We start from the raw sequence: 230,686 nt of genomic DNA on the forward strand, positions 1-230,686 counted from the left end.
AACCGGCGGTTCCTAATAGTTCTACTGCCAATAAGGCCAGCCCGAGAGCTAGCCAATGCCAGTGATTGATGCCATCTAATAACTCAATCACAGCGCCTCCTTATTTGTTAGATTCGCCACTTTGTTTGAACATTTCAGCAATACCAGCAATGGAACCCATTAGGCCAGAAGCCTCAAGTGGCAGCATAATAATTTTGCCATTTTCTGCTTGGCCAATGGTCTTCAATGCTTCAGTATAGCCTTGTGCAATGAAGTAGTTCACCGCCTGCATGTCGCCTTTCGCGATGGCTTCTGAAACCATTGCTGTCGCTTTTGCTTCTGCTTCTGCTGCGCGTTCACGTGCTTCTGCTTGCAAGATGGCAGCTTGTTTTTCACCTTCCGCTTTTAATATTTCAGATTGCTTTTGGCCTTCTGCGCGTAGAATTTGTGCTTGGCGAACCCCTTCTGCTTCGAGAACTTCGGCACGTTTGTTACGCTCGGCTTTCATTTGCGCGTTCATTGCCGCGGTGAGATCCGCTGGTGGTTGCACATCTTTAATTTCGATACGAGTCACTTTCACACCCCAAGGGTTGGTGGCTTGGTCGACGATTGAAAGCAATTTCGTGTTGATCATATCGCGCTGGCTAAGCATCTCGTCCAGCTCCATCGAGCCAAGCACCGTACGCATGTTGGTCAAGGTGAGGTTACGGATAGCGTGCTGCAGTTCGCTGACTTCGTATGCGGCTTTGGCTGCATCAATGACTTGGACAAAGCAGACAGCATCGATCACTACGTTAGCGTTATCTTTGGAAATGACTTCTTGAGCTGGGATATCGAGAACCTGCTCCATCATATTGATTTTGTGGCCGATACGATCGATGAATGGGACGATCAGGTTAAGGCCAGGCTTTAGCGTTATGGTGTAGCGACCAAAACGTTCCACCGTCCAGTTATGGCCTTGTGGCACCGTTTTAACGGCTGAAGCAATAAAGGTAACGGCAACAAAAACCAGTACCGCGATGGTGACCAATGAATCAATTGGCATAGTTCAATCCTTCTGAATAATTAATGATATGCAATTGATTTATTCTTGCGCAGAACGGTCGCGAACACAACGCGATAAATGCGAATCAGCACGTGTTTTTGACAGTATATAGGCCGGAATGAGCCGGCCTTAAGCTATTGATTTACTGAGTAAGTTACTGCTAATTTAGTAAAGGATGGAGTATAGCTGGCGACGATAACGCGAGGCGATAGTGTTACCTTGGCCAAGTGCAGACAGAATATCCATAAACGTTTTACGAACTTCGCCCTCTCCAACGCTCAAATTGGTTTTCAACTGGGACCATAGGAGTTCCAATGCTTCTTCGTCTCGACCGACTTGATGATACTGAACGGCGAGTTCGCAGGTGACGACATGATCATCGGGATTCGTTTGATGTTGCTGTTCCAGCTTTTGAATCTCAGGGCTGTTAGATGCTTGTTTCTGTAAATCGAGTTTAGCGAGTAGCCCCTTGTAGTAGTTGTCTTGGTACTCCAGTGGAATATGAGTCAGCAGTTGCTCGGCGAGTTCAAGTTGGTGAAGCTCTAATAAGCAGTCGGCTTGGGCGAGTTTGACATCGCCACGTTGCGCTGCGGCCTCTGATAGTAACGAGATTTTACTGAGTGCTTCAGCATGCTGTGTTTGCTGGATGAGTTCACTGATCTCTTTTAAAAGCAGTTCATCTTGTGATGGCAGATGTTTTTCCAGCATCGCGACAATTTTTTCCAACGGGTGGGGGCCACCCAAGCCATCTACTGCCTGACCATTGATAAACAACGCTGTGGTTGGTAGCACTTGAATACCAAATTGAGAGGCGATAGCGCCCTGTTGCTCGCAATCAAGTAACGCCAAAGTAAAGGCACCATTATATTGCTGACAGAGTTGGCGAAGCGCCGGGATATGTTCCGTACTTTCTGGATAAGCATTGGCCCAAAAATGAATCAAGATTGGTGTCTGTGTGGAACGCTCGATGATTTCACGAAAATTCTGCTCGTTAATATCAACAATATAAGGGGATTGCATTTTAGGGTCCTTATCAGAGAGTGTTATCTAACGTTGATATTGGGTAGCGATCCATTATTTTCAAGCATAAAAAACGCTGCGAGATGCAGCGTTTCATTGGATGGCAAGCGAAAGTGCCTAAATAAGAATGAATATTGTCAGCACCACGCCCACACTTAGCCAGTTTAATTGATTTAATGACATGAACTCAGTGCTCGTTTCGGTTGGAGTGAAAAATGATGTTACCCTAGTGGTGGTGATTAAATTATCATCCATTTATGACGAATTGATTACATTATCAACAGCGACTTATGCGGCTCGCTTTAATATTTCATCCAGCCAGCGCGTTGGCAGAATACGTTTGAGCACGGCAAAGAGTTTAGTTGGCGTGGTGACTCGGTAACGTATTTTTGGTTTATGACTGGTTAGAGCGTGCAACACCGGCTTAATACAAGACTCTGCAGGTAAGACGAAACTGCTCTTCGAGTTGGTATTCTCTAGGCGGTCTTTTTGCGCCAAGTAGTTCTCTCGGTGAGGGCTGTTTTCAATATCAATCCATTGCAAAAAGGCTTGCAGCGCGTTGTATCGGAAACGCGTTTCGATAGGGCCGGGTTCGAGCAAGGAAATGTGAATATTGGACCCGTCAAGCTCCAAACGTAATGTGTCACTCCAACCTTCAATAGCAAACTTAGAGGCGTTGTAAGCACCACGATATTTCATCGCAGCAAACCCCAGTACCGAGCTGTTTTGCACAATGCGTCCTTCTTTATTGCGGCGCATCACGGGTAATACTTCTCTAACGAGTTGGTGCCACCCAAAAAAGTTAGTTTCAAACTGTTCTCTAAGCGCTTCCGTTGGAAGATCTTCGAGTGCGCCTGGTTGGCCATAGGCGCCATTATTAAATAAGCCGTACAGTTTACCCTGTGAAAGGCTTAGCGCTTCTTCTACTCCGCGTGAAATACTATCGCCATCTGAGAGATCGAGATGAATACAGGTTAGTCCTTCTTGTTTTAGTCTTTCTACATCCGCAAGTTGTCGACACGAAGCGATGACTTGAAAACCCTCTTTTTGTAAGGCGTGGGCACAAACATAGCCGATACCACTGGAACAGCCAGTGATTAAGACCCATTTGGTCATGATAGTTCCTTTGATAAGCGATGGTCAGCAGTTCGGCATTAAGCCGCTAGTTGTTCTCTTTGAGTATGTTTTTCAAAGCGGGTTCAACGCGTGAGAACAAAAACGTAAATCCTATTTCGGTCAAACGTTTTGGCTTTGCGCGAATGCTATCAAACAGTAAGCATGAGGATTCCCCCATGGCGAGTGTCATCAGCCACTTGGGTGTCGACAATAAATGAGGGCGTTTCAATGTTTTGGCCAATGTTTGGCTGAACTCTCTGTTGCTAACAGGGTGCGGAGCACATAAGTTGTACACCCCTTGTGCATGTGGTGTTTCAAGTAAAAAGACGATGGCTCTCACCATATCCTGCAAATGGATCCAGGGAAGGAATTGTTTGCCGCTGCCTAGAGGTCCCCCAAGTCCAAAGCGATATGGAGGGAGCATTTTTTTCAGAGCACCGCCATTTAGGCCCAACACTACCCCAGTTCGCAATAGACAGACCCGAGTTGATTCTGACTGTGCGCGCTTGGCGATTTGTTCCCAGTGGGCGCACACGGTGTGTGTAAAACCCGCGCTGTGAACGTGGAGGCATTCATCAAAAGGGTGATCTTGTTGATCACCGTAATAGCCAACAGCAGAACCGCTGATAAAAACACTCGGTGGTTTTGCACTTGCATGAATAAGAGCGACGATTTGTTCGGTGATGTGCCAGCGGCTATCGCAGATTCTTTGCTTTTGACTCTCTGTCCAACGCTTATCAGCAATGGGTTCACCAGCAAGGTTGATCACTGCATCGAAATCGTTGAAATCACGAAATGCAGATAAATCAGCAATGTATCGAATGTTGCCGAGATCGGTGGACTGGAGCTTTTGCTTGGCGAGATCTACATCTCTTGTCAGTAGCACCACATGATGAGAAGAGAGCGCTTTGAGTAACTCTGAGCCAATAAAACCGGTGCCACCGGTGAGTAGTATCTTCATGTCTGCCTCCCTTGCTGCTTTTAGTATATGGCACACTCGTTTACGCAGCCAACCCTATGATAGTTCAACTGTTCGTCAGCGCATGTTTTTGCGTAGCTTCACATTCTTACCAAAATGTAACTATTTATTACTACGCATTTCACCGTCATCACACCAAAGCGGTGGAATCTCTGCAATGATTTAAAAGCATTTAATCAAAAAGGAACTTGAATGAACGCCATCATTTCACTGCTCAAGGCATTTGCAGCGAGTGCTCGGGATTTACTTCCGATCGTGGTGGTGATCGTTTTTTTTCAACTGGTGGTTTTAAAAGAGCCGTTGCCTAACCTACTCGAAATTGGCTTTGGCCTGATTTTAGTGATCTTGGGACTGACCTTTTTCATTTTTGGCCTTGAAATGGGGCTATTTCCTATTGGCGAAAGCATGGCACAGGCATTTGCTCGCAAAGGCAGCGTACTTTGGTTGTTTGTTTTCTCGTTTTGTCTTGGCTTTGGTACGACCATTGCGGAACCTGCTTTGACGGCTGTTGCCAATGAAGCGGCAGAAGTGGCGGCAGAAGGTGGAATGATCGCCGATAGCGAACAAGCAATGGGGAGTTATGCTAATGGCTTGAGGCTTACCGTCGCGCTCTCGGTTGGGGTAGCGATTGTTCTTGGGGTTCTGAGAATTCTCAAAGGTTGGCCGATTCACTACATGATTATCGGAGGCTATGTTGGTGTTGTTCTATTAACTGGGTTCGCACCAGAGAGCATTATTGGTATTGCCTATGACTCTGGTGGAGTGACGACCTCAACGATTACCGTGCCTTTAGTTACCGCTTTGGGGGTTGGGCTAGCTTCTTCCATCAAAGGCCGAAATCCCATGATTGATGGTTTTGGTTTGATTGCGTTTGCCTCTCTATTACCCATGATGTTTGTCATGGTTTACGGCATGGTGGTGACATGATCGCTCTTGAGAAAGTGCTCGAAACGTTTGCCAGCACCGTGTTGGATGTTGTCCCTATTGCGGTAATTATCTTTGGCTTTCAGTTTGCCATTTTACGTAAACCCATCACGAATCCTGTGCAAGTCTTGCTGGGTTTCGCTTATGTCCTCATTGGGCTAACGCTCTTTTTACTTGGGTTGGAAATGGCACTGTTTCCTTTAGGGGAGACCATGGCAATCCAGTTGACCGAACCCGAATTTCTGCAGTTGGCACGCATAAGTTTGGGGCAAAAACTGGAGTGGGTGGATTACTACTGGGTTTACTTGTTCGCATTTTTTATCGGTTTTAGCACCACCATTGCCGAACCCTCATTGATTGCTGTGGCAATTAAAGCGAACCAAGTCTCAGGCGGCAGTATCGGCGTAACGGGGTTGCGCGTGGCTGTTGCCATAGGGGTAGCTTTTGGTATCGCCCTTGGAAGTTATCGCATTGTGGTGGGCGATCCGATTCACTATTACATCATTGTTGGCTACCTGATTGTGGTTGTACAAACCTATTTTGCTCCAAGAATGATTATCCCCTTAGCTTATGATTCCGGTGGCGTGACAACGTCCACCGTGACGGTGCCATTGGTGGCAGCGCTAGGGCTGGGGCTTGCTTCAACCGTTCCTGGCAGAAGCCCGTTAATAGATGGGTTTGGCTTAATCGCTTTCGCCAGTCTTTTCCCGATGATATCGGTGATGGGTTATGCGCAAATAACGCAATGGGTTAATCGCCGTCAGGCGTCGCAGGAGGATAATAATGCGCTTTAAATTAATTCTCGCTTTTGTTGAAGATAGCAAAACCGATGTGGTGCTGGATGCTGCCCGTGAAGCGGGGGCAACGGGAGCGACAGTGATCAACAATGCTAGAGGGCAAGGGCTCAATCAAAAACGCACCTTCTTTGGTTTAACCTTAGAGGTGCAAAAGGATGTGTTGCTTTTTGTGGTCGAAGAGCACCTCTCACGTCATATTTTGGAACGAATTAGTGAAGTGGGGGAATTTGATACCGAATCCGGACAAGGGATTGCCGTGCAAATCGACATAGAAGATGCGGTGGGTGTCGCCCACCAAGTAGCCAAACTAACCAAAGTGGTTGAGGATGAAATATGAACAGTCATGAGAAAATTCGTGTCAGAGACGTGATGGCCAACAGTTTTGTCGTTGTCGATGGCCTTACCACCGTGCATCAAGGTATTAAATTGGCGAGAGAGCATCAGGTCAAAGCTTTAGTCGTTAATAAACGCCATGAAGATGATGAGTTTGGCATTGTACTTATGAACGATATTGCCAAGAAAGTGTTAGCCAAAAATCGCTCACCTAATCGCACCAACATTTATGAAATTATGACCAAACCTGCGTTGTGTGTATCGCCTGATATGAATGTGAAATATTGTGCACGTCTCTTTGAGCGATTTGGCATTAGTCGCGCTCCTGTGATTGAAAATGGTGAAGTGATTGGCATGGTGAGTTACAACAATATTGTAATGAATGCGATGGCTTGTGATGACGATGAACAGTCTGAGCGTTAGAATGTCCCTTCGTTACGTAAGGGGAAGTTGTTTTGAAACTGTTTTTTGCTTCAGATCTGCATGGCTGCTTGGCCGCAACAGAAAAAACATTGGATCTATTTGAGCAGTCAGGTGCTGGGCATCTTGTATTGCTAGGGGATGTTCTTAACCATGGCCCTCGGAACCCAGTTCCTGAGGCTTATAATCCACCTCAAGTGGCAGAAAAATTAAACCAGCATGCCGAGCACATTATTGCGGTGAGAGGAAACTGCGATAGTGAAGTTGACCAAATGTTGTTGTCGTTTTCGATGATGATGGATCACCACTGGGTGTTACTAGAGTCGGGGCAAAGGCTGTTTTTGACCCACGGGCATTTGTATAACGCGAGTAAAATGCCAGCACTGAAAGCGGGTGATATCCTTGTTCACGGCCATAGCCACATCGCGTTGGCAGAAAAACAGCAAAACGTTTTTGTGTTCAACCCTGGTTCCGTAACCTTTCCTCGAGAAAACCAACCAGCAAGTTATGGTCTCTATCAAGATGGTCAACTGTCGGTGATTTCGTTGCAAGGTGAACTTTTGCATACGTGCCGAATCGACGGCTAAAAATGCAATGACGATTGACGATATAAGGCAGCTAGACTGCCTTATTTTTTGTCCGAATGCCCTAGATCTCGTTCGGGTGCGATAATGTCTCTCACCCTCTGTTTTAGCTCTTTGGCTTCTGGAAAACCACCATCTCGCTTTCTCTCCCAAATCAGCACATCATTACAGTGGATCTCAAAGCGCCCACCAGTATCGGGATAGAGGGTAATAGAAGCAATTTCCTCACTGAATGTATGCAATAACTCTTGGCTCAACCAAGTCGAGCGAAGCATCCAGTTACACTGGCGGCAGTAATAGATCTCAATTTTCGCTTTGAGCATCGTCAATCCTTAAAATAACAATTTAAGCCCAACAGCAAAGGTCAGCAATTCAAAGGCAATTTTTACCGTTTGGTTGCTGTAGCGTTGAGTCATCCAAGCGCCAAGCGCGCCACCACAAAAAGAACTGAGTAGCAGTATTGGCAACCAAGGCCAATGAACCGGAGCGCCTGCTTGCACGACGGCAATACCGCCAATTCCATTCCAGAATAGTCCGACGCAAATCAGAGTTAGAGCGACCGCTTGCTTATAATCGTAGCCAAACCAGCGAACCAAAAAAAGCGTAACTAATAACCCAGAACCCGCAGTCAACGAGCCATTGATCACCCCGATGAGCATCAAGCCAATGCCTCCGAATAGCCAACCTTGAAGATGCCTATTACGAGGTTGCTCGTGTTGACCTAATTGCTTTTTGAAACGCGAGTAAATACCCAGAGCAAGGATCATCGTACCCAACAGTATTTCTGCAATGTCGCTTGGGATCATTAACACTAAGTGAGCGCCAATCACAACGCCAATGCTGCCGGTGAAAACCAAATAGGCAGCCACCGATAGTGGAATTTTACCTGAACGAAAGTGGCTATAGGCGGCACCAACCCCTAAGGCAACACTGGCCAGTTTGTGGGTCGCTAGCGCCATACCAAATGGCAAGCCAAGAAAAATGAGCAGGGGAAATTGCAGCAACCCTGCACCTCCGCCAGCAAGAGAGGCGAGTGTGTTGGCAATCAGAGAGCCGAAGAAGAGAAACAGTGTTGAAATCCAATCCATATATACACCAAAGGGAGCATCCCGCTCCCTTATTCGATGACTAAACGAGCATCAGTTAGAAAACAGTACTGATGAGCCGTGGTTCAGGCTGGTCAGCAATAATGTTTGGTCATTAACGATATCGATGCGACGGCTTTGTTGTGCATCCATCTTGAACACCTTGGTGATGAGCTTAAGTTGCGCATCACTGAAATCTTTCGATTGCGAAGAAGAGATGTCTTTAAACTCTTTCGCCGTCACCAGCAGATAATTGTCGCTGACGTCCCAAGTGCCTGATTCAGAAATGTTGATCACCACCTCTTGAGAAGACTCATTTGAATAGAGCTTCAGCACCGAAACGCGCACGTAGTTGCCATTGGGCAGATACTTAACGTTAGACGTTAAGGTGACTTTGCGCAGTGGTCCGACGGATCCTTCATTTTGCAGATCATCCGTGATGACCGTCACCATATAGGACTGCCACTCTTTGGAAGTCAAAACCTGTTCAACTTTGAGGTCGCTACCCCAGTAAAGCCAGCCACTAAACACAGCCGATGCAGCCAAAACAACAGAAGCAATTCGAAGTTTCATTGTGCACCTCATTTATTTACAGATAGAACCAAGATCGTTTTGCTCTGAGAAGATTCTCAGCGTCACGTTCTCGCTTGAATGTGGAAGTGTGTGGATATAATTAAGGATCAACTGATTACCCTGACCACCTGTCGCGATGACTTTCACCGGAGAAGAGTCACCAGTATGCGTTTCGGCATACTTATTGACACACTGTCGAATGGACGGCAGCCAAGCTTGCAATGGTGGATGATTCAGTGGAGTGAGCACTTCCACACCATTCACATTTTCCAGCAAACGGAACTTAGACTCCGACGGATTGGTGAGCAAAACAACGCAAAGTGGCAACAGTGCGGCTAACAAGAATAGCCCTTTGATTAGCCAACTTCTTTGTGACGCGGCCATTTTTGTTGACGTGCCAGCGTTATGCACGACATCTCTAGCAATTTCTGACGAGGACGTTTGAACCGCGTCATTACTGATTTCGCTGACTAACGCTTCTTGTTCCAAAGACTCAGAGACGGCATCGTTTGCGCTGTTGGTTGAATCTGATAGGAGCGGGTTAATACGCTCAACCGAACAAATCAACTGATAACCACGTTTTGGCACCGTTTTCACAAACTCTGGAGATTTTGTGGAATCTTTGAGCATCTTGCGTAAGGTAGAAATTGCCTGAGTTAGGCTGGAGTCATCGACTTCAAAACCTTGCTCGCGCCAAACAAATTCATGCAGTTCGTTGCGAGTAAGTACTTCATTCGGTTTTTCAGAGAGAAGAAGTAAGATGCGACTTTCATTACTCCCCAGGCGCGCCACTTCATTGTTGGCTGCCTGATCAAGCAGGGTGTTGCTATTAGGATCGAAAATGAATCGCTGCGCGATTACAAACTTAGTGCCGATATTACTCATGAGATTCTTCTTTATATCGATTATTCAGCGTTTTCTGGTCCTAAATCGTACAATTTACCTTTAGAACCACATCTCTTATGCTTCTTTAGATGTATTTAGCTCAATAGGATAATTAAATTAATCTAAAAAAACAGCGTTTTTACCACAATTGACCTTGAATTTACATTTGTCAGCCATATGTTACGTAACAAGCGATTGATTTCCCATCCAATGATGAAACTTTTGGAGTGAAAATGAACGAAACTGTAGCAAATAACAAAGAGACTCGTGGCTTTCAGTCAGAGGTAAAACAACTTCTCCATCTGATGATCCACTCACTGTATTCCAATAAAGAAATCTTCCTACGTGAGTTGATCTCCAACGCTTCAGACGCCGCCGATAAACTGCGTTTTCAAGCGTTGTCCAATCCTGCGCTTTATGAAAATGATGCAGAATTGGGCGTGAAGCTTTCTTTTAACGAAGCACATAACACGCTGACAATTTCCGATAACGGAATTGGTATGAGCCGCGAAGAGGTGATTTCGCATCTGGGCACCATTGCCAAATCAGGAACGGCTGAGTTTTTCTCTAATCTTTCTCAAGAGCAATCAAAAGATTCCCAACTGATTGGTCAGTTTGGTGTTGGTTTCTATTCAGCCTTCATTGTGGCCGATGCAGTGACGGTACGTACTCGAGCGGCAGGCCTAAGCGCAGACCAAGCGGTACTTTGGCATTCTGCGGGCGAAGGTGAATACACCGTTGAAGACATCACCAAAGAGAGCCGCGGTACCGACATCATTCTTCATATGCGTGAAGACGGCAAAGAGTTCCTCAATGAATGGCGTCTACGTGATGTGATTGGTAAGTATTCGGATCACATTGGCATTCCTGTTTCTATTCAAACCCGCGTTCGCGATGAAGAAGGCAAAGAAACAGAAGAAGTGAAGTGGGAGCAAATCAATAAAGCTCAAGCACTTTGGACGCGCAATAAATCCGATATCTCAGACGAAGAGTATCAAGAGTTTTACAAGCATGTCTCTCACGATTTTGCTGACCCATTACTTTGGAGTCACAACCGAGTAGAAGGCAAAAACGACTATACCAGTTTGCTTTACATCCCATCAAAAGCGCCTTGGGATATGATGAATCGTGACCATAAATCTGGTCTCAAACTCTATGTTCAGCGCGTTTTCATCATGGATGATGCTGAGCAATTTATGCCATCTTACTTACGTTTTGTGCGTGGTTTGATTGACTCTAACGATCTGCCGCTCAACGTCTCTCGCGAGATCTTGCAAGACAACAAGGTGACTCAATCGCTACGTGGTGCGTGTACCAAACGTGTCTTAACCATGCTCGAACGTTTGGCGAAAAATGACGCAGATAAATACCAAACTTTCTGGAAAGAATTTGGTTTGGTGATGAAGGAAGGTCCAGCCGAAGATTATGCGAACCGCGAGAAAGTGGCGGCGTTGTTACGCTTTGCCTCGACAGAAGTGGACTCTGCAGAGCAGACCGTTTCTCTTGAGTCTTATGTTGAGCGTATGAAAGAAGGCCAAGACAAGATCTACTACCTCACAGCAGACAGCTATGCGGCAGCGAAAAACAGCCCTCACCTAGAGCAGTTTAAAGCCAAAGGTCTTGAAGTTATCTTAATGTTTGACCGTATTGACGAATGGTTGATGAACTACCTAACAGAGTTTGATGGTAAGCAGTTCCAGTCAATCACGAAAGCGGGCCTTGATCTTAGCCAATTTGAAGATGAGCAAGAGAAAGAGAAGCAGAAAGAAACGGAACAAGAGTTCCAGTCAGTGGTTGAGCGCACCAAGAGCTACTTGGGTGATCGTGTGAAAGAGGTGCGTACCACCTTTAAGCTAGCCAATACCCCAGCGGTGGTAGTGACCGATGATTTCGAAATGGGTACGCAGATGGCTAAGCTACTGGCGGCAGCAGGGCAGGCTGTTCCTGAAGTGAAGTACATTTTTGAGATCAACCCAAATCATACGCTTGTTAAGCAAATGGCGGATGAGGCGGATGAAGAAGCGTTTGGCCGCTGGGTAGAGGTGTTACTGGGTCAAGCAATGCTTGCAGAGCGTGGCTCAATGGAAGACCCTAGCCAGTTCTTAACGGCCATTAACTCGCTTTTGACTAAGGGCTAATAAGGCTAAAATCACCAAAAAGCTCGCATTTGCGGGCTTTTTGTATGTATCGGCATTCAACATGCAAAAAAATGATGGTTTCCAAAGCGATTTGTGAGAGCTTGAACATTCTTTAGTCTTAACTGACTCTAGAAGGCGAAATTGTGTGGTAGAATGCCAACTTGCAACGAAATCTACGGGCGTGTAATGTGCACGCCTGTTTTATTGTCAATTTGAAGAACACTTATACCGAAACTTACCGTGGGGTATAGCCCAGTAGGCAGTGAGCTTCGGTATAAATCATCATAATCGAAAGAGGATTCAACATGCGCATCATTCTTCTAGGTGCTCCAGGTGCAGGTAAAGGCACACAGGCTCAATTCATCATGGAGAAGTATGGTATTCCACAAATCTCTACTGGTGACATGCTACGTGCTGCTATCAAAGCAGGTACTGAGCTTGGTAAACAAGCAAAAGCTGTTATCGACGCTGGTCAGCTAGTTTCTGATGAAATCATTCTTGGTCTAATCAAAGAGCGTATCGCTCAAGAAGATTGTGCGAAAGGTTTCCTACTAGACGGTTTCCCACGTACGATCCCTCAAGCTGACGGCCTAAAAGAGATGGGCGTCAATGTCGATTACGTTATCGAGTTTGACGTGGCAGACAATGTGATTGTTGAACGTATGGCTGGCCGTCGCGCGCACCTGCCTTCAGGTCGTACTTACCACGTTGTTTACAACCCACCTAAAGTGGAAGGTAAAGACGATGTAACAGGTGAAGATCTTGTTGTTCGTGACGACGACAAAGAAGAAACCGTACGCGCTCGTCTAGGCGTTTACCACTCACAAACGGCACCACTTATCGAGTACTACGGTAAAGAAGCGGCAGAAGGCAACACGAAGTACCTAAAATTTGATGGTACTAAGCAAGTTGCTCAAGTGAGTGCTGATATCGAGAAGGCATTAGCATAATAGGCAATACCTATTATCAACACTTTTGTGAAGTTTGTTATAGTAAAGCGGCCTTAAGGTCGCTTTTTTATTATCAGTGTCAGATGTTTATGTCATCCGAAACTCGCTTTAATTTGAAGTTGTATAGATGTAAACGAGTGATCAAATAAGCGATCTGTTCGTATAAATCACCTTAACCACTATCGTAGAGAACTTATGAAAAACAACAATAAACGCGGAGTGTTATTAGTCAATCTTGGTACTCCTGATGAAGCGAGTGCGCCAGCAGTGAAACGCTTCTTAAGTCAGTTTCTCCATGATCAACGAGTGGTTGATATGACGCGTTGGTTATGGTGTCCAGTTCTTCATGGGATCATTTTGCCTCTTCGTTCACCCAAAGTGGCTAAGCTTTATCAAACGGTTTGGATGGAAGAGGGGTCTCCATTGATGGTCTATACCCAAAGACAAAGACTAGCATTGCAGGCAAAACTCAATTGCCCTGTGGAAATTGGTATGACCTATGGTACACCCAGCGTACTGGATGGTGTGAACAAGCTTCAAGCTCAAGGTGTGGATGCGATTTGCGTTTTACCCCTGTACCCCCAGTATTCAGGCACCACAACGGGAGCGGCGTACGATGCACTTGCGCAGGCGCTGCGTAAGGTTGCCGTTGTGCCAAATGTTCAGTTTGTTCGTGATTATCATGATCATCCCCTTTACATCAAAGCATTGGCTGAATCGGTACGCCAATCATGGCAAGATCAAGGCAAAGGGGATTACCTGCTTTGCTCCTATCACGGCATTCCCCAACGTTACGCGGATAATGGCGATATCTATCCTCTGCATTGCGAAATGACCACCGAGTTGCTGCGTCTCGAACTAGGCTTGGACAAATCCCAAATTGGCACCACCTATCAATCTCGTTTTGGTCGAGAAGAATGGCTGCAACCCTATACGGATAAAACGTTGGAATCGTTGCCCGCGAAGGGCATCAAGTCTCTTGATGTGATAACCCCTGCGTTTTCGGTTGATTGTTTAGAGACGTTAGAAGAGATCTCAGAGCAAGGCCAAGAAAGCTTTCTGCATGCGGGCGGTGAGCAATATCGTTTTATTCCTTGTTTAAACGACAGTCCAAGCCACATTGATATGATGGCTACGCTCGTTACAGAACGGTAAAGCGCTGTTGCAATCGGACTTCCATTATTAACGCCGCTGAACTTGCGGCGTTTTTCTTTCCCTTACTGCTGTTTATCGCCAGTCCATCGCCTTGTCTTATTAATATTATTATTACTATTTTTGCTTGTCTTCGTGATATCTCTCACTCGTATGCTAACTTTTAAGAGTGTCATTTGTGATTATTTAATCAATTAGGGGACTCTATAATGGGACTCGACAATATTTCTCTTAGTAAAAAACTCTACTTCTCACCACTGATTCTTATTCTAATTATATTGGTGATCGTGATAGTCAGTGCCAAGTTACTCAGTTCACTCTCCTCCGACATGAACAAAATCGCCTTTGATCTTGCGCCGGACACTGAACTGGCGGCAGACATGACAGATAGTGTTTATGGTTTGCGATTAACCGTTAAAAACTACATCAAAACGGGTGATAAGCAGTTTGTTGCGCGATTCCAAGAGAACTCCACAAAGTGGAGTCAGCTGATGGATCGTGCGTATAACGAAATTCAAAACCCACAGCGTGTACAGATTCTGAAACAGGTTGATGGCCTAAAAGCTCAGTATCTCACTACATTTAGTCAAGTGGTGGTGAAGAACATGGAGATGCGTAATGAGCAAGTGAATGGCGTACTCAATGTCGATGGCCCACAAATAGAAAATAGACTAACTAGTGTTATGGAAAGCGCCAAAACCGATGGTGATGTCGTTGCCGCTTACCATGCAGGGCGTGCGCTCAGAGCACTGTTATTGGCGCGACTCTATGTCGCCAAGTTCTTGGTGGAGAACCAACAGGCAGAGGTCGAGCGCTTCAATCAGGAGTTCAGCGCGGTACAGAGTGAAATTGCCAGTTTACTGTCGACCTTAGAAAACCCGCAGCGACGTCAACTGACCAATGAAGCGGAAACATTGTTCAAGCGATATGAAAAATCGGCCAATACGGTAACGAGCTTGATATTCGCGCGTAACGAGGGGATTGAAATGCTGGATACGATCGGGCCGCAAGTGGCGCAAAACATTGGTTTACTGAGAGATTCGATTGCAACGTCCATGGAACAGGCTGCTAAACAGGCCAATGAGAACGCAGACCAATCGATTACCGTGCTGTATGGAATTGCAGCGATTGCCATCGTGATTGGTTTGTTGTTCTCTTTTGTCATTACTCGTTCCCTTGTAGCGAAAGTGCAAAGAACGACAAGTGTGTTGCAAGATATCGCGCAAGGCGAAGGTGATCTCACCATACGTGTGCCTACCACTGGTAACGATGAACTTGACGTGTTGGCTGGGCATTACAACACCTTTGCTGGCAAGCTCCAGCATACTATTCGTCAAATGAGCGATGCCGCTGCTCAAATGCTTCAAGCTGCAGAAACCTTAGCGTTAAAAGCGCGAGATACACAAAGCGAAGTCAGAGAACAGCAATCTCAAGCTCAGGTCGCAGCGTCTGCAATGACGGAGATGTCCGCCAGTGCCCAAGAGGTGAGTGTCAGTGCCCAGCAAGCGGCGGACCTTTCACAATCCACCTCGGATTCGGCAACACAAGGCTCGATGGTGGTGAGGGAAGCCACCCAATCCATGCAAAAACTCAACGAGCAGATTGCCAGCGCTGGCGATACAGTTGAACAACTTCGAGCAGACAGTGAGCAAATAGGCACGGTGCTGGATGTCATTCGCAGCATTGCTGAACAAACCAACTTGCTCGCGCTGAATGCGGCGATTGAAGCGGCAAGGGCAGGGGAGCAAGGGAGAGGGTTTGCGGTGGTGGCCGATGAAGTCCGTTCTTTAGCATCGCGCACCCAAGAATCAACCGAAGAGATACAAACCATCATTGGAAGTTTGCAGCAGAGAGCTGAATTGGCAAACAAAGCGATGCACCAGAGCCGACAAAGTGCTGAGCAAACCGCAGAGCAGGTGCATTCTGCGGAATCCGCGCTAACCTCGATCGCGGGCTATATTACCCAGATTAACGATTCGATTGGGCAAATCTCTACAGCGGCAAATCAGCAGGCAATAGCGTCGGATGAGGTCAGCGTCAATGTGAATAACATGTCCGATATTTCTGAGAAGACGTTGGTTCAATCTTCTGAAACCACAGAATCCGCTCAAGCGATGAAACAGTTAGGAGAGCAAGTGAATCGTCTACTACAACAGTTCAAAGTGTAAACGAACCAAGTTTTTACAAATAAAGCGCGCCAATCGTCGGCGCGCTTTTGTCTTTTGCACTTTAGACACACATTAAGAAACGAAAGCTTGTTGTTCTTCAATTTGTTCTGCGGTTGAACTGACACTTTCTGCGCCATGCATCCAGCGAACAAGCTGGTTTGAGAACAGCAGTAGAATGAAACCCGATACGGTTGCAGTGACAGCGATGCCGCTGAAGATCGCCATTGCACCTAACTCCCCTACGTGAGAGCCGACATAACCTGCGACATAGTTTGCGATCGCGTTACAACCAAACCAAGCCCCCATCATAAGTGAAGCTAAACGCAGTGGTGCAAGTTTGGTCACCAGAGAAAGCCCAATTGGTGATAGGCACAATTCTCCCAGAGTATGGAAGAAGAAGGCGCCCACTAACCACAACATTGAGGTTTTCACCGATGTATCACCACCTTGCTCAATCACCGCTCCAACCATACAGAGGAAGCCTAGCGCGAGGAAAAACATGGCCAGAGCAAACTTGGCAGGCGAGTTAGGTTCGCGTTTACCAAGCTTAACCCAAAGCACAGCCAGCAAAGGAGCAAGAGTGATGATAAAGAACGGGTTTAGTGATTGGAACCACGCGGCAGGCACCTCAAAGCCACCAATCATACGGTCGGTGTATTGCTGAGTATAAATGTTCATAAGGCCACCCGCTTGCTCGAAACCAGCCCAAAATACGATGGTGAACAAGCTCATCACGAGAATGACTTTGATGCGATCCACTTCTTCTTTGCTCAGCGGAGCCTTATGAGTGGAGGCTTTTCCGGCTAGCTCGCGTTTCGCTGCTGGTTCACGGCCAATATCACCCAGCCATGATTGCGCTAGGCTCATTTGCATCACTAAGCTGATTAACATGCCAATACCGGCAGCGACAAACCCCGCTTTCCATCCGAATTCGGTGGTCACAGAACCTGACACGACACCGGCGATCAACGCACCTAAGTTGATACCCATGTAGAAAATGGTGAATGCGCCATCTCGACGGTTGTCACCTTCTTGGTATAGGTCACCCACCATAGTGGAGATGTTTGGCTTAAATAAGCCGTTACCAGCGATGAGGAGTGCAAGGCCTAAATAGAAGGTGTGAAGCGAACCTAAACCAGGCGCATCCGCAGGCAGTGCAAGAGTAAACTGGCCAACGGCCATTAGCGCACCACCAATCAGTATCGAACGACGCTGGCCTAAGTAGTTGTCTGCGAGGTAGCCACCAATAAGTGGCGTAATGTACACCAATCCTGTGTAGGTGCCATAGAGATCGAGCGCATCTTTGGTGGTCCAACCCAAACCGCCATTAAGGGTGGTGTCGGTGAGGTATAACACCAAAATTGCGCGCATTGCGTAATAGGAAAAACGTTCCCAAAGTTCAGTACCGAACAAAAGGAAAAGGCCTCGAGGATGGCCAAAATAGTGATGTTGGTTTGACATAAGTTTGACTAATTTTAGTTATGAAATTTTTTATAGGCGAATACGTATACTCCTCGTCGTTTAAATACTCAAATAGTTTTAATTGGTAGCGGATTGTTCGGTTTATATTTAACCTTTTGTTATAAAAGGTTTTCTGATGTTTTGCGTTGGTGGTTTCTGCGTGTTAGAAACTAATATTCCATTTTTGGTATTGCAAACTAACACTCAGAAAACAAAGTGTATCGGTTTGTATGATTGCAACACGCGTGATTTCCTATAATCTGGCTAAATGGTAGGATAAGCAAAAAATAGATGGCTAGTAATAAATGAAAAAGTGGTATTTGCTGTATTGCAAGCGAGGAGAGCAGCTCCGAGCGAAGCAACATTTAGAAAATCAGGGTGTTGAGTGCTTTTATCCCACTATAGACGTTGAAAAAATTCTTCGTGGTAAACGTCAAGTAAAGAGTGAACCTTTATTTCCCTCCTACATTTTTGTTCGCTTCGATTTTGAAGCAGGCCCGACGTTTACAACGGTTCGCTCGACCAGAGGCGTGGTGGACTTTGTGAAGTTTGGTGCTCAACCCAAAGAGCTTGAAGGTGATTTAATTTACGAGCTCAAACTTCTTGAACAAGAGGGACATCAAAGTGCGTTGCAGGGGAGTAATTTGCCGAAACCGGGTGATTCCATCAAAGTGAAAAGTGGTCAGTTCGCTGGTATCGAGGCCATTTTCCAAGAGCAAGATGGCGAAACACGTTCAATCATGCTGGTTAAAATGATCTCGCAAGTTATCCCTGTGAGTATTGAGAATAGTGACTTAGAGCTTAACTAATACAATAATCTGTATTCTCTAATGCAAAGAAGGCACCATTAGGTGCCTTCTTTATGAAACGTTTTCTTAGTACGCTTCGTTGTGTACCGCTTTCACCGCACGACCTGACGGGTCAATACAGTTTTTAAATGATTCGTCCCATTCAATCGCTTTGGCTGATGAACAAGCCACGGATGGACCACCAGGGACGCATTCTGCAGCCGATGGCAGTGGGAACAACTCTTCGAAAATTTCGCGGTATACATAGCCTTCTTTTGTTGTTGGCGTGTTGTATGGGAAGCGGAATTTTGCGGTTTCCATCTGTTGATCTGAGACTTTCTCTTGTGCAACGGCTTTGAGTGTGTCGATCCAGCCATAACCAACGCCATCAGAGAACTGCTCTTTTTGACGCCACGCGATGGAGTCTGGTAGGTAATGTTCAAAACACTCACGAAGAATGTGTTTCTCCATTTTTCCGTTGCCACACATTTTATCCGCAGGGTTTAGGCGCATTGCGACATCGATAAACTCTTTATCCAAGAATGGCACTCGACCTTCAACACCCCAAGCCGCCAGTGATTTGTTTGCACGAGCGCAGTCAAACATGTTGAGCGCGAGCAGTTTGCGTACCGTCTCTTCATGGAACTCTTGTGCGTTAGGCGCTTTGTGGAAGTAGAGGTAGCCACCAAAAATCTCGTCAGCGCCTTCACCAGAGAGTACCATCTTGATACCCATAGCTTTGATCTTACGTCCCATCAAGTACATTGGAGTTGACGCGCGGATGGTCGTGACATCGTATGTTTCGATGTGGTAAATCACATCACGAATTGCATCCAGTCCTTCTTGAATGGTGTAAGTCATCTCATGGTGTACCGTGCCAATTTTCGCGGCTACTTCACGCGCTGCTTTGAGATCTGGTGCGCCTTCAAGACCGATAGCGAATGAGTGAAGTTGCGGCCACCATGCCTCAGTTTGTTCGTCGTCTTCGATACGCATTGCCGCATAACGCTTGGCAATTGCAGAGGTAATAGAAGAATCCAAACCACCTGACAGCAATACACCGTAAGGCACGTCGGTCATCAACTGACGTTTCACCGCCGCTTCAAGCGCTGCGGTTAGTTCTTCTTTGCTGCTGCTGTTTCCCTGTACCGCTGCGTATTCATTCCAGTCACGAACATAGTAACGTTGAGGGCCAGAGTCGGTTGAGCTGTAGTAGCTACCTGGAGGAAACTCACTGATGGTTTTGCAAACTGGAACCAACGCTTTCATTTCTGATGCAACATAGTAGTTGCCATGCTCATCATAACCTTGGTAAAGCGGGATGATACCAATGTGGTCACGTCCAACGAGGTATTGATCTTTCTCTTCATCGTAGAGGACAAAAGCAAAGATACCGTTTAATTCTTCGAGGAGGTCGGCCCCCATCTCTTGATAGAGAGCAAGAATCACTTCACAGTCAGAATCTGTCTGAAAGTCATATTTGCCTTCGTAACGAGCACGAATCTCTTTGTGATTATAAATTTCACCGTTTACTGCAAGGATGAGTTTTTTGTCTGGGCTATAAAGAGGTTGCGCACCGCTATTAAGGCCTACGATCGCAAGACGCTCATGCGCGAGAATTGCTCGGTCTGATGCGTAGATCCCTGACCAGTCTGGGCCGCGGTGACGAAGTTTTTTCGACATCTCTAAAGCGATAGGGCGAAGCGCCGCTGCGTCGCTTTTAATGTCTAAAATGCCAAATACTGAACACATACAACATCCTTTTCATTAAATTACTTTTAAACTGTATGGCCTCAATTTGCCAGTCTGAACAAAAAAAGCAACACTCTTCGAAAATAAAAGTAAATGAATCTCCATATGATTAAATTTAATTTAATAAAAGTGGCTCTTAAGTGAATGAAATTAAGTTTGAGTGTGTTTTTTAAACAGAAGTTCGCTAGATGGCTGTTTTTAATGAATCGCTTCTTCTGAGTCCAGCTGGAATGAAGGTAAGCGCCACTTAAATCTTACCGCTGCCATCCTAAGAATATAACCAACCACGAGCGTCACTATGGTAGCGGTGACATCTGGTACCGCAAATTCCAAGAGAGCAAGGTAGAGACCTGAGGCGATCAAAGCGATCGAGGCGTACAACTCTTGGTGCAGTACAAGGGGAGTTTGACGGCAAATCAAATCACGCAGTAAACCACCAAAGACACCTGTCACCAACGCTGAAACCATACAGATGCCAGGATGCAGCCCCATTTGAAGCGCAATTTTAGTCCCAATAATGCTAAATACGATCAGGCCGAGTGCATCTAAACGGATGAATAACCCTTTGAGTTTGATGACCCATTTGGCGAGGCCTGTGGTCAAGATGCCCGCAATGCAAGTAATGGCAAGGTACTCAGGATTTTTAACCCAACCGAGCGGATAATGACCAAGAAGAATATCACGCACGGTACCACCACCAATCGCGGTGGCACTTGCAACCAACATAACGCCAAACCAATCCATTTTTCTGCGTCCTGCGCTTAGCGCACCTGTCATCGCTTCAGCCGTGATGCCGATGACGTACAAAACACTTAACAACATCTTGAAACGCTCTAGTAATACTGCCTTTGCTTTATATACAAAGGGTGGAATAACAAAATGAGGTGTGAGTTTAGTCACAAATGATAGGCTTGGCGAATGAGAAAATGTAGGGAAAAGTGAAGTTTCAAATAAGCCTAGCTAATTCAAAGCCGTTCTTCGAGGGTTCAGCGTTTACCTTGTTGGAAAAAAAAGCGACAATGCGCACCGCTAGTAAAAACGAAATATAGATAGAAGAATGACCCACGAATACCAAGATTTAGTGACTATTTTTAATCAAACTTTTTTTGAGTCATTGAATACAAAATTAGAGCTGGGTGGGGATGAGCCCATTTACCTGCCAGCGGATGCATCAACCCCATATCACCGCATTATTTTTGCGCGTGGCTTTTACGCTTCTGGGCTTCACGAAATCGCTCATTGGTGTGTCGCAGGTCCTGAACGTCGCTTGTTGGAGGATTTTGGGTATTGGTACGAGCCAGATGGTCGGACGGCTGAAGTTCAAGCGGAGTTTGAAAAAGTCGAAGTTCGTCCTCAAGCCTACGAGTGGATTTTGGCGCAGAGTGCAGGCTTTCCTTTCTCTGTGAGTTGTGACAACCTACACGGCGATTTCGAGCCAGACCGCTTGGGCTTTATGCGTAAAGTACACCAAGAAGTCACAGCCATTTTAGAGGCTGGTCTACCACCTCGCGTTAAAATGCTTTCAGATGCATTGCGCGATTTTTACCAAGTAAAAACGCTTGAAGTAAGTGATTTTATCGTTAAGTAACCACGAGAATACCCATGATTATTGAATTTGAAGAAAAACTGTTAGAGCTGATTGATGTAGGAATTGACAGTGCATCAGAGGATGAACTGTTTGCTGGTGGTTATCTGCGCGGTCATATTTCTTTGTCAGCGGCGTCATGTGAAGAAGATGGTGTAGACGATATTGAGGAACTCAAATCGCGTATCGAGCAGAGTTTAGAAAACGCGCGTGCAGAGCTTGCGCCTGCGGATCGTCTTATCGTTAACGATTTATGGCAGCAACTTCAAGCGCAAGCTTAACGTCAGTTGCTATCAAAAATGTGGATATAAAAACGCCTCGTTAAAACGAGGCGTTTTTGATGAACTTAACTGCCTTACGCAACGCTATCCATCACATCGGTATAAGACTTTTTTGCCGCTAAATGTTCTGGCTCAAAGTCATCAACATTGATGGTGTACAAACGATGTTGCTCCGCTTCTTTGAGCAAATCGGCTTCATCTTGAGAAATAATGCCTTGTGCTAGCCCCTCTTCAGCGATGGTATCCAAACGTAAGAATGGGCGGCGTTTACCTTGTGCTTTACACACTTTGTCAAACACAGGTTCTGCTTGCAAAATCACAGACAGTGCTAGCTCAATCTTGCCTGCGGCGTTGTGTTCTGTTGGTTGCAGATACTGATTGCGACCAATGCGGCTACGTGTCGCGCTTGGGGTTTGTAGTATGCGTGCAACTTGACTATCGATTTTGTCGCTTGGTGCTTTGCGCATACGGCCAAATGGCATGATCAAGACGCGCAAGGCTTTACCGATAATGGGGTTCGGGAAGTTGGCAAGAAACTCATCAATGGCCACTTCTGTTTGCTTCAAGCTGTCTTGCAAACCCCAGTGAACCAAAGGCAGGTCTTCGACAGGGCGGCCATCTTGTTCAAAGCGTTTTAAGGTCGCTGAGCTCAAGTAAAGCTGACTGAGGATATCGCCTAAGCGAGCTGATAGACGCTCACGACGCTTCAATGAGCCACCCAGCACGGCCATTGAAATGTCTGACAATAATGCCATGTTGGCGCTATAGCGATTGAGCTTCTGGTAGTAACGTTTGGTAGCGTCGTGCGTTGGGGCGTTCGAGCCAAAACCATCGGTCAAACCAAACCAAATGCTGCGCACAAGGTTGCTCATGGTAAAGCTGACATGACCAGCCAAGGCGGCATCGAACTGTTCTACCGCATCCGATTTGTCCGAGTAGGCGGCTTCCATCTCTTTTAGTACATAGGGATGGCAACGAATGGCGCCTTGACCATAGATGATCATTGAACGAGTGAGGATGTTTGCCCCTTCCACCGTGACGGCGATGGGTGAACCTTGGTAGCCACGAGCAAGGAAGTTGGAGGGACCAAGGCAAATGCCTTTACCACCGACGATATCCATTGCATCGATGATGCTGCGTTGGCCACGGTGAGTACAATGGTACTTCACAATCGCGGAGATGACTGATGGTTTCTCACCAAGGTCGATACCGGCAACGGTAAGGTTGCTTGCCGCATCCATCACATACGCGTTACCGCCCAAGCGTGCCAGCGCTTCTTCTACGCCTTCGAGATGGCCGATAGGTTGTTTAAATTGGCGACGAATGCGCGAATAAGCACCGGTTGCCAAAGCGGCGGTTTTGATGCCACCAGTGGCATTTGAAGGCAGGGTAATACCGCGACCAACAGAGAGACATTCAACCAGCATGCGCCAGCCTTGGCCTGCCATTTTTTGGCCACCAATAATGAAATCGATCGGTACGAAAATATCTTGGCCACGCGTTGGGCCATTCTGGAAGGGGACATTGAGAGGGAAATGACGGTTGCCGATTTCAACCCCTTTAATGTCTGTTGGGATAAGCGCACAAGTAATACCAAGATCTTCTTGTTCGCCGAGTAAGCCTTCAGGATCGCGAAGTTTGAAAGCAAGGCCCAAAACCGTTGCTACAGGGGCAAGGGTAATGTAGCGCTTGTTCCATGTTAGGCGCATGCCCAAGACTTCTTTGCCTTCCCATTCGCCTTTACACACCACACCGTCATCTGGAATAGAACCCGCATCCGAACCCGCTTCAGGGCTGGTGAGGGCAAAACAGGGGATCTCTTTACCTTCTGCAAGGCGAGGGAGATAGTAATTTTTTTGCTCTTCTGTACCGTAATGTTGCAAAAGCTCACCAGGACCCAAAGAGTTTGGTACGCCAACGGTCGAAGAAAGAACACCAGAGACACCAGTCAGTTTTTGCAGCACCAAAGATTGCGCGTAAGCAGAAAACTCAAGGCCACCGTATTTCTTCTTAATGATCATGGCGAAGAATTTGTGATCTTTGAGATATTGCCAAACTTCAGGAGGCAGATCGGCCAGTTCATGCGTCACTTGGTAATCGCTTACCATGGCACACACTTCATTTACCGGACCATCGAGGAAGGCTTGCTCTTCAGCAGAGAGTTTTGGTGCTGGAATGGCGTGCAGCTTTTTCCATTCTGGCTTGCCTTTGAAAAGCTCCGCTTCCCACCAAACGGTACCTGCATCCAACGCTTCTTTTTCCGTCTGAGACATGGCTGGAAGCACTTGCTTAAACAAGCCGAGCGCTTTTGCACTGATGAGCGATTGGCGTACAGAGGGCATCGCGAAAACGGCTAGCGCTAAGAAGTAGCTTAGCCAACCGATTGAGCCGACGTAACCGGAGAAAGTTAACAGCAGCATCGTGGCGGTCAACAAGGTGACGGATTTGACTAATGACATTCGATGATAGAGCGTCACGCCCAATATCAAGGTCATCGCGAGTAGGGAGAGCAAGATGTCCATATGTAGGTTCCTTTTCAGACAATTCGTTGTGTTATACGTCTGTGTTTTGGTAAGAGGTCAAACCAGTTGGCTTAAGTGTAATCAAAATATTAAAGAAATGTAAAACACAATTCTGAGTAAAAAGTGATCTGAGTAGAGTGAAAATTCTAAAATTGAGATTTCCATGGTGATTTCCTAAGCAGCTTCGGGCGATTCACTTTACAAATCCGCGAAATCTAAGGCTTCGGTGTCGACACTATTTCCTGTTTATGGGTAAACTCAGCGTATTGCTATGTTAGCTAGGCTGTCGCTCAGCAAACATCGACGTATAACGTGATAAACCAAGATAAAGAGAACATCGTATGTACCAAGATCTGATTAGAAATGAGTTAACTGAAGCTGCTGACGTACTAAATAAATTCCTAAGCGACGATCACAACATTGCGCAAATTGAAGCAGCAGCGAAAATGATTGCCGAGTCTTTTAAGCAAGATGGCAAAGTACTGTCTTGTGGTAACGGTGGTTCACACTGCGATGCGATGCATTTTGCTGAAGAGCTAACGGGCCGTTACCGTGAAAATCGTCCTGGTTACGCGGGTATTGCGATTTCAGATCCAAGCCATCTTTCTTGCGTCAGTAACGACTTTGGTTATGACTATGTATTCTCTCGCTACGTTGAAGCGGTCGGTCGTAAAGGCGATGTGCTGTTTGGTTTATCAACATCAGGCAATTCGGGCAACATTCTGAAAGCGATTGAAGCGGCGAAAGCTAAGGGCATGAAAACCATTGCGCTGACGGGTAAAGATGGCGGTAAAATGGCGGGTCTTGCGGATGTTGAAATCCGAGTACCACACTTTGGTTACGCAGACCGTATTCAAGAAGTGCATATTAAAATTATCCATATCATCATCCAATTGATTGAGAAAGAGATGGAGTAATCTGGTCGGGGCAGCCCGTATCGATTTGTTCAGGGAGTTTTGTTCGATGTGTGAATTGCTCGGCATGAGCGCCAATGTGCCAACAGACATCTGTTTTAGTTTTACTGGCTTGATGCAACGAGGCGGTAAAACCGGACCACATAGAGATGGTTGGGGCATCACTTTCTATGAAGGAAAGGGATTTAGAACCTTCAAAGACCCAAATCCAAGTTGTGAATCGAAGATTGCGGAGTTGGTGCAAAGTTATCCGATTAAAAGTTGTTCGGTGATCAGCCATATTCGCCAAGCGAATCGAGGTGGTGTTTCTTTAGAAAATACCCACCCATTCACTCGTGAGCTTTGGGGGCGATATTGGACATTTGCACACAATGGCCAACTCACTGACTATCAATCGTTGGATACCGGGCGACATCGTCCTGTTGGGCAAACGGACAGTGAAAAAGCGTTTTGCTGGCTAATAAATCAATTGGAACAGCGCTATCCTGATATTCCTCAGGATATGGAACAGGTGTTTGCTTACCTTGCCTCTTGCTGTGAAACCTTGCGAGATAAAGGGGTGTTCAACATGCTGCTCAGTGATGGCGAATATGTGATGACGTATTGTACCAACCACCTTTACTGGATCACACGTCGAGCACCTTTTGGCAACGCCGCGTTGCTGGATGAAGATGTTGAGATTAACTTTCAAGAAGAGACCACCCCTAACGACGTTGTCTCTGTGATTGCGACCCAGCCTCTTACCGGTAATGAAACTTGGCAGAGAATGAAGCCAGGGGAGTACGGTCTGTTTCACTTTGGCGAGCGAGTCAGCAGTAACGCATATTTATTACTCGATGTCCCGTTTGCAGCAGCAAAACCAAGCTGCCAAGCGCCAACGGAACCACTGGAATAAAACGGTATTGCGAGTTGGTATTGAAAATGGGTTGCGACAAGCAACCCATTTTTCTTTCGACGTCGAGTAACGACAATGAATCGCTCTACTCTGTAGCGTAACCAGCGCTGCCAAGTGGTTGGCCATCGAGATAGGCGACACCTTGTTGCATGACAAGCCGCTCTTCTGCCATCCACTTCACCACTAAGGGATAGATGCTGTGCTCTTGCGTTAACACACGCTCCGCTAGGCTTTGTGCGTCATCTTCTGCGAAAATAGGTACTTTCGCCTGTAAGATCACTGGGCCCCCATCTAATTCTTCCGTGACAAAATGCACACTGGTGCCGTGTTCACTGTCCCCGGCATCGATAGCGCGCTGGTGGGTATGAAGGCCGGGGTATTTAGGCAAGAGGGAAGGGTGTATATTGACCATTTTTCCTAAATAGTGACGTACAAATTCGCCACTCAGAATGCGCATGTAACCAGCCAGTACGACGATGTCGGGTTGGTATTCGTCCATCACTTTCATCAATTCACGATCAAAACTTTCTCTATCGGTAAACGCTTTGGGATCGATGTAATGAGCGGGTACCGAAAACTGTTTGGCTCGTTCAAGACCGTAAGCGTCGGCTTTGTTTGAGAAAACCGCACACACTTTGGCTCGGCTTGTATCACACTCGCATGCTTCAAGAATGGCTTGCAGGTTACTGCCGCTGCCGGAAATCAGTACCACAATTTTTTTCATAACCACTGTCCATTTACTGCTGGTTCTTAAGATCAATGTCTTGCAAAAATACCTGCTTTTTGCAGGGTTTTCAGTGTGCCAAATAGCAGAATGAGGACATAGCGTCCTCATTCTGATGAAGTTATTTTAGGCGTTGGCGCTTAGTTGATTTCAACTTGTTGCTCACCCACTTCAGCACTGGCGACAGAACCGATCATCCAAGCGTTCTCACCTTCTTGCTGGAGAAGTGCCACTGCAGCTTCTGCTTGATCTTGAGGTAGTGCCACAATCAAACCAACACCACAGTTGAATGTACGATACATTTCACGCGTAGCCACATTTCCTTTTTCCTGTAGCCACTGGAAAATGACCGGCCATTCCCAGCTCTTTCCATCGATCACCGCTTTGGTACCTTCTGGCAATACGCGTGGGATGTTTTCCCAGAAACCGCCGCCAGTGATGTGCGAAATCGCGTGAATGTCATGTTGTTCAATCATTTTGAGTGCAGACTTGATGTAAATTTTGGTTGGCTCAAGTAGGTGCTCACCAATAGTGCGGCCTGCAAGCTCCTCATTCTTGTCTGCGCCAGACACTTCGAGGATTTTACGCACTAATGAGTAACCGTTTGAATGTGGGCCACTTGAACCGACAGCGATCAATGCATCGCCTACCGCGACTTTAGTACCGTCGATAATGTCTTCTTTCTCTACCACACCGACACAGAAGCCTGCAACGTCGTAGTCTTCACCGTCGTACATGCCTGGCATTTCTGCGGTTTCACCGCCGATTAGCGCGCAACCAGCTTGGATACAACCTTCGGCAATGCCGGAAATAACATCCGCAGCCACATCAACATCCAGCTTGCCCGTTGCGTAGTAGTCTAGGAAAAATAAAGGCTCAGCACCTTGTACGATCAAATCGTTTACACACATAGCAACGAGATCAATACCAATGGTGTCATGCTTGTTCATATCCAGAGCTAAGCGCAGTTTCGTGCCCACGCCATCTGTACCAGAAACTAGAACAGGCTGTTTGTATTTCGTTGGCAATTCACAGAGTGCACCAAAGCCGCCAATGCCACCCATTACTTCAGGGCGACGTGTACGTTTTACAGAGCCTTTAATACGCTCAACGAGCGCGTTGCCTGCATCGATATCTACACCAGCGTCTTTATAGCTAAGAGAAGAGTTGTTACCACTCACGGGGAAGTCCTCGGTTTGAAGTTGGATATGAAAACGGCGCTATTCTATCAGGGCTGGAATATAAAGAGCAAACGTTTGCGCAAGTTTTTTTGTTGTGCAATGTAACGAGAAATTCTCTACGAAATCGTTTATAATCGGCAAGTTTATGTAAATTTTATCTATATTGCCGGAGATGGACATGAAAGTTGTTGAAGTAAAACACCCTCTTGTAAAACACAAAATTGGTTTGATGAGAGAAGGTGATATCAGCACTAAGCGTTTTCGTGAGCTAGCCACTGAAGTTGGTAGTCTTTTAACTTACGAAGCAACTTCAGATTTTGAAACGGAAAAAGTGACCATTGAAGGTTGGAATGGCCCAGTTGAAGTGGATCAAATCAAGGGCAAAAAAGTAACGGTTGTGCCAATCCTACGTGCTGGTTTAGGCATGATGGATGGCGTGCTTGAGCACATGCCAAGTGCGCGTATCAGTGTGGTAGGTATCTACCGTGATGAAGAAACATTAGAGCCAATCCCATACTTCAATAAGCTGGCTTCGAACATGGAAGAGCGTATTGCATTGGTGGTTGATCCAATGCTTGCAACTGGCGGCTCTATGATCGCAACGATCGATCTAATTAAAGAGAAAGGTTGTCAGCAAATCAAAGTATTGGTGTTGGTTGCAGCACCAGAAGGTATTGAAGCGCTGGAGAAAGCGCACCCAGATGTTGAACTGTACTGTGCAGCTATTGATGAAAAACTAAATGACAAGGGCTACATCGTCCCTGGTCTTGGTGATGCTGGTGATAAGATTTTCGGTACGAAGTAAACGTTATTGAGAGCATCAAACGAAGGGGCAGAAAATGCCCCTTTTTGCTTTGAATTATTAGCAACGTAAATACCATCCGATTTGTAACCATGATCCTTCAACTATTATTTGGCCAATCGTTGGGTACGATAAACCAAAATTGTCCGGTTTTACTCTGCGCATGCACAAATCGATCTTGTGGTACATCAAGCTGAGTTAAAAATTCAATTTCTCCCACGGCCCAATGGTGTTTCTCCAACGCATAGAGTGGTTCGTGTATCAGAGGCCATTGATGGGCAAAACACCAATACCCAGTTATCACCTGCGGATTGAGGCGATACCCCAAGCACTCTTGAGGGATGACTTGATCTAAAAAGGGATTAATGTAGAGCCGCCCTTGCATGAGAAGGTGTTTACTACAATGACGGTATTGTGGATACGATGCTAAGAATGCCTCGTTTGAGCTCATCTTCAACTGGTGATTGAGCATATGGTTCAACTTTTTGTCGAGGCGATCTTTCGCATTAGGACCGTACCACAAGCCGTCGTGCAATAAGTAGAACTTGATCGCCACCTCCCAGTGCTGGTAACTCGACTCCGCGGTATTACGCAACATAAAATCGATGGCGCCGAGTGTGCGCTGGTGATCTTTTAGCTGCAATTCTTCTTCAACGAAATCAATCGTCTTGGTGTTTTGAAATAGGGTGCTACATAGGTGTTGATATAAGAAGCCCAATCTCTTGTTACCTTGATAGGGTGGTAAGGCTGACGGCAGGGAGACATCGAGAGGCTGTAACTGAGCAAAAGGTGGTTTCAGTTCAAACAGAGAGGGTGAATGTAATATCCAGTGTAGAAAGCGCTGCTGTGATTCCATCATTGTGCTCGAGGTTGGATCCGATATTGTATTGCCGACAAGCTTGAGTATACACTTTGCGGGTAACTTAAGTCTGGAATCTAAGATGAACAACCTCGAACTAGAAAAAATCTTAAATGAGAAACTGGCCCCCCAGTTGATTAAAGATTACTGCCCAAATGGCCTGCAAATCGAAGGCAGTGAGACGATAAAAAAAATCATCACCGGTGTGACCGCCTCTCAAGCGTTAATCGATAAAGCGGTTGAGCTCAATGCCGATGCGCTGCTTGTGCACCATGGCTATTTTTGGAAAGGTGAAGCTGAGCCTATCCGTGGCATGAAAGGAAAGCGTGTCCGTACTCTGATCAAAAATGATCTCAACTTATTTGCCTATCACTTGCCTCTCGACATTCACCCAGAGCTTGGTAACAACGCTGAACTGGCACGTTTGCTTGAGATAGAAGTCGAGGGTGGTTTAGAAGGGCATCCTCAATCCGTAGCTATGTTTGGACGCCTCAAACAACCGCTTACAGGGGCTGAACTTACCCAAAAACTGACATCTGCGCTTCACCGCGAACCTTTGCACATTGCCCCAGAAAATCGCCATAAAATGATTGAAACGGTAGGTTGGTGTACTGGTGGTGGACAAGATTACATTGAGCTTGCTGCACAGCATGGCCTAGATGCTTTTATCTCTGGCGAAATTTCAGAGCGAACCACTTACAGTGCCCGAGAGTTAGATATTCATTACTATGCCGCTGGTCATCATGCTACTGAGCGTTACGGAATTAAGGCGCTTGGTGAATGGTTGGCACAACAACACCAATTGGATGTTGAATTTATTGATATCGATAATCCGGTATAGGCCCAATACCATAAAGCCACAAATAAAAAGGGTTGAGACCATGTCTCAACCCTTTTCAATTTTAACAGTGTACGTATTACTCGCGTTCGTGCATAGGTTGGAAATCGCGTTGAACTTCCCCTGTGTACAACTGACGAGGGCGACCGATACGGTTCAGTGGATCACTGTGCATTTCGTTCCAGTGTGCAATCCAACCGATAGTGCGCGAAATCGCGAAAATAACGGTAAACATTGACACCGGAATACCGATTGCTTTCAGAATGATGCCTGAGTAGAAATCAACGTTCGGGTACAGTTTCTTCGATACAAAGTACTCGTCTGAAAGAGCAATGCGCTCAAGTTCCATTGCAACATCAAGCAGTGGATCTTGAATGTTGAGCTCTTTAAGCACTTCATGACAGGTTTCACGCATGACGGTTGCGCGTGGATCGTAGTTCTTGTAAACACGGTGACCAAAGCCCATTAGACGGAATGGGTCATCCTTGTCTTTCGCACGATCCACATACTCAGGAATGTTATCGACTGAACCAATCTCTTCCAACATCTTCAGGCACGCTTCATTTGCGCCGCCATGAGCCGGACCCCAAAGCGATGCAATACCAGCTGCAATACAAGCAAATGGGTTTGCACCTGATGAGCCAGCCAAACGTACTGTTGAGGTTGACGCATTTTGTTCGTGGTCTGCGTGCAGGGTGAAGATTTTGTCCATCGCACGTGCAACGACAGGGTTAACTTCGTACTCTTCACATGGCGTAGCAAACATCATGTGCAGGAAGTTTTCTGCGTAGCTAAGGTCGTTGCGAGGATAAATAAATGGCTGACCTGTTGAGTATTTGTAACACATAGACGCTAGCGTTGGCATTTTAGACAACAGACGATAGGCGGTGATCTCACGATGCACATCGTTGTTGATGTCTAAAGAGTCATGGTAAAACGCTGCTAATGCGCCGACCACACCACACATAACGGCCATTGGGTGCGCGTCACGACGGAAACCATGGAAAAAGCTGGCAATCTGTTCGTGCACCATAGTGTGGCGAGTAACTGTTGTTTTGAACTTCTCGTATTGCTCACGAGTAGGGGCTTCACCGTAAAGTAGAATATAACAAACCTCTAAATAATCGGCATTGTTTGCAAGCTGATCAATAGGGTACCCACGGTGAAGAAGGATGCCTTTTCCGCCGTCGATGTATGTTATTTGCGATTCACAAGATGCAGTGGCAAGAAAACCTGGGTCAAAAGTGAAGTAGCCGTTAGCTCCTAGCTTACGAACGTCAATTACGGGAGTACCTAATGTACCTTCCATAATTGGCAGTTCGATCGGCGCCTTACCTTCAACGTGAAGGGTCGCTTTCTTATCTGCCATAACAATCTCCTTTGTTTATTATTTAATCCGTCCAGGATGTTTATGTGCCTTTTTTGTACTGGTGTTAAAGATTAAAGTCAATTCTTCTCCCTTTTTGTGTGCACTTGTTATTATTTTTTGCATTAAAATCGTTAAAAATCTGTTCTGTGTAGCATAATTTGTTACACCAATTGTATTAGAATGTTGCCAGTCGTATAGTGGCGCAGAAATTTTTGGTTAACTCCTTATAAATTCGGGGCTAGAAACAATAGTGAGGTGTTTTTTCTAGTCTTTATGTTAACAAGTTTTTTACAATTTAATGGAAGTATTTGCCGGTATTTTGTTAATTAAATGTTAACTTTTTGGGGTTGGAAACCAAAATTCGTTTATAACAATAAATGCTCAATGGAGCTGAGTGAGCAAGCCCGTGAAAGAAAGAAAGTCAAGACCTATTAATTTAGATTTACAGACCATTCGCTTTCCTATCACAGCAATCGCGTCCATCCTGCACCGTGTGTCAGGTGTGATTACGTTTGTTGCGGTGGGAATTTTGCTTTGGTTACTATCCATTTCTCTGTCATCCCCAGTAGGCTTTATGGAAGCGAGCGACATCGTCGATAGCTTCTTTGTGAAGTTTATTCTATGGGGCATTTTAACTGCGTTGGCATACCACATCGCTGGTGGTATTCGTCACCTGATGATGGACTTAGGCCATTTTGAAGAGCTTGAGTCTGGCGCAATGAGTGCCAAAGTTGCATTCGCTGCCACCGCTGTCTTATCACTATTGGCGGGGATATTGGTATGGTAAAACACGTTTCCTCTGTTGGTCGTAACGGTGTGCACGATTTCTTGTTGATTCGTGCAACGGCCATCATCATGACTCTTTACACCATTTATCTTGTTAGCTTCTGTGCATTCACAGATATCAACTATGCATCCTGGACTCAGTTTTTTGGTGGCACTTTTACTAAAGTCTTCACCATGCTTGCTCTCGCTTCTGTCCTGATTCATGCCTGGATTGGATTATGGCAAGTGCTGACTGACTACATCAAGTGCGCCAAATTGCGTGGCGGTTTACAACTGGGTGTGATCGCACTGCTGTTCGGGTATTTCTTCTCTGGTCTGTTTGTATTGTGGGGTGCATAAGTGTCTATTCCAGTCCGCGAATTTGATGCCGTAGTAATCGGCGCTGGTGGTGCAGGCATGCGTGCTGCACTACAAATTTCTGAGCAAGGCCTTTCTTGTGCATTGCTATCTAAAGTATTTCCAACACGCTCACACACTGTATCGGCTCAAGGTGGTATTACCGTTGCGCTAGGTAACTCGCACAAAGACGATTGGCAGTGGCATATGTATGACACCGTAAAAGGTTCTGACTACATTGGTGACCAAAACGCCATTGAATACATGTGTAAAAATGGTCCTGAGTCAGTGATCGAGCTTGAGAAAATGGGTCTGCCTTTCTCTCGTTTTGATAATGGCAGTATCTACCAACGCCCATTTGGTGGCCAGTCAAAAGAGTTTGGTGGCGAGCAAGCAGCGCGTACCGCTGCAGCGGCTGACCGTACTGGTCACGCACTGCTCCACACTTTGTATCAGCAGAACGTAAAACACAAAACCATGATCTTCTCTGAATGGTATGCACTTGACCTAGTGAAAAACCAAGATGGTGCGGTTGTGGGTTGTACAGCGGTATGCATGGAAACGGGTGAAATTTGCTACTTCAAGTCGAAAGCCACCATTTTGGCAACCGGTGGTGCTGGTCGTATTTACGCTTCAACAACCAACGCCCACATCAATACGGGTGATGGTGTCGGTATGGCACTGCGCGCTGGCGTCCCAATGCAAGACATGGAAATGTGGCAGTTCCACCCAACGGGTATCGCTGGTGCTGGTGTTCTTGTGACGGAAGGTTGTCGTGGTGAGGGCGGTTACCTTCTCAACAAAGATGGTGAGCGTTTCATGGAGCGTTATGCTCCTAATGCGAAAGATTTGGCTGGTCGTGACGTTGTTGCTCGTTCAATGATGATCGAAATCCGTGAAGGTCGTGGTTGCGATGGCCCTTGGGGTCCACACATTAAACTTAAGTTGGATCACCTTGGTAAAGATGTGCTGGAATCGCGTCTACCAGGTATCTGTGAGTTGTCGCGCACCTTTGCACACGTGGATCCAGTGAAAGAGCCAATCCCAGTTATCCCAACTTGTCACTACATGATGGGTGGTGTACCAACGCAAGTTTCTGGTCAAGCGATCAAACAAACTGCCGATGGCAAAGACGTCGAAGTTCAAGGTCTGTTTGCTTGTGGTGAAATCGCGTCCGTATCAGTTCATGGTGCAAACCGCCTTGGTGGTAACTCACTGCTTGACCTCGTGGTATTTGGTCGCGCAACAGGTCTTCACCTTGGTGAGACACTCGCAGCGCAGGCAGAAGCGCGTGATGCGTCAGCCTCGGACATTGAAGCATCACTTTCTCGCTACATGCGCTGGGAAAATAGCAAAGGTGGTGAGGATCCAGTTCAAATTCGTAAAGATCTACAGCGTTGCATGCAGAACAGCTTCTCGGTATTCCGTGAAGGTGACGCCATGGCAACAGGTCTAGAAGAGCTGAAAGTGATTCGTGAGCGCCTGAAAGATGCACATCTTTCTGACAAATCAACCGAGTTCAATACACAACGCATCGAGTGTCTAGAGCTAGACAACTTGATGGAAACAGCATTTTCAACTGCTGTGGCAGCGAACTATCGCACGGAAAGTCGCGGTGCTCACGCCCGCTTTGACTTCCCAGAACGTGACGATGAAAACTGGCTATGCCACTCTATCTACAACCCGGAAACGGAGCAAATGAGCAAGCGTGATGTCAATATGACGCCTGTTCATCGTGATGCGTTCCCACCAAAAGTACGTACATACTAAGGGAGGACTGAACTATGAAACTGAACTTCTCTGTATATCGTTACAATCCGGATGTAGATACCAAACCATACATGAAAGACTATGTGCTGGAAGTGGAAGATGGCTCTGACATGATGGTGTTGGATGCACTGATTCTACTCAAAGAGCAAGATGCTACGATCTCTTTCCGTCGTTCCTGTCGTGAAGGTGTGTGTGGATCAGATGGCCTAAACATGAATGGCAAAAATGGTTTGGCGTGTATAACACCGCTTTCTGCTTTAAAAGCAGACAAGATTGTTATTCGTCCATTACCAGGCTTACCAGTTGTTCGCGATCTTATCGTTGACATGACTCAGTTCTACGATAACTATGCAAAAGTTAAGCCTTTCTTGATTTCTGATGGCACATTGCCACCGTCACGAGAAAATTTACAGTCGCCAGATGATCGTGCACACCTAGATGGTTTGTACGAATGTATTATGTGTGCATGTTGTACGACCTCGTGCCCATCATTCTGGTGGAACCCGGACAAGTTTATTGGTCCAGCCGGCCTTCTTGCCGCGTATCGCTGGTTAATTGATAGCCGTGATACCGCGACGGATGAACGTCTGTCTAATCTTGATGATGCATTTAGCGTTTTTCGTTGCCACGGCATTATGAATTGTGTAAGTGTTTGTCCTAAGGGATTAAATCCTACCAAAGCCATCGGCCACATTAAGTCAATGCTGGTCAATCGTTCGGTGTAATTAACAACAAATTGCCGGTATGTTTTAACCAACCTACCGGCTCTATAGTAGCTCGGCGAAGACCGCAGCAAACGTGAAAACTACTGGTTAAGGGAAAATATGCACAACGGCGTGATGAAGGCATGGCTCGAGTCTTCACACTTGGCTGGCGCCAATGCAACTTACGTAGAAGATCTCTACGAACTGTATCTAAGTGACCCCGATCTGGTAAGTGAGGAGTGGAAACGTGTTTTTGAAGGCTTGCCGAAGCCAACAAAAGAAGTGGTAGAACAGCCACATTCACGCGTCCGTGACTACTTCCGACGACTAGCTCAAGAAACAAAGCATTATAGTGTCCAGGTAAGTGATCCTGATGTCGATGCTAAGCAAGTTAAGGTACTACAGCTGATCAACGCGTACCGCTTCCGCGGTCACGAAGCAGCTGAATTGGATCCACTCGGTCTATGGCAACGCCCTGTTGTGGCTGAGCTAGACCCAGCATTCCACAATCTCACCGAAGATGACTTCGAAGAAACATTCAACGTAGGTTCTTTTGCTGTTGGTCAAGAGACCATGCAACTTAAAGATATCTACACCGCACTTAAGAAAACCTATTGTGGTTCGATTGGTGCAGAATACATGCACATGACAGACACAGAGCAGAAGCGTTGGATTCAACAGCGTTTAGAATCTGTGGTTGGTCAACCTTCCTTTGATAAAGATGAAAAGCGTACATTTCTTGAAGAATTGACCGCAGCAGAAGGTCTTGAGCGCTACTTAGGCGCAAAATTCCCAGGTGCGAAGCGATTTTCACTAGAAGGTGGTGACGCAATGATCCCGATGATGAAAGAGTTAATTCGTCACGCGGGTCGTAGCGGGATGCGCGAAGTAGTTATCGGCATGGCGCACCGTGGCCGTCTCAACATGCTGGTTAACGTCTTGGGTAAAAAGCCGCAAGATCTGTTCGACGAATTTGCTGGCAAACATGGCGAAAGCTGGGGTACCGGTGACGTGAAATATCACCAAGGTTTCTCTGCGGACTTTGCAACACCAGGTGGTGACGTTCACCTAGCCCTTGCGTTTAACCCATCTCACTTAGAGATTGTTAACCCAGTGGTTATGGGGTCGGTGCGTGCGCGTCAAGATCGCTTGGGTGACGATGACGGCAGCAAAGTATTACCTATCACCATCCATGGTGACTCTGCAATTGCAGGCCAAGGCGTTGTTGCAGAAACCTTCAACATGTCTCAGGCTCGTGGCTTCTGCGTCGGTGGTACGGTACGCGTTGTCGTCAATAACCAAGTTGGTTTTACGACGTCTAACCCACGTGACACTCGCTCAACGATGTACTGTACTGATATCGCGAAGATGGTTCAGGCACCGATTTTCCACGTCAACGCAGATGACCCAGAAGCGGTTGCGTTCGTTACTCGCATTGCGTTGGACTACCGTAATGAGTTCAAACGTGACGTGGTGATTGACTTGGTTTGTTACCGTCGCCATGGACACAATGAAGCGGATGAGCCAAATGCAACTCAGCCGTTGATGTATCAGAAGATCAAGAAACACCCTACACCACGTAAGCTGTATGCTGATGTGTTGATCGATAAAAATGAATGCGACATCGAAACAGCGACACAGATGGTCAACGAGTACCGCGATGCATTAGACCATGGTGAAGTCGTTGTAAAAGAGTGGCGTCCAATGGCACTCCATTCTGTTGATTGGTCTCCGTATTTGGGTCATGAATGGGACATTCAGTGGGACAATAAATTCGACAAAACTCGCTTGGTCGAGTTGGGTAAGCGTTTGTGTCAATACCCTGAAAGTCACATGCTACATAGCCGAGTGAGCAAACTTTATAATGACCGTACGGCGATGACCGACGGTGAAAAAGAGCTCGATTGGGGGATGGCAGAGACATTAGCGTACGCAACGCTACTCGATGATGGTAAGCGCATTCGCATCTCTGGTCAGGATTCTGGTCGTGGTACCTTCTTCCATCGCCATGCTGTATTGCACAACCAAAATGATGCGAGTACTTACGTTCCTCTGGCCAATATTCATGATAAGCAAGGTCCTTTTGAGGTCTTCGACTCAGTTCTTTCCGAAGAAGCGGTACTTGCCTTCGAATATGGCTACGCAACGGCAGAGCCGAGTGGTTTAACGCTTTGGGAAGCGCAATTTGGTGACTTTGCCAACGGTGCGCAAGTGGTTATTGACCAGTTCATCTCTTCTGGTGAGCAGAAGTGGGCGCGACTATGTGGTTTAACCATGTTGTTGCCTCACGGTTATGAAGGTCAAGGCCCAGAGCATTCGTCAGCGCGTCTAGAACGTTACCTACAACTGTGTGCTGAGCAGAATATGCAAGTTGTTGTACCTTCAACCCCAGCGCAGGTTTATCACATGATTCGTCGCCAAGTGGTTCGCCCAATGCGTCGTCCTTTGATTGTGATGTCTCCGAAGTCTTTGCTTCGCCATCCATTGTGTACTTCAACGCTTGATGATTTGGCAGAAGGTACCTTTATGCCAGCGATTCCTGAAGTAGATACACTTGATGCTGCGAAAGTTAAGCGTGTCGTTTTCTGTTCCGGTAAGGTTTATTTTGACCTACTAGAGCAGCGTCGCAATAACGAGCAGGATGATGTTGCGATTGTACGTATTGAACAGCTTTACCCATTCCCAATGGAAGAGGTTAGAGCGGCAATCGCACCATATAGCAACGTTGAAGATTTTGTTTGGTGTCAGGAAGAGCCTCAAAACCAAGGTGCTTGGTACTGTAGCCAACATAACTTCCGCGCAGCAATTCCAGCAGGAGCAGACCTGAAATACGCTGGACGTCCAGCATCTGCTTCCCCTGCGGTTGGCTATATGTCGGTACACTTGAAACAGCAAAAAGCGCTGGTTGATGATGCGCTGAATGTAAACGAAAAAACTTCGGATTAAGAACTAGAAGTAAAAGGAAGAAACAGATATGACAATTGAAATTCTGGTTCCAGATTTACCTGAATCAGTGGCTGATGCAACAGTTGCAACATGGCACAAAAAACCAGGTGACAGAGTTGAGCGTGACGAAGTCCTTGTCGACATCGAAACGGACAAAGTAGTGTTAGAAGTGCCTGCTTCTGAAGCGGGTGTTTTAGAAGCGATCGTTGAAGGAGAAGGCGCGACAGTTCTTTCTAAGCAACTTATCGGTCGCATTAAGTTAGCGGCTGTGGCTGGTGAACCAACCACAGATACAACAGCTGAATCTGAGCCTTCTCCTGACAAACGTCACACCGCGAGTCTGTCTGAAGAGAGCAACGATGCATTAAGCCCAGCAGTACGCCGTCTCCTTGCAGAGCATGGTTTAGAGGCAAGCCAAGTGAAGGGCACGGGTGTTGGTGGTCGCATTACTCGCGAAGATATCGACGCGCACCTTGCGGCAGCTAAGAAATCCCCTGCTGTTGCGGAAGCTCCGGCCACCGTTGCTCCTGTTGTTGCACGCAGTGAAAAACGCGTTCCAATGACGCGTCTACGCAAAACCGTGGCTAACCGTTTGCTAGAAGCGAAAAACAGCACGGCGATGTTGACGACGTTTAACGAAGTCAACATGAAGCCAATCATGGATCTTCGTAAGCAGTATGGTGATCAGTTTGAAGCGCGTCATGGTATTCGTCTAGGCTTCATGTCTTTCTACGTGAAAGCGGTGACTGAAGCACTGAAGCGTTATCCTGAAATCAACGCATCGATCGATGGTGATGACATTGTTTACCACAACTATTTTGACATCAGTATGGCGGTTTCTACGCCACGTGGTCTAGTGACTCCAGTCCTAAAAGACTGCGACACGCTAGGTTTTGCGGATGTTGAAAAGGGCATCAAAGAGCTCGCCATCAAAGGTCGTGACGGAAAACTAACCGTTGACGAGCTAATTGGCGGCAACTTTACCATCACGAATGGTGGCGTATTTGGTTCATTGATGTCGACTCCAATCATCAACCCACCACAATCTGCGATTTTGGGTATGCATAAGATTCAAGATCGTCCGATGGCGGTAGATGGCAAAGTTGAAATTCTGCCAATGATGTACCTAGCACTGTCTTACGACCACCGCTTGATTGATGGTCGCGAGTCGGTTGGCTTCCTAGTGACCGTGAAAGAGTTACTGGAAGATCCAGCACGTCTGTTGTTAGACGTTTAATATCGCTAAAACGTCTAGTTGTCGTTGATGGCTAGACGTTAAAAATCCCTAAGGCTAGACTGGCTCAGCGTCTGGCCTTCACTTGAACTGTTAGCAGTTTATTTGAGAAGACCCTACAGGCGTCGCACTGTTAATCGTGACGTTATGGAAATAATAAATCCCTTAAGGGAAGAACAAACGGAATATCAAAATGAATTTGCATGAATACCAAGCCAAACAGCTGTTTGCAGAATTCGGTTTGCCGGTACCAGAAGGTTATGCTTGTGATACACCTCAAGAAGCATTTGAAGCTGCTGGCCGCATTAGCACCGCGAAGAAAGTTGTAAAATGTCAGGTTCACGCAGGTGGCCGCGGTAAAGCGGGCGGCGTAGAGCTTCATGATACGAAAGAAGGCGTGAAAGAGTTTGCACAAAAATGGCTTGGCAAAAACCTGGTAACTTATCAGACAGATGCGAATGGTCAGCCAGTAACAAAAATTTTGGTTGAAGAAGCGTCCAATATCGCCAACGAGCTATATTTGGGTGCTGTCGTTGACCGTGCAACACGTAAAGTCGTTTTCATGGCCTCAACGGAAGGCGGTGTGGAAATCGAAAAAGTTGCAGAAGAAACACCAGAACTGATTCACAAAGCGGCTATTGATCCACTGGTTGGCCCTCAGGCTTATCAAGGTCGTGAGCTTGCATTTAAACTTGGTCTACAAGGCGATCAAATTAAGCAGTTTGTGAAAATCTTCATGGGTTTGGGTGACATGTTCACTCAATACGATCTCGCTCTTCTTGAAATCAACCCACTTGTGATTACTGGTGAAGGCAACCTACTTTGTCTAGATGGTAAGATCAACATCGACTCAAATGCGCTTTACCGCCAACCTAAACTGCGTGAAATGCACGATCCTTCGCAAGAAGATAAGCGTGAAGCTCATGCGGCGCAGTGGGAACTGAACTACGTAGCACTTGATGGTAACGTCGGCTGTATGGTGAACGGTGCAGGCCTTGCAATGGGTACTATGGATATCGTAAACCTACACGGTGGCAAACCAGCCAACTTCTTGGATGTAGGTGGCGGCGCGACAAAAGAGCGTGTAGCAGAGGCATTCAAGATCATCCTTTCTGATGACAATGTAAAAGCCGTTTTGGTGAACATCTTTGGTGGTATTGTTCGTTGTGACATGATCGCAGAAGGTATCATCGGCGCGGTAAAAGAAGTTGGTGTAAGCGTACCCGTTGTTGTACGCCTTGAAGGTACTAATGCGGATCTTGGCCGCAAAGTACTGGCAGAGTCAGGTTTGGATATCATTGCAGCAGAATCACTAACAGATGCTGCTCAGAAAGTAGTTGCTGCGGCGGAGGGCAAATAATGTCTGTATTAATTAACAAAGACACCAAAGTAATCTGTCAGGGTTTCACAGGCGGTCAAGGTACTTTCCACTCAGAGCAAGCGCTGGCTTATGGCACGCAAATGGTTGGTGGTGTTTCTCCTGGTAAAGGTGGTCAAACACATTTAGGTCTACCTGTGTTCAACACTGTTCGCGAAGCGGTAGAAGCAACGGGCGCAACAGCAACAGTTATCTACGTTCCAGCTCCTTTCTGTAAAGATGCCATTTTGGAAGCAATCGATGCGGGTATCGAACTTATTGTAACCATCACAGAGGGCATTCCGACGACGGATATGATCGATGTGAAAGTGAAACTTGAGCAGACTGGCGTTCGTATGATTGGTCCAAACTGTCCAGGCGTTATCACTCCTGATGAGTGTAAGATCGGCATCATGCCAGGTCATATCCATAAGAAAGGTAAAGTGGGTATCGTTTCACGCTCAGGTACTTTAACGTACGAAGCCGTTAAACAAACCACGGATGAAGGTTTCGGTCAGTCTACGTGTGTTGGTATCGGTGGCGACCCAATCCCAGGCTCTAACTTCATCGATATTCTAAAATTGTTCCAAGAAGACCCAGAAACGGAAGCGATCGTGATGATCGGTGAAATAGGCGGTACGGCAGAAGAAGAAGCGGCAGCGTTCATTAAAGATAACGTTACTAAGCCAGTGGTCTCTTACATCGCTGGTGTAACTGCGCCTCCGGGTAAACGTATGGGCCATGCTGGTGCTATCATTTCTGGTGGTAAAGGGACTGCGGATGAGAAGTTTGCAGCACTTGAATCTGCTGGTGTGAAAACCGTTAAGTCTTTGGCTGACATTGGTCAAGCACTTCGCGAAGTGACGGGTTGGTAATAGACAACAGCGTCATCCGTCCAAGTAAAAGCCGAGCAATCAATGCTCGGCTTTTTCATTGTAGTTTACTTGTTCTGTCACTTTAGCTTGTTTGCGGCTTTAGTTGAGCCAGCATAAAGATAGCGGTTGCGCTAATGACCACTGAGGGGCCTGCCGGGGTATCGAAATGCCATGAAAGCGTTAGGCCGGAGAGCACTGCGATGGCACCAATGATAGAGGCAAAGAGTGCCATCTGTTCTGGTGAATGTGCAAAACGTCGAGCAGCGGCAGCGGGAATAATCAGCAATGAAGTCATGATAAGAGCCCCAACAAACTTCATACCGACAGCAATAACAATCCCTACCATCAGCATCAGTATTAAACGAATCAAGTCAATGTTAATACCCTCAACCGCAGCCAGCTCTTCGTTCACTGTCGATGATAGTAGCGGACGCCAAAATAGGTAAAGCGTCAAAGCAACGGCCGCGACTCCAGCGTAAATAAACATCAAATCTTGTAATGAAACGGCAAGCAAATCACCAAAAAGGTAGCTCATTAAATCAACGCGTACGTTGTCCAAAAAGCTAACCGCGACTAAACCAATAGACAATGAGCTGTGTGCTAAGATGCCAAGCAAGGTATCGGCAGCGACAAGCTGCTGCTTTTGCAATGTAACAAGAATTACTGCCAGTGCGAGACAGCAAACAATCAAAGCTAAATACAAATTGACGTCAAGTAAGAAACCAAGCGCAAGTCCCATCAAAGAGGCATGCGCCAAAGTGTCGCCAAAATAGGCCATTTTACGCCAAACAACGAACGAGCCAAGTGGACCCGCGATAATCGCAATGCCCAGACCCGCTAAAATAGAAGGCAATAGAAACTCAATCATGATGATGTCCGTGATGATGATGGCTACACTGCGTTGCATCACCAGAGACAGGTAGACCTGCCAAATCATGGTGATGTTGATCGTGCTGATGGTGATAAATAGCGAGCGAATCACGCGCTGCACTACCAAACATCGCAATATAAGAGGGGTGCTTTGTAATATCCTCAGGCGTACCAGAGCAACAAATGTGGTGCTGAAGACAAATCACATCATCAGTTTTTGCCATCACCAAATGCAAGTCATGCGACACCATAAATACAGCGCATTCAAAACGATGTCGGATGCTTTCAATTAGATCGTAGAGATCAATTTGTCCTTGAATGTCGACGCCTTGAGCGGGTTCATCAAGTACAAGTAAGTCTGGCCGTTGCAAAAGCGCGCGAGCCAACAGCACGCGCTGAGTCTCACCGCCAGAGAGTTTGTGCATGTTGGATTTATATAGGTGCTCGGCACCAACAAGTCGGAGTGCTTCCATGGTTTCTTGCTGGCTATATTTACCAGATAGATTGAGAAAACGGATAACATTAAGTGGCAGCGTGTCATTAAGCTTCAGTTTTTGAGGTACATAACCAATGGTAAGTTTTGGGCGACGGATGACGTCCCCTGAGCTTGGCTTAAGTAATCCGATCAAAACTTTCACTAAGGTAGATTTTCCGGCACCATTTGGGCCAATTAGGGTGGTGATTTTGCCTTTGTGCAAATCCAAGCTAATACTGTCTAAAACTTTCTTATCGTCAAAGGTGACCGAAAGCGCCTTTAGGCTAATTAACGCTGACATGAATAGAACTCATTTGCAATTGGTGAGTGTTATAATGTAACATTTTATCCTGTTGAACGCTACTACTCATCTCGGAGAACTATGATTCGTTTTTTATTGATCAGCTTGATGCTGATGTTGCCATTCCGTGCAATGGCTATTGAAGTACTTACTAGTATCAAACCGCTTCAGCTAATGGTCAATGAACTGATGCTAGGCGTCGATGAGCCTTTGCTTTTGGTATCGAGTAACGCATCACCACATGATTACGCTTTGAAACCCTCAGACGTTAAGAAAATCAGACAAGCTGATTTGGTTATTTGGTTTGGTCAAGATTTAGAACCTTTTTTGACTAAGCTGGTAGAAACGCAACCCAATGTACTGACGATCAGCGATATTCAGGATTTGCCACTACGTGAGTATGAGGAGGGTCATGCCCACGATGGACACGACCACGGCAGTTTCGATCCGCACTTTTGGATGGGGATTAATATTGTTGAGCAGATAGCACCACAAATCACTCAACGTTTGATTGAGATCGATGCAGAGAACACACAACAGTATCAAGCCAATTTAGCCAGCTTCCTTCAGCGACTGACTGTGACGGATGAACAACTTAGAACCCGTTTGTCGTCAGTGAAGAGCGCAGGATATTTCGTCTTTCATGATGCTTATGGCTACTTTGAGCAGCACTACCAATTGAATAATTTAGGCTACTTTACCGTGAGCCCAGAACGAAAGCCTGGAGCAAAAACATTGATTCAAATAAGAAACAGACTTGCTCAAGGCGATGTTAAGTGTGTTTTTGCTGAACCACAATTTACCCCAGCTGTTATTGAAAGTGTGCTAAGAGGCAGCGATGTGAAGAAAGGATTGCTTGATCCTATTGGTAGCGAAATAAGTCTAGCGCCCGGAAGCTATTTTGAATTTCTGTTAGGAATGGGAGATAGTTTTTTTCAATGTTTATCGGTCAAATAATGTGTAAAAGTTATTGCTTAACGTGATCTAGCAATAAAATTTGCAACCGCCAGCAAGTTGATATTTTTATCATACACCAATTTAGCTATGATATTTAGCGGCCCAAAATATTGCTCAAGTAAGCACCAAATAAAATTCTCGGGTCATTATTGATAGAAAGGATATTTAACTTGCTGCGCATCCTAGCCCTTATCATTTTGTTAGGGCTTTTACCTCCATTCAAAGCTTGGGCGTTGGATGGTGACTCTGCCATATTTTATCCACTGCCTGGACAAGAGCAGGGGACGTTTGTGGCTGCAAAAAATCTCTTTGTCGGCAGTGATGGTGGCCTTTGGATCCATGATGTTCACGGAAAAGTGCAGTATTTTGACGGCAATACGATTCTACCCAAGAGAGGCAGTTTATTAGAGTTTCCTTCCGAACAAGTTGCTTTCTATCAAGGCAGTTTCTGGACTTTTGTTGAAAATGAAGTCTTCCAAACGTTCCCTAACCAACCCCGTCAACTTGCATTTAGTTTGAATCCTGGTTCAGAGATTCGACGCATAGGCAGTTCTGATGGCTATATTTGGGTGAGTGATGGGGTTAACTTCTATTCTTTCGATATTGAACGCAAAGATATGGAGACCATCTCTTTACTTTCTCTCTATCAGAATAACCAAAGTAGTTACGTCTATATTAACGATGCTAAGCGTGTTGTAAGTAAATGGATTTTGGGCACCACAGCAGGCGCTTATCTTTCTCAAGGCGATCAATTTACTCATATCAAAGCTTCATCAAAACATTTTGTTTCTAAGCTCTACTTTTCTTCGACACGAAGAGAACTGTTGGTAGGTTCTTTGAATGGCGCTGTCTTGATAGATATCTTAAAACCAGGTCAGGAAAATGTTGTCATTGGTGATTCACATGTTTTGTCGATGGTTGAAACCGATCAAGAGTATTGGATTGGTACTGAACATGGTTTGTATAGCTATTCGTTTTTGACCGGAAAAATAGTCAAAGTCCGCTCTAGTGGCCCTCAAGATCTCAATCTCGAAAATAGAAAAATCTATTCACTGGTCAATGATGAACAAGGTGGCATCTGGATAGCAACCAATCGCGGTATTTTGTACTACTCGATATTTAGCCGAAAGTTTGAACGGATGAGTAACGTTAACAAGCAGGCAAATCGCCTAAACGGTGTTATAAAAAAGATGGCTTATGACGCCGACGGTACGCTTTGGTTCATAGATTCAGAAAATCTCTACCGTGTCGTTAATGGAGAAAATACTTTTACGCGCGTCCGTTTACCTATCAACGTCCTGGACTTCGCGATCTCTTCACAAACTATCTGGATAGCTTCCGATAATGGGATCTATTTGTATGACAGTAACCAATTTAAGCTCAGTGCGTACGACTTACCAAGTTACCTCAAAGGAAAACAGATTGATTATGTATCTGTAGGCGAGGGAGGAAAGGTGTGGCTAAGTTCTGGTTATCGGCTCTTCTCTATTGATGTTCCGAAGGACGAATTTCGTGATTATGGTGATAAATGGATAGTTAGTCACAACCTACCCGCTCGTGTATTAGGATTAGAAGTTGATCAAACGGTACCTTTGATTATTAGAACTGATCACGGGGCTTATGTATTGCAGGACGATAAAATTCGTTTCGAGAGGAATACACAAGCGTTGGGAGAAAGTATTGATATTGCTGAAGCCAAAGATGGTGCCTTATGGTTTGCGGGCACGCACGGTATTTACCGCAAGTCTCCATCAGATAAGGCATTGGGCGAATTGGCGCTGCCACAAGAGAATGTCAAGCCGATTTGTTTGATCTCTGATGTAGATGGAATGTGGATGGTGAGTTCCATCGGTTTGAGCTTTTACAATGTTGCTGGCGAGCTACGTAAACACTTTGGTTTTCGTTCTGGCATTATGAGCAATGAGTTTATCGAAGGTGCTTGCACTTCCTCTGCTGCGCTTGACTTAAAGGACTCTATATTGGTTTTGGGGTCTAAGTTTGGGTTGGTCTTCGCGAATCGTAACGATTTGATGGTCTCAAAGCTTCCTGAACCGAAAGTTGTGGTAAGTATGGTGAGCGTTGATGATCAAATTACAAGAGTTGGGCAGCCATCATGGGATTTGGAGCCAATTGACTACGGTTCTTCTATTACTTTTGTAGTCGGTGTCATGCCCAATGCTTACGGGCAAATCTTGCATTATCGATTAAATCAAGAACGCTGGGTCGTCGCTGAAGCAGGACAAATCTCTTTTGAACACTTAGCTGCTGGAGATTATGTACTCAGTGTGAAAGCTGGAGTTGAAGATGAAAAGACAACCAAAATTGCTTTTTCAGTGAAGCATCCTTGGTATCAAACCACTTTAGCTATGATTGTTTTTGCTCTGCTTTTTATCGCCGTCGGAACATTGATTGTTTATTGGCGTTCTCGTTACGTTAGTAAACAAAATAAAGAGTTAATGGCTTTAGTCGCTCTGAAAACAAATCAACTGCGTCATCAAAGCCGGATTTTACTGACTAGCAATCAACAGCTCCGCAAACAGATTGAGGTGCGTAATTTGCTCGTTGATAACGCAGCTTCATCTTTGCGTCAAAGTATTAACTTCTTATTTCGGCAGTTACCACAGCCCCTAGATATGGAAAGCCATCAATGTCAGACCAAGATTACTATGCAACTAGATGAGCTTGATGGCTCTCCTGAACATGTGGTTGAAGGGCAATCACAAAATTACAATGTGAATCAAGTTGTTAAATCGGTCATAGATGCATGGCAAGATGACTTCAAAAAACTCAGTATTCAAGTGAGACTGACCGGATTTGAACAAGAACATCGGATTGCGCTCGAAAGGTTCAATCTTGATATCATTTTTAATACCATTTTTGCTAGTGTTCTCAAGCGATCTTATCGTGGTCAAGAGTTAATTATTATCCTGAGCGAACAAAGTGAGTTTATAGAGGTATCATTCATCGACTTCGGTCAGTCATGTACTGCTTGTATTGGCAGCAAAGCTCCCGATAGTAAAGAGTGGGCGATGATGGATAGTGATGTTGAAAAATTACCCTTCTTAGTTGAAGAAAGTGGTGGACACGTCAGCCTGTTCAGCGGTGAAGAGAGAAACAAGATAGAAATTTTGTGGCCTAAAGCACTGGATAATCTCAGTCAAATTATGCCGCTAAAGCAACGAGATAACTCAATAAACAACGTTGAATCGCTCGATGTACTTTCTCCAGAGCAAAGTTGGCTGCTGAAAGTAGAATCATTAGTACAGCAACATTATACCAATCCAGACTTTGGGACAGCGATGGCTGCAAAAATGCTGTTTGTTTCGGAACGCAGTTTACAAAGGCGTTTCAAATCGGTCAGCTCCCGTACCTTTACTGAGTTCCTTACTGAAGTCCGATTGGAAAAAGCGTGTGAAAGCCTTCTCGCAGGTCATAAGGTCATTGATGTCGCCTTTGCCACAGGTTTTAATGACCCTTCTTATTTTAGCCAACGCTTTAAGTTGTACTTTGGCATATCACCGTCTAAGTTTGTCAACGACGCACACGAGACAGAATCGTAACATAAGTTAAGTATTTACTACCCCAGCCATTCAACGGTTGCCTTTCCTGCATCACGTTTCCCCTTGGTGCTAGCCTAAACACCATAGATAACATTTACAGCAGCTGTTTGCATTTTTATGTTGTCGCGAAGAAAGTCCCTCATCGTACACGCTCAACTCAGTACAATCGAAGAGTTTGTTGAATGCTTTGAGATGAAGAGGTTAGTTGGATAATCACCAAAAGAATAAAATTGATGCAGTGTTAATCGGGGGGGGGAACATCAAGAAAAAAAATAACGTGGTATAGCCGGGGGACTATACCACGGGTGTCAATGACACCTTCGCTTGCTGCCGGAGTGACGTGATGTAATCACGTCACCTCTGGAATTCCGAAGAGGAGAACTCCTCTCGATGAAGTAACTATACTTGAGCTGACTTATTTTCCTTATAAAAATAACGCCATTAATACCTTATAAAAGCGACAGTGATTTTTTATAAATGTAATCTGTTGATATTTAGTCTTTTTTCGCGATTTACGTCTTGTTATGTAGTAAATGTGTTAATTAAAAATTAGAGTTCAATCGTTAGTTTTGACGAAAATAACGAGATTGAAATTAACGAAAGTTACGACATCAAAAAGGCAATCTTTGATTTCAGACAATAAAAAGTGATAGTTTCAGGCATATTATTGAATCATTAATAAAAATATTTCTCATTTACACTTTCTTTTCGGGCAAGTATGAAATTATCAGAATTAAAACAAGGCCAGAGCGCGACGGTTGTGGCTATTCATGGACTCACTAGCGACGTGAGAAAGAAACTCATGGTGATGGGTATTTTGCCAAACACGTCTGTACGACTTATTCGTCGAGCTCCAATGGGTGATCCGCTACAAATAGAAGCTCGTGGTGTATCGTTAGCGGTGCGAGAAAAAATTGCGGAAGCCATCGAAGTGGAGTGCCAATAATGCAGTATCAAATTCTGACGGTCGGTAATCCTAACAGCGGAAAAACGACGTTATTTAACGGTTTGACCGGCGCAAAACAGCAAGTGGGTAACTGGGCTGGCGTCACGGTAGAAAAGAAAACCGGCCGTTACCATCACGCTGGTGATGAATTTTTACTGACAGATCTTCCGGGTATCTACTCGCTGGATAGTGGTAATGACAGCAACAGTATTGATGAATCCATTGCTTCCCGTGCGGTATTAACTCACCCAGCCGATATGATCATCAATGTGGTGGACGCAACGAGCCTTGAGCGCAGCTTATACATGACACTGCAATTGCGCGAACTTGGCCGTCCGATGATTGTTGTGTTGAATAAAATGGATGCGCTTAAACGTGAGCGTCAGATCATCAATGTGGCTGAGTTAGAAAAAAGCCTCGGTTGCCCGGTGATCAGTTTATCCGCAACGAACAAAGCACAAGTCGCGGAGTTTAAAGAGAAACTGCACAAATCTGTGGTTCAAGGTGTGGCACTAAAAGAGATTGCTTTGAACTATGGTCCGGCGATGGAAGCGGCGATTGATAGCATTTCAACGCTATTTAACGATCAAACGGTTTCCCACCGAGCACTCGCCGTTCGTGCTCTCGAGAAAGACGCTCTGGTACTAAACAGTATGTCTGATGTGGATCGCCTTCGTGTTGAAGAAGTCGTGACGGAATTAAATCTGGATGTGGACTTACACGTTGCTGACGTCAAATATACACATCTTCATCAGGAGTGCAAAAAGGTCCGTCGTAGCGAAGGTAAGTTAAGCCGCAGTGTCACTGAAAAGCTGGACCAATTTATTCTCAACAAATGGGTCGGTATTCCGTTCTTCTTCGTTGTGATGTACCTCATGTTCATGTTCTCTATCAACATTGGTAGTGCCTTTATTGACTTCTTTGATATCGGTGTCGGTGCTCTATTGGTTGATGGAGGCCACCACTTGTTAGACGGACACTTGCCGGTGTGGTTGGTGACGGTACTGGCCGATGGACTCGGTGGTGGTATCCAGACGGTGGCGACTTTCATTCCGGTTATCGCCTGTTTGTACCTTTTCCTCGCTGTGCTTGAAAGCTCAGGCTACATGGCTCGTGCCGCGTTTGTGCTTGATAAAGTGATGCAGAAGATCGGCCTACCGGGTAAAGCTTTTGTACCACTGGTTTTAGGTTTCGGTTGTAACGTGCCATCCATTATGGCCACGCGTACACTAGACCAAGAGCGTGAACGTAAACTGGCAGCATCAATGGCGCCATTTATGTCTTGTGGTGCTCGCTTGCCTGTGTATGCGCTATTTGCTGCCGCCTTTTTCCCAGGTGCTGGGCAAAATATTGTGTTTGCGCTTTACCTACTTGGTATCGTCGCGGCGATTTTCACGGGTCTCTTCCTTAAACACACACTGTACCCGGGTAGCAGTGACAGCTTAGTGATGGAAATGCCCGATTACGAACTGCCAACACTGCAAAACGTGGTGATCAAAACATGGCAAAAACTGAAGCGTTTCGTTTTGGGTGCAGGCCAAACCATCGTTGTTGTGGTTGCAATCCTAAGTTTCTTGAACTCGCTTGGTACCGATGGCAGCTTCGGCAACGAAGACAGCGAAAACTCGGTTCTGTCAAAAGCCGCGCAAGTAGTAACGCCTGTGTTTGCTCCGATTGGCATCGAGAAAGACAACTGGCCAGCGACAGTGGGTATCATCACGGGTATCTTCGCCAAAGAGGCGGTAGTGGGTACGCTTAATAGTCTATACACCACACCAAGTGATGGAGAAGAAGCAGAGTTTGATCTGATGGCCAGCCTAGAAGAGGCCATGATGAGTATCCCTGAAAACTTAGCAGGTTTGAGCTATTCAGATCCACTGGGTATCGAGGTGGGAGACCTAACGGATTCAGATGCTGTGGCAGAGGAGCAAGATGTCGATGCTTCTATCTTTGGTAACCTTAAAGCGCAGTTTGCGTCTGGTCATGCGGCTTTTGCCTACCTCATCTTTATTTTGTTGTACACCCCATGTGTGGCCGCGATGGGGGCATACGTTCGCGAATTCGGTCATAAGTTTGCACGCTTTATTGCCGTTTGGACGATGGCTCTGGCCTACCTGTGTGCGACCTTCTACAACCAGTTGACACACTTTGCAGATAGCCCTGTCACCAGTGGTGTTTGGATCGCAGCGATTGTCGCCATTTTCTTTGCCACGTATCGTGTGTTTAAGCGCGTAGGTGACAAACAACGAGGCGTGTTTGAGGCGCAGGTAGCATGATATTAAAAGAGCTTTATCAATATATTGCAGACAAAGGAACCGTCTCCCAGTCAGATCTGGCTAAGCAGTTTGGGATGAGTGAAGATGGCGCTGATGCGATGTTAAGCGTGTGGATCAAGAAAGGTAAAATTAGCCGCTTAGTCGACACCAATAAAGCTCATAGTGTCACTCGCGTTCGCTACGCAGTGACCAAACAAGATGGTTTATCGCTGACCGTAACCATGTAGTCTCAGACGCCAAATGGGATAAAAACGACAAAGCCGCATCAGTAATGATGCGGCTTTTCTATCGCGCCCTGGTACTCTTTCAGTCCCGCTATCAACAAGCGATTTGATTTAGGCTTTTTGGAAGATTGAGCTCAGTGATAGGACGTTTTTGATGCGAACAAGCAGTTCGTTTTGTTCTTCTTCGGTGCGGAACTCTCCGTTGGTATTGCCCCAAACGGGTCCTGGCCACGCCACGTCGTCTTTAAAGCGCGCGATGTGGTGAATGTGCAGTTGTGGCACCATGTTACCTAATGCGCCAAGGTTGAGTTTGTCTGGGCGGAATGTCGCTTCCAGTGCTTGGCTTACTGCTTGAGACTCGAGCAAAAACTGTTGTTGCTCTTGCATTGGCAAGTGATGTAGTTCTTTTAGGTTTGCACGTTTCGGTACCAAAATCACCCACGGCACGGCATTGTCTTTATGCAGCAATGCCACACACAGTGGGAAGTGGCCAATCACCGTGGTGTCTTTGGCCAGTTGAGGATGCAGTTCAAAACTCATTGTTGTTGTCCGGTTTGAATTGAATGACAACAGTATACGTCAGATAAAACAAAAGGTTGACGCTTTCACGTCAACCTTTCTTTATTGTCTCGAACCTCGAACCTCGAACCTCGAACCTATTACATACGTTCTAGCGTATCGATACCAAGTAGAGACAGACCTTGCTTGATGGTCTTCGCTGTTAGCGCAGCGAGTTTCAGACGGCTTTGTTTTACTGCTTCGTCTTCAGCCACTAGGATAGGGCATGCTTCGTAGAAGCTAGAGAACTGGCCTGCGAGTTCGAATAGGTAGCTACACATGATGTGTGGCTGACCTTCGCGAGCAACAGATTGAACCGCTTCTTCGAACTGCATCAGTTTAGCGATAAGTGCTTTCTCTTTCTCGTCAGTGATTTTGATTTCACCTTGCAGATCATCCATAGAAACGCCAGCTTTAGCGAATACAGAGGCTACGCGAGTGTAAGCGTATTGCATGTACGGTGCTGTGTTACCTTCAAACGCTAGCATGTTGTCCCAATCGAACACGTAGTCTGTGGTACGGTGCTTAGAAAGGTCGGCGTATTTCACCGCTGCCATTGCAACCGTGTTCGCGATCGCTTTCTTCTCGTCTTCAGCTAGTTCTGGGTTCTTAGATTCGATCAGTTGCGCTGCACGAACTTCTGCTTCATCTAGAAGATCAGCAAGACGAACCGTACCACCCGCACGAGTTTTGAATGGTTTACCGTCTTTACCTAGCATCATACCAAACGCGTGGTGCTCAAGAGATACTGACTCTGGCACGTAACCCGCTTTACGAACGATCGTCCAAGCTTGCATTAGGTGCTGGTGCTGACGAGAGTCGATGAAGTAAAGCACACGATCTGCACCTAGCTCTTCGTAACGGTACTTCGCACATGCGATGTCTGTTGTTGTGTATAGGAAGCCGCCGTCACGTTTCTGAACGATAACGCCCATAGGCTCGCCGTCTTTGTTCTTGAACTCTTCAAGGAACACAACTTGCGCGCCGTCATCTTCAACCGCAAGACCTTGTGCTTTCAGGTCTGCTACGATCTTAGGTAGCATGTCGTTGTACATACTCTCGCCCATGACGTCATCACGAGTTAGAGAGACGTTGAGACGGTCGTAGTTGCGTTGGTTTTGGATCATGGTGACGTCAACCAGCTTCTTCCACATTTCTGCGCAGAACTCGTCGCCGCTTTGCAGTTTAACGACGTAGCCGCGAGCTTTTACCGCAAACTCTTCGTCTTCGTCGTACAGCTTTTTAGATTCACGGTAGAAACCTTCAAGGTCAGCCAGTTCCATAGAAATTTCGCCAGACTCTTGCTGTACGCGCTCAAGGTTGGCGATAAGCATACCGAACTGAGTACCCCAGTCACCGATATGGTTCGCACGGATCACTTTGTGACCTAGAAACTCAAGGGTACGTACAACCGCATCACCAATGATGGTTGAACGTAGGTGACCAACGTGCATTTCTTTAGCAACGTTTGGCGCAGAATAGTCAGCAACGATAGTTTGCGCTTCTTCTGCAGCAACGCCAAGGCGCGCATCCGCCAGTGCCGCTTCAGCTTGCTTCGCGAGGAACTCTTCGCTTAGGAAAATATTGATGAAACCAGGGCCTGCGATTTCGGTTTTGCTTGCGATGCCGTCTAGCTCAAGAACATCCAATACTTTTTGCGCAAATTCTCGAGGGTTAGTACCCAACTGTTTTGCTACGCCCATTACGCCGTTTGCTTGGTAGTCACCAAATTGTGGCTTAGCGGATTGGCGAACCGCTGCAGGGCTGCCTGCAGGAGCGCCAGCAGCTTCAAGAGCCTGAGATACTTTGTCGTTAATAAGTGCTTGGATATTCACACGCGTTTCCTTCAATTCAAGGACGAAAAACCCGGAAATAGAGAGGCCGGGTCCTGTTTGAGTTCACAAAAATGGGGCTAATGATAGCAATTATATTGCCTTTCATACAGAGCCGATTTAGTGAAATTTTGACTTTTTATTAAAGTACTCGCAGGACTGCCAATTTTGCCTGAAGTTGTTACTATGACGCCCAGAAATAAAAAGTGTGAAGAGAACGAAAATGAGTAATTTGCTGGCAGAAAAACGCCTGACACCCCAACAGATGCTAGAGGATTTACCCGGTTTCATGCAGAAAATCGAGTCGCTGGCCGATTTGTTGCAACTGGATTTGAGTTTTGCTCAAGCGGATCATATTGCGCTACGCGTAAACGAGAATCAAACCGCTCAGTTGTCGCAGCAAATGTGGAGTGAACAAGGCAAAGTGATCTCACAGGCGAACATCAATGGTCGTCCGATCATTGTGATCGAGTTTGATGCGCCACTGGTCAGTCGCGGTTGGAAAATCGAATGCTTAGAGCTGCCTTATCCGGCAGAAGGAAAAGCGTATCCCCAAGAAGGTTGGGAACATGTAGAGTTTGTCATCCCATCTCATGCTCAAACGGCCGAAGACTATTTGGCGGATTTGAAACACACTTATCCAGCGTTTGGCGCTCAGTTTAGCAAACTCGAGGAACTGGGGGTTAAGGTGAAGTTGTCGAGTCCAAAGGGGGAAGGTGAGCGGTTGAACAATCCGACGGTTGCGTTCAAGTACCAAGGCATTTGCATCAAGCTGCACCCACATTCATTAAAACGTATTGTTGAGTCTGAGCAAGCCTAGCTGCGCAGAAAAATAAAGGGTTGCAACTGTCGCAACCCTTTTAGTTCGTCCCATTCTATGTTTAAAGGATGACGGTTTTGTTGCCATACACAAAAACGTGGTCATTCAGTACTTTATTGAGCGCCTTGCTCAACACATTCTTCTCAACATCGCGACCCGCTTGCGCCATGTCTTGCGCGCTGAAGTTGTGATCAACCGGAATCACGTCTTGTTTGATGATTGGGCCTTCATCTAAATCATTGGTGACAAAGTGCGCCGTGGCGCCGATGATTTTTACACCGCGATCAAAAGCTTGCTGATAAGGTTTCGCGCCAATAAAGGCAGGCAAGAAGCTGTGGTGGATGTTGATGATCTTATGGTGATATTTCTCAACAAAACCTGGCGTGAGCACACGCATGTATTTCGCTAGCACCAAATAATCGGGCTGATATTGACCAATTACTTCAAGCATCTTCTGCTCGTGACTTTCACGATCGAGTCCTTCATGACAAACATGGTGATAAGGGATGTCGAATTTTTCCGTGAGGCTTTGCAGTTTGTCGTAGTTACCTACCACCGCAGCAATGTCAACATCCAAGCTACCGTCGTAATTCTTCATCAGAATATCACCTAAGCAGTGCGCTTCTTTGGTGACCAAAATCACAATGCGTTTTCGCTCAGAACTGACGAGTTTACGTTTTGCCCCTTGTGGCAGCGCTTGGTCGAGATCGGCAAGAAAAGTGTGGTCGTTAAAGTATCCCTCCAGCTCGGTTCGCATAAAAAAGTGACCGCTGGAATTATCTACAAACTCATTGTTGTGAATAATATTCAGTTGATGCTTGTAACAAATGTTGGTGATTTTAGAGATCAGACCCGGCGCGTCTGAGCAATGAGTCAGTAGTGTTTTCTTTTCCATATTAGAGATACTTCCGTGATTTATTTTTTTTATGGTACGAATAATTGTTTGGGCGTCGAACGGTGAACTAAACCGCAATACAGGCCTAATAGATAATCTATTATTAAGATGGTTTCAAACAAATTCTCCAGCAAAACGTTTGGCTGAAGACGTTGTCTGAATTGAGCCTTCATAAGAATCATAGAGGTGGTGTATATGGACAAAGATCTACTGGCTCGAAAACTGTATGTAGAGAGAGTGAGCTCTCTGCTCGGTAACCATGAAATAGATGAGGATCGCATTACTGAACTTTGGGAAAATCGAGCTTCTCCAGCCGAAGCGGCCAAGGCCATCTTAGGGGAAGAGGATCAATTCACCGGCCCAGCGTGGCTTGCACGCTATTTAAACCGCAAATAACCGACCAAATACCTGCCGAGGCGAAGACAATTCGGATTCGCCTCAAAAAGACAAACCTGACATAATCTGTGCCACTGACCCCTCAGCAGAACACAGAATGATAGCAAAAACGTTTTCTTCCAAAGGTGCTTTAGGCAAGGCCATTCCCGGCTTTCAAGCTCGTCAACCTCAGGTCGATATGGCCGAAGTGGTCGCCGAGGCGATCCAACAGCAAACACAGCTTGTGGTTGAAGCGGGGACCGGAACCGGCAAAACCTTCGCTTATCTGGTGCCAGCTCTGCTAAGTGGCAAAAAGGTCATCATTTCTACCGGTTCGAAAAACTTGCAAGAACAACTTTTTCATCGTGATTTGCCGCTTATGACCGATGCGTTGGGCTTTTTTGGACAAGTCGCGTTATTGAAAGGCCGCTCTAATTATTTGTGTTTAGAGCGTTTAAGCCGACAAATGGTCGAAGTGCATCACAATGAAGCGGATTCCACGTCATTAAGCCAATTGGTCAAAGTGCGCAGTTGGTCTTCGGAAACCAAAACGGGCGACTTGGGTGATTGTGAAGAGTTACCAGAAGACAGCATGATCATACCCACCATCACGTCAACCAATGACAACTGCTTAGGTAAAGATTGCCCAAGTTACCAAGATTGCTTTGTGTTAAAAGCGCGAAAGAAAGCGCTGGATGCCGATGTGGTGGTGGTGAACCATCACCTTTTTCTTGCCGATCTGGCGATCAAAGAGACCGGTTTTGGTGAGCTGATCCCCGAAGCGGATGTGTTTATTTTTGATGAGGCGCATCAACTGCCTGATATTGCAAGCGAATATTTTGGTCAGTCACTCTCCAGCCGCCAGATTCTCGATTTGGCCAAAGACATTGAAATTGCCTACCGCACGGAAGTGAAAGACATGCGTCAGCTGCAAAAAGTGGGGGATAAATTAGCCCAAACAGCAATGGATATGCGCATTGTGCTGGGTGAGCCCGGCTTTCGTGGCAATTGGCGAGATGCCTTACAATCGCCATCCATCAAGCGCGAAGTGGATCGCTTGGTGGATGCGTTGGATTTGACCATCGACGTACTCAAGCTCGCGTTAGGTCGCTGCCAATTGCTTGATGTGGCGTTTGAGCGCGCTAACCTTATCAAAGGTCGTTTAGAACGAGTGTGTGACACCAGCATCACGGGCTATTCATACTGGTTTGATACCTCACCGCGCCATTTTACATTGCACATCACGCCGCTCTCAGTTGCCGACAAATTTCGTGAGCAAATAGAGATCAAACAGGGCGCGTGGATCTTCACCTCGGCCACGTTGGCGGTGGGGGACGATTTTAGTCATTTTACAGACCGCTTAGGCTTAAAGCCGCGAAAGCAATTCTCATTGCCAAGCCCATTTGATTATGCCGAGCAGGCGCGATTGTGCGTCCCTCGCTATCTACCAGAGCCCAATAGCCCAGGTTTGGCGCAAAAACTGGTGGCGATGTTGGCGCCAGTGATTGAATCCAACCAAGGGCGCTGTTTCTTCCTCTGTACTTCACATTCGATGATGCGTGAATTGGGCGAGCGTTTTCGCGAGGTTTTAGGCTTGCCTGTTTTATTGCAAGGCGAGATGAGCAAACAGCGCACGCTCGCTGAATTTATGGAGTTGGGGAATGCCTTGCTGGTGGCCACTGGCGCTTTTTGGGAAGGAATCGATGTTAGAGGTGACGCCTTAAGCTGTGTTATCATCGACAAACTTCCTTTTACATCACCAGATGACCCACTACTTAAAGCTCGTATCGAAGATTGTCGATTACGAGGCGGAGAGCCGTTTGAGCAAGTACAACTGCCTGATGCAGTCATTACGCTCAAACAAGGGGTAGGGCGTCTGATTCGAGATCAAAAAGATCGCGGGGCTTTAATCATCTGTGACAACCGCTTGGTCACAAGAGAGTACGGCGGCATTTTTCTTGCCAGTTTACCTCCGATCCCAAGAACCCGTGATTTGGATTTGATTCAACAATTTCTAACAGAACAAACAGAGAACTGAATGAGCGCTAAAATTCTTGCTATCGACACTGCAACCGAAAACTGTTCAGTCGCCCTTTTAGTCGGCGAACAAGTCTTTTCACGTAGCGAAGTGGCCCCGCGTGACCACACCAAAAAAGTCCTACCTATGGTGGAAGAGGTGTTGCAACAAGCTGGATTGACACTGACCGATTTAGATGCGCTCGCTTTTGGCCGTGGCCCAGGCAGTTTTACTGGCGTGCGAATTGGCATCGGTATTGCACAAGGTTTAGCATTCGGTGCGGATTTGCCAATGATTGGCATTTCAACACTGGCAGCGATGGCGCAAGGTTCCTACCGTGTACACGGCGCGACCTCGGTGGTGGCTGCGATTGATGCGCGCATGGATGAAGTCTATTGGGGACGCTACCAGCGTCAGCAAGATGGCAGTTGGGTTGCCGTGGATGCAGAATGCGTCATTCCTCCGGCGCAATTAGCACAAAATATCACGGCCGATCAACAGAGCTGGACAAGCGCGGGTACAGGATGGGATGCCTACGCTGAAAGCTTAGCCAATTTGCCGTTGAACATCGAAGCGGGTGAGGTACTTTACCCTGATGCTCAAGACATTGTTGTCCTTGCTAAGTATGAGCTGGCGGCGGGCAATACGGTCGCCGTAGAAGAGTCTAGCCCAGTTTATCTGCGCGATAACGTGGCTTGGAAAAAACTACCAGGGCGTGAATAACGCCCACTTAAAGTGATGGAACGCGATGGCTTCAATTAACGGTTTACCTCCTGCGATTATTCCCGGGACGCAACGGACGAATAAAAGCAGCAACAAGCGTAAGGTGGCGAAAAACCAACAGCAACAAGCGGTTGGTCAAACGTCCAAGGTAGCCAATGCTGTTGCCCATAGCATCCAAAATGTCAAAGAATCTGACATTCATAAAGCGCAAATTCAGTATGATCTTCCCGAAGGTCAAGCTCGACGTGCAATGCAAGAATACATGGACGTAATGAATCAAGCCAAAAGAGAGGAACTCGCCCAGTTGCTCGGTGTCGATATCTACATTTGACCCTTTTGTTGCTTTGATGACTGAAGACAGGCAGGTAAATAATGAAGAAAACGGTTCGCTCTCTTTTCGCAATGATCGCTTTGCTCGGCTTGGCCGCATGCAGCTCTTTACCGCAAGAGCTGACGGCGCAAAACCAAGAAGTGCTAACGGATTATAAAATCTTTGCAGAAAGCCAAGGCGTGGTGACGCAAGATGTTCGTTTGGGTGGCGTGATTGCTAAAGTGGACAATCTCAAAGACAAAACGCGCATTGAAATTGTTAACTTGCCGATCGATCAAAACGGCAAGCCCGACATTAGCCAAGAACCCAATGGACGTTTTGTTGCCTACCTTGATGGCTATTTAGAGCCCGTTGCGTTTAGTCAAGGACGTTTGATTACCGTAGTCGGCACTGCTGCAGGGGAAGAGCAAGGCAAAATCGGCGAGTATGATTATGTTTTTCCAGTGGTGAAGAGCTACGGTTATCGCCTTTGGACCATCGAAGAAAGAGTGAGAGTGTATGACACTTCAAGCTACCTCTACCCGTGTTATTCGATTACTTGCCGACAAATGCGCGACTTCCCGCGTGACGGTAAAATCATTCAAGATGTTAAATAATGCGTGAGACGCGTTATGTTATCGCTAGTGGAACGCTGGCAGCAATCGAGTATGGTGATGTAAAAACGGCTGATTTATCAGTCGTTTTTCTTCATGGCTGGTTGGATAACGCCGCCAGCTTTCATAGCGTCATGGCAGAGCTGCATCAGCAAAACCCTAAGCTTCACCTATGCGCCATTGATCTCCCCGGTCATGGTCTCTCTTCGCACAAGTCATTGGATAATTTTTATCCATTTCATGATTATATCGATGACGTTTATCAGTTTTTGCGTGTTTTATCGCCAAATAAACTGCTACTAGTCGGTCATTCACTTGGTGCTTTGATTGCAAGTTGTTATAGTGCGGCCTTTCCTGAACAGGTGACAGCTCTGGTTCAGATAGAAGGTTACGGGCCTTTGGCTGAAGCCCCGCAAAAGGCGGTTGAAAGGCTCAGGCAAGGGGTACTCAGCCGTAATCGTTTGCGTGCGAAACCCTCCCGTAATCTCAGTAGTTTTGATGAAGCGCTCATGCTTCGCGTCGCTGCCAATCAGCTTTCTGCGGATGCATTGCGACCCATCGTCGAACGTGGTGTTGAACATCGCCATGGCATTTGGCAATGGCGTCATGATGCAAAACTGAAATGTGATTCGTTGTATCGACTCTCGCAGAAACATGCCGAAACGATTTTAGACCAAATTTCCTGTTTTCATCTGATCATATTAGGCGAAAATGGATTTCGTGAGCTTAAGGATATCAGTCACTTAAATGCGAAAAATCCAGCCCAAATTGAGACAGTGCAAGGCGGTCATCACTGTCACTTAGAGCAATCACTCGAGGTCGCAATGCGAATTCTTGGAGTAGTTAACAAAATTTAAACAAGTGTTTGAGAGTTTCGTGCTCAAGCATGCCTGCTGTGCTGTAATAGTGAACAAATAAAAAGGACGCTATCTCGCAAGCTTCTCTTGCGTAGGCCAGCTTTAAACGAGGAGTAACATCGTGGAAAAACCATGGCTTTCACGTTATCCATCTGACGTACCGGAAACCATTAACCCAGATCAGTACGAGTCACTGGTCGAAATGTTTGAGCAATCAGTGCAGAAATACGCCGACCAACCTGCGTTTATGAACATGGGTTCGGTGATGACTTTCCGCAAGTTAGAAGAGCGCAGCCGTGCGTTTGCTGCGTATCTACAAAACGAGTTGAAACTGAAAAAAGGCGATCGCGTGGCATTAATGATGCCAAACCTGCTGCAATATCCTGTGGCACTGTTTGGTGTGCTACGTGCTGGCTGCATTGCTGTGAACGTAAACCCGTTGTATACCCCACGTGAACTGGAACATCAGCTCAACGACTCTGGTGCCACCGCGATTGTGATCGTGTCGAACTTTGCCAATACGCTAGAGCAGATCGTTGAGAACACGCCAGTTAAACACGTGGTTCTAACCAGCCTTGGCCAAATGTTACCACGTGCGAAAGGCACCATCGTTGATTTTGTTGTGAAATATGTCAAAGGCATGGTACCAAAATACGATCTGCCAGGGGCCATCTCGATGCGCAAAGCCTTGCACAAAGGCCGTCGTCTTCAGTACGTCAAACCTTTTATGACTGGCGATGATATTGCCTTCTTGCAATACACCGGCGGTACCACTGGGGTGGCGAAAGGCGCAATCCTTACTCACCGCAATATGATTGCTAACGTAATGCAAGCTAAAGGCATGTATGGTCCGGTTCTTCAGCCTGGCCGTGAGCTTGTGGTGACCGCGCTGCCGTTGTATCACGTATTTGCTTTAACGGTGAACTGCTTGCTGTTCATCGAAATGGGTGGCCGCAACCTGTTGATCACCAACCCACGCGATATTCCAGGGTTTGTTAAAGAGCTACAGAAATACCCGTTCACCGCCATTACTGGGGTAAACACGCTGTTTAACGCGCTGGTCAATAATGAAGATTTCCATGAACTGAACTTCAGCCATCTGAAACTGGCTGTTGGTGGTGGCATGGCCGTTCAGCGCGCGGTGGCGGAGAAGTGGAAGAAAACCACAGGCTGTTACCTGCTCGAAGGCTACGGTTTAACCGAGTGTTCACCACTGGTTGCCGCGTATCCGCACGATCTTGTGGATTACAATGGTTCCATTGGTCTGCCCGTTCCATCAACAGAAGTTCGCATTGTGAACGATGAAGGTGAAGCCCTCGCTAATAGTGAAACGGGTGAGTTGCAAGTGCGTGGCCCACAGGTGATGCAAGGTTACTGGCAGCGCCCAGAAGCGACCAAAGAAGTGATCAACAATGACGGTTGGCTATCGACTGGTGACATCGTCAAATTTGATGAAGATGGCTTCTTGCACATTGTTGATCGTAAGAAAGACATGATTTTGGTGTCCGGTTTTAACGTTTATCCAAATGAAATCGAAGATGTGGTTGCGCTGCACGGCAAGGTGCTTGAAGTGGCGGCCATCGGTCAGCCGCACGAAGTCTCTGGTGAAGTGGTGAAGATTTATGTGGTTAAGCGTGATCCAAGCCTGACCAAAGAAGAGATCATCAATCACTGTCGTCAGCACCTGACAGGCTATAAAGTGCCGAAGTTGATTGAGTTCCGTGAAGATCTGCCGAAAACCAACGTCGGTAAGATTTTGCGTCGCGTATTACGCGATGAAAATGATGCTAAGCTTGCCAAAGAGAATGAGGCAGCGTAAGCCGCGCAAAGTGTCACGAAGAGTGTTAAAATGCCAGCCGAATTCCAAGGCTGGCATTTTTATTTTCAAAGCGATAGCGAGAGACGAGTGAATTACCAAATTATTACCGAAAACCAAGACCTAGTTAGGGTATGCAGTAAAGCGCGCGAAGCAGACGTTGTGATGTTGGATACCGAGTTTGTCCGCACCCGAACGTATTACCCACAATTGGGCTTAATTCAGCTTTTTGATGGTGACACCCTCTCGCTGATTGATCCAACGGTGCTGACTGATATGAGTGCGTTTACTGAGTTGCTTAACGATGCCTCGGTAATGAAAGTGCTTCACGCGTGCGGTGAGGATTTGGAAGTGTTCCACAATGCGTTTGGTGCGATACCGGTACCGATGGTGGATACGCAAATCATGGCCGCGTTTTTGGGCCACGGTCTATCGACGGGCTTTGCTGCCTTGGTCGAGCAGTACCTTAACGTGGAACTGGATAAGAGTGAGTCGCGCACCGACTGGTTGGCTCGCCCTCTGAGTGACAAACAGCTTGAGTACGCCGCGGCAGACGTTCACTACTTGCTGCCGCTGTACGACATCTTGTTGGAAAAAGTGATGGCAGCGGGCTGGTGGCAAGCGGCTCAACAAGAGAGTGAACTGCAAGCAAGCAAGCGCGTAAAAACGCCGAATGCCGAAGAGGCGTACCTCGATATCAAAGGGGCTTGGCAGCTTAAGCCAAGAGAGCTTGCAATACTCAAACCGCTTGCGACTTGGCGTATGCAAGAGGCGATTCGTCGTGACTTAGCGTTGAACTTTGTTTTCAAAGAACACGACTTACTCACGGTGGCACGTTTAGGGTTAACCAGTTTTAAGCGCATGGAAGAAGAGGGGATGGATGTTCGCTCAGTACAGCGTCATGGCAATCGAATTGCGGCGATGGTGAAGTCGGCGCGTGAGACCGATCCTGAAGACTATCCAGCGCCAATTGAACGCTTGATGGATTTGCCGGGCTATAAACAGTTGTTCAAAAAACTAAAAGATGAAGTCACTCGCGCGTCAAAAGCGACAGGTTTAGCGAGCGAGTTTTTAGCGTCGAAGAAGCAGACTAATCACTTGATCAGTTGGGTATGGAAACATCAGCGCGATCAAAATCGCCTGCCAGATTTGATGCAAGGTTGGCGCTTAGACATTCTGGGCGAAAAAATGAACAAGCTAATTTAGAGCACGCTTGGAGCATTTGCTGTATGGATAAATAAAAACAGACGGTCTAAGCCGTCTGTTTTTCTATCCGATGGATGAAGCGCTATTTCTCTTCGTCTGGCAGTTTCACATTCAATTCCAAGACGGAAATATCATCGTCTTTATGTTCAAAGGTGAGATCGACCATCGAAGGATCAATCGCAACGTATTTGCTGATCACCTTAAGAATGTCTTCTTTCAACTGCGGCAAATAAGATGGCGCGGGGTCATTTTGGCTGCGGCGCTCTGCGACGATGATCTGCAAACGCTCTTTAGCGAGGCTTGCAGAGGTCTTTTTTTGTGGGCGGAAAAACTCAAGCAGTGACATATCTAGCCTCCAAACAGTCGTTTAAACAGTCCTTTCTTCTCCTCAGTAAGGAAACGAAAATCCACTTGATTACCCAGTAGGCGCTCAACCGTGTCTGAATAGGCCATGCCTGCATCGGTGTTTTCATCAAAAATCACGGGCACGCCTTTGTTCGAGGCATTCAGTACCGCTTGGCTCTCAGGAATCACACCGAGTAGTGAAATGTGCAGAATTTCCTCGACATCTTCAACGCTCAGCATTTCGCCAAGATTCACGCGAGCAGGATTATAACGGGTCAACAAAAGATGTTGCTTGACCGGCTCAAGCCCTTGTTCTGCACGCAGAGATTTCGAATCCAAAATTCCCAAGATACGGTCTGAATCTCGCACAGAAGAGACTTCTGGGTTGGTGGTGACAATCGCTTCATCTGCAAAGTATAGCGCCATTAACGCTCCTTGCTCGATACCCGCCGGTGAATCGCAGATAACAAAGTCAAACCCCATAGTATCGAGTTCGTCCAACACACGTTTGACCCCTTCTTTGGTGAGCGCATCTTTGTCACGGGTCTGTGATGCAGGAAGAATGAATAGGTTATCGACGCGTTTGTCTTTGATCATCGCCTGATTCAGGGTTGCTTCGCCATTAATCACGTTAACAAAGTCATAGACCACACGACGCTCACAACCCATGATCAAATCTAGGTTACGTAGGCCGATATCAAAATCGATAACCGCTGTCTTTTTTCCTTTCAGCGCAAGGCCTGAAGCAATCGCGGCGCTGGACGTGGTTTTGCCAACCCCACCTTTACCCGAAGTAACAACAATAATGCGTGCCATTGTGTGATTTCCTTTTTAATTCTTTACTGAGTGAGCGCTTCAAGATGGAGCGTATCGTCCACCAAGCTCAACATCACTTTTTGCTGCCAAAATTGGCGTTCAATTTGGTCACTGAGCCAATAGTTGCCGGCAATTGAGATCAACTCGGCCTGCAAATCTTGGCAAATAATACGAGCTTCTTTTTGGCCACTTGCACCAGCAATTGCACGACCTCGCAAGGTGCCATGAATATGGATTGAACCGTCAGCAATCACTTCGGCTCCCGCGCTGACGTGGTTTAGGATCACCAAATCACCATCTTTGGCGTAGATTTGCTGACCAGAGCGAATCGGGGTGCGAATGATTTTTGTCGGTGTGATTTTCGCTGGCGCCTGAGCGGGGGATTTGCTGGCCGACATGATGGCAAACCCGGCCTCTGACGCAAGATTCTGCGTGCGTTTATCTTTAGCTCCAGTAATGCCAACGGGAATGAATCCGGCTTCGGAAATACCTTGCTTGAGCGCGACGAAATCGAGGTCGCCTTTAACGTTGGCGATATTGATCACTACAGGCGCAGCCGCGAAAAAAGCGGGCGCTTGCTCAACTTTTTCTTGGACGAATTCGATAGCCGTGTCGACCGAGTTGTTGCAAAGGTGCAGAACCGATAACGTAAAGCTGCTACCTTTTAGGTCTGGAGAGTGAGACATTAGATACTTCTTGCCTTTGTTGAAAGAGCGTTGTCTTTTACTAAGGCTGTCATGTTATATTTCATCCCAATACGCAGCAAGTTCTCTTGCTGTCAAATAAGTGATTTTGTCTAAAAAATTAGGTTTAAATTAAATTTCGCGCGTCAAACGCGAAAATCAGCACAAAAGGCTTGTCATGCTTTGTTCTATCTATAAAAGTTCTAAGAAAGAAGGCACATATCTTTATATTCCAAAAAAAGATAATTTTTCACAGGTTCCTGACACATTAATGCAGATGTTCGGTAAGCCTTCTCATGTGATGACGGTGAATCTTGAAGGGCGTAGTTTGGCATTAGTGAACATTGAAAAAGTAAAAGAATCGCTCAACAACGAGGGCTTTTTCTTGCAACTGCCACCTCCGCCAGAAAATCTCTTACAACAACATAAAGAGCGTAAAGCGCAGCAGAAAGAAGACTAAGGCTTAAAAGCCTTGGGAAGTAGGTCAGCTCGATTGCTCAAGGAGGGCTATTTGAAAAAATTGGTAACCGCGATACTCAGCATCGGACTTTGTTCATCGGCGTGGGCGAACACCGAAAGTTTTGAGCAGTATCTTGAGCGTTTAAAAGCCCAAGCGGCAGAAGAAGGCATTTCGGCTCAAACCATAGAGCAAGCCTTTCGCGATGTGCAATTTAAACCACGAGCGGTAAAAGCCGATCGCAATCAACCGGAGAAAAAGCAAACGCTGGATGAATATCTTCCTCGTGCGGTGCCGGATTGGAAAGTGAAACAAGCCAAAGATCTCTATGAAAAACACTACACCGAACTAAGCCAGATTGCGGATCGCTATGGCGTACAAGCGCGCTTTATTGTTGCGTTGTGGGGCGTCGAAAGTAACTTTGGTAAGTTCACGGGCAATTTCCCTGTGGTCGATGCTTTATCAACCATGGCCTATGAAGGGCGTCGTGAAGCCTTCTTTCGTGCCGAAACCATGGCTGCGCTGAAAATCTTAGACCAAGGGCATATTGAGTTTGAAAACTTCAAAGGCTCTTGGGCAGGTGCGATGGGGCAGTGTCAGTTTATGCCAAGCTCTTTCCTTGCCTATGCAGCAGACGGGAACGGTGATGGCAAGAAAGACATCTGGAATACCAAAGCCGATGTGTTTGCTTCAACAGCCAGTTACCTCAGCCAATCGGGTTGGGATGATAAATACACTTGGGGTCGCCAAGTGCGCGTGCCGAAAGGGTTTGATCTTGAGCTAGAAGGGCGAGAAGAGGCGAAAGGCAAATACCTGCAGGAATGGAAAAAACTGGGTATTACCAGCATCAATGGACGCTCATTACCTAAGCTAAACGAAGACATTAAAGCTTGGTTAGTGATGCCTGATGATGAGAATGGCCGCGCTTATCTGGTCTACAACAACTACAATGTGTTGATGAAGTGGAATCGCTCGCATTACTTTGCACTGGCAGTGAGCCATTTGGCTGACCGCATCAAAAATTAATTCAATTCGGCTTGTGGTGTTAGCCACAAGCCAACAGCGATAAACATGTTATCTGAACGCGCAGCACAAATGGTGGTTTTTGCCGCCCTCGTCAAACATCAAAACTTCACTTCTGCCGCTAAGAGCTTAGCGGTGTCGGTTTCTCATGTCAGTAAGCAACTGGCACAACTCGAAGCATCGTTGGGGATCAAGTTGATCCAACGCACCACGCGCAGCTTTACACCAACTGAAGCAGGATTGGCCTTCTATCACCATTGCCAGCAAGTGGTGCAGGCGGTGAATAATGCGCAGCATGAAATGGAGAGCCAGCGCGATGAAATTGCCGGTTTAGTACGAATTGGCTTGTCGCAATCCTTTGGTACTTTGCATATTCTCCCGGCCATTGATGAACTGCGCCAGAAATACCCGCTACTGCAAGTGGAAATGCATCTGTTTGATTACAAAGTCGACATGCTGCAAGAAGGGCTGGATCTCTGGATCACCAATCATGAACATTTACCTGAAGGCTACATTGCTCAGCGTTTAGCGGATTGTCAGTTCGTTGTCGCGGCGTCTCCTGACTATTTGCTGCAGCATGATGCACCGAAGGAGCCTAACGATCTCGCCAATCACAACTGCCTGATTTACCGAAGCTGGGAGCGTGACTACACCAGTTGGGCGTTTCGCCGCCAAGGGGAGCACCTTAGCGTCAAGGTATCGGGTAATTATTCGGTCGATCTGGCTGAGGCGGTTCGGGATGCGGCGATCTCAGGCTGGGGGATTGGCTATCTGGCGACCTACTTGCTTGGTGATGAATTTAGAACTGGAAAACTGATTCAACTGTTGCCAGATTGGCGCGCGAATCAGGAAATGCCATTTTATGCGGTGTATCCTAGCCGCCAGCATATGCCGAAAAAAACCTCTGCTGTCATCGATTTCATTAAACAAAAAATCGGTACGCCGTGTCATTGGGACAAACAGCTTGAGCCCTATGTCAGTTTTCCTGATTAGAGTGATTTGAGTCACAAATATTTTCTATTTCCAGAAACATATTTTCCATATGGAAATAATAAAACAAGGCAAACGTTTATCTTGTTTTTATTCAATAAGTTAAGTCTTGTGGTTTTATTACGTTTTTCTAATGAACCACCTTGTTAACATTCTCGACTTGCATCTTACGAGACTGGTAATACAATCCGCGCCTTCCTTGTTCCCCCTCTCTGGAAATAATCACTATGAACTCACTCTTGGGTGTCGTAGCCATTTTGCTTTTTGCTTGGCTGCTTTCTACCAATAGAAAAAATATCCGTCTTAAAACGGTAGGATTGGCGTTTGCATTGCAAGTGGCCTTTGCGTTGTTGGTGCTGTATGTGCCTGCGGGTAAAAATGCGCTAAATGGCGTGACGGGCGCGGTTTCCAATTTGATTAACTATGGGCAGGAAGGCATCGCTTTTCTGTTCGGCGGTTTGGCAACCGGCGGTTTTACTTTCGCGATTAACGTTCTTGGTATCATCATCTTCTTCTCTGCCTTGATCTCAGGCCTTTACCATATTGGATTGATGCCGAAAGTAATCAACTTGATTGGTGGCGCCCTACAAAAGTTGTTAGGGACTGGCCGTGCTGAATCGCTTTCTGCAACCGCCAACATCTTCGTTGGCATGATTGAAGCCCCGTTGGTGGTGAAACCCTACTTAAAGCACATGAGTGACTCGCAATTCTTTGCCGTCATGACCTGTGGCCTTGCTTCGGTAGCAGGCGGTACCTTAGTCGGTTACGCCTCTTTGGGGGTCGAACTGAACTACCTGATTGCTGCGGCATTTATGTCGGCACCTGCTGGTCTTTTGATGGCCAAAATTTTGATGCCTGAAACTGAAGCTCAGGCGGAAGATGTGCAGATGGAAAACGTTGAGATGCCAAAAGCGACCAACGTGGTGGAAGCGATGGCAGACGGTGCGATGTCGGGCTTGCGTATCGCGGTAGCGGTAGGGGCAACCTTACTGGCGTTTGTCAGCGTGATTGCACTGCTGAATGGCCTGTTGGGTTGGGTCGGCAGTTGGTTTGGCATCTCTCTTAGCTTTGAGTTGATTTTGGGCTATCTATTTGCGCCAGTCGCTTGGTTGTTGGGTATTCCATGGCATGAAGCCATTACCGCGGGTTCTCTGATCGGCAATAAAATTGTGGTGAACGAATTCGTCGCGTTTATTCAGCTCATGCAAGTGAAACAAGATCTGAGTGCACACTCGCAAGCGATCGTGACTTTTGCTTTGTGTGGTTTTGCTAACATTTCCACAATGGCGATGTTGATCGGTGGTTTGGGTAGCTTGGTGCCTGAAAAACGCTCGTTCATCTCGAAATACGGCTTCCGTGCAATTACCGCAGGTGTCTTGGCGAACCTGATGAGCGCATCGATTGCGGGCGTGATTTTAAGCCTGTAAGCGATAAGAAAACAGATGGCAGTCGATGCTTACGCGCTTCTGGACAAAGTGAAGCATCGTACTGTCATTATTTGTTTTTATTCGCTATCGTTTTGATAAATAAGAAAAAGGCAGAGGATTTTCTCTGCCTTTTTCTTTTTGGCGATTTCGTCGTTTTCAAACCGATGGGGGAACAAGTGGCACGTTGTTGCGCCAAATAGCAAAAAAGAGAGCCGAAGCTCTCTTTTTTTAGGTGTATGGTCGGACTGAGAGGATTTGAACCTCCGACCCCCGACACCCCATGACGGTGCGCTACCAAGCTGCGCTACAGTCCGATGGCAGTTACTGTAATGGTAAGGAGGTGACTCGTCAACACTTTGTTTATCAACAATAAAACCTTGATTGCAGATTGAGCGGTTTGTGTGTTTTTTATACGGTGATTTTTGGGCTGTCATCGTGAAACCGCCCCATCATGGTGTTTTGGCCCGAATTTAGTCGTAGATCTTGCGTCAATCACTCGGCCAAGCGTATATACCACAAGAAAGAGTAAGTTAGTTTTTTCTTATATATCAATGACATTTTTCTGTAATTACATTTTATTACGTTTCAATTAACTGAAGGAACGTGGTTTTGGGGAATGATTCACGTATTTTATAGAATTGAATTGCTTTATCGGTGTGACTAACTAGATTGGCGAGTCTGAGTTGAATGACTAATCCGAACAAAATCTTAAAAGGAGTTAAGATTGACCATGAAAAAATGGCTGACTGCAACCGTTGCGATGCTGCTTTCAAGTGCATCCTTTGCGATAGTGCCACCTGCGCCGTTTTGGCATGATGTGGTTTTGAGTGACGGTTCCGTCACTAAGGTTCGTTTAACCGGGAGCGCGGACTTTCATTGGTATGAAGACGAACAAGGAAATGCACTGATTGAGCAGCAAGAACGATGGTTTTTTGCTGAGATAAAAAATGATGGTATTGAACCCTACTTGATGTCCAGTGGCGAAGAGAAGTTCGCCAACTCTTTTGCCCCAAGCGTTGCCCAAGATCGTTCTGCCTTACTCGTTCCTCAAAGTAGGGCAAAGTTCGGTTCGTTGCCTGTGATTGAACGTACTCGCTCTATGCCGCGTAGCAACTATGCGTCACGCGCTGCTTTTACCTCTCAAGCTACACCGTTCAAACAACCCTTGTTGGTGGTGCAAGTGTCATTCAGTGACATTCAGATGGAGCACGATTTTACCGATTTGGTTTTTAGCCAAGTTAACCAAAGTGTGGTGGATTACTACGATAAAAACTCGTTTGGTCAATATCGTGTAGTACCCGCTGAAGAAACGTCTGGTACAGTCAATGATGGGGTGATTGATGTTGCTGTTTTGCAGCCGCACCCCAATTGTCACAATGGCTCGCTCTGTACCAGTCGTTTGAACGCGGTCTTTAGCGAAGCGTATCGTGAAGTGAACAAGTTTGTTGACTTTGCACCTTATGATCTCAATGGGAATGGCACGATCGATCCCACAGAGCTGTCGGTGATGTTTGTTTTTGCAGGTGGCGATCGTTCTACTGGTGTGCTGAACAAGCCCGCTATTTGGCCGCATATGTTTTCTCACGACACCATGGTTGTCGATGGAAAGGGTATTTCCGCTTACTGTTTATTTGCCGACTTTCAAGTCAACAACCAGTCTACGTTGGGAGTGATTGTGCATGAGCTTGGCCACCTAATGTTAGGGTTGCCGGATCTCTATTCTTATGAGCACAAAGGTTCGGTTGGTTCTTGGGGAGTCATGGGCGGGGGCTCGTGGACGAAGAAGGAAGGTGATCTTCACGCGGGTGATACCCCAGTCAATATGAGTGCTTGGAGTCGACATGCGGCTGGCTTTATTGATCCAAAGATACTCAAAAGTTCAGATAGCCAAGTGGTGGTGGCTAATCAGCAAGCAGCGATTGTCAATCTCGACCCCTATTTACAACAGTTTGGCCCCCGTTTGTATGTCGAGAATCGCCGAAAAGTGGACTATGATCGAGCGCTTGAAGCGGAAGGCGTGTTGGTGACTTCGGTCAACATCAATAATGCGTTCAATGACCGTGGTCCGATGCAAGTGCAAATTATGCAGGCGGATGGTTTAAGTGAGCTTGAAACGGGTGGGTGGACTGACTTTGGGGATCTCTACCCAGGCCTTAGTCAAAATAGTCAAATCAGCGATACCTCGTCCCCTTCGCTAACATCGGTGACTGGCTTTGAGACAAACATCCGTCTAGATGATATTGTGAGTTCTCCCGATTCCGCCTCCTTTTTATTGAGCCTTCCGGTTGAGGGGGGAGAGTCTGCATGGTTGACCAGTCTACGTCGTTCCTATGTCTTTAGCGAAAGCGACAAAGACAGTGCGGCATTCTCGCTCGTGCTCGCCTCTGATTCGCTTTTAGAGGGGGTGCAACTCTATTATCAAAAGCTTAATGTTCTCCAACCCGTCGATTATGTCATTGCGAGTTATCCTGCTTCAAATGCCAATTTTGCTGCATTGAAGTTGAATCCATCGGAGCGCAAAGTTTTGGCGCAAGGCTCGATTCATCGTATTGGCAATGAACGTATCTTGTTCGATACACCAGCCAAGATGGACGCTGGAGCATATACCTTGGTTGTTGAACTCAAGAATGCCCAGCTAGAGCAAAACTACCTGTTTAGTGAGTTGCGAAATATGGAGCCACAAGAGCGTGATACCACTTGGCTCGGCAACGCTCAAACCAGTAACAGTGACGGCATGGCGAAACTGCCCCCTCATCTGGTGATTCCTTTTGCTGCATTGCTGGATCAAGATTTCAGTGGGCTGTTATTACCGATTGATGACATTCTCGAGGTAAACAAAAACGGTCAGTTACAGTTGCCTCTAATCAGCAATGATGTCATCGATGCGGCACTGCTCGGCAATCTGAGCATTGATATTGTTAGCGCGCCGAAATACGGCACACTGGATGGCTTGCTTTATACTGCGAAGCCTCATTTTGTTGGTGCGGACCCATTTACCTACCAACTTCGCACTCTTGATGGTCGAACGGTATCGAAAGTGGGTAATGTGACCGTCAATGTTGTGGGGCCGAATGCCGCTCCTCAAGTTCAAGTTTCCGTTCAAGCAACCTCATTGCTTCCAGGGGATGCCGTAGTACTAGACGGTTCGGCAACTCAGGATCCCGATGGTGACCCACTGGTTTATCAATGGCGTAAAACCTTTGGCCCTGCGATCAGTTTGCAACGAAGTGATACAGTGAGTCTCCGGTTCACACTCCCAGAAAGCGTAAAAATGGGTGACGCGTTGATGTTTGCATTGCAAGCCAACGATCCGAGTGGTCTAAGCCATATGAGTCATGTCCGTTTGGTGGTGGAAAATTCTCCCCCTATCGCTCGCGATGACTTTCTCTCAGTCAAAGCCGGAACGAGTATTGATGCTACACCACTGGCAAACGATAGTGATCACGATGGTCAAGTATTGCAAATATCATCATTGTCACAACCGAGTATTGGCAGCGCGGAGTTGTTTGATAATCAGATCCGTTACCAAGCACCTAGCCGCGTTGAAAGAGAGACTGAGGTGGTGATCAATTACGTCATCACGGATACAGAAGGCAAAACGGCGCAGGCGCAGCTGGTCGTCACCGTCACGCCTGTGCCAAGTGCGGCCTCGTCATCAAGCAGTGGTAGTGGTTCGTCAGGTGGTGGCGTGAATGTTTGGGCGCTTGTGCTAATGACTTGGTTATTTGGTTGTAGACGCCGAAAAAGCAAAGCGTAACGCTATGTCCTCTCTACTTTTGAGCGCACCTAGAGTGCGCTTTTTTATGTGCATCTTGATGGCCAACAGCAAAATCTATCCAAGAAACCGGGATCAAACCTCGCCCAGCAACAGGCTGATTTTGCTCTATAGTTAATTCATACCCAAGTAAGCCTTGTTCTCAAAATCTCCAGCCAAGGCGCTAGAGTGTCATTGAGAATGGGCGAACAATCAGCGATGAATAAGGCCATTTATGTTCAATCGACTCTCAATTAAACAGAAGCTGATGCTGCCCATTGGCTTACTGACATTGGTGATCGTTGCGACGACACTGAACAATGTGCTGCAAGCCAATAAACAAGCTGAGCTTAATTCAATGCTCAATACTCAAGTGCAGCCGGTGATGGATAGCTTAGAAGATGGTTATCGAGACATTTACCAAGTGATCACGGCGGCTCAAGGAATATTATTGGCGCAGTCACAAAGTGAGGTGGATTATCACATTGGTGAGTTTAAAGATAATGCCTACAACGTCGAACCGAGAGTTGGTAAAGTCCGAGAGCTGTTTAATGCCGGTTTGTTGCCAGAATCGGAGCGTCAACAACTGACGAATCTAACGAGTGCCGCAAAAGCGTGGTTGGCGCTTTATGAGCCGATGTTTGCCCAGCCCCAAAATGCGGCGGGTTACTACCAAGATAACCGTCGCCAGTTTGAGCAGCAGTTTGCGGTATTGCGCCAACAACTGGTTTCCATTCGTAGCTTAATCGAGCAAGTGCAAGGGCAGCTAAGAGAAGAGGTTGAACGTTCGATTGATTACAGTGTGTATGTGATTGAAGCTGGAGCGGTTATCTCCATCGCTTTGGTGTTGCTCTCTTTCGTCATGGCCAAGCAATTGATTCTTAAACCCATAGAAGGCATTAGTCACGCCATGGCGGAAATCGCGTCAGGGGATGGCGATCTCTCAAAACGCATGGTGGCGACCAGTGACGACGAACTCGGACAACTGGCAGGCGCATTTAATCAATTTGTTTCTCGGATCCACTCCACAGTCGAGCAGGTGATTATTTCCTCCAACGCGGTGCGCGCTGAAATGGAGAACATCAAAACGCTGACGCAAACGGTGGCCGAGTTCTCAGGCCAGCAGCAACAAGAAAGTGAGATGGTGGCCACTGCGGTTAACGAAATGCAGATGACCAGTCAGTCGGTTGCCGAGAATGCCAATGAAGCGGCATCGGCCAGTCATAAAGCCAACAGCGAAGCGGACAACACCAACGCCATTTTGAAGACCACCGTCAGCTCGATTCAAAGTCTCGCCGGGGAAGTGGATAACGCCAGCCAAGTCATTCACAACCTGGATCTCGATGTAGCAAACATTGCCTCTATTCTTGATGTGATTCGAGGCATTGCCGATCAAACCAATCTGCTGGCGCTCAATGCAGCCATAGAAGCGGCCCGTGCGGGGGAACAAGGCCGTGGCTTTGCCGTGGTGGCCGATGAAGTGCGCTCGCTCGCTAGTCGCACTCAAGAAAGCACGGGTGAAATTCAATCGATGATCGAAAAACTGCAACACGGGGCGCGAGAAGCGGTTGCGGTGATGCAAGCGAGTAAAGCGCGGGGCCACGATACGATTGATAATGCAGGTAAAGCCAGTGATTCGCTGGCAGAAATCATCAGTTCGATTTCGTTGATGAGCCAAATGAACTCGCAAATTGCGACCGCCGCCAGCGAGCAAACCAGTGTCAGCGATGAGGTTAACAACAATGTAATGCACATTTTGGAAAACAGTCATCACATGGTGGAAATGGTCAGCAGTGCAGAAAATGCTTGTCTATCGTTGGCAGGGCAGTGCGAAACATTGGACGACTTGGTCGCGCAGTTCAAAGTTTAGAGCCCCTGATTTCTCTCGGTGTTTGTCGAGAGAAGTCTGTGGTAGCGTAGCGAAAAACTCATCAGAAAGGATGCGCTATGTCTCTTTGGTCGTCGGTGAAATTTGCCCAACGCTACGCTCAACTCCCCACGGTATTTTATCGTTTGGTGACCCCTCAACCGCTCGACAATAGCCGTTGGGTTATCTGGAATGGTGAGCTCGCCCAACGGTTTGCGTTACCCAAGCACGCTGACGATCCACAACTGCTCGCTGTTTTCTCCGGTGCGGAGCCATTTTCTGCCTTCAAGCCTTTAGCGATGAAATACGCCGGCCATCAGTTTGGGGTTTACAACCCAGATTTAGGCGATGGAAGAGGATTACTGCTGGGCGAAATGCAAAACCAGCAAGGGCAGTGGTTCGATGTTCATCTTAAAGGCGCAGGGCTGACGCCTTTTTCTCGCATGGGAGATGGCCGAGCGGTGCTGCGCTCAACAATTCGTGAATACCTCTGCAGCGAAGCGATGGCCGCTCTTGGCATCGAGACAACGCGCGCGTTGGGCATGACGGTGAGCGACACGCCCGTCTATCGTGAGCAAGTCGAGCAGGGCGCTTGTTTGATTCGTCTTGCCCAAACGCACATCCGCTTTGGTCATTTCGAGCATTTTTTCTATACCGAACAATATGATGAGTTGCGCCTTCTCGCTGACAATGTCATCGAATGGTACATGCCTGAGTGCACCGCACACGACAAACCGTATTTGGCGATGTTTGAACAAGTGGTGGCGCGCACAGCGACCATGATTGCCCAGTGGCAGGCGGTGGGGTTTGCTCATGGGGTAATGAACACCGACAACATGTCGATTTTGGGTCAAACCTTCGATTACGGTCCGTTCGGTTTTCTCGATGATTACGAGCCAGGTTACATCTGTAACCACTCCGATTATCAAGGCCGTTACGCGTTTGAGCAACAGCCTCGTGTGGCACTGTGGAATCTCTCTGCACTGGCGCATGCCTTATCACCCTTAGTTGACCGTGACGACTTGGAACAGGCCTTGGCTCAGTATGAACCGACACTCGGTAAGGTGTTTAGTCAATTGATGAGGCAAAAGCTCGGTTTGCTTAGCCAGCAAGAGGGCGACAGCGAGCTATTTAATGCCATGTTTGCTTTGTTGGCGGAGAATCACACCGACTACACGCGCTTCTTTCGTACCCTCTCTCAACTTGATAGTGAGGATGCACAAACGGTGATCGACCTGTTTATTGACCGAGACGCCGCCCGTGGTTGGCTAAGCCGCTACCTTGAACGGGTGGCGCTGGAGCAAACCGCCTCTGGAGAGGCGAAATCTGCCCAGCAACGTTGTGAGCAAATGCGCGCCGTCAATCCTAAGTACATTTTGCGCAATTATCTGGCGCAACAGGCGATCGACAAAGCGCAGCAGGGCGATTTTTCGGAGGTGCATACCTTGGCCAAGCTGCTGAAAAATCCCTATGACGAGCAAGCCGAAATGGAAGCGTATGCTCACCTTCCTCCTGAATGGGGGAAGAAGATGGTCATCAGTTGCTCTTCTTAAGTTATGCCTGCTAAGTTGTGAGCTAGCTCCAGATCAGCTTCAAAAATTATTAAAACTTTCGTCAGTGGTTCGCGTTGAAATCGATACACTATGTAAATAAGTTGTAATTTTTTGGATGAGCTCAGATGCAGGATGTAACTCGAATTTTAGTGGTGGACGACGATAGCGAAATTCGCGAACTGCTGGATGAGTATTTGAGCCGCAACGGATACCAAGTGGCGACGGTGGCGGATGGGCATCAGTTAAAGCACTACCTCGCAGAAAACGGCTATCCAGAATTAGTCCTGCTCGACATCATGCTTCCCGGTGAAGACGGTTTCAGCCTGTGCCAATTTATGCGCCGTGAATCGAGTGTGCCAATCATCATGCTCACCGCGGTCTCGGAAGAGACAGACCAAATCATCGGTTTGGAGATCGGTGCCGATGATTACATTGCCAAGCCCTTTAACCCACGCCATTTGGTGGCGCGCATCAAAGCGGTTTTACGCCGCGTGCACGTCACGCAGGAGAAGCCAAGTGACACGCTGCCAAAGCAGATTGTTTTTGGTGATTGGCGGTTAGATACGTTAGCACACCGTATTGTTCATCAAGAAAATGGTCAACAACACGAATTGTCAGGCAGTGATTTCGCTTTGCTGATGCTGTTTTTGACCCATCCCGATGAAATCCTCGATCGTGACACCATTTCTTATGCCACTAAGGGGCGTGAGTCGTTGCCTTTTGAGCGTGGTATTGATGTTCAACTGTCACGTTTGCGTCAACGCTTGGGCGACAGTGCACGCTACCCACACTACATCAAAACCATGCGCGGTAATGGCTATATTTTATCGGTGCCTGTTAGCTACGAACATTGAGGTGATTGGAGATGAAGAGGTTTCGCCCCAACTCCTTGGTTGCCAGAACGCTGTTGCTCACCTTGCTCGCGGTGGTGATAGCTCAAGGGATCGCCACCGCTATCTGGTATAGCGAGTCCAAACAGAAAGAGCTGCAAGGCATTCGCTCTGCGTCGGAAAGCATGGCGGGCATGTTTGCCTCGACGGTGACCTTTTTCCAATCCTTACCCGTGCGTTATCGTCATATCGTGCTGGATCAGATCCGCAATATGGGCGGCACGCGCTTTTTCGTCTCTTTCAATAAACAGAAGCTGACCGTTGAGCCGATTGCCGATACACCGTTAAAACTGGCTTCGGTGCTGGCCGTTGAAAGTGTGCTGCAACAAAAACTCACCAAGGTTGCCTCAATCTCCGTTGACTTCTCGCATCCGCAAAATTTACGTTTGCTGAAAGACGACATCTATCTGCATGACCTACCCAAATCGTGGGCGCACCACACGCTCACTTTGGAGCCGATCAATCCCCCCGTGTTGGTGGTGCAGATTGAGTTAGAAAGTCACGAGTGGATCTACATTGCCGCGCTGCTTCCCGCACCTTATTTGACCTTAGATGACACCATTTTAGGCCGTGAGCAGATCTTGTTTCTCTTCTTCTCAACCACGCTATTGTTAGTGTTGACTTACACCATGATCCGCCGTCAGGTGAAGCCGCTCAAGCGCTTAGCCAAAGCGGCCAATGAAATGAGCATCAATATCGAGCAGCCACCGTTGCAAGAAGAAGGGGCGAGTGAGCTGGTGACAGCCACGCGTGCGTTTAATCGCATGCAGCAGCGTATTCGTCGTTACGTGGCAGACCGAGAGCACCTTTTTTCCGCTATTTCTCACGATCTCAAAACGCCGATCACCCGTTTGCGCATCCGAGTCGAGTTGCTCGAAGATGACACCAAACGCAGCAAGTTCAATCGCGATCTCGATGATTTAGAGATGATGGTCAAAGGGGCGCTGCAGTGTGTGCGCGATACCGATTTGCATGAGAACAACGACTACATCGATCTCAATGCGATGATCGAGCATGTGATTGATACCTATAATCAGCACGATACTAAGGTCCATTTTCGTCCTATCATCATGGAACCCATGGTGGCAAAGCCTTTGGCGATAAAGCGCGTGCTCACCAATTTGATCGACAACGCGGTAAAATATGGTGAACAAGCGGTGGTGACACTCGAATACAGTGAGGAGTGGATTTACATCACCATCGATGACCAAGGGCCGGGAATTGCGGAAGCGCAATTAGAGGCCGTGTTTGAACCTTATTTCCGCTTAGCAAAGGACAGTGATGGGCATGGATTAGGCTTAGGTATTTGCCGAAACATCTTACACGGACATGGTGGAGATCTCATTATTAGCAATCTGCCGCAGGGTGGTTTACGTGCGCAAGTGTTGATTCCTAAAGGGCTGGAAGTGTAATGTAACAAAGGTGTTACTTTGTGGTTACGGTTTGTTGCAATGCGTATCTCCAGTTATGGATAGACTGCTCAATATCAGGCATGACCTGATCTGTCTAATCCGATACATGGAAGATAACAATGAAAATGAAGAAAACCCTACTTACCCTCTCTCTTATTTCTGCTGCCTCTTTTGCACAAGCAGGCGAAGTAGAAGTGCTGCACTGGTGGACGGCAGGTGGCGAGGCGAAATCCGCTGCCGTGCTCAAACAAATGCTTGAACAGCAAGGTCACACTTGGAAAGATTTTGCGGTTGCCGGCGGTGGTGGCGAATCAGCCATGACGGTACTGAAAACCCGTGCGGTTTCAGGCAACCCTCCGTCTGCTGCTCAAATTAAAGGACACGATATTCAGGAATGGGGTGGGTTAGGTTTCCTCACTTCTCTCGATGCGACAGCGAAACAAGAAAACTGGGATGGCATCTTGCCTTCCGTTGTCACTAAGGTGATGAAATTTGATGGTGAATACGTGGCTGCGCCTGTCAACGTTCACCGTGTTAACTGGCTATGGGCAAACCCTGATGTATTGAAAAAATCGGGTGTGAGCTTACCAACCACCTTGGATGAGTTCTTTGTCGCAGCGGACAAAATCAAAGCGGCGGGCTTTATTCCTCTCGCTCACGGTGGCCAACCTTGGCAAGACGCGACCGTGTTTGAAGCGGTGGCACTGGATGTGTTAGGCAGCGAAGACTACAACAAAGCGTTTGTCGATCTGGACATGAACGTCTTGTCCGGTGACAAGATGGTGGAAGTGTTCACTAAGTTCAAAAAAATGCGCGACTACATCGACAGCAACGCTCCGGGACGTGATTGGAACGTGGCGACCTCCATGGTCATCAATGGTGAAGCGGCGATGCAAATCATGGGTGACTGGGCAAAAGGTGAGTTTAGCGCTGCGGGCAAAGTACCGGGCAAAGACTACATTTGTGCCCCAGCGCCGGGGACGGCTGGCCAGTTTACCTTCAACATCGACAGCTTTGCTTTCTTTGAACTGAGCGACAAAGCCAATCAAAAAGCCCAGCAAGATTTGGCTCGCACTATCTTGACCAAAGAGTTCCAAGAGGTATTCAACCTCAACAAAGGCTCGATTCCAGTTCGCTTGGACATGGACATGAGTAAGTTTGATCAATGTGCGCTTGACTCGATGGCGACCTTCAAAGCCAGCGCGAAGTCGGGTGATCTCGTGCCAAGTATGGCGCATGGCCTCTCAACCACCAGTTACGCACAAGGTGCGATCTACGATGTGGTGACCAACTTCTTTAACGACAGCAAGGCGGATCCAAAAGAAGCTGCACAGAAACTGGCGAAAGCCGTGAAAGCAGCGATCTAACCCCCTAGGCGGGCAGGCGCTCTTTGCCTGTCTGCCTATCTCAGCTGATCTTCTCACTCTGAGCGTTTGCTCGGAAGGAAGTGTTTTTCGCTACAAGGAATCGTTATGGAGCATATTTTGAGTGGGCCAACGAGCAAAATCGCACCAAAACCTTCGCTAGCTGATCGCTTGCAACACTGGTTACCGAAACTGGTGTTAGCGCCGACCATGCTAGTGACGGTGGTGTGTATCTACGGATTTATTTTTTGGACAGCGGCGCTTTCCATGACTAACTCCCGTTTTCTACCCAGTTTTAAGTTTGTTGGTTTTGACCAATATGCCAAATTGATGGAAAACGACCGCTGGGTAACGTCGATTACTAACCTAGGTATTTTTGGCGTTCTTTTCATTGCGATTGCCATCGTTTTGGGTGTCGGTCTGGCCATTTTGTTGGATCAAAACATCCGTCAGGAAGGGGCGATTCGCACCATTTACCTCTATCCCATGGCGCTGTCGTTCATTGTCACCGGTACCGCGTGGAAATGGATTTTGAACCCAGGATTGGGGATAGAAAAACTGTTGAACGACTGGGGATGGACCACCTTTAAATTTGACTGGTTGGTGAACTCGGAGATGTCGGTTTACACCTTAGTGATTGCTGCGGTTTGGCAATCGTCTGGTTTTGTTATGGCGATGTTTCTCGCGGGTTTGCGTGGTATTGATTCCTCGATCATCAAAGCAGCGCAAATTGATGGCGCGAGCCTACCGACCATCTATTGGAAAATCATTCTGCCGTGTTTGCGTCCGGTGTTTTTTAGCGCGGTGATCATCACCTCGCACATCGCGATTAAGAGTTTCGACTTGGTCACTGCGATGACCGCTGGTGGACCGGGCTATTCATCGGATTTACCTGCGCTCTTTATGTACGCACACTCGTTTACTCGCGGGCAAATCGGCTTAGGTGCCGCCAGTGCGATGATGATGTTAGGGGGCATTCTGGCCATCTTGGTGCCGTATCTTTATTCCGAGCTTAGGGAGAAGCGCGCATGAACTCTTCAGTGAACATGGCCCGATGGTTTATTTACGGCGCATTGGTCTTTTTCTGCCTGGTCTATTTGATGCCGCTGTTTGTCATGGTGATCACCTCGTTTAAAACCTTGCCAGACATTAAGGCCGGTAACTTAATGAGCTTGCCACAAGAGTGGGTGTTTGACGCTTGGTACAAAGCGTGGAATGGCGCCTGTACTGGGGTGAAATGTGAAGGGGTAAAGGGTTACTTTTGGAACTCGTTTCAAATGGTGATCCCTGCCGTGGCCATTTCGACTTTGCTTGGGGCGTTCAATGGCTATGTCGTCACCAAATGGCAATTTCGTGGCTCTAACCTGTTTTTCAGCTTGTTGCTGTTTGGCTGCTTCATTCCTTTCCAAGTGATCTTGCTGCCGATGGCCGCGGTGCTTGGCAAGCTGGGTTTGGCTAATACCACCACCGGGTTGGTACTGGTGCATGTTATCTACGGCATGGCGTTTACCACACTGTTTTTCCGTAACTTTTACATCAGTGTGCCTGATGAGTTGATCAAAGCTGCCAAGCTCGATGGCGCAGGATTTTTTACCATCTTCTTCAAAATCCTTCTGCCTATTTCAACCCCCATCATTATGGTGACGGTGATTTGGCAGTTTACTGCTATTTGGAATGACTTCCTGTTTGGCGTGGTGTATTCCGGCTCGGAAACCCAACCGATCACGGTGGCGCTGAATAACTTGGTCAACACCAGTACTGGGGTGAAAGAGTACAACGTGGACATGGCGGCGGCGATCATCGCGGCGCTACCGACGCTGTTGGTGTATGTGTTGGCGGGTAAATATTTTGTACGCGGGTTAACTGCGGGATCAGTAAAAGGATAAGTAACATGGCAACTCTAGAACTCAGACAGATCCGCAAAACCTACCCAAAAGCGGACCAAGAAACCTTAAAAGGCATTGATATCAGCATCGACTCTGGTGAGTTTCTCATCCTGGTGGGTCCGTCAGGGTGTGGTAAATCCACCTTGATGAACACCATTGCGGGGTTAGAAAACATTTCTTCCGGTGAAATTGTGATTGATGGTGTCGATGTAGCGCAAGTGGAACCGAAAGATCGCGACATCGCGATGGTGTTTCAGTCTTACGCGCTGTATCCCAATATGACGGTGCGCGGCAACATCGAATTTGGTTTGAAGATCCGAAAAATGCCGCAAAGCGAGATTGATGCGGAAGTGCAACGTGTGGCCGAAATGCTGCAAATTGACCACCTTTTGGATCGCAAACCGTCTCAGCTATCTGGTGGTCAGCGCCAGCGTGTGGCGATGGGGCGTGCATTAGCACGTCGTCCTAAGCTCTATCTGTTTGATGAGCCGCTTTCAAACCTGGATGCCAAATTGCGTGTGGAAATGCGCCATCAAATCAAACGGCTGCACCAAAAGCTCAATACCACCATCGTTTACGTAACCCACGATCAGATCGAGGCGATGACGCTGGCAGACCGTATTGCGGTGATGAAAGATGGCATCTTGCAGCAGCTCGGCACACCACAGGAGATCTACAATCAACCAGCGAACATGTTTGTGGCGGGCTTCATGGGGTCGCCGTCGATGAACTTTATTTCCACTATGGTCGATCTCAACAGTGAAGATCATCCAGTGATTAAGGTGAGTGGTGAGTGTGGTCAGGAGCATCACATCAAACTGCCTGCCTCCATGCGTGAGCAAGATGGCAAACGCGTGGTGATTGGTTTGCGTCCAGAGCACATTTCCGACAAGCCAAGCGATGATCAGAGCGCGTCGACGTGTTTGGATTTGAAACTGGAAGTGTTGGAACCGACAGGGCCAGACACGATTGCGATGATTAAAGTGAATCAACAGGAAGTGGCGTGTCGCCTCTCTCCTGAACTGCAAGCGAAGGCGGGGGAAAGTGCATCGCTCTACTTCGACTTGTCCAAAGCGGTCTATTTTGATGCCGAATCACAACAACGAATAGAGTTTCACTGATGAGGTAGGGTGAAACCCACAAGGGCGAAGCGTGTAGGGCGCGTTAGCCCATTATTTGCGTGTCCTCTATCGTGGCGATGCACATTATCACGGTGTCGCTGCGGCATGATCGGGGGAGAATGATCAAACCAAGCTTGCGGTTTGATGTGAGGGCACGCCTTCCTTATGACTTCTTTTCTGCATTCATCGGTCTTGAACCGCCTTTCCTTCTGTCAGAGACGCTTTCTTGTAATTGGTGTTCTTACTATCGGTTTTCCTACTATCGGTTTCCCTACCATCAGCTTTCCAGTCATCCGTTTTTCGACAATCCATTTTTCTACAATCCGTTTATCTTGCTTGCCATTCGAGCTCTAAAGATAAGGGACACACCCAAAGCGTTTGATACGAATGTGTCACTTTCCACCCTTTTGTTCTTAATAGATGTGTCATTTTCCACCCATTTTAAACGCTGTAACGGGGTGTTGCTCATGGTTTGTTTGCTTATCTATTTGAATATTATTTAGTTTTTTTATTGGTCTGGTTATTGCTCTAACAGAAGTATCGCACCCAAAGATGGGGCGGTTCGATTAACAAGGAGAAGAATAATGTTAAAGCCTCTAACCCTACTTGCTGCTTCCGTACTTGCTGTCACCAGTTTCAATGCGGCGGCCAACTGTGACCCAGGCGAGATCGTCATCAAGTTCAGCCACGTCACCAATACCGATAAGCACCCGAAAGGGATCGCGGCATCACTACTGGAAAAACGCGTGAACGAAGAGATGAACGGCAAAGCGTGTATGCAGGTTTACCCAAACTCAACACTGTACGATGACGACAAAGTGTTAGAAGCTATGCTAAACGGCGATGTTCAACTGGCAGCCCCTTCTCTTTCCAAGTTTGAAAAATTCACCAAGAAATATCGCATCTTTGACCTGCCATTCCTGTTTGAAGACGTCGACGCGGTTGACCGTTTCCAAAACTCAGACGCGGGCGTGAAGTTGAAAAATGCCATGAATCGTCGTGGTGTGCGTGGGTTAGAGTTCTGGCACAACGGCATGAAGCAAATTTCAGCCAGCAAGCCACTGATTTCGCCAGCGGACGCCAAAGGATTGAAATTCCGCGTGCAAGCCTCTGACGTGCTAGTCGCTCAGTTTGAACAACTGGGTGCGAACCCGCAAAAAATGTCCTTTGCCGAAGTGTACGGCGGGCTGCAAACTAAGGTTATTGATGGTCAGGAAAACACTTGGTCTAACATCTACGGTAAGAAATTCTTTGAAGTACAGGATGGTATTACTGAAACCAACCACGGCATTTTGGATTACCTAGTCGTGACCTCAAGCAAGTGGTGGGATGGCCTGCCTGCGGATGTGCGTGACCAGTTCGCGACCATCCTAAAAGAAGTGACAGAGCAACGTAACGCTGAGTCCAACAAGGTTGAGTTAGCCAACAAGCAGTACGTGATTGAAGCGGGTGGTGTGGTGCGCACCTTGACGCCAGAGCAACGTGAAGCGTGGGTAACGGCGTTGAAACCTGTTTGGAAGAAATTTGAGAAAGACATCGGTTCAGATCTGATTGATGCGGCATTGGCGTCAAACAAACAATAAATAAGAACGGGCTCTGACGGTCGAGTCAGAGCCCAGTTTTTAGCACAATAATGAGCGAATCGATTATGGAACAATCACTTTTGGCAAAAATTGGTCACTTCACCGATCGGGTAGAAGAAGGGCTAATTGCATTTTTCCTTGGTGCCATGACACTGCTGACTTTCGTCAATGTTGTGATGCGCTATCTCTTTAACGACAACATTCTATGGGCCCTTGAACTGACCGTATTTATGTTCGCGTGGATGGTGTTGGTCGGCGCGTCTTATGGTGTGAAGAAACACTTCCACATCGGTGTGGATGTGGTGATTGATAAAGCCCCACCACCGTTACGCAAAGTACTGGCCTTGGTGGCCGTCAGTTGTTGCTTAACCTTTTCTATTTTACTTTTGATTGGCTCTTGGAATTACTGGTACCCCTTTGCGACTGAGCGTGCTTGGTATGAAACCGACGATATCCCGATGCCTGAGATTTTTCAGTTTATGTCGGATTGGTTCAATGAAGGCGAAGCGTACGAGAAGATCCCCCGTTTTATTCCTTACATGGCACTTCCCGTTGGGATGGCGTTGCTGACGTTTCGTTTTTTGCAGGTCGCATGGCGAATTCTGACCGATCAACAAGATCGCATGATCGCGGGTCATGAGGCAGAAGAAGATCTTGAAGCATTGAAAGCGGAGATGGGTGATGCCGACGATTTGATGGGTGGTTCACGTCGTGATGGTAAGGAGCAGTAAGCGATGGATATTCTATTTTTATTTTTGTTAGTCATTGGCTTTATGCTGATTGGCGTGCCTATCGCGGTTTCTCTCGGCTTATCGAGCATTCTGTTTTTGATGTGGCACTCCGATGCGTCTTTGGCGTCGGTGGCGCAGACTTTATTTAATGCCTTTGAAGGCCATTACACCTTGTTGGCGATTCCGTTTTTTATCTTGGCATCCAGTTTTATGTCGACGGGTGGGGTAGCCAAACGCATCATTCGCTTTGCGATTGCCATGGTGGGTTGGTTTCGCGGTGGCCTAGCCATGGCCTCGGTGGTGGCATGTATGATGTTTGCCGCGCTGTCCGGCTCTTCTCCGGCTACCGTGGTGGCGATTGGTAGCATCGTTATCGCTGGGATGATCAAAAACGGTTACTCGAAAGAATTCGCGGCTGGGGTGATTTGTAATGCCGGGACACTGGGTATTTTGATCCCACCGTCGATTGTGATGGTCGTTTACTCTGCGGCAACCGATGTCTCGGTCGGTCGTATGTTCCTTGGTGGCGTGATCCCAGGGCTACTTGCCGGTCTTATGCTGATTGTGGCGATTTATATTGCAGCACGAATAAAAAATCTGCCTAAGCAGCCTTTTGTGGGTTGGTCAGAAGCCATCAACGCGGCAAAGGAAGCAAGTTGGGGATTGCTGTTGGTGGTGATCATCCTTGGTGGTATCTATGGGGGCATTTTTACCCCAACCGAAGCGGCTGCGGTGGCTGCCGTCTACTCATTCTTGATCGCTAACTTCGTTTATAAAGACATGGGGCCTTTTGCCGATAAGCAAAACCAACGTCCTGCGCTCGTGAAAGTGTTTGAAGCCTTCTTCCATAAAGACACCCAACATACGCTTTTCGAAGCAGGTAAGCTGACCATCATGTTGTTGTTTATCATTGCCAACGCATTGATTCTTAAACACGTGCTGACGGAAGAGCGCATTCCGCAAATGATCACAGAATCGATGTTGTCAGCGGGGCTTGGTCCCATCACCTTCTTGATTGTGGTTAACGTATTGCTGCTGATTGGCGGTCAGTTTATGGAACCGTCAGGTCTACTGATCATCGTGGCTCCGTTAGTCTTCCCCATTGCCATTGCGTTAGGCATCGACCCGATTCACTTGGGCATCATCATGGTGGTGAACATGGAAATCGGCATGATCACACCGCCTGTCGGGCTCAATTTATTCGTCACCGCAGGGGTGGCAAAAATGTCGATGATGAATGTGGTCAAAGCCGCATTGCCTTGGGTGGCGGTGATGTTCCTCTTCCTCATTATTGTCACGTACGTTCCTTGGGTATCGACTTGGCTACCAACCACACTGATGGGGCCGGAGATCATTACCAAGTAACGTTTTTCCTCTGAGCCACCCACTAGTAGGCGTGGGTGGCTTGGTCTTTCGGCCTCGGTGCGAAGCATCATGACTTGTAGTTTTCTTTATCTAAACCATAGCGCTGCATTTTGTCATACAGGGTTTTTCTCGCCACTTGCAGCTTATCCATCGTCTCTTTGATGCTGCCACCACATTCCATCAGCGTCTGCTCGATGACGCTTTTTTCAAACTCGGCCACTTGGTCAGAGAGCGCATAATGCACTGTTGTGCTTGCGGGTGTCTCGCCGAGCTGCGCCAACTTGCCAAGCAAGATGTATCGCTCAGCCGCATTGCGCAGTTCTCGCACATTGCCTGGCCAATTGTGAGCTAACAGCTGCTGTAAATCGCTGGCAGAGAGCGCAGGGACGGTTTTTGCGTAACGAGCCGCCGCCACCAGTAAAAAGTGGTGAAAGAGGGCGGCGATGTCTTCTTTTCGTTCCCGAAGAGGCGGCAAGTTGAGGGTCACCACATTGAGACGATAGTAGAGATCCTGACGAAACTCACCGCTGGCTGCCGCTTGTTTGAGGTCAACCTTAGTGGCGGCAATAATGCGCACATCCAAAGGCAGCAACTGATTGGACCCGACGCGTTCAATCACGCGCTCTTGCAACACTCGCAACAAGCGGATTTGTGCTTGCATTGGCATCGATTCAATTTCATCGAGAAACAGCGTTCCCCCCTGAGCAAATTCGAATTTCCCAATGCGTTGACTGTCTGCGCCAGTGAACGCGCCTTTTTCGTGGCCATATAGTTCACTTTCAATCAGGTTCTCAGGGATAGCCCCGCAATTGAGGGCGACAAAATTTTTCTCACGACGAGCACTTTGTTCATGAATAGAACGGGCAATCAACTCTTTGCCAGTGCCAGTTTCGCCAAACAGCAGAATATCGGCTTGGGTGTCAGCGATGTGACTGATGGTTGCTCTTAATTCTTGGATGGAGGGCGTTTCACCAATGATTCTCGGCCCAAGGGTTTTGCTCGCTTTAAGCGATTGTCGCAGAAGCTGGTTTTCATTGGTTAATTGACGTTTTTCAATCGCTCGTTTAACGGTTTCGACCAAGTGTTCCGGGGAAAAGGGCTTTTCAATAAAATCGTAGGCGCCACTGTGCAGGGCTTTCACCGCCATCGAGATGTCGCCATGACCGGTGATCATAATGACGGGCAGCTCTTTATCTCTGTGAATCAAGGTATTGAGTAAATCCATTCCTGAGATCCCAGGCAAGCAGATGTCGGTGATCACTACGCCGGGTGCCTGCTGCTCTTTCATCGCCAGTAACGCGCTTTCTGCATCGGCGAAAAAACGAGTGTCAATGTCAGCAAGTTCAAAACTCTGCTCAATGGCGAGCCTTAAATCGGATTCGTCGTCAATAAAATAAACCAAGCACATATCAGACCTCGCTTGTTGTGGTAGGCAGTGAGACGGTGAATCGAGCGCCACCTAATGGACTGTGGTTGACCATCAGCTTCCCTTTCATACCAGTAAGGATTTGTTGTGAGATGGAAAGACCGAGCCCTAAGCCATTTTTCTTGGTGGTATGGAAAGGCTCACACAGTTGTTGAAATTGCGCAGGCTCAATCCCCGGCCCATTATCATCAATGTGGATGTTGACGTTTTGAGAAGAGTCTATCTCCACCACTAGGTTCAGACGTTTTTCTTCGCACCCTTCCATCGCTTCAATCGCATTCGTGATGAGATTGATGAGAACCTGTTCAAGCTGAATCACGTTAATAACAACCAATATTTCTTGTTCGGGATAGTGCGTATTCAGCTGAACCCGAGCCGATTTTAGAGCGGGTTTCATCAGTTCGTTGGCTGATATTAAAATCGGAATCAGTTTTGCTTCGACCAGTTCATCACCGTTGGATTTTCGTGCGAAAGAGCGCAGTTGTTGGCTAATCTTTGCCATTCTTTCGGTCAAAGCGGAAATGCGACTGAGATTCTCATCGACCCGAAGGTACTTCTCTTTTTCTAAAAAGAGTCTTCCGTTATCGGCAAAACTGCGAATAGCCGCCAATGGATTGTTGAGCTCGTGGCTGATACTCGCCGACATCTGTCCAAGCACGGCCAGTTTTGCTGCTTGGATTAACTCATCTTGGGTAAGCCGCAATGCTTGTTCGGTCTTGGTTCGTTGAGCGATCTCCGCTTGCAGTTCGGCGGTACGCTCCATGACTTGAAACTCAAGCTTTTGTTTTGCTTCTTGCTGCAGCTGCTCAATCTGTTTGTGCTTTTGCTGACGATGGTAATAGAGTTGGCCGAGTAGGAAAATAACCGCAAATACCAAGGTTTCGACCAAAAGTAAGCTGAAGGTGGTAAAAACCAAGTTGTGTTTTGCAGAAAGTACCCGAATGGTGAGGTCCAAATTGCGAAGTGGGAGCGAAGAAACAATCATGGTTCCGGCACTATAAGGGCTGCCTTGTTTGATCTCGCTTTGTGGTGAGTGTAAGTCACCGACAAAATTGAGCGAATCAATGGTTCGGTCTAAATATTGTTGGGAATTACGAATTTGTTGAAGCTGCTGCTCAGTTTTTGGGGTTAGGCTTTTAAACAGCCAAGAGGGTTCACTCGACATAAATACGATCTGATTTTCATCGTTAGCGACAAAAATGCTGCGTTTTTCCTGCCAGTTATCCTCAATCGATATTAGGTCCATCTTGACCACAACCACGCCAATAATGGCCCCAGCGTAAGTGACGGGGAAAGAGTAGTAATATCCGCGTTGCCCTGATGTGGATCCAAGGGCGAAGTACTGGCTGCGTTTACCGATGATCGCCTGTTTAAAATAAGGTCGAAAAGCAAAGTTCCTACCCACAAATGAGCGATCAATATTCCAGTTGCTTGCGGCAATGGTATTTCCGTATTCGTCAATAAGGTAAGTGTCTGCCGCTTGAATGATCTGATTAACCTCTTCGAGGTAACGATTGGTAATATCAATTTGCGCACTGTTTTGAGGGTGCAACAGCGCTTCTATCAGCGGTGCATCTTTGGCGATGAGCTGAGGGATATGGGCAAACTTGTCGAGTTTATTTTGAATGTGGCTGGCAAATCGTTCTAGCTGCGACCGGTGTTGTTGGGTCAACGATTGATAGCTCTTGTTCCAAATAAAATGACCGCTCACGGCCATACAAATGAAATAGAAGACAATAAACAGCAACACAATACGAGTGCGTTGAGACATCCCATTTCTCCTAGCTAGCAAGTGCAAACCCAAACAACACAAACATTGAAGCGGTGGTGATTCAAACATCACGGGCTCAATGATGTTATCGGTTTGTAGGAAAGAGTGGCGAAAAAGATCTCAACTCTGTGGGGCAAAACAAGAGCAAGATCTCTTTTTACGCTTTTCAATAAAAAAAGCTGTCGATTCTCTTGAAAAACTCGTTATTGTCCCAATCTTAGTTGCTAACCGCCAAATTGCGACATGAATTCGAGATTTTAGGACAGACATTGCGCACATAGTGGTGATCGGCTCGACAGGGTTAGATCAGATCGTTAGAATGTCGCGTCTGAAATTTTGTCCTGAGACTAATAGGAGATACCTTTGGTGTTAGCCGAAGATATCACTGATTAGTCTGGTTTCACTTTGAAACCAAAACTCGATTTTAAAATAGGTGTTCGTTAAGAACACAGACAAGGATGCAGCCGTATTCGTTTGCTCTGGCACTCGTTAGGCTCATATGCTCAGTGAAACTGAGCCATTTTTGAGGTTTATATATAATGCAAGTTACTGTTGAAACGCTAGAGGGCCTAGAGCGCCGTCTGAATATTACTGTTCCTGCTGCTAACATCGAAGATGCAGTTACAGCTGAACTACGCAACATCGCTAAAAACCGTCGTTTCGATGGTTTCCGTAAAGGCAAAGTGCCAATGAAGATGGTTGCGAAAATGTACGGCAAAGCAGTACGTCAAGACATCCTAGGTGAAGTGATGCAACGCCACTTCATCGAAGCGATCATCAAAGAGAAGATCAACCCAGCGGGCGCGCCAACGTTTGCTCCTGTGGAAAACAAAGAAGGCACGGATCTAGTATTCAACGCAACTTTCGAAGTTTACCCAGAAGTTGAACTAAAAGGTCTAGAAAACATCACTGTTGAAAAACCAGCAGTTGAAGTGAAAGACGCTGACGTTGAAGAGATGATCGAAACTCTACGTAAGCAACAAGCGACTTGGGCTGAAGTTGAAGAAGCAGCTGAAGCTGGTAAGCGCGTAAGCATCGATTTCGTAGGTTCTATCGACGGTGAAGAGTTTGAAGGCGGTAAAGCTGAGAACTTCCCACTAGAAATGGGCGCAGGCCGTATGATCCCTGGCTTCGAAGACGGTATCGAAGGCAAAACTAAGGGCATGGAATTCGAAATCGACGTAACATTCCCAGAAGATTACCACGCTGAAAACCTAAAAGGTAAAGCTGCGAAATTCGCTATCAAAGTGAACAAAGTGGAAGCACGTCAACTACCTGAACTTAACGACGAATTCGTTGCTAAATTTGGCGTAGCAGAAGGCGGTATCGACGCACTTAAAGCGGAAGTTCGCAAGAACATGGAGCGTGAGCTTAAGCAAGCGGTTAAAAACCGTATCAAAGAGCAAGCGATCGACGGTCTTGTAAAAGAGAACGAAATCGACGTGCCTGCTGCGCTTATCGACCAAGAAATCAATGTTCTACGTCAGCAAGCAGCACAACGCTTCGGTGGTAACGTTGAAGCAGCAATGCAGCTTCCTCGTGAACTGTTTGAAGAGCAAGCGAAACGCCGCGTAGTTGTTGGTCTACTTCTAGGTGAAGTGATCAAAGCTCACGAGCTAAAAGTTGATGAAGAGAAAGTGAAAGCTATCATCACTGAAATGGCGACTGCTTACGAAGATCCAACAGAAGTTGTGACTTACTACGAGCAAAACGAACAGCTAATGAACAACATGCGTAACGTTGCTCTAGAAGAACAAGCTATCGACGCGATCATTGCTAAAGCTCAGGTTTCTGAAAAAGAAGTTAGCTTCAACGAGCTAATGAACCAACCAGCTTAATAAGCAATATCTTGCGTAGAAGGTTGACTAAACGTTAACTATTCTGCTAACAATGGTCCGTATGATATTTATCATCCGGGCCATTTATTTTAGGGACATAAGAATATGAGCTACCAAGAAAAAAATGCAATGTCGCCAATTATCGACGCACTAGTACCAATGGTGGTTGAACAAACTTCCCGTGGTGAACGTTCTTACGATATTTATTCGCGTTTGCTTAAAGAGCGAGTGATTTTCCTAACGGGTCAAGTTGAAGACCACATGGCAAACCTTGTCGTGGCTCAGCTACTTTTCCTAGAATCTGAGAATCCAGACAAAGATATTTTCTTATATATCAACTCACCAGGTGGCAGCGTGACAGCAGGTATGTCAATCTATGACACCATGCAGTTCATCAAACCAAACGTGAGTACGGTGTGTATGGGTCAAGCATGTTCAATGGGTGCGTTCCTATTGGCAGGAGGTGCGCCAGGCAAGCGTTATGTTTTGCCGAACTCACGTGTGATGATTCACCAGCCATTAGGTGGCTTCCAAGGCCAAGCTTCCGACATTCAAATTCATGCTCAGGAAATTCTTACTATCAAGACAAAACTGAACAAGTTGTTGGCGGAGCACACTGGCCAACCATTGGAAGTGATTGAGCGTGATACTGATCGCGATAACTTTATGTCGGCAGATCAGGCTGTAGAATACGGTTTGGTGGACGCAGTTTTGACTCATCGCAATGCTTAATTAGCCTGCGCAAACTGATTCAAATTGTTATACACTCAAACATAAAGAGTAAAGGCTAAGAGGTTAGCGAATGACAGACAAAAGCAAAGAGAGTGGTAGCGGTAAGTTGCTTTACTGCTCTTTCTGCGGCAAAAGCCAGCACGAAGTTCGCAAGCTAATCGCTGGTCCATCCGTTTACATCTGTGATGAATGTGTCGACTTATGCAACGACATCATCCGTGAAGAGATCAAAGATGTGCTACCAAAACGTGAATCTGAAGCGTTGCCAACGCCTCGTGAGATTCGTGCACATCTTGATGACTATGTAATCGGTCAAGACCATGCGAAGAAAGTGCTCGCGGTTGCGGTATATAACCACTACAAGCGTTTACGTAATGGTGATACAACCAGCGATGGTGTTGAACTTGGTAAGAGTAATATCTTGCTGATTGGTCCAACTGGTAGCGGTAAAACGTTATTGGCTGAAACCTTGGCACGTTTTCTTGACGTACCCTTCACCATGGCAGACGCAACCACGCTGACAGAAGCGGGTTATGTGGGCGAAGATGTTGAAAACATCATTCAAAAACTGCTGCAAAAATGTGATTACGACGTAGCGAAAGCAGAGCGTGGTATTGTGTATATCGATGAAATCGACAAGATTTCTCGTAAAGCAGAAAACCCCTCTATTACTCGTGACGTTTCTGGTGAAGGCGTTCAGCAAGCGCTGCTTAAACTGGTTGAAGGTACGATTGCTTCAGTGCCACCTCAAGGTGGTCGTAAGCATCCTCAGCAAGAGTTTTTGCAAGTGGATACGTCAAAGATCCTCTTTATCTGTGGTGGTGCGTTTGCCGGCCTAGATAAAGTGATCGAACAACGTGTAGCAACAGGTACCGGCATTGGTTTTGGCGCGGAAGTCCGCTCTAAAGACGAAAGCAAAACAGTGGGCGAGCTGTTCACTCAGGTAGAACCAGAAGATCTTGTGAAATATGGTTTGATTCCTGAGTTTATCGGTCGTCTACCAGTGACCGCTTCGTTGACCGAGTTGGACGAAGAAGCATTAATTCAGATTCTTTGCCAACCGAAAAACGCGCTAACGAAGCAATATGCAGCACTGTTTGAACTGGAAGGTGCGGATCTTGAGTTCAGAGAAGATGCGCTAAAAGCGATCGCGAAAAAAGCGATGGAGCGTAAAACAGGTGCTCGTGGCTTGCGTTCGATTTTGGAAGGCGTACTACTAGAAACCATGTATGAACTGCCATCGATGGACGACGTGAGCAAAGTTGTCATTGATGAATCGGTGATTAATGGTGAATCAGAGCCGCTTTTGATTTACACCAACAGCGACAGTCAAGCAGCTTGCGCTGAGTAAATTTTATGATGGCAATGAAAGGAGGTAAGGAATTACCTCCTTTTTTATTTTCTTTTATTGAATCCAAATAATTAGCCCCCATATACTGCTCATAATAGTAAGTGGAAGAGAGAATTATATGAACTTGGAACGTTCCGAGCGTATCGAGATCCCCGTACTACCTCTACGAGATGTGGTGGTTTACCCACATATGGTTATTCCGTTGTTTGTTGGCCGTGAAAAGTCGATCAGTTGCTTAGAATCGGCAATGGAGGCTAACAAGCAAGTGTTGCTTGTCGCGCAAAAACAAGCAGATACAGATGAACCCACAGTCAACGACTTGTTTGAAGTAGGCACGGTAGCCACGATTCTGCAATTGCTTAAACTGCCAGATGGTACGGTGAAAGTACTGGTTGAAGGTCAACAGCGCGCCAAAATTACCCAATTTAAAGAGAGTGACTTCTTTTTAGCGGAAGCGGAGTTTATCGTCACTCCTGAGCTGGATGAACGCGAGCAAGAAGTGATTGTTCGTAGCGCCATTAGCCAATTCGAAGGCTTCATCAAACTCAATAAGAAGATCCCACCAGAAGTGCTGACTTCCCTTGGTGGTATTGATGAAGCGGCACGCCTTGCAGATACCATTGCTGCCCATATGCCACTGAAGTTAGCGGATAAGCAGCAAGTCCTTGAAACTGTAGATATTACCGAGCGTCTAGAGTTCCTAATGGGACAAATGGAATCAGAAATTGACATTCTGCAGGTTGAAAAGCGTATCCGTAATCGCGTTAAAAAGCAGATGGAAAAATCTCAGCGCGAGTACTATCTGAATGAGCAAATGAAAGCGATTCAGAAAGAGCTTGGCGAATCTGAAGATGGCGTAGACGAGTTTGAAGCGCTCAAACAAAAGATTGATTCGGCTAAAATGCCGAAAGAAGCGCGAGAAAAAACCGAACAAGAACTGCAAAAGCTGAAGATGATGTCACCGATGTCAGCGGAAGCGACAGTCGTGCGCAGCTACATTGATTGGATGGTCAATGTACCTTGGCACAAGCGTTCAAAAGTGAAAAAGGACCTCGCAAAAGCGGAAGAGATCCTTAACGAAGATCACTATGGTTTGGAACGTGTCAAAGACCGCATTCTTGAATACTTGGCGGTGCAAAATCGTATCAACAAGCTAAAAGGCCCGATCCTGTGCCTTGTTGGACCTCCGGGTGTTGGTAAAACCTCATTAGGTCGTTCAATTGCCGCAGCAACAGGTCGTCAATATGTGCGTATGGCGCTTGGTGGCGTACGTGATGAAGCCGAGATCCGTGGTCATCGCCGCACTTACATCGGTTCATTACCTGGTAAGTTGATCCAAAAAATGGCCAAAGTTGGCGTGAAGAACCCACTATTTTTGTTAGATGAAATCGACAAAATGTCATCTGACATGCGTGGTGATCCTGCGTCTGCATTACTTGAAGTGCTGGACCCAGAACAGAACAACTCGTTCAACGATCACTACTTAGAAGTGGATTACGATCTGTCTGATGTGATGTTTGTTGCAACGTCTAACTCAATGAACATTCCTGGACCTCTATTGGATCGTATGGAAGTGATCCGTCTTTCTGGTTACACAGAAGATGAAAAGCTCAATATTGCTAAACGTCACCTTGTGGCGAAGCAGGTAGAGCGTAATGGTCTAAAACCACATGAAATCGTTATTGAAGATTCTGCCATCACGGGCATCATCCGCTTCTACACACGTGAAGCAGGTGTACGTAGCCTTGAGCGTGAGATTTCGAAAATCTGTCGTAAAGCAGTGAAGAACATTCTGCTGAAGCCAGAGCTTAAGTCAGTGACGGTTAACATCGAAAACTTGAAAGAGTATCTAGGTGTTCAACGTTTTGACTATGGTAAAGCGGATGACAGCAACCGAGTAGGTCAAGTGACAGGTCTTGCGTGGACGGAAGTCGGTGGCGATTTGCTGACGATTGAGACTGAGGCGATGCCGGGTAAAGGTAAACTGACCCAAACTGGCTCACTGGGTGACGTGATGCAGGAGTCGATTCAAGCGGCCATGACGGTTGTACGTTCTCGTGCAGAAAAGCTGGGCATCAATTCTGACTTCTATGAGAAGAAAGACATCCATGTCCATGTGCCTGAAGGGGCAACACCAAAAGATGGCCCAAGTGCCGGTATTGCGATGTGCACGGCGTTAGTCTCTAGCTTAACGGGTAATCCTGTCAAAGCAGAGGTCGCCATGACAGGTGAAATCACACTACGTGGTGAAGTGTTACCAATCGGCGGTCTAAAAGAGAAGTTGTTGGCTGCACATCGTGGTGGTATCACGACGGTACTTATTCCGAAGGACAATGAGCGTGACCTAGAAGAAATTCCAGACAACGTTATCGCTGATTTGAAAGTCATTCCAGTTCAATGGATTGATGAAGTTTTGAAAGTTGCACTTGAGCGAGACCCGACTGGGGTAGAGTTTGACGCTAAAAAATAGTGATGTGTAGCAAAAATAAGTAAAAGTTTACGCTGATAGGTTCGAAAAGGCTTGTCAGCGTTTTTTTTGGGCGCTAAGTTAGAGCTCGATGGCTGCCAGCCCTTTTAAGATAAGGCTTGGCGCTAATTTTTAGTATTAATGGAACGAAAGTCATCTAAAAAAATAATCACAGATGGCACAAAGGGGAATGACAGTGAACAAAACTCAACTAGTAGAATCAATCGCTGCAAAAGCGGACATTTCTAAGGCGTCAGCTGGTCGTGCACTTGATGCATTGATTGAAGCCGTGAGCGATACTCTTCAGTCTGGTGACCAAGTTGCTCTAGTTGGTTTCGGTACTTTCAGCGTGCGCACTCGCGCAGCTCGTACAGGCCGTAACCCTAAGACTGGTGAAGAGATCCAAATCGCAGAAGCGAAAGTACCATCTTTCAAAGCAGGTAAAGCTCTTAAAGACGCTTGTAACTAATCGCAATAGCGTGAATTTTGTTCAATCAAACCCGTTTGAACACGATTTTGCGATGTGAAAGCCGAACTTTTTTAAATTATGCGCATCCTACTGATGCGCATTTCTTTTTTCTGGTATTATCGCGTGATTACATTTCAAGAGAAGCATTGGCTTCATGAGTGGAGAGCAGTTTAGTTATGATGGATCGATTGCGCGAAGGCGTGAATAGCATCGCGGTTAAAATTATCCTAGGATTGATCATCCTATCGTTTGTTTTTGCTGGTGTTGGTAGCTATATCGTGGGTGGTAGTAGCAACACAGCTGCCAAAGTTGGCAATATGGAAATTGGTCGTGGTGAGTTTGAAATGGCTTACCAAAACGAGCGTAATCGTATGCAGTCGCAACTAGGAGATTACTTTTCTCAACTCCTTGCTGACCCTGCTTACGTAGAGTCTTTCCGTAAATCTGTTCTTGACCAAATGATCAACGATGTTTTGTTGGATCAGCATGCAGAGTCATTAGGTTTGCGTATTAGTGACGCGCAAGTAAGAACCTTGATTCTTGCGATGCCAGAGTTCCAGCAAGATGGCAAGTTCAATCAAGATATCTACCAAGCAACATTGCGTCGAGCAGGATATTCTCCAGATTCGTTTGCGGAATATATGCGCCGTCAGCTAATTCGCTCTCAACTCTTAGATGCATTGCAGACCAGCGAGTTCATACTACCTGGCGAAGTAGATTCAGAAGGCAAACTATTTACGCAAACCCGCGATGTACGTTCAATCGTCCTGAATATCGATGAGTTCGCGGACAAGGCTGAGCTCAACGAAGAAGACATTCAGCAGTATTACGATGCGAACAAGGCTCGTTTTACTCGCCCAGAGCAGGTGAAAGTCTCTTACATTGAACTGGCTGCAGAATCTCTGAAAAAACAAGTTGCGGTCTCTGATGAAGAAGTGAAACAGTATTACCAAGAGCATCTGGATAAATACTCTTCAGAAGAGCAGCGTCGAGTGGCTCATATCCTCATTGAGGGTGATGACCAAGTTAAAGCGCAAGCGATTTTAGACGAGTTGAACGCCGGTGCGGATTTCGCGGCACTAGCTCAAGAGAAATCAGACGATTTTGGCAGTGCTGATAACGGTGGTGAACTGGGTTGGGTTGAACGTGATGTGATGGATCCTGCGTTTGAAGAAGCGGCGTTTGCGCTAAAAAATGTTGGTGATGTAACAGGCTTGGTGAAGTCTGACTTCGGCTACCACATCATCAAACTCGAAGAGCTAAAAGAACCTGTTGTGAAACCGTTCGATGCAGTGTCGGCTCAAATTAAGCAAGAAATGGTGGATCAAAAAGCGATCGACATGTTCTATGACTTACAAAGTGAGCTAGAGAAAGTGGCGTTTGAGTATCCTGACTCACTTGATCAAGCTTCAAAAGTCATTGGTCAAGAAGTGAAGCATACAGACTTTATTTCTCAAGTCGATGCACCTGAATTATTGCGTACACCAGCGGTAGCACAAGCGATTGTGAGCCCAGAAGTGAAGCTTGATGGATTGAACTCGGAAGCGATTGAAGTTGCACCAGAGCACATCATCGTCGTTCGCGTAGATGACGCTCGTGATGAAACCGTGCTTCCTTTGGTCGAGGTTCAGGCTCAAGTGGCTGCCGAGTTATCTCGCGTAAAAGGTGAGCAACAGGCGCTTGAAACGGCGACTGAAGTGGTTAAAGCTCTGCAAAACGGCAACAATGCAATCTTGGTAGAAAAAGGCTTATCATTTGGCGATCTTGAGAAGATTGACCGTCGTTCACCGCTTGCTCAAACCGTCTTTGCGATGGCGAAACCTGAGCAGGGTGCAGCGGTTTACGCTCAAAGCAAAGACATGGTGGGCAATATCGTAGTTGTCGCGCTAGAGAACGTTGAAGAGAGCCTAGAACCGACACTCGCTTCACAGATCTCAGTACAGCTGCAACGTGTTTCTGCCCAACGTGACCTAAGTGCGGTGGTGTCAGTTCTTCGTGCTAATACCGATATTGAGTACTTTGTTGTGAGTAACTAATCAATTCAATATGAAATTGATATGTCACGTTAAACAGGCCGCATCAGCGGCCTGTTTTATTTTTGTAAGTGCTCGCTTTTTAGCCTTGGTTGTCTTAGGTATAAATCCTTGAACACATCACAAGGAAACGACTATGAAACGTGTAATAACTCTTTTCGTCCTGGTTTTGGCTTTTGCCTGCCCATCGGTAGCACTGGCTGAGGGAACATCGAAATCGGCTGAACAATATGAAGGTATCGAAATCACGGTGAACATCAATACTGCAAGTGCAGAAGAGATAGCCACTATGCTAAAAGGTATTGGTGTCAAAAAAGCGCAGCAGATCGTCGAGTATCGCGAGGCAAATGGACCGTTCAAAGCGATTGATGAGCTGGCGTTGGTCAAAGGAATTGGCAAGTCGACGATTGAGAAGAATCACTCGCGAATTAAGTTGTAGAGACGCTCATTTACCCCAAGACGAGCCGTTGTAGCGTAATATACGTGAGCTCGGTATCAATGAACAAAGCTGACTCTGTCAGCTTTGTTCATTTTATGGCTTTCCACTTTAGCGCGACGAGCTGGTAGAGCGGGCTGAATATTGCCAGTAGCAGTCCTGCGATCATGCCACTAAGGTGTGCTTCGATGGCGACTCTCGCACCGATCAACTCGCTGGTACTGCTTGATGCACCCATCCAATGTTCCCAAGCGACTTTTCCTATCACGCCCACAACTAGGAGCCAACTGCTCCTTCGGCCATTCACTGCTTCCGTTAGTGCGAAGTAAGCGAATAAACCGTGTAATGTTCCAGAAAGGCCAAGATAAATCTGCATGTCAGTTGAGAGATTTGCGAGACCAACAAGGATGCTGACGGCGATTAGCAGCAACAATACTATGTTCCAAGCGGGTTTGAATAAGTGGGTAATGACCCAAAGCCCGGCGAGGTTCATTAATAGGTGAGGGTAGTTGGTGTGCGTAAAGTTTCCTGATAGGATCCGCCACCATTCTCCCTCATTTATGGCTTGTCGATGCCACTCCGTCCACTCAGACAGAAGTGGCTGTTGGAGCAGCAAGCAAATGACACTGGTTATTGTCAGGACTAGCGTAAGGTTCACATTATGTCTCGATATTGTTCTCAATGTGGTAAAGCGAAAAAAGCGTGTATTTGTCAGTGGATAGAATCTCTTGCCTCAGATGTGGAACTTATCATTCTACAGCATCCGAGTGAAGAGCTGAGACCGCTTGGTACCGCGAGAATTCTCGATTTGTCGCTGGAGAGCTGCCAGCTGTTAATCGGTGAAGATTTTTCCACGCATTCACTACTTAACCAACTGCTTGCGGATGATCGTTATCAACACTGGTTGTTGTTTCCTAGTGAGCAGGCAGTAGAGGTTGAAGAAGTGGCGCGTTCACTAACGGCGAACGGCAAAGTTCCACGGATCATTTTACTTGATGGAACATGGAAGAAAGCGTACAAAATGTGGCAAGTTTCTGAGAACTTACAAGGTTTGCCCTGCGTGAAGTTGCCCCAGGGGTTGAGTGGCAATTATCGGATTCGTAAGTCTCCGAGTGAGAATGCCCTATCCACAGTCGAAGCCGGCTTTCATATTCTGCGCTATCTGCAGCCTCAGGGTGACTTCAGCGCTTTAATTACGGCATTCGACAAAATGATTGAATTTCAAATTGCACAAATGCCGCCAGGTGTGTTTGAACAGAATTATCTCGACAAATCCTAGTGGTGTGACGAGAAAAGTTGTTGATGTAAACGCTGTGCATGGCCATCGGTCATTGAAGAAATGTAATCGGCGATGACACGCATTTTGGATGTTTCATCGCTGACCGCTTCCCATGTTGCACGCGTGGTTATGGGCAATAGTCGTTGTGGATCTGCACTGAGCGCTTCAAACAAATCCATAATGATCTGTTGTCCCTTATACTCGACAATTTGAACCTGAGGAATTTGAATCACATACTGGCTGACAAAGTGCTTCAAAATCGACAGTGCTTTCTCCATGCCGATATCGAGATAGGCATTAAAGGCCAACAGTGGACTTTCAAATTCACCGTCGACGGGCTTAACGTCGATGCTGGTGAGTAGTGCGTTAACCATGCCGCCAATGGCATCTTTGCGTTGATGATGCTGGCCACTAAATAACATCTCGCCAATGGAACTAATGTGTTTTTCAAACCATGGGTCACCACAATCGGCTAACTGACTCGCTGCACCTTCTTGCCATTGGCTACGTGTGACGAGTCCAAGCACAATGGCATCTTCAAGATCATGCACGCCATAAGCAATATCATCAGCCAGCTCCATAATCGAACAATCGAGCGATTTATAACGCGTTTTTCGATGAGATAAGGCGTCGTGGGGGCAATCCCGCATTGCGTTCAGCTGTTGTTTATCGGTTTCACTTAATGGTGCTAGTACCCAGTCAAATAGGGCTTTATCGCAATCATAAATGCCTTTTGCGGGGCTCCACTGCTTGGCTTTGATTTGACGTTGATGGACCGCTGCTGCAGGTTGCTGAGGTGCTCGAGTTTGGCTGATCAGGGCGGGGTATTTGATTAAACCCAGCAGCGTTCTTCTCGATAAGTTCATCCCGAAATGTTCAGTGTAAGGCTCTAATTGCGTCACGATACGAAACGTTTGAGCGTTGCCTTCAAAGCCGCCATGGTTGCGCATCATATAATTGAGCGCAATTTCACCGCCATGGCCATAAGGTGGATGGCCGATATCATGTGCTAGGCATAGTGCATCAATGAGGCTATCACTCGGCAATAGATCGCGAAAAATAGGCTGTTTTTTCTTTATTTGAGCGACGATACCTGTGCCGAGCTGCGCAGCTTCTAGAGAGTGCGTCAAACGTGTGCGATGGAAGTCCTCTAAGCTATTGCCATGCACTTGCGTTTTAGCTTGCAGACGGCGAAAAGCCGCGGAATGAAGAATTCGTGCTCGATCGCGTTGAAAAGGGCTGCGATGATCATCACGACGAATCTTATGTTCGTCATCATGGCGTTCAAGCCACTGAGGGCTAATGGTTAATGACACAATACTTCTCCAAAGTCGTTAACTGATTTCGTCCAACGAGAGCTCAAAACTGGGGGCAAAGGTATGGAGAAAATACTCCATTTCTGGTGTTTTTCGCTCAGCCAAAGTGATGTCGAGGCGTTTTTTGGCCAGTGCAAACTCGTGGTTGCCTGCACTGAGCTCTTCGAGACATTTCAAGTAGGCGCAAATAGAGTCTGCCTGTTTAACCAATTGCGCTTCTTCTTCCGACGTCTGTTGGGAAATGACAAACGGTCGAAAATCTTCTTGAAATTCTTCTGGCAGCATGGAGAGCAGTTTTTGCTCGGCAGCGGCTTCGATTTTTTTGTATTCCTTGGCAATGTCTGGGTTGTAGTATTTTACTGGAGTAGGGAGATCTCCCGTGAGTACTTCACTGCTATCGTGGTACATCGCTAAAACAGCGACACGTTCAGGATTGATATTGCCAGCAAATTTTTTGTTCTTGATCAGTGCTAGAGCATGAGCTACGAAGGCGACTTGCAAACTATGCTCGGAGACGTTTTCGCTAGAGACCGAACGCATCAGCGGCCAGCGTTGAATTAGCTTCATACGAGCCAAATGAGCGAAAAAATGGCTTTCTTGCACGATAGTCACCTCAAAACGCAGTTAGAAAAAAGGTGTTCCAATAGGAACACCTTTAAGCATATGAAAGTTTTACACTAATTACTACTGACGATAACTGTGTAAGAAGCGTTCAAAGCGCCCAATCGCGGTTTCGAGATCTTCGATGTGTGGTAGAGTGACAATGCGGAAGTGATCTGGTTTTGGCCAGTTAAAGCCAGTGCCTTGTACAAGGAGCACTTTTTCTTGAACCAGAAAATCGTAAACCATCTTTTGGTCATCTTTAATGTTGTATTTTTTCGCGTCGATCTTAGGGAAAAGATACATTGCGCCTTTCGGTTTCACACATGAAACGCCAGGGACTTGGTTGATCAGCTCCCAAGCGCGATCACGTTGCTCCAATAAACGACCGCCAGGTAAGATCAATTCATTGATGCTCTGATAGCCCCCCAAGGCAGTTTGAATCGCGTGTTGCATTGGTACGTTAGCGCACAGGCGCATCGAAGCCAGCATGTCCAAACCGTTAACATAGCCTTGCGCTAAATGTTTTGGTCCGGTCATAAACATCCAACCACCGCGGAAACCACAAACACGATAGGCTTTTGAGAGGCCATTAAAGGTCATCACCAGCACATCATCCGTTAAGGTCGCGACTGAGGTGTGAACCGCTCCGTCGTACAACACCTTGTCGTAGATTTCATCGGCGAAAATCATCAGCTTGTGTTGACGCGCGATCTCGATCACTTCCAGTAGAAAATCGCGGCTGTAGACGGCACCCGTTGGGTTGTTTGGGTTGATAAGCACAATACCACGAGTTTTGGGCGTGATCTTCTTGCGCATGTCGTCAAGGTCAGGATACCAGTCTGCTTGTTCGTCACATAAATAATGTACTGCCTTACCACCAGAAAGTGCGACGGCAGCTGTCCATAGTGGATAGTCTGGTGCTGGGACCAGCATCTCGTCACCGTTGTTAAGCAATGCTTGCATGGCCATTACGATCAGTTCAGAAACACCGTTACCAATGTAAACGTCTTCCACATCGAGAGAGCGAATCCCTTTGCGCTGATAATGCTGAACAACGGCCTTACGCGCTGAATAGATGCCTTTAGAATCACAGTAACCTTGCGACGTAGGCAGGTTGCGAATCACATCGACCAAAATTTCATCAGGGGCGTCAAAGCCAAATGGGGCGGGGTTTCCAATATTTAGCTTAAGGATTTTATGCCCCTCTTCCTCCATGCGCTTAGCATGTTTGAGTACCGGCCCCCTGATGTCATAGCAGACATTGTCGAGTTTTGACGACATCCCAATATTTTGCATTGTACAATTCCTGAAAATTTGTAAATTTCTTTATTTAAGGATACTAAATTGACATTTTTTAGAATAAAAATCTACACAAAAGTCAAAATTAGATCTGTGTCGCTATCTTATTGGTGAAACTATTGATGGTAAGGTACGTCTGTTATCACAGGATTCTGCAAAAGATCGCACACAACCTTGATTTGATCTGGGTCTATCAATAGAGTAACCGCAGTTATTCTTTATCCTCTAAATGTTCGAGGTTGTTTTGTCACATTTCCATCAAGCCATAACTACTCTCATTGAACGTGTCAAAAATGCCAAGGATGACGAGACTCGTCTGGTCGAGCTTTTAACTACAAAACCTACATTTGCGTTCATTGACTGGCTTGAAGCCCAGCCGGTTTTTCCCAAATTTTATTGGCAATCACGCGATACCCGAGAAGAAGTTGTTGCATTAGGACAGTTGCACACTTTTGTTGACCCTGGGCCAGCTTACGCCATTTTGTCCCCAGGACAGCGTGTCTGGGGAGGACGATCCTTTGATGGAAGTAGCGAAAAGAACCGTCGCTGTATGCCTTCTTTTTTCTTTTTACCTCAAGTGGAACTGATTCGTTTAGACGACAAATGGTCGCTTGCGGTGAACGTCGCGGGTGATAAGTCTCGAGTTCTTGCCTCTTTAAAGAAGCTAACATCCGACGCCAAGTTGTTAGTGCCACTCACCGCTCATATTCAATGCATCGAGCACATCCCTGAACGAGCGGGGTGGTGTGACTTGGTGAGCAAAGTGCTTGAAGGTATTGAGTCGGACGCATTTAAAAAAGTGGTTCTGGCACGTAAAACAACGGTGCATTTAGACTCTGCGCTGTGCGCGGCGCAGTTGCTTAAGGCAAGTTATCTGCAAAATCACCACAGTTTTCACTTTATGCTGAGTCTCGACAGTAAACACAGTTTCATCGGCTCAACACCAGAGAGACTTTACTTGCGTCAAGGGCAAGAGTTGTATACCGAAGCATTGGCGGGCACCATTGGTCGTGGCCACAACGCTACGCAAGATATGGAACTGGCCAGTTGGCTTTCACAGGATGTCAAAAATCTGAATGAAAACCAGTATGTGGTTGACGATATCGTTGATCGCCTTACACCTCATGCTGCGAGTGTAGAGGTTGAGTCTGAAGCGCGTTTAGTGCGCCTGCGTAAAGTTCAGCATCTGAAGCGCAATATTCATGCTCAGTTGAAGGCGGGAGTCAATGGCGTTCAACTGCTCTCGGCTTTACAACCAACCGCGGCGGTTGCAGGATTGCCTCGTCAAGAGTCCATGCAGTTTATTGTTGACAATGAACCGTTTGCGCGCGGCTGGTACGCAGGTTCTGTGGGTTACATCAGTCATGAAAAAGCGGAGTTTTGTGTCGCTATTCGCAGCGCTTTGATTGTTGATGATTCCCTTCAGCTCTTTGCTGGCGCCGGTATTGTGCCGGGCTCGATTGCAGAACACGAGTGGAGTGAGTTAGATAAAAAGATGTCGACTTTACTCTCCCTCATTTCGGAAAACCCGCCATTAGGAGTGGCTTCATGAGTCACGATCAAGCCGTATTAAATCGGATTTGGTGTGAAACACTGCTTGAGGAGCTCTATCGTCACGGTGTTCGAGATGTGTGTGTTGCGCCGGGTTCGCGTTCCACCCCATTAACCTTAGAGGCCAATGCGCATCCTGATCTCAAACTGCATACACATTTTGACGAAAGAGGGCTCGGTTTTCTGGCGTTGGGTTTAGCGAAAGCCAGTGAACGTCCAGTCGCGGTGGTGGTGACTTCTGGCACTGCTGTCGCAAACTTGTTACCTGCCGTTGCCGAGGCGGGTTTGACGGGAGAGAAACTGGTGCTGCTCACCGCAGACCGACCGATAGAACGTGTGGGATGCGGGGCCAATCAAGCTATCGCACAACAAGGTATTTTTTCGTCACACGTGAGTGGTTCGTTAAACCTCCCAAGCCCAACGTTGCAAACACCTTTGAGCTGGCTACTCACCTCGGTGGATCAATTGATGCAGCAGCAGGTGAGTTCCGGTCACGCTGTGCACATTAATTGTCCGTTCCCTGAGCCACTCTATTCTTCACAGGAGAAATCGATTTACCAATCGTATCTGGATACTGTTGCAGCGTGGAGAATGAACGAAGAAACCTACTGTCAACAAGTGACGATGCCAAGCGCGGTAACAATTGCTGCGCAAGAAGTGGAAAATCGCAAGGGGCTTGTGATTATTGGTAGTGTGCCACGCGATCAAGCTCTACACGCCTATCGATTTGCTCAGTTAATGGGATGGCCAGTGCTCTGTGACCCTCAATCGGGGTTGACATCCTCATGGAGTGGTTTTGATATTTGGCTACAGAATGCCAGCGCGGCGTCATGGTTATCGCAAACCGATTTGGTGGTGCAATTTGGTAGCAGAATCGTTTCCAAACGTTTGAACCATTGGCTAGAGAAACAAATTTCGCCTGAGTGTGACTATTGGTATGTCTCTGAACAACGATATCGCAACAACCAAGCGCATTTGCCTCAGCGACACTATGTTTGTCGAGCTGAGCTTTGGGTTTGCACGCTACTGAGTGATGGGGTCCCGGCATCCTTGTTTTCAGGATGGGGTGATGAGCTAACAAGATTTAGTTCTGGCGTGATGGCTTGTGCAAACGACATTTCGATGCAGTCGCTCTCCGAGTTAGCGATTGCTCACCAACTCGCGAAAATGCTCGGGTCGGCAGACCTGTTTTTGGGCAATAGTCTCTTTGTTCGCTTGGTCGATATGGTGGCCCAGTTGCAGAAAGTTGAGGTTTTTTCCAACCGAGGCGCATCAGGTATCGATGGTTTGTTTGCGACCGCTTGTGGCGTGCAACGTGCGAGGAAAAAGCCAATGCTACTGATGATTGGCGATACCTCTGCGCTCTACGATCTTAATTCTTTAGCACTCTATACGCATTTAACAACACCGGTCGTCATTATTGTTACCAACAACGATGGTGGCGCGATTTTCGATTTGTTACCTGTCCCTGAACAGCAGAAACAAGCGCTTTATCAAATGCCGCATGGATACCAGTTTGAATATGCCGCCAAACAGTTTGGGCTTGCTTACCGGCAACCTGATAGTTGGTCTGCACTGCATTCTATCGTCAATACTCACTTTGAGTCGGGTAGTGGGACACTGTTGGTGGAAGTGATTACGCCGCCAAACCAAGCGTCACAGCACATTAAACAATTGGCTGATCATGTCCGTGCTCTCGTTTAATTATCTGCAAGGCAATGGTGATGACCGTTCGCCCGTGTTGGTATTTCTGCACGGATTATTGGGCAGTGCGGAAGATTGGCGTGCCACGCGATGTTCACTCAAAGCGTATCCAACCCTAACGATTGACCTTGCAGGGCATGGCCAAAGTGTTGGCATTGCCCCAAGTTGTGCTGCGGAGAGTGCAGAGCAAGTGGCGACGGTGATTGAGCAGCAATTGGCCCAACGCCCATGTATTCTCATTGGTTATTCAATGGGAGGCCGAATTGTCATGCAGGGGCTTGTTGAGAACGCCTTTGCCGCACTGAATCTACGCGGAGCTTTGATTGAAGGCGGCAATTTTGGTTTAGTCAGTGAGCAAGAAAAGCAGCAACGCTGGATCAGTGATAGCCATTGGGCGAAGCGATTTCGTGAAGAGCCCATTGAACAGGTATTAGCCGATTGGTATCAGCAAGGGGTATTTTCTTCACTAAACCATGCGCAAAAACAAACCTTGATAGCAAAACGAAGTGCTAATCTTGGTGCGTCAGTCGCGGAGATGCTATTAGCCACTTCTTTGGCGAAGCAACCGAATCTTTTGCCTCAGTTGCAACGCTCTAGCGTGCCTTTGCACTATGTATGCGGCGAAAAAGACACAAAATTTCAAGAACTAGCGAGGCAGAGTGGCTTGTCCTGCTCGATAGTTGACAATGCGGGCCACAATGTCCATCAAGAGCAGCCTAACGCTTTTGCTGACATCGTCCGTGCGTTTATTCATTCGGTTTATCAACGATAAACACATTAGAACAATGGGAACCACCATGGCTAAAACAGTAGGCATCACTGAAGCAGAACTTTACGCACCAGTTCATTGGAATGACTGTAGTGCGCCCTATGAAGATATTCAGTACCACAAGTCGGAAGACGGCATTGCAAAAATCACCATTGCACGGCCTCAAGTGCGTAATGCATTTCGCCCGCAAACCGTCAAAGAAATGATCCAAGCACTGGCGGATGCTCGCTATGACTCTAACGTGGGCGTGATCATTTTGACCGGTCTCGGCGAAGACGCGTTCTGCTCTGGCGGTGACCAAAAGATCCGCGGCGATTACGGCGGCTATAAAGATGACTCTGGTGTTCACCACCTGAATGTTCTTGATTTCCAACGTGATATTCGTACTTGTCCAAAACCTGTAATCGCTTCTGTAGCAGGCTGGGCGGTTGGTGGTGGCCACGTGCTTCATATGATGTGTGACTTAACCATCGCGGCTGAAAACGCGCAATTTGGTCAAACTGGACCAAAAGTGGGCTCGTTTGATGGCGGTTGGGGTGCGTCATACATGGCACGTATTGTCGGACAGAAAAAAGCACGTGAGATTTGGTTCCTATGTCGTTTTTATGACGCTCAAGAAGCGTTGGATATGGGGCTAGTGAACACGGTCGTCCCTGTAGAAGAATTAGAGAAAGAAACCGTACGTTGGTGTCGTGAAGTACTTCAGCACAGCCCGATGGCACTACGTTGCTTGAAAGCGGCATTGAATGCTGACTGCGATGGTCAAGCGGGTCTTCAAGAGCTGGCGGGCAACGCCACAATGATGTTCTATATGACGGATGAAGGACAAGAAGGGCGCAATGCGTTCAACGAAAAACGTCGTCCAGACTTCAATAAGTTTCCACGCAACCCTTAATTTTCTTCCCAATGTGAGAGCGATGCAGAGGCACAGAATCTGCATCGTTTAGGGACTTTTCTTTGCGATTGACGGTCTCATTCATAAAGAGTCTGACTTTCAGTAAAGCAATTTGTCGATGAAGTATTAAGGGACAGCTATGAAATCAGCCAAACTGTACCGCTACACCTTGCCAATGGACAGCGGTGTTGTGCTAAGAGATGAGAAACTGACGGAGCGTGTTGGCTACATTATTGAGCTGAACATGAACGGTCAAAAAGGGTATGGCGAAGTTGCACCATTACCAGGATTTAGCTTAGAGACCATAGAAGAAGCGGGCATTGAAGCGCAAGCTCAGCTTGAGCTGTGGATGAACACCGATCACCCCATCGATTACGACGCCTTGCTGCCTTCCGTTGCGTTCGGTCTTTCTACCGCGATGTATGAGTTGGAAGGGAAGTTGCCTCGCGACGGGCACTATTTGCCCGCGCCACTTTGTACTGGCGATCCCGATGAACTCATTCCGGTATTGAATGCGATGCAAGGTGAGAAAGTCGCCAAAGTCAAAGTGGGTTTGTACGAACCAATTCGTGATGGCATGCTGGTCAACTTGTTCTTGGAAAGCATCCCAGATCTCACACTGCGACTGGATGCCAATCGTGCTTGGACGCCAGAAAAGGCGCAGCAATTTGCCAAGTACATCACCCCCTCTTTGCGTCAGCGAATCGTGTTTATCGAAGAGCCCTGCCAAAAGCCCGGAGATAGCCTCTCTTTTGCTATCAACACCGGGATTGCGATTGCATGGGATGAAACCTTACAACACGCGCTGCACCGACCTGACTTTGCGCTTGACGATCTCACGGGCGTGAAAGCGATCGTCATCAAACCAACGTTGATCGGTTCATTGCCTCGTTGTATTGCGCTGATCAAAAAAGCACACTCTTTGGGCATCAAAGCGGTCATCAGTTCAAGTATCGAATCAAGTTTAGGGCTTACCCAGTTAGCGCGTTTTGCCAAATGGCAGTTGCCTGACGTGACGCCGGGCTTGGACACCATAAGTTTGTTCCAATCGCAGTTAATGGTGGGATGGCCGAAATGCTCGCTGCCGATCGCCCCGTTAGAAGAACAGCAATTGGTGTGGCATTCATAATGGGTGAAACGGCGTTGGTCAGAAAACAACCATTGTGGAAGTGTTGGGCTCAGCAGAGCCCATTTTCTATGGCGCTCAACTCATCGCGTTATCAATTCAACTGGCAACAACTGAACGACGAGATTGAACGTTTAGCGGCGGTTCTTGGTGCGCAAGGGGTGACTCGTGGAGATGTCATCACTCTGCTGGGTAAAAACCATGTTGATATGGTGCTTATCTTGCTCGCTGCGCATCAACTGGGGGCTGTGGTGGCGATCACCATGCCGCAATCAATAGCAATGTTCTCAGCAAAGCTTGATACGCTTTACCGTGAGCAGCAAACGCGTTTTATTTGGCTTGATCCTAACGTTGATGGGCGGACCCGCTCGGCTTGCTCTCACGATCGTCGTAATGTGCTGCTAGAAATCTCACTCGCCTCGGATCATCTTAACTCGGTGTCTAGCAATCACGTTTGCGATTATCGCGCTGATCAACTTGCTACCATCATTTTTACCTCTGGTTCCACGGGCAATCCCAAAGCGGTGGCTCATACTCATCGGCAGCATTTCGCATCAGCACAAGGATTGTTAGAAGAGTTCTGTTTTACTCAGCAGGATACGTGGTTGCTCTCCCTGCCGTTGTATCATGTTTCTGGCATGGCTATTGTTTATCGCTGGTTGTTGGCTGGCGCATGTTTGAAAGTGGGGCATGGCACTTTTTCTGAGGACATTCAAGGGGTGACCCACGCGTCTCTCGTCGCGACTCAGTTGAAGCGCCTGCTTGATGACAACACGCCTTTGCAACTGAGCTATGTTTTGCTGGGGGGGAGCCATGTGGAGCATGCCTTGGTCCGAGCGGCGCAGCGTAAAGGAATAGAGACCTGGCTAGGCTATGGCATGACAGAGGCCGCTTCAACCGTGACCGCCAAGCAGATCGACAGCGTGAGCAACGCTGGGCATCTATTGAAAAATCGAGCACTGCAACTGATTGGTCAGCGCATTTATATCGGTGGTGAAACCTTGGCAGAAGGCTATTTCTTTCAGGGTAGCTTAACGACACTGGTGGATGAGCATGGGTGGTTTGACAGTAAAGATTTAGGCGTGTGGCAAGGTGAGGAGCTAAAGATCATCGGCCGTGCGGACAATCAGTTTATCTCTGGCGGGGAAAACATCCATTGTGAAGAGATTGAAGCGGTGCTAAACGAGATTGAAGGTGTGGAACAGAGTATCGTGGTTCCCATGCCCGATGCGGAATTTGGCTATCGGCCGGTTGCTGTCATTCAAGCGCCATTGCTAGCAAACAGAGCGCAGTATGAGCAACACTTAAAAGAGAGACTGCAAAAGTTTAAGTGGCCAGTCGCCTATTACTTAATGCCTGAGGCGTTACTGAAGGAAGGGATTAAAGTCTCGCGGCAAGCCGTTAAAGTATGGCTGGAAAATCAACTTAGTTGATTTCGACATGAATTAGTCAAAAAGAGAATTTCTCAACCTTATAACCCTCAATCATAATTGCGCATCATATGACAAAGAAAAGGCATAAGGTTGAAGATGGTAAGAGGGATCTTAATAGCAACGGCAGTTTTGCAGCTCGGTATCGCTTTGCTGAGTGATGGCCTCTATCGCTCTTTGGCAGAATTGACGGCCTTTTTGATTGTTGTCGCCATCGTTTTTGACTATCGACGCCAAGCAACTACCACTTTGCCTCATTCCCATCACTCAGCTTAATTGAGTCAGTTTAACGTGTGAGTAACAACCAACTGAGCGAAGTGGTGGAGATGACCACCCATAGGCTTAAGCCAAAGATCAGAGGTTTTGCCCCCGCACTTTTCAGCTTCTCAACAGAAATACTGCAACCAATCAAAAATAAACACACCACCAGTGCCTGTTTCGCTACCGAGAAAATACCCTGATAGACGCTCTCAAATTGAGGGAAGAGATCGCTAAAGGCGATGGCCACGCAATACCAAAAAATGAAGTATGGAAGCACTAACTTGCGCTTACCTTCCTCACCATTTCCGCGAGCAAAGAGAATTGCACTGAGTAGGGCAACGGGAATAATCCATAATGCACGGGCAAGTTTTAATGTCGTCGCGGTGGTAAGTGCTTGCTCACCATACGCGGATGCAGCTCCGACGACGGAGGAGGTGTCGTGAATGGCGATCGCTGCCCAGGTCCCAAAAGTTTGTTGATCCAACGCTAACGCATGTCCAATCACCGGAAAAACAAACAATGCAAGGGAATTAAAAACGAAGACCGTCGCCAATGCGAGGGCAATCTGTTGATCTTTGGCTTTGATTGCCGGAGCGACTGCCGCAATCGCACTCCCTCCACAAATCGCAGTACCTGCTGAGATAAGGTAGGCGGTCGTGGTTTCAAGCTTAATCACTTTGGCCACTAAAAAACCAAGTAGCAGGGTACCAGCGATGGTGACCACAATCAGACCGATACCATCAGAGGTGACGGTAATGGCTTGTTGAAATTGGATACCAAACCCCAAACCAATAATGGAGTAAGACAAGAGCTTTTTAGTGTAAGTCGAAATGGGCAGTTGGGATGGCACCAACCCCGTGCTTGCGAGCAGAAAACCCAAAACCAATGCTGTGGGGGAAGAGACCCAAGGACTCAGGCAGAGCAATAAAGCGAAAATAAAAGGAAGATGCTTACGATTCAAAGTGATTGCGTTTTATTAAGTGAAAGCGCGAGTATAGCTGAGTCGATGAGATCAGAAAGTCTTAATGATTTGAACAAGCGTTCAGATAATCTGAACGCTTAGCGCCAATCGCCTCGTAACTCTGCCACTTTTTGCTGCATGACTTCCGCAGAGGCGTTTTTAGGCTCGACAGGCAACCCAGCTTCAATTTCTAGTCGAGACCAGAAACGGCTAGGTAGCCCTTTACAGGCTCGGCCTTTGTGGCGGCTGAAGTAGCTCCCCCACAAGCCTTTTAACGCCATTGGGATAACGGGCACCGGGCTGCGACGAAGGATGATGTCAATTCCGCGCATAAATGGATTTATGTCGCCATTTTCCGTTAATCTGCCCTCAGGGAAAATACAGACAATATGCCCTTCACTCAAAGCTTGTTCAACATCGTTAAATGCACGGCGGATAGAGGTTCTGTTGCTGGCGGAGATAGGAATGACCCCGGCAGTGCGTAAGAAGCGACGCAAAACCGGCAGCCTTGCGTATTCTTCTTCCATGACAAAACGAATCAATCGAGGGCAGACGGCACTCAGCAGTAAGGCATCCATGTAACTCACGTGATTACAAACAATAAGCGCACCACCTTCTTTCGGTAAGTGGTGTAGATTCTTATGTGTCACACGATAGAGTGTGTGAGTAAGCACCCACACGAGGAAACGCACGACAAACATGGGTGCTTGCAAAAAGAGATACGCAGCCACTAAAAAGTTGAGTATCGAAAGTAGCACAAAAAATTGTGGAATCGATATGCCGATCGCGGCAAGACAGACGATGCCCAATACTGCACTGCCCACCATAAACAGTGAGTTGTAAATATTGAGGCCCGCAATCACCTGCGCACGTTCACTTTCCTTGGCACGATGTTGCATCAGGGCATACAGAGGGACGATAAACAATCCACCTGAAACGCCGATCATGAGTAAGTAGCTAAACAGTGGCCAAAATGGCTGATACTGCACAAACTGTGCGAAGGTATGAAAGCGAGGTAGCTCGCTGGGTATCGATGTGGCCATCAAGTAGCCAAATACCGTAATACCTAACGCACCAATTGGGACGATACCCACATCAATGCGGCCTTTAGACAGTTTGTTGCACGCCAGTGAACCGAGCGCGATACCAACAGAAAAGAGTGCCAACAAGAAAGAGACCGCACTTTCTGTGCCATTGAGATAAATCTTGGTGAAGTTGGGAAATTGAGTGAGGTACGCGGCACCAAGGAACCAAAACCAGCTGATCGCCATAATACATTGATATACCACACGGTCCGATTTCGCGATGGCAATTGTGTGTTTCGTTTGACGATACGGTTGCCAGCGAAATTTTAGCTCTGGCGCGCATGCGTGCGCGACAGGAATCGCGCGGCTCGCGAGATAGCCGAATACAGCAAAGATAACGACACAAAAAGCGGCAACGTATTTTGCTTGCTCGTGTGAGGCAATAATACCCGCGCCTAATGTGCCGACAAGAATAGCAATAAAAGTCCCCGCTTCAACCAAAGCGTTACCGGGAACGAGCTCTTCTTGTTTCAGTTGCTGCGGAAGTAGCGCATATTTGACTGGACCAAAAAATGCCGACTGTGTGCCCATCAAAAACAACAGCAGCAATAAGATGGTGTAGCTTTCGGTAATAAAACCGATAGCGCCGAGCAACATAATGGCGATTTCAAACAGTTTGACCTTGCGAATAAACCAAGACTTTTCGTATTTGTCTGCCAGCACACCCGCTGACGCGGAAAAAAGGAAAAATGGCAGAATGAATAAGCCTGCGGCAAGGTTGATGAAAAGATCACTGGAGATTGACAGGGCACCAGTACCTGCAAATGCGACAAGCAGCAACAGCACATTTTTGAAAATGTTGTCGTTAAAGGCACCGAAAAATTGAGTAATGAAGTACGGCAGAAACTTACGCTGTGTTAACAGCGAGCTTTGGCTATTCGCGGCCATGAAAGTTCCTTGTATTACCAGTTGGTCAGATAGTTGGTCAAAAGACTGTCTATCAACTCTTTGCCATCAATTGGCTCACTGGAGAAAAATTTGTCATCCACACTCAGTAGCGTAATACCATGTACGCCAGACCACAACACGCGGCTCGCTTGCAACACTTCGGTTGGTGTGCGAGATGGCGCAAGTTGTTGCAATAGCGCTTCTAGCATACCGGTCATGTTGTCGATACGCTTTGCTTGCCATTCTGGTAACTCTGCACCATTCATGTTGTGCTCAAAAATTAAGCGCCAGCGGTGAGGGTGTTGTTGGGCAAAGTCATGGTAGCAATACGCAAGGTTAAATAGCGCCTGTTTTTTGTCTTGTGATGTTTTGACCACTTGCATGGCTTCTTGGGAAAGCTCATCCAAGGTTTGCGCGACGGCGTGCAACAGCAACAAGTTGTAACTGCCAAACACATTGACTAGGGTGCTTGGAACATAACCGATCATGTTTGCCAGCTTACGCAAACTTAACTCGTGATACGAGTGATCTGCCAGAAACTCTTTAACAGTTTCAAGCGTTAATGCGATAAGTTCTTCTCTGGTGTGATCGTTTCTACGGGCCATTTTTTCGTACTACAAATTGAACAACGTTCAATATTCTAAATTTGTCAATTATATACGTCAACAAGACATCCAAATTAAGCATAGTACAGCGGCAATATTCTGATACATGTCTAACTATTGTTTCCGTTTCAATGACGAAAGGATGCTTGTATGATGCATATTAGCTGGTGTTCTTCAAAACGCTTTGTCACACGAAGGGGACTAGTAAGTAAAGTTTCAATCAGACTACAAAAGGATAAAGATGAAACGTTTATTATCGATTGTTGCCCTGCTGATGGTTTCTGTGATTGCTACTCCAATCGCCGAAGCGAAAAAAATGGGTGGTGGTAAGTCGTTTGGTAAAAGCTACAAAACGGCACCTGCACCAAAACAACAGCAGCAAAATACGAACAATATAGGTAAAGAGCAGACAGCAAAACAGAGCTCTAAGAAAGGCCTGATGGGCGGTATTCTTGGTGGCTTGTTGGCGGGTGGTTTGCTTGCTGCGTTCTTTGGGGGCGCGTTTGAAGGTATTCAGTTTATGGATATCCTCATCATCGGCTTAATTGCTTTCGTGATCTTTAAATTAATGCGTGGTTTGCTGGCTTCTAAGCAAGGCAGCATGAATCAGCATCGCCAGCAGCCGGCATTTGGCGGCCAAGCACCTAAGTTTGAGCAATCAAATGTTCATAACTTCGAGCAGTCACCAAATACGCCAACTGGTGGTTTTGGCTTTGGCGCGCAATCTGATGTACCACACAACTACCCTCCAGGTTTCGACCAAGTCGCGTTTGTGAATGGCGCGCGTGAACACTACCGTATCCTGCAAGGCGCTTGGAACCATAATCAACTGGAAACGATTGAAGAGTATGTTTCTCCAAGCTTGTGGGAAGACCTAAAAGCGGAGCGAGCGAAACTCGACGGTGAGCAGCATACGGATGTCATGTATGTGGATGCACAAATCGTTCGTGCTGATTACGACGCATCAACCGCGCACTTGAGCTTACAGTTCAGTGGTCGTTACCGCGATGCAGTTGAAGGCATTGAAGAAGATATCACCGATATCTGGCACCTTGAGCGTGATCTAACAGCGCCAAATGCGCCGTGGATGATCGTGGGTATTCAAGGCTAAACAGCGCTTTGGTCTCAGTGTCACTCCGTTCATGTTTGAGACCTTGACAATTAAACCGCCCAAACTTTGAGAGTTTGCGGCGGTTTTTTATTCGATCAAACTTTTGTTTTGTTGCCTCAGTCGCCTCGTTGAGGACAGGTTGCCAAGATTTCTTTGTGGCCGGTTTCTTTTACTTCTTCCAAAATAACGTCAAACCCCCACAAACGATATAAGTGCTTCATCACCTCGTTGTAGCTCTTATCCAGAGGAATGCGGTTATGCGGGACGTATTGCAGGGTTAAAGAGCGATCGCCACGCACATCAACTTTGTAGACTTGAATATTGGGCTCCAGGTTGGCTAGGTTGTATTGCGCAGCCAAGGTTTCCCGAATTTTGCGATAACCCATATCATCATGGATAGCATTCACTTCGATGAAGTTTCTGCGGTCATCATCTTGGATCGCAAACAGTTTAAAATCGCGGATGAGTTTTGGGGATAGATACTGGCTTATAAAGCTCTCATCTTTAAAGTTGCGCATGGCGAAATGCACCGCATCGAGCCAATCGCTACCTGCTAAATCAGGGAACCACTCTTTGTCTTCATCTGTCGGTTCTTCACAGATGCGCTTGATGTCACGGAACATCGCAAAACCTAACGCATAAGGGTTGATGCCGCTAAAGTAAGGGCTGTTATAGGGCGGCTGAGCAACCACACTGGTGTGGCTGTGCAGAAACTCTAAGATAAATTTGTCAGAGACCATCCCTTCATCATAAAGATGGTTGAGAATGGTGTAGTGCCAAAACGTTGCCCATCCTTCGTTCATCACTTGCGTCTGCTTTTGTGGGTAAAAGTATTGGCTAATTTTTCGCACAATACGCACGATTTCACGTTGCCAAGGTTCGAGCAGCGGCGCGTGCTTCTCAATGAAATAGAGAATGTTTTCTTGTGGCTCGCTTGGAAAATGGACAATACTTTGCTCTTCCTTGGATTTGGCCTTAGGCACCGTTCTCCAAAGCTCATTGACCTGTGATTGCAGATAGGCCTCCCGCTCCTCTTGTCGGGCCTTCTCTTCAGTGATTGAGATCTTCTCTGGGCGTTTATAACGGTCAACCCCATAGTTCATCAGTGCATGGCAGGAGTCGAGTAGCTTCTCTACCTCTGTGTCACCATATTTGGTTTCACATTCAGCAATGTACTTTTTAGCAAACAGCAAATAGTCGATAATCGAGCTGGCATCAGTCCAAGTTTGAAACAGATAATTGCCTTTAAAGAAAGAGTTGTGACCATAGCAGGCGTGAGCAATGACTAACGCTTGCATCGTCACGGTGTTTTCTTCCATTAAGTAGGCAATACAGGGGTTGGAGTTTATGACGATTTCGTATGCGAGCCCCATTTGACCATGCTTGTAATTTTGTTCGGTCTGAATGAATTTTTTACCAAAAGACCAGTGGCTATAGTTAATCGGCATACCGATACTTGAATACGCATCCATCATCTGCTCAGAGGTAATGACTTCGATCTGATTAGGATAGGTATCTAGGCGGTAATGCTCAGCGACACGTTTGATCTCGGTATGGTATTTTTCCAACAGATCAAAGGTCCAGTCTGGCCCATCTGGCAACATCTTGCTTTTTTTCTTTGTCTTGGTTGTCATACAGGCCTCCTATGCCGTTTCCTTGTGAAACAGCTCTCTGAATACCGGGAAGATGTCTTCAACGCTGCGAATGTTCTTCATCGCAAAATTATCAAAGCTCTCCTCAAGCTTTTCATATTCATGCCACAGCGTTTGGTGTGAACGTCGGGTAATTTCGATATAGGCGTAGTATTGGCAGTTAGGTAACAACTTGTTGGTTAATAGATCTTTACAGCGAGGGGAATCGTCTGCCCAATTATCCCCATCTGAGGCTTGTGCTGCATAGACATTCCATTCACCAACGGGATAGCGAGCTTTAACAATTTCATCCATCAATTTGAGAGCACTGGAAACGATGGTGCCGCCAGTTTCTTGTGAGTAGAAAAACTCGTGCTCATCGACCTCTTTTGCTTGCGTATGGTGACGTATAAACACCACTTCCACGTTTTCATACGTGCGATTAAGGAACAGATAGAGCAGCACATAAAAGCGCTTAGCGATGTCTTTGGTCGCTTGATCCATGGAGCCTGAAACGTCCATCAGACAAAACATGACGGCTTGGCTTGAAGGAACCGGTTTGCGCTCATAGTTTTTGAAACGTAAGTCAAACGTATCGATAAACGGCACGCTTTCAATCGCTTTACGTAGCTCTGCGATTTCTTGTTTAAGTTTCATTTCCTCCAGCTTTTGTGCGGGTTCTTGATTCTGGATGTGTTCCAGCTCCAGCTCTAGCTCGTGCAATAAACGCTTTTTGCCCGCAGACATTGCGGTCCGACGCGCAAGGGATTGCTGCAAAGAGCGCACAATGGAAATGTTGGAAGGCATCCCGGCGGTTTGATAGCCCGCGCGGTGTTTCTTCCACTCGGTAATTTTGTTCACCTGGTTTTTCTTTAGATTTGGCAAAGCCAAGTCCTCAAATAACAGGTCTAAGTACTCATCTTTTGAAATTTGGAAAACAAAATCGTCTTGTCCTTCGCCATCAGCACTGGCATCACCGTCTCCAGCGCCACCGCCTCCTTGGCCACCTTTGGGTCTTTCAATTTTATCGCCGGTAATGAACTGGTCATTGCCAGGATGGACACGTTCTCGTAACCCCCCTTTGCCTTGATGGAAAAGAGGCTCTTTGATGTCTTTGTGCGGAATAGCAACGTCCTCACCCGTCTCCGTATTGGTGATCGAGCGACGATTCACCGCATCCGCTACCGACTCTTTTATCTGCTCTTTATAGCGTCTCATGAAGCGCTGTCTGTTGACAGCGCTCTTGTTCTTGCCATTGAGCCTACGGTCTATAAATTGCGCCATGAAATTCCCCTCTCATGTTCCACAGACCTAACTCACATCCGGGTTAGGACGATTTACGTACGCGCAGGTACCACTCAGAAAGCAAGCGAACTTGTTTCTCGGTGTAGCCTTTTTCCATCATACGAGCGACAAAGTCATCGTGTTTCTTCTGGTCTTCAGAAGAGGTTTTTGCGTTAAAGGAGATAACAGGAAGAAGATCTTCGGTGTTGGAGAACATTTTCTTCTCGATCACAGTGCGAAGTTTTTCATAGCTGGTCCACACAGGGTTTTGACCGTTGTTGCTGGCTTTCGCACGAAGCACAAAGTTAACGATTTCATTACGGAAATCTTTTGGATTAGAGATGCCCGCCGTTTTCTCAATTTTCTCCAACTCACCGTTTAAGGCCGAGCGGTCGAACAGCTGACCTGTCTCTGGATCGCGGTATTCTTGATCCTGAATCCAGAAGTCTGCGTAGGTGACATAGCGATCAAAGATGTTCTGACCATATTCAGAATAAGACTCAAGGTAAGCGGTTTGAATTTCTTTACCGATGAACTCGACGTAGCGAGGCACCAAGTAACCTTTCAAAAATTCCAAATAACGTTCAGCCGTTTCTTGCGGGAACTGTTCACGCTCAACTTGCTGTTCGATGACATAGAAGAGGTGGACAGGGTTAGCGGCCACTTCAGTTTGGTCGAAGTTAAACACACGAGAAAGAATCTTGAACGCAAAGCGCGTTGAGAGCCCCTTCATGCCTTCGTCCACGCCCGCATAATCGCGGTACTCTTGATAGCTCTTGGCTTTTGGATCGGTATCTTTCAACGTTTCGCCATCGTATACCCGCATTTTAGAGAAAATGGACGAGTTTTCTGGCTCTTTGAGGCGCGAAAGAATACTGAACTGAGCCAACAGCTCTAAAGTACTTGGTGAACATGGTGCTTTGGAAAGCTCAGAGTGCTCTAGCAATTTCTGGTAAATTTTCACTTCCTCAGAAACGCGTAAGCAGTAAGGGACTTTGACGATATAGACGCGGTCCAAAAACGCTTCGTTGTTTTTGTTGTTACGGAAAGTCTGCCACTCGGATTCATTGGAGTGAGCCAATATCATGCCTTCAAATGGAATCGCAGAGAGTCCCTCAGTACCATTAAAGTTGCCTTCTTGAGTCGCCGTCAAGAGAGGGTGGAGCACCTTGATGGGTGCTTTAAACATCTCTACAAACTCCATCAAACCTTGGTTTGCTTTACATAAAGCACCAGAGTAGCTGTACGCGTCGGGATCGTCTTGCGAATAATGTTCCAGTTTGCGGATGTCGACTTTGCCGACCAGTGATGAGATGTCTTGGTTGTTGTCATCACCTGGTTCGGTTTTTGCGATACCCACTTGATCGAGTATGGAAGGGCGAACTTTCACGACTTTAAACTGACTGATATCCCCACCAAACTCATGCAGACGTTTAGCTGCCCAAGGTGACATGATGGAGCGTAAATAACGTTTTTCGATGCCATATTCTTTTTGCAATATTTCGCCATCTTCATTGACGTCAAATAAGCAGAAAGGGTGGTCGTTTACAGGGCTGCGTTTCCCGTTGGCGGTGAGCACGTAAATCGGCATTTGTTGCATTAGTGCTTTGAGCTTTTCTGCCAGCGACGATTTACCACCGCCCACAGGGCCCAGTAGGTAAAGAATCTGCTTGCGTTCTTCCAGCCCTTGAGCGGCGTGTTTTAGGTAGGAGACGATCTGTTCAATCGCTTCTTCCATTCCATAGAAATCTTTAAAGGTTTTATAGCGTGAAATCACACGGTTAGAGAAAATACGGCTTAATCGTGGATGCATCGACGTATCGACTAACTCAGGTTCTCCGATGGCCATAAGAAGTCGTTCAGCGGCATTCGCATAGGCACTTTTGTCATCTTTACATAGTGCAAGAAAGTCCTGTATCGACATCTCTTCATCTTTTGCTGCTTCATAGCGCGCTTGATAGTGGTCAAAAATACTCATGTCACATTCCCCTTCTTATTCGGTCTGCTGACGAACGTTGGCAAATATCGTCCCTTCTCTTTGATAAGCCTAGACGGGGATTTTCAATTTTGCCCAATAAATTATGCATTTATTTAAGATAGGCGAGAGTTTGTTGCTTGCAGATTTGGCAGGTTTTTTTCCCAGTTAAAGAGCTCGAACCAAGGTGAGACAAGGGAAGCTAGATGATTGAAAGAATGGGGGTTGTTAAATTAATGTTGAAGTTTTTTGTCGTGTAGATTGGGATTTTTTTGTCTTGCACGAACAAAAAAGGCTGACACTGGTCAACCTTTTATTTGAAATCTTGTCTGTTCGTCTGCGAAACGCTACGTTCTAAAACTAGGCATTAAAAATTTGGCGCAGTTCTGTCGCACATAAGTGGTATTGACGAGGGCACTTGCGCCAAGTCGCCAACATACGGCGGTATTTTTCCAGCATCGGCATTTGGCTGTTGAAGTGGTGGTCACCTTTATCGAATTGAGGGTAGAGACCTTCAGATTCGGTTAAGAATCGAACGTAGTGAACCAATTGTGCTTCAGAGGCAATATCAAAACCAAGGAACTGAAGGCGACGCTGATCAACCTGGGTAGATTCCTCCGCATCGAGCATGCGGAAAGACTCTTGCATTGCATGGTACATTTCCATCACATCGATAATTTCTTTACAAAGTGCTTCAGTGATGCAGCCGTAATCTTTGTTCAACTCACGCATTTGCAGCTCATAGCCACGCTCAACGATGGTCTGAAAACGCTGATATTTTTCGGCATTTTCAGGGTCGATCTGAGACATCAACTTGTACTGGTTGGATAGGATCAATCGTTGTGCATTCGACATTTCCATGGTGACCTCACTATATATTCTCTAATTGTGTTGTTGACGTTAGGTTAGCGGAACATCACACGATGAAACATGATCTCAACACAGTTTTAATGGGAAAAATGGAAAATTTGTTTGTTGATCTGAGCACTATTTTCGGTAGTGGTTGTAAATGTAATCACGGTCTGAAAAGACGCGTAGCCACTCTGGTTTAAAGACGCAGAGCACAGCTAAAGACATCCCATTGAGTAGCGCTTCAGGAAAGGCGAGCAGAGGCATAAAAATGAAATAGTTGTGCCATATGGTTTGCCAGTCGTAATGGCCAACATAGAGATGATAAAGGGCATTAATGAGAAGGTGAACGCTGCCAGTCAGTCCTGCGTTGAAAAAACCAGCAATGAAAATAAACACAAAGATGTTTCTCGGCAAATAGTGATAGCTGAGTACGAAAACCGCGTAAGAAAACAGAATCGGGGCGAGGGAAGAGAGGAGAATCGTGCTTGGCAATTGCTGTATCGTGAGATCACCAAACGCGGTGAGTAATGCGTAGACAGGGAGCGTGAGCAAAAATGCCATGCTCCAGCCAAACATCATGGTGAGCGTGGTCAGTGCCAGAAAATGGATGTATAGCCCTTCTTTGACTCCTGCTTGAGCATTCCAAAGCAAAAACAGCAGCAATATCACCGCAAATGTCATGTGTTGGAAAGGCTTGTCTGCCACTAGCTTCGGGAGAAAGGTTTTGAGGAAGTCATCTTTGCAACCAAACCCAATCACCAGCAAGATAACGCCTAAGCAAAAAAAGGCAAATACATCCATGTCATTCATACCTGTATATAAAACAATACCCACGTAAAGTGGGTATTGAATAACGAATACGATGCTTAGTATTTCACATTGCTATGGTATTGCGAAAGGATAGAAACAATATTATCCATCGTCTCTTTTGGTGGTGGATTCACCCCTTCCAGTGGATACTCTAGACCCAACGCTTCCCATTTGTGAGCGCCAAGCTTGTGGTAAGGAAGCAGTTCGACCTTCTCGATGTTGTCCATGTCTTTGATGAACTCACCAAGCATATGAGCTGCTTCAGGATCATCGGTATACCCAGGAACGACCACGTAACGAATCCAGGTTGTTTGCCCAATTTTATGCAAGTAGCGAGCAAAATCGAGAGTACGACGGTTGGAAACACCGATGAAATCATGATGAATTTCATCTTTCATGTGCTTGATATCGAGCATCACCAAATCGGTTGCTTCTAATACTTCGTCAACAACGTCAGTGTGCTTTCGGATATAACCATTGGTGTCTAGGCAGGTATGAATGCCTTCTGCTTTTGCTGCACGGAACAGATCACGCACAAATTCAGGTTGCAGCATCGCTTCGCCACCGGAGCACGTGATACCACCACCAGAGGCGTTCATAAAATGACGATAAGATTTCGCTTCCTTGATGATTTCTTCGACGGTGACCTCTTTACCGTCGTGTGTGTCCCATGTATCGCGATTGTGGCAATACATACAACGCATTAGACAGCCCTGCATAAAAACAATAAAACGAATACCTGGTCCGTCAACCGTTCCGCAGGATTCAAAAGAGTGAATACGACCCGTTGTTGTCATGTCTAGCTCTCAATTCTTATCAAATTTCGGCTGTTATTTTATTACAAAAACTGGGGTTAAAACAGTATGCAAAACACCGGAATGAGTCTCTAAGCGAGAAAACTGACTCCGCATGATGAGAAAAACCTAATAGCAGGCTAATGACATTTGTGTTGATTGTGATTATTGTTATAAATGTAAACATAACGTTAATTATTACAATAAGAAAATGTGCTGTAGGGAATTAGACCATGGATATGCTTGCGCTTTCTCAGAAACGTAAAATTCAGCTGTTTTTGAGTATTTTGACTTTGGGTTTTGTTGCACTTGCCGCTTACACCTCGAACCAACTCACCTCATTGACTGAACAGTATTCGCAAAGTAGTCGAGTATCGACTGGAGCAGGGCAGATCGCTCAAACCCAAGTCGAGCTGTTGCAGTTAACGGGAAAACTAGGCCAACTGACCGCTGCTAATGTGAATGCCGTTAAAGCGGACGTTACGCATTTAGAGCAAAACGTTCGTCAAGCGGGTGAAACTCTCGTTCAGTTTGACCTCACAACACAAGCCGACAGCATGCAGCAAGCGGTTGACGCGCTTGCAAAATCGTTGGCTCCGTGGCTCAGCGTTAAATCAGAACTTGGTTTTAATGTTGATGAAGGCAAATTAGGTCAGTTAAAAGATCTGGCGAAGGTCATTGAACAGAAGATCGAAGAAACGGGCATGGTGACGATTAACTCCGATTTTCAAGCCATGATCAAAACCCAGCAAAACTACTTGTTGCTGCCAAATGAACAGAACATGAAACTGTTTAATCGTGCGATGACGATGTTTGTTAACGTCTCAAACAGCTATGGCATGTTGGATATTTATGAGAAAGAGATCGAACAGTTTAAACAAACGTTTGTTCGAGTCAGTGAGCTCTCTCAGCAATTGGGCGCGCTTGAACAGCAGTTGAAAAACAACCAACGTGAAGCGATCAACTTAATTCAGCAAGCTTCAGAGCAGTTGAATGCAGTCGCGGATGATCAGCAACAGCGAGCCGCATCTTCAGCGGGTAAAACACAATGGTCAGTATTGATTGCATTAGCGGCACTGGCCGTGTTCACTATTGTGATTTTTTTGAGCATCAGTGTGTCGTTGACCCGCTCGCTTGACCGTATCAGCCAAGTGATTAAAGCGATCTCTAATGGTGACTTGTCTTGCCGTTTGACACTAAGCGACAACGCCAATGATGAGTTCAATCAGTTGTCTCAGTCGGTCAATGAAAGCTGTGAAAATCTTGGTAAGCTTGTTTCTGAAGTACAAGAAAGCAGTCATTCACTGGCTGGGCATGCAGGAGAACTGCGAGTCGGGCTTGACAAATTCGCTCATCACCAAGGCGAGATCCTTGGCCAAACCCAATTGCTTGCCTCGGCAACTGAAGAGGTGAGTGTAACAACGCAAGAGGTGTCTAATTCACTGGAATTCGTGACCCAAATTAGTCGCGCATCAAACCAAGCAGCAGAAGATGGCGGCAAAATCATTTCAGAAGCGATCGGCTCACTTGAGCAGGTCGCACAAATTCTCAACTCGGCGGCTGGGCACATCAGTCAATTAGAAGAAGCGTCCTCAAAAATTGACTCGGTGATGGACATTATCAACGGCATCGCCGAACAGACCAACCTACTGGCACTCAACGCAGCCATAGAAGCGGCCCGCGCTGGGGAGCAAGGACGTGGTTTTGCTGTTGTGGCCGATGAAGTTCGTAGCCTCGCGGTCCGCACTGTCGATGCGGTGAGTGAAATCACTGGCACCATTCAAACCATGAAAAATGAAAGTGCCGAGGTGATTCAATACATCAGTAGCTCGGGTCAAACGATTGAAAAAGGGCAACAAAAAGGGCATGAAGCGATGGATGCGCTCAAACACATTACTGCCAAAGCGGATGAAGCTAACCATCAAACAGAGATTATTCTCTCATCGATCAAAGAACTGGCCACCACCAGTCAATCCATGGCTGATAGCATGACGCAAATCTCTCAAGCGATGCGAGAACTGGAAAGTAACAATGGTGAGTTACGAGACGTCAGCCAGCTTGTTGATGACAGTTCTCGTCAGTTGAGTAACGAATGTCAAAAATTCACGATTTGATCTGATTTTGAAAAGCAAAAGCGGGATAACTCAATGATCCCGCTTTTTTCACTAGAACTTTTGGCGTTGAAAAGCCTGCCGTTAGAAAAAGGCGTACAGAGAAAGTGCGCCATTACCGTAGATTCGTTCTGGTGCTTCTTTGTATTCAGGGGTTTTAGCCGACAGCGCGAAGCTCATGCCAATACGACGATTATACAGCGCCACACCCGCGACAGCGGTACTTTGCCAGTTCTGTAGGGTCACATCATATAAGTCAGATGGCTCTGGTAATCCGGAGCGCTCACCTTCCAATGTGATGTCATTAAAGCGATAACGGTTTGAAAGCCCACTGTAAACAAACCATCCGTATGAGGAATTTCCCATCATGCTTGCGTGAAAAGGATTTTCGGTTGAAATACTCGCTGCGCCAAGTGTATTGGCCAAATCTGAACCGTAGCGAAACATCACACCAGATGCGACATCACTGCGGAAATTGCCTGCATTGGCTTCAAAAATATGGCTCATTTCCCAATTTGACTCAGTGAGATTTGCGGAACGTATCAGCAGGTCATGGCGTTGGTAACCAATACTACCAGCAACATAGTCATCCACTTGATATTCCCAACCATTGGGATCCGTCGAGCCAGTAATGCTGTGCACCAGCTTTTGTGCTTTTTCGGATAGCGCATTTTCGCCCGTGGTACCTAGCGTTAGGTTATAACGCACAGCTTGCTGTGGGTGAAGAGAAAGGTAGTTGAGCTCGGCGTGAAAGTAGCCCGCATAAGGACGATCATTCAAAACGGGAGTCGTCTGGGAAATATCAGCAGGCGTCCACATTTTGTGGCCTATTGAAAATTCCCATTTATCAACAGAACCGCCCAGTTTATCCGCCAAACTTAGACGACGGATTTGGTGCTCTGAACTTAAAGCGGGTGACGCATAAGCGAAGAAAATACCATTGGTGTAGTCTTGGTCTACGCCAAAAATTCCATCGTTGTCCAAGCTAAAGGCTGTGGTTGACTTTATCGAAGCAAAGGCACAATGAGTTGAGAGTGCCAATAAGCAGAAGATCTTAGGGTGTATCATGCTAAATTCATTTCGGCGATCACGTTACAGTTAACGATAGAAAGCGTAACAGAGTAAGGCTAATGCATCTTAGTTGAAAGATTATTTTTTAAAGAAGTGTGGGCCCACTAAAAGTACTTCCTTTAAAACAGTAGACAAAAAGCGTCTCGAGGACGCTTTTTGAAATAGACGACTAAGCCATTTTTTGTACCGTGACGCCTTGCTCTTTGTCACTGACTTCGGCGGTAGGCTCGCACTTGTCGACAAACCAACCCATGTAGGAGGTGAAAATCGTCACTGCGATACAAACAAAGCTCAACCACATAAACGGTGCATACGACAGGGTAGCGACACCAAGAATACTCGCCATGTAAATGCCGTTATCACTCCAAGGCACCATACCGGATGTTAGCGTGCCGCCAAACTCGGCATTTCGTGATAGATTCTTACGTTTGTAACCTAGGCGGTCGTAGTTTTTCGCACAAATCTTTGGTGTCAGAATCAGTGAAACGTACATCGCTGAACCGAACACGTTACCCATAAACGCTGTACCAATCGTGCTGGTTGCGAGAGAGCCGGCATTTTGCACGCGACGTTCAAACAGTTTCGCGATGGTTTCTAGCACGCCAACTTTATCCAGTAGACCACCAAAACCAAGACCAAACACGATCACGGCCACCGAGCCCAACATGGAGGACATACCACCACGGTTTAGGATGGAATCAATGAAATCAACGCCTGAAGAAATCGCAAACGGTGCCCAAGCAGTATTGAACGCGGTTAGGAAATCCACATCTTGGATCATCACGGCCCAAATAATACCCAGTAGAGAACCAAAGCTGATGACTGGGAATGAAGGCATGCGCATGGCAAGCAGTGCCAATACGATAATGACAGGAACAAACGAGTAAGGCGTGATGTAGAACTGCTGATCCATCGCTTTAATCACAGATTCTACTTGGCTCATGTCAACATTACCTGCGTAATGGAAGCCAAATGCTGTGAACATAATGCCGGTAATGATGTAGCTGATCAGAGCGATAGGCAGCATGCCTTTGATGTGCTCCATAACCTCAACGTTCGACATTGAAGAAGCAAGGATCACAGAATCTGATAGCGGAGACATTTTGTCACCGAAGTAACAGCCTGATAGTACCGCACCTGCTGTGATAGGCGCTGGTACGCCAAGGCCTTGGCCAATCCCCATCATTGCGATACCTGCGGTACCTGCAGCGCCCCAAGAGGTGCCTGTTGCAAGTGCTGTTAGGGAGCAAATGATCATAGTGGCTAAAAGGAAGATAGAAGGATGAATTGCCTTCAGACCATAGTAAATAATAGTGGGTACGATACCGCCGGAGATCCAGGTACCAACCAATGCGCCAACGGCTAATAGAATAAGAACAGCACCCAAACCATTCGAAATTCCGTTTAATGCCGCTTTTTCCAGGTCTTTATACTGATGACCTAGACGTAAGCCCAACACCATAATAATGAACCAGCCGATATAAAGTGCTAGCTGAATAGGTAGATCTAATTTCGCGGTAAACGAAAAAGCCAAAAGTAAAAACAATCCCAGTGAAATAAGCACTTGGGGAAGACTTGGTAAGCGAGTAATTTCTTGCTTCATATATTCCTCTGACAAATGTCGGGGCGTTAGAGGGATTACGCCCCCGTATGTTTAGGGTGCCTACATTACATCAGCATAGTGGATAATTCGATTTATTTAGTCTTTTGTTTTGATGTGGATCGGCGTAAGGCGTATTTTGTGAAATAATAAACTACTAAAATTTAAATTTATTAGATTTAAGTGTTGTGTAATGTGAAATAAATGTGCTTCATATGTAAATGTTGACTCGGGGTGGAAAAATCAGCACGGTCAGAGCTCTTACCAAAGCCAAATTATGAAGTTTTGCGACCTTAACAAATCAAAACGAAAAAGTTGGACGTTTCCATCAATTAGTGCTTGAGATTTTGCCTAGAAAATAGAACTATTAATGCAACTTTATTTTTTGTTTGAATACACGGAGAGTTAATGTGATGAGAGTGGGTTTAGTTGGTTGGCGTGGCATGGTTGGCTCGGTGCTGATGCAGCGCATGGTTGAAGAAAAGGACTTTGATCTGATTGAACCAGTCTTTTTCAGTACTTCTCAAATTGGTATTCCAGCGCCAAATTTTGGAAAAGATGCAGGCTTGCTACAAGATGCATTCAATATTGATGCGTTGAAACAGCTCGATGCAGTCATCACTTGTCAAGGCGGTAGTTATACTGAAAAGGTGTATCCAGCACTGCGTGAAGCGGGTTGGAAAGGCTACTGGATTGATGCAGCTTCTACACTGCGTATGGCTCCAGATTCGATTATCACTCTTGATCCTGTGAACTTAGCTCAGATTCAACAAGGCATCCATAGTGGCACAAACACCTTTGTTGGTGGTAACTGTACCGTTTCGCTAATGCTGATGGCGTTAGGTGGACTATACAAACAAGGTATGGTTGAGTGGATGAGTGCAATGACTTACCAAGCCGCTTCTGGTGCAGGCGCGCAGAATATGCGTGAACTGATTTCTCAAATGGGCGTGATCAATGATGCCGTAAGCTCAGAGTTGGCCAACCCATCAAGCTCTATTCTTGATATCGATCGTAAGGTTGCGGAAACGATGCGCAGCAGCTCGTTCCCAGTTGACAACTTTGGCGCGCCTCTGGCTGGCTCATTGATTCCATGGATCGACGTGAAACGCGAAAACGGTCAAAGTAAAGAAGAATGGAAAGGTGGCGTAGAAGCGAACAAGATCCTTGGTTTACAAAATTCTCCAATTCCTATCGATGGAACTTGTGTTCGTATCGGTGCAATGCGTTGTCATTCACAAGCGCTGACTATCAAGCTTAAGCAAAATGTCCCTCTTGATGAAATTGAAGAGATCATTGCGAGCGACAACGAGTGGGTTAAAGTGATTCCAAACGAGCGTGACATTACCGCACAAGAGCTAACGCCAGCTAAAGTGACAGGAACGCTTTCAATCCCTGTTGGCCGTTTACGCAAAATGTCGATGGGTGATGATTTCCTTAACGCATTCACCGTGGGTGACCAACTTCTTTGGGGCGCAGCAGAACCTTTGCGTCGTACGCTAAGAATCATCCTTGCTGAGAAGCAATAACTCAAGTATGAGACATCATTCTAAAAAGCGCCTAAAAGGCGCTTTTTTATTTTTTCAATGACAGTTCGTTGACATTGATGACCTAATTTAGCGTAGGTTTTGAGAGTGGTGTGCTGTATGTATAAGAAATTTCGAGGTTTTACGCTAATAGAATTGATCGTAGTGATTGTGCTTGTTGCCGTGTTAGCGGTGGTCGCTGCGCCAAGATTCCTGAATTTACAATCCGATGCACGGCGTTCCGTCGTTGAAGGTTTAGCTGGCGCCGTAACGAATGCGGCGGAGATGGCGTATGGAAAAGCCGCTGTGGAAGGGATGGAAGCGCTTGAATCCTACCACGTGCCAAATTACGGGGCTGTGCAATATGGTTATCCGAGTGTTTCGCGTGGTGGAATGGAAAGCTTCTTACAAATTGACACGGGCTACCATGATTTAGAACGTGAATGGGTTTGGGCTGCACACAATAATGGTTCAGTCTCAGATCCCGATTGGTGGATCATTACGCAGTCACAATGGTTGGCCGATGACAACATTGTGGATTTCAATAAAGCCATCGAAGAGAGCCGTTGCTACGTCAAATATACCGCCGCGATGGAACCGGGTGCGGACTTTGCAGTGGAAACCATCACAGACGGATGTTGAAGCTGCTACGGCTCATGCAACAAGGCTATCAAGCGCTCATACGAGCGCTTATTTTTTGTCGGCTTCTGTGCTTTGTACTGCGACCACTCGTTTATCGGGATCCGCCAGTTCACTGCCGCAGTGTTTGCAAAAGAGTGCATCGGATTCATGTCCAGCACGTGAGCAGTTAGGGCACTTGACCAATTGTCGGTGTGAGTTCATCTCTTGATTGAGTTCGGCGGTAATGATCCCCGTCGGCACCGCCAAAATTGAGTAACCGAGTAACATTGTCAGAGATGCTATGGCTTTGCCTAGATCGGTTTGTGGCACGAGGTCACCATAGCCCACGGTCGTAATGGTCACAATGGCCCAGTAGATACTTTTGGGAATACTGGTAAAGCCATTGTGTGGACCTTCAATTACGTAGATCAGGGCGCCAAATATGGTCACCAAAATAGCCACCGCGCTGAAAAATATCAGTATTTTTCTTCGAGCCATCAGCAAGGAGCGCATCAACAAATTTGAGTCTTGCAAATAACGAACGAGTTTCAGAATGCGGAAGATACGCATCACACGCAGCAGTCGAATGACGCCCATAAAAGCCGCTGATGGGAATAAGAAAGCAAGGTAGGTCGGCAGTATCGCCAGTAAGTCCACCACACCATAAAAACTGCGTGCGTAGGCGGTAGGTTTTGGTGAGCAATATAAACGTAGCAAATACTCGAGCGTAAATAGGGCGGTAAAACCGTACTCAAGGTATTTGAGTTCGCTTGCCCACTGAGCGCGAATCGATGGGATAGATTCAAGTAAAAGCACCAGCAGCGAGGTAAAAATCGCGACGATCAAGCCAATATCAAAGGCTCTGCCTGCAGGCGTGTGCGTACCGAAAATGATAACGTAAAGATGATGCTTGAGTGACTGGCGTGACATGATGTTGCGACATAGTTGAAACGTTGCAACATCATACCTTTAATTCTGGAATCAGGCTAATCCGGGGAAGAGATTGCGTAGACCATTGGCGATGAACTCGATGCCGAGTGCACCCAAGATCAGACCCATAATGCGGGTGATCACGTTGATGCCGGTTTGTCCTAAAAAGCGAACGATAATTGGCGCTGAGCGGAATAGCAGCCATGAACAAAAACTAAAGGCAGCAATGGTGATCACAATGCCCATGGTATCGAACATGCTTGGGTAGCGAGAGCCATAAACGATGGTCGAACTAATCGCACCAGGGCCAGCCATCAAAGGCATTGCCAAAGGCACAACACCAATTTGTTCGCGACTCACGTATTCCGATTGCTCTTGTTTGTTTTGTTTATCTTCACCCAACTTACCGCTCATCATCGAAAAGGCGATGCTAAGTAGTAGCAAACCACCGGCAACACGGAAGGAGTCGAGAGAAATGCTAAACATGTCGAGTAGCATCTGACCAGCTAGTAATGAAACGGTCAGAATAATCGCCACCGCCACATTGGCGGTAAGGGCGGTTTTGTGTTTTTCTTCCGGTGTCATGTGGCCAGTGAGTGACACAAATACCGGCATGATACCGACGGGGTTTACTGCGGCGACAAGGCCAAGAAAAAACTGCAGAAAGATAGCGACTTCGAACGTTTGCATCAGAGAAACCACATGGAAATTAGGTGAACGGCTTGACCGCGAAATATAGTCGAAAAAAGCATAGTTCACGAATGAAAAAAACTAACGTGTGGTGTGTTTGATTGTTGAGAAAAACTAATTATTGAAATGCGTGTGAAGTAATTTGTCATACTTTGTTGCGTATAATTTGCCTTGCTCATTCAATAAATTTACATAAACGTTAACATTCGCACATTTTTGATAAAAACTGAGTCGTCGTCTTTAGGAGGAGGGGGAATTGGATATACTCTCAGTAGCACAAAGTTTCACGTCTACATGTAATTTTATGTAATTTTGTAGATTTATAATGAAACTTTTTTACAAGGTTGCGTTGCTTATTTGTACGATTTGTTTGTTTGCATGCTTTTTGTTCGATATAAATTGAAAATTTATTTATCTATTTATCAATGATTTGAGTGAAATTATTGCGTTCATGCACCACTTTTGGGGTATTTAGAGTGTTGGATCTGATCCAAGTCAATTTTTTTCATACTCTGAAATATTATACTCAGCCCTGAAAGCGATTTACTAAGTCGGTTGCTAAGTAACTTACTGATTCACAGTAAGAGTGATAGACAAACAGCCTTACTAAAAAGTTTTTAATATTTGTTAATTTTAGGAGATTCCCTATGCCTGTTACTAATATGGCTGAACTAGATGCGATGGTTGCACGCGTTAAGAAAGCGCAAGAAGAGTTCGCTACTTACTCTCAAGAGCAAGTAGACAAAATCTTCCGTGCAGCTTCTCTAGCGGCTAACCAAGCTCGTATCCCGCTAGCACAAATGGCGGTTGAAGAATCTGGTATGGGTATTGTTGAAGATAAAGTAATCAAGAACCACTTTGCGTCTGAGTTCATCTACAACAAATACAAGGACGAAAAAACATGTGGCATCCTTGAAGAGGATGACAACCTAGGTACGATGACTATTGCTGAGCCAGTAGGTATCATCTGCGGTATCGTTCCAACCACTAACCCAACATCTACTGCAATCTTCAAATCTCTTATCTCTTTGAAGACTCGTAACGGTATCATCTTCTCGCCACACCCACGTGCGAAAAACTCGACTAACGATGCAGCGAAACTGGTTCTAGAAGCAGCAGTAGCAGCTGGTGCGCCAAAAGACATCATCGGTTGGATCGACCAGCCATCGGTTGAGCTTTCTAACGCGCTGATGAAGCACGATGACATCGCACTTATCCTTGCAACTGGTGGTCCAGGCATGGTTAAAGCCGCTTACTCTTCTGGTAAGCCAGCAATCGGTGTAGGTGCAGGTAACGTTCCTGTTGTTATCGATGAAACAGCGGACATCAAACGTGCAGTTGCATCTATCCTAATGTCTAAGACGTTCGATAACGGCGTAGTATGTGCTTCTGAGCAAGCTGCAATCGTTGTTGATGCTGTATACGACGAAGTGAAAGAGCGTTTTGCTTCTCACAAAGCGTACGTACTAAGCAAAGCTGAAGCAGACAAAGTTCGTAAAGTACTGCTCATCGATGGCGCACTAAACGCGAAAATCGTTGGTCAACCAGCTGCAGCGATCGCTGAAATGGCAGGCGTTAAAGTTCCTGCTGATACTAAAGTTCTTGTTGGTGAAGGCCTAGGCAAAGTGTCTTACGACGATGCATTTGCTCACGAGAAGCTATCTCCAACTCTAGGTCTATTCCGCGCAGACAACTTCGAAGACGCAGTTGCACAAGCAGTAACCATGGTTGAAATCGGCGGTATCGGTCACACATCTGGTCTATACACTAACCAAGACGTAAATGCAGACCGTATCCGTTACTTCGGTGACAAACTGAAGACTGCACGTATCCTTGTAAACATCCCAACTACTCACGGTGGTATCGGTGACCTTTACAACTTTAACGTTGCACCATCTCTAACTCTTGGTTGTGGTTCATGGGGTGGTAACTCTATCTCTGAGAACGTAGGTCCTAAGCACCTAATCAACAAGAAAACTGTTGCGAAGCGAGCTGAAAACATGTTGTGGCACAAACTACCTAAGTCAATCTACTTCCGTCGTGGTAGCCTTCCAATCGCACTAAGCGACCTAGAAGGTAAGAAACGCGCATTCCTAGTAACTGACCGTTTCCTATTCAACAACGGTTACGCAGATGACGTAGTACAACTGCTTAAAGCTCAAGGCATGGAAGTTCAAACATTCTTTGATGTTGAAGCTGACCCAACGCTATCAGTAGTACAGAAAGGCGCAGCAGCAATGCAAAGCTTCCAACCTGATGTGATTCTAGCACTAGGTGGTGGTTCACCAATGGATGCTGCGAAGATCATGTGGGTAATGTACGAGCACCCAGAAACTCACTTCGAAGAACTTGCAATGCGCTTTATGGATATCCGTAAACGTATCTACAAGTTCCCTAAAATGGGTCAAAAAGCTGAGCTTGTATGTATCACTACCACTTCAGGTACAGGTTCAGAAGTTACACCATTCGCGGTTGTTACTGACGACAAGACTGGTGCTAAGTACCCACTAGCAGACTACGAATTGACTCCTCAAATGGCAATCGTAGATGCGAACCTAGTGATGAACATGCCTAAGTCTCTAACCGCATTCGGTGGTTACGATGCAGTGACTCACGCTCTAGAAGCTTACGTATCTGTTCTTGCGAACGAATACTCAGATGGTCAGGCTCTACAAGCACTTAAGATGCTAAAAGAGTATCTACCTTCAAGCTACGCGAACGGTGCAAAAGACCCAATCGCTCGTGAGAAAGTACACAACGCAGCGACCATCGCTGGTATCGCATTCGCGAACGCGTTCCTAGGTGTATGTCACTCTATGGCGCACAAGATCGGTGCAGAGTTCCACCTACCACACGGTTTGGCGAACGCTCTACTTATCTCTAACGTGGTACGTTACAACGCGAACGATAACCCAACTAAGCAAACTGCGTTCTCTCAATACGACCGTCCACAAGCACGTCGTCGTTACGCTGAAGTTGCTGACCACCTAGGCCTAAGCCAAGCTGGTGACCGCACTGCTCAGAAGATTGAACGTCTACTAGCATGGTTGGATGAGCTAAAAGGTAACCTAGACATCCCAATGTCTATCCAAGCGGCAGGTGTTGCTGAAGCTGACTTCCTAGCGAAAGTTGATGAACTAGCAGTAGAAGCGTTCGATGACCAGTGTACTGGTGCGAACCCACGCTACCCACTAATCGCTGAGCTAAAAGAAGTTCTACTGGCTTCTTACTACGGTAAAGCTTTCGTTGAAGGTGAAACTTTCGAAGGTACGACTGTAATCAAGAAGAAAGCAGACCAAGTAGCGCCAAAAGCGAAAAAATAAGTCTGATACTTAGTCACTAAGTGTCAGCAAGAAGTAAGACTCAGGAATGAGGTAGGTTTTCGCTAGCACGAAACCTAAAAAAATCGGGAAAAAGATCAAAGCCCCAGTCGAAAGACCGGGGCTTTTTTTATCAGTTTGATTTTTTGAGTTCGGTTAGATTTCGGTGGTCACCACTCTGCCACTGAAATACTCATTCGCCACGATGTACTCAGCGTTGCGAATGAGTTCATCCTGTACTTGAGCCCAATGTGTCGCGTCTATCTGTCCGTGATGGTGTGATACCGATGGAATCACACCACCAACGCGAATATTAAAAGGGGTGAGCTCTTTTGCCCAACTGTGAGTAAAACCCGAAACGAGGGAAGTCACACTCTCAACACCGGTAAAATTTAGATGATCATCGTGCGAAATAACATTGACGATCACGCCTTTCGTTTCTGTGCGTCGCATTCGTTCCGCGCACACTTGCACATAGCCGTATAGTGCGCCTGCGGTACTTGATAGTTTTTCTATGAAGCCTTCTGAGGTTGCTTCAGTATTCAAAAGTGGCAGAGGAGAGCTGGTCCAACAGTTCACGAGTACATTGGGGACGCGGTTAAATTGTGCCTGAATGTGGTCAAACAAGGATTGAATGGAAGATTGGCTGTAGTCTTGCAAAGTGATCGGATAAACATCTTGAGTGATGGCATAGAGCTCTTTGTGTGTATCACTCAATGCAGCTTGGTCTTGGTCGCAGAGAATAACAATGGCACCGAGACGCGCAAAGTGCGCTGCCACTGTTCTGCCCAATAATGAGCCCGCACTCGTCACTAAAATCAAAGCGTTCTTGATATCCATCTCGTTGCTCTCCCTCAAGCATTCAGACCGTACTTTCATCTTGGGTGAGAAATTGGGTACGCTGTGTGAATAACTTCAAACAACGGTTAATCGTGCAAAAGAGATGATGAGATATTTGTAAACAGTCACAGTTTGGTGTTCTGAGGGATGAAAAATTGTCGCATAGCGTCTAGCAAAGTTGATCCGTGCCATGCCAGTAAATACAACGATAAACAGCGTGTTACGCGTAGGTGGCAAATTTCGCTTTGACCAGTGCAGTGGATAGGTGGTTGTACAACCCGGCTTCTGGTAGCAATTTAACTTCAGGGGTTGCGAGTTTTGTTCGCTCGTGCCCAGAAAGGTTTTGATAAACCTCTTCTGGTAGATCAAACGTCTCTTCTGGCATATAAGCTAATGGCTCTGCGTTGAGATAGTGACTCAGTTTGGCAGAAGGAAGCCCTGCATTGTGGAACTGTTTCGCTTGTTCTGCAGAAATCGCGTAACTTGATTGATCGCTTCTCAATTTTTGAGGTTCAGACAAACCAAATTGCTTACGCAACACGGCATCCGTCATTTCCTGCGTTTCAATTTGTTCTACGGGGGTGATGTGACGAGCGTCTTCAGAAAACATCGAAAGCAGCAGTGCAAAGTCGGCACGACGTCCTTGCTGAACGGCTTGGCTAATGCCATTACCGAAGCTCAGCTCGTTAATGATGCTTGCTTTGTCTAATGTGTGTATCTGCATGCGGCTCTCCGTGTGATGCTTTATTAGCGGCACGTCGGCAGATAACTTTAGGGAAAATAAACAAAAAGCCCGCTAATGCGGGCTTTCAAGTATGACTAAATTGGAACTTAAGGGGCGAAAATTATTTCGCTAGGTTCTCTGCAACGAAATCCCAGTTAACCAGTGCCCAGAAACCGTTCATGTAGTCTGGACGTAGGTTGCGGTAATCGATGTAGTAAGCGTGTTCCCATAGGTCTACAGTCAGTAGTGGAGTTACGCCTTCTTCAGTGATTGGTGTTGCCGCATTTGAAGTATTAACGATTGCTAGAGAGCCGTCAGCTTTCTTCACCAACCAAGTCCAAGATGAACCAAAGTTGTTGATTGCTGAATCTGTGAATTTTGCTTTGAATTCTTCGAATGAACCGAATGCTGCGTTGATCGCTTCTGCAACTGCACCTGTTGGCTCGCCGCCTGCATTTGGAGCAAGACAGTGCCAGTAGAAAGTGTGGTTCCATACTTGCGCTGCGTTGTTGAAGATACCGCCAGTAGAAGTCTTGATGATCTCTTCTAGAGTTTTACCTTCGAATTCAGTACCAGGAATTAGGCCGTTCAGTTTCACAACGTAAGTGTTGTGGTGTTTGCCGTGGTGGAACTCAAGAGTTTCTGCAGAGATGTGTGGCTCAAGCGCGTCTTTTGCGTAAGGAAGAGCTGGTAGTTCAAATGCCATTGCTCGATTCTCCATTTATATGAAGGGATTACCTTCGGTTGCTTCCAGTGAATTTATAATTAAATCAATCCGTTTGATGATTCATCAACGAATCGACTGTCAATATGACTGACTTGCGCTATAGTTTAGCAAGTTTTTACTTTATTAAAAGGAAAAATCCGCTTTTTGATATGAAATTTCTTTGTCATTCTAATGCGGATCTAGTACGGACAATAGCCCTTAATTTTATGTGCTTTTTATTCTGCACTAATAAGGTAGAATGTGCGAAAAATTTGCAGTCATTCCGTGAACGAGGAAGCAATGGAAACTATCGACAAAATCAAACAACAAATCGCAGAAAACCCAATCCTTCTCTACATGAAAGGTTCTCCAAAGCTACCAAGCTGTGGTTTTTCTTCTCAAGCAGCTCAAGCATTGATGGCATGTGGTGAAAAATTTGCTTATGTAGACATCCTACAAAACCCAGATATTCGTGCTGAGTTGCCAAAATATGCGGAGTGGCCTACTTTCCCACAACTATGGGTTGAAGGTGAGTTGATTGGCGGTTGTGATATCGTGATTGAGATGTTCCAAAAAGGCGAACTTCAACCATTGATCAAAGAAGCGGCAGCACGCGCAGCGGGCAACGACGCGGAATAATTTGGCCAACCACTATGGCGCTTGAAAGAGTTTCGGTAGTGGTTATCGTCAAACGAAGATAGAATACGAAGGAGCTGTTTGGCTCCTTTTTGTTTTTGAGTTACTACCATGAAAATCAAACTATATTACGTCCATGATCCTATGTGCAGCTGGTGCTGGGGATACAAACCTACCTTGGAAAAATTGAAGCAACAGTTACCTGGAGTCATTCAGTTTGAGTATGTGGTTGGCGGCTTAGCGCCAGATTCAACATTGCCGATGCCACCTGAAATGCAGCAAAAAATTGAAAGCATTTGGCATCAAATTGAACAGCGCCTAGGGACTCAATTTAATTATGAGTTTTGGACTCGTTGTACACCAGTTCGTAGTACCTATCAGGCGTGTCGTGCGGTGATTGCCGCAGGTTTTCAAGATTCTTATGAGCAAATGCTAGAGGCGATCCAACAGGCGTATTATTTGCGCGCCATGCCGCCACATGATGAAGCGACACATCGCCAGCTTGCGCAAGAAATTGGACTCAATGTTCAACAGTTTGAAAACGATGTGACGGGGCGTTTATTGGAAGGTGTCTTTGAAGATCAACTGAGTTTAGCTCGAAGCTTAGGCGTCAACGCTTACCCAAGTTTAGTATTGCAAATTAACGACGCGTATTTTCCAATCGAGATCGATTACCTCTCCACCGAACCGACGTTAAAGTTGATCCGTGAGCGCATTGTCGAGAATATTCCCGCTCAATAGTGTGATGAAAATAGCGTGATGGAATAGGTCAGCGGGACACGCTGAAAAAGACCAACCTATTTTATTGAAAGAGAAAGCCGCTCAACAGAGCGGCTTCTTTGTGATTGTCGATCGTACAACGTATTAAAGTGCTTACAGCACCATAGCTGCGATCCAACCAAAAATAATGAGCGGGATATTGTAGTGGATAAAGGTTGGAACAACCGTTTCCCAAATGTGCTCGTGTTGCCCGTCGGCATTCAAACCAGAAGTTGGTCCTAACGTTGAATCAGAAGCGGGTGAACCTGCATCACCAAGCGCTGCTGCGGTACCCACAAGCGCGATGGTTGCCATCGGTGAAAAACCAAAAGCGATGGAAAGCGGAACGTAGATGGTTGCTAAGATTGGAATGGTTGAGAAAGAAGAACCAATCCCCATCGTAACAAGCAGACCGACCACAAGCATAAGAAGAGCGGCGAGGCCTTTGTTGTCCCCGATGCTGGTTGACAGCGATTCTACCAGTGTTTCAACGCCACCCGTTTGTTTCATTACCGCAGCGAAACCAGCGGCGGCGATCATGATGAAGCCGATCATTGCCATCATATGAACACCTTTAGTGAACACATCATGAGTCTCTTTCCAAGCAATGACACCACCAAAGGTGAAGACCATAAAGCCAGCCAGTGCACCAATGATCATTGAACCCGTGTATAGCTGAACACTGAGAGCTGCGATGATACCGAGGGCGGCTACCAGAATGTGTTTCTTATTGATGCCTTCGCTTTCTTCATGCACCACGGTCAGCTCGGTTTCACGGTATTCACGAGGTTTACGGTAGCTAAAGAAAATAGCAGTCAAAAGACCAAACACCATTCCCGCGCCGGGTAGGAGCATTGCGGTCGGTACTTGGCTGGCGACAACGCTCTCTAAACCGTTATCGTGCAGGTTCTTCAATAGGATGTTATTGAGGAAAATACCGCCAAAGCCGACAGGCAAGACCATGTATGGCGTAATCAGGCCAAATGTCAGCACACAAGCGACCAATCGACGATCGAGTTTGAGTTTTGCAAATACGCCCAATAGAGGTGGAATTAAAATGGGAATAAAGGCGATATGGACAGGAATGACGTTTTGGGATGACATGGTCACCAGTACGAGCGCGACCAAAACAGCGTATTTTAAGCCGGTGGTTGAAGCGTCACTTTCTTTGCCGTTAAGGCGCTTAATAACGCTTCTGGCAAGTAGGTCAGTAATGCCCGATTTTGAAATAGCAACCGCGAAGGTGCCCAACATGGCGTAGCTCAGTGCGATGGTTGCACCGCCACCAAGGCCACTTTCAAAAGCAGCGATGGTATCGCCTAGGCCCATTCCAGCAACAAGGCCACCAACGATGGCACTGAACGTGAGGGCGACCACCACGTTCACTCGCATCAAGGCTAAAATTAGCATGACGCAAACAGATATAACGACAGGATTCATAGTTTTCTCAGGTAGTTGTGTTTACTTATTATTTTTCGTTTTCATCGTCAATTAATGGCCAGCCTCCAAGCGCTTTCCATTTATTGACGATGCCACAGAACAGCTCTGCGGTTTTTTCGGTATCGTAAAGCGCCGAGTGGGCCTCACGATTGTCAAATTCCATCCCTGCGGTTTTACACGCTTTCGCCAGTACAGTTTGGCCATAAGCTAAGCCACTGAGCGTTGCGGTATCGAAAGTGGCAAAGGGATGAAACGGGACTCGTTTAAGTTTGCAACGCTCATTAGCGGCGTTAACGAAACTTAAGTCAAACGCTGCGTTGTGTGCCACCATAATGGCGCGGCTACAATCAGCGGCTTTTTGTTCTCTACGGATGAGTTTATAGATCTCTTTTAGCGCTTCTTGTTCCGTCACGGCGCCGCGTAATGGGCTAAACGGGTCACGAATGCCGTTGAACTCAAGTGCTTCTTTTTCGAGATTTGCCCCCTCAAAGGGCTCAACATGAAAGTGAATGGTCGATGCCGGGTGAAGATCACCGTTTTCATCCATGGATAGTGTGACGGCGCAAATTTCTAAGAGGGCATCCGTTTGGGCATTGAACCCGGCGGTTTCAACATCGACGACAACAGGAAAATAGCCGCGAAAGCGTTTTTTCAGGGTCAGTGCTGTGTTTTCTACAGTCATGTTTCTATATTTTTGTGTGACAAAGGCTGCATTATTACAGATTATCCTTATGAAAAAAACGTTACAAAAGGAGAAAACCGCAAAAGTTTTGCTCCTATTTGGCGAGGTTTTTGCATAAATGTGTAAGTCAGATAGAATTCATCCGGTAGTGGCAAATGTCTGCCACGCAACCGTGAGCGAGTAAGAGAAGTAGTGATAATGAAAAAGTGGCTAATAACCAGTGGTTTAGTACTAACTACCTTTGCATCATTGCCATCGGCAGCGATGACGAAGCGTTATATTGCCACCCCGCAGCAATCACAATGGGAAATGGTGATGAATTCACCGCTGGAATGCCGTTTGGTGCATCCGATCCCTAACTACGGTGATGCGGAATTCTCTTCACGCGCAAGTAAAAAAATTGTGTTGGATTTTGAGCTAAAAATGCGTCGACCTATGGGCGAAACACGCAATGTGAGTTTGATTTCGATGCCGCCTCCATGGCGACCAGGAGAAAATGCAGACCGCATTACTAATATTAAGTTCTTTCAACAGTTTAATGGTTATGTTGGTGGGCAAACGGCATGGGGCATTCTGTCTGAGTTAGAGAAAGGGCGTTATCCGACGTTTAGTTATCAAGATTGGCAAAGCCGTGACCAAAGAATTGAAGTTGCGCTATCTGCCGTTCTGTTCCAGCAAAAATACAACGTATTTAGCGATTGTGTCGCCAATCTGTTGCCTTACAGCTTTGAAGATATTTCGTTCACTATTCTGCATTATGAACGCAATGGGGATAAACTCACCAAGGCATCGCAAAAGCGCTTGTCGCAGATTGCTGAATACGTGCGCTACAACTCGGATATTGATTTGGTGTTGGTTTCGACTTACACCGATTCCACTGATGGTACTAGCGTGAGCCAAAACTTATCGGAGCGTAGAGCGGAATCGTTGAGAGATTACTTCAAAGCACTAGGACTGCCGGAAGATCGTATCCAAGTTCAAGGTTATGGTAAACGCCGCCCAATTGCAGACAACGCAACGCCTATTGGTAAAGATAAAAACCGCCGCGTTGTCATTTCACTGGGGCGAAGTGAAGTTTAGTTGAGTTTGAACTTTGCGATGATTTCGCAATGGGTAGCCGTGTCAATCTTCTCCACCAGCTGCGCGATCTTTGGGTTTGGGTGACGCTTTAAAAAATCGAACAACGCTTTTTTGCAGCAGCCAATAGACTCGATAAAACTTTCACATTGGTGGTGAGGGCACTGAGGAATTAAGGTCAGCACCTTTTCCGAGGCCAGTTGCAGATATTTTAGCTCATAGTCGGTGTCACCCGCCCAACGCCAAAATTGTGCCAAGTTGTGGCACGAGATCACGGATATCAGTAATTTGTCGTCGGCTTCTACCGTTGAGGAAGCAATGATGTCTTCGCTCAAATTGTAGGCTTGTTGATAGTGCAAAATACTACGAATTGGATCGTCAAGTTGCAGCGCGGTATCGGCGAGCAACGTGTGTTTTTCCCATTCACTGATCATGTGCTTATCCCAGTTAGCAAAATTGGGATTAATCTAAATGAAAATTATTATCATGTAAAGTTTCATGATTAAGATCAAAAGAGGAGGCTTTAGCCTCCTCGTTGCTATTCCGCCATATTGACGTGGCGATTAGCCTTCTAAACCTGCTGATGCTTGTTTGTTTTGGATCAGCTCAATCATATAGCCATCAGGATCTTTCACAAAAGCGATGTGGGTTGTGCCGCCTTTTACTGGGCCAGGTTCGCGAGTCACATTACCGCCAGCGGCTTTGATGGCATCGCAAGTAACATAAATGTCGTCGACGCCAATCGCGATGTGACCAAATGCACTGCCGAGGTCGTACTCCGTTTTACCCCAGTTGTAAGTTAACTCGATGACTGCGCCTTGTGATTCGTCACCGTAACCTAGAAACGCCAAAGTATATTCATACTCTTTGTTTTCATTGGTACGAAGCAATTGCATGCCCATAACTTCGGTGTAGAACTGAATCGATTTATCTAAATTACCCACACGCAACATAGTGTGAAGAATGCGACCATTTGACATTGTTATGCTCCTTACAGATAGAGATTAATTCTCTGGGTAGACTTTTTCTTTAAATTCGCACAGGTCTTCAATGATGCAACTGCCACAGCGAGGCTTGCGTGCAATACAGGTGTAGCGTCCATGCAAAATCAACCAGTGGTGGACATCGAGTTTAAACTCTTTTGGTACCACTTTAAGTAACTTTTGCTCGACGTCATCCACGTTTTTGCCTAGGGCAAACTTTGTGCGATTGGAAACGCGGTAAATATGAGTATCGACAGCGATGGTTGGCCAGCCAAAGGCGGTGTTGAGCACCACATTGGCGGTTTTGCGCCCAACCCCGGGCAGTGCTTCAAGAGCGTCTCGGTCTTCAGGGACTTCACCGTTGTGTTTTTCGAGCAGAATGCGACACGTTTTGATGGTGTTTTCCGCTTTGGAATTAAACAGGCCAATGGTCTTAATGTACTCTTTCAGACCTTCCACCCCGAGATCCAACATCGCTTGAGGGGTGTTGGCGACAGGGAACAGTTTGTCTGTGGCTTTATTGACACTGACATCCGTTGCTTGTGCTGATAACAAAACCGCTATCAACAGCTCAAAAGGGGAGTTCCAATTGAGTTCGGTTTGTGGGTTGGGGTTGTTTTCTCGTAATCGTTCGAGAATTTGTATGCGTTTGTCTTTATTCATTGCTGACTTCCAGTTGTTCTAGGCTCATGGGCACTCTAGCGGTGCATATTTTGATGAGCCTAGACAGTGACTTACGCGTTAGTCACGCGTGCGCGTTCAATCGCGGGTTTTTCCTGTTTAGGTTGGCGAGCTTTCAACTGTGTATCGATGACATTTTTCAACGCGATGAGCAGGCCGACACCAATAAATGCCCCGGGCGGTAACAGTGCCAGTAGGAAGCTACTGTCAAATTGGAATACCTGAATCCGCAGTGCGCTCGCCCATTCACCCAGCAGAAGATCTGCGCCATCGAAAAGGGTTCCGTTGCCGATGATTTCGCGCATTGCGCCCAAAACGACAAGCACGGTGGTCATACCCATGCCCATCCAAAAGCCATCTAATGCCGCAGGCAAAGGATCATTTTTTGATGCGTACGCTTCAGCACGGCCGATGATGATGCAGTTGGTCACAATCAAAGGAATGAAAATGCCCAATGATAGGTATAAGCCATAGGCGTAGGCGTTCATCAGTAATTGAACGCACGTGACCAGTGAGGCAATGATCATAACGAATACCGGAATACGAATTTCTTTTGGTACGTAGTTACGAATCAGAGAAACAGTGACGTTGGAGCCAACGAGAACCAATAATGTTGCTATGCCGAGACCAAGTGCGTTGGTGACGGTTGACGATACCGCCAGTAGCGGACACAGACCAAGTAGCTGGACCAGTGCAGGGTTGTTGTCCCACATGCCATTTTTAAGTAATTTTTTATGCTCACTCATAGTGGCCTCCACAGTTAAGTGGTTGATTCAGAATCTGTTCACGATGGGTATTGACGAACTCAACGGTGTTGCGCACCGCTTTAACAACCGCACGAGGTGTAATGGTCGCGCCGGTAAACTGGTCAAATTCTCCACCATCTTTACGCACTTTCCAACTGTTATAGTTGCCATCATTTAACTGTTTTCCGGTGAAACTGGTGATCCAATCTGTCACTCTAAGGTCAATCTTGTCGCCTAACCCTGGAGTTTCTTGGTGGCTAAGTACGCGCGTGCCAAGCACGGTACCGCTGGTATCGATACCCGTAATGATCTTAATGGCACCGTTGTAGCCATCTGGTGCTATGGACTCAATAGCAATGGCGGTGGCTTGGCCATTACGTGTAGCAATATAGGCTGTCATCGCCTTATCGGAGCCTAGCGCGGAATCGCTCACCAATGTACAAGATTCAAACAATAAGTTGTCATGTGCACTTTCCGGGATGACTTGATTAAGGACCGAAGAGAGCTGCTTTTGCTCCTGAAGTGTGATTTGGTCCTTAGTTAAATATTGCGTCATGGCCACTAGCCCTGTGGTAGCACAGGCAAATATTGCTAGTGTTAAACCGTTCTTTCGTATTGCGTTTAACATTTCATTTCCTGCCTTTTAGTGCCCGTAAGTTCTTGGTTTGGTGTAGTAATCGATCAAAGGTACACACATGTTGGCCAATAACACTGCAAATGCCACACCGTCTGGGAAGCCTCCCCAGCTACGTATGATAAAGACGAGAGTACCGATGATCGCCCCAAAGAGGATACGCCCCTTTATTGTTGTTGAAGCGGATACGGGATCCGTTGCAATAAAGAATGCGCCAAGCATCGTCGCACCGGAAAGGAGATGAAACAGTGGTGATGCCGTTTCACCAGGGAAGAACAGGGAGAAAAAGCTGCTCATCACAAGCAACGCACCTAAAAATCCGACAGGAATATGCCATTGGATAACGCGTTGCTTGAGCAAAATCAGACCACCCGCCAAGTAGGCAAGGTTAACCCATTGCCAGCCCACACCGGCAAAACCTTCAAAAATAGGTTGGCTGAGAATTTCTGACGATGTCGCTCCGCTGTGCAGACCAGTTTTGAAAGCATCAAGCGGCGTTGCCGTGGTAATGCCATCGATGCCTGCACGAACTTGTTGCAGAGAAGAACCATCGATAGTGAGTCCGGTAAAGATCAGGGAAAGAAGATCTCCGAATGTCACTGGATCTTTGGCCACTTCGTGTCCTGCTTCAATCAGAGGTAGAGGAGCACTCCAACTGGTCATTTGCACTGGGAAGGAAATCAGCAGTACCACATAAGCTATCATGGCAGGGTTGAACGGGTTTTGCCCTAGACCACCATAGAGATGCTTTGCAATCACGATCGCAAACAAAAGGCCAATTGTGATGATCCACCAAGGGGCCATTGGGGGGATGGCGACGGCCAGTAACCAAGCGGTGACCAGAGCACTATGATCGCGTAGCGCTCGCATTGGTGGACGTTTTCTTAATAGCATCACGAGTGCTTCTAAAGATAACGCGATGGTGATTGCCAAAATGAGTTGAACTAATGTGCCCCAACCAAAAAAGTAGGTTTGCGCCAACAATCCGGGTAACGCACATAGTGCTACCCATTTCATTAAATCTGGGGTGCTTTTGCGACTGTGGGCGTGTGGTGAGCTCGCAATAAAAAACGACATTACTCGTTCTCCTCAGTATTTTGTTTTTGTTCTGCTTGTTGAGCTTTACGCGCTTTGGCACGAGCAATCGCCGCAGCGACGGCCGCTTTCTTCGGATCGTCTTCTGCTGGTTGCGATTCTTCGCGGTTTTGCTCAGGTGCAGGTTCGTCTGTTTGCTGCGCTTTTCGTGCTTTGGCACGAGCAATCGCCGCAGCGACTGCCGCTTTCTTCGGATCGTCTTCTGCTGGTTGCGATTCTTCGCGGTTTTGCTCAGGTGCAGGTTCGTCTGTTTGCTGCGCTTTTCGTGCTTTGGCACGAGCAATCGCCGCAGCGACTGCCGCTTTCTTAGGATCGTCCTCTGCTGGTTGCGATTCTTCACGGTTTTGCTCAGGAGCCGGCTCGCTTGTTTGCTGCGCTTTTCGTGCTTTGGCACGAGCAATCGCCGCAGCGACTGCCGCTTTCTTCGGATCGTCTTCTGTTGGTTGCAATTCTTCGCGGTTTTGCTCTGGTGCAGATTCGTCTGTTTGCTGCGCTTTTCGCGCTTTGGCGCGAGCAATCGCCGCAGCGACTGCCGCTTTCTTCGGATCGTCTTCTGCTGGTTGCGATTCTTCGCGGTTTTGCTCAGGTGCAGGTTCGTCTATTTGCTGCGCTTTTCGTGCTTTGGCACGGGCAATCGCCGCGGCGACGGCCGCTTTCTTAGGATCGTCTTCTGCTGCTTGCGATTCTTCGCGGTTTTGCTCAGGTGCAGGTTCGTCTGTTTGCTGCGCTTTTCGTGCTTTGGCGCGAGCAATCGCTGCAGCAACAGCGGCTTTCTTATCTTCAGGTTCATCCGCCGATGATTCGGATGAAGCAAGTGGTGGTTGCTGCGCTTTTTTCGCTTTTGCTCTTGCAATGGCGGCGGCAACGGCAGATTTTTTATCCCCTTGCTCTTCAGAGTCTGGGGTTTTAGATTGCTCTTTCTCTGCTTTTCGCTCGCGAGCAAGACGCTTACGTTCTTCGCGTAACTTCACCATTTCTGAATTGTCTGGTTCAGACGAACCGGAGTCAGCTGCGGCGGCTTGTTTGGCTTTTGCTTTGGCAATGGCTGCAGCAACTGCCGGTTTAACGCTTGGTGTTTGCTCGCTATCTTGAGTTTTTTGCGCTTTAACACGAGCGATGGCGGCGGCAATGGCGTCGTCGCCTCCCGTGGATTTCATTTCCTTACGGCGATCTTCCGCGGCTTTCTTAAAGCGATTCTCGCGTTCTTCTTTTTCGCGCTCCATGCGTGCTTTTTTCTCTTCAAAGCGCAGTTTGGCACGTTCTGCTGCGTCAGCTTCTTGAGCGCGCGTCCGAATTTCGGCTTTAGCTTGACGATAATAGCTGACAAGCGGGATTTCACTTGGGCACACAAAGGCACAAGCGCCACATTCGATACAATCTTTTAAGTTTAGCTCTTCACACTTGTCGAACTCTTCGGCTTTAGCGTGCCATTGTAGCTGCTGAGGAAGCAGTGAAGCAGGACAAGCTTCAGCGCATGCGCCGCAGCGAATACATTCCATTTCGTAACCCGCAGGAGAAATCTCTTTGCGGGTTGGAGCCAAAATACAGTTGGACGTTTTGGTGATCGGAACGTTTGCATGAGGCAGGCTAAAGCCCATCATCGGACCGCCCATGATCAAACGTGGTAACTTTTTGTCTGCTTGGTAGCCAAATTGTTCTAATAAAGCATGTACTGGTGTGCCCAGCGGTACCCAAACGTTACGTGGTGTCTCGAAGGTGTTGCCCGTTAAGGTGACGACTCGATTGACCATTGGTTCGCCGTCCATTACCGCGCGCTTAATCGCGTACAGCGATCCGACATTTTGAACAAGGATGCCAATATCCGCAGGAATACCGCCCGCGGGAACTTCTTTATTTGTCAGAACCTTAATCAGCTGCTTTTCGCCACCAGAGGGGTACTTGGTGGGGATAACACGAATAACGATGTCTCTATTTTGTGCGGCTGATTCAAGGGCTTTAATTGCTTCGGGTTTGTTATCTTCAATTCCGATGATGGTAAGTTTAGGCTGCAAAATGTGTTCTACAATTTCGATACCTTGTAGAACCTCTTCCGCGTGTTCTTGCAAAAGCTTGTCGTCTGCGGTGATGTACGGTTCACATTCTGCCGCGTTGACAATCAAAATTTCTGTTCGGCCTAAGCCAGATTGGATTTTTTTCGCGGTCGGAAAGCCTGCGCCTCCCATTCCGGAAATGCCCGCCATGCGAATCACATCCAAAAGATAGTCGCTGTTTTGTTGTGAATAATCGATGACAGGTTGTTTTTCACACCAAGTATCTTGGCCATCTGGCGTGATGACCACACACATTTCGCTCAAACCAGAAGGGTGCGCCACTGTGCGTGTTTCAATAGCTGTTATGGTTCCGGAAGTCGAGGCGTGAATTGGAAGTGTAAAACCGGCATTCGATTGGGTGAGCAATTGCCCTTTTAAGACGTGATCGCCTACGTTGACCAAGATGTTTCCCGGTTTGCCGATGTGTTGTTTGAGCGGTAACACAATCTCATTGGCTAGCGCTGCGTGCACCAAAGGCTGCTGGTTTGACTGGCGTTTGTTTTCCGCAGGATGAACACCACCTGGAAAATCCCAAAGCGCGCCTGTACGAATTTGTTCAATTAAAGACAACATCTTCTTTGCCCTTTAGTTATTCTGATCTCTGCTGGTGGCAGAGTTAGGGTTAGCTTCGGAAATATTGACCACAGGTATAGCATTAAGCTGCCACTTCCATGTTTCCGTGGTTGTCTCCAGAGGAATCATTTCAATACAGTCTGTCGGGCAAGGCGCCACGCATAAATCGCAGCCCGTACATTCATCTTTAATGACCGTATGTAGAGCTTTGGTTCCACCAACAATAGCATCGACCGGACAGGCTTGGATGCACTTGGTGCAACCAATACACATGTCTTCGTGGATAAACGCGACTTTTTTCACTTTGCCTTCAAGATCATGGGCGGATTCTTCCGCTTCAACGCCCATAAGATCGGCCAGTTTCTCAATGGTCGCTTGGCCTCCTGGTGGGCACTTATTGATGCTGTCTCCATTCGCGATGGCTTCTGCGTAAGGACGGCAACCAGGATAGCCACACTGACCACATTGCGTTTGTGGCAATATGGCATCGATTTGATCCACGATTGGATCCGCTTCGACTTTAAAGCGAATTGAGGCAAAACCAAGGATAGCGCCAAATAGCGTAGCCAGCAGTGCAATGGCTAGCACGGCAATCATGATGGTTGTCATCTTATTTCACCAACCCCGTAAAGCCCATAAACGCTAGCGACATTAATCCTGCAGTAATCATCGCAATGGAAGCCCCTTTAAAAGGCGCAGGCACATCCGCTGCAGAAATGCGCTCACGCATCGAAGCAAACAGAATCAGTACTAAAGAAAAACCAACCGCTGCACCAAAACCATAGATGATGGATTCAACAAACGAGTGGTTTTCATTGATATTCAGTAGAGCAACCCCCAACACGGCACAGTTGGTGGTAATCAAAGGTAGAAAAATACCCAGCAGGCGATAGAGGGTTGGGCTGGTCTTGTGAACCACCATTTCCGTAAACTGGACCACCACCGCAATCACCAAAATAAAGCTCATGGTTCGTAGGTATTCGATGTGCAATGGCTCAAGAATGTAGCTTTCAACAAGATAAGCGCACACGGAAGCCATAGTAAGGACAAAGGTCGTTGCCAAGCCCATACCAATTGCGGTTTCCAATTTTTTTGACACGCCCATGAAGGGACACAATCCGAGAAACTTCACCAGTACAAAGTTGTTTACGAGGACGGTGCCAATCAACAACAAAATATATTCGGTCATAATTATTACGTTCTGCAAATCCGATCCCGATATTATCGTGCTTTGTCCGGGTAATAACAACCAATGAAAGGTAAGGTTTTGAGTAGCTGACGGAATTTTATACTTCGTAATCGGTTCGTTTGTTTAGGGCAAGAAAAAATATGGCGCTGCAAATGAACAAAACACCCGATACCAAGAAGGGTTGTTTTGAAAAAGTTCGTCTCCGCCAGCTGGGCTCAACTCCGCGGCGCAGGGAGCAAACTTCGTCGCTCTGTCAGCTTAGGTAAGGAGGATGATGGCCTTGAGTGAAAGTGGTGCGATCGCTAACGAGCAGCGCTATACGTGTCAATACTGATATTGAGATTTGCTGTCAAAAAAAAGCAAAAAAAACACTTTACTTTCCTGAACCCCTTGTAGGGTTTGGTCTTGCTTTACTTATCCACCAAAATTGTGGATAACTGTGTGAGTTAATCTTGAGCAATGTACTGCGAGGCTTGAATTTGAGTTTAAGCTCTAAAGGTAAGCGTGTGTGATTTTCTTATAAGGTAATGATATTCAGACTTTATTTTATATCTGTAGAGGTGTGTCTTGATGTGGATAAATAAGTGGTAATTTAGTAAAGGCTCATTTAAAAGGGTGCTGATGGGGAAAAGATGTGGATGGTATTACGACTAGGTTAGTGATGAGAGCGCTAGTAGGGCGTAGGAGAATAACAGAACTGAAATTGATAAGCTAGAAAAATGTCATGTAATCGTTAGGCTGTTCCACAATACAATTGACAGCGTTTTATCGAACATGTTCGGCACGATCTATCAAGCGTACACAGTCGAAAATTGCTTCTATGTTTCTTTGATATGGGAGTGTATATTTATACAGTTTTTACGTTGTGCAGTAGTGAGAGGAAAAATGAGCAAACTTTACGATCTGGTTTCTGACTATGCGCCATCGGGAGATCAACCAACGGCGATCAAACAACTGACAGAAGGGTTGGATGCTGGCTTGGCTCACCAAACCTTACTCGGGGTGACGGGATCCGGTAAAACATTTACCTTGGCGAATGTGATTGCTCAAGCGCAACGCCCAGCAATCCTGCTTGCGCCAAACAAAACCCTTGCCGCCCAACTTTACGGTGAGATGAAAGCGTTTTTCCCCAATAACGCGGTCGAATATTTTGTCTCTTACTACGATTATTACCAACCTGAAGCCTATGTGCCAACCACCGACACCTTTATAGAGAAGGACTCATCGGTCAACGCTCATATTGAACAAATGCGTTTATCTGCCACCAAAGCGTTATTGGAGCGAAAAGACGCCATTATCGTCGCCTCTGTTTCGGCTATTTATGGTTTGGGTGATCCCGAGGCCTACCTGCAAATGATGTTGCATATACGCCGTGGTGATGTGATGGATCAACGCGACATACTGCGCCGTTTGGCTGAGCTGCAATATAGCCGTAACGATATTGCTTTTGAACGAGGCCAATTTCGCGTGCGCGGAGAGGTGATCGACGTTTTTCCGGCTGAATCGGACCAAGATGCGGTGCGCATCGAGATGTTTGATGATGAGATCGACTGCATCAGTGTGTTTGATCCACTGACCGGAGTGGTCAAACAACGCGATTTACCCCGCTTTACGATTTACCCTAAGACTCACTACGTCACACCTCGAGAGCGTATTCTGCAGGCGATTGAAAACATCAAACAAGAGCTGCGTGAGCGACAAACTTACTTGCGTGACAACAATAAATTGTTGGAAGAGCAACGTATTAGTCAGCGTACCCAATTCGATATTGAAATGATGAATGAGCTGGGATTCTGCTCTGGCATCGAAAACTACTCGCGTTATCTCAGCGGTCGAGCGGAAGGTGAGCCGCCTCCAACGTTATTTGACTACTTACCACACGACGGTTTGTTGATCATTGATGAATCTCACGTGACAGTGCCACAAATTGGCGCAATGTATAAAGGTGACCGCTCACGGAAAGAGACCTTGGTTGAATATGGTTTCCGTTTGCCTTCAGCATTGGACAATCGACCATTGAAATTTGAAGAGTTCGAAGCGCTTGCGCCACAAACTATTTTCGTTTCAGCCACTCCGGGTAATTACGAACTAGAGAAAAGTGCGGGCGAAATTGCTGACCAAGTGGTGCGTCCGACCGGATTGCTCGATCCTGTACTGGAAGTGCGACCAGTGGCGACTCAAGTGGATGATCTGCTTTCTGAGATCCGCATCCGCGCGGTGAAAGATGAACGCGTGTTAGTGACAACACTGACCAAACGTATGGCGGAAGATCTAACTGAATACTTGCATGAGCACGATGTGAAAGTGCGTTACCTACACTCTGATATCGACACGGTTGAACGAGTGGAGATCATTCGTGACTTGAGGCTAGGGGAGTTCGATGTGTTGGTGGGGATTAACTTGTTACGCGAGGGCCTCGACATGCCCGAAGTGTCTTTGGTTGCGATTCTCGATGCTGATAAAGAAGGCTTTTTACGTTCAGAGCGCTCATTGATTCAGACCATTGGCCGTGCAGCCCGTAACCTCCATGGTAAAGCGATCTTGTATGCAGACTCCATCACCAAATCGATGAAGAAAGCGATGGATGAAACGGAACGACGCCGTGAGAAACAGCAAGCGCACAATGAAAAGATGGGCATTCAGCCTCAAGCCTTGAAGCGTAATATCAAAGATATCATGGAGCTGGGCGATATTACGAAATCCCGCAAGCAGAAAGTGAGCAAAACGGTGCCGTTGTCGAAAGTGGCTGAACCATCACAATCCTATAATGTGTTGACGCCACAGCAACTGGAAAAAGAAATCACAAAACTGGAAGCGCAAATGTACAAACACGCTCAGGATTTGGAATTTGAGTTAGCCGCGCAGAAGCGTGATGAAATTGAAAAGTTGCGCCAGCAGTTTATTGCTAACAGCTAACCAGAGCGTGGTGAATTAGCGCTTGAAGTGAACAAAAAAAAGCCAACAGTCATTTTTACTATTGGCTATCAATTGTGAACACTAGGTTCACTAACAACGTCAGTTGGCTAGGTGACCCGAGGGGCCATCTTTTGTACTGCATGGTTTATGCCAGTTGTAAGCACGCTAAGTAGCGCAAAAATGGTGTGTGTGGCGATAAAATACAATTGAAATTTGCAAAATGCATCGCGCAATGCGATTATTATCCAAAACACAAATAACAATTGGCTAGACTATGCAACAAATCACCACAACGAAGCAGCGCTATTTGCTTATGGTAGAGGATACCGCCTCAGTAGCAGCCCTGTACCGTTCCTATTTAATGCCTTTGGGTATCGATATTAATATTGTGGGGACTGGCCGCGATGCTATCGATAGTCTTAAACATCGAATTCCCGATCTAATCTTGTTGGACTTACGTCTGCCGGATATGACAGGTATGGACGTATTGCACGCCGTAAAAGCGAGTCACCCAGATGTTCCCATTATTTTCATGACCGCACATGGGTCAATTGACACTGCTGTGGAAGCGATGCGACATGGTTCTCAGGATTTCTTGATCAAACCCTGTGAAGCTGACAGGCTTCGGGTCACGGTGAACAATGCCATCCGCAAAGCGAGCAAGCTAAAAAATGATTCAGACAGTGCAGGAAGTCAGAACTATCAAGGCTTTATCGGTAGTAGTCAAAAAATGCAGCAGGTCTATCGAACCATTGACTCGGCGGCGAGCAGTAAAGCAAGCATCTTTATCACGGGTGAAAGTGGTACAGGTAAAGAGGTGTGTGCAGAAGCGATACACGCCGCCAGCCGACGAGGCGATAAACCATTTATAGCTATTAACTGTGCAGCCATTCCTAAAGATTTGATTGAAAGTGAGCTGTTTGGTCACGTCAAAGGGGCGTTTACCGGTGCGGCGACCGATCGCCAGGGCGCTGCAGAACTGGCCGATGGCGGCACGCTTTTCCTGGATGAGCTGTGTGAAATGGACTTGGATTTGCAAACCAAGTTGTTGCGTTTTATTCAAACCGGCACCTTCCAAAAGGTTGGTTCGTCCAAAATGAAGAGTGTCGATGTACGATTTGTCTGCGCGACCAACCGAGATCCTTGGAAAGAAGTGCAAGAAGGGCGTTTTCGTGAGGATTTGTATTATCGTTTGTACGTGATTCCTCTTCACCTTCCGCCTCTGCGTGAGCGCGGCGAGGATGTGATCGAAATTGCCTATTCTCTACTAGGCTATATGTCACATGAAGAAGGGAAGAATTTTGTGCGTTTTTCTCAACCAGTCATTGACCGTTTTAACGAATACGAATGGCCGGGCAATGTTCGTCAGTTACAAAACGTACTGAGAAACATTGTGGTACTGAATAATGGTAAAGAAATTACCATGGAAATGCTGCCACCTCCGCTCAACCAACCGTTTGAGCGCAAGGACATGGCCCTACAGCTTTCTGAGGATTTGATTTCAGTGACCGATATTTGCCCTTTGTGGATCACTGAAAAAATGGCGATAGAACAGGCGATTAAAGCTTGTGACGGCAATATTCCACGAGCCGCAGGTTATTTAGATGTTAGCCCTTCAACCATTTATCGCAAATTGCAAGCGTGGAACGTGAAAGAAGAAAAACAGAAAGCCTAATGGAATTATTAAACCAGAAGAAAATTGCTTCGCTCAGTGAAGAAATTGGTCAAGAAAATGTGCCGATGTTATTGGAGATTTTTTTGGGTGAGTTAGAAAGCTATCTCAAGGTACTTTGTGACGCGACTTACAGCGATAAACTCAGTTACTTGAAAGAGATCAGTCATGCTCTAAAGAGCAGTGCAGCCAGCTTTGGAGCTGATTCATTATGTGCGTATGCGGTTGAGATTGACGCCAGAGCAAAGCAGAATGATGATTTTGAAGAGATGGTCGATGTCGTTGCGATGATTGATCACTTACACAACACCCGACACGCCTATTTAGCTTGGCAGGCAAAAATATTCTGATCAAAAACGGCTCCTTATTTAAAGAGCCGTTTTTTATTAGGGCTGCGTTTTAAATGTCTGCTAAGAGTTGTTGCTCGATAGCAAGACGCAGTTTTTTCCGATCATGACGCCAGTCACGATTCGCAGAGGCAAGTGATTGAGTCACAAAGTGCCAGCGATCTTTCAACTCAGGATGCTCGGTATCCCCTAGGACTACGTCTATCTTTCGTCCTTGGCATGCACGCTCACACCATTCGAGTTTCTCTTTGAAGCTCATACGGCCGGCCGGGCCAAACTCTGGGCTTAAGTTTGCAACAAAGATCAATTTGGCTTTGGTGTTTTTGGCAATCGCTTTGCCAAGTTCAGGCAGCAACAATGGCGGCATAATACTGGTTAGAAAACTGCCGGGGCCAAGGATGATGGCATCGGCCTCTTCAAGTGCCGTGATGGCTTCTTTGGTGGCCGGCACTTCTGGGGAGAGATCCAAGCGGCGTAAGTCGGTTTCCATTTCGTCGACGTTAGTCTCACCAGTTACCCATCTTCCGTCAGTTGATAGAGCGGTCAGGTCGGATGGGTGTTCAGACATCGGTAAAATATTGACTTGCACTTTTAGCATGTCGCGAACCAAATTGATCGCATCTAGTGGGCGAACGGATAAGTTGTCGAGCGCGGTGAGCATTAGATTGCCGAGGTTGTGGCCGTCAAGCTCTCCACTGCCTTTGAAGCGATATTCAAACATCATTGAGCTGATAGAGGGCTCAGTAATTAATTGATTAATACAGTTGCGGGTATCACCCCATGCAATGCCACCTTGGCAATGGCGTATTCGGCCTGTTGAACCACCGTTATCGGTGGTGGCAACAATACCTGTTGCATTGCCGCCAAACTCTTTGAGAGCCGCGAGCATCCTTCCCAAGCCATGACCGCCGCCAACCGCGACGACTTTTTTGGAAGCGTATATGTTCATCCTGTTCTTCTTATTTTTTCATAACCAACTACAATTTAGAGTATCCCGTTAATAACAGGTACTCACAAGGTGGTAAATTGTGGGTTTAGTGAGGTTTTTCTCGATTAGAGCTAGATTCCACTACAAATATTAAGTATTTTAACGGGCAAAGCTACCACTTGATCAATCGGGTCAAGGGTTGCCATAACTCCGAGCTTAACTTGCTAAGTTATTTGGCATCAAGTGCTGAATAATACGCGGCTTAAGCCAGTGGCAAAAGGTCACAAGGGCGTACTTGGAAATGACTACGCCTCCCGTGTTTGGAAAGGTGTTCCGTGGCGCAACAATTCGAAGATAGATTCCACCGCAAATTCTATTACTTGCGTCTGTCTGTGACGGATGTGTGTAATTTCAAATGTACTTACTGTTTACCTGATGGTTACCAACCTTCGGGGCAGAAAAACTCGTCTTTTTTAAACCTCGCTGAAATTCGCCGTATCGTAAAAGCCTTTGCCGATTGCGGAACAAGTAAAGTGCGTATTACTGGCGGAGAGCCAAGTCTGCGCAAAGATTTTACGGACATTATCCATACAGTTGCTTCAACTCAGGGCATCAAACGAGTGGCCACGACTACCAATGGCTATCGGATGGAAAAACACATTGGTGAATGGCGAGACGCTGGTCTGAATCAGATTAATGTCAGCGTGGATAGTTTGGATCCTCGCATGTTCCACCAAATCACCGGCGAAAACAAATTTCACCAAGTGATGGCAGGGATTGATCGTGCGTTCGACGTGGGTTTTGAACAAGTGAAAGTCAACGTTGTGTTGATGAAAGATCTCAACCACAACGAGTTGCCTGCGTTTTTACATTGGATTAAAGATCGCCCCATCCAATTGCGTTTTATCGAACTGATGCAAACTGGCGAAATGGACGAGCTGTTTCAACAGCATCATGTATCTGGTGTCTCCATTCGAAATCATCTCATCGCTAATGGTTGGCTGCTGAAAGTCAAAGCCGTTAACGATGGCCCAGCACAGGTGTTCGTGCATCCAGATTATCAAGGTGAAATTGGCCTCATCATGCCGTATGAGAAAGATTTTTGTGCGAGTTGTAATCGCCTGAGAGTATCAGCCAAAGGCAAATTGCACTTATGTCTATTTGGTGACCGAGGTGTCGAGCTCAGAGATTTGCTCCAACAGGACTCTCAGGAGTCAGCACTTATTGAACGAATTCAAACGGAGCTGCAAACCAAATCCGTGAGCCATTTCTTAAACGATGGCAATACCGGCATGACGCCACATTTGGCTTCAATTGGCGGCTGATCCGCAAAATCAAATAATCCAGCTAGCAATCACTAATTGCTAGCGACGCAACCAATTTAACTGAGAGAAGGTGAACACATGGGTCACGCAGAAAGTAAATTCCAAGCCGCTAATATCGCGGTTCTCACTGTTTCTGATACACGTACAGAAGAAAATGATACTTCAGGTGCTTACCTCGTTGAAAATGCGAAAGAAGCGGGTCACAACGTTGTTGATAAGCAGATTGTTATCGATGATATGTATAAGATTCGCGCCATTGTTTCACAGTGGATCGCAGATGAAAACGTGCAAGCGATCATGATCACTGGTGGTACCGGATTCACTTCTCGCGACAGTACTCCTGAAGCTCTAAAACCGCTTTTCGACAAAGAGGTTGAAGGTTTTGGTGAGTTGTTCCGTCTTGTTTCTTATGAAGAAATTGGCACTTCGACGATTCAATCTCGTGCGATTGCCGGTTTTGCAAATCATACAGTGATTTTTGCTATGCCTGGCTCAACGGGGGCTTGTCGTACGGGTTGGACTAAAATCATCAAGCAACAATTGGATGCGAGCCATCGTCCTTGCAACTTTATGCCTCACCTGAGCGTATAAAGGAGAGCCCATGAGCCAGTTTACTCACATCAACGCCTCTGGCGAAGCAAACATGGTGGATGTGTCTGCCAAAGCTGAAACGGTACGCGAAGCACGTGCGGAAGCGTTTGTGCATATGGCACCAGAGACATTACAGCTTATTGTTTCTGGTCAGCATCACAAAGGGGATGTGTTTGCCACGGCGAGAATCGCAGGCATACAAGCGGCGAAGAAAACTTGGGATTTGATCCCATTGTGTCATCCGTTATTGCTGTCAAAAGTGGAAGTACAGCTAGAAGCCATCGAAGCGGAAAATAAAGTGCGTATCGAATCGGTTTGCAAGCTAGCGGGAAAAACGGGTGTCGAGATGGAAGCGCTGACCGCAGCGTCGGTCGCCGCTCTGACAATTTACGATATGTGTAAAGCGATACAAAAAGACATGGTGATTGGCCCTGTGCGCTTGTTAGAGAAAACGGGTGGTAAGTCTGGACACTTTAAGGTAGAAGCATGATTACAGTTTTATTCTTCGCTCAAACCCGTGAGTTGGTGGGAGTGGACTCGATAGAAGTGGAGCCAAACTTTGTTACTGTTGAATCACTTCGCTCGTATTTGGCGGAGCAAGAAGGGAAGTGGGCGCTTGCTTTAGAGGCGGGCAAATTACTTGCTGCAGTCAATCAGTCGATCGTTCCACTGGAAACAACACTGCAAGATGGTGACGAAGTGGCCTTTTTCCCTCCCGTGACAGGGGGGTAACGTGGATAATCGTATCTCAGTTCAAGTCGAAGATTTCGACATCGCAGCAGAGTATTCACTCTTATCTCAAGGGACAGAGGCTGGGGCTGTTGTCACGTTTGTTGGCAAAGTTCGCGACATGAACTTGGGTGATAACGTGCTTGGTCTATCCTTAGAGCATTACCCTGGTATGACAGAAAAAGCGTTAGGAGAGATCTGTGATCAAGCAGAACAGCGTTGGCCTCTACTGAATGTTCGCGTTATTCACCGAGTGGGTGATCTCGATATTGGCGATCAAATTGTCTATGTCGGTGTTTCAAGCGCACATCGCGGCGCCGCTTTTGAAGCTTGTGAGTTTGTGATGGATTATCTCAAAACCAAAGCGCCATTTTGGAAGAAAGAGCGAACCACAGAAGCAACAAGATGGGTAGAATCGAGAGCATCGGATAAGCAAGCCGCTGATCGATGGCACTCTTAGCCTCAAGCAAATCAACACAATGCCGAACTAACAAAAACGATGGTTATCCCCGTCGTTTTTTTATGCTGATGGAACACAATATGTACGCTCACTATTTTATGGAACGTAATTTCGGTTCAGTGACTACCTTCACACTCTCCACTTTTCTAACAAAACAATCGTCATAATTCGTTAGACGATATGTATCTTAAATGTTAATTTTTTATCGATTGTCTAGCACAAGATGCTATCATCTGGTTATTTTTTAGATTAATTGGCACTTATAGCTACTGCTTATTGATTGGGTAAATGAAAATAACCGCAAGAAATTAATATGCTGGAATAAGGTGCTACACAATAGGGTAATGCTTAGGATTATTGAGTTTTTTGCTACATTTTTATGGCAAATTACTTCAATGATTGCTAATGTGTGCCGCAATCTCTACGAATCTTTTGATGTCTTCAGTTCTAAAACGAAGCTAAAAAGTTCTAAAACACTGCCGTTCAGTGTTAAACAGAGAAGTCATGGATGCAAAAATAAAACTTGGAGTTTATGCATGTATAAGAACAAAATCACACAAGCACTTCTTCTTGGTGCTGGTCTAACATTCGCAACAACCTCTCTTTCTGCCTTTGCGGCAAACGTACCTGCTGGAACGAAACTAGCTGCTAAACAAGAACTTGTTCGTGGTAACGGTACTGAAGTTGCCTCACTTGATCCGCACAAAACCGAAGGTGTTCCAGAGTCGAACGTTATTCGTGACCTGTTAGAAGGTCTAGTAAACCAGGACGCTAATGGTAATGTAATCCCAGGCGTAGCAGAAAGTTGGGAAACAACAGACAACCAGACTTTCACTTTCCATCTACGTAAAGATGCAAAATGGTCTAATGGCGACCCTGTTACCGCGGAAGACTTCGTATACAGCTGGCAACGTGCTGTCGATCCAGCAACGGCATCGCCATACTCTTGGTATATGGAATACACCAAGATGAAAAACGCCAAAGAGATCATCGCTGGACAGAAAGATAAGTCAACGTTGGGCGCGAAAGCTCTTGATGACAAAACGCTTGTTGTTGAGCTTGAAGCTCCAGTTCCTTATTTCGTCATGATGATGGGACACACCACGACTAAGCCAATTCACAAAGCAACGGTTGAAAAATTTGGCGATCAGTGGACCAAAGCAGAGAATTATGTCGGCAATGGTGCATTTGTTCTCGATAAGTGGGTAGTGAATGAGCGCCTTGAGCTAAAACGCAATGCTCAGTACTGGGATGACAAAAACACGGTTCTGACTAAGATGACTTACTTGCCAATTGAAAACCAAGTGGCAGAAATGAACCGTTTCCTATCTGGCGAGATCCACATTACCAATGAACTGCCACTGGAGCACTTTAAACGTCTTCAGAAAGAGCACTCTGAGTCCGTTCAAGTGAAAGGTGATTTGTGTACTTATTACTACGGTTTCAACAACGCTAAAGCGCCATTTGATGATGTTCGTGTACGTAAAGCACTTTCTTACGCAATCGATCGTGATGTAATTTCAAACGCGATTCTTGGTCAAGGTCAAAAACCAGCGTACTTCTTGACGCCAGAAATCACAGCAGGTTTCAGCCCAGAGATGCCAGCTTACGGCAAGATGACGCAGAAAGAGCGTATTGCTGAAGCGAAGAAACTGTTGGAAGAAGCGGGCTACTCAAAAGCTAACCCATTGAAATTCACGCTACTTTACAACACTTCTGAGAACCACAAGAAAATTGCTACCGCGATCCAATCTATGTGGAAAACCAGCCTTGGTGTTGACATTGCGTTGGAAAACCAAGAGTGGAAAACTTACCTAGATACTCGTCGCCAAGGTAACTTTGATGTGACTCGCGCGGGTTGGTGTGGTGACTACAACGAAGCGTCATCATTCTTGACTCTTATGAAGTCCAACAACTCTTCAAATGATCCTAAGTATCAGAGTGCAGAGTATGATGCAGTGATGGCAAAAGCGATCGCATCGACTTCAGAAGAAGAGCGCCAAAAACTTTACGTTGAAGCAGAAAAGCTACTGGCGCGTGATATGCCAATCGCTCCTATCTACCAGTACGTTAAATCACGCTTAGTGTCGCCTGCAGTGGGTGGTTACCCATACAACAACGCGGAAGACAAAATTTACGCGAAAGATTTGTACATCAAAGCCAACTAATCGGCAAATAAAACTATAACTATATAGACACTGCATGTGGTACACACATGCAGCGTCTGTTTTCATTTAAACTGTCACAGACTGAAAGAGTGAGTTTATGCTTAAATTCATCGCAAAAAGGATATTTGAAGCGATCCCAACCATGTTGGTGTTGATCACAATATCTTTCTTTCTTATGCGCTATGCGCCAGGTAACCCATTTTCATCAGAGCGTCCTTTGCCACCAGAAGTAATGGCCAACATCAACGCCAAGTATGGCTTAGATAAGCCAGTTTCTGAGCAATACTTAACGTATCTCACCAATATCGTTCAGGGTGATTTTGGTCCTTCATTCAAATACAAAGACTATACGGTTAACGAACTGATTGCGGGTGCTTTGCCAGTATCAGTAAAAATCGGTTTAGCCGCGTTTTTTTTCACCGTGATAATGGGGGTTACGGTTGGAACCATAGCGGCATTGAGGCAAAACACCTGGGTTGATTACACGATAATGTCGACCGCGATGCTCGGAGTCGTCATGCCATCGTTTGTGTTAGCCCCAGTATTGATTTACATCTTCTCCATAAACTTAGGTTGGTTCCCCGCTGGTGGTTGGCATGATGGTGGTTTCAAGTACATGGCACTGCCAGTGCTAGGTATGTCGTTATTGTATGTAGCAACTTTTGCTCGTATTACCCGTGGTTCAATGATTGAAACACTCAACAGCAACTTTATTCGTACGGCTCGTTCTAAAGGTCTTAGCTACAGTTACATCGTAGTAAAACATGCCCTTAAACCGGCTATGTTACCTGTTGTTTCCTATATGGGGCCTGCCTTTGTGGGTATCATCACGGGTTCTGTTGTTATTGAAACCATTTTTGGTTTGCCGGGTATTGGTAAGCTATTCGTCAACGCGGCATTCAACCGCGATTATTCTCTCGTTATGGGTGTAACCATTCTTATCGGTTTCCTCTTTATTTTGTTTAACGCGATCGTCGATATCTTATTGGCCTATATCGATCCGAAGATTCGTTACTAATTGGGTGAGTAATATGTTGACTAAAAAAGAAAATTTAGAAGCGATCGACAACTTCTCGCAAGCGTTGGAAGTGGAAGGTCGCAGTCTTTGGCAAGATGCACGTATCCGTTTTATGCGCAATAAAGCGGCAATGGTGAGCCTATTCATTCTGTTTTTGATCACTTTAGCGGTGATTTTTCTGCCGATGTTTTCGGCATATACCTACGAAGATACTGATTGGTATGCCATGCACGCAGCGCCTTCTGCTGAACACTGGTTTGGTACCGATGCGCTGGGTCGAGACCTATTTGTTCGAACGCTCGTTGGTGGTCGTATCTCATTAATGGTCGGCATCATGGGGGCACTCGTAGCGGTGTTGATCGGTACGTTGTATGGCGCGGCATCTGGCTTCATTGGTGGCCGCACTGACCGTATTATGATGCGTATTTTGGAAATTCTTTACGCGATCCCATTCATGTTCCTAGTGATTGTACTCGTAACATTTTTTGGCCGTAATATTGTGCTGATTTTTGTAGCGATAGGTGCGATTGCTTGGCTAGATATGGCACGGATTGTACGTGGCCAAACCTTGAGCTTACGTAGCAAAGAGTTTATTGAAGCGGCGCATGTTTGTGGTGTGAGCAAGTGGAAAATCATCACTCGCCACATTGTTCCTAATGTGCTGGGCTTGGTTGCTGTTTATTCAACGTTACTTATCCCAAGCATGATTCTGACGGAATCTTTCCTTTCTTTCCTTGGTCTAGGTGTACAAGAGCCGATGACGAGTTGGGGCGCGCTTCTGCAAGAAGGCGCGAACACGATGGAAGTAGCCATTTGGCAGTTACTTTTCCCAGCTTTATTCATGGTTTTAACGCTATTTTGTTTCAACTATGTCGGTGACGGTTTGCGCGATGCGCTGGATCCAAAAGACCGATAATTAGAACGATAAGATTAAGGAAGCAATGATGAGCTTATTAGATGTCAAAGATCTGCGCGTCGAATTCACCACGCAAGATGGTATCGTCACCGCAGTAAACGATTTAAATTTCTCCCTAAAACAAGGTGAGACGCTCGGTATCGTAGGTGAATCGGGCTCGGGTAAGTCGCAAACCGTATTTGCAATCATGGGTCTGCTGGCCAAAAACGGTATCATTTCTGGCAGCGCAAAGTTCGAAGGTAAAGAAATTCTGAACCTTTCAGAGAAAGAACTGAATAAAGTTCGTGCTGAACAGATTGCGATGATCTTCCAAGATCCAATGACCTCGCTGAATCCATACATGAAGGTAAGCGATCAGCTTATGGAAGTGTTGATGCTGCATAAAGGCATGGGTAAAGCAGAGGCGTTTGAAGAGTCTGTACGCATGCTAGAAGCGGTTAAGATTCCAGAAGCGCGCAAGCGTATTACCATGTACCCGCATGAGTTTTCTGGCGGTATGCGTCAGCGAGTGATGATTGCGATGGCGCTATTGTGCCGTCCCAAACTGTTGATCGCCGATGAGCCGACGACTGCGCTTGACGTAACGGTTCAAGCGCAGATCATGGATCTGCTCAACGAGCTGAAGCAAGAGTTCAACACCGCCATCATCATGATCACCCATGACCTTGGCGTGGTGGCTGGCTCTTGTGACAAAGTGCTGGTTATGTACGCTGGTCGTACTATGGAATACGGCACAGTAGATGAAATTTTCTACAACCCAAGCCACCCATATGCGGAAGGTCTACTTAAGGCGATCCCACGTTTGGATACCGAAGGTGAGATTCTGCCAACCATTCCTGGTAACCCGCCAAACCTACTGCGCCTACCGCCTGGCTGCCCTTACCAAGAGCGTTGCCATCGCGTAATGGATCGTTGTAAGCGTGAAGCGCCAATCCTGACCCCATTTGCCGATGGTCGTCAACGTGCGTGTTTTTCTGAATGGGAGGCTTGGACAAAATGAGTGCACAACAGAAAAAAATCCTACTGGATGTTAAAAATCTAAAGGTTCACTTTAGTATCGCCCCTAAATCCGCATGGCCATGGAGTAAACCGTCAAATCTAAAAGCGGTTGACGGTGTGAACATTCGTCTTTACGAAGGTGAAACCCTCGGCGTAGTGGGCGAGTCCGGCTGTGGTAAGTCGACTTTCGCACGTGCCATCATTGGTCTGGTGAACGCGACCGAAGGTGAAGTGGTATGGCTAGGCCAAGACCTCACTAAGATGAAAGAGGTGCAACGTCGCGAAACACGCAAAGACATGCAGATGATTTTCCAAGATCCGCTTGCCTCGCTTAACCCGCGTATGACCATCGGTGACATCATCGCTGAGCCACTAGAAACCTTCTACCCTGAACTTGGTAAGCAGGAAGTGAAGTCTCGCGTGAAAGAGATGATGGCCAAAGTGGGTCTGCTACCTAACGTGATTAACCGCTATCCACACGAGTTTTCTGGTGGTCAGTGTCAGCGTATCGGTATTGCACGTGCTCTGATTCTGAATCCGAAAATGATCATCTGTGATGAACCGGTTTCAGCACTAGACGTATCGATCCAGGCTCAGGTGGTTAACCTTTTGAAAGAGCTGCAAAAAGAGCTAGGCCTTTCTTTGGTGTTCATTGCGCATGACCTTTCGGTGGTAAAACACATTTCTGATCGTGTTTTGGTGATGTACTTGGGTAATGCGGTTGAACTCGGCACCTCTGAAGCCTTGTTTGCGGACCCTAAACACCCATACACACGCGCATTGATGTCGGCTGTGCCCATTCCAGATCCAAAGTTGGAGCGCGCGAAAACCATTCAAATGCTTGAAGGCGACCTGCCTTCACCGATGAATCCGCCGTCTGGTTGTGTGTTCCGCACTCGTTGCCCACAGGCAACAGAGGCGTGTGCGCAAACCAAACCAACGATTCAAGGTAATGACACACACGCAGTGTCTTGTTTACATGTAGAGATGTAACGTAATTCAGCCTGTGACGGGCTTAAGCGCGGTTTCTTTATGAGCCGCGCTTTTTTTATCTCTATTATTTGAGTTCAATCCTGCCTTGTCGGCGATACGTTCAAATTTTTCGAATATCACTTGCAAATATTAGCGCTTAATAAATCACGTCCTTTTCCTATACTGAGAAAAAAGTGAGGAGGGTTCATGGGCAAATTAATTGAAGGGGTATGGCACGACGTTTGGTACGACACAAAGCAGACCAAAGGAAAGTTCGTGCGTGAAGATGCAGGATTTCGTGACTGGATTGAAAATAAACCACAAGCACCCTTTCAGCCGGAATCGGGTCGCTATCACCTTTATGTTTCGTTAGCTTGCCCTTGGGCACACCGAACGCTGATTTTCCGCAAATTAAAAGGACTGGAAGAGCATATTGATGTCACCGTGGTTTGCCCTGATATGCTCAGTGATGGATGGAAGATGGGGTTGCCAGAGCCCTTGTTTGGTCATACCAAATTGCATCAAATCTATACCCAAGCAAAACCTGATTATACTGGGCGAGTGACGGTTCCTGTGCTTTGGGATAAGAAAACCAATACAATCGTGAGCAACGAATCATCGGAAATCATTCGCATGTTTAACTCGGAGTTTAATCAACTGACGGGGAATCAAGATGATTACTATCCAGATTCATTACGTGAGGTGATCGAAGAGTGGAACGCCTTCATTTACCCCAATATCAACAACGGCGTTTATCGTTGTGGGTTTGCCACGACGCAAGAGGCTTATGAAGAAGCGTATTACGCTCTTTTTTCTGCACTCGATCGTGTGGATCATCATCTTGCGACGCATCGTTACTTAGCGGGCAGTCAAATGACTGAAGCCGATTGGCGCCTGTTCACCACACTGATCCGCTTTGATGCGGTGTACGTTGGTCATTTTAAGTGTAATCAAAAGCGTATTGCGGATTACCCCCATCTTAATGGCTACATGAAAGAGCTGTATCAGATCGAAGGGATTGCTGAAACGACAGATTTCTACCACATTAAACGCCATTACTATTTTAGTCACATTGGGATTAATCCAACGCAAGTCGTGCCATTAGGCCCCAATTTGGATTTGGACAGTGACCACGGTCGTGAGGGCATTGCACGTTAGGGAATTTGCGATCAGATGTCGTGAAGTGAACTTAAATAAAACGGAGGTCATGACCTCCGTTTTTGCTGTTATTGAGCGCTGCTTTCGAAGCAAGCCGCTATTGTGGCTGACAGCTAGCCGCCGTCACCATCTCATCGATGATCAGTTGCCCACGAGAGTTGCGAATTTTGATGCGATACATCAGCCCCATATCGAGTTGGTTTCGCACGGTTGCGTCTTCGCAGTATTGACTTACGCTGGTGGAAAGCAGCTCTTGTGTCGGTTTTGCACCAGTCGCGTCGGTGTTGTAGATCATCATGATCTCAACAATGTTTTTCGATGATGAAATACGCATGACTTTAAGTGGACCGTATTCAATCGGTAATCCCGCCGAGAGTACGCCAGCGCGGTTAGACGCCATGAGCTCTAATTGGCGCTCTTTCTCACCATTTGAAGAACAGCCCGCTAATGCCAACAACACTAACGATGCAGAGAGTACTTTTTTAAACATTAGAACACTTTCTTGAAAGGTTTAACGATCACATTGGCATAAACACCCGCTGCGATATAAGGATCGGCATCCGCCCAGGCTTGAGCTTCTTGCAAAGAAGGAAACTCAGCGATCACGGTAGAACCTGTGAAACCTGCTTCACCAGGGTTGTCAGAGTCGATGGCTGGCATCGGGCCTGCAGTTAATAGACGTCCTTCGTCTTGCAATGCTTGCAATCTCTCTAGGTGTTGTGGGCGTACACTAAGGCGTTTTTCCAACGAATTCTCAACGTCCTGAGAAAAAATGACATACCACATTCTCTTTTCCTTTCTAATGGTGATACTAACTTGGCCTAATCTATCTCAATTACAGGGAGTTAGAACAGCTAAATTCGAGAAACTGTGAAACTCTACGGAATTTATGCCGTAACGATAGGCCGTGGTTTGCCGTCTGCATCAATGGCGACATAGTTAAACGTGGCATCGCAAACCATAAAGCGATCTTCGATCCCGTGGTCGCGTACGGGCTTCACCCAAACCTCGAGATTAATCGACATTGAAGTGCGACCAATTTTGGTGCATTCACCGTAAACACACACGACATCGCCCACGCTGACTGGTTTTTTAAAGGTAATTCCGGACACGGATACAGTGACGATTCGTCCGTGCGAGATCTCTTTCGCCAAAATACCACCGGCGAGATCGAGCTGAGACATGATCCAACCACCAAATACATCCCCATTGGCATTGGTATCGGCTGGCATGGCGAGGGTTCTTAACAGTAACTGACCCTTTGGAGAGTGAAATTCCTGACTCATTTTGACATCCACAACAAACAAAACAGCGACCAAAGGGTCGCTGCGAAAAATAAGAACAGGATTATAGCAAAAAATGCAGTTTATTCATCCGTTGGCACGTCCGATGACTGGCCATTTTGTTCTTTAGGGAGATGTTTATAAATATAGCCGCCAGTGAGGACGGTAAAAACCAACGTCGCCACTAATAAACCAAAGACTTTAAAATTCACCCAAACATCTAAAGGAAGCTGGTAGGCCACATAGATATTCAACCCTGCACAAAAGGTGAAAAAGCTCACCCATGCCCAGTTAATGTTGGCCCATACTGACTCCGGCAAGGTGATCTCTTTGCCCAACATGCCTTTGATGGCCGATTTGCCCATAACATGGCTGACCGTCAAACCAATGGCAAACACGGCGTAGACGATGGTCACTTTCCACTTAATAAAGTTGTCGTCATGCAGGAAAATGGTCATGCCACCAAAAATGGCCACCATTAAGAAGGTCATTAACTGCATCTTCTCAACTTTCTTGTACAAGGCGTAGGTGACAACGATCTGAATGGCTGTTGCTGCAATCAAAGCGCCTGTTGCAACATAGATATCATACATCTTGTAGAGGGCGAAAAAGATAAATAGAGGAATAAAATCAAGTATTTGCTTCATGTGGCAAAAATGTTCCTGTCGATTGAATTGCCCACAGTCTAAACAAAACTGGCTCAATGTGAAGCCTTGAAAGTAAATGGTGGGTTTTGGAGGCTTAGGAAGCCCGGCGGCTTCCCAAGATTCGCCGCGCTTAAGCAGCCCCCTGAAATTGGGCGATGACACGTTTCATGTCTTCCAAATAGCCTTCGGTGCGAAGATTCTCAACGGTCACCTCAAGTTCGTCGTCGGTCATTGAAAAGCACGTCGTTTTGCCGGTGGTTATGCCAAGGTAGTGGTGATACTCATCTTCGGTAAAATGGCCAATGCGGTCTAACAGTAGTGCCTTCATGCCATGATGGATAAGGCCATAATAGGTGCGTCGATGTAACGTCATAATGCTGTCCTCATTCTGCGTCGAAGCACAAACTGCGTGATGAATTTGACGCTTCTGATGGTTATGAGCAAGAAGCAATATGAGTGCCACTTTCGGTTTGCCGCCTTTGGCGCTTTCTGCAGGCATAAAAAAGGGGCAACGCATTGGTCACCCCGTTTTGAGAATCAATTTGCAAAAACTGCGATTACGCTTCTTGCTTATTCATCTCAGCTTGTTTTTCATTTTCTTCATCAAGCAGTGCATCGACAATGACGGCACACGCTGCATCACCAGTGATGTTGAGCGCGGTACGAATCATATCGAAGATACGGTCAAGAGCGAACAACAGTGGTAGACCTTCGATTGGAATGCCCGCTGCGAGCAAGACGGCAACAACGAGGAAAGAAGGACCAGGAACACCTGCTTGACCTACTGCGCCGAGCGTTGCGGTCACAATGATGGCAATGTAAGCACCCATGCTCAAATCGATGTTGAATAGCTGAGCAAAGAAGATCGCGACTAGGCCGTAGTAAATGGCGTTACCAGACATGTTGATCGTTGCGCCTAGAGGCAAAACGAAAGATGCGGTCGAGTTGCGAACACCCAGTTCTTTCTCAACGGTATCCATGGTGACTGGCAGGGTTGCCATTGAAGAAGCGGTTGACAGAGCAACAGCTTGTGGCTTTTTCATCGCACTGATGAATTTCTTCGCAGAGGTTTTAGTAAACAGCTGAATCATCAGTGGATAAGCAACGAAGCCAAAAATAAGAATCGCCGCAACGTAAACCACAAACAGTTTAAACACCACCATCAGGGCGCCAAAACCAAAGGTACCAACAGCTTCTGCCATCAGGCCAAATACACCGAGAGGCGCGATGACCATCACTTTGTTGATCATCCAAACCATGGAATCAACAATGCAGTTTACGCCATTCATGATTGGCTCACGCTTCTCTTTCTCTTGTTTAGAGATGGCGATACCTAAGAATAGACAGAAGACGAGGATCTGTAGGATGTTGGCTTCATTAAGTGACTGGAAAACGTTGGTTGGGATCATACCTGTGATGGTAGCCCAAAAAGTAGGAAGTTCACCTTTAGAAGCGTACTCAGCAGAGAACATGCCTTCGACACCGGAAACATCGATACCCATGCCCGGCTTGAAGACTTCACCCATGAACAGGGCAAGTGCAACGGCAAGTGCAGATGTTAGACCGAAGTAACCTAGTGTCACGAAACCTACCTTGCCAGCAGATTGACTATTGCCTAGGCCCGCTGCGCCAGAAATTAGGGCAACAGCAACAAGAGGGATAACCAGCATCTTGATCAAGTTGATGAAGATGGCCCCCAGTGGAGCAAACATAGAGGCGCTATCACCCATCAAGGCACCAACGGCAGTACCCACGATCATGGCGATGACAACCTGCACACCAATGTTGCGTAACAAACTCTTTTCTTTTAACACTTCCATAACCTCTGTGCTAATAAATATTAAAAATCCAGAATTACCCACTGAACAAAAAGTGTTCTTTGGATAAATATTCGATCAGATTTTTACACGTTTATTTCACATTTAGCAATATGGAATAAGAAGCGAGGGTGTGAATATCAGGCGTTTTATTGACGATTGACAATTTTTTAAGCAGAAGGCAAACGTTTGCTATAGCTTGGTCTTATATAACGTTGGCATTTTATTGAGTGATTGGTCGTTTATAAGCCGAGATGGAAGTGAGTTGGAATGTTAAAAAAAAGATCGATTTCTAGTGGCGAATAAGAAATCGATCTCATAGATGTTTAGATGTCTACCACGTTACTTTTGTGTTGCAGACTTCATGTTGGAAACAAAGTTTGCCAGTGCCGTTAACATCGCGTCAGGTTCATTGAGGTGACTTTCGATGATTTTGACCACTGCAGAGCCTGAAATGGCACCTGCCGCACCCGCATCGATAGCCTGTTTAACTTGCTCTGGCTCTGAGATACCAAAGCCCAACAGTGCAGGTGGCGCATTAAATTGTTCTAGTTTCGCAAGCATATCACCCACAGGCATGTTGGCTTTTGTTTCAGCTCCTGTGACCCCCGCTCGAGAGAGAAGATAGGTATAACCGCCACCCAGTTGTGAAACTTGTTTTAGTGTTTCATCACTGGCCGTTGGTGGTGCGATAAAGATTGGATGTACACCAAACTTTTCGGCAGCCGCGACAAACTCTGCACTCTCGTTCGTTGGGACATCGGCGATCAACACAGAATCAACGCCGGCTTGAGCGCAACGTTGGTAGAAATTCTCGATACCACGTGAATAGACCAAGTTGGCGTACATCAATAGGCCAATCGGTAGATCTGGGTATTTAGCTCGGATTTGTCCGATCAAATCAAAACAGATATCAGGTGTTGCGCCTGAATCCAGCGCGCGAATATTTGCGCCTTGGATCGTTGGGCCGTCGGCCAATGGATCAGAAAATGGAATGCCAAGTTCAAGAGCATCGGCACCCGCTTGAACTAAGGTATCCATGATCTTGAGTGAGAGTTCAGGGTTAGGGTCACACACGGTAACAAAAGGAACAAAGGCACCTTGTTTTTGTGCGGCGAGGCGCTCAAATGTCGCTTGATAACGGTCCATTAGATTGCTCCTTTTTCTTCTAAAATGGCATGAACGGTAAAGATGTCTTTGTCACCTCGACCAGATAGGTTAACGACCAACAACTGCTCTTTCTCTGGGTTGTTGCGGGCCATTTTCAGCGCATGTGCCAAAGCGTGAGACGATTCTAACGCAGGAATAATACCCTCACTTCTTGCCAACTCTTGGAAAGCATCAAGTGCTTCATCATCGGTGATGCTGTCGTATTCAGCGCGACCAATGGCATTAAGGTGAGCGTGTTGAGGACCCACTGATGGGAAATCGAGACCTGCGGAAACGGAGTACGATTCTTCGACTTGGCCGTTTTCATCTTGCATGAGTGGCGCTTTCATACCAAAGAAAATGCCAGTTTTGCCATGTTTTAAGGGCGCGCCATGTTGGTCGGTATCAATGCCTTTGCCCGCAGGCTCAACACCAATCAGGCGAACCGTTTCTTCTTCGATAAAATCGGCGAACATACCGATGGCGTTTGATCCGCCACCGACACAAGCAATCACTGCATCAGGCAGGCGTCCTTCACGTGCGAGGATCTGATTCTTCGTCTCTTCACCAATCATACGTTGGAACTCACGTACGATGGTTGGGAAAGGGTGGGGACCCGCTGCAGTGCCCAATAAGTAGTGGGCGGTTTCATAGCTACCCGACCAATCACGCAATGCTTCGTTACACGCGTCTTTTAGTGTGGCAGAACCGGAGTGCACCGGAATCACCGTCGCGCCCATCAACTTCATACGAAACACGTTTGGACTTTGGCGCTCGACGTCTTTTGCTCCCATGTACACGCGGCACTTCAAGCCCAGTAGTGCACAGGCAAGAGCGGTGGCAACACCATGTTGGCCTGCGCCCGTTTCAGCAATGATTTCGTTTTTGCCCATGCGCTTAGCCAACAGTGCTTGGCCAAGTACTTGGTTGGTTTTGTGCGCGCCACCGTGCAGCAAATCTTCACGTTTTAGGTACAGTTTGGTTTTGGTGCCTTTGGTCAGATTGCGCGTCAGCGTCAGCGCGGTTGGGCGGCCTGCGTATTCTTGGAGTAACCCCATAAACTCACTGCGGAAGTCAGGGTCTTCTTGGGCGTCAATGAACGCTTGCTCGAGCTGCTCTAATGCGGGTACCAGAATCTGAGGTACGTACTGACCGCCGTATTCGCCAAAGTAGGCATTTAACTTAGTCATGTTTGCTTCCTTAATTGTGTTTGGCTATGTGCCAGAATTTGTTCTTCACTGAACCTCAGGTTCAGATCATCAATATCAATAATTTCGTATGGCTGCAAACGCTTGCTGCAGCTTCGTCAGATCTTTTTTCCCTGGGCTTTCTTCAACACCAGAGTTTAAATCCAGCCCTAAACATCCAAGGCTTGCTGCCTTTTGCGCGTTGTCTGGATTGAGACCGCCTGCCAACATGATATGGCTTGGATCATCCAATAGAGCCCAATCAAACGTGGTCCCTGTTCCACCGCTTTGTTGGCCGACTTGCGTATCCAAAAGGTGACGATCAACATCTTGAGTAAGTAGAGTCGGTGCTTGGTCGGTCACGCCATAGGCTTTCCAAATCTCAATCGATTCGTTGAGTTGCTTGCGCAGTTGTGCGATGTAATCGGCTTCTTCGTTGCCATGTAATTGCACCGCGTGCAGTTGCAGCTGGTTTGCGGTTTCGGCCACCAAGGCAACGGGGTGATTTTGGAACACGCCAACATAATTGAGCGGAGCGCCACTCATCGTCAGTCTTGCCTGCTCTATATTTACAGCACGTTTGGATTGCTCTACAAAAATCAAACCACCAAAGACAGCGCCAGCTTGATAGGCTTTGGCGGCTTCCTCCGGATGGGTGAGACCACAGACTTTGTTTTCACCCAGTGTTACTTTACGTACCGCGAGCTCGAGGTTTTTTTCTGCCATCAACGAGCTGCCAATCAAAAAGCCATCGGCATATTGGGCGAGATCGCGTACTTGCTGGTGGGTGTAAATGCCCGATTCCGAGATCACAATCGCTTCTGGTGCTAAGCGACGCAAAGTTGGCGCGAGTACTTTGGTGCGATTCAAATCGGTGGTGAGGTCACGTAAGTTGCGGTTGTTAATGCCAATCACTTTCGCCCCCAGCTTCACCGCACGCTCCAGCTCTTCATCATTACTGATTTCTGTCAGCACACCCATTTGCAACTGGTGGGCAACATCCGCCAGTGCTTGATATTGCTCGTCATTGAGGACTGACAACATCAATAAAATGGCGTCGGCTTGATAGTGACGAGCGAGATAAACTTGATAGCTATCAACCATAAAATCTTTACACAACACAGGCTGGCGCACTTGCTGACGCACTCGGGGCAGAAAGTCGAAGCTGCCTTGGAAGTATTTCTCATCGGTGAGTACCGAAATCGTATCTGCGTGGTGGTTGTACACCGACGCGATGTAATCCAAGTCGAAATCTTCACGGATCAATCCCTTCGATGGGGAGGCTTTCTTACATTCGGTAATGAATACCGTGCGTTGGCCCTGCAAGGCTTGGTAAAAGCTGCGATCCGATGGTGTCAATGTGGCTTGAAAACTGGCCAATGGTTGCGCGTGTTTACGCTCGGCCACCCACTGGTATTTATCGCGAACTATCTTGGCTAGGACTTCCGCCATTTGTGCTTCCTGTAGAGAAACGTGTTCTGACAGTTTTTCGTTGCTGTTTGTCATCATAAACCTCAGGCGTGTTGAGCCAATTTTTCGACCAGTTGATACGCTTTACCAGAGTTCATTACGTCGATCGCTTGTTGCGTATTGGCTTTAAGATCCTCATGACCAAAAAGACGCATGAGCAGGGCGACGTTGACGGCAACGGCACTCAATTGAGCTTCCGTCCCTTTTCCGGTGAGTAAGTGGGTGATGATGGCTTTATTTTCCTCAGGATCGCCCCCCTTAATCGCTTCCAATGGGTGCGTATTAACGCCAAAGTCGGCTGGGGTGAGTGTGTATTCGTGAATCACGCCATCTTTGATTTCTGCGACCAAGGTGTCGCCATGAATAGCGACTTCATCCAAGCCGCTGCCATGCACGACCGCGGCACGTTTCATGCCCATTTTCAACATGGTTTCTGCGATAGGGCGAACCAGTTCTTGGCTGTATACACCCATCAGTTCGATGTTAGGGCGCGCAGGGTTAATCAAAGGGCCTAAGATGTTGAAGATGGTGCGCGTTTTCATGGTTTGACGCACAGGCATCGCATGCTTCACGCCGCTATGGTATTGAGGTGCAAACAAAAAGGCGACGCCAATATCATCGACGGCTGAGCGAGTATCTTCTGCACTCATTGCGAGGTTGATGCCAAATGAATCAAGTAGATCGGAAGAGCCAGATTTACTTGAAACGCTGCGATTGCCATGCTTAGCGATTTTCAACCCACAGGCTGCGGCCACAAAGGCAGCGGTTGTCGAGATATTGATGGTGTTGTGGCCATCGCCACCCGTGCCCACGATGTCGGCAAAATCGTAATCAGGACGCGGGAAAGGCTGAGCATTGGCAAGCAATGCTTTGGCTGCACCGGCAATTTCATCGGGTGTTTCCCCTTTGATTTTCAGTGCGGTTAGGGCTGAAGCCATAAGAATGGGGTCTAACTCGCCGCGAATAATGGTGTCGAAAAGTTGTTGGCTCTCTTGCTCTGTCAGAGATGCTTGCTGATACAGTTTGTTGATGATGGCTTCCATAATCTTTTCTCCCAATCCTTATGCTAATGCCCAATTAATCGCGTTGGCTAACAACGTCGCACCTTGTGTCGTCATGATGGACTCTGGGTGAAATTGAAAACCGCACACCTTGTCTTCTTCGTTAACCACTGACATAACAAGGCCATTCACTTCGGCGGTTACGGTCAGTGTTTGCGGTACGTGTGTTGCCACCAACGAGTGGTAGCGCGCAATAGCCAGTGGGGATGGCAACCCTTGATAAATCGCATGGCTTTGGTGCTCCATCATCGAGACTTTGCCATGGATGATTTCACCTGCGCCTGCCACGGTGCCACCGTAGGCTTCCACAATCGCCTGATGGCCGAGACAAATGCCAATCACTGGGACTTTGCCTTTGACGCGAGCAATTAACTCTGGCATACAGCCCGCCTCTGATGGTGCGCCTGGCCCTGGAGAGAGCAGCACCACTGGGCGCTCGAGTTGCTCAATCGCGTCTACAATAGTGTCTGTGGCAATACTATTGCGGTAAATCTTTACTTGGTGGCCTAAACAGCGGAACTGATCAACCAAGTTGTAGGTAAATGAATCGAAGTTATCGATAAATACAATGTCCGCCATCTTTACGACTCCTTGTGGGCTTTCTGAATGGCAGAGATGACTGCCTGAGCTTTGCCGCGCGTCTCATCGGCTTCGGCTTGGGGGGCGGAATCAAAGACCACTCCGGCACCGGCTTGCACTTGTGCAATGCCGTTTTCAACGTAAGCCGAACGAATCACGATACAGGTATCCAGTGTCCCTTCGCCAGTGAGGTAACCGACAGCCCCACCGTAACTGCCACGGCGAGCCCCTTCAACATCACGAATCAATTGCATGGCACGAATTTTCGGAGCGCCCGTTAATGTGCCCATATTCATACACGCTTGGTAGGCGTGTAGTGCGTCAAGATCGTCACGTAATTGTCCAACAACGCGTGAGACCAAGTGCATCACATGGCTGTAGCGGTCTACTTTAAGTAAATCGGCGACGTGGCGCGTCCCCGCGCGAGAAATGCGTGCGACATCATTTCGAGCGAGATCCACCAACATCATGTGCTCGGCGTTTTCTTTCTTGTCAGTACGAAGTTCAAGTTCAATTCGGCTATCGAGGTCGAAATCGATCTCACCATTGGCTCGCTTGCCACGGCGTCGAGTACCAGCAATGGGGTAGATCTCCACTTGATTGGTTTGCGTTTCATATTTCAACGCGCTTTCCGGTGATGCGCCAAACAACGTAAAGAGTTCATCTTGCATGTAAAACATGTAAGGGCTTGGGTTGCTGACTTTGAGCTCTTTATAAGCCGCCAATGGTGACGGGCAGGGCAGGGTAAAGCGGCGTGATGGTACGACTTGGAAAATGTCGCCTTTGACGACGTATTGCTTTAGGTCGCGTACCACTTGGCAAAAGGCGTCATCGCTGATATTGGTATCGACCTCAACCTCATCGAGATGAATGGCTTTAGGTAGCGCTTTCGGGGTAGCACACAGAGTGCGGATTTGTTCAATACGCTGATTTAGTGCTTCTTTTTGTGAGTCGTCTGCAAAAAGCGTTGCTTGTAAATGGCAACTCTCGGTCTGGTGGTCGACCACCATCAGCGTTTCTGCCACGTAGAAGACATAGTCAGGACATTGATTTATCGCGTGGGCTTCACCCAGTGGTTCAAAGTTGGCCACCAAGTCATAGGCAAACAGACCGCCGATAAAAATCGCGTGCTTGTCTTTTCCCGCCAAATCAAAACTGTGTTGAACCAGTCTCAACGCGTCAAAACTAGAGGCTTCACGTAAGCGAGAGTCTTCATCTAGGCGGTCATCTGGGCTTGAGAAGGTGAGGGTAAGTTGTTGTCCATCAAACTGATGTTCAACCTCTTGCGCGACATTCTTGGTCAAATGGGTTAACAGATTCTTGCCGTTGTCACTGAGTGCCGTCATGGTCACGACATGGCCATGGCAAACCATACGTACCGCGGAATCGACAATCAGTAAGCTTTTAAGATCTTGTTTTGAATCGATTTCAGCTGATTCGAGCAATAAGCTATCGCGCTTGTTTTCACACAAAGTGTGAAAAAGGCGCGTAGGATCCGAATGGTAAGGAACCGTCGTTGACAGAAGCTCTAGCTGTCCTAGTGTGGTGATGTTAATGGCCTTGTTCACAAGACCTCCTTATTATTCAATTCTTTGTCTTCCTGCTGTACATACTCGCACAAAGCAAACGTTCACCCAACGCAGAATTTGTTCGTTTTGATGAATGTTTAATCAGTTGATTGTGAGATGTGCAACAAAATAAAAAGCCCGCATGGTTAGCGGGCTTTGTGTGATTCATTTTCTTTATTAAAAGTACACGTTAGCCCACCAAGAACTTGTCCAAGTGCGCCACCAAGCGAGCTCTGCTGCATTGACATTCTCGTTATGCAGAGCAAGTTTCGCTTTCTGGTTGTGGTTAAATTCTTGTAACATGGTCGGCCCTATAGTCAGGTACTTTGTATTTGTGTACTAGTTAACTAGTGCAAGGGTAAAAAGTCAACCCCCTAGTAGCAAATATATGAGAATAGATTTACATAGCCACACGACGGCCTCGGATGGTCGTTTTTCACCGCAAGAACTCATCGAGCGAGCCCTTACGTTTGACTTGGATGTGCTCGCGGTGACCGATCACGATACGGTAGAAGCGTTGGCGGAAATACATCGTTATGTCGATGAGAAGCAATTGCCAATTAAAATCATTAATGGCATTGAAATATCCACGGTTTGGCAGAATAAAGACATCCATGTCGTGGGATTAAATGTTGATCCGAACAACATGACACTTAATCAACTGATTGAGCAGCAACAAGAACATCGTGTTAACCGCGCTGAGCTGATTGCACAACGTTTGCAAAAAGCGACACGGGAAGGTGTGCTCGAAGAGGTGCGACAAATCGCTGATGGAGCGCCGATTACCCGTGCTCACTTTGCCAAATGGCTGGTGGATAATGGTTATGCCAAAACGATGCAGCAGGTGTTTAAAAAATACTTAACGCGTAACAACCCGGGTTATGTCCCGCCAAACTGGTGTTCAATCGATGACGCAGTGAAAGCCATTCATGCCGCAGGGGGCCAAGCGGTGCTTGCACACCCAGCGCGATACAACTTGACGGCGAAATGGTTGAAACGCTTGTTACAAGCGTTTGTCGAGGCCGGTGGCGATGCGATGGAAGTAGCGCAGCCACAACAATCGCAGCAAGAAAGGCGCAATTTGGCTGATTATGCAATACAATACAAACTATTAGCTTCCCAAGGCAGTGATTTTCATTATCCGTCTCCGTGGATGGAATTGGGAAGAAACCTCTGGTTACCCGCGGGGGTTGAACCAGTGTGGAAAGATTGGGGTTTAGAACCGGTAGACAAAATTCAAACCGTGTCTATGAATGCCCCTGAGCTATAGAGCCGAGAGGTTCGATAATGAGGAATTACCATGAGCCAGTTTTTTTACGTTCATCCAGAAAACCCACAGGCTCGCTTGATTAATCAAGCCGTAGCAATCATTCGAAATGGCGGAGTGGTGGTGTATCCAACCGATTCAGGATACGCGTTGGGCTGTCAATTAGAAAACAAGCAAGCATTAGACAGAATTTGCCAGATCCGTCGCTTAGACGAAAAACACAACTTCACACTGTTGTGCCGTGACCTTTCAGAGTTGTCCATATACGCACGCGTGGATAATACGGCGTTTCGTTTGTTAAAGAACAACACCCCTGGTCCTTACACCTTTATTTTTAAAGGGACCAAAGAAGTGCCGCGTCGTTTGATGAACGCTAAGCGTAAGACCATTGGTATTCGTGTACCCGATAACCGTATCGCCCTAGACCTGCTTGATGCGTTAGGTGAGCCATTGATGTCGACATCACTGATTTTGCCAGGCAAAGAGGTAACGGAAGCCGATCCAGAAGAGATCCGCGATAAACTTGAACACGCGGTTGATGTGATTCTTAACGGGGGTTACTTGGGCGAGCAACCAACGACGGTGATTGACTTTAGTGAAGGTGATGCGGTTGTTGCGCGTATTGGCGCAGGTGACCCAACGCCATTTGAATAATTTTTAGAGGAAAGATAGATCACTCGTACACGAGTCTTTTCTCTTACATTGGATTTTTTTTTCACTTATAATTATCGGCCCGATTCCGAGCGTCGGGTCGATATTGAAAACGGGTCTAGCTTGGTAAGACAACGACGTCTGAGAAGACGACAATTTAGGTAGATAAATGAACGAAAAATTACAGAAAGTTTTGGCACGAGCTGGTCATGGCTCACGTCGTGAATTGGAAGCATTAATCAAATCAGGACGTGTGAGTGTGAACGGTGTTGTCGCAAAACTGGGCGAACGACTGGAAGATGAGCAGGCTGTAGTGCGCATCGATGGTCATGTTGTGTCCGTAAAAGCTCAGGAAGAGGTGATTTGCCGCGTATTGGCATACTACAAACCTGAAGGTGAGCTATGTACGCGTCACGACCCAGAAGGCCGCCGTACTGTATTTGACCGTCTGCCAAAAATTCGCGGTTCTCGCTGGATCTCTGTGGGCCGTCTTGATGCGAACACCTCTGGCTTGCTGCTTTTTACCACTGATGGTGAATTGGCAAACCGCCTAATGCATCCAAGCCGTCAGGTTGAGCGTGAGTACCTTGTTCGCGTTTTCGGTGAAGTCAACGAACACAAAGTCCGTAATCTTGTAAATGGCGTAGAGCTCGATGATGGCTTAGCACGCTTTGAAGATATCGTTTACACGGGCGGCGAAGGCATGAACCATACCTTCTACGTGGTGATCAACGAAGGTCGTAACCGTGAAGTTCGTCGTCTTTGGGAATCTCAAGATTGTACTGTAAGCCGTCTAAAACGCGTTCGTTATGGTGACATCTATCTTGATAAGAAGCTGCCTCGTGGTGGTTGGATGGAGCTTGAGCTGAAAGATGTGAACTACCTGCGTGAGTTGGTTGAGCTTCGTCCGGAAAAAGAGACCATGATTGAGCTGAACAACTCATCACGTAAGCGTGACCGTGCACGAAGCCAAAAAATTCGTCGTGCGGTGAAGCGTCACGAAGAGCGAGTGAGTACGCCAAAAGGTCGCAGTAACAATGCGGCAAGACGTAAACCGACGAAAACGGCAACGCCAACAAGCGGTAGTGGTAAGCCAAGTAAAGCGGGTAGTCGTCCTCAATCGGGTAGCCGCACAAAGCCTCAACGCTAATATGACTATTAAAAAGGCTTGCCATTGGCAAGCCTTTTTTGTTGGTGCTAATCTCGTTTCCAGAGAATGTGACAGAACTTTTGTTCAGGATCTCGGCTGATCAGTAGACGAGCAAAAACATCGTCCAACACATCATTTTCTTCGTTTACAAGGCCGATGCGAACTTCTGCATACGTTTCTTGGTCAACATCAAAACCCACGTGGCTCGCCCAATCGTCACCAGTATCAACCAGTTCAGCAGCACCGCGATCATCAAACTGTGCAGTAAACAAAATGACATCTGCTGGCTCAAGGTTATCGGGTGCCATCTCCAAAAAGATGTCGTAAGCGGCGTCTATCGCATCATCGTAAGAGATTAAATCCGCCATGACTTACGCTCGGCTCATGTACTTACGTTCTGCCGTGTTGATGATTACACGATCACCCGTTGCAATGTACTCAGGAACTTGAACAACAAGACCTGTCGATAGGCGAGCTGGTTTAGTACGAGCAGATGCAGAAGCACCTTTGATTGATGGGTCGGTTTCTTCAATCACAAGTTCAACAGATGAAGGAAGCTCTAGGCCCACAGATTCGCCGTCAACTAAAATAATATGGATGCCTTGTGTGTCTTCGTTAATGAACAGAAGATCATCTTCAACATCGGCGTGCTTAAATACGTATTGTGAGTAATCCGCGTTATCCATAAAGATATAGTCGTCGCCGTCAACGTAAGAAAATGAGACTGCTTTTTTGTTCATTTCGACCGTTTCTACAACGTCATCAGACTTGTAACGCTCTTCAACGCGAGCGCCTGTCGCTAGATCGGTACAACGCATTTTGTAGATCTTAGATCCACCACGGCCACCTGGCGTTGTTACTTCGATATCTTTAACCAGAAGAGTTTTGCCGTTAGATTCGATTGCAAAACCTTTTTTAATTTCACTTGCCTTTGGCATATCTGTTCCTATAGCGTTTTTAGAGTTGCTCAAAATCGCCGAATTATATACCCAACTTGTGCTAACTTGCGAGTACTCACAATGAATAACTTGTCTAATTGTCGCCCGAGATCGTACTCTTTTAGAGACTCTGTGGTCATTGAGCGCTGTGTATTCTCTGTGAGGGCTTGATTCCATGTATGAGCTAGGCGAAGATTGGGCGTTCCCCCAAATACAACTCTATTAATTGATTCATGACTTTAGCTGTTATTGACCCCAAGCAACCTTTTCAACCCACATTTGATCCTGTCGTCAGGGATGCCTTAATGTGTCTTAAAAGTGCACTAGGCACCAACCTACACAGTCTTTATGTCTATGGCAGTGTCGCGAGGAAAACCGCAAAAGAAGGTCAATCGAATCTCGACTTAGTTTTGGTGACACATCATCCTTTTACTGATCAGCGTGCTACTGTGCTAAACACGTTAAAATGGCGAGTGCAAAAGAGTTTTCCTCAAGTGAGCGGCGTGTCGGTCAAAACGGCAGAGGTGAGAGATATCGCCTCGCTGGACAGTCTATTTACTTGGGGGTTCATGTTAAAGCATTGCTGTGTTTGCATTTATGGTAGCGATTTAGCGGAGTGTTTCGGCGAATACATACCCAGTTGGGAGATTGCCAAACATTGGAACATGGATGTAGAAGATTGGTTGGCAGTGTATCGCAACAAAATTGTTCGCGCGGCATCCGCTGAGCAACAAGTTCAAGCCCAAAAAATCATCGCCAAAAAGCTGCTAAGAGCGAGCTATTCGTTGGTGATGTATAAAGACCAGAATTGGTATGATGACCCGTTAGAATGTGGTCGTCACTTCGTCAGATATTTTCCTGAGAAAGAAGTAGAAGTGCGACGTCTTGCGATCCTATTGTCAGGGAAAGTTATTCCTAAGCGCTCTGTTCTTGGGCTGTTAGATGGTTTCGGTGAGTGGCTGGTGAAACAGTATCAAAAAACAGAGTTTAAGATAGGGTAGCGCTGTTTAAATTTGTCCGCCTAGGTTTTGGCGTTCTACAAAAATTCGGACTCTCAATAAGAGCGAGTTTATCTTCTTAAGTAAATTCTAATGAAGGTTGCCGGTTCTGTGCTAGCTTTATAAATGTGGAGTTAGTACAGGACATGCTCATGGACAAGCAAACGAGCTTATCGGTCGCTGCGGTTGGTCTAAACCTCAGAAAATTGGCGAAAACACTTGGCCCTTCATTGCAAGCGATACGTGAGGGGATGATCTGGCTGATACCGTGCCTTATGTTATCCGCTTTTGCTCTTTTTTTTGCCAGTATGGGTGAGTTTATTGGTGGTGGGCGCAGCGGCTGGATCAATGCGCTTTATCAAGTACACAATGCTATCGCCAGTTTTTTTCCCTACCTCATGACGGCTACGATTTCCTATGTTTTAGCGATGCAGTGGAAACTCGCGCGTCCACCGATGGCGCTACTCTCCATTATTTTTCTTTTGATTGTTGGGGAAACGATGCCAGAAGATGAAACATTGAAGATGTTTCATATTGTGATGGCGATCGTTACTCCTCTCTATGCCGTTCCCATTCTTGCTCATTTGCTGCATGTACCCCAGCTTCGGATTACCAGTTCAGATAGTGGTGGCAAGTTGGTCAAAGAGTCACTCAATTTGGTTTTACCAGCACTGCTGACCGCCTTTATTGTTGTCATCATTAACTATTTTCTTTTCAATGTACTGAGTTTTGGTAGTGATTTGCAGATAATTGACTTGGATTATGCTAATCAACCGTTTGAGTTCGGTGTCGTGTTTGCTGCCTTAAACTCGGTTTTGTGGTTTCTAGGCGTTCATGGCTACTACGCTTTGTTGCCATTGGTTGATCTTCTTCAGCACGCAAGCGCATTAAATTACGCGACCTTTATCGCTGGTGGAGAAGGGCAGTATCCAATGAATCTCTCGATGATGGGGACCTTTGTGTTTATTGGGGGAAGTGGCGCGACACTTTCGTTGGTGGTCGCTATGTTGCTTTTCGCTCAGCAGAAAAGTCTGAAATTGATAGCGTTAGCGTCGATTCCAATTGGTCTTATTAACGTAAACGAAATTCTGCTCTTCGGTTTGCCGATCATTCTCAACCCACGCATGTTTTTGCCATTCTTCCTCACACCCGTTGTACATGTGATCACGACATTACTCGCTATTCAAAGTGGCATTATTGATATCCCAAGTGCCAATGTGCCTTTCAATGCGCCTATTATTATTAATGCATGGCTTGCCACTTCCGGTGATATGGCTGGTGTGATGCTGCAATTATTCAATATCGCTATTGGTGTGCTGATTTACTATCCCGCCGTTAGGAATCTAAACCGCCTTTACAGAAACCGCGAAATCAAAATTGATTTCCTCGATACGGTTTATGTGCGAAGACGAGAAGAGGCTGACACCCTGAAAGATGATCCCATTGCAACGGCCAATGATAGGGCTCGTCGTGCACAAGAAGTAGAGAAACGCTTGGAACATATTGGTAGCAAAGAGTTCTGTCTGGAATACCAACCTCAGATATCCCACCAAACTGGTCGAGTCGTCGGATGTGAGGCGCTGATTCGCGCGATAGAACCCGATGGCACTTTGGTCTATCCCGGCTCTTTTTTGCCTTGGCTTGAAGAAGCAGAACTCATGAAGGATGTAGACCTATGGGTTTTAAAAACCGTGGTGGCAGACATCCAGCACTGGAATCGAGAGGGGCTTTATGTACCCGTTAGTATTAATCTAACGCCAAGTTTTCTGTCGGACTTGGAGTGCATGGATAAGCTTGAACACATTGTCTCCCCAGTGGCGTCTCAAGTGCATATCGAAATCACGGAAGAAACGTTACTGGTTGATGAACAAGTGTTGGCTCATTCGTTTAATCTGCTCCACCAAATGGGTGTTGCAGTTTATATCGATGACTTTGGTACGGGATTTTCTTCCCTCTCCTATCTCAATCGATTTGAGGTAGATGCGATAAAAATTGATCGATCGTTTGTGCTGGCTTTAGATAATGACAAGGGAAAAAAGGTCTTCATGAGCTTGCTTTCGGTTGCAGAGCAACTTGACTTGGATGTGGTAATTGAAGGCGTGGAGTCGCAACAGCAATTGAACCACATTCCCCACAAAGATAACATCTCGATTCAAGGATGGTATTACAGTCGTTCACTGCAATTGAAATCCTTCGTCCAATATTGCATAAACGCCAATCATATTAGGTCAGTGGTGGAGATAGAGAAACTCTAGCTTTTCTTTGTGGTGGAATATGGCTCGTATTCAATCGAGCGATAGTTGACCGAGTGTCACAGTTAATTGGGTATTCAGTTGCTAACTGGAAAACAGATCAAAAGAGGCCCAATTGTGAATCTGATAGTTGAGAGAAGTCTTTACCAATGAAAGGCAGAATGGCATCGGCAACCGGTTTGAGCTGTTTATCGACATAATGTTGGTAATCGATCGCGCTGGATTGGTATTCCTTGGGTTCTGGCCCATTGAGCGTAATGAGATACTCAATACGTGCTCGATTTTGATATTGAAGTGGGCGCCCTAAGCGCGCATTGATTTCGTCGGCCATTCTTGCCGCCCGAACTTGAGGCGGAACGTTTTTCTGATAGTCACTGAGTTTTCTGCGTAAGCGTTTTTGATAGACCAGCTCATCATCAAATGCACCCGCGCGAGTTTGTTCAACCATCTCACGCACATAGTCCGTTGGATCTTGGTCGTGAAAGATCATCATATAGAGTTGGTGTTGGAAACGTTGTGCCAATGGCGTCCAGTCCGTTCTCGCACTTTCTAAGCCTTTAAACACGATTCGCTCTTCGCTGCCTTGTTGAATCAATCCTGCATACCGTTTCTTCGAGCCTGTTTCGGCGCCACGGATGGTTGGCATCAAAAATTTACGATAGTGGGTTTCGTACTCAAGTTCAAGGATGGAGTTTAAATTGAACTCTTGCTCAAGATGATGCTTCCACCATTGGTTAATCAGGCTGACCAATTGCCGACCAATTGCATCGGCTTCTGGCTGCTCGAAACGACCATTGAGCGAAACAAAGGTTGAGTCCGTGTCACCATAAATGACTTGATAGCCCTGCTGTTCAATCAGCAATTTTGTCTGCTTCATGATCTCATGCCCGCGCATCGTGATACTTGAGGCCAAACGCGTATCAAAAAAACGGCAGCCTGATGAGCCAAGTACCCCATAAAAAGAGTTCATGATGATCTTAATTGCTTGAGAGAAGGCCTTGTCGTTGTTGCGTTTCGCGACATCTCGAGCTTGCCACAATGTCTCGATCATCTCGGGCAGAAAGTGCTTAGTGCGATGAAATTGGCCACCACGAAAGCCCGGAACCGCTTGGTGTGTTGCTTTGCCACTTTCTAATTTAAGCCCTTCAACCAACCCAAGTGGATCGATCAGAAACGATCGAATAATCGATGGATAAAGACTCTTAAAATCGAGCACTAAAACAGAATCGTAAAGTCCGGGCAGCGAGTCCATAACGTAACCACCGGGGCTTGCAACCCAATTTTCAGGCTGCAAATTAGGCGCAATGTAACCTGCGCGATGCAATTGCGGTAGGTAGAGGTTGGTAAAGGCCGCCACAGAGCCCCCGACACGATCCAGTTCGACGCCCGTTAATTTAGACCGTTCAATCACGTACTCGAGCAGATGAGTGTGAGCGAAAATACGATTGACCAAGACGCAATCTTGTAAGTTGTATTTCGCGAGGGAAGGCTTGTCGTGGCGAAACATGTGATTAATTTCGGCCATGCGATCGTGCACATTGTGAATCGCTTTACCCTCTCCCAATAGCTCTCTTGAGACCGATTCGAGTGACCAAGAGCGGAAGTGATACGTTGCCGTTTTAAGCGTATCAATGCCATCTAGGACGACGCGGCCGGGAATGGTAATAAATGCCTGTTGGCTTTGGCTCGATGAGCGGAAATAGCTAGTTTGGTTGCCTCGGCCGAGAGTCAGTTTCAACTGATGCCACTCTGCGCGCTTTTGCAGTAATCGAAAGTCAAAATCAATGACATTCCAGCCGACGATAACATCTGGGTCAAATTGCTCAAACCAAGCAATCAAAGCAAGCAGCAATTGTTTTTCATCTTGGACCCACTGAATGGGTGTGTCGGCCGCTTCGGGCTCACCAATCATGATCACTCGGCTATCCATCGGGCTATCTAAACCGATGGAATAAAGAATCCCTTTTTCTGAACACTCTAAATCGAGTGAAACCACTTTAAGCGTTGGCGTGTAATCCCCTTGCCGACACTTGGCATTGGTGACTTGAACATGGGCATTTTGCGTTTTAAAAGTACCAGTAAACGCCAAAGATCCGCGGATAAAGCGTTCCATTAAGTAGCGATCAGCAAGGCGAATGTCTGACTCCAACACCGTAATGTCGTGTTGAGTAAGTAATGATGAGAGGGTATAAGCATCTCGATTGGTTTCACAGTAACACGCTGCCATAGGGGTGTGTGAGAAGTCTTTCAATGGAAGAGGCTTGAATTCCACTTTAACATCAGGATGGTGTTCATTTGCTATGCGTTGGGCATCTTCACGCTGAGTATCATCGATGAAAAAAACCGGTTTTTCACCATCAATAAGCAATTGGTGCGGCCCATCTTCTGTTGAGAGCCACAGTTCAATTTGAGTGCCTGAAAAGCGATCGCGTGCATGTCGAGTTAAGACAAAACCGTGAGTGATGGTCAAATCCGAATTCCAATTAAGAACAACTGCCCTGATGTTAGCAAATTGTCACTCAAACGCGTGAAATTAAGTGGTTTTTCTTGCACGTTTGCTTAAAGTTTGTACGCCTAGAGCGTGATAAATATGATGGAGATAAAATTCCTGACGATTGCTCCGAAGTAAGTGTCTCCTTTTAAAAACAAAATTGTTAGAGTGACCTTTGATATTTGCTCTCGCATCCAATAAGTCCTTGCTAAAGTTTGCGTTTCGGCACATATTCATAGAAGGCATTTTCAGAGTAAATGCGGTAATATAGGCAACTGTACTGATATCCACACTTGATGTGGAACAGAGCCAATTAATAGTGTGGAGATACAAGTTTGATCAATGTTTTCCTTGTAGATGATCACGAGCTGGTTCGCACAGGGATACGACGTATTATTGAAGACGTCCGTGGAATGAACGTAGCAGGAGAAGCTGATAGCGGTGAAAATGCGGTAAAATGGTGTCGTAGCAATCATGCAGACGTCGTTTTAATGGATATGAACATGCCTGGTATTGGCGGCTTGGAAGCTACCAAGAAAATTTTGCGTGTTAATCCAGATGTGAAAATCATCGTCTTAACTGTTCATACGGAAAATCCGTTTCCAACTAAAGTGATGCAAGCGGGGGCTTCTGGTTATTTGACCAAAGGCGCTGGCCCAGATGAAATGGTGAATGCAATTCGTATTGTCCACAGTGGGCAACGTTATATTTCACCAGAAATTGCGCAGCAAATGGCGTTAAGCCAGTTTTCGCCTGCGTCCGAAAACCCTTTCAAGGATCTGTCTGAGCGCGAGCTTCAGATCATGATGATGATCACGAAAGGTCAGAAAGTGACAGATATTTCTGAGCAGTTAAATCTCAGTCCTAAAACTGTCAACAGCTATCGTTATCGTTTGTTTAGCAAGCTATCGATTAATGGTGACGTAGAGTTGACCCATTTGGCGATTCGCCACGGAATGTTAGATACCGAGACTCTCTAGTGTGACTCAAATTTTTGATTCGGTATCTTTCCTCAAGACAGTCACTCATCAGCCTGGCGTTTATCGTATGTATAACGCCGAGGCTGTTGTTATTTATGTCGGTAAAGCCAAAGATCTCAAAAAACGCCTCTCAAGCTATTTCCGCAAAAAAGTTGACAGCGAAAAAACCAAAGCACTGGTGAGTAATATTGCCAAAATTGATGTGACCGTGACGCACACCGAAACGGAAGCGCTGATTCTTGAGCATAATTACATTAAGCAATATTTGCCGAAGTATAATGTCCTGCTGCGAGACGATAAGTCTTATCCCTATATTTTCCTTAGTGCCCATCGCCATCCTAGGATCTCTCTGCATCGTGGTGCTAAGAAGAGAAAAGGCGAGTATTTCGGACCTTATCCGGACTCAGGTGCAGTACGTGAAACCTTGCACTTGATCCAGAAAATTTTCCCGGTGAGACAGTGTGAAGACACCGTTTATGCTAACCGAACGCGTCCTTGTTTGATGTACCAGATTGGTCGCTGTGCGGGCCCTTGTGTCAGTAGCGTCATTTCTGATGTCGACTATGCAGAGCTGGTGGGTTACTTACGTCTATTTTTACAAGGTAAAGATAACCAAGTTCTAGAGCTCCTAGTGCAAAAAATGGAGATTGCGAGCCAGCAACTTAAGTTTGAGGATGCGGCAAAATTTCGTGATCAGATCCAAGCGATTCGTCGCGTTCAGGAACAACAATATGTTTCGGAAGATAGCCAAGAAGATATGGATGTGCTCGGTTTTGCACAAGAAAATGGTATTGCATGCATCCATATCTTGATGATTCGCCAAGGTAAGGTACTGGGAAGTCGCAGTCATTTCCCCAAGATTCCTCAAAACACCAATGCGCAAGAAGTGTTTGATAGCTTTTTGACGCAATACTATTTGAGCCACAACGAAGCTCGGACGATTCCATCGCGCATCATTCTAAATCAGGAACTGGCTGCGGATGTTGAGGCGATTCAGTTGGCGCTCAGTGATGTCGCTGGGCGGAAAGTACAATTTCATACCTCGCCATCAGGGTCACGTGGTCGTTACCTCAAATTGTCCAATACCAATGCGCTGACGGCAATGACGACCAAAATCAATCATAAAATGACGATTAATCAACGCTTTAAGGCGTTACGTGACGTTCTTGCGATGGACTCGATTGCTCGCATGGAGTGTTTCGATATTTCTCATACCATGGGCGAAAGCACGATTGCCTCATGCGTGGTGTTCAACAGTGAAGGTCCGGTAAAGCAAGAGTATCGTCGCTACAACATTACCGGAATCACTGGTGGTGATGATTATGCAGCCATGGGGCAAGCTCTAGAGCGTCGTTACGCCAAACAACTGGATGTCGAGAAAATTCCAGACATTATTTTTATTGATGGTGGTAAAGGGCAACTCAATCGAGCGCACGAAATCATCGCGCAATACTGGGGAGATTGGCCGAAGCGGCCCGTGATGATCGGCATCGCAAAAGGAGTCACTCGTAAACCAGGTTTGGAAACTTTGATTACGGTTGATGGCGATGAGTTTCATCTACCAAGTGATGATCCGGCCCTACATTTAATCCAGCACATTCGTGATGAGAGCCACAATCATGCCATCGCAGGGCACAGAGCGAAGCGAGGAAAAACACGTAAAACGAGTGCGTTAGAGGGCATTGAAGGCGTAGGGCCTAAACGACGTCAGGCGCTGTTGAAATACACAGGGGGCTTACAAGAGCTCAAGCGTGCAAGTGTTGAAGAAATCGCCAAAGTGCCGGGCATTAGTCACTCTTTGGCAGAAATTATCTATCAAGCATTGAAACAATAGTGAAAATCCAGCACCATTAGCGCGCAAAGTGTAAGAGAATAATAATATGCGTTTGAACATCCCCAACATATTGTCATTGATGAGATTATTTCTCATCCCTGTGTTTGTCGTAGCGTTTTATCTTCCCTATTCATGGGCTCCTTTTGCTGCGGCAATGGTGTTTTGGGTTGCCGGTTTTACCGATTGGCTTGATGGGATGCTAGCAAGAAAACTCGGTCAAACGTCGCGTTTCGGTGCGTTTATTGATCCAGTGGCGGATAAAGTACTAGTGGCGACCGCTTTGATTTTGATTACCGAACATTACCATTCCATCTGGGTAACGATTCCAGCCGTGACAATGATTGCAAGGGAAATCATCATTTCAGCACTGCGTGAGTGGATGGCAGAAATTGGTAAGCGAGCCAGTGTTGCGGTTTCTTGGGTGGGTAAGGTAAAAACCGTGAGTCAAATGTTTGCGCTTTGGGTACTAATCTGGCGTTATGACGACTGGATGATCTGGTTAGGCTTTGGTGCATTGTACATTGCCACTTTCTTAACATACTGGTCGATGGTGCAGTATTTGACGGCTGCGAAAGATGACCTATTAAATGAAGAACATCACTAATACAGAGAAAGCGGGCGCAAGCCCGTTTTTTTATGCTTGAAATTCCTAAGTGTTTACCAAGAGCAGACGACGCAAGCTTAGGATTATTCTAACTATCTTCTCTTCTTTTTAGATAAAAGCTGCCTTTAAAATAAGCAATTTGCAGTGTTTAGCACATTTTGTGCTCAAACGATTTAAAAAACAAAAAAATAGTGTTGACTCGATCTGATGAATGGGTAGAATGCATCCCGTACCCAAGAGAGGAAAGCTTCTTAAAGGTCATGTAAGGCGCGTTGGCAGAGGGGCTATGCAGCGGATTGCAAATCCGTGGACCTCGGTTCGACTCCGGGACGCGCCTCCATTTGCGACACTAGCTCAGTTGGTAGAGCGCAACCTTGCCAAGGTTGAGGTCACGAGTTCGAACCTCGTGTGTCGCTCCACTTTCTCAAGTGGATGAAATAGCTTTTATCGTGCTTAACGATAATATTACGGACGCGGGATGGAGCAGCTTGGTAGCTCGTCGGGCTCATAACCCGAAGGTCGTTGGTTCAAATCCAGCTCCCGCAACCAATTTCAAAGCTCTCACTGTGCTTAACGGTGACACAATACGGACGCGGGGTGGAGCAGCTTGGTAGCTCGTCGGGCTCATAACCCGAAGGTCGTTGGTTCAAATCCAGCTCCCGCAACCAATTTCAAAGCTCTCACTGTGCTTAACGGTGACACAATACGGACGCGGGGTGGAGCAGCTTGGTAGCTCGTCGGGCTCATAACCCGAAGGTCGTCGGTTCAAATCCGGCCCCCGCAACCAATTTTCGGACGATGACAATTCCTTGTTTTGTGCGAAAGATGCTATCCCGTCATGCAATGAGGCGGTGATCATCACCTTCTGTACTGCTCTTTCAATAATGCTGCGAAGCATGAATCCCTAAAATGAAACTTATATCCGATATAGATATTCGGATGTTTTTGTCGTTTCCTTTCTAGCTCAATTATCACTATCTCTGCTAAGTGCAGGCAGGTAGCCTCTTTACGTTGTTCATTAACAGACTTATCCACAGAAAGTTAGATGTGGATAACTTGGTTGATAACAATATCTAATGAACACTTTCTTCTTGACAATAGAGGATCATTTAAGATTACAGTGATCGTGCACTCTTGATGTTGATTGATAAGTTGTTGTTTTTGAATGGTAATGTCGTATTTTTTTTTATTCTGTGGTGTTGTTTTTTGATCACTAAGCTTGACTTTATTGATCCTAGTCATTGATTGGATATGTGTTTAACTTTTTTTTAGTGCCACTTTCTGAGAGGCTCTGTCAATTTTTTCCACATTGTAAAATTTGAGATGGAAATCAAATATTACTGCGTAAAAATGTGTCGCCACTATCTTGCATCTCTTGGAAGTCCTTTATCGACAATACGTATTAGTCTTTGCTTTTTCATATCGAACTGAAACTCACTGCGTTGAGTCAGTTGCTCTTGCAGGGCCCATTCAATATGTTCATCGAGAAGTGCGCTTAGCCCTTTGCGTTGCTGTAGTGCGTCAATAATACTGGGTGACAGCGGTGCATTGCCCATCGCAATAGCAATGTTTCTTAACCACTGGATATGTCCAATTCGGCGAATTGCTGAACCTTCCATGTTTTTTAGAAAAGTCCCCTCGTCCCATGAAAAAAGTTCGACCAAATCGGCATTAGTGAGCGCTTCTCGTCGATGAAAATCGCCTTCAGTGGTGAGTTCGGCATAGCGATTCCACGGACAAACGAGTTGGCAATCATCGCAGCCATAGATCCGGTTTCCGATGGCTTTACGAAATTCCGGTGCGATCACGCCTGAGTGCTCGATGGTGAGATAGGAGATGCAGCGACGCGCATCGACCACTTGGTTCTCAACAATCGCTTGAGTTGGGCAGGAGGTAATGCATGCTTGGCATTTGCCACAGTGATCTTCGCTAGGCTGGTCGATTGGAAGTGGAAGATCGATAAGTAACTCTCCCAGAAAAAACCAAGAGCCGGCTTCTTTATCGAGGATTAATGAGTGCTTCCCTGTCCAGCCTAATCCGGCTTTTTGCGCGAGTGGTCTTTCTAAAATGGGGGCGGAGTCAACGAAAGGTCGATAGCCAAATTGACCTACTTCGTTTTCAATCTTTTTTGCTAGTGCACTAAGTTGTTTGCGAACCAGTTTGTGGTAATCGCGCCCCAAGGCATAGCGGCTGATATAAGCTTGTGTAGGGTCAGATAAATTCGAAGCAAATTGAGCCTGAGGAGGCAGGTAATCCATACGAACGCTGATGACACGTATGGTACCGGGTAGTAATTCTGCAGGGCGAGCGCGCATCATACCGTGTCTCGCCATCCAATCCATGGTGCCGTGGTAACCAGAATCGAGCCATTTTTGTAATTGGGCTTCATGCTCACTCAAATCAATATCGCAGATCCCGACTTTTTGGAAGCCGAGTTCTTTGCCCCATAATTTGATTTGTTGTGCGAGCTGATGGTAATCCATGATGACTGTCTGTTAAAAAACGGACGCGGATCTTACTGGATCTTAGCTTAAGGTTCTACTCTAACCCTCGATCTAGAGCGATTTTTCGTTGAAATGACATTTGGGTGCTTGTCTCTCAAAATGGACACGGTTTACTATTCGTGTTCTTTTGATTTTTATATAGTCAACTTCGACATTCAGAGATACATGATCATGAACGTAAAACAGTTCGAACTGAAAGATGAGCAGGCTACCGTTCTGCTTGGAACACAACTTGCCCATCTTTGCTCCCAACAAACCACGATTTACTTACATGGTGATCTTGGTGCTGGAAAAACCACCTTTAGTCGTGGTTTTGTGAGAGCGCTTGGTCATGCAGGTAATGTAAAAAGCCCTACTTACACTTTGGTAGAGCCTTATCAGTTGGCTGATTGGCAAGTATACCACTTTGATCTTTATCGATTAGCCGATCCCGAGGAACTCGAGTTCATGGGCATTCGCGACTATTTTACTCACGATGCGATCTGTTTGGTGGAGTGGCCTGAAAAGGGTGAAGGTCTTCTTCCCAAGCCGGATCTTGATATTGATATTCGTTACCACGGCGAACAGCGTATCGCACAAGTAAAAGCAAACAATGATTACGGCCTGAAACTGCTCAGTAAATTGGAGTTATGTTGAGTTTAAAGCGCATTCGAAATGCAGCAGTCTGGCTGTCTGCACTCTATATTCTGATTCCTTCTCTTGTATGGGCCAATGTTTTACAAGGCGTGAGGGTATGGCCTGCACCGGATGAAACTCGAGTGGTGGTGGATTTAGCGGATGAAGCAAACTTCAGCTATTTTTCATTGACCAAACCCGATCGTTTAGTGGTGGATCTGAAAAGCACATCACTCAAAACTAAATTGCCGATTGCTGTTAGTGATAGCCCAGTGCTGTCTCGCATCCGTCAAAGTTCGCCACCAGAGTCTGGCACTTATCGCTTGGTGTTTGAACTTAAGAAAAGTACATCAGCGGAGCTTTTTAAACTGGCTCCAACCCCCGGAGGCGATTACGGACATCGCCTAGTGATCGACTTACCACATAACGCTCGTAGTGCTACATCCGCCACACCTAGCTCAAAACCGCAAGCTGTGAGCAAAGAGATTCAGTCAGTCCAGCATGCGGAGGAAATTCTTATTGTGATTGACCCAGGGCATGGTGGTGAAGACCCCGGTTCAATAGGTCCAACGCGTCGTTATGAAAAGAACGCTACGTTGAGTATTTCACACAAAATTGCTGCAGAGCTCAACGCGGTCCCTGGTATCAAAACCAAACTGACACGTTCTGGTGATTATTTTGTTAATCTGAACCGTCGTGTGGCGATTGCGCGTGAAAATGACGCACATTTGCTGATTTCTGTGCATGCCGACGCCTTTACTTCTCCGCAACCGCGCGGTGGCTCAGTGTTCGTGTTGAACACCCGTCGAGCCAATACGGAAATTGCCCGATGGGTAGAGAACCATGAGAAACAGTCCGAAATATTAGGCGGTTCCGGAGCGGCTTTCAGCAATATTAACGATAAGAATGTCAACCAGACATTGCTCGATCTGCAATTTAGCCATTCTCAGAAAGAGGGTTACAAACTCGCGACCGAAATTTTGTCGGAAATGGGGAAAGTTGCCGAGTTGCATAACAGCCAACCAATTAATACCAGCCTTGCTGTGTTGCGTTCACCGCAGATTCCTTCAGTTTTGGTCGAAACGGGGTTCATCTCAAACCCGACTGAGGAAAAGTTGTTGTTTCAGCGAGCACACCAAGACAAATTGGCCAAAGCGATCGCTAAAGCGGTGCTCAAGTATCTGAAAGATAACCCACCTGAAGGTACGGTGTTTGCTTCCAGCGCCAAACCTATCGTTCACACGGTGAAACAAGGTGAGTCATTGAGTGTGATTGCCCAACGTTACGGCACTTCAACGCAAGCGATCATGCAAGACAATCAGCTTAAGTCATCAAGCTTATCGATTGGTCAAAACCTAAAAATTCAGCGTGGGGTGCCAAGTTCTAAAGTGATCGCCGCTCAACCGAATACTGTGGAAACAAAGACCATCACCCATAAAGTGGATAGAGGGGAGTTTTTGGGCATGATTGCGGATCGATATAAGGTATCAGTGGCAGATATTCGCAAAGAGAACAAGCTCAAAACCGATACACTTTGGGTGGGGCAGACGCTAAAGATTACGGTGAACTTGAAGGATCAACCGATCCGAAGACATACGGTTGCTCGTGGTGAGTTTCTTAGCAAAATCGCTGCGAAGTACGATGTTAGTGTGTCGAGCATTCGCCAAGCCAACAACTTGCGTTCAGATGAGCTTGCCATTGGCCAAGTGCTGATTATTCCAAATAAGTAGGCAAAGAGATGACGATCCGGATATTACCAGCACGTTTGGCCAACCAGATAGCGGCTGGTGAAGTGGTTGAACGCCCCGCTTCTGTGGTCAAAGAACTAGTGGAAAACAGCCTCGATTCAGGGGCGACTAAGATTGACATCGATATCGAGAAAGGCGGCGCAAAGCTGATTCGTATCCGTGACAACGGTTCTGGCATTGTGAAAGATGAGCTTGGCCTTGCACTAAGCCGACACGCGACCTCAAAAATCCACACCTTGGACGATCTGGAAGCGATTATGAGTCTTGGTTTTCGTGGTGAAGCGTTAGCCAGTATCAGTTCAGTATCGCGATTAACCCTCACCTCTCGCCCTGCAACGCAAGAACAAGCGTGGAGTGCTTATGCGGAAGGGCGAGATATGCAGGTGAAACTGCAGCCTAGCGCTCACCCAATTGGTACCACCGTTGAAGTGGTCGATCTGTTTTTTAACACCCCTGCCAGACGCAAATTTCTTCGTACTGAGAAAACTGAATTTGCCCATATTGATGAGCTGCTCAAACGGATTGCACTCAGCCGCTTTGATGTGTCGATAACCTTACGCCACAACGGCAAAGTGATCCGCCAATATCGTGCCGCACACAACGATCTTCAGGCGGAAAAACGCTTAGCCACTGTTTGTGGTCAAGCGTTTGTACGTTGCATGCTGAAAATAGAGCTAGAACATCAAGGCCTCAAACTTCATGGTTGGATCACCACGCCAGAAGGGGCTCGCCAGCAAAGTGATCTGCAATATTGTTATGTGAATGGCCGGATGATGCGCGACAAGCTCATCAATCATGCCATTCGCCAAAGCTACGAGACGAGCTTAAAGCCTGAGCAATTTGCCGCTTACGTCCTATTCATTGAGTTGGACCCACATCAAGTTGACGTCAACGTTCATCCTGCCAAACATGAAGTGCGCTTCCATCAAGCCCGCTTGGTACATGATTTTATCTATCAAGCACTTGCAAGTGCGTTGGCGCAAAGTGACAGTATCGAGCAGCCGCAAATCAATGAGTCAGCTTTTCATTATCAAGTCGAGCCAGAAGTTGAACCACTCGGTCGCTTTCCTGCCGAAAGTAATGAGGTTCCACAATCGGTTTATCACGCCATTGAAAAAGCGCCAGCCTATCCACGAAAAGCAGGACAAGAGCAACAGTTGCAGCAACGGGCACCTTTGGAAAGCTCGCTCTCTAGTGAACAAGGCTGTGAAGTTTCACCTGCGCCACACAATGAGCGCCATGTTTGGATGGAGTCACGATCCCCTGCGCGTCATACATCATCTTCAAATCAGAGTGAACGCTATGGCGAGCCAGCACCCAGCAAACAGCAAGTCAAAGCGTATGCGGAGTTACTTCATACCCCGGATTTTCCGGCCCAGAATGTGGAATGTGATCCGTCGCCCTCCATCGCCTCTCCAGTCCAAGAGTTAGGGAAGGCGGTGTCCGTGGTGGCGCAACGTTATCTTTTGACGACAACGAAGGCGGGGTGCCAACTGGTTTCTCTTGCTCGCGCAGAGTTCTATCGAACCTTTGGGCAACTGAATGGTGATAAAGCGACATTGAAGTCTCAGCCTTTGTTGGTGCCGCTTTCGCTAAAACTGGAAAAAGGGTTGGTTCATGCCGCGCAAGAGCATCAAGATCGTTTTGCTCGGATGGGGATCCTCTTCAAAATGCGTAATGAGAAAGCCCTGATGGTGATGGGGGTGCCTGCGCCATTAAGACAACAAAATTTACAACTTCTTATTCCAGATCTGTTATCTTACGCCGCTTCGCAAGCCCAGAAGAAAGAGCTGACACAAAATGACACGGCGATGGCGCAGTGGTTGGCGTTGCGTGTGGCAAAAGTGAAAAGCCACTATACACTTTCTGAGGCGATACAAATTATTTCGGAACTCGAACAACTCTGGCAAGAGAAGCTCCCGCTACAGGATGCTCAACTGGTCACGAGTGTCGATTTCTCGGCAACGATTGCACAACTGACATGACACCATGACTGAACAATTACCTTTAGCTCTGTTTTTAATGGGGCCGACAGCATCGGGAAAAACGGAATTAGCAATCCGATTGCGTCAACGATATCCAGTTGAACTTATCAGTGTCGACTCTGCTCTAATTTACAAGGGAATGGATATTGGCACTGCCAAACCTGATGAACGCGAGCAACAACTGGCACCGCATCGTTTGATCGATATTTTGGAACCGACCGAAGCCTATTCAGCGGCTGATTTTCGTCGTGATGCACTTGAGGCAATGAACGAAATCGTCGCACAAGGCAAAATTCCATTGCTTGTAGGTGGAACTATGCTCTATTTCAAAGCGTTACTCGAAGGTTTGTCACCACTTCCTGCTGCAAATGCTGAAATCCGTCAGCAAATTGAGCAAGAAGCATTGACGAAAGGTTGGTCAGTATTGCACGATGAGTTGCAAATGATTGATCCTGTATCGGCCGCGAGAATACATCCGAATGATCCGCAAAGATTATCGCGAGCATTGGAAGTTTATCGGATTTCAGGTAAAACTCTTACTGAGCTGACGGAAACGAAAGGGGAAAGTTTACCGTTTCGTGTCAAGCAGTTCGCAATAGCTCCCAAGGAAAGGGCAGAGCTCCATCGTCGTATTGAACTGCGTTTCGATAAAATGATGGAAGCAGGTTTTGAAGACGAAATGAAAACCTTGTATACACGCAAGGATCTTCATCCGGATCTCCCTTCCATTCGGTGTGTAGGCTATCGACAGATGTGGGACTATTTAGATGGAAATTGCACTTTAGACGAAGCGATTTATCGTGGCGTTTGTGCGACCCGTCAATTGGCCAAGCGACAAATTACCTGGTTGCGCAGCTGGGATAATTTAACTTGGTTGGATAGCGAAAACATTGAACAGTCACTAGAAACTCTTTCAGAAGCCATAGCATCTGATAGAGATAGCTGTGTATAATGTGATCGTTTTTGCGTGAATACACTCTACGAAGGATCAGTACTGGTAACTTACCGTTTAAGCTGCTAGTAACTAAGAGTGTTTTTTGTTCGTTTAGCTCAGATGCAAAGGCATTTTCTTTTGCAGTGCACCACTAGCTAAATAATTACAACTACAAATTAAATAAGGAAAATAAAATGGCTAAGGGGCAATCTCTACAAGACCCATTTCTAAATGCACTCCGTCGTGAGCGTATCCCGGTATCGATTTACCTAGTAAACGGTATCAAGCTGCAAGGTCAGATCGAATCGTTCGATCAATTTGTGATCCTGCTGAAGAATACAGTAAACCAAATGGTTTATAAGCACGCTATTTCAACTGTGGTTCCTGCTCGTCCAGTGAGTCATCACAGTGGTGAGCGTGGTTCAGATCGTCCAAACGACAAATCAGAAGATTAATTTCGTTATCGATCATTTAAACACTTTAAGGAGTTGATTGCTTGTTTGACCGTTATGAATCCGGTGAGCGAGCCGTACTTGTTCATGTCAACTTCACGCAAAAAGGCGAGTGGGAAGACCTTGCAGAATGTGAATTGTTGGTTTCATCCTCGGGGGTAGAAACATTACAAGTTATCACTGCAAGTCGTCAGGCACCACACGCCAAATACTACGTCGGAGAGGGAAAGGCTCAGGAAATTGCAAAAGCTGTGCAAATCACTGGGGCTGAAATTGTGATATTCAATCACGCCCTCTCTCCTGCCCAAGAGCGCAACCTCGAAAGATTGTGTCAGTGTCGAGTCATCGACCGTACCGGTCTGATTCTGGATATTTTCGCCCAACGAGCTCGAACTCATGAAGGTAAACTTCAAGTGGAGTTAGCTCAGCTTCGACATATTTCCACTCGTTTGATTCGTGGTTGGACGCACCTTGAAAGGCAAAAAGGTGGTATCGGTTTGCGTGGACCTGGGGAAACTCAGCTTGAAACGGACCGCCGCTTACTGCGTGAACGCATTAAGGCGATTTTGCGTCGTTTAGAGAAAGTTGCGAAGCAGCGTGAACAGGGGCGTCGTGCCCGAAATCGTGCAGAAATCCCGACGATCTCTTTGGTTGGTTATACCAACGCGGGAAAATCGACATTGTTCAACCGCATTACCGAAGCCGGAGTTTACGCTGCGGATCAGTTATTTGCCACACTTGATCCGACATTACGTAAGATCGAGCTAGCGGATGTTGGCCCTGCAATTCTTGCAGATACTGTAGGGTTTATCCGCCACCTACCTCACGATTTGGTGGCTGCCTTCAAAGCAACCTTGCAAGAAACGCAAGAAGCTGACATTTTGTTACATGTTGTTGATGCCAGTGATGAGCGTTTTCGTGAGAATATTCAAGCTGTTCACGTAGTTCTAGAAGAAATCGATGCTCACGAGATTCCTACACTCGTGGTAATGAACAAGATCGACAATATGGAAGACCAACGTCCACGTATTGAGCGCGACGATGAGGGGATTCCTCGCGTGGTTTGGCTTTCTGCGATGGATGGTCAAGGCATTGATCTTCTGTTTGAAGCACTGACGGAGCGCCTCGCGTCCGCTATGGTTGAGTGTCAGTTGCGAATCCCGCCACAGCATCAAGGTCGGTTTCGTAGTACATTCTTCCAAATGAAGTGTATTCAACAAGAAGAGTATGATCTGGATGGTAACTTGTTGATCGATATTCGAATGCAACAAGTAGATTGGTCTAGACTTGAAAAAAGAGAAGGGGCAGTTTTGCGTGACTTTATCGTCACTTAAAGGACTGCTACAGTATAACGTCATATCAAATGATGGAGCTTTCTAATGGCGTGGAATGAGCCTGGAAATAACAACGGCAACAATGGCCGCGATAATGACCCTTGGGGTAATAATAATCGTGGTGGTCAGCGTCCGGGAGGACGAGACCAAGGGCCGCCGGATTTGGATGAAGTGTTTAATAAACTGAGTCAAAAGCTGGGTGGTAAGTTTGGCAACAAGGGAGGGCGTGGGCCTTCAATTGGTGGTGGCGGTGCAATTGGCTTTGGTGTCATTGCCGTTATTGCAGTACTTGTCTGGGTTTTCGCTGGCTTCTACACCATTGGTGAAGCAGAGCGTGGTGTGGTGTTACGCTTAGGTAAGTATGACCGCATCGTGGATCCAGGTTTGAACTGGCGTCCACGCTTTATCGATGAAGTTACACCCGTTAACGTTCAAGCGATTCGCTCATTACGTTCATCAGGTACGATGTTGACCAAAGATGAGAACGTTGTGACGGTATCGATGGATGTTCAGTACCGTGTTGCGGATCCTTACAAATATCTGTTCCGAGTGACTAACGCGGATGACAGCTTGCGTCAAGCGACAGACTCGGCACTGCGTGCCGTGATCGGTGATTCACTGATGGACAGTATTTTGACCAGTGGTCGTCAGCAGATTCGTCAAAGTACACAACAAACGCTAAATCAAATCATTGACAGCTATGACATGGGCTTAGTGATTGTGGATGTGAACTTCCAGTCGGCTCGTCCGCCTGAGCAAGTAAAAGATGCGTTTGATGATGCGATTGCAGCGCGCGAGGATGAAGAGCGTTTTATTCGTGAAGCGGAAGCGTACAAAAACGAAATTCTGCCAAAAGCAACGGGTCGTGCTGAGCGTCTGAAGAAAGAAGCTCAAGGTTACAGCGAACGCACTATCAACGAAGCGTTGGGTCAAGTGGCTCAGTTTGAAAAATTGCTGCCTGAATACCAAGCTGCGCCGAAAGTTACTCGTGATCGTCTCTACCTAGATACGATGGAAGAGGTGTATTCAAGTACTTCTAAGGTACTGATCGACTCAGAATCAAGTGGCAACCTTTTGTATTTGCCGATTGATAAGTTGGCGGGGCAAGGTACTCAAACCGATACCAAGCGTAAAGCGAAATCTTCTTCAACTTACGATCAGATCCAATTGGAATCAGAGTCAACAAGTGATGATGCTCAAAACTCGCAGTCTCGTTCAACAGGTTCACGTCAAGGGAGATACTAAGAATGCGTAAGTTAATGATCCCTGTACTGGTTCTTGTACTGGCAGCACTACTGATGTCGCTGTTTGTCATCCCAGAAGGTGAACGTGGTATTGTGGTGCGTTTTGGTCGAGTACTCAAAGATACCAATGACGTTACCCGAGTTTACGAACCGGGTTTGCATTTCAAAATGCCGTTGTTTGATCGCGTGAGAACGTTAGATGCACGTATTCAGACAATGGACGGACGTTCAGACCGTTTCGTGACGTCAGAGAAAAAAGACGTCATCATCGATTCGTATGTGAAATGGCGTATTGAGGATTTCGGTCGTTACTATCTAGCAACGGGGGGTGGTAACACGCTAACCGCTGAAGCGTTACTTGAGCGTAAAGTGACCGACGTTTTGCGTGCAGAAATCGGTGCTCGTGAGATCAAACAGATTGTTTCTGGTCCACGTAACGGTGATGTGTTGCCAGAAAGCGTGACCAGCGCAGAAGTGAGTACTGAAGCGGCTCGCCAAGCTCTGGAGATCGATGGTGAACGTGACCTGATCATGTCGAATGTATTGAAGGATACGCGTGAAAGTGCCATGAAAGACTTGGGTGTTCGCGTGGTGGACTTCCGTATGAAGAAAATCAATCTTCCGGATGAAATCAGTGAGTCTATCTACCGTCGTATGCGCGCAGAGCGTGAGTCAGTGGCGCGTAAGCACCGTTCTCAAGGCCGTGAGAAAGCGGAAGTTATCCGTGCACAAGCGGAGTTAGAAGTGGCGACGATTCTGGCTGAAGCAGACAAAACAGCGCGTGTAACACGCGGTGAAGCAGATGCAAAAGCAGCGAAGATCTACTCGGACTCTTACAACAAAGATCCTGAATTCTTTAGTTTTATGCGCTCTCTAAAAGCCTATGAGAAGTCATTTGGATCTAAGAGCGATATTCTGGTACTGGATCCTAAGAGTGAGTTCTTCCAATACATGAATAACGCAAAAGGTGCTGAAAAGTAATTGAGTGGTGAAAGCTAAGCAATAGCTTGAGTGCGCAGTAACTCAGCAGCGCTAGACGACTAAACGTTGAAAGCGATATCGATGCCAGTCAGACTTTCTGACTGGCATTTTTTCTTTGGCTTTCTAGTACTTAGAATGCAACTTCCTCAAGTAGTAATAGAACCATACCTTCTGCCGAATGGCATCGCTAATCATGGTGCGTGATCTCTATCCGTGTGTGTTTGAGCTATTGAAGTTGACCGATTTGGTCTTTTGAGGCGTATACTGAAATAGGCTTGTGTTGTCTTGGTCGATGAAGCGACGGCCTACGAGGGAAATATCCCAATAAGGAGACAGATCATGAAAGCAATATTTTCGACCGCAATTCTTATTTTGCTGGTTGGCTGCGTTCAAACCCCATTACCTCAGTCGGAGCAAGTATCAGATTGGCACCGCTTTGGCGAAGAAACTGCGTTGGATGGTAAGTTAGCTTTGAGTGAGGCTCGTTTACTCAAGTTGGCACAACCACGTGAGCTTTCCACTTCTTTGCTGACGTCATATCAAATGGGCTATCAAGAAGGTAAACAGCAGTACTGCCAACAGAATGCGTATTTGTTGGGAGTGATTGGTAAGCCTTACTACGGCATTTGTGATGATGTTGACCCTTTCTTCAAGCAAGACTACGTCTCTGGTCAAATGTCGACGGCTGGGGGTTTGTAAGAACAAAAAAGCGGTGATGATCAAAAAGAGCTGTGTTCACACAGCTCTTTTGTCTTTCAATGGGCAAGGATTATTTGTTCTGTGCACGTTGGTAAGAATCTAAGATCTCTTTACGCGCTGCTTCCACGTCTTCCCAGCCATCCACTTTGACCCACTTACCCGATTCAAGCTCTTTGTAGCGCTCAAAGAAGTGGGTGATCTGCGCTTTCAACAATTCAGGAAGATCGTTGACATCTTGGATGTGATCATACTCTTTGGACAGTTTTGAGTGAGGTACCGCGACGACTTTGGCATCTTCACCGGATTCATCCGTCATTTTAAGCACGCCCACCGGGCGACAACGGATAACCGAACCTGGCATCAATGGGTAAGGGGTTGGGACCAACACATCGACTGGGTCGCCATCCAGCGAAAGGGTATGGTTAACGTAGCCATAGTTGCATGGGTAGAACATCGGCGCTGACATAAAGCGATCAACGAACACCGCGCCAGACTCTTTGTCCACTTCGTATTTGATCGGATCCGCGTTGGCTGGGATCTCAATAACCACATACAGATCATCAGGCAGTGATTTGCCCGCCGGGACGTTATTTAAACTCATGAGTGATTTCCTTTTCTTTAGTTTTTGGGCTGAACGGTGATAATTTAGCCGCAAACAGGCAGAGCTGTAAACCGAGTGCGTTGGGCTTTCCAAAGTGGCTAACAAAAAGCGCCTGCTGTTGCAGGCGCTTTGTCTCATTCTTTAGGCTTCGTCACGGTGAATTTCTAAAAACTCTTCGACTTTTTTCACCATATTGGTGGAGCCGACGAAGAAAGGCACGCGTTGATGTAATTCCGTTGGTTTGATATCGAGGATACGTTTTATGCCATCTGAGGCCAACCCGCCTGCTTGTTCAATCAAAAAGGCCATCGGGTTGCATTCATACAGCAAACGCAGCTTACCCTGAGGGTGGCTTTGTGTGCTTGGGTAAAGATAGATACCGCCTTTGAGTAGATTGCGATGGAAATCAGCGACTAAAGAACCAATGTAGCGTGAGGTGTAAGGACGGCCATCTTCTGGCACATTTTCCTGACAATACTTAATGTATTTCTTCACGCCCATAGGGAAGCGAATGTAGTTGCCTTCGTTAATCGAGTAGATCTTGCCATCTTTCGGGATCATCATATTTTCGTGCGACAGACAGAAGGTGCCGAGTGATGGATCGTAGGTGAAACCATTCACGCCATTGCCCGTGGTGTACACCAACATGGTGGAAGAGCCGTAAATGATGTAACCCGCGGCGACTTGTTTGTGTCCTGGTTGCAAGAAGTCTTCTTGAGTAGGAGGGGTGCCAATAGGAGAAACTCGACGGTAGATAGAGAAAATGGTGCCGACAGAAACGTTAACGTCGATGTTCGATGACCCATCAAGAGGGTCCATCAACACCACGTATTTGGCGTTTTTGTTTAGTTCTTTGTTAAAAGCGACCGCTTCATCTTCTTCTTCACTCGCTACGCCACACACTTGGTCGCGTGCTTCGAGTGCCGATTTAAACTTCTCATTGGCGTAGACATCCAACTTTTGTTGGACTTCACCTTGTATATTCTCTGCTCCTGCCGCGCCAGTGATATCAACGAGACCCGCTTTGTTGATTTCACGGTTAACGATTTTGGCCGCCAAGCGAATCGACGACAAAAGGGAAGAGAGATCACCGCTAGCGTGGGGGAAGTCCGCTTGTTTCTCAACAATGAACTCGCCAAGGGTGCGCATTCCAGACATGTTATTTCCTTAAACTTCGCTGAATAATGTTGGGGGAATTTGAGCGGCATCTCTTGATGGATGTGACGAAGGTTATCGTTTGCGCTCGAAGTAAGTGTAAGGTTTAGATCTTATTAATGGTAATGAAGTAACCGACGCAGATCTCAATTTGTTTGTCGAGTGCAACGGGTTGATTACATCCTTGGGTTCGATAAACCTAAGCGCTAATACGTGTAAATAATGGTCAGAAAAGCGTGAAAACTGGGCGAGTTGTGGCAGAAGCCAAACAAAGCCGCTCGCTTTTCTTATGGTTATCATGATAATGAGACGGTAGAAATTATTCAGATGGCAGGACTCAATTGATGCATATTCATATCTTGGGAATTTGCGGCACTTTTATGGGTGGCGCGGCAATTTTAGCTCGACAGTTAGGCCACAAAGTGACCGGTTCTGACGCGAACGTTTACCCACCGATGAGCACCTTGCTTGAATCTCAAGGTATTGAAATTATTGAAGGCTTTGACCCTTCGCAACTCAATCCTGCGCCAGATCTTGTGGTGATTGGTAATGCCATGAGCCGAGGTAACCCTTGTGTTGAATATGTGTTGAATCACAACCTGCGTTACACCTCCGGGCCGCAGTGGTTACAGGAGTTTTTGTTGCATGACCGCTGGGTATTGGCGGTATCGGGCACACATGGCAAAACCACTACCTCGAGCATGCTGGCGTGGATTTTGGAAGATTGTGGTTACCAGCCGGGATTTCTTGTTGGTGGCGTGCTCGGTAACTTCGGTGTCTCCGCGCGTTTAGGCGAAAGCATGTTTTTTGTGGTCGAAGCCGACGAATATGACAGTGCTTTTTTCGACAAGCGATCTAAGTTTGTGCATTACCATCCTCGCACCTTGATCATGAATAACCTAGAGTTTGATCATGCAGACATCTTTGATGATCTTGAAGCGAGCAAGCGACAATTCCACCACTTAGTGCGTACTGTTCCTGGTAATGGCCGTATTTTGGCGCCCAAGCAAGACGGCGCATTAGCGGATGTGTTGTCACGAGGCTGCTGGAGTGACCAGGAGTTTTCTGGTCAGGACGGCGAGTGGCAAGCGGTCAAACTCAGCAAAGATGGTTCACACTTTGAAGTGTGGCTGCAGGGTGAGCAAGTAGGCACGGTGCAATGGGACTTAGTCGGCGATCATAATGTCGATAATGCGTTGATGGCGATCGCAGCGGCGCGCCATGTGGGTGTGACGCCAGATCTGGCTTGTGAGGCACTAGGGCGCTTTATTAATACCAAGCGTCGCCTAGAGCTGAAAGGGGAAATCAATGGCGTGGCGGTGTATGACGATTTTGCCCATCACCCAACCGCGATTGAACTGACGCTCGCTGGTTTACGTAATAAGGTGGGCGATAAGAAAATCATCGCGGTACTGGAGCCACGCTCAGCCACCATGAAACGTGGCGTGCACAAAGAGACTTTGGCGGCTTCACTCAAGCAGGCGGATGAAGTGTTCCTTTACCAACCAGAGTCAATTGCTTGGTCGGTGCAGGATGTGGCGGCTCAATGTCAGCAACCGGCATTCACCAGTGATAACATTGACCAGTTTGTGGCGAACATTGCGCAGCGCGCCGAGGTAGGAACGCAGATTTTGGTCATGAGCAATGGCGGTTTTGAGGGTATTCACGGTAAATTACTGACCGCTTTAGAGAAATCAACGCGCTAGAAAATACATACATTAGATGAGCATGAGAAACCAAGAAAAATCGATCACGTTAGCCTTTACGGGCGCCTCTGGCGCGCCTTATGGGTTACGTTTATTACAGCAATTACTGGCGGCAGACTACCGTGTCTACCTGCTGATCTCTTCTGCGGCAAGAGTGGTATTGGCAACCGAGCATGGTCTCAAACTGCCAGCCAATCCTGACGCCGCGCAGCAAGCGCTGGTGGCCCATTTGGCTTGTGATGCCGACAAGCTGGTGGTGTGTGGTAAAGACGATTGGTTCTCACCAGTGGCTTCGGGCTCGGCTGCCCCTAAGCAGATGGTGGTTTGCCCTTGCTCGGCAGGGAGTGTCGCGGCGATTGCTCATGGCATGTCAGACAATTTAATTGAGCGTGCCGCTGATGTGGTGATGAAAGAGCGTGGCCAATTGATTTTGGTGGTGCGTGAAACGCCCTTTTCGACCTTGCATCTTGAAAATATGCACAAGCTTTCGCAGTTAGGTGTCACTATCATGCCCGCCGCGCCCGGTTTCTATCATCAACCTAAGTCGATTGAAGACTTGGTGGATTTTATGGTGGCGCGCATTCTCGATCATCTCGGCATTGAACAGGTTTTGGTGCCGCGTTGGGGATACGATCATCGCAATGACGGTGACTCTGTATAGCCAAGAGAGGTCATTCCGATTACAATCCGAACCACTCATCGGGGAGCTTATCTGTGTGCATCACAGAGGCTGAGATTAGGCCAGTGCCTAGGACCCGTAAACCTGAACCAGATAATGCTGGCGTAGGAATTGAGTCGGGATTAATTAGCAAGGACGATTAACACCTACCTCAAGCCTGTGCCGCTCAACTCATGCCAAATGGAGAGCGAGCAGTGAAACACACTCTAAACCTGATAGCCCTAGCGTCAATCACGTCAATGATGGGCATCTCTTCTTCTGCACTTGCGGCGGACAAAACCTTAACCATTTACACCTACGATTCTTTTGCGGCCGATTGGGGCCCAGGCCCGACAGTCGAAAAAGCATTTGAAGCTCAGTGTGGCTGCGACGTGAATTTTGTCGCGCTGGACGATGGGGTGTCAATTCTCAACCGCTTGCGTTTAGAAGGCAGCAATACCAAAGCGGATATTGTTTTAGGTTTGGACAATAATTTGATGGCAGAAGCTAAAGCCACAGGGTTGTTGGCGCCACATCAAGTGAACCCCCAAGCGCTGTCGTTGCCAAATGGTTGGGCTGACGACACGTTTATTCCTTATGACTACGGTTACTTTGCGTTTGTTTACAACAAAGACAAACTGGCGAATCCCCCCAAAAGTTTAAAAGAGCTGGTTGAGTCGCGCGACGATCTGAAAGTCATCTACCAAGACCCTCGCACTTCAACGCCCGGTCAAGGTTTGATGCTGTGGATGAAGTCGGTGTATGGCGATGACGTGACGGGCGCATGGCAGCAACTGGCGAAGAAAACCGTGACGGTCACGAAAGGTTGGTCGGAAGCGTATTCGATGTTCCTCAAAGGCGAATCGGACATGGTGCTCTCTTACACCACCTCACCTGCGTACCACCTGATTGCCGAAAATGATGCGCAATATGCCGCGGCGGGTTTTAGTGAAGGGCACTACATGCAAGTGGAAGTCGCCGCAAAAGTGAAAAGTAGCCAGAACTCAGCGCTGGCTGATCAGTTTATGAGTTTCATTTTGAGCGATGAGTTCCAAGGTGCGATGCCTACGGGCAACTGGATGTATCCGGTAACGAATGTTGTTTTGCCTGAAGGTTATAGCAGTTTGACGGTGCCTGAGAAGGCGTTGAGTTTCAGTGCGGAAGAGGTAGCGAAGCAGCGTAAAGCTTGGATTCGCGAATGGCAAAGCGCGTTGACGTTTTAAGGCGTCGCATTGAATTCGGTTCCTAAATTGGGCATTGGGGTCGCGATGATCATCGCGACCTTTGTTGTTTCTGCTCTCTCGGCGCTCTTGTTGGCGACGCCGACGCTGGATCTCACGGCGGTATGGCAAGATCCTTATTACCGCCATGTTACGCAATTTAGTTTTCTTCAAGCGACGCTGTCGATGCTGCTGAGTGTCGGTTTGGCGCTTCCTGTCGCACACGCCTTGTCTCGGCGACATTTTGTTGGCCGCTCGCTATTGCTCAAATTGTTTGCGTCAACTTTAGTGCTGCCAGTATTGGTAGGCGTGTTTGGCTTGTTGGCCATTTATGGGAACAGTGGTTGGTTGGCGAGTGTATTGGCGAGCTTTGACGCCAAATTGCCCTTTTCGATCTACGGATTGAGCGGCATTTTGCTCGCGCACGTGTTTTTCAATTTGCCGTATGCAGCGCGATTGCTGCTGCAAACCTTAGAGTCGATTCCGGCAGAGCAGCACAAATTGGCGGCTCATCTTGGTATGAACAGCTGGCAGAAGTTTCGTTGGGTCGAATGGCCGCGATTGCGCCAGCAACTGCCACATGTGTGTGGCTTAGTGTTCATGCTTTGCTTCACCAGCTTTGCCACGGTCATGGCCCTCGGTGGCGGCCCAAAATCGACCACCATCGAACTGGCTATCTACCAAGCGATAAAATTTGATTTTGACTTACAAGCTGGAGCGCTACTGGCGATCTGGCAAATGCTATTGTGTAGCTTGCTGGTGTTGGCGTTGCAGCGATTGACTAAACCGCTGCCTGTCTCGGTTGGTAGCCACACCCGTTTCGTTCAATTAACCCCAGCTTCTAAGCGTCATTTGATGTGGGATTATGCGTGGATAGCACTGGCGACACTGCTGGTGGTTCCGCCGCTGCTGTTTGTGGTGGCCAGCGGGATAAACAGCAAGCTCCCCGACGTGATCAGTGATGGTCGATTTTGGTCCGCTCTGGGGGCCTCGTTACGTGTGGCGTTTGGCGCCGCCACGTTAGCCGTGGGCGCGGCGATTGCTATTTTGCTCACCAGTCGTGCATGGCGGTTGCGTGGTCTACGATACCCCGCAGACGGCATTGAGATGGTGGGCACCATCATCTTAGTGACGCCAGGTTTGGTGGTGAGTACGGGGCTGTTTTTATTGCTGCGCAGTTTTGCAGATGTGTTCAGTTTGGCGCTGTTGATCGTCATCATCGTCAACAGTTTGATGGCATTACCGTACGCCATTAAAACGCTCGCTCAGCCGATGTTGCATTGCGAGCAGCAGTACCAATACTTGGCTGCCACACTGGGCTTAAGCGGGTGGAATCGTTTTAAAATCGTTGAGTGGCGCGCACTGCGTAAACCTTTCGCCAATGCGTTTGCGCTCTGTTTTATGTTTTCCATAGGTGATTTGAGCGCAATTGCCTTATTTGGTAGCCAAGATTTTCGTACCCTACCGCTCTATCTGTACCAGTTACTCGGCAGTTATCAAATGGAGGCGGCAGCGGTGGTGTCACTCACGTTATTGCTGCTGAGTGTCGGCTGTTTTGCCCTGAGTGAGTCCTTACTCAGCACCAAATCGAATCAACATCAGGAGAAGGCGCCATGCTAACGCTGCAACAGGTGCATTATTACTATCATCAAGATCTGTTTGCTTTTGATTTAGAGGTAGAAGCAGGCAGTATTGTGGCGTTGATGGGGCCAAGTGGGGCCGGAAAGTCAACCTTGCTGGCACTGCTGGCGGGGTTCATTGCGCCTCAGTCGGGCCAAATGGCATTGGATGGGCGCTTGCTCAATACGCTTTCTCCTGCGCAGCGTCCTTTCTCGATGTTGTTTCAAGAACACAATTTGTTTGCTCATCTCACGGTGCGCGACAACATTGCGTTGGGATTGCATCCCGGTTTGAAACTGACGTCGCAGCAACAAAAGCAAGTGGAGCAAGCGGCAAAGCAGGTTGGCATTGAAGCCTATTTAGATCGGCTGCCTGAACAGCTCTCTGGTGGTCAGCGACAGCGAGTGGCCCTTGCACGTTGTTTTGTCCAGCCCAACCCAATTTGGTTACTGGATGAGCCGTTTTCCGCACTTGATCCAGTCTTGCGTGAAGAAATGCTCTCGCTCGTCAAACTGCTGGCGCAAGAGCGCGCCATTACGGTCTTGATGGTGACACATCATTTAAGTGATGCACGTGCCATTGCTAGCCACTTTGCCTACATAGATAAGGGCACCATTGCCGCGCATGGACCCATTGCGAGCCTCAATGAAAAGCACAGCCACCCAGAGTTGGTAGAGTTTTTCCAAGCCGCAGTATGATAGATAAAAGGCGGCATGTGGTGCGGAGATAAAAAAGGTTGGCAGTGCGCCAACCTTTTTTCATATCCTCAACAGCGTCGCTGTTACGGTTTTAACTCGTTTTCGATCGAGTCTGACACCGCATCATCATTAAGCTCTTTTAAGATTTGAAAGATTTCACGATACGACTTTGGTGGTTTGTTCGCCTGTCTCTCTTTTGTCGCCATACGAGCTAACTGGCGCAAACGCTGGCGATCTGCTTTAGGGTAAAGGGCAACCACATCATCAATTGCACTGTCACCTTGTTCAACAATACGCTCACGCAGCGTTTCTAACTTATGCAGCACGGCGGTGCTTTGTGAGTGCTTGTTACGGATTTTGTCCAGCGCCGCTTGAATTGGTTCTGGATCTTCTTGGCGCATCACTTTACCAATGTATTGCAACTGGCGACGACGTGCTTCGTTTTTAAAACGCTGCGCATCTTTGATTGCATCAAGTAACTCTTCGCTGATTGGGAACTTAGCCAGCACCGAAGGTTTGAGTTCCACTAACTCTTCACCCAACTTCTGTAGCGCGTCCATATCACGCTTCATCTCAGACTTACTAACTAAGATGAACTCTTCTTCCGGTTCCCATGGCGCTTTTTGGTTTTTACGGGCCATCTTTTCTGCCTATATCACTTTCTCAAAATAAGATTAGCCCTATTTTAACAAGAATCGTGGGGAGAAAGCGAAATTCTTGTTATTCTTATGCCATTACAAATCAAAGATGATTGAGATATGGATGTAAAACAGCAAGTTGCTCAGCAAAGAGTTGAGCTCGAAGCCGCGGTTGCCAAAGCGCTCGCGCTGGCAGCGCAACATAGCGATGGTGCTGAAGTTGCGATCAACAAAACCACGGGCTTAAGTGTTTCGACTCGCATGTGTGAAGTAGAAAACGTCGAGTTTAACAGTGATGGCGCTTTAGGCATTACGGTTTATCGTGGTCAGCGTAAAGGCAGCGCATCAACCTCAGATCTCAGTGAAAAAGCGATTGAACAGACCGTCTTGGCGGCCTTGGATATTGCGCAGTACACATCGGAAGATCCTTGTGCTGGGCCTGCACCAGCAGAACTGATGGTGAAGAACATCCCTGATTTGGACTTGTTCCATCCTGACACGCCAGATCCAGATTACGCTGCCAAAGTTGCCATCGCAGCAGAAGAACACGCACTCAACTATAGCGACAAAATCAAGCAGAGTGATGGTGCGAGTTACGACAGCCATTACGGCGTTCGCGTCTACGGCAACAGCCACGGCTTACTGGCAAGTTATGCCTCGAGTCGCCACAGCATCAGTTGTTGTGTGATTGGTGAAGGTAAAAATGGCGAAATGGAGCGTGACTACAGCTATACCGTCGCTCGTCATCGCGATGACATGTGGACACCGGAGCAAGTGGGTCGCGAAGCGGCACAAAAAACCATAGAACGTTTAGATGCACGCAAGCTAAAAACAGGCAAATACCCGGTGATGTTTGCCGCGGATGTGGCAACCGGGCTTATCGGTCATTTAGTGATGGCGATCAGTGGCGGTAACTTGTATCGCAAATCGTCTTTCTTACTTGATCATTTGGGCAAGCAAGTGCTGCCAGAGTGGTTCAATATCTCTGAGCGTCCGCATATTCTGCGTGGTTTGGCATCGAGCCCATTCGACAGCGAAGGGGTTTACACGCAAGATCGCGAAATCATCACCGATGGTGTGCTCGCCACTTATCTGCTCACCAGTTACGCTGCGCGTAAAATGAATATGGCGCCAACGGGGCATGCAGGTGGTATCCACAACTGGTTTGTGCAATCGACAGGACAAGACTTCCAACAGATGCTCAAAGAGCTGGGGACTGGTCTACTGGTCACTGAAGTGATGGGACAAGGGGTCAACGTAGTGACTGGTGATTACTCGCGTGGCGCAGCAGGTTTCTGGGTGGAAAACGGTGAACTGCAGTTCCCTGTTTCTGAAATTACGGTTGCGGGGAACTTGAAAGAGATGTTCCAGAAAATTGTTGCGGTCGGTAGCGATGTAGAAACGCGTTCGCAAATTCAAACCGGTTCTATTTTGCTTGAATCGATGAAGATCGCAGGCGAATAAGTGTTTCTCGCACATTCTGTTTGATAAGCGTAAAAAAGGTTGCTCACTGAGCAACCTTTTCTTTTTAAGGGGGGATGTCGTTAAATCAAAATAGTCGCGAGGCCTAAGAAGACAGATAAGCCAATCACATCGGTGACGGTGGTCAGTGCCATACCGCCCGCCAATGCTGGGTCAATATTCATCTTCTTGAGCAGGATAGGGATGGTTACCCCGGCAATGCCCGCAATAATTAAGTTGGTCATCATCGCGGCGGAAATGATGCCGCCGAGTAGCCAGTTACCTTTCCAAGCTACCACGATACCACCGATGATCAACGCCCATAACACGCCATTGAGAAAACCGATCGCCGCTTCTTTCATCAACAGCTCGCGTTTGTTGGCATCACCGATATGGCCCAGTGCCAAACCACGGATCACCAACGCGACCGTTTGGTTGCCTGCTACGCCCCCCATGGAAGGCACTATGGTCATCAAAACGGCAATTGCTGCCATCTGATCAAGGGTCGCTTCAAACATGTTGGAAACCGATGCGGCCGCTAAGGCTGCGAGCACATTCGCCCCTAGCCAAATACTGCGTTTACGCGCCGATTTAACCACGGGAGCAAAGGTGTCTTCGTCATCGTTCAAACCCGCCATACTCATCATTGAGTGTTCGGCATCTTCACGAATAACGTCGACGACATCATCGATGGTGATACGGCCAACCAGATGCTGGTTTTCATCAATGACCGGTGCGGAGATCCAGTTTCGACGTTCAAACAGACTAGCCACATCTGAGTCACTGGTGGTGACCGCAATCGCGTCATCCACGTCTTCCATCACTTCGCTGACTTTGACGTCTGGCTGGGTGGTGATGAGGATAGAGATAGGCAGCTCACCAATCAAACGGCTCTCTTCATCAATCACATAAAGTGCATCGGTGTTTTCCGGCAGCTCACCTTTCATGCGCAAGTAACGCAGAACCACATCGACATCAACATCACCACGAATAGTGATCACGTCGGTGTTCATCAAGCCACCGGCCGTGTCCTCAGAGTAGGAGAGCGCGGTTTCCACACGCAGACGATCCGCCGCATCCATTTGCGCCAATACTTCGCGAGAAACGTTATCTGGCAGGCTACGTAGAACGTAAGCAACGTCATCGGTGTCCATGCCTTCGGTTGCTTCGGCAAGATCTTCTGGGGCCATTTTAGAGACAAGACTGTCTTTGACGTCTTCACTCAGCTCGTCAAGGATTTCACCGTAGTCTTCTGGATCGGTGAGTTGCCATAACACTTCACGGCTTTTACGAGGAGAGGCTTCCAGTAGGTGGGCAATATCTTCAGGTTCCATGTCCTGAAGTTGGCGACGGACGTGCACAAAGCGACCATTTTCGAGCGCTTCGGAGACTTCCTGGAGGGCTTGGTGAGCTTGGTCGAATTCAATTTGCTCTGCCATGATGACCTCCTGATTCCTAGATATTTACAATGTGTTGAATAATAACTTAATTCGAAACACAAGTAACCCGGAGAACCGAGTTTGCTCAACAATTCTCAGTCCATATTCTGCGAATTGATAGGCAGGAGAGTCGCATTTTTCGCAGCTATGAAAAGAGTAGCAATAGACGAACCAATACGAAGAAGAAAGAGTAAAGTAGGGTTACTCGCCTTCTTCAAACTTATCTTCGATAAGATGACAAATGGCATCGAGTGCTTGATTGGCTTGCTCGCCATTGGCATGAATGGTCACATATTGGCCCTGTGCGGATTCAAGCATCAATAGCCCCATCACACTGTCTGCTGCTGCTGTGACGCCTTCTTCGTTGTCGATAGTCACTTCCGCTGCAAAGCTTTGTGCCAGTTCGACCAGTTTCACCGCGGCACGAGCGTGTAGCCCTAAACGATTCTGTATTAATACCTTGCGACTGATTTCCACGGCTAATCCTTACTGTGTTTTTCAAAAGAGGTGTGTCGAATCTTCACCGTGTGGCCGAGTGCGCTAAAATATTCGCCAATCTGCTGAGTGAGATACACTGAACGGTGTTTACCACCGGTGCAACCAATGGCGACGGTAAGATAGCTACGATTGTTTTTTTCGAGCATTGGCAACCAATGCTCGATAAAGGCTTGAATCTGTCTTTTCAGCTCAAGCACTTCGTCATGTTGTTCCAGGAAGATTTTTACCGGGGTGTCGAGACCCGTCATCGGTCTAAGGGACGGATCCCAATGTGGATTGGGCAGAAAACGGACGTCGAAAACGTAGTCGGCATCGGTGGGTAAACCATATTTAAAGCCGAACGATTCAAACACCATGATCAACTTATTGCGTTCTTTCCCTTCTACACGATAGCGTACATTTTCGCTGAGTTCATGTAACGATTGATTGCTACTGTTGAGCGTTAAGTCGGCAATGTCTTTCAGGGGTTTGAGCATTTTTTTCTCTAAATCAATGGCCTGATCGAGAGTATGACACTCTTCACCTAACGAAAGCGGATGGATGCGGCGTGTTTCGCTGTAGCGTTTTAATAGCGTTGCTTTATCCGCATCTAAAAAAAGAATGGTTAAATCAATGCTCGATTTGAGTTTATGTAATGTGGAGGTGAGATCTTTTAACTTCTTGGGAATATTGCGTACGTCAATGCTCACCGCAACATTCTGCTTACTGCCGGTCACTGACTGAACAAAAGACTCCAGTAAGTTCACAGGAAGGTTGTCGACACAGTAGTACCCCATGTCTTCGAGGACTCTTAGAGCAACGCTTTTTCCGGCACCAGAGTGCCCACTCACCACAATAAGACGCATGATGTGCGGCTCCGTTACTCTTTGGTCATGATGTCGTAAAGTTCTTGATCACTTTGCGCAGAGCGTAGTGATCTCAGAACTTGTTTGTCGCTCAAACGCTGTGCCATAGAGGAAAGCGTTTTGAGATGCTCTTTACATTGTTCTTCTGGAACCAATAGGGCAAACATAATATCGACAGGGCGGTTATCAATCGAATCAAAATCGATCGGCTCTTCACATTGAATTAAGACCGCGATGGCTTTGTCTGCAGAATTCATTCTAGCATGAGGTATCGCAATACCATTGCCGATGCCTGTACTACCCATTTTTTCACGGCTCAGCATGCCTTCAAAAAGTTCGGTCGAATCAAGGCCGGTTTGTTCAGCGACAAGGTTACTAATGATTTCTAGTGCGCGTTTTTTGCTAGAACACTGGACTGCACTTTTGGTGCAGTCCAGTGAAAGTATAGTGCTCAGTTGCATGGTTAATGACTGTGTAATTTTTCTTTGTGTTTGTTTAACTGGCGAACCAGTTTATCCACCAGCGAATCGATGGCGGCGTACATGTTTTCGTCGTCAGAGGAAGCGTGGATTTCCCCTTGGTTGACATGGAGCGTAGCTTCCGCGATCTGGCGGATTTTTTCAACTTTAAGTACAACTTGTATGCTATTGATGTGATCAAAAAATCGTTCAAGTTTATCAAACTTGGTGTGAACATAGTCCTGCATTGAATCGGTAAGATCAACATGGTGGCCTTGAATATTGATTTGCATAGACTTTCCTTTTCAGTTGAGGCCTAAAGTAGGCGTTTTCGCTGACTTGACGGGGCAATGCCTAAGGACTCTCGGTACTTAGCGATAGTGCGCCTTGCGACCTGAATCCCTTGGTCTGCCAGTAAGGTAGCAATTTTGCTGTCACTCAAAGGCTTGGCGGTATTCTCCGCGGTGACTAACTTTTTAATGAGAGCGCGAATTGCTGTCGATGAACATTCTCCTCCTGTGTCTGTGCTGACATGACTAGAGAAGAAATATTTCAATTCAAATATGCCTCTTGGTGTGTGCATAAACTTCTGGGTGGTCACACGTGATATGGTCGATTCATGCATCTCAACGGCGATCGCCACATCATTTAGCACCATTGGTTTCATTGCTTCTTCACCATACTCGAAGAAATCATGTTGATGTTCAACTATACAACGCGCAACTTTGAGCAGCGTCTCGTTTCGACTCTCTAGGCTTTTAATTAACCACTTTGCTTCTTGTAGGTTGCTGCGAATGTATTGACTGTCGGCACTGCTGCCTTTGCCAAGTTGTGCATACTGTTGATTAACTTTTAATTTGGGAATGCTGTCGGGGTTTATGGCAACGGTCCATTTGCCATGTTCTTTAAACACGGAAACATCAGGAATGACATACTCTGGCTCAATCGCGTTAATCTTGCTTCCCGGTCTTGGATCCAATTGTTGGATCAGTTTGAGCGCTTCTCGCAGCTCTTCTTCCTTTAGCTTGGCTTCTTTGACGATTAATTTGTAGTCTCGATTACCCAACGCATCAATGTGGTCAGAAAGTACCAGCTTAGCTTCCGTCAACCACGGCGTATCGCCAGGGAAGGTTGCCAGCTGTAGCAACAAGCATTCTTGGAGGTTTTGCGACGCAACGCCGAGTGGATCAAATTGTTGAATGCGTTTGCGAACCGCTTCAACTTCATCCAGTTCAATGTCGGCACTATTGAGGCTCTCAAGAATGTCTTCAGGTGTAATCGTGAGGTAACCCGTGTCATCAATAGCGTCGATGATGGCGACAGCGATGGTGCGGTCTGTGTCAGTGAATGGTGTTAGGTCGAGTTGCCATTGCAAGTAGTCATGCAATGTTTCAGTGGTTTCGCCTTGATAGACAGGCATGTCATCGTCGAGTGCGATGCCCGTATTGCCAGAGTTGGCACTGTAAACGTCATCCCAGGTGGTGTCGATTTCCAGTTCGCTACTGATCTCGGATTTTTCAATCACATCAGAGCTGTCAGGAATGTCGATCTCAACAGAAAAATCATCAGAATCGGAACCTTCATTGATCGCTTTGTCGTCGCCATTCAGTTGCGCTTCTTCTTGATGCTCTTCCACTTCCAATAAGGGATTTGATTCCAGCGCTTCTTGGATTTCTTGCTGTAAATCCAAGGTGGACAGCTGCAGCAAACGTATGGCCTGCTGGAGCTGAGGCGTCATGGCTAACTGTTGACCTAGCTTGAGTTGTAATGAAGGTTTCATTCAGTAGTACTTACCTTTTATTCTCGTAATTGGTTCTGTTGTTCTTCATTTAATCATAGTCGGAATTGTTCGCCGAGATAAACTTGTTTTACCTGTTCATTGTTGAGAACTTGTTCAGGTGTTCCTTCCGCAATCAAACGACCTTGGCTAACGATGTAGGCTTTTTCACAGACGTCTAAGGTTTCACGTACGTTGTGGTCGGTAATGAGGACACCTAAGCCTCGATCGCGCAGATGTTCGATAATTTTTTTGATATCAATGACCGAAATAGGGTCAACACCAGCAAAAGGTTCATCCAATAGAATGAATTGTGGGTTGGCCGCTAACGCTCGGGCAATTTCCACTCGACGACGCTCCCCACCGGATAATGCCATGCCTGCGCTGTGACGAATGTGCTGAATGTGGAACTCTTCTAATAGGTCTTCCAGTTTGTCCTGACGTTCTTCGCGTGTGAGCTCATTGCGAGTTTGCAGCACAGCCATGATGTTGTCTTCAACGGAGAGCTTACGGAAAATCGACGCTTCTTGCGGCAAATAACCAATGCCCAATTTAGAGCGGCTATGCATCGGAAGAATACTGATGTCACGATCATCGATCTTAATTGAGCCTTCATCGCGAGGCACCAGTCCTACAATCATGTAAAACGAGGTGGTTTTGCCTGCGCCGTTGGGGCCCAGTAATCCCACGATTTGGCCCGATTCAACCTGCAAGCTAACGTCTGTCACGACTTTGCGTTTTTTATAGCTTTTCGCTAAGTGTTTTGCGCTCAATACCGCCATTAGTTATTCACCTGACTTGGCTGTAAAACGGTGGTGACACGCTCATTTTTAGAGCTATCGGCCATCAGTTTTTGTAAAGCAATTTGGTAGACAATGGACGAACCTTTGATGACGTTGTTGTCTTGCGCTAGCTCCGCTTGACCTTTCATCGTCAACTGATCGTTATCGATGCTGTAATCAAGCTGTTTAGCGCTGCCGCTGAGCGTTTTGCCGTCATCCATCAATTGTGAAAAGGTCGCTGGCTGGCCAAAGGCTTCGATCTTTTTAATCGTATTGCTCTCAGGATCGCGTGTGACGACGATTTTATCGGCATTGATATTGATGCTGCCCTGTTTGAGAGAGACGTCACCATCAAAGATGACTTGATTACTACGCATATCTAATTGCTGTGAATCGGAATCAATATAAACAGGCTGCTGAGTATCAGATTTCAACGCATAGGCGTTGCTGGTGGCCAGCATAAGAGCAAAAAGACTAAGGTGTAAGGGTTTCATATCTACCTTGTACATGATTATACAGAGTCGCTGTGTTGGTTTTCAGGTTACCCTTCATCGCTTCTCCGGTGGTTTCAAATTGTGGACCAATCAATAAAACCTGCTGGTCAGCATGAAAATCTCGATTCGACAGATCGATTTCCAGTTTGTCCGTAGACAGCATTTCGAAGCTGGCACCTGGCAACAAGTTTTGCATTCTTACGTGGTCGGAGAGGGTCAAAACTTGCTCTTCATCCAGCACGGCGCGTCGAGCTGTGATTTTCCATTCGATCGTGTCGCCATCGCGGTAGATGACTAAACTCGGATTTTCAAAAACGGTATCGCCACTTTTGGCATAGTGATCCAAATGTGACGAAGAGATCTGATGGCTTCGTATGCCATCAGAGTTATAGCTGATGTTATTGAGTGATTCGCCACTAAACATCGGTAGCTCTAAATTGGGTGCCACTTGTACCGATTGAGCTTCACGTTGGCCATACAAGTAGTAGCAAGACCAACTCACAACGAAAAACAGCAGTAAATAAATCAGCCGAGAAAAACTCATATACTCAGACCTTTGTGAGCGTCTAATTCTCCACGTGCCTGTAAAATGAGATCGCAAACTTCACGCACTGCGCCATGCCCCCCCTTAATGCGGGTAACATAGTTGGCGCGTTGTGCCAGTAATGGATGACCATCTGCAACACAAACTTGTAGTGCGACTTTTTCCATCACAGGCCAGTCGATTAAATCGTCTCCAATATACCCGGTTTGTTCTGGGAGGATGGAGAGTTTGTCACAAATATCGTAGTAGGCGCGGACTTTATCATCCTGACCTTGATAAATGAGTGAAATACCTAATGCCTTCATTCGGTTTTCGACGATCTGTGACTGACGACCTGTAATAATCGCAATTTCAATGCCCGCATTCATGAGTGCTTTGACGCCATAACCGTCTCGGGTGTGGAAGGTTTTCAACTCTTCTCCCTGATTGCCCATATAAATCAGACCGTCAGAAAATACCCCATCCACATCACAAATGAGAAGTTTAATATCGCGGGCAATATCGACGATCGCTTGCTCTACTGGACCGTATAAAGTTTCAACGAATTGCGTCACTACATGACTCCCGCTTTCAATAAATCGTGCATATTTAATGCGCCAACCAGTTTACCATCTTGGCACAACATTAAACCGTTAATTTTCTTCTGTTGCATGAGATTGAGCCCTTCAACCGCGAGCATGCTTGGATTGGCAACCGTTGGGTGTTTGGTCATCACTTCGCCGATCTGTGCGCTGTGAATGTCGACACGCTTATCTAAGATACGGCGTAAGTCTCCGTCAGTAAAAATGCCGAGCAACAGATTGTCTTGATCCACAATGGCCGTCATGCCAAGGCCTTTTTGGGAGATCTCCAATAACGCATCACGCACTAAAGCATCCGGAGAGACGCGCGGTAACTGTTCGCCCGTATGCATGATGTCGTTGAGTTTCAATAATAGCTTTCTTCCCAGCGCGCCACCAGGATGGGACAGTGCGAAATCCTCAGCGGTAAAGCCGCGAGCTTGCAGCAGAGCCACCGCAATGGCATCGCCCATCACTAAGGTAGCCGTTGTGCTGGTGGTTGGAGCCAAACCCAACGGGCACGCTTCTTCAGGAACGGTGATCTGTAAATGGTAATCGGCCAGTTTTGCCATGGTTGAGCTGGGTTTGCCAGTCATGCTGATGATGCGGATACCCAATCGCTTTAACACAGGAAAGAGCGCGAGAATTTCTGAGGATTCACCGGAGTTGGAAATGGCGAGGACGATGTCACCACGTTCGATCATTCCTAAATCACCGTGCGAAGCTTCCCCTGGATGGACAAAGAACGAGGAAGTGCCGGTGCTGGCTAACGAGGCGGCGATCTTTTTCCCGATATGGCCTGATTTCCCCATCCCCATAACAACCACTTTTCCAGCGTTATTCAGGATTAATTCGCACGCTTGCTCAAATTGCTCATCAAAATATTGCGATAACTGCTCAAGACCGCGTATTTCCGTGGCTAAAACTTGTTTTGCTACCGCACGATAATCAAAGGACAGGGTCATGTGTACTCCTAGCGAAACAGCTTACGCTGCCATGTTCATTAACAGATAGGCCTGATAACCGATAAAGCAGGTCAGTAGAATACCACCTTCGGTACGACTAATTCTGCGAGATTTGCCCAATGCCATGACAACCAAAAGTAAGGAAATCGCCAGCATTACCCAAAAATCACGTCCCATTGCGTATTCACTAATAAATGATGGGTTGAGAATTCCGGGGATCCCCATCACGGCAAGAATATTGAAAACGTTGGAGCCGATGATGTTACCGACCGCCATGTCATCTTCACCTTTCAGAGCGCCCGCCAAAGACGCGGCCAGCTCCGGCAAGCTGGTGCCCACGGCAATAATGGTTAAACCAATCACCAAATCACTCATGCCAAAGTATTTGGCAATGATGACCGCATTATCCACTAGCATATCGGCCGCGAGTGGTAAAAGGATCAGACCAATGACGATCCACATTGCGGCTTTTGGATTGCTGACGCCTTGAGGAATTTCCGACTCTTGCTCTTCTAAGAAGGCATCTCCGGTTTTTTGTTCACGACGGCTGATTTGCAGCATCGCGACTAGGAATAAGGTAAATAAAACAAACAGCAGCACGCCTTCATAGAAACCAAGGTGACTATCCCAAAGCAGGATGCCAGCCAAGACAGTCACACCAATCATGAGCGGCAACTCACGACGTACTACGGCAGAGTTGATCGACAGTGGGCGAACTAACGCGGTAATACCAAGAATGAGGGCGATGTTGGCGATATTAGAACCTAAAACATTACCCACTGCGGTATCGGTTTTACCGTCAAGTGCCGCGGTGGCTGAAACCATCATTTCTGGTGCGGAGGAGCCCATTGCGAGGATGGTCATACCGATGACCAATGGAGAAATACCGATATTGCGAGCGAGGGCGGCTGAACCAAAAACAAGTTTGTCGGCACTCCAGACTAACAAAATGAGACCAACGATAAGCAGCGCGACGGCTTCGAGCATGATAAGTTCCAGAAAGTAATGATAAGTTGAATGATTAACCGCTAATTTTGACCTTTTGCCGACAAAAATGGAAGCCAAAGTGGTAACAAATTACATCCTCGTAAGCGGTAAAGGCTAATATGTAAGGAAAATGAGAGATGAGCCGATAAGGTGTTATTTTTCGGTAGGATTGATAAAGAGTGCAGAAAGAAAGTCTATTGAATTGAGTGATGGTTCAAAGGAATTAATCGAACACTGCTTTTAATTCTGAAATAATCTGCTTATCATGGCTTGCCGAATTTGTCGCCAATCGACACAATCGCGATGAAAAAACGCAGGGGAATACCTGAGTAAATAAAGAGAGAGTATGTCACACAACGATTTAGTAACGATTCATGGACTGACGTTTTCCCGTGGCCAACGTAAGATTTTCGACAACATCGATTTGCGTATTCCCAAAGGAAAGGTGACGGCCATCATGGGGCCATCTGGAATTGGAAAGACCACATTGCTTCGCCTGATTGGTGGGCAAATCTTGCCGGAAAGTGGTGAGATTTGGTTTGATGGTGTCAATATTCCTAGTTTGTCTCGCTCTAAGCTTTATCACGCCAGAAAAAAAATGAGCATGCTGTTTCAATCCGGCGCGCTGTTTACTGATCTCAATGTCTTCGATAACGTCGCCTTTCCTTTACGTGAACACACTCAACTGAGTGACTCACTCATTCGCACTTTAGTGTTATTGAAGCTTGAAGCGGTTGGCCTGAGAGGGGCTGCTGAACTGATGCCAAGTGAGTTATCCGGCGGTATGGCTCGTCGAGCTGCCCTAGCAAGAGCCATTGCGCTCGACCCAGAACTGATCATGTATGACGAACCTTTTGTTGGTCAGGATCCGATCACCATGGGGGTGCTGGTTGAGTTGATTCGTAATTTGAACAGTGCCTTAGGGGTCACGGCCGTTGTCGTTTCTCATGATGTCCCGGAGGTGATGAGCATTGCCGATTGGGTGTATCTGCTGGCGGATGGCAAAGTGATCGCGAAAGGCACACCAGAGGAGCTGCGCAACAACAGCGATCCTCGTGTTCAACAATTTTTATTGGGTGAAGCGGATGGTCCTGTGCCGTTTCGTTTCCCAGCCCAACCAATCGAAAAGGATTTATTCAACGATGCCTAATCCAATTGAATTGATTTCTGCACTCGGGCGTCGCTTTCTGAGCTTGTGCCAATCTTTTGGTAAGGCAAGTCTTATGCTGGCGGGGGCGTTAGCAGGAAAACCTCAACCACGTAAAACCTTGCCACTCTTGATCAAGCAGATTTACAACGTGGGTGTTCAGTCTTTGGCTATCATCGTTGTATCCGGTCTCTTTATTGGCATGGTGTTGAGCTTACAGGGCTACGTCATTTTGGTTGACTATGGTGCGGAAGGCAGTTTAGGGCAAATGGTCGCGTTGTCGCTTTTGCGAGAGTTAGGGCCTGTGGTGACGGCGCTCTTATTTGCGGGACGGGCAGGCTCTGCTTTAACTGCCGAAATCGGTCTCATGAAAGCCACCGAACAATTATCGAGCATGGAAATGATGGCGGTAGATCCGCTGAAACGCATCATCGCCCCTCGGCTGTGGGCGGGGATTATTTCAATGCCTTTACTTGCGATGATTTTCATGGCGGTTGGCATCTGGGGCGGGCAGTTGGTGGGTGTGGATTGGAAAGGCATCGACCACGGCAGTTTTTGGTCAGCGATGCAAGCATCTGTTGAACTGGGACAAGATATTGGCAATAGCATGATTAAGTGTGTGGTGTTCGCCGTTACCGTCACGTGGATTGCCCTTTTTAATGGTTACGATGCTGTTCCGACGTCGGAAGGCATCAGCCGTGCGACGACTCGTACGGTGGTTCACTCTTCTTTAGCAGTGCTTGGATTGGATTTTGTCCTGACTGCGTTGATGTTTGGGAATTAACATGCAACAAACACGTAAAACAGAATTATGGGTTGGCAGCTTTGTATTGGCGGGAATTTGCGCAATTCTTGTGATGATTTTTCAAGTTGCTGACGTAAAAGGTTTGGGCTCAGGCGATACTTATACCCTGAAAGCACAGTTTGACAATATTGGCAGTTTAAAGGTTCGTTCTCCAGTTAAAGTCGGTGGCGTGGTCATCGGGCGTGTTTCGAAGATTGCTCTAAACCCAGAAACACTTGTTCCAGTGGTTTCTCTGTCGATCAGCAGTGTGTACAACCAGTTTCCCGAAACGTCAAGTGTGCAGATTTTAACCTCTGGTTTGATTGGCGAACAATATATCGGTCTCGTGCCTGGATTTGTGTTTGATGATGAACAGATGCTCAAAGATGGCGACTTTATTGAAGATACCAAATCTGCGCTGGTGCTTGAGGATTTAATTGGTCAAGTTCTATACAGCGTAGGAAATAAGGACGAGGCGAAAAAGGAATAAACGAATGTTGAAACGACTATTTTTAGCCACGACGGCATTGCTCTTCTCGTTGAATGTTTTTGCTGGTGGGGTGTTGGATAAAACTGAACCTTATCAAATGATGAAGTTGGTCTCTGAGCAGGCATTTGCACGTTTGAAGGCTGAACAACCGAAAATTCAGCAAGATCCCAACTATCTCAAAGTGGTGGTTGAAGAAGAGTTGATGCCCTATGTCAATGAGAAGTATGCGGCGTTGAAACTGTTGGGCACCAATTTAAAAGGTGCCAAACGTGAAGATGTGAATGAGTTTATTACCGCCTTTCGCGCCTATTTGATTTCCTCTTACGCTCAAGTGTTGACGCAATACACTGATCAGCAGGTGGTGTTTTCACCAGAGCAGCCAATAAGTGAAGATCAACGTATTAGCAGCGTTAAGGTCGATATCATTGATGCGCCAAGACCGAATATCAAATTGGAGTTTAAACTGCGGAAAGAAAACAACGGCGATTGGTTGGCGTTTGATATGGCTGCAGAAGGCATCAGTTTGCTTTCCAGTAAGCAATCAGAGTGGAATGGCAAAATTCGTCAAGAGGGCATTTTGGCTGTTGCCAAAGAACTCGAAGCGTTAGCCAAACAGCCAATCCGCTTTGAGGCGAAAAACTGATGTCACACCCGCAATGGCAACAATCAACAGAAGAAACGATCTGTTTGAGCGGCAATTTGGACAGAGAGCAAGTGCCGAGTTTGTGGCGCTTTGCACAGAGCTGGAAAGCGCATGGCGGTGTGGTTGAGCTCTCTTTAAAGTCAGTTCAGAGAGTGGATTCTGCCGGAATGGTGATGCTAATTCACTTATTAGAGCATGCAAAAAAACAAAACTGTCATATAATGCTGAGTTTTGTGCCAGCGCAACTACGCACACTGTTTCAGTTAAGCAACGTCGAAGCCGTGGTTGCCAAACATATTCAAAGTTATCAGGGGTAAATTGTGGATAGCGCAAAAGTACAACAGTTACTAGAAGAAGCACTCAACCTTGAAGAGTTGCATGTAAAAGGTGAAGGTAGCCACTATGAAGTGGTCGCTGTTGATGCTTGTTTCGAAGGAATGAGCCGCGTTAAGAAGCAACAGCTGATCTACAAACCACTCATGGACTATATCCAACGCAATGATATTCATGCCTTGTCGATCAAAGCATACACGCCTACTGAATGGGCACGTGACAAGAAACTGATGTCTCTTTAAGGTTTTATAATGGAAAAGTTCCGTGTAATTGGGTCAACTCAGCCATTAGTCGGTGAGGTGACCATTTCAGGTGCAAAAAACGCTGCACTGCCGATTTTATTTGCGTCTATTTTGGCTGAAGAGCCAGTTGAAGTGGCAAACGTGCCACATCTTCGCGATATTGATACCACCATGGAGCTTCTCAAGCGCCTTGGTGCCAGAGTAGAGCGTAACGGCTCTGTGCATGTGGATCCTAGTTCGATCAACGAATACTGTGCACCTTACGACTTAGTGAAAACCATGCGCGCATCGATCTGGGCTTTGGGGCCACTTGTTGCTCGCTTCGGTCAAGGCCAGGTTTCTTTGCCGGGCGGTTGTGCGATTGGTGCTCGTCCTGTGGACTTACACATTACGGGTCTAGAGCAGCTTGGCGCGACCATTACCTTAGAAGATGGTTATGTAAAAGCACAGGTTGAAGGTCGTCTCAAAGGCGCGCACATCGTGATGGATAAAGTGAGCGTGGGTGCCACCATCACAATTATGTGTGCAGCAACCTTAGCAGAGGGTAAAACCGTACTGGATAATGCCGCGCGTGAGCCAGAAATTGTTGATACGGCAAAGTTCCTCAATACGCTCGGGGCCAAAATCAGTGGTGCAGGTACTGATACCATTACTATTGAAGGTGTAGAACGCTTAGGTGGTGGTAAGCACACAGTCGTGGCAGATCGCATTGAAACGGGCACTTTCTTAGTCGCGGCTGCGGTTTCTGGCGGTAAAGTGGTTTGTCGCAACACCCAGGCGCATCTGCTTGAAGCGGTCTTGGCGAAGCTTGAAGAAGCGGGTGCGCTGGTTGAAACCGGTGAAGATTGGATCTCTGTCGATATGACAGGAAGGACGTTGAAAGCGGTCAATATCCGAACAGCGCCTCATCCGGGTTTCCCGACCGATATGCAAGCACAATTTACTTTGCTTAACATGATCGCCAAAGGCGGTGGTGTGATTACAGAAACGATCTTCGAAAACCGTTTCATGCATGTTCCTGAGCTAAAACGCATGGGTGCAAAAGCGGAAATTGAAGGTAATACGGTTATTTGTGGTGATGTTGAACGCTTGAGTGCTGCTCAGGTAATGGCAACGGATCTACGCGCTTCGGCAAGTCTTGTGATTGCAGGCTGCATCGCAAAAGGTGAAACCATCGTTGATCGTATTTATCATATTGATCGTGGTTACGACAAAATCGAGAATAAGCTTAATGCACTAGGTGCAAAGATTGAGCGTTTTCGCCAGTCGAACTAAACTGCGTAATAACCCAATAGCCGAAACACTGGTTTCGGCTTTTTTATGTTTTAGAAGTTGTTTTACTCAGAGACGTTGCGTGTAGGTTCTCAGAACCTTGAAGTGCGAGGCTTATCTGAATGAATACCGGAGTTATAAATGATTGCTCTAGTGCGTTTATTAGCGACAGCGTTGTTTGCTGTTGTAATGTTCGTTTTTGGCTGTGGTTACTGCTTGCTTAGCCCTCGTAATCCGAAGCATGTTTTCACCTTTGGTCGTCTGTTTGGCAAAATGTCTCGCGTGTTCGGAGTTAAGTTGGAGCTGCGTCTACCAGAAGATGCCTACCAGCGTGGCCAGCACATTTATATTGCCAACCACCAAAATAACTGGGACCTCTTTACCGTTTCTGCGGCCGTAACACCCAAAGTTGTGACTGTGGGCAAAAAGAGCCTGGCGTGGTTGCCTTTGTTTGGTCAATTGTATTGGTTGACCGGAAACATCTTGATTGATCGTGCCAACAAAGCAAAAGCGAAAGGCACTATTGATCAAGTAGTATCGAGTATGAAGGCAAGTGAAGTCTCGGTATGGATGTTTCCAGAAGGTACACGTTCACGTGGTCGTGGCTTGATGCCTTTCAAAACGGGCGCTTTTCATGCGGCGATTGGTGCCGGTGTACCAATCATCCCGATCGTTTGTAGTTCAACGGATAAGCTTAAGCTGAATCGCTGGAATAATGGACTCGTTATTGTTGAAATGCTGGATCCAATTAGTACTGAAGGTTACGGCAAAGAGCATATCCGCGAGCTTGCAGAAATCTGTCGTGAAAAGATGAAAGTGAAATTAGAAAGCTTGGATGAAGAAGTGAAGCTGCGTAATCAGCAATAAATATTCAAGAGCAAAACATAAGATTAACAAGGGATGTCACGTGACATCCCTTTTTGATCGAGCGCAGCACCAAATCGTATGGCAGGTATCCGTCGTTACGCCTGTGGTTTGACCACCAAAACGTTGATTCGAGAGTTTTCAACCACCTTACTGGCGACGGAACCAAGGACGACTTTATCGATCTTAGATCGCTTGTGGCTAGGCATGATGATCAAGTCAGCACCGAGTTTTTCTGCGTACTCTAAGATAGTCGCATAAGGTTTGCCTTCCGCCACATGGACCTTATACACAATTTCATCGGCAATATGTTGGTCAGCAAAGGCTTTCAGCTGCTGAACAACATCTTGCTTCATTTTCTGTGCCGCATCTTTAGGGAAATAGCTGGCGACCATTGACATGTGAATTCCAGGAAGGACATTGAGCAAATGCAATTGTGCATTGGCTTGGCGCGCATGCCAAACCGCCAGCTCAACGGCCCTATCTGAAAAACCTTTATCGTTTAGATCAACAGGAACAAGAATCTGTTTGTACATGGTAGGATCTCTATTGTTGTTATTTCAGCATACGAATTTGAGATAAATATAGCCCCGTTTTCACAGGGCTATGGAACCTTTACGCTTGAATGAGTTGAGACCGAATCCGGCGTTTTTGATTCGCTGCCATCAGAATGAGGATCAGCAAGCAAGGTAAAAACACCCACTCTTTCATTGGTCGCTCAGCTTCTTCCACTACCCATTTGATTTCCCAATCAAAATCGATACCGGATGCTTCTGCCGGGCTATCAAACTCAACCATGTCGACCCGCATTTTGCCGTGGTCTTCTACAAGAGAAAGTCCCATGGACTGAATGCGTTCAAGAGCGGTTGTTGCATTATCATCAAACGGTAAACGAACCGTCTTTTCAGTGAAATCACCTTCAAGGTTGGTTCCCGCTACACGAAGTTCCAGTGATTGTCCTACATCTAGTCTCTCTGTGATTTGCTCTATCTCAATACCTGGTGAAAGAACTTTCGCGGGGTAAATCATGTCCCACCAGAATCCAGGGCGGAAGAACGAAAATGTCAGCACTAGCAGTAGTAAGGTTTCCCACCATTTGTTTTTCGTCAACCACCATCCTTGAGTGGCCGCGGAGAAGATCAGCATGGCGATAATCGAGGAGAGTATCGTTAACAGCAAGTGCCACCAAGTATCAATGCCCATCAACAAGAGCTGAGTATTGAAGACAAACATGAATGGCAAGATAGCGGTACGAATGTCGTAAGCAAACCCTTGGATACCGGTACGGATCGGGTCGGATTTCGCAATCGCGGCAGCGGCAAATGCGGCTAAACCAACTGGAGGCGTGTCGTCGGCCAAAATGCCGAAATAGAACACAAACAGGTGGACGGCGATAAGTGGGATGATTAAGCCGTGCTGAGCACCTAGCGTGACGATCACTGGTGCCATCAAAGTCGATACCACAATGTAGTTCGCGGTTGTAGGAAGCCCCATACCGAGGATTAAGCTGATCACTGCGGTGAAGATCAGCATCATGATCACGCTACCGCCGGAAATGAACTCAACAAAATCGGTCATGACCAAGCCAATGCCTGTTAGTGTCACTACGCCAACAACGGTACCAGCTGCGGCAGTTGCTACACCGATGCCAATCATATTACGAGCGCCCGATACTAAGCTCTCTAACAGATCTGTCCAACCAGCCTTGGTTTGCTGCGCAATGTCGTCACTCTTGTTCATCAACGCCATCAAAGGACGTTGAGTGAGAAGAATAAAGATCATAAACACCGTCGCCCAAAAAGCCGAAAGACCAGGAGAAAAGCGCTCTACGGTCAAACACCAAACAAGCACGACGATCGGTAATAGATAGTGGAGCCCGGACTTAATGGTTGGCCCTGGATCGGGTACTTCAGTGAGCTCTGCATCGATTTCCATCCCGCCATCTTTGGCGTGGTTCGCGGAGATTTTCACTAAACCGACATAAGCAGCAAGCAAAGCAAGGCTGACCAATGGCGTTGCGGCATCGCCAAACACATCTTTCGTCCAACCAATACCGTAATAGACCACAGCACTAACCACGCAGAGACCTAAAATGGTGCCTGTAAAGGAGAGCAAGCTCTGTACTACCGTTGGGGTATGGCGGCGAGGTAAGCCTGTCATACCCGCTTTGCAGGCTTCTAAGTGAACAATATAAATCAACGCAATATAAGAAATTAAGGCCGGAAGAATGGCCGCTTTAATGACTTCAACGTAAGAAATTCCGACATATTCCACCATCAAAAAGGCGGCGGCTCCCATGATCGGCGGTGTTAATTGACCATTGGTTGAAGCGGCGACTTCAACTGCGCCTGCTTTAGTACCTGGAAATCCAACTCGCTTCATGAGTGGGATCGTGAAGGTCCCTGTGGTGACCACGTTGGCGATGGAAGAACCAGAAACAAGCCCTGATAGACCGGAGGCTACGACGGCCGCTTTTGCTGGACCACCACGCATATGACCAAGCAATGAGAAGGCCACTTTAATGAAATACGCTCCCGCGCCTGCTCGCTCAAGCATGGCTCCAAAGAGTACAAACAGGAAAACGAATGAGGTGGACACCCCAAGAGCAACGCCAAACACTCCTTCAGTGGTCAACCATAAATGTGACATCGCCTTGTTAATACTTGCTCCTTTATGAGCAATGACATCAGGCATGTAGGGACCAGCAAAGGTATATAGCAG

215 protein-coding genes, 6 tRNA genes, 2 riboswitches and 1 other annotated feature (2 of these 224 only partly in view) are annotated in these 230,686 nt (G+C 46.8%); of the genes, 127 read left to right on the forward strand and 94 right to left on the reverse strand.

Annotated features, from left to right (window positions below; genetic code table 11):
* The 5 genes from FC652_RS03060 to FC652_RS03080 all read right to left on the reverse strand — a co-directional run.
* Positions 1–91, reverse strand: the start of a protein-coding gene (locus tag FC652_RS03060; RefSeq protein WP_176297435.1) for an NfeD family protein. 371 nt of this gene lie to the left of the window's left edge; 91 of the gene's 462 nt are visible here — the first part of the coding sequence; its start codon is at positions 89–91; the stop codon falls past the left edge of the window.
* Between the two features lie 9 nt (positions 92–100).
* Positions 101–1,024: an SPFH domain-containing protein gene (locus tag FC652_RS03065; protein ID WP_176297436.1), complete on the reverse strand. Its 924-nt coding sequence runs from the start codon at positions 1,022–1,024 to the stop codon at positions 101–103.
* 165 nt (positions 1,025–1,189) lie between these two features.
* Positions 1,190–2,044, reverse strand: a complete 855-nt coding sequence (locus FC652_RS03070; protein ID WP_176297437.1) for a co-chaperone YbbN — start codon at positions 2,042–2,044, stop codon at positions 1,190–1,192.
* 288 nt (positions 2,045–2,332) lie between these two features.
* Positions 2,333–3,160: an SDR family oxidoreductase gene (locus FC652_RS03075; RefSeq protein ID WP_176297438.1), complete on the reverse strand. Its 828-nt coding sequence runs from the start codon at positions 3,158–3,160 to the stop codon at positions 2,333–2,335.
* 46 nt (positions 3,161–3,206) lie between these two features.
* A complete protein-coding gene (locus FC652_RS03080; protein ID WP_176297439.1) occupies positions 3,207–4,121 on the reverse strand; it encodes a TIGR01777 family oxidoreductase in 915 nt (304 codons plus the stop codon).
* Between the two features lie 210 nt (positions 4,122–4,331).
* On the opposite strand from FC652_RS03080, the gene FC652_RS03085 reads away from it, so the two are divergent.
* From FC652_RS03085 to yfcE, 5 genes are read left to right on the forward strand one after another with little or no spacing between them, the layout of a single operon-like run.
* Complete coding sequence (locus tag FC652_RS03085) at positions 4,332–5,066, forward strand: DUF1538 domain-containing protein (protein WP_176297440.1); 735 nt, start codon at positions 4,332–4,334, stop codon at positions 5,064–5,066.
* Positions 5,063–5,857, forward strand: a complete 795-nt coding sequence (locus FC652_RS03090) for a DUF1538 domain-containing protein (RefSeq protein WP_176297441.1) — start codon at positions 5,063–5,065, stop codon at positions 5,855–5,857. The genes FC652_RS03085 and FC652_RS03090 overlap by 4 nt, the downstream gene beginning before the upstream one ends.
* Positions 5,847–6,197, forward strand: a complete 351-nt coding sequence (locus FC652_RS03095) for a P-II family nitrogen regulator (protein ID WP_176297442.1) — start codon at positions 5,847–5,849, stop codon at positions 6,195–6,197. The genes FC652_RS03090 and FC652_RS03095 overlap by 11 nt, the downstream gene beginning before the upstream one ends.
* Positions 6,194–6,616: a CBS domain-containing protein gene (locus tag FC652_RS03100; protein WP_176297443.1), complete on the forward strand. Its 423-nt coding sequence runs from the start codon at positions 6,194–6,196 to the stop codon at positions 6,614–6,616. The genes FC652_RS03095 and FC652_RS03100 overlap by 4 nt, the downstream gene beginning before the upstream one ends.
* Before the next feature lie 32 nt (positions 6,617–6,648).
* The gene (gene yfcE / locus FC652_RS03105) at positions 6,649–7,200 is read left to right on the forward strand and encodes a phosphodiesterase (RefSeq protein WP_176297444.1); all 552 of its coding nucleotides are present in this window, start codon (positions 6,649–6,651) and stop codon (positions 7,198–7,200) included.
* Positions 7,201–7,241: 41 nt separating this feature from the next.
* On the opposite strand, the gene FC652_RS03110 is transcribed toward yfcE, so the two are convergent.
* From FC652_RS03110 to FC652_RS03125, 4 genes are read right to left on the reverse strand one after another with little or no spacing between them, the layout of a single operon-like run.
* Positions 7,242–7,520, reverse strand: coding sequence for a SelT/SelW/SelH family protein (locus FC652_RS03110; RefSeq protein ID WP_176297445.1), 279 nt, complete (start codon positions 7,518–7,520; stop codon positions 7,242–7,244).
* A 9-nt stretch (positions 7,521–7,529) separates the two neighbouring features.
* A complete protein-coding gene (locus FC652_RS03115) occupies positions 7,530–8,285 on the reverse strand; it encodes a sulfite exporter TauE/SafE family protein (protein WP_176297446.1) in 756 nt (251 codons plus the stop codon).
* Positions 8,286–8,336: 51 nt separating this feature from the next.
* Positions 8,337–8,855 (reverse strand): regulatory protein ToxS, encoded by a 519-nt coding sequence (locus tag FC652_RS03120; protein ID WP_039553062.1) that lies wholly within the window; start codon positions 8,853–8,855, stop codon positions 8,337–8,339.
* 12 nt (positions 8,856–8,867) lie between these two features.
* A complete protein-coding gene (locus tag FC652_RS03125; RefSeq protein WP_176297447.1) occupies positions 8,868–9,740 on the reverse strand; it encodes a transcriptional regulator in 873 nt (290 codons plus the stop codon).
* A gap of 233 nt (positions 9,741–9,973) precedes the next feature.
* Between FC652_RS03125 and htpG the strand changes: the two genes are divergently transcribed.
* The 4 genes from htpG to FC652_RS03145 all read left to right on the forward strand — a co-directional run bounded on the left by htpG (position 9,974) and on the right by FC652_RS03145 (position 16,148).
* Positions 9,974–11,878 carry a molecular chaperone HtpG gene (gene htpG / locus FC652_RS03130; RefSeq protein ID WP_176297448.1) on the forward strand — a complete coding sequence of 635 codons (1,905 nt, stop codon included), beginning with the start codon at positions 9,974–9,976 and terminating at the stop codon, positions 11,876–11,878.
* A 305-nt stretch (positions 11,879–12,183) separates the two neighbouring features.
* Positions 12,184–12,828 carry an adenylate kinase gene (gene adk / locus FC652_RS03135; RefSeq protein WP_176297449.1) on the forward strand — a complete coding sequence of 215 codons (645 nt, stop codon included), beginning with the start codon at positions 12,184–12,186 and terminating at the stop codon, positions 12,826–12,828.
* Positions 12,829–13,023: 195 nt separating this feature from the next.
* Positions 13,024–13,983, forward strand: coding sequence for a ferrochelatase (hemH, locus tag FC652_RS03140; RefSeq protein WP_176297450.1), 960 nt, complete (start codon positions 13,024–13,026; stop codon positions 13,981–13,983).
* Positions 13,984–14,189: 206 nt separating this feature from the next.
* Positions 14,190–16,148, forward strand: coding sequence for a methyl-accepting chemotaxis protein (locus FC652_RS03145; RefSeq protein ID WP_176297451.1), 1,959 nt, complete (start codon positions 14,190–14,192; stop codon positions 16,146–16,148).
* A 72-nt stretch (positions 16,149–16,220) separates the two neighbouring features.
* Here the strand turns inward: FC652_RS03145 and FC652_RS03150 are convergent, their stop codons facing one another.
* Positions 16,221–17,609, reverse strand: a complete 1,389-nt coding sequence (locus FC652_RS03150) for a peptide MFS transporter (protein ID WP_176297452.1) — start codon at positions 17,607–17,609, stop codon at positions 16,221–16,223.
* A 305-nt stretch (positions 17,610–17,914) separates the two neighbouring features.
* Between FC652_RS03150 and rfaH the strand changes: the two genes are divergently transcribed.
* Positions 17,915–18,418: a transcription/translation regulatory transformer protein RfaH gene (gene rfaH, locus FC652_RS03155; RefSeq protein WP_176297453.1), complete on the forward strand. Its 504-nt coding sequence runs from the start codon at positions 17,915–17,917 to the stop codon at positions 18,416–18,418.
* A gap of 66 nt (positions 18,419–18,484) precedes the next feature.
* On the opposite strand, the gene asnB is transcribed toward rfaH, so the two are convergent.
* Entirely contained in the window at positions 18,485–20,149 is a 1,665-nt protein-coding gene (gene asnB / locus FC652_RS03160) for an asparagine synthase B (RefSeq protein WP_176297454.1), read from the reverse strand.
* A 198-nt stretch (positions 20,150–20,347) separates the two neighbouring features.
* Positions 20,348–20,971: a trimeric intracellular cation channel family protein gene (locus tag FC652_RS03165; protein ID WP_176297455.1), complete on the reverse strand. Its 624-nt coding sequence runs from the start codon at positions 20,969–20,971 to the stop codon at positions 20,348–20,350.
* Between the two features lie 235 nt (positions 20,972–21,206).
* Between FC652_RS03165 and FC652_RS03170 the strand changes: the two genes are divergently transcribed.
* Together FC652_RS03170 and FC652_RS03175 are read left to right on the forward strand one after the other, a co-directional pair.
* On the forward strand, positions 21,207–21,737 hold the full coding sequence (locus tag FC652_RS03170; protein ID WP_176297456.1) for an elongation factor P hydroxylase: 531 nt from the start codon (positions 21,207–21,209) through the stop codon (positions 21,735–21,737).
* Positions 21,738–21,751: 14 nt separating this feature from the next.
* On the forward strand, positions 21,752–22,015 hold the full coding sequence (locus FC652_RS03175; RefSeq protein ID WP_176297457.1) for a YfcL family protein: 264 nt from the start codon (positions 21,752–21,754) through the stop codon (positions 22,013–22,015).
* A 74-nt stretch (positions 22,016–22,089) separates the two neighbouring features.
* Here the strand turns inward: FC652_RS03175 and fadE are convergent, their stop codons facing one another.
* Positions 22,090–24,537 carry an acyl-CoA dehydrogenase FadE gene (fadE, locus tag FC652_RS03180; protein ID WP_176297458.1) on the reverse strand — a complete coding sequence of 816 codons (2,448 nt, stop codon included), beginning with the start codon at positions 24,535–24,537 and terminating at the stop codon, positions 22,090–22,092.
* A 341-nt stretch (positions 24,538–24,878) separates the two neighbouring features.
* On the opposite strand from fadE, the gene lpcA reads away from it, so the two are divergent.
* Complete coding sequence (gene lpcA, locus FC652_RS03185) at positions 24,879–25,454, forward strand: D-sedoheptulose 7-phosphate isomerase (RefSeq protein ID WP_011079797.1); 576 nt, start codon at positions 24,879–24,881, stop codon at positions 25,452–25,454.
* Positions 25,455–25,500: 46 nt separating this feature from the next.
* Positions 25,501–26,346, forward strand: a complete 846-nt coding sequence (locus tag FC652_RS03190) for a class II glutamine amidotransferase (protein WP_176297459.1) — start codon at positions 25,501–25,503, stop codon at positions 26,344–26,346.
* 85 nt (positions 26,347–26,431) lie between these two features.
* On the opposite strand, the gene purN is transcribed toward FC652_RS03190, so the two are convergent.
* Both purN and purM read right to left on the reverse strand, forming a co-directional pair.
* On the reverse strand, positions 26,432–27,070 hold the full coding sequence (gene purN, locus FC652_RS03195) for a phosphoribosylglycinamide formyltransferase (protein ID WP_176297460.1): 639 nt from the start codon (positions 27,068–27,070) through the stop codon (positions 26,432–26,434).
* A 140-nt stretch (positions 27,071–27,210) separates the two neighbouring features.
* A complete protein-coding gene (gene purM, locus FC652_RS03200; RefSeq protein WP_176297461.1) occupies positions 27,211–28,251 on the reverse strand; it encodes a phosphoribosylformylglycinamidine cyclo-ligase in 1,041 nt (346 codons plus the stop codon).
* A 178-nt stretch (positions 28,252–28,429) separates the two neighbouring features.
* On the opposite strand from purM, the gene upp reads away from it, so the two are divergent.
* Positions 28,430–29,056 carry a uracil phosphoribosyltransferase gene (gene upp / locus FC652_RS03205; protein WP_038941276.1) on the forward strand — a complete coding sequence of 209 codons (627 nt, stop codon included), beginning with the start codon at positions 28,430–28,432 and terminating at the stop codon, positions 29,054–29,056.
* A 97-nt stretch (positions 29,057–29,153) separates the two neighbouring features.
* On the opposite strand, the gene FC652_RS03210 is transcribed toward upp, so the two are convergent.
* Positions 29,154–29,912 (reverse strand): DUF1853 family protein, encoded by a 759-nt coding sequence (locus tag FC652_RS03210; RefSeq protein WP_176297462.1) that lies wholly within the window; start codon positions 29,910–29,912, stop codon positions 29,154–29,156.
* An 82-nt stretch (positions 29,913–29,994) separates the two neighbouring features.
* Between FC652_RS03210 and FC652_RS03215 the strand changes: the two genes are divergently transcribed.
* Entirely contained in the window at positions 29,995–30,753 is a 759-nt protein-coding gene (locus FC652_RS03215; protein ID WP_176297463.1) for a Nif3-like dinuclear metal center hexameric protein, read from the forward strand.
* A gap of 76 nt (positions 30,754–30,829) precedes the next feature.
* On the opposite strand, the gene FC652_RS03220 is transcribed toward FC652_RS03215, so the two are convergent.
* Positions 30,830–32,119, reverse strand: coding sequence for a citrate synthase (locus tag FC652_RS03220; RefSeq protein WP_130309083.1), 1,290 nt, complete (start codon positions 32,117–32,119; stop codon positions 30,830–30,832).
* 394 nt (positions 32,120–32,513) lie between these two features.
* Between FC652_RS03220 and sdhC the strand changes: the two genes are divergently transcribed.
* From sdhC to sucD, 8 genes are all read left to right on the forward strand, one after another.
* Positions 32,514–32,906 (forward strand): succinate dehydrogenase cytochrome b556 subunit, encoded by a 393-nt coding sequence (gene sdhC, locus FC652_RS03225; protein WP_130309082.1) that lies wholly within the window; start codon positions 32,514–32,516, stop codon positions 32,904–32,906.
* A complete protein-coding gene (sdhD, locus tag FC652_RS03230; RefSeq protein WP_011078277.1) occupies positions 32,900–33,244 on the forward strand; it encodes a succinate dehydrogenase, hydrophobic membrane anchor protein in 345 nt (114 codons plus the stop codon). The genes sdhC and sdhD overlap by 7 nt, the downstream gene beginning before the upstream one ends.
* Positions 33,245–35,011 (forward strand): succinate dehydrogenase flavoprotein subunit, encoded by a 1,767-nt coding sequence (sdhA, locus tag FC652_RS03235; RefSeq protein WP_080540478.1) that lies wholly within the window; start codon positions 33,245–33,247, stop codon positions 35,009–35,011. It begins immediately after the preceding gene.
* A 14-nt stretch (positions 35,012–35,025) separates the two neighbouring features.
* The gene (locus tag FC652_RS03240) at positions 35,026–35,736 is read left to right on the forward strand and encodes a succinate dehydrogenase iron-sulfur subunit (RefSeq protein ID WP_176297464.1); all 711 of its coding nucleotides are present in this window, start codon (positions 35,026–35,028) and stop codon (positions 35,734–35,736) included.
* Positions 35,737–35,835: 99 nt separating this feature from the next.
* Positions 35,836–38,661 carry a 2-oxoglutarate dehydrogenase E1 component gene (gene sucA / locus FC652_RS03245; RefSeq protein WP_176297465.1) on the forward strand — a complete coding sequence of 942 codons (2,826 nt, stop codon included), beginning with the start codon at positions 35,836–35,838 and terminating at the stop codon, positions 38,659–38,661.
* Between the two features lie 28 nt (positions 38,662–38,689).
* Positions 38,690–39,898 carry a 2-oxoglutarate dehydrogenase complex dihydrolipoyllysine-residue succinyltransferase gene (gene odhB, locus FC652_RS03250; RefSeq protein ID WP_176297466.1) on the forward strand — a complete coding sequence of 403 codons (1,209 nt, stop codon included), beginning with the start codon at positions 38,690–38,692 and terminating at the stop codon, positions 39,896–39,898.
* Between the two features lie 190 nt (positions 39,899–40,088).
* Entirely contained in the window at positions 40,089–41,255 is a 1,167-nt protein-coding gene (sucC, locus tag FC652_RS03255; RefSeq protein ID WP_176297467.1) for an ADP-forming succinate--CoA ligase subunit beta, read from the forward strand.
* Positions 41,255–42,127 carry a succinate--CoA ligase subunit alpha gene (sucD, locus tag FC652_RS03260; RefSeq protein WP_176297468.1) on the forward strand — a complete coding sequence of 291 codons (873 nt, stop codon included), beginning with the start codon at positions 41,255–41,257 and terminating at the stop codon, positions 42,125–42,127. Before sucC ends, sucD begins: the two co-directional genes overlap by 1 nt.
* A gap of 82 nt (positions 42,128–42,209) precedes the next feature.
* Here the strand turns inward: sucD and znuB are convergent, their stop codons facing one another.
* Together znuB and znuC are read right to left on the reverse strand one after the other, a co-directional pair.
* Positions 42,210–42,995, reverse strand: a complete 786-nt coding sequence (gene znuB, locus FC652_RS03265) for a zinc ABC transporter permease subunit ZnuB (RefSeq protein WP_176297620.1) — start codon at positions 42,993–42,995, stop codon at positions 42,210–42,212.
* Entirely contained in the window at positions 42,988–43,773 is a 786-nt protein-coding gene (gene znuC, locus FC652_RS03270) for a zinc ABC transporter ATP-binding protein ZnuC (RefSeq protein WP_176297469.1), read from the reverse strand. Before znuC ends, znuB begins: the two co-directional genes overlap by 8 nt.
* A gap of 81 nt (positions 43,774–43,854) precedes the next feature.
* On the opposite strand from znuC, the gene znuA reads away from it, so the two are divergent.
* The 5 genes from znuA to FC652_RS03295 all read left to right on the forward strand — a co-directional run bounded on the left by znuA (position 43,855) and on the right by FC652_RS03295 (position 51,739).
* A complete protein-coding gene (gene znuA, locus FC652_RS03275; RefSeq protein WP_176297470.1) occupies positions 43,855–44,730 on the forward strand; it encodes a zinc ABC transporter substrate-binding protein ZnuA in 876 nt (291 codons plus the stop codon).
* A gap of 170 nt (positions 44,731–44,900) precedes the next feature.
* Entirely contained in the window at positions 44,901–48,290 is a 3,390-nt protein-coding gene (locus FC652_RS03280) for a helix-turn-helix domain-containing protein (protein ID WP_176297471.1), read from the forward strand.
* Between the two features lie 718 nt (positions 48,291–49,008).
* The gene (locus tag FC652_RS03285; protein WP_011149798.1) at positions 49,009–49,236 is read left to right on the forward strand and encodes a FeoA family protein; all 228 of its coding nucleotides are present in this window, start codon (positions 49,009–49,011) and stop codon (positions 49,234–49,236) included.
* On the forward strand, positions 49,236–51,512 hold the full coding sequence (gene feoB, locus FC652_RS03290) for a Fe(2+) transporter permease subunit FeoB (protein ID WP_176297472.1): 2,277 nt from the start codon (positions 49,236–49,238) through the stop codon (positions 51,510–51,512). Before FC652_RS03285 ends, feoB begins: the two co-directional genes overlap by 1 nt.
* Positions 51,509–51,739: a FeoC-like transcriptional regulator gene (locus tag FC652_RS03295; RefSeq protein WP_011149800.1), complete on the forward strand. Its 231-nt coding sequence runs from the start codon at positions 51,509–51,511 to the stop codon at positions 51,737–51,739. Before feoB ends, FC652_RS03295 begins: the two co-directional genes overlap by 4 nt.
* Positions 51,740–51,847: 108 nt before the next feature.
* Here the strand turns inward: FC652_RS03295 and FC652_RS03300 are convergent, their stop codons facing one another.
* Together FC652_RS03300 and argS are read right to left on the reverse strand one after the other, a co-directional pair.
* Entirely contained in the window at positions 51,848–52,276 is a 429-nt protein-coding gene (locus tag FC652_RS03300; protein ID WP_011078263.1) for an HIT domain-containing protein, read from the reverse strand.
* A gap of 119 nt (positions 52,277–52,395) precedes the next feature.
* The gene (argS, locus tag FC652_RS03305) at positions 52,396–54,129 is read right to left on the reverse strand and encodes an arginine--tRNA ligase (protein WP_017421003.1); all 1,734 of its coding nucleotides are present in this window, start codon (positions 54,127–54,129) and stop codon (positions 52,396–52,398) included.
* 220 nt (positions 54,130–54,349) lie between these two features.
* Here argS and FC652_RS03310 point away from each other — a divergent pair, with 220 nt between their 5' ends.
* Entirely contained in the window at positions 54,350–54,946 is a 597-nt protein-coding gene (locus FC652_RS03310; protein ID WP_176297473.1) for a VOC family protein, read from the forward strand.
* Positions 54,947–55,007: 61 nt separating this feature from the next.
* Here FC652_RS03310 and purU read toward each other — a convergent pair whose 3' ends face one another.
* Entirely contained in the window at positions 55,008–55,841 is an 834-nt protein-coding gene (gene purU / locus FC652_RS03315; protein ID WP_011078260.1) for a formyltetrahydrofolate deformylase, read from the reverse strand.
* 195 nt (positions 55,842–56,036) lie between these two features.
* Here purU and FC652_RS03320 point away from each other — a divergent pair, with 195 nt between their 5' ends.
* From FC652_RS03320 to rnd, 8 genes are all read left to right on the forward strand, one after another.
* The gene (locus FC652_RS03320; RefSeq protein ID WP_011078259.1) at positions 56,037–56,237 is read left to right on the forward strand and encodes a hypothetical protein; all 201 of its coding nucleotides are present in this window, start codon (positions 56,037–56,039) and stop codon (positions 56,235–56,237) included.
* A gap of 97 nt (positions 56,238–56,334) precedes the next feature.
* Positions 56,335–58,254 (forward strand): ATP-dependent DNA helicase, encoded by a 1,920-nt coding sequence (locus tag FC652_RS03325; protein WP_176297474.1) that lies wholly within the window; start codon positions 56,335–56,337, stop codon positions 58,252–58,254.
* Positions 58,255–58,956: a tRNA (adenosine(37)-N6)-threonylcarbamoyltransferase complex dimerization subunit type 1 TsaB gene (gene tsaB, locus FC652_RS03330; protein ID WP_045619854.1), complete on the forward strand. Its 702-nt coding sequence runs from the start codon at positions 58,255–58,257 to the stop codon at positions 58,954–58,956.
* A 25-nt stretch (positions 58,957–58,981) separates the two neighbouring features.
* On the forward strand, positions 58,982–59,287 hold the full coding sequence (locus FC652_RS03335) for a hypothetical protein (RefSeq protein WP_011078256.1): 306 nt from the start codon (positions 58,982–58,984) through the stop codon (positions 59,285–59,287).
* A 41-nt stretch (positions 59,288–59,328) separates the two neighbouring features.
* A complete protein-coding gene (locus FC652_RS03340; protein ID WP_176297475.1) occupies positions 59,329–59,883 on the forward strand; it encodes a Slp family lipoprotein in 555 nt (184 codons plus the stop codon).
* Positions 59,883–60,737, forward strand: a complete 855-nt coding sequence (locus tag FC652_RS03345) for an alpha/beta fold hydrolase (protein ID WP_013572211.1) — start codon at positions 59,883–59,885, stop codon at positions 60,735–60,737. Before FC652_RS03340 ends, FC652_RS03345 begins: the two co-directional genes overlap by 1 nt.
* Positions 60,738–60,858: 121 nt before the next feature.
* Complete coding sequence (gene fadD, locus FC652_RS03350) at positions 60,859–62,556, forward strand: long-chain-fatty-acid--CoA ligase FadD (protein ID WP_011078253.1); 1,698 nt, start codon at positions 60,859–60,861, stop codon at positions 62,554–62,556.
* 87 nt (positions 62,557–62,643) lie between these two features.
* On the forward strand, positions 62,644–63,759 hold the full coding sequence (rnd, locus tag FC652_RS03355) for a ribonuclease D (RefSeq protein ID WP_176297621.1): 1,116 nt from the start codon (positions 62,644–62,646) through the stop codon (positions 63,757–63,759).
* Between the two features lie 82 nt (positions 63,760–63,841).
* On the opposite strand, the gene minE is transcribed toward rnd, so the two are convergent.
* Genes minE through minC form a run of 3 tightly spaced genes read right to left on the reverse strand, consistent with a single transcriptional unit; the run spans position 63,842 to position 65,606 of the window.
* Positions 63,842–64,105, reverse strand: a complete 264-nt coding sequence (minE, locus tag FC652_RS03360) for a cell division topological specificity factor MinE (RefSeq protein WP_017420993.1) — start codon at positions 64,103–64,105, stop codon at positions 63,842–63,844.
* A 2-nt stretch (positions 64,106–64,107) separates the two neighbouring features.
* Positions 64,108–64,920, reverse strand: coding sequence for a septum site-determining protein MinD (minD, locus tag FC652_RS03365; RefSeq protein WP_176297476.1), 813 nt, complete (start codon positions 64,918–64,920; stop codon positions 64,108–64,110).
* A 23-nt stretch (positions 64,921–64,943) separates the two neighbouring features.
* The gene (gene minC, locus FC652_RS03370) at positions 64,944–65,606 is read right to left on the reverse strand and encodes a septum site-determining protein MinC (RefSeq protein WP_176297477.1); all 663 of its coding nucleotides are present in this window, start codon (positions 65,604–65,606) and stop codon (positions 64,944–64,946) included.
* A gap of 175 nt (positions 65,607–65,781) precedes the next feature.
* On the opposite strand from minC, the gene FC652_RS03375 reads away from it, so the two are divergent.
* The 4 genes from FC652_RS03375 to FC652_RS03390 all read left to right on the forward strand — a co-directional run bounded on the left by FC652_RS03375 (position 65,782) and on the right by FC652_RS03390 (position 69,500).
* Positions 65,782–66,063, forward strand: a complete 282-nt coding sequence (locus FC652_RS03375; RefSeq protein WP_176297478.1) for a YcgL domain-containing protein — start codon at positions 65,782–65,784, stop codon at positions 66,061–66,063.
* Positions 66,064–66,114: 51 nt separating this feature from the next.
* Positions 66,115–67,086, forward strand: a complete 972-nt coding sequence (locus FC652_RS03380; RefSeq protein WP_176297479.1) for a lytic transglycosylase domain-containing protein — start codon at positions 66,115–66,117, stop codon at positions 67,084–67,086.
* Between the two features lie 45 nt (positions 67,087–67,131).
* Positions 67,132–68,076 carry a LysR family transcriptional regulator gene (locus tag FC652_RS03385; RefSeq protein WP_011078246.1) on the forward strand — a complete coding sequence of 315 codons (945 nt, stop codon included), beginning with the start codon at positions 67,132–67,134 and terminating at the stop codon, positions 68,074–68,076.
* 224 nt (positions 68,077–68,300) lie between these two features.
* Positions 68,301–69,500: a NupC/NupG family nucleoside CNT transporter gene (locus tag FC652_RS03390; RefSeq protein WP_011078245.1), complete on the forward strand. Its 1,200-nt coding sequence runs from the start codon at positions 68,301–68,303 to the stop codon at positions 69,498–69,500.
* A 237-nt stretch (positions 69,501–69,737) separates the two neighbouring features.
* On the opposite strand, the gene FC652_RS03395 is transcribed toward FC652_RS03390, so the two are convergent.
* Positions 69,738–69,814: transfer RNA gene (locus tag FC652_RS03395), tRNA-Pro, on the reverse strand.
* A 416-nt stretch (positions 69,815–70,230) separates the two neighbouring features.
* Here FC652_RS03395 and FC652_RS03400 point away from each other — a divergent pair.
* The 12 genes from FC652_RS03400 to FC652_RS03455 all read left to right on the forward strand — a co-directional run bounded on the left by FC652_RS03400 (position 70,231) and on the right by FC652_RS03455 (position 87,026).
* Positions 70,231–73,257 (forward strand): M6 family metalloprotease domain-containing protein, encoded by a 3,027-nt coding sequence (locus tag FC652_RS03400; protein ID WP_176297480.1) that lies wholly within the window; start codon positions 70,231–70,233, stop codon positions 73,255–73,257.
* A 232-nt stretch (positions 73,258–73,489) separates the two neighbouring features.
* Positions 73,490–75,124, forward strand: coding sequence for a methyl-accepting chemotaxis protein (locus tag FC652_RS03405; protein ID WP_176297481.1), 1,635 nt, complete (start codon positions 73,490–73,492; stop codon positions 75,122–75,124).
* Between the two features lie 77 nt (positions 75,125–75,201).
* Positions 75,202–76,674: a protein adenylyltransferase SelO gene (locus FC652_RS03410; protein ID WP_176297482.1), complete on the forward strand. Its 1,473-nt coding sequence runs from the start codon at positions 75,202–75,204 to the stop codon at positions 76,672–76,674.
* Between the two features lie 125 nt (positions 76,675–76,799).
* Positions 76,800–77,528, forward strand: a complete 729-nt coding sequence (locus FC652_RS03415) for a response regulator (RefSeq protein ID WP_038963432.1) — start codon at positions 76,800–76,802, stop codon at positions 77,526–77,528.
* 11 nt (positions 77,529–77,539) lie between these two features.
* Positions 77,540–78,976: an ATP-binding protein gene (locus FC652_RS03420; protein ID WP_176297483.1), complete on the forward strand. Its 1,437-nt coding sequence runs from the start codon at positions 77,540–77,542 to the stop codon at positions 78,974–78,976.
* Between the two features lie 119 nt (positions 78,977–79,095).
* Positions 79,096–80,343, forward strand: a complete 1,248-nt coding sequence (locus FC652_RS03425; RefSeq protein WP_176297484.1) for an ABC transporter substrate-binding protein — start codon at positions 79,096–79,098, stop codon at positions 80,341–80,343.
* A 105-nt stretch (positions 80,344–80,448) separates the two neighbouring features.
* Positions 80,449–81,372, forward strand: coding sequence for a carbohydrate ABC transporter permease (locus tag FC652_RS03430; RefSeq protein WP_011078159.1), 924 nt, complete (start codon positions 80,449–80,451; stop codon positions 81,370–81,372).
* Entirely contained in the window at positions 81,369–82,226 is an 858-nt protein-coding gene (locus FC652_RS03435) for a carbohydrate ABC transporter permease (RefSeq protein ID WP_011078158.1), read from the forward strand. The genes FC652_RS03430 and FC652_RS03435 overlap by 4 nt, the downstream gene beginning before the upstream one ends.
* 5 nt (positions 82,227–82,231) lie before the next feature.
* The gene (locus tag FC652_RS03440; RefSeq protein WP_176297485.1) at positions 82,232–83,347 is read left to right on the forward strand and encodes an ABC transporter ATP-binding protein; all 1,116 of its coding nucleotides are present in this window, start codon (positions 82,232–82,234) and stop codon (positions 83,345–83,347) included.
* 584 nt (positions 83,348–83,931) lie between these two features.
* Complete coding sequence (locus tag FC652_RS03445; RefSeq protein WP_011078156.1) at positions 83,932–84,930, forward strand: TRAP transporter substrate-binding protein; 999 nt, start codon at positions 83,932–83,934, stop codon at positions 84,928–84,930.
* A gap of 65 nt (positions 84,931–84,995) precedes the next feature.
* Positions 84,996–85,661 carry a TRAP transporter small permease gene (locus tag FC652_RS03450; protein WP_176297486.1) on the forward strand — a complete coding sequence of 222 codons (666 nt, stop codon included), beginning with the start codon at positions 84,996–84,998 and terminating at the stop codon, positions 85,659–85,661.
* 3 nt (positions 85,662–85,664) lie between these two features.
* Positions 85,665–87,026: a TRAP transporter large permease gene (locus FC652_RS03455; RefSeq protein ID WP_011078154.1), complete on the forward strand. Its 1,362-nt coding sequence runs from the start codon at positions 85,665–85,667 to the stop codon at positions 87,024–87,026.
* 67 nt (positions 87,027–87,093) lie between these two features.
* On the opposite strand, the gene FC652_RS03460 is transcribed toward FC652_RS03455, so the two are convergent.
* A complete protein-coding gene (locus FC652_RS03460) occupies positions 87,094–88,434 on the reverse strand; it encodes a sigma-54 dependent transcriptional regulator (protein ID WP_176297487.1) in 1,341 nt (446 codons plus the stop codon).
* Position 88,435: 1 nt separating this feature from the next.
* Positions 88,436–90,223: an ATP-binding protein gene (locus FC652_RS03465; RefSeq protein ID WP_176297488.1), complete on the reverse strand. Its 1,788-nt coding sequence runs from the start codon at positions 90,221–90,223 to the stop codon at positions 88,436–88,438.
* A 539-nt stretch (positions 90,224–90,762) separates the two neighbouring features.
* On the opposite strand from FC652_RS03465, the gene tig reads away from it, so the two are divergent.
* The 7 genes from tig to FC652_RS03500 all read left to right on the forward strand — a co-directional run bounded on the left by tig (position 90,763) and on the right by FC652_RS03500 (position 99,552).
* A complete protein-coding gene (gene tig, locus FC652_RS03470) occupies positions 90,763–92,061 on the forward strand; it encodes a trigger factor (protein ID WP_176297489.1) in 1,299 nt (432 codons plus the stop codon).
* A gap of 105 nt (positions 92,062–92,166) precedes the next feature.
* Positions 92,167–92,793, forward strand: coding sequence for an ATP-dependent Clp endopeptidase proteolytic subunit ClpP (clpP, locus tag FC652_RS03475; RefSeq protein ID WP_038939456.1), 627 nt, complete (start codon positions 92,167–92,169; stop codon positions 92,791–92,793).
* A gap of 70 nt (positions 92,794–92,863) precedes the next feature.
* Complete coding sequence (gene clpX / locus FC652_RS03480) at positions 92,864–94,144, forward strand: ATP-dependent protease ATP-binding subunit ClpX (protein WP_176297490.1); 1,281 nt, start codon at positions 92,864–92,866, stop codon at positions 94,142–94,144.
* 118 nt (positions 94,145–94,262) lie between these two features.
* A complete protein-coding gene (lon, locus tag FC652_RS03485; protein ID WP_176297491.1) occupies positions 94,263–96,614 on the forward strand; it encodes an endopeptidase La in 2,352 nt (783 codons plus the stop codon).
* A gap of 172 nt (positions 96,615–96,786) precedes the next feature.
* Positions 96,787–97,080, forward strand: coding sequence for an HU family DNA-binding protein (locus tag FC652_RS03490; protein ID WP_217904507.1), 294 nt, complete (start codon positions 96,787–96,789; stop codon positions 97,078–97,080).
* Positions 97,081–97,256: 176 nt separating this feature from the next.
* A complete protein-coding gene (ppiD, locus tag FC652_RS03495; protein ID WP_176297493.1) occupies positions 97,257–99,116 on the forward strand; it encodes a peptidylprolyl isomerase in 1,860 nt (619 codons plus the stop codon).
* A gap of 133 nt (positions 99,117–99,249) precedes the next feature.
* Complete coding sequence (locus FC652_RS03500) at positions 99,250–99,552, forward strand: ComEA family DNA-binding protein (protein WP_176297494.1); 303 nt, start codon at positions 99,250–99,252, stop codon at positions 99,550–99,552.
* Positions 99,553–99,640: 88 nt separating this feature from the next.
* Here FC652_RS03500 and rrtA read toward each other — a convergent pair whose 3' ends face one another.
* Positions 99,641–100,207: a rhombosortase gene (rrtA, locus tag FC652_RS03505; protein ID WP_176297495.1), complete on the reverse strand. Its 567-nt coding sequence runs from the start codon at positions 100,205–100,207 to the stop codon at positions 99,641–99,643.
* Positions 100,208–100,210: 3 nt separating this feature from the next.
* Between rrtA and FC652_RS03510 the strand changes: the two genes are divergently transcribed.
* Complete coding sequence (locus tag FC652_RS03510; RefSeq protein WP_176297496.1) at positions 100,211–100,828, forward strand: tRNA-uridine aminocarboxypropyltransferase; 618 nt, start codon at positions 100,211–100,213, stop codon at positions 100,826–100,828.
* Here FC652_RS03510 and FC652_RS03515 read toward each other — a convergent pair.
* The 3 genes from FC652_RS03515 to FC652_RS03525 all read right to left on the reverse strand — a co-directional run bounded on the left by FC652_RS03515 (position 100,825) and on the right by FC652_RS03525 (position 104,043).
* Positions 100,825–102,144 carry an anti-phage deoxyguanosine triphosphatase gene (locus FC652_RS03515; RefSeq protein WP_176297497.1) on the reverse strand — a complete coding sequence of 440 codons (1,320 nt, stop codon included), beginning with the start codon at positions 102,142–102,144 and terminating at the stop codon, positions 100,825–100,827. The genes FC652_RS03510 and FC652_RS03515 overlap by 4 nt on opposite strands.
* 18 nt (positions 102,145–102,162) lie before the next feature.
* Positions 102,163–102,747 carry a 5'-deoxynucleotidase gene (gene yfbR, locus FC652_RS03520; protein WP_176297498.1) on the reverse strand — a complete coding sequence of 195 codons (585 nt, stop codon included), beginning with the start codon at positions 102,745–102,747 and terminating at the stop codon, positions 102,163–102,165.
* A gap of 81 nt (positions 102,748–102,828) precedes the next feature.
* Complete coding sequence (locus tag FC652_RS03525; RefSeq protein WP_176297499.1) at positions 102,829–104,043, reverse strand: pyridoxal phosphate-dependent aminotransferase; 1,215 nt, start codon at positions 104,041–104,043, stop codon at positions 102,829–102,831.
* A 232-nt stretch (positions 104,044–104,275) separates the two neighbouring features.
* On the opposite strand from FC652_RS03525, the gene FC652_RS03530 reads away from it, so the two are divergent.
* The 7 genes from FC652_RS03530 (at position 104,276) to FC652_RS03560 (ending at position 111,797) form a co-directional block, all read left to right on the forward strand.
* Entirely contained in the window at positions 104,276–105,598 is a 1,323-nt protein-coding gene (locus tag FC652_RS03530; RefSeq protein ID WP_176297500.1) for an isochorismate synthase MenF, read from the forward strand.
* A complete protein-coding gene (gene menD, locus FC652_RS03535; RefSeq protein ID WP_176297501.1) occupies positions 105,595–107,301 on the forward strand; it encodes a 2-succinyl-5-enolpyruvyl-6-hydroxy-3-cyclohexene-1-carboxylic-acid synthase in 1,707 nt (568 codons plus the stop codon). Before FC652_RS03530 ends, menD begins: the two co-directional genes overlap by 4 nt.
* The gene (gene menH / locus FC652_RS03540; protein ID WP_176297502.1) at positions 107,282–108,073 is read left to right on the forward strand and encodes a 2-succinyl-6-hydroxy-2,4-cyclohexadiene-1-carboxylate synthase; all 792 of its coding nucleotides are present in this window, start codon (positions 107,282–107,284) and stop codon (positions 108,071–108,073) included. Before menD ends, menH begins: the two co-directional genes overlap by 20 nt.
* Positions 108,074–108,098: 25 nt before the next feature.
* Positions 108,099–108,965: a 1,4-dihydroxy-2-naphthoyl-CoA synthase gene (menB, locus tag FC652_RS03545; RefSeq protein ID WP_176297503.1), complete on the forward strand. Its 867-nt coding sequence runs from the start codon at positions 108,099–108,101 to the stop codon at positions 108,963–108,965.
* Between the two features lie 139 nt (positions 108,966–109,104).
* On the forward strand, positions 109,105–110,094 hold the full coding sequence (menC, locus tag FC652_RS03550; RefSeq protein WP_176297504.1) for an o-succinylbenzoate synthase: 990 nt from the start codon (positions 109,105–109,107) through the stop codon (positions 110,092–110,094).
* Entirely contained in the window at positions 110,094–111,524 is a 1,431-nt protein-coding gene (menE, locus tag FC652_RS03555) for an o-succinylbenzoate--CoA ligase (protein WP_176297622.1), read from the forward strand. The genes menC and menE overlap by 1 nt, the downstream gene beginning before the upstream one ends.
* Positions 111,525–111,620: 96 nt before the next feature.
* Positions 111,621–111,797, forward strand: a complete 177-nt coding sequence (locus tag FC652_RS03560; RefSeq protein ID WP_039553158.1) for a hypothetical protein — start codon at positions 111,621–111,623, stop codon at positions 111,795–111,797.
* A gap of 10 nt (positions 111,798–111,807) precedes the next feature.
* Here the strand turns inward: FC652_RS03560 and FC652_RS03565 are convergent, their stop codons facing one another.
* The 3 genes from FC652_RS03565 to FC652_RS03575 form a co-directional block, all read right to left on the reverse strand.
* Positions 111,808–112,743: a YeiH family protein gene (locus FC652_RS03565; RefSeq protein WP_176297505.1), complete on the reverse strand. Its 936-nt coding sequence runs from the start codon at positions 112,741–112,743 to the stop codon at positions 111,808–111,810.
* 98 nt (positions 112,744–112,841) lie between these two features.
* Positions 112,842–114,716, reverse strand: a complete 1,875-nt coding sequence (locus FC652_RS03570; protein ID WP_176297506.1) for an MFS transporter — start codon at positions 114,714–114,716, stop codon at positions 112,842–112,844.
* Between the two features lie 14 nt (positions 114,717–114,730).
* Complete coding sequence (locus FC652_RS03575) at positions 114,731–115,321, reverse strand: TetR/AcrR family transcriptional regulator (RefSeq protein ID WP_011080957.1); 591 nt, start codon at positions 115,319–115,321, stop codon at positions 114,731–114,733.
* Positions 115,322–115,562: 241 nt separating this feature from the next.
* Between FC652_RS03575 and FC652_RS03580 the strand changes: the two genes are divergently transcribed.
* Entirely contained in the window at positions 115,563–116,432 is an 870-nt protein-coding gene (locus FC652_RS03580; RefSeq protein WP_176297507.1) for a Tim44 domain-containing protein, read from the forward strand.
* A gap of 116 nt (positions 116,433–116,548) precedes the next feature.
* Here the strand turns inward: FC652_RS03580 and FC652_RS03585 are convergent, their stop codons facing one another.
* From FC652_RS03585 to pflA, 6 genes are all read right to left on the reverse strand, one after another.
* The gene (locus FC652_RS03585; RefSeq protein ID WP_176297508.1) at positions 116,549–118,066 is read right to left on the reverse strand and encodes a SpoVR family protein; all 1,518 of its coding nucleotides are present in this window, start codon (positions 118,064–118,066) and stop codon (positions 116,549–116,551) included.
* 9 nt (positions 118,067–118,075) lie between these two features.
* Positions 118,076–119,347: a YeaH/YhbH family protein gene (locus FC652_RS03590; RefSeq protein ID WP_176297509.1), complete on the reverse strand. Its 1,272-nt coding sequence runs from the start codon at positions 119,345–119,347 to the stop codon at positions 118,076–118,078.
* A 43-nt stretch (positions 119,348–119,390) separates the two neighbouring features.
* Complete coding sequence (locus FC652_RS03595) at positions 119,391–121,325, reverse strand: PrkA family serine protein kinase (protein WP_080536463.1); 1,935 nt, start codon at positions 121,323–121,325, stop codon at positions 119,391–119,393.
* A 357-nt stretch (positions 121,326–121,682) separates the two neighbouring features.
* Positions 121,683–122,183: a YfbU family protein gene (locus FC652_RS03600; RefSeq protein WP_176297510.1), complete on the reverse strand. Its 501-nt coding sequence runs from the start codon at positions 122,181–122,183 to the stop codon at positions 121,683–121,685.
* 126 nt (positions 122,184–122,309) lie between these two features.
* Positions 122,310–122,975 (reverse strand): energy-coupling factor ABC transporter permease, encoded by a 666-nt coding sequence (locus FC652_RS03605; protein ID WP_176297511.1) that lies wholly within the window; start codon positions 122,973–122,975, stop codon positions 122,310–122,312.
* Between the two features lie 65 nt (positions 122,976–123,040).
* Positions 123,041–123,781 carry a pyruvate formate lyase 1-activating protein gene (gene pflA / locus FC652_RS03610; protein ID WP_176297512.1) on the reverse strand — a complete coding sequence of 247 codons (741 nt, stop codon included), beginning with the start codon at positions 123,779–123,781 and terminating at the stop codon, positions 123,041–123,043.
* 230 nt (positions 123,782–124,011) lie between these two features.
* Between pflA and FC652_RS03615 the strand changes: the two genes are divergently transcribed.
* Complete coding sequence (locus FC652_RS03615; RefSeq protein ID WP_176297513.1) at positions 124,012–125,892, forward strand: methyl-accepting chemotaxis protein; 1,881 nt, start codon at positions 124,012–124,014, stop codon at positions 125,890–125,892.
* 81 nt (positions 125,893–125,973) lie between these two features.
* On the opposite strand, the gene FC652_RS03620 is transcribed toward FC652_RS03615, so the two are convergent.
* Together FC652_RS03620 and nhaC are read right to left on the reverse strand one after the other, a co-directional pair.
* Positions 125,974–126,957, reverse strand: a complete 984-nt coding sequence (locus tag FC652_RS03620) for a lipid A deacylase LpxR family protein (RefSeq protein ID WP_176297514.1) — start codon at positions 126,955–126,957, stop codon at positions 125,974–125,976.
* Positions 126,958–127,129: 172 nt separating this feature from the next.
* Positions 127,130–128,563 carry a Na+/H+ antiporter NhaC gene (gene nhaC / locus FC652_RS03625; protein WP_176297515.1) on the reverse strand — a complete coding sequence of 478 codons (1,434 nt, stop codon included), beginning with the start codon at positions 128,561–128,563 and terminating at the stop codon, positions 127,130–127,132.
* Between the two features lie 410 nt (positions 128,564–128,973).
* On the opposite strand from nhaC, the gene asd reads away from it, so the two are divergent.
* Complete coding sequence (gene asd, locus FC652_RS03630) at positions 128,974–130,089, forward strand: aspartate-semialdehyde dehydrogenase (protein WP_130251427.1); 1,116 nt, start codon at positions 128,974–128,976, stop codon at positions 130,087–130,089.
* A gap of 117 nt (positions 130,090–130,206) precedes the next feature.
* Complete coding sequence (locus FC652_RS03635; RefSeq protein ID WP_176297516.1) at positions 130,207–130,728, forward strand: prepilin-type N-terminal cleavage/methylation domain-containing protein; 522 nt, start codon at positions 130,207–130,209, stop codon at positions 130,726–130,728.
* A 48-nt stretch (positions 130,729–130,776) separates the two neighbouring features.
* On the opposite strand, the gene FC652_RS03640 is transcribed toward FC652_RS03635, so the two are convergent.
* Complete coding sequence (locus FC652_RS03640; RefSeq protein ID WP_176297517.1) at positions 130,777–131,637, reverse strand: ion transporter; 861 nt, start codon at positions 131,635–131,637, stop codon at positions 130,777–130,779.
* Positions 131,638–131,688: 51 nt separating this feature from the next.
* Positions 131,689–132,327 carry a YchE family NAAT transporter gene (locus FC652_RS03645; protein WP_176297518.1) on the reverse strand — a complete coding sequence of 213 codons (639 nt, stop codon included), beginning with the start codon at positions 132,325–132,327 and terminating at the stop codon, positions 131,689–131,691.
* A 647-nt stretch (positions 132,328–132,974) separates the two neighbouring features.
* Here FC652_RS03645 and adhE point away from each other — a divergent pair.
* The gene (gene adhE / locus FC652_RS03650) at positions 132,975–135,650 is read left to right on the forward strand and encodes a bifunctional acetaldehyde-CoA/alcohol dehydrogenase (protein ID WP_176297519.1); all 2,676 of its coding nucleotides are present in this window, start codon (positions 132,975–132,977) and stop codon (positions 135,648–135,650) included.
* 153 nt (positions 135,651–135,803) lie between these two features.
* On the opposite strand, the gene FC652_RS03655 is transcribed toward adhE, so the two are convergent.
* The 3 genes from FC652_RS03655 to sodB all read right to left on the reverse strand — a co-directional run bounded on the left by FC652_RS03655 (position 135,804) and on the right by sodB (position 137,917).
* Positions 135,804–136,487, reverse strand: coding sequence for an SDR family oxidoreductase (locus FC652_RS03655; protein ID WP_176297520.1), 684 nt, complete (start codon positions 136,485–136,487; stop codon positions 135,804–135,806).
* 220 nt (positions 136,488–136,707) lie between these two features.
* On the reverse strand, positions 136,708–137,211 hold the full coding sequence (locus FC652_RS03660; RefSeq protein WP_176297521.1) for a VC2046/SO_2500 family protein: 504 nt from the start codon (positions 137,209–137,211) through the stop codon (positions 136,708–136,710).
* Between the two features lie 121 nt (positions 137,212–137,332).
* Positions 137,333–137,917 carry a superoxide dismutase [Fe] gene (gene sodB, locus FC652_RS03665; RefSeq protein WP_013572124.1) on the reverse strand — a complete coding sequence of 195 codons (585 nt, stop codon included), beginning with the start codon at positions 137,915–137,917 and terminating at the stop codon, positions 137,333–137,335.
* Between the two features lie 300 nt (positions 137,918–138,217).
* Here sodB and FC652_RS03670 point away from each other — a divergent pair, with 300 nt between their 5' ends.
* Together FC652_RS03670 and FC652_RS03675 are read left to right on the forward strand one after the other, a co-directional pair.
* Positions 138,218–138,556, forward strand: a complete 339-nt coding sequence (locus FC652_RS03670; RefSeq protein WP_013572123.1) for a Grx4 family monothiol glutaredoxin — start codon at positions 138,218–138,220, stop codon at positions 138,554–138,556.
* 108 nt (positions 138,557–138,664) lie between these two features.
* Positions 138,665–139,294, forward strand: a complete 630-nt coding sequence (locus tag FC652_RS03675) for a DsbA family protein (RefSeq protein ID WP_176297522.1) — start codon at positions 138,665–138,667, stop codon at positions 139,292–139,294.
* A 132-nt stretch (positions 139,295–139,426) separates the two neighbouring features.
* Here FC652_RS03675 and FC652_RS03680 read toward each other — a convergent pair whose 3' ends face one another.
* On the reverse strand, positions 139,427–140,752 hold the full coding sequence (locus FC652_RS03680; protein WP_011080906.1) for a Na+/H+ antiporter family protein: 1,326 nt from the start codon (positions 140,750–140,752) through the stop codon (positions 139,427–139,429).
* 28 nt (positions 140,753–140,780) lie between these two features.
* On the reverse strand, positions 140,781–141,434 hold the full coding sequence (gene rnt, locus FC652_RS03685) for a ribonuclease T (RefSeq protein ID WP_130250160.1): 654 nt from the start codon (positions 141,432–141,434) through the stop codon (positions 140,781–140,783).
* 198 nt (positions 141,435–141,632) lie between these two features.
* Between rnt and FC652_RS03690 the strand changes: the two genes are divergently transcribed.
* Positions 141,633–142,514: an OmpA family protein gene (locus FC652_RS03690; RefSeq protein WP_026050796.1), complete on the forward strand. Its 882-nt coding sequence runs from the start codon at positions 141,633–141,635 to the stop codon at positions 142,512–142,514.
* On the opposite strand, the gene FC652_RS03695 is transcribed toward FC652_RS03690, so the two are convergent.
* The 9 genes from FC652_RS03695 to rsxA all read right to left on the reverse strand — a co-directional run bounded on the left by FC652_RS03695 (position 142,511) and on the right by rsxA (position 150,463).
* Positions 142,511–142,945 carry a DUF2753 domain-containing protein gene (locus tag FC652_RS03695; RefSeq protein WP_011080903.1) on the reverse strand — a complete coding sequence of 145 codons (435 nt, stop codon included), beginning with the start codon at positions 142,943–142,945 and terminating at the stop codon, positions 142,511–142,513. The genes FC652_RS03690 and FC652_RS03695 overlap by 4 nt on opposite strands.
* Before the next feature lie 129 nt (positions 142,946–143,074).
* Entirely contained in the window at positions 143,075–143,491 is a 417-nt protein-coding gene (gene gloA / locus FC652_RS03700; RefSeq protein WP_011080902.1) for a lactoylglutathione lyase, read from the reverse strand.
* Between the two features lie 24 nt (positions 143,492–143,515).
* A complete protein-coding gene (gene nth, locus FC652_RS03705) occupies positions 143,516–144,157 on the reverse strand; it encodes an endonuclease III (protein ID WP_080538126.1) in 642 nt (213 codons plus the stop codon).
* A 71-nt stretch (positions 144,158–144,228) separates the two neighbouring features.
* Positions 144,229–144,921: an electron transport complex subunit E gene (locus FC652_RS03710; protein WP_011080900.1), complete on the reverse strand. Its 693-nt coding sequence runs from the start codon at positions 144,919–144,921 to the stop codon at positions 144,229–144,231.
* The gene (gene rsxG / locus FC652_RS03715) at positions 144,914–145,549 is read right to left on the reverse strand and encodes an electron transport complex subunit RsxG (protein WP_176297523.1); all 636 of its coding nucleotides are present in this window, start codon (positions 145,547–145,549) and stop codon (positions 144,914–144,916) included. The genes FC652_RS03710 and rsxG overlap by 8 nt, the downstream gene beginning before the upstream one ends.
* Positions 145,550–145,564: 15 nt before the next feature.
* Positions 145,565–146,632: an electron transport complex subunit RsxD gene (gene rsxD / locus FC652_RS03720; protein ID WP_131069960.1), complete on the reverse strand. Its 1,068-nt coding sequence runs from the start codon at positions 146,630–146,632 to the stop codon at positions 145,565–145,567.
* Entirely contained in the window at positions 146,632–149,274 is a 2,643-nt protein-coding gene (gene rsxC / locus FC652_RS03725) for an electron transport complex subunit RsxC (protein ID WP_176297524.1), read from the reverse strand. The genes rsxD and rsxC overlap by 1 nt, the downstream gene beginning before the upstream one ends.
* A gap of 12 nt (positions 149,275–149,286) precedes the next feature.
* Complete coding sequence (gene rsxB, locus FC652_RS03730; RefSeq protein WP_011080896.1) at positions 149,287–149,883, reverse strand: electron transport complex subunit RsxB; 597 nt, start codon at positions 149,881–149,883, stop codon at positions 149,287–149,289.
* A gap of 1 nt (position 149,884) precedes the next feature.
* Positions 149,885–150,463 carry an electron transport complex subunit RsxA gene (gene rsxA, locus FC652_RS03735; protein ID WP_011080895.1) on the reverse strand — a complete coding sequence of 193 codons (579 nt, stop codon included), beginning with the start codon at positions 150,461–150,463 and terminating at the stop codon, positions 149,885–149,887.
* Positions 150,464–151,348: 885 nt separating this feature from the next.
* Here rsxA and uvrB point away from each other — a divergent pair.
* The 3 genes from uvrB (at position 151,349) to luxU (ending at position 155,401) form a co-directional block, all read left to right on the forward strand.
* Complete coding sequence (uvrB, locus tag FC652_RS03740) at positions 151,349–153,379, forward strand: excinuclease ABC subunit UvrB (RefSeq protein WP_176297525.1); 2,031 nt, start codon at positions 151,349–151,351, stop codon at positions 153,377–153,379.
* A gap of 274 nt (positions 153,380–153,653) precedes the next feature.
* Entirely contained in the window at positions 153,654–155,054 is a 1,401-nt protein-coding gene (gene luxO, locus FC652_RS03745; protein WP_176297526.1) for a quorum-sensing sigma-54 dependent transcriptional regulator LuxO, read from the forward strand.
* Complete coding sequence (luxU, locus tag FC652_RS03750) at positions 155,054–155,401, forward strand: quorum-sensing phosphorelay protein LuxU (protein WP_176297527.1); 348 nt, start codon at positions 155,054–155,056, stop codon at positions 155,399–155,401. Before luxO ends, luxU begins: the two co-directional genes overlap by 1 nt.
* A gap of 49 nt (positions 155,402–155,450) precedes the next feature.
* Here the strand turns inward: luxU and FC652_RS03755 are convergent, their stop codons facing one another.
* Positions 155,451–156,347 carry a YvcK family protein gene (locus FC652_RS03755; protein WP_176297528.1) on the reverse strand — a complete coding sequence of 299 codons (897 nt, stop codon included), beginning with the start codon at positions 156,345–156,347 and terminating at the stop codon, positions 155,451–155,453.
* 175 nt (positions 156,348–156,522) lie between these two features.
* Positions 156,523–156,673, forward strand: a riboswitch (molybdenum cofactor riboswitch).
* Here FC652_RS03755 and moaA point away from each other — a divergent pair.
* The 11 genes from moaA to FC652_RS03810 all read left to right on the forward strand — a co-directional run bounded on the left by moaA (position 156,662) and on the right by FC652_RS03810 (position 166,662).
* Positions 156,662–157,651 (forward strand): GTP 3',8-cyclase MoaA, encoded by a 990-nt coding sequence (moaA, locus tag FC652_RS03760; RefSeq protein ID WP_176297529.1) that lies wholly within the window; start codon positions 156,662–156,664, stop codon positions 157,649–157,651. It overlaps the preceding riboswitch by 12 nt.
* Before the next feature lie 78 nt (positions 157,652–157,729).
* Positions 157,730–158,242, forward strand: coding sequence for a molybdenum cofactor biosynthesis protein B (gene moaB, locus FC652_RS03765; protein ID WP_176297530.1), 513 nt, complete (start codon positions 157,730–157,732; stop codon positions 158,240–158,242).
* Positions 158,243–158,252: 10 nt separating this feature from the next.
* Entirely contained in the window at positions 158,253–158,732 is a 480-nt protein-coding gene (gene moaC / locus FC652_RS03770) for a cyclic pyranopterin monophosphate synthase MoaC (protein ID WP_176297531.1), read from the forward strand.
* Entirely contained in the window at positions 158,729–158,974 is a 246-nt protein-coding gene (gene moaD / locus FC652_RS03775) for a molybdopterin synthase sulfur carrier subunit (RefSeq protein ID WP_176297532.1), read from the forward strand. Before moaC ends, moaD begins: the two co-directional genes overlap by 4 nt.
* A 1-nt stretch (position 158,975) precedes the next feature.
* Positions 158,976–159,431, forward strand: a complete 456-nt coding sequence (moaE, locus tag FC652_RS03780; RefSeq protein WP_176297533.1) for a molybdopterin synthase catalytic subunit MoaE — start codon at positions 158,976–158,978, stop codon at positions 159,429–159,431.
* Positions 159,432–159,967: 536 nt separating this feature from the next.
* Entirely contained in the window at positions 159,968–161,599 is a 1,632-nt protein-coding gene (locus FC652_RS03785) for an ABC transporter substrate-binding protein (RefSeq protein WP_176297534.1), read from the forward strand.
* A 97-nt stretch (positions 161,600–161,696) separates the two neighbouring features.
* Positions 161,697–162,617 (forward strand): oligopeptide ABC transporter permease OppB, encoded by a 921-nt coding sequence (gene oppB / locus FC652_RS03790; RefSeq protein ID WP_080526207.1) that lies wholly within the window; start codon positions 161,697–161,699, stop codon positions 162,615–162,617.
* Positions 162,618–162,630: 13 nt separating this feature from the next.
* Positions 162,631–163,533 carry an oligopeptide ABC transporter permease OppC gene (gene oppC / locus FC652_RS03795; RefSeq protein ID WP_080526208.1) on the forward strand — a complete coding sequence of 301 codons (903 nt, stop codon included), beginning with the start codon at positions 162,631–162,633 and terminating at the stop codon, positions 163,531–163,533.
* Between the two features lie 28 nt (positions 163,534–163,561).
* Positions 163,562–164,533, forward strand: a complete 972-nt coding sequence (locus FC652_RS03800; RefSeq protein ID WP_176297535.1) for an ABC transporter ATP-binding protein — start codon at positions 163,562–163,564, stop codon at positions 164,531–164,533.
* Positions 164,530–165,525: a murein tripeptide/oligopeptide ABC transporter ATP binding protein OppF gene (gene oppF / locus FC652_RS03805; RefSeq protein ID WP_176297536.1), complete on the forward strand. Its 996-nt coding sequence runs from the start codon at positions 164,530–164,532 to the stop codon at positions 165,523–165,525. The genes FC652_RS03800 and oppF overlap by 4 nt, the downstream gene beginning before the upstream one ends.
* A 186-nt stretch (positions 165,526–165,711) precedes the next feature.
* Positions 165,712–166,662 carry a glutathione S-transferase family protein gene (locus FC652_RS03810; RefSeq protein WP_176297537.1) on the forward strand — a complete coding sequence of 317 codons (951 nt, stop codon included), beginning with the start codon at positions 165,712–165,714 and terminating at the stop codon, positions 166,660–166,662.
* Positions 166,663–166,759: 97 nt separating this feature from the next.
* Here the strand turns inward: FC652_RS03810 and FC652_RS03815 are convergent, their stop codons facing one another.
* The 13 genes from FC652_RS03815 to FC652_RS03875 form a co-directional block, all read right to left on the reverse strand.
* Positions 166,760–167,152, reverse strand: a complete 393-nt coding sequence (locus FC652_RS03815; RefSeq protein WP_176297538.1) for a GspS/AspS pilotin family protein — start codon at positions 167,150–167,152, stop codon at positions 166,760–166,762.
* On the reverse strand, positions 167,152–167,448 hold the full coding sequence (locus tag FC652_RS03820; protein WP_011080877.1) for a YciI family protein: 297 nt from the start codon (positions 167,446–167,448) through the stop codon (positions 167,152–167,154). Before FC652_RS03820 ends, FC652_RS03815 begins: the two co-directional genes overlap by 1 nt.
* Positions 167,449–167,549: 101 nt before the next feature.
* Positions 167,550–167,948 carry an acyl-CoA thioester hydrolase YciA gene (gene yciA, locus FC652_RS03825; protein WP_011080876.1) on the reverse strand — a complete coding sequence of 133 codons (399 nt, stop codon included), beginning with the start codon at positions 167,946–167,948 and terminating at the stop codon, positions 167,550–167,552.
* A gap of 80 nt (positions 167,949–168,028) precedes the next feature.
* A complete protein-coding gene (locus tag FC652_RS03830; RefSeq protein ID WP_176297539.1) occupies positions 168,029–168,592 on the reverse strand; it encodes a septation protein A in 564 nt (187 codons plus the stop codon).
* Positions 168,593–168,722: 130 nt separating this feature from the next.
* Positions 168,723–168,965: a hypothetical protein gene (locus tag FC652_RS03835; protein WP_026050800.1), complete on the reverse strand. Its 243-nt coding sequence runs from the start codon at positions 168,963–168,965 to the stop codon at positions 168,723–168,725.
* A 184-nt stretch (positions 168,966–169,149) separates the two neighbouring features.
* A complete protein-coding gene (locus FC652_RS03840; protein ID WP_026050801.1) occupies positions 169,150–170,412 on the reverse strand; it encodes a dicarboxylate/amino acid:cation symporter in 1,263 nt (420 codons plus the stop codon).
* Between the two features lie 339 nt (positions 170,413–170,751).
* A complete protein-coding gene (gene trpA, locus FC652_RS03845; RefSeq protein ID WP_176297540.1) occupies positions 170,752–171,558 on the reverse strand; it encodes a tryptophan synthase subunit alpha in 807 nt (268 codons plus the stop codon).
* Positions 171,558–172,748: a tryptophan synthase subunit beta gene (gene trpB, locus FC652_RS03850; protein WP_011080871.1), complete on the reverse strand. Its 1,191-nt coding sequence runs from the start codon at positions 172,746–172,748 to the stop codon at positions 171,558–171,560. The genes trpA and trpB overlap by 1 nt, the downstream gene beginning before the upstream one ends.
* Before the next feature lie 75 nt (positions 172,749–172,823).
* Complete coding sequence (gene trpCF / locus FC652_RS03855) at positions 172,824–174,251, reverse strand: bifunctional indole-3-glycerol-phosphate synthase TrpC/phosphoribosylanthranilate isomerase TrpF (protein ID WP_176297541.1); 1,428 nt, start codon at positions 174,249–174,251, stop codon at positions 172,824–172,826.
* Positions 174,252–174,259: 8 nt separating this feature from the next.
* Positions 174,260–175,258 carry an anthranilate phosphoribosyltransferase gene (trpD, locus tag FC652_RS03860; RefSeq protein ID WP_176297542.1) on the reverse strand — a complete coding sequence of 333 codons (999 nt, stop codon included), beginning with the start codon at positions 175,256–175,258 and terminating at the stop codon, positions 174,260–174,262.
* An 18-nt stretch (positions 175,259–175,276) separates the two neighbouring features.
* Entirely contained in the window at positions 175,277–175,855 is a 579-nt protein-coding gene (locus tag FC652_RS03865; RefSeq protein WP_176297543.1) for an aminodeoxychorismate/anthranilate synthase component II, read from the reverse strand.
* 2 nt (positions 175,856–175,857) lie between these two features.
* Entirely contained in the window at positions 175,858–177,423 is a 1,566-nt protein-coding gene (locus FC652_RS03870; protein WP_176297544.1) for an anthranilate synthase component 1, read from the reverse strand.
* A gap of 128 nt (positions 177,424–177,551) precedes the next feature.
* Positions 177,552–177,654: a sequence feature (Trp leader region), on the reverse strand.
* On the reverse strand, positions 177,601–177,726 hold the full coding sequence (locus FC652_RS03875; RefSeq protein WP_011149930.1) for a hypothetical protein: 126 nt from the start codon (positions 177,724–177,726) through the stop codon (positions 177,601–177,603). Its footprint overlaps the feature before it by 54 nt.
* An 85-nt stretch (positions 177,727–177,811) precedes the next feature.
* On the opposite strand from FC652_RS03875, the gene FC652_RS03880 reads away from it, so the two are divergent.
* The 3 genes from FC652_RS03880 to rluB all read left to right on the forward strand — a co-directional run bounded on the left by FC652_RS03880 (position 177,812) and on the right by rluB (position 180,491).
* Positions 177,812–178,693: a PHP domain-containing protein gene (locus FC652_RS03880; protein ID WP_176297545.1), complete on the forward strand. Its 882-nt coding sequence runs from the start codon at positions 177,812–177,814 to the stop codon at positions 178,691–178,693.
* Between the two features lie 30 nt (positions 178,694–178,723).
* Positions 178,724–179,344 (forward strand): L-threonylcarbamoyladenylate synthase, encoded by a 621-nt coding sequence (locus FC652_RS03885; protein WP_176297546.1) that lies wholly within the window; start codon positions 178,724–178,726, stop codon positions 179,342–179,344.
* Between the two features lie 166 nt (positions 179,345–179,510).
* A complete protein-coding gene (gene rluB, locus FC652_RS03890; protein ID WP_176297547.1) occupies positions 179,511–180,491 on the forward strand; it encodes a 23S rRNA pseudouridine(2605) synthase RluB in 981 nt (326 codons plus the stop codon).
* Positions 180,492–180,538: 47 nt separating this feature from the next.
* Here the strand turns inward: rluB and FC652_RS03895 are convergent, their stop codons facing one another.
* Positions 180,539–180,859, reverse strand: coding sequence for an HI1450 family dsDNA-mimic protein (locus tag FC652_RS03895; RefSeq protein ID WP_176297548.1), 321 nt, complete (start codon positions 180,857–180,859; stop codon positions 180,539–180,541).
* Positions 180,860–180,862: 3 nt separating this feature from the next.
* On the reverse strand, positions 180,863–181,429 hold the full coding sequence (yeiP, locus tag FC652_RS03900; RefSeq protein WP_176297549.1) for an elongation factor P-like protein YeiP: 567 nt from the start codon (positions 181,427–181,429) through the stop codon (positions 180,863–180,865).
* A gap of 233 nt (positions 181,430–181,662) precedes the next feature.
* Here yeiP and FC652_RS03905 point away from each other — a divergent pair, with 233 nt between their 5' ends.
* The gene (locus FC652_RS03905; RefSeq protein ID WP_176297550.1) at positions 181,663–182,430 is read left to right on the forward strand and encodes a nucleotidyltransferase domain-containing protein; all 768 of its coding nucleotides are present in this window, start codon (positions 181,663–181,665) and stop codon (positions 182,428–182,430) included.
* 149 nt (positions 182,431–182,579) lie between these two features.
* A complete protein-coding gene (locus FC652_RS03910; RefSeq protein WP_176297551.1) occupies positions 182,580–184,682 on the forward strand; it encodes a PTS sugar transporter subunit IIC/EAL domain-containing protein in 2,103 nt (700 codons plus the stop codon).
* 97 nt (positions 184,683–184,779) lie between these two features.
* On the opposite strand, the gene FC652_RS03915 is transcribed toward FC652_RS03910, so the two are convergent.
* Complete coding sequence (locus tag FC652_RS03915) at positions 184,780–187,149, reverse strand: DNA polymerase II (protein ID WP_176297552.1); 2,370 nt, start codon at positions 187,147–187,149, stop codon at positions 184,780–184,782.
* Positions 187,150–187,505: 356 nt separating this feature from the next.
* Between FC652_RS03915 and uvrY the strand changes: the two genes are divergently transcribed.
* From uvrY to FC652_RS03955, 8 genes are all read left to right on the forward strand, one after another.
* A complete protein-coding gene (uvrY, locus tag FC652_RS03920) occupies positions 187,506–188,150 on the forward strand; it encodes a UvrY/SirA/GacA family response regulator transcription factor (protein ID WP_011080857.1) in 645 nt (214 codons plus the stop codon).
* Position 188,151: 1 nt separating this feature from the next.
* The gene (uvrC, locus tag FC652_RS03925) at positions 188,152–189,984 is read left to right on the forward strand and encodes an excinuclease ABC subunit UvrC (protein WP_176297553.1); all 1,833 of its coding nucleotides are present in this window, start codon (positions 188,152–188,154) and stop codon (positions 189,982–189,984) included.
* A gap of 46 nt (positions 189,985–190,030) precedes the next feature.
* Positions 190,031–190,588 carry a CDP-diacylglycerol--glycerol-3-phosphate 3-phosphatidyltransferase gene (gene pgsA / locus FC652_RS03930; protein ID WP_176297554.1) on the forward strand — a complete coding sequence of 186 codons (558 nt, stop codon included), beginning with the start codon at positions 190,031–190,033 and terminating at the stop codon, positions 190,586–190,588.
* A gap of 266 nt (positions 190,589–190,854) precedes the next feature.
* Positions 190,855–190,928, forward strand: a tRNA-Cys gene (locus tag FC652_RS03935).
* 3 nt (positions 190,929–190,931) lie between these two features.
* Positions 190,932–191,007: transfer RNA gene (locus FC652_RS03940), tRNA-Gly, on the forward strand.
* A 53-nt stretch (positions 191,008–191,060) separates the two neighbouring features.
* Positions 191,061–191,137, forward strand: a tRNA-Met gene (locus FC652_RS03945).
* A gap of 42 nt (positions 191,138–191,179) precedes the next feature.
* Positions 191,180–191,256: transfer RNA gene (locus FC652_RS03950), tRNA-Met, on the forward strand.
* A 42-nt stretch (positions 191,257–191,298) separates the two neighbouring features.
* Positions 191,299–191,375 (forward strand) — tRNA-Met (locus FC652_RS03955).
* A gap of 574 nt (positions 191,376–191,949) precedes the next feature.
* On the opposite strand, the gene queG is transcribed toward FC652_RS03955, so the two are convergent.
* The gene (queG, locus tag FC652_RS03960) at positions 191,950–193,071 is read right to left on the reverse strand and encodes a tRNA epoxyqueuosine(34) reductase QueG (RefSeq protein WP_176297555.1); all 1,122 of its coding nucleotides are present in this window, start codon (positions 193,069–193,071) and stop codon (positions 191,950–191,952) included.
* A gap of 192 nt (positions 193,072–193,263) precedes the next feature.
* Between queG and tsaE the strand changes: the two genes are divergently transcribed.
* The 9 genes from tsaE (at position 193,264) to FC652_RS04005 (ending at position 203,084) form a co-directional block, all read left to right on the forward strand.
* Positions 193,264–193,728 carry a tRNA (adenosine(37)-N6)-threonylcarbamoyltransferase complex ATPase subunit type 1 TsaE gene (gene tsaE / locus FC652_RS03965; protein ID WP_176297556.1) on the forward strand — a complete coding sequence of 155 codons (465 nt, stop codon included), beginning with the start codon at positions 193,264–193,266 and terminating at the stop codon, positions 193,726–193,728.
* A complete protein-coding gene (locus FC652_RS03970) occupies positions 193,722–195,437 on the forward strand; it encodes an N-acetylmuramoyl-L-alanine amidase (RefSeq protein WP_176297557.1) in 1,716 nt (571 codons plus the stop codon). The genes tsaE and FC652_RS03970 overlap by 7 nt, the downstream gene beginning before the upstream one ends.
* 8 nt (positions 195,438–195,445) lie before the next feature.
* Positions 195,446–197,440, forward strand: a complete 1,995-nt coding sequence (gene mutL / locus FC652_RS03975; RefSeq protein WP_176297558.1) for a DNA mismatch repair endonuclease MutL — start codon at positions 195,446–195,448, stop codon at positions 197,438–197,440.
* Between the two features lie 4 nt (positions 197,441–197,444).
* Complete coding sequence (miaA, locus tag FC652_RS03980; RefSeq protein ID WP_176297559.1) at positions 197,445–198,392, forward strand: tRNA (adenosine(37)-N6)-dimethylallyltransferase MiaA; 948 nt, start codon at positions 197,445–197,447, stop codon at positions 198,390–198,392.
* A 176-nt stretch (positions 198,393–198,568) separates the two neighbouring features.
* On the forward strand, positions 198,569–198,829 hold the full coding sequence (gene hfq, locus FC652_RS03985; RefSeq protein ID WP_176297560.1) for an RNA chaperone Hfq: 261 nt from the start codon (positions 198,569–198,571) through the stop codon (positions 198,827–198,829).
* 41 nt (positions 198,830–198,870) lie between these two features.
* A complete protein-coding gene (gene hflX, locus FC652_RS03990) occupies positions 198,871–200,160 on the forward strand; it encodes a ribosome rescue GTPase HflX (RefSeq protein ID WP_176297561.1) in 1,290 nt (429 codons plus the stop codon).
* 45 nt (positions 200,161–200,205) lie between these two features.
* Entirely contained in the window at positions 200,206–201,405 is a 1,200-nt protein-coding gene (hflK, locus tag FC652_RS03995; protein WP_176297562.1) for an FtsH protease activity modulator HflK, read from the forward strand.
* Between the two features lie 2 nt (positions 201,406–201,407).
* Positions 201,408–202,385, forward strand: coding sequence for a protease modulator HflC (gene hflC, locus FC652_RS04000; RefSeq protein WP_176297563.1), 978 nt, complete (start codon positions 201,408–201,410; stop codon positions 202,383–202,385).
* A 339-nt stretch (positions 202,386–202,724) separates the two neighbouring features.
* On the forward strand, positions 202,725–203,084 hold the full coding sequence (locus tag FC652_RS04005) for a DUF2799 domain-containing protein (RefSeq protein ID WP_176297564.1): 360 nt from the start codon (positions 202,725–202,727) through the stop codon (positions 203,082–203,084).
* A 70-nt stretch (positions 203,085–203,154) separates the two neighbouring features.
* Here the strand turns inward: FC652_RS04005 and ppa are convergent, their stop codons facing one another.
* Positions 203,155–203,685, reverse strand: a complete 531-nt coding sequence (gene ppa, locus FC652_RS04010; RefSeq protein ID WP_011078784.1) for an inorganic diphosphatase — start codon at positions 203,683–203,685, stop codon at positions 203,155–203,157.
* Positions 203,686–203,826: 141 nt separating this feature from the next.
* Entirely contained in the window at positions 203,827–204,843 is a 1,017-nt protein-coding gene (gene fbp / locus FC652_RS04015; protein WP_176297565.1) for a class 1 fructose-bisphosphatase, read from the reverse strand.
* Positions 204,844–205,184: 341 nt separating this feature from the next.
* On the opposite strand from fbp, the gene mpl reads away from it, so the two are divergent.
* The 5 genes from mpl (at position 205,185) to thiQ (ending at position 210,742) form a co-directional block, all read left to right on the forward strand.
* Positions 205,185–206,546: a UDP-N-acetylmuramate:L-alanyl-gamma-D-glutamyl-meso-diaminopimelate ligase gene (gene mpl / locus FC652_RS04020; RefSeq protein ID WP_176297566.1), complete on the forward strand. Its 1,362-nt coding sequence runs from the start codon at positions 205,185–205,187 to the stop codon at positions 206,544–206,546.
* A 22-nt stretch (positions 206,547–206,568) separates the two neighbouring features.
* Positions 206,569–207,207, forward strand: a complete 639-nt coding sequence (locus FC652_RS04025) for a flavin prenyltransferase UbiX (RefSeq protein ID WP_176297567.1) — start codon at positions 206,569–206,571, stop codon at positions 207,205–207,207.
* Positions 207,208–207,236: 29 nt separating this feature from the next.
* Positions 207,237–207,353: riboswitch (TPP riboswitch) on the forward strand.
* Between the two features lie 66 nt (positions 207,354–207,419).
* Entirely contained in the window at positions 207,420–208,427 is a 1,008-nt protein-coding gene (gene thiB, locus FC652_RS04030; RefSeq protein WP_176297568.1) for a thiamine ABC transporter substrate binding subunit, read from the forward strand.
* 9 nt (positions 208,428–208,436) lie between these two features.
* Entirely contained in the window at positions 208,437–210,044 is a 1,608-nt protein-coding gene (gene thiP / locus FC652_RS04035; RefSeq protein WP_072604230.1) for a thiamine/thiamine pyrophosphate ABC transporter permease ThiP, read from the forward strand.
* Positions 210,038–210,742, forward strand: a complete 705-nt coding sequence (thiQ, locus tag FC652_RS04040) for a thiamine ABC transporter ATP-binding protein (RefSeq protein WP_176297569.1) — start codon at positions 210,038–210,040, stop codon at positions 210,740–210,742. The genes thiP and thiQ overlap by 7 nt, the downstream gene beginning before the upstream one ends.
* A gap of 83 nt (positions 210,743–210,825) precedes the next feature.
* On the opposite strand, the gene yjgA is transcribed toward thiQ, so the two are convergent.
* Entirely contained in the window at positions 210,826–211,383 is a 558-nt protein-coding gene (gene yjgA / locus FC652_RS04045; RefSeq protein ID WP_176297570.1) for a ribosome biogenesis factor YjgA, read from the reverse strand.
* A 117-nt stretch (positions 211,384–211,500) separates the two neighbouring features.
* Here yjgA and pmbA point away from each other — a divergent pair, with 117 nt between their 5' ends.
* The gene (pmbA, locus tag FC652_RS04050; protein ID WP_176297571.1) at positions 211,501–212,844 is read left to right on the forward strand and encodes a metalloprotease PmbA; all 1,344 of its coding nucleotides are present in this window, start codon (positions 211,501–211,503) and stop codon (positions 212,842–212,844) included.
* An 80-nt stretch (positions 212,845–212,924) separates the two neighbouring features.
* Here the strand turns inward: pmbA and mgtE are convergent, their stop codons facing one another.
* The 12 genes from mgtE to FC652_RS04110 form a co-directional block, all read right to left on the reverse strand.
* Positions 212,925–214,280, reverse strand: a complete 1,356-nt coding sequence (mgtE, locus tag FC652_RS04055) for a magnesium transporter (RefSeq protein WP_176297572.1) — start codon at positions 214,278–214,280, stop codon at positions 212,925–212,927.
* A 201-nt stretch (positions 214,281–214,481) separates the two neighbouring features.
* Complete coding sequence (locus tag FC652_RS04060) at positions 214,482–214,757, reverse strand: HPr family phosphocarrier protein (protein WP_176297573.1); 276 nt, start codon at positions 214,755–214,757, stop codon at positions 214,482–214,484.
* Positions 214,758–214,759: 2 nt separating this feature from the next.
* Positions 214,760–215,623 (reverse strand): RNase adapter RapZ, encoded by an 864-nt coding sequence (rapZ, locus tag FC652_RS04065; RefSeq protein ID WP_176297574.1) that lies wholly within the window; start codon positions 215,621–215,623, stop codon positions 214,760–214,762.
* A gap of 14 nt (positions 215,624–215,637) precedes the next feature.
* Positions 215,638–216,084, reverse strand: a complete 447-nt coding sequence (ptsN, locus tag FC652_RS04070) for a PTS IIA-like nitrogen regulatory protein PtsN (RefSeq protein ID WP_176297575.1) — start codon at positions 216,082–216,084, stop codon at positions 215,638–215,640.
* 2 nt (positions 216,085–216,086) lie between these two features.
* Positions 216,087–216,374, reverse strand: a complete 288-nt coding sequence (gene hpf / locus FC652_RS04075) for a ribosome hibernation promoting factor (protein WP_176297576.1) — start codon at positions 216,372–216,374, stop codon at positions 216,087–216,089.
* Positions 216,375–216,397: 23 nt separating this feature from the next.
* Complete coding sequence (locus tag FC652_RS04080) at positions 216,398–217,861, reverse strand: RNA polymerase factor sigma-54 (RefSeq protein WP_176297577.1); 1,464 nt, start codon at positions 217,859–217,861, stop codon at positions 216,398–216,400.
* A 53-nt stretch (positions 217,862–217,914) separates the two neighbouring features.
* The gene (gene lptB / locus FC652_RS04085; protein WP_011078769.1) at positions 217,915–218,640 is read right to left on the reverse strand and encodes an LPS export ABC transporter ATP-binding protein; all 726 of its coding nucleotides are present in this window, start codon (positions 218,638–218,640) and stop codon (positions 217,915–217,917) included.
* The gene (gene lptA / locus FC652_RS04090; RefSeq protein WP_011078768.1) at positions 218,640–219,134 is read right to left on the reverse strand and encodes a lipopolysaccharide transport periplasmic protein LptA; all 495 of its coding nucleotides are present in this window, start codon (positions 219,132–219,134) and stop codon (positions 218,640–218,642) included. Before lptA ends, lptB begins: the two co-directional genes overlap by 1 nt.
* Positions 219,115–219,678, reverse strand: coding sequence for an LPS export ABC transporter periplasmic protein LptC (gene lptC, locus FC652_RS04095; RefSeq protein ID WP_011078767.1), 564 nt, complete (start codon positions 219,676–219,678; stop codon positions 219,115–219,117). The genes lptA and lptC overlap by 20 nt, the downstream gene beginning before the upstream one ends.
* On the reverse strand, positions 219,675–220,232 hold the full coding sequence (gene kdsC / locus FC652_RS04100) for a 3-deoxy-manno-octulosonate-8-phosphatase KdsC (RefSeq protein ID WP_013572482.1): 558 nt from the start codon (positions 220,230–220,232) through the stop codon (positions 219,675–219,677). Before kdsC ends, lptC begins: the two co-directional genes overlap by 4 nt.
* The gene (gene kdsD, locus FC652_RS04105) at positions 220,232–221,203 is read right to left on the reverse strand and encodes an arabinose-5-phosphate isomerase KdsD (RefSeq protein WP_118893986.1); all 972 of its coding nucleotides are present in this window, start codon (positions 221,201–221,203) and stop codon (positions 220,232–220,234) included. The genes kdsC and kdsD overlap by 1 nt, the downstream gene beginning before the upstream one ends.
* 21 nt (positions 221,204–221,224) lie before the next feature.
* Positions 221,225–222,190 (reverse strand): calcium/sodium antiporter, encoded by a 966-nt coding sequence (locus tag FC652_RS04110; protein WP_013572480.1) that lies wholly within the window; start codon positions 222,188–222,190, stop codon positions 221,225–221,227.
* Positions 222,191–222,536: 346 nt separating this feature from the next.
* Between FC652_RS04110 and mlaF the strand changes: the two genes are divergently transcribed.
* The 8 genes from mlaF to FC652_RS04150 all read left to right on the forward strand — a co-directional run bounded on the left by mlaF (position 222,537) and on the right by FC652_RS04150 (position 227,968).
* Positions 222,537–223,340, forward strand: coding sequence for a phospholipid ABC transporter ATP-binding protein MlaF (gene mlaF / locus FC652_RS04115; protein ID WP_072612127.1), 804 nt, complete (start codon positions 222,537–222,539; stop codon positions 223,338–223,340).
* Positions 223,333–224,121, forward strand: a complete 789-nt coding sequence (gene mlaE, locus FC652_RS04120; protein WP_176297578.1) for a lipid asymmetry maintenance ABC transporter permease subunit MlaE — start codon at positions 223,333–223,335, stop codon at positions 224,119–224,121. Before mlaF ends, mlaE begins: the two co-directional genes overlap by 8 nt.
* Before the next feature lies 1 nt (position 224,122).
* Complete coding sequence (gene mlaD, locus FC652_RS04125) at positions 224,123–224,611, forward strand: outer membrane lipid asymmetry maintenance protein MlaD (protein ID WP_176297579.1); 489 nt, start codon at positions 224,123–224,125, stop codon at positions 224,609–224,611.
* 4 nt (positions 224,612–224,615) lie between these two features.
* Positions 224,616–225,254: a phospholipid-binding protein MlaC gene (locus FC652_RS04130; RefSeq protein ID WP_176297580.1), complete on the forward strand. Its 639-nt coding sequence runs from the start codon at positions 224,616–224,618 to the stop codon at positions 225,252–225,254.
* The gene (locus FC652_RS04135) at positions 225,254–225,571 is read left to right on the forward strand and encodes a lipid asymmetry maintenance protein MlaB (protein WP_176297581.1); all 318 of its coding nucleotides are present in this window, start codon (positions 225,254–225,256) and stop codon (positions 225,569–225,571) included. The genes FC652_RS04130 and FC652_RS04135 overlap by 1 nt, the downstream gene beginning before the upstream one ends.
* Before the next feature lie 3 nt (positions 225,572–225,574).
* Positions 225,575–225,829 carry a BolA family iron metabolism protein IbaG gene (gene ibaG, locus FC652_RS04140; RefSeq protein WP_176297582.1) on the forward strand — a complete coding sequence of 85 codons (255 nt, stop codon included), beginning with the start codon at positions 225,575–225,577 and terminating at the stop codon, positions 225,827–225,829.
* 9 nt (positions 225,830–225,838) lie between these two features.
* Positions 225,839–227,104: a UDP-N-acetylglucosamine 1-carboxyvinyltransferase gene (gene murA / locus FC652_RS04145; protein WP_176297583.1), complete on the forward strand. Its 1,266-nt coding sequence runs from the start codon at positions 225,839–225,841 to the stop codon at positions 227,102–227,104.
* Between the two features lie 138 nt (positions 227,105–227,242).
* A complete protein-coding gene (locus FC652_RS04150) occupies positions 227,243–227,968 on the forward strand; it encodes a 1-acylglycerol-3-phosphate O-acyltransferase (RefSeq protein WP_176297584.1) in 726 nt (241 codons plus the stop codon).
* Between the two features lie 95 nt (positions 227,969–228,063).
* Here FC652_RS04150 and FC652_RS04155 read toward each other — a convergent pair whose 3' ends face one another.
* Together FC652_RS04155 and FC652_RS04160 are read right to left on the reverse strand one after the other, a co-directional pair.
* Positions 228,064–228,501 carry a universal stress protein gene (locus FC652_RS04155; protein ID WP_176297585.1) on the reverse strand — a complete coding sequence of 146 codons (438 nt, stop codon included), beginning with the start codon at positions 228,499–228,501 and terminating at the stop codon, positions 228,064–228,066.
* Positions 228,502–228,580: 79 nt separating this feature from the next.
* Positions 228,581–230,686: the 3' portion of a TRAP transporter permease gene (locus FC652_RS04160; RefSeq protein ID WP_176297586.1), read on the reverse strand. It continues 474 nt past the right edge of the window; the window shows 2,106 of its 2,580 coding nt (coding positions 475–2,580); its start codon lies off the right edge, out of view; it ends in the stop codon at positions 228,581–228,583.

The organism is Vibrio sp. 05-20-BW147, assembly GCF_013369385.1.
GTDB classification, from domain to species: Bacteria; Pseudomonadota; Gammaproteobacteria; order Enterobacterales; family Vibrionaceae; genus Vibrio; species Vibrio floridensis.

What these genes read in the sequence shown, in the direction of transcription:
- FC652_RS03065 (WP_176297436.1), bottom strand. Translation starts at nt 1,024, where the DNA reads ATGCCAATTGATTCATTGGTCACCATCGCGGTACTGGTTTTTGTTGCC.
- FC652_RS03070 (WP_176297437.1), bottom strand. Translation starts at nt 2,044, where the DNA reads ATGCAATCCCCTTATATTGTTGATATTAACGAGCAGAATTTTCGTGAA.
- FC652_RS03075 (WP_176297438.1), bottom strand. Translation starts at nt 3,160, where the DNA reads ATGACCAAATGGGTCTTAATCACTGGCTGTTCCAGTGGTATCGGCTAT.
- FC652_RS03080 (WP_176297439.1), bottom strand. Translation starts at nt 4,121, where the DNA reads ATGAAGATACTACTCACCGGTGGCACCGGTTTTATTGGCTCAGAGTTA.
- FC652_RS03085 (WP_176297440.1), top strand. Translation starts at nt 4,332, where the DNA reads ATGAACGCCATCATTTCACTGCTCAAGGCATTTGCAGCGAGTGCTCGG.
- FC652_RS03090 (WP_176297441.1), top strand. Translation starts at nt 5,063, where the DNA reads ATGATCGCTCTTGAGAAAGTGCTCGAAACGTTTGCCAGCACCGTGTTG.
- FC652_RS03095 (WP_176297442.1), top strand. Translation starts at nt 5,847, where the DNA reads ATGCGCTTTAAATTAATTCTCGCTTTTGTTGAAGATAGCAAAACCGAT.
- FC652_RS03100 (WP_176297443.1), top strand. Translation starts at nt 6,194, where the DNA reads ATGAACAGTCATGAGAAAATTCGTGTCAGAGACGTGATGGCCAACAGT.
- FC652_RS03110 (WP_176297445.1), bottom strand. Translation starts at nt 7,520, where the DNA reads ATGCTCAAAGCGAAAATTGAGATCTATTACTGCCGCCAGTGTAACTGG.
- FC652_RS03115 (WP_176297446.1), bottom strand. Translation starts at nt 8,285, where the DNA reads ATGGATTGGATTTCAACACTGTTTCTCTTCTTCGGCTCTCTGATTGCC.
- FC652_RS03120 (WP_039553062.1), bottom strand. Translation starts at nt 8,855, where the DNA reads ATGAAACTTCGAATTGCTTCTGTTGTTTTGGCTGCATCGGCTGTGTTT.
- FC652_RS03125 (WP_176297447.1), bottom strand. Translation starts at nt 9,740, where the DNA reads ATGAGTAATATCGGCACTAAGTTTGTAATCGCGCAGCGATTCATTTTC.
- htpG (WP_176297448.1), top strand. Translation starts at nt 9,974, where the DNA reads ATGAACGAAACTGTAGCAAATAACAAAGAGACTCGTGGCTTTCAGTCA.
- adk (WP_176297449.1), top strand. Translation starts at nt 12,184, where the DNA reads ATGCGCATCATTCTTCTAGGTGCTCCAGGTGCAGGTAAAGGCACACAG.
- hemH (WP_176297450.1), top strand. Translation starts at nt 13,024, where the DNA reads ATGAAAAACAACAATAAACGCGGAGTGTTATTAGTCAATCTTGGTACT.
- FC652_RS03145 (WP_176297451.1), top strand. Translation starts at nt 14,190, where the DNA reads ATGGGACTCGACAATATTTCTCTTAGTAAAAAACTCTACTTCTCACCA.
- FC652_RS03150 (WP_176297452.1), bottom strand. Translation starts at nt 17,609, where the DNA reads ATGTCAAACCAACATCACTATTTTGGCCATCCTCGAGGCCTTTTCCTT.
- rfaH (WP_176297453.1), top strand. Translation starts at nt 17,915, where the DNA reads ATGAAAAAGTGGTATTTGCTGTATTGCAAGCGAGGAGAGCAGCTCCGA.
- asnB (WP_176297454.1), bottom strand. Translation starts at nt 20,149, where the DNA reads ATGTGTTCAGTATTTGGCATTTTAGACATTAAAAGCGACGCAGCGGCG.
- FC652_RS03165 (WP_176297455.1), bottom strand. Translation starts at nt 20,971, where the DNA reads ATGTTGTTAAGTGTTTTGTACGTCATCGGCATCACGGCTGAAGCGATG.
- FC652_RS03170 (WP_176297456.1), top strand. Translation starts at nt 21,207, where the DNA reads ATGACCCACGAATACCAAGATTTAGTGACTATTTTTAATCAAACTTTT.
- FC652_RS03175 (WP_176297457.1), top strand. Translation starts at nt 21,752, where the DNA reads ATGATTATTGAATTTGAAGAAAAACTGTTAGAGCTGATTGATGTAGGA.
- fadE (WP_176297458.1), bottom strand. Translation starts at nt 24,537, where the DNA reads ATGGACATCTTGCTCTCCCTACTCGCGATGACCTTGATATTGGGCGTG.
- lpcA (WP_011079797.1), top strand. Translation starts at nt 24,879, where the DNA reads ATGTACCAAGATCTGATTAGAAATGAGTTAACTGAAGCTGCTGACGTA.
- FC652_RS03190 (WP_176297459.1), top strand. Translation starts at nt 25,501, where the DNA reads ATGTGTGAATTGCTCGGCATGAGCGCCAATGTGCCAACAGACATCTGT.
- purN (WP_176297460.1), bottom strand. Translation starts at nt 27,070, where the DNA reads ATGAAAAAAATTGTGGTACTGATTTCCGGCAGCGGCAGTAACCTGCAA.
- upp (WP_038941276.1), top strand. Translation starts at nt 28,430, where the DNA reads ATGAAAGTTGTTGAAGTAAAACACCCTCTTGTAAAACACAAAATTGGT.
- FC652_RS03210 (WP_176297462.1), bottom strand. Translation starts at nt 29,912, where the DNA reads ATGATGGAATCACAGCAGCGCTTTCTACACTGGATATTACATTCACCC.
- FC652_RS03215 (WP_176297463.1), top strand. Translation starts at nt 29,995, where the DNA reads ATGAACAACCTCGAACTAGAAAAAATCTTAAATGAGAAACTGGCCCCC.
- FC652_RS03220 (WP_130309083.1), bottom strand. Translation starts at nt 32,119, where the DNA reads ATGGCAGATAAGAAAGCGACCCTTCACGTTGAAGGTAAGGCGCCGATC.
- sdhD (WP_011078277.1), top strand. Translation starts at nt 32,900, where the DNA reads ATGGTAAAACACGTTTCCTCTGTTGGTCGTAACGGTGTGCACGATTTC.
- FC652_RS03240 (WP_176297464.1), top strand. Translation starts at nt 35,026, where the DNA reads ATGAAACTGAACTTCTCTGTATATCGTTACAATCCGGATGTAGATACC.
- sucA (WP_176297465.1), top strand. Translation starts at nt 35,836, where the DNA reads ATGCACAACGGCGTGATGAAGGCATGGCTCGAGTCTTCACACTTGGCT.
- odhB (WP_176297466.1), top strand. Translation starts at nt 38,690, where the DNA reads ATGACAATTGAAATTCTGGTTCCAGATTTACCTGAATCAGTGGCTGAT.
- sucC (WP_176297467.1), top strand. Translation starts at nt 40,089, where the DNA reads ATGAATTTGCATGAATACCAAGCCAAACAGCTGTTTGCAGAATTCGGT.
- sucD (WP_176297468.1), top strand. Translation starts at nt 41,255, where the DNA reads ATGTCTGTATTAATTAACAAAGACACCAAAGTAATCTGTCAGGGTTTC.
- znuB (WP_176297620.1), bottom strand. Translation starts at nt 42,995, where the DNA reads ATGATTGAGTTTCTATTGCCTTCTATTTTAGCGGGTCTGGGCATTGCG.
- znuC (WP_176297469.1), bottom strand. Translation starts at nt 43,773, where the DNA reads ATGTCAGCGTTAATTAGCCTAAAGGCGCTTTCGGTCACCTTTGACGAT.
- znuA (WP_176297470.1), top strand. Translation starts at nt 43,855, where the DNA reads ATGATTCGTTTTTTATTGATCAGCTTGATGCTGATGTTGCCATTCCGT.
- FC652_RS03285 (WP_011149798.1), top strand. Translation starts at nt 49,009, where the DNA reads ATGAAATTATCAGAATTAAAACAAGGCCAGAGCGCGACGGTTGTGGCT.
- feoB (WP_176297472.1), top strand. Translation starts at nt 49,236, where the DNA reads ATGCAGTATCAAATTCTGACGGTCGGTAATCCTAACAGCGGAAAAACG.
- FC652_RS03295 (WP_011149800.1), top strand. Translation starts at nt 51,509, where the DNA reads ATGATATTAAAAGAGCTTTATCAATATATTGCAGACAAAGGAACCGTC.
- FC652_RS03300 (WP_011078263.1), bottom strand. Translation starts at nt 52,276, where the DNA reads ATGAGTTTTGAACTGCATCCTCAACTGGCCAAAGACACCACGGTGATT.
- FC652_RS03310 (WP_176297473.1), top strand. Translation starts at nt 54,350, where the DNA reads ATGAGTAATTTGCTGGCAGAAAAACGCCTGACACCCCAACAGATGCTA.
- purU (WP_011078260.1), bottom strand. Translation starts at nt 55,841, where the DNA reads ATGGAAAAGAAAACACTACTGACTCATTGCTCAGACGCGCCGGGTCTG.
- FC652_RS03320 (WP_011078259.1), top strand. Translation starts at nt 56,037, where the DNA reads ATGGACAAAGATCTACTGGCTCGAAAACTGTATGTAGAGAGAGTGAGC.
- FC652_RS03325 (WP_176297474.1), top strand. Translation starts at nt 56,335, where the DNA reads ATGATAGCAAAAACGTTTTCTTCCAAAGGTGCTTTAGGCAAGGCCATT.
- tsaB (WP_045619854.1), top strand. Translation starts at nt 58,255, where the DNA reads ATGAGCGCTAAAATTCTTGCTATCGACACTGCAACCGAAAACTGTTCA.
- FC652_RS03335 (WP_011078256.1), top strand. Translation starts at nt 58,982, where the DNA reads ATGGCTTCAATTAACGGTTTACCTCCTGCGATTATTCCCGGGACGCAA.
- FC652_RS03340 (WP_176297475.1), top strand. Translation starts at nt 59,329, where the DNA reads ATGAAGAAAACGGTTCGCTCTCTTTTCGCAATGATCGCTTTGCTCGGC.
- FC652_RS03345 (WP_013572211.1), top strand. Translation starts at nt 59,883, where the DNA reads ATGCGTGAGACGCGTTATGTTATCGCTAGTGGAACGCTGGCAGCAATC.
- minE (WP_017420993.1), bottom strand. Translation starts at nt 64,105, where the DNA reads ATGTCACTGCTTGAGTTTTTCCGCCCACAAAAAAAGACCTCTGCAAGC.
- minD (WP_176297476.1), bottom strand. Translation starts at nt 64,920, where the DNA reads ATGGCACGCATTATTGTTGTTACTTCGGGTAAAGGTGGGGTTGGCAAA.
- minC (WP_176297477.1), bottom strand. Translation starts at nt 65,606, where the DNA reads ATGTCTCACTCTCCAGACCTAAAAGGTAGCAGCTTTACGTTATCGGTT.
- FC652_RS03375 (WP_176297478.1), top strand. Translation starts at nt 65,782, where the DNA reads ATGCTTTGTTCTATCTATAAAAGTTCTAAGAAAGAAGGCACATATCTT.
- FC652_RS03385 (WP_011078246.1), top strand. Translation starts at nt 67,132, where the DNA reads ATGTTATCTGAACGCGCAGCACAAATGGTGGTTTTTGCCGCCCTCGTC.
- FC652_RS03390 (WP_011078245.1), top strand. Translation starts at nt 68,301, where the DNA reads ATGAACTCACTCTTGGGTGTCGTAGCCATTTTGCTTTTTGCTTGGCTG.
- FC652_RS03400 (WP_176297480.1), top strand. Translation starts at nt 70,231, where the DNA reads ATGAAAAAATGGCTGACTGCAACCGTTGCGATGCTGCTTTCAAGTGCA.
- FC652_RS03405 (WP_176297481.1), top strand. Translation starts at nt 73,490, where the DNA reads ATGTTCAATCGACTCTCAATTAAACAGAAGCTGATGCTGCCCATTGGC.
- FC652_RS03410 (WP_176297482.1), top strand. Translation starts at nt 75,202, where the DNA reads ATGTCTCTTTGGTCGTCGGTGAAATTTGCCCAACGCTACGCTCAACTC.
- FC652_RS03415 (WP_038963432.1), top strand. Translation starts at nt 76,800, where the DNA reads ATGCAGGATGTAACTCGAATTTTAGTGGTGGACGACGATAGCGAAATT.
- FC652_RS03420 (WP_176297483.1), top strand. Translation starts at nt 77,540, where the DNA reads ATGAAGAGGTTTCGCCCCAACTCCTTGGTTGCCAGAACGCTGTTGCTC.
- FC652_RS03425 (WP_176297484.1), top strand. Translation starts at nt 79,096, where the DNA reads ATGAAAATGAAGAAAACCCTACTTACCCTCTCTCTTATTTCTGCTGCC.
- FC652_RS03430 (WP_011078159.1), top strand. Translation starts at nt 80,449, where the DNA reads ATGGAGCATATTTTGAGTGGGCCAACGAGCAAAATCGCACCAAAACCT.
- FC652_RS03435 (WP_011078158.1), top strand. Translation starts at nt 81,369, where the DNA reads ATGAACTCTTCAGTGAACATGGCCCGATGGTTTATTTACGGCGCATTG.
- FC652_RS03440 (WP_176297485.1), top strand. Translation starts at nt 82,232, where the DNA reads ATGGCAACTCTAGAACTCAGACAGATCCGCAAAACCTACCCAAAAGCG.
- FC652_RS03445 (WP_011078156.1), top strand. Translation starts at nt 83,932, where the DNA reads ATGTTAAAGCCTCTAACCCTACTTGCTGCTTCCGTACTTGCTGTCACC.
- FC652_RS03450 (WP_176297486.1), top strand. Translation starts at nt 84,996, where the DNA reads ATGGAACAATCACTTTTGGCAAAAATTGGTCACTTCACCGATCGGGTA.
- FC652_RS03455 (WP_011078154.1), top strand. Translation starts at nt 85,665, where the DNA reads ATGGATATTCTATTTTTATTTTTGTTAGTCATTGGCTTTATGCTGATT.
- FC652_RS03460 (WP_176297487.1), bottom strand. Translation starts at nt 88,434, where the DNA reads ATGTGCTTGGTTTATTTTATTGACGACGAATCCGATTTAAGGCTCGCC.
- FC652_RS03465 (WP_176297488.1), bottom strand. Translation starts at nt 90,223, where the DNA reads ATGTCTCAACGCACTCGTATTGTGTTGCTGTTTATTGTCTTCTATTTC.
- tig (WP_176297489.1), top strand. Translation starts at nt 90,763, where the DNA reads ATGCAAGTTACTGTTGAAACGCTAGAGGGCCTAGAGCGCCGTCTGAAT.
- clpP (WP_038939456.1), top strand. Translation starts at nt 92,167, where the DNA reads ATGAGCTACCAAGAAAAAAATGCAATGTCGCCAATTATCGACGCACTA.
- clpX (WP_176297490.1), top strand. Translation starts at nt 92,864, where the DNA reads ATGACAGACAAAAGCAAAGAGAGTGGTAGCGGTAAGTTGCTTTACTGC.
- lon (WP_176297491.1), top strand. Translation starts at nt 94,263, where the DNA reads ATGAACTTGGAACGTTCCGAGCGTATCGAGATCCCCGTACTACCTCTA.
- FC652_RS03490 (WP_217904507.1), top strand. Translation starts at nt 96,787, where the DNA reads ATGGCACAAAGGGGAATGACAGTGAACAAAACTCAACTAGTAGAATCA.
- ppiD (WP_176297493.1), top strand. Translation starts at nt 97,257, where the DNA reads ATGATGGATCGATTGCGCGAAGGCGTGAATAGCATCGCGGTTAAAATT.
- FC652_RS03500 (WP_176297494.1), top strand. Translation starts at nt 99,250, where the DNA reads ATGAAACGTGTAATAACTCTTTTCGTCCTGGTTTTGGCTTTTGCCTGC.
- FC652_RS03510 (WP_176297496.1), top strand. Translation starts at nt 100,211, where the DNA reads ATGTCTCGATATTGTTCTCAATGTGGTAAAGCGAAAAAAGCGTGTATT.
- FC652_RS03525 (WP_176297499.1), bottom strand. Translation starts at nt 104,043, where the DNA reads ATGCAAAATATTGGGATGTCGTCAAAACTCGACAATGTCTGCTATGAC.
- FC652_RS03530 (WP_176297500.1), top strand. Translation starts at nt 104,276, where the DNA reads ATGTTCGAGGTTGTTTTGTCACATTTCCATCAAGCCATAACTACTCTC.
- menD (WP_176297501.1), top strand. Translation starts at nt 105,595, where the DNA reads ATGAGTCACGATCAAGCCGTATTAAATCGGATTTGGTGTGAAACACTG.
- menH (WP_176297502.1), top strand. Translation starts at nt 107,282, where the DNA reads ATGTCCGTGCTCTCGTTTAATTATCTGCAAGGCAATGGTGATGACCGT.
- menB (WP_176297503.1), top strand. Translation starts at nt 108,099, where the DNA reads ATGGCTAAAACAGTAGGCATCACTGAAGCAGAACTTTACGCACCAGTT.
- menC (WP_176297504.1), top strand. Translation starts at nt 109,105, where the DNA reads ATGAAATCAGCCAAACTGTACCGCTACACCTTGCCAATGGACAGCGGT.
- menE (WP_176297622.1), top strand. Translation starts at nt 110,094, where the DNA reads ATGGGTGAAACGGCGTTGGTCAGAAAACAACCATTGTGGAAGTGTTGG.
- FC652_RS03560 (WP_039553158.1), top strand. Translation starts at nt 111,621, where the DNA reads ATGGTAAGAGGGATCTTAATAGCAACGGCAGTTTTGCAGCTCGGTATC.
- FC652_RS03570 (WP_176297506.1), bottom strand. Translation starts at nt 114,716, where the DNA reads ATGGCCGCGAATAGCCAAAGCTCGCTGTTAACACAGCGTAAGTTTCTG.
- FC652_RS03575 (WP_011080957.1), bottom strand. Translation starts at nt 115,321, where the DNA reads ATGGCCCGTAGAAACGATCACACCAGAGAAGAACTTATCGCATTAACG.
- FC652_RS03580 (WP_176297507.1), top strand. Translation starts at nt 115,563, where the DNA reads ATGAAACGTTTATTATCGATTGTTGCCCTGCTGATGGTTTCTGTGATT.
- FC652_RS03585 (WP_176297508.1), bottom strand. Translation starts at nt 118,066, where the DNA reads ATGACAACCAAGACAAAGAAAAAAAGCAAGATGTTGCCAGATGGGCCA.
- FC652_RS03590 (WP_176297509.1), bottom strand. Translation starts at nt 119,347, where the DNA reads ATGGCGCAATTTATAGACCGTAGGCTCAATGGCAAGAACAAGAGCGCT.
- FC652_RS03595 (WP_080536463.1), bottom strand. Translation starts at nt 121,325, where the DNA reads ATGAGTATTTTTGACCACTATCAAGCGCGCTATGAAGCAGCAAAAGAT.
- FC652_RS03600 (WP_176297510.1), bottom strand. Translation starts at nt 122,183, where the DNA reads ATGGAAATGTCGAATGCACAACGATTGATCCTATCCAACCAGTACAAG.
- FC652_RS03605 (WP_176297511.1), bottom strand. Translation starts at nt 122,975, where the DNA reads ATGGATGTATTTGCCTTTTTTTGCTTAGGCGTTATCTTGCTGGTGATT.
- pflA (WP_176297512.1), bottom strand. Translation starts at nt 123,781, where the DNA reads ATGACAACAACGGGTCGTATTCACTCTTTTGAATCCTGCGGAACGGTT.
- FC652_RS03615 (WP_176297513.1), top strand. Translation starts at nt 124,012, where the DNA reads ATGGATATGCTTGCGCTTTCTCAGAAACGTAAAATTCAGCTGTTTTTG.
- FC652_RS03620 (WP_176297514.1), bottom strand. Translation starts at nt 126,957, where the DNA reads ATGATACACCCTAAGATCTTCTGCTTATTGGCACTCTCAACTCATTGT.
- nhaC (WP_176297515.1), bottom strand. Translation starts at nt 128,563, where the DNA reads ATGAAGCAAGAAATTACTCGCTTACCAAGTCTTCCCCAAGTGCTTATT.
- asd (WP_130251427.1), top strand. Translation starts at nt 128,974, where the DNA reads ATGAGAGTGGGTTTAGTTGGTTGGCGTGGCATGGTTGGCTCGGTGCTG.
- FC652_RS03635 (WP_176297516.1), top strand. Translation starts at nt 130,207, where the DNA reads ATGTATAAGAAATTTCGAGGTTTTACGCTAATAGAATTGATCGTAGTG.
- FC652_RS03640 (WP_176297517.1), bottom strand. Translation starts at nt 131,637, where the DNA reads ATGTCACGCCAGTCACTCAAGCATCATCTTTACGTTATCATTTTCGGT.
- FC652_RS03645 (WP_176297518.1), bottom strand. Translation starts at nt 132,327, where the DNA reads ATGCAAACGTTCGAAGTCGCTATCTTTCTGCAGTTTTTTCTTGGCCTT.
- adhE (WP_176297519.1), top strand. Translation starts at nt 132,975, where the DNA reads ATGCCTGTTACTAATATGGCTGAACTAGATGCGATGGTTGCACGCGTT.
- FC652_RS03655 (WP_176297520.1), bottom strand. Translation starts at nt 136,487, where the DNA reads ATGGATATCAAGAACGCTTTGATTTTAGTGACGAGTGCGGGCTCATTA.
- FC652_RS03660 (WP_176297521.1), bottom strand. Translation starts at nt 137,211, where the DNA reads ATGCAGATACACACATTAGACAAAGCAAGCATCATTAACGAGCTGAGC.
- sodB (WP_013572124.1), bottom strand. Translation starts at nt 137,917, where the DNA reads ATGGCATTTGAACTACCAGCTCTTCCTTACGCAAAAGACGCGCTTGAG.
- FC652_RS03670 (WP_013572123.1), top strand. Translation starts at nt 138,218, where the DNA reads ATGGAAACTATCGACAAAATCAAACAACAAATCGCAGAAAACCCAATC.
- FC652_RS03675 (WP_176297522.1), top strand. Translation starts at nt 138,665, where the DNA reads ATGAAAATCAAACTATATTACGTCCATGATCCTATGTGCAGCTGGTGC.
- FC652_RS03680 (WP_011080906.1), bottom strand. Translation starts at nt 140,752, where the DNA reads ATGAATCCTGTCGTTATATCTGTTTGCGTCATGCTAATTTTAGCCTTG.
- rnt (WP_130250160.1), bottom strand. Translation starts at nt 141,434, where the DNA reads ATGACTGTAGAAAACACAGCACTGACCCTGAAAAAACGCTTTCGCGGC.
- FC652_RS03690 (WP_026050796.1), top strand. Translation starts at nt 141,633, where the DNA reads ATGAAAAAGTGGCTAATAACCAGTGGTTTAGTACTAACTACCTTTGCA.
- FC652_RS03695 (WP_011080903.1), bottom strand. Translation starts at nt 142,945, where the DNA reads ATGATCAGTGAATGGGAAAAACACACGTTGCTCGCCGATACCGCGCTG.
- gloA (WP_011080902.1), bottom strand. Translation starts at nt 143,491, where the DNA reads ATGTCAAATGGTCGCATTCTTCACACTATGTTGCGTGTGGGTAATTTA.
- nth (WP_080538126.1), bottom strand. Translation starts at nt 144,157, where the DNA reads ATGAATAAAGACAAACGCATACAAATTCTCGAACGATTACGAGAAAAC.
- FC652_RS03710 (WP_011080900.1), bottom strand. Translation starts at nt 144,921, where the DNA reads ATGAGTGAGCATAAAAAATTACTTAAAAATGGCATGTGGGACAACAAC.
- rsxG (WP_176297523.1), bottom strand. Translation starts at nt 145,549, where the DNA reads ATGTTAAACGCAATACGAAAGAACGGTTTAACACTAGCAATATTTGCC.
- rsxD (WP_131069960.1), bottom strand. Translation starts at nt 146,632, where the DNA reads ATGTCGTTTTTTATTGCGAGCTCACCACACGCCCACAGTCGCAAAAGC.
- rsxC (WP_176297524.1), bottom strand. Translation starts at nt 149,274, where the DNA reads ATGTTGTCTTTAATTGAACAAATTCGTACAGGCGCGCTTTGGGATTTT.
- rsxB (WP_011080896.1), bottom strand. Translation starts at nt 149,883, where the DNA reads ATGACAACCATCATGATTGCCGTGCTAGCCATTGCACTGCTGGCTACG.
- rsxA (WP_011080895.1), bottom strand. Translation starts at nt 150,463, where the DNA reads ATGACCGAATATATTTTGTTGTTGATTGGCACCGTCCTCGTAAACAAC.
- uvrB (WP_176297525.1), top strand. Translation starts at nt 151,349, where the DNA reads ATGAGCAAACTTTACGATCTGGTTTCTGACTATGCGCCATCGGGAGAT.
- luxO (WP_176297526.1), top strand. Translation starts at nt 153,654, where the DNA reads ATGCAACAAATCACCACAACGAAGCAGCGCTATTTGCTTATGGTAGAG.
- luxU (WP_176297527.1), top strand. Translation starts at nt 155,054, where the DNA reads ATGGAATTATTAAACCAGAAGAAAATTGCTTCGCTCAGTGAAGAAATT.
- FC652_RS03755 (WP_176297528.1), bottom strand. Translation starts at nt 156,347, where the DNA reads ATGAACATATACGCTTCCAAAAAAGTCGTCGCGGTTGGCGGCGGTCAT.
- moaB (WP_176297530.1), top strand. Translation starts at nt 157,730, where the DNA reads ATGGGTCACGCAGAAAGTAAATTCCAAGCCGCTAATATCGCGGTTCTC.
- moaC (WP_176297531.1), top strand. Translation starts at nt 158,253, where the DNA reads ATGAGCCAGTTTACTCACATCAACGCCTCTGGCGAAGCAAACATGGTG.
- moaD (WP_176297532.1), top strand. Translation starts at nt 158,729, where the DNA reads ATGATTACAGTTTTATTCTTCGCTCAAACCCGTGAGTTGGTGGGAGTG.
- FC652_RS03785 (WP_176297534.1), top strand. Translation starts at nt 159,968, where the DNA reads ATGTATAAGAACAAAATCACACAAGCACTTCTTCTTGGTGCTGGTCTA.
- oppB (WP_080526207.1), top strand. Translation starts at nt 161,697, where the DNA reads ATGCTTAAATTCATCGCAAAAAGGATATTTGAAGCGATCCCAACCATG.
- oppC (WP_080526208.1), top strand. Translation starts at nt 162,631, where the DNA reads ATGTTGACTAAAAAAGAAAATTTAGAAGCGATCGACAACTTCTCGCAA.
- FC652_RS03800 (WP_176297535.1), top strand. Translation starts at nt 163,562, where the DNA reads ATGAGCTTATTAGATGTCAAAGATCTGCGCGTCGAATTCACCACGCAA.
- oppF (WP_176297536.1), top strand. Translation starts at nt 164,530, where the DNA reads ATGAGTGCACAACAGAAAAAAATCCTACTGGATGTTAAAAATCTAAAG.
- FC652_RS03810 (WP_176297537.1), top strand. Translation starts at nt 165,712, where the DNA reads ATGGGCAAATTAATTGAAGGGGTATGGCACGACGTTTGGTACGACACA.
- FC652_RS03815 (WP_176297538.1), bottom strand. Translation starts at nt 167,152, where the DNA reads ATGTTTAAAAAAGTACTCTCTGCATCGTTAGTGTTGTTGGCATTAGCG.
- FC652_RS03820 (WP_011080877.1), bottom strand. Translation starts at nt 167,448, where the DNA reads ATGTGGTATGTCATTTTTTCTCAGGACGTTGAGAATTCGTTGGAAAAA.
- yciA (WP_011080876.1), bottom strand. Translation starts at nt 167,948, where the DNA reads ATGAGTCAGGAATTTCACTCTCCAAAGGGTCAGTTACTGTTAAGAACC.
- FC652_RS03830 (WP_176297539.1), bottom strand. Translation starts at nt 168,592, where the DNA reads ATGAAGCAAATACTTGATTTTATTCCTCTATTTATCTTTTTCGCCCTC.
- FC652_RS03835 (WP_026050800.1), bottom strand. Translation starts at nt 168,965, where the DNA reads ATGACGTTACATCGACGCACCTATTATGGCCTTATCCATCATGGCATG.
- FC652_RS03840 (WP_026050801.1), bottom strand. Translation starts at nt 170,412, where the DNA reads ATGGAAGTGTTAAAAGAAAAGAGTTTGTTACGCAACATTGGTGTGCAG.
- trpA (WP_176297540.1), bottom strand. Translation starts at nt 171,558, where the DNA reads ATGGACCGTTATCAAGCGACATTTGAGCGCCTCGCCGCACAAAAACAA.
- trpB (WP_011080871.1), bottom strand. Translation starts at nt 172,748, where the DNA reads ATGACTAAGTTAAATGCCTACTTTGGCGAATACGGCGGTCAGTACGTA.
- trpCF (WP_176297541.1), bottom strand. Translation starts at nt 174,251, where the DNA reads ATGACAAACAGCAACGAAAAACTGTCAGAACACGTTTCTCTACAGGAA.
- trpD (WP_176297542.1), bottom strand. Translation starts at nt 175,258, where the DNA reads ATGGAAGCCATCATCAACAAACTGTATCAGCAAGCATCTCTGACAGAG.
- FC652_RS03865 (WP_176297543.1), bottom strand. Translation starts at nt 175,855, where the DNA reads ATGGCGGACATTGTATTTATCGATAACTTCGATTCATTTACCTACAAC.
- FC652_RS03875 (WP_011149930.1), bottom strand. Translation starts at nt 177,726, where the DNA reads ATGTTACAAGAATTTAACCACAACCAGAAAGCGAAACTTGCTCTGCAT.
- FC652_RS03880 (WP_176297545.1), top strand. Translation starts at nt 177,812, where the DNA reads ATGAGAATAGATTTACATAGCCACACGACGGCCTCGGATGGTCGTTTT.
- FC652_RS03885 (WP_176297546.1), top strand. Translation starts at nt 178,724, where the DNA reads ATGAGCCAGTTTTTTTACGTTCATCCAGAAAACCCACAGGCTCGCTTG.
- rluB (WP_176297547.1), top strand. Translation starts at nt 179,511, where the DNA reads ATGAACGAAAAATTACAGAAAGTTTTGGCACGAGCTGGTCATGGCTCA.
- FC652_RS03895 (WP_176297548.1), bottom strand. Translation starts at nt 180,859, where the DNA reads ATGGCGGATTTAATCTCTTACGATGATGCGATAGACGCCGCTTACGAC.
- yeiP (WP_176297549.1), bottom strand. Translation starts at nt 181,429, where the DNA reads ATGCCAAAGGCAAGTGAAATTAAAAAAGGTTTTGCAATCGAATCTAAC.
- FC652_RS03905 (WP_176297550.1), top strand. Translation starts at nt 181,663, where the DNA reads ATGACTTTAGCTGTTATTGACCCCAAGCAACCTTTTCAACCCACATTT.
- FC652_RS03910 (WP_176297551.1), top strand. Translation starts at nt 182,580, where the DNA reads ATGGACAAGCAAACGAGCTTATCGGTCGCTGCGGTTGGTCTAAACCTC.
- pgsA (WP_176297554.1), top strand. Translation starts at nt 190,031, where the DNA reads ATGCGTTTGAACATCCCCAACATATTGTCATTGATGAGATTATTTCTC.
- queG (WP_176297555.1), bottom strand. Translation starts at nt 193,071, where the DNA reads ATGGATTACCATCAGCTCGCACAACAAATCAAATTATGGGGCAAAGAA.
- tsaE (WP_176297556.1), top strand. Translation starts at nt 193,264, where the DNA reads ATGAACGTAAAACAGTTCGAACTGAAAGATGAGCAGGCTACCGTTCTG.
- FC652_RS03970 (WP_176297557.1), top strand. Translation starts at nt 193,722, where the DNA reads ATGTTGAGTTTAAAGCGCATTCGAAATGCAGCAGTCTGGCTGTCTGCA.
- mutL (WP_176297558.1), top strand. Translation starts at nt 195,446, where the DNA reads ATGACGATCCGGATATTACCAGCACGTTTGGCCAACCAGATAGCGGCT.
- miaA (WP_176297559.1), top strand. Translation starts at nt 197,445, where the DNA reads ATGACTGAACAATTACCTTTAGCTCTGTTTTTAATGGGGCCGACAGCA.
- hfq (WP_176297560.1), top strand. Translation starts at nt 198,569, where the DNA reads ATGGCTAAGGGGCAATCTCTACAAGACCCATTTCTAAATGCACTCCGT.
- hflK (WP_176297562.1), top strand. Translation starts at nt 200,206, where the DNA reads ATGGCGTGGAATGAGCCTGGAAATAACAACGGCAACAATGGCCGCGAT.
- hflC (WP_176297563.1), top strand. Translation starts at nt 201,408, where the DNA reads ATGCGTAAGTTAATGATCCCTGTACTGGTTCTTGTACTGGCAGCACTA.
- FC652_RS04005 (WP_176297564.1), top strand. Translation starts at nt 202,725, where the DNA reads ATGAAAGCAATATTTTCGACCGCAATTCTTATTTTGCTGGTTGGCTGC.
- ppa (WP_011078784.1), bottom strand. Translation starts at nt 203,685, where the DNA reads ATGAGTTTAAATAACGTCCCGGCGGGCAAATCACTGCCTGATGATCTG.
- fbp (WP_176297565.1), bottom strand. Translation starts at nt 204,843, where the DNA reads ATGTCTGGAATGCGCACCCTTGGCGAGTTCATTGTTGAGAAACAAGCG.
- mpl (WP_176297566.1), top strand. Translation starts at nt 205,185, where the DNA reads ATGCATATTCATATCTTGGGAATTTGCGGCACTTTTATGGGTGGCGCG.
- FC652_RS04025 (WP_176297567.1), top strand. Translation starts at nt 206,569, where the DNA reads ATGAGAAACCAAGAAAAATCGATCACGTTAGCCTTTACGGGCGCCTCT.
- thiQ (WP_176297569.1), top strand. Translation starts at nt 210,038, where the DNA reads ATGCTAACGCTGCAACAGGTGCATTATTACTATCATCAAGATCTGTTT.
- yjgA (WP_176297570.1), bottom strand. Translation starts at nt 211,383, where the DNA reads ATGGCCCGTAAAAACCAAAAAGCGCCATGGGAACCGGAAGAAGAGTTC.
- pmbA (WP_176297571.1), top strand. Translation starts at nt 211,501, where the DNA reads ATGGATGTAAAACAGCAAGTTGCTCAGCAAAGAGTTGAGCTCGAAGCC.
- mgtE (WP_176297572.1), bottom strand. Translation starts at nt 214,280, where the DNA reads ATGGCAGAGCAAATTGAATTCGACCAAGCTCACCAAGCCCTCCAGGAA.
- rapZ (WP_176297574.1), bottom strand. Translation starts at nt 215,623, where the DNA reads ATGCGTCTTATTGTGGTGAGTGGGCACTCTGGTGCCGGAAAAAGCGTT.
- ptsN (WP_176297575.1), bottom strand. Translation starts at nt 216,084, where the DNA reads ATGCAACTGAGCACTATACTTTCACTGGACTGCACCAAAAGTGCAGTC.
- hpf (WP_176297576.1), bottom strand. Translation starts at nt 216,374, where the DNA reads ATGCAAATCAATATTCAAGGCCACCATGTTGATCTTACCGATTCAATG.
- FC652_RS04080 (WP_176297577.1), bottom strand. Translation starts at nt 217,861, where the DNA reads ATGAAACCTTCATTACAACTCAAGCTAGGTCAACAGTTAGCCATGACG.
- lptB (WP_011078769.1), bottom strand. Translation starts at nt 218,640, where the DNA reads ATGGCGGTATTGAGCGCAAAACACTTAGCGAAAAGCTATAAAAAACGC.
- lptA (WP_011078768.1), bottom strand. Translation starts at nt 219,134, where the DNA reads ATGAAACCCTTACACCTTAGTCTTTTTGCTCTTATGCTGGCCACCAGC.
- lptC (WP_011078767.1), bottom strand. Translation starts at nt 219,678, where the DNA reads ATGAGTTTTTCTCGGCTGATTTATTTACTGCTGTTTTTCGTTGTGAGT.
- kdsD (WP_118893986.1), bottom strand. Translation starts at nt 221,203, where the DNA reads ATGACCCTGTCCTTTGATTATCGTGCGGTAGCAAAACAAGTTTTAGCC.
- FC652_RS04110 (WP_013572480.1), bottom strand. Translation starts at nt 222,190, where the DNA reads ATGCTCGAAGCCGTCGCGCTGCTTATCGTTGGTCTCATTTTGTTAGTC.
- mlaF (WP_072612127.1), top strand. Translation starts at nt 222,537, where the DNA reads ATGTCACACAACGATTTAGTAACGATTCATGGACTGACGTTTTCCCGT.
- mlaE (WP_176297578.1), top strand. Translation starts at nt 223,333, where the DNA reads ATGCCTAATCCAATTGAATTGATTTCTGCACTCGGGCGTCGCTTTCTG.
- mlaD (WP_176297579.1), top strand. Translation starts at nt 224,123, where the DNA reads ATGCAACAAACACGTAAAACAGAATTATGGGTTGGCAGCTTTGTATTG.
- FC652_RS04130 (WP_176297580.1), top strand. Translation starts at nt 224,616, where the DNA reads ATGTTGAAACGACTATTTTTAGCCACGACGGCATTGCTCTTCTCGTTG.
- FC652_RS04135 (WP_176297581.1), top strand. Translation starts at nt 225,254, where the DNA reads ATGTCACACCCGCAATGGCAACAATCAACAGAAGAAACGATCTGTTTG.
- murA (WP_176297583.1), top strand. Translation starts at nt 225,839, where the DNA reads ATGGAAAAGTTCCGTGTAATTGGGTCAACTCAGCCATTAGTCGGTGAG.
- FC652_RS04150 (WP_176297584.1), top strand. Translation starts at nt 227,243, where the DNA reads ATGATTGCTCTAGTGCGTTTATTAGCGACAGCGTTGTTTGCTGTTGTA.
- FC652_RS04155 (WP_176297585.1), bottom strand. Translation starts at nt 228,501, where the DNA reads ATGTACAAACAGATTCTTGTTCCTGTTGATCTAAACGATAAAGGTTTT.